Below are 225,898 nucleotides of genomic sequence, written 5' to 3'. Positions count from 1 at the left end.
GAAAACACCTAGAAATGGCTGAGAGGGCCATGGCGAGCAGAGCCGACGGCGCGACGGCGCCGCGTATCATCCGACCGACCCGTCAGATCGTCCTGATGCTGCTGATCCTTGGCTGCGTCATCGCGGGCGGTGTCCTCGTCTGGCCGCGGGTGCAGCCGGTGTTCCTGTCCAGCCCCTACCTGAACGGCACCATCGGCGTTGTTTTCGTCGTGGGCGTGCTTGCCTGTTTCTGGCAGGTGTTCCAGCTGTTTTCCTCGGTCGCTTGGATCGAGCAGGTCGCGAGTGCCAGCGCGCAGGACCAGGTCGAGAAGCCGCCGCAACTTCTGGCGGCGGCCACGGGCATCCTGCGCCTGCGTGGATCGCGGATGCAGATCACGCCCGGCACGTCCAAGTCAATTCTCGACTCGGTCGGCGCGCGGATGGAAGAAAGCCGCGACATCACGCGATACATCGCGAACCTGCTGATTTTCCTTGGCCTTCTGGGCACGTTCTTTGGCCTTGCCACCACGGTTCCCGCCGTGGTCGAGACCATCCGCTCGCTCCAGCCGACCGAGGGCGAGGAGGGGCTTGCCGTTTTCGGACGCCTAATGAACGGGTTGGAGGATCAACTGGGCGGCATGGGCACGGCCTTTGCATCCTCGCTGCTGGGGCTGGCCGGTTCGCTTGTCGTGGGCCTGCTTGAGCTGTTCGCCGGCCATGGGCAGAACCGCTTCTACCGCGAGATGGAGGAATGGCTCGCCTCGATCACGCGGGTCAGCTTTTCCTCGGGCGATGGGGAAGGCGGCGTGGATCGCGGGGCGATTGCCACCGTGCTCGACCACATGGTCGATCAGATTGAAACGCTGCAAAGCCTGTTCTCGCAATCCGAGACGCGCCGCGCGGAAACCGATGCCCGGCTGGCCGAATTGTCCGACCGTCTCGGCGCGCTGACCGACCAGATGGGCAGCGGGCAGGTCGAGGCCGCCGCCCGCCTTGCCGCCGCGCAGGACCGTCTGGCGCAGGTGATCGAGGCGCAGTCCACCACCGAACACGGGCTGGACGAAGAAAGCCGGATGCGGCTGCGCTCCATCGACGTGCAACTTTTCCAGATTTTCGAGGAACTGGGCGAGGGGCGCGCGTCGGATGTGAGCCTGCTGCGCGAGGATATCGCCGGGTTGACGGATGCCCTGCGCGCCTTGACCCAAGCCGCCCGCGCGCCGGTGCAACCGCGCCGCGTTGCCGCCGCCGCCCGCCGCGCCGAGCCGAGCGAGACACCGTCGGACGGCGGGGGGTAGGGCAGCATGGCCTTTCACCGCCGCGCCGGAAACCGCTTCTCCGGTTCGATCTGGCCGGGCTTCGTCGATGCGATCACCGCGCTGTTGATGGTGATGATCTTCCTGCTGACCATTTTCATGGTCGTGCAATATGTCCTGCGCGAAGAGATCACCAACCAGGATGACGAGTTGAATGCGCTCAACGCGCAACTCAACGAGTTGTCCGAGGCCCTGGGGCTGGAGACGAGCCGCGCCGACCGGTTGGAAACCCGGGTCGCCACCTTGTCGGGGAACCTTGCCACCGCGCAGGACGAGGTCGCCGCACAGGCGGCGCTGATCGCGTCACTGACCTCGGAGACAGAGGCGCAGGCCGCCCAGATCGCGGATTTCGAGGACCAGGTCGCGGCGCTTTTGGCCGAAAACCGGGACCTCGGCCTCGCGCGGGATGCGGCCCAGGCCGAAGCGGCCGAGGCCATGTCCGAGGCAGAGGCCCTGCAACTGGCGCTTGCACAGGCGCGCTCCGAGATCGACGCTGCCGCCGAAGAGGCCCGGCTTGCCGCCGCCCGCCGCGAGGCGCTCGAATCCCTCGTGGCCGAGCTGGAGGCCGAGGCCGCGACCCGCGAAACCTCGCTTGCCCAAACCCTTGCCGCGCTGGCCGAGGTCGAGGGCGCTGTGGCTCGTGTGGCCGAACTGGAAGGGGATCTGGACGCCGCCGAAGCCGCGCGGTTGCAAGAACTTGCTGCCGCCGAGGCGCTGCGCGAACGCCTTGCCGACGCCGAGGCGGCCCTGACCGAGGAAGAGGCCGCGCGGCTTGCCGAGGCCGCCGCCGCCGAGGCCTTGCGCGCGCGGCTGGAAAACGCGCAGGCCGAACTGACGGCCATGACGCTGGCCCTCGAGGAACAGCGTCGCCGCGCCGAGGAAACCCTGACGCTCCTGGCCGCGGCGGAGGCCAACCGCGACGATCTGGCAACCCGGCTGGCCGCCGCCCTTGCCCAGGCCGAGGCGGGGCAGGGTGAGGTGGCAACCCTCGAAGAGCAACTGGCCGCCGCCGAGGCGGAACTGGCGCGGATGGAAAGCGAAGGCGCCGACCAAACCCGCGAATTGTCCGAACTCGAAGCGCAACTCGCCCTTGCCCTGTCGCGGATCGAGTCCGCTGAGGCCAGCGCCGCCGCCCGTTTGGCGGAATTGGAAGCCCGCATCGCCGATGCCGAGGCGCGGGCCGAGGCCGCCGAAACCCGCCTTGCCGAGGGCGGCGGAGAATTGGCCGATCTCGAAGCGCAATTGTCCGAGGCGCTGGCTGCGCGCCTCGCCGCCGAAGCCGAAATGCGCGAGGCCATGAGTGCCGCCGAACAGCGCGCGGCCCTTCTGGCACAGGCCAATCTTGAGTTGGAGCAAGCCGAGGCCGCGTCCGCCGAAAGCGCGCGGCAGGTGGCCCTGCTCAATGAACAGGTCGCGGCCCTGCGCCAGCAGCTGGGGTCGCTTCAGTCCCTGCTGGACGATGCGCAGGAGCGGGACGAGGAAGCGCAGGTGCAGATCGAAGCGCTCGGGTCGCGCCTCAACACCGCGCTGGCCCAACTGGCTGCCGAGGAAAGCGCCCGCGCCGAGTTGGAGGCCGCCGAGGCCGCCCGCCTTGCCGCCGAGGCCGAGGAGTTGGAGCGCTACCGGTCCGAGTTTTTCGGCCGCCTGCGCGACCTGCTGGAAGGCCGCGAGGGGGTGCGGATCGAGGGAGATCGCTTCGTCTTTTCCTCCGAGGTGCTGTTCGAGGTCGGCTCGGCCGACCTGTCGCCCGAGGGGTTGGCGCAGATCGAGAACGTGGCTGACCTGCTCCTCGACATCGCCGACGAGATCCCGCCCTCGATCGACTGGATCGTGCGGGTGGATGGCCATACCGATGACCAGCAACTCCGCCCCAATGCCGATTATGCGAACAATTGGGAGTTGAGCCAGGCGCGGGCCTTGTCGGTGGTGCGTTTCATGACCGAGGAGCTGGATTTCCCGCCCAACCGCCTGGCGGCGACGGGCTTCGGCGAATATTCCCCCATCGCGTCGAACGACACCGATGCCGGGCAGGCGCAGAACCGCCGCATCGAGTTGAAACTGACCGAACGCTAGGGCCTGACCGGGATCGTCACGCGGCGATGGTGCAGGATCTCCGTGCCCCGGACCAGGGTCACCTCGCCGGCATAGGCGCCTGCGGGCCAGCCCTCTGCCGGGGGCCGCCGCCCGGAGGCGCGAAACAGCTGGGCTTGGGTGCGGTCGAGTTCCACGCGGTTCTCGTGAATAGCCGTGCCATCGGGGCCGAAGATGCGGAAGAGCAGAGCATCCCCCTCCCGTCCGCCATGGACGAAGCCCCACAGCACGATGGGCGCATCAGCGGCCAGCGTCTCTGCATCCGCCGTGCCGGCCTGGATCGCGTCGTACTCCGGCACGCCAGGCGAAAACCCGATGGAGAGAAGGCCACCGCCGCGCACCGGGATCGGCTCTGACCACAGCGGAGCCGCTCCGCTACCGCAAGTTGACAGGTCGCCGGGGTCGAACGGATCGACCGGTGTGCCGTTCTGGCGCAACAGGAACTCGACATGCGGGAACTCGGTATTGCCGGAGTAACCGATCTCGCCCAGGGGTGTTCCGGCCTCGACCGCATCACCCGACGCCACGGCTATGGAGCCTTCGGCCAGGTGGCAGTACTGCGTCTGCCAGCCGTCTTGGTGGTCGATCACCACCCCGTTGCCGCAGCCTTGGCCCTCGGGCGCGGCAGCTGTCCCGCCATCAGGCACCCCGTCGCGCGTGGCGCGCACGATGCCCGGGGCCGCGGCGCGCACGGGCCAGCCCGCCGCCATCGCCTCGAAATCCGCGACGCGGATGTCCGTGCCCGTGTGGCCGTCATAGCTGGCCGGTCCGCAGGTGAAATCGCGCCAGCCGGGGCCGGGATCGCGGTCCATGAATTGCTGCAGGAAACAGGTTTCGCCCAGGGTGCAATCCAGCGGGAAAAGCAGGGCGGGCGGGTCGGCCCAGGCGGCGGATGTGAAAACGGCGGCCCCGGTCAGGGCCGCCGTGAAAGGTTTTCGGGCGCGGATCATTCCGCCGTGAGAAGCGGCGGTTTTTTCGAAGACAGGCGCGGGTTGCCCGGTTCTTCGATGCGCAGGTCGATCTCGCCATCCTTGACGCCGACCTTCACGACACCGCCCTTCGCAAGCTTGCCGAAGAGCAGTTCCTCGGCCAGCGGCTTCTTGATGTGCTCTTGGATCACGCGGCCAAGCGGGCGGGCGCCCATCCGGTCGTCATAGCCCTTGTCGGCCAGCCATTCGGCCGCGGGCTTGGTCAGTTCGATGGTCACGTTGCGATCCATCAACTGCGCTTCCAGTTGCAGCACGAACTTCTCGACCACCTGCAGGATCACCTCTTTCGGCAGCGCGCCGAAGGAGATCACCGCGTCCAGACGGTTGCGGAATTCCGGCGTGAAGGTCCGCTCGATCGCGGCGGTATCCTCGCCCTCGCGGCGGTCGCGGCCGAAGCCGATGGCCGCCTTGGCCTGTTCCGCGGCGCCCGCGTTCGAGGTCATGATCAGGATCACGTTGCGGAAATCGACCGACCGGCCGTTGTGATCCGTCAGCGTGCCGTGGTCCATGACCTGCAGCAGGATGTTGAATACGTCCGGATGCGCCTTCTCGATCTCGTCGAGCAGCAGCACGCAATGCGGATGCTGGTCCACGCCATCGGTCAGCAGACCGCCCTGGTCGAAGCCGACATAGCCCGGAGGCGCGCCGATCAGGCGGCTGACGGCGTGTTTCTCCATGTATTCCGACATGTCGAACCGCAGCAATTCGACCCCGAGCGTGTCGGCCAATTGCTTGGCGACCTCGGTCTTGCCGACGCCGGTGGGACCGGCGAACAGATAGTTGCCGATTGGCTTTTCCGGTTCGCGCAGGCCCGCGCGGGCCAGCTTGATCGCGCTCGACAGGGCGTCGATGGCGGCATCCTGGCCGAAGACCACGCGCTTGAGCGTGCTCTCCAGGTCCTTGAGCATCTCGGAGTCGTCCTTCGAGACGTTCTTGGGCGGAATGCGGGCGATCTTGGCCACGACGGCCTCGATCTCCTTGGCGCCGATGGACTTGCGGCGCTTGGATTCCGCCACAAGATGCTGCGCCGCGCCGGCCTCGTCGATCACGTCGATGGCCTTGTCGGGCAGTTTGCGGTCGTTGATGTAGCGCGCGGACAGCTCCACCGCGGTCTTGATCGCGTCATTGGTGTATTTGACCGAGTGATGTTCCTCGAAATAGGGCTTGAGGCCCTTGAGGATCTTTACCGCATCCTCGACCGAGGGCTCGGTCACGTCGATCTTCTGGAACCGGCGGCTGAGCGCGCGGTCCTTTTCGAAGTGCTGGCGAAACTCCTTGTAGGTGGTGGAGCCCATGCAGCGCAGCTTGCCGCCCTGAAGCGCGGGCTTCAGCAGGTTCGAGGCGTCCATCGCCCCGCCCGAGGTCGCGCCCGCACCGATCACGGTGTGGATCTCGTCGATGAAGAGCACCGCGTCGGGGTGATCTTCGAGTTCCTTGACGACCGCCTTCAGACGTTCCTCGAAATCGCCGCGATAACGGGTGCCGGCCAGAAGCGCGCCCATGTCGAGCGAATAGATCGTGGCGCCCTGCAACACCTCGGGTGTCTGGCCTTCGACGATCTTCTTCGCCAAGCCTTCGGCGATGGCGGTCTTGCCCACGCCCGGATCGCCCACCAGGAGCGGGTTGTTCTTGCGGCGGCGGCACAGCACCTGGATGCAGCGTTCCACCTCGTGGTCGCGGCCGATCAGCGGATCGACATCGCCCTTTTCGGCCTTGGCGTTCAGGTCGACGCAGTATTTCGCCAGCGCCGATTCCTTGCCTTCGCCCTCGGGCGCCTGCGCCTGCGCGGCAGAAGTCGCTTCGTCTTCGTCCTCGGTGGCGCCGGTCACGGGGCGCTGTTCACCATAGGATGGATCCTTGGCCACGCCATGGGCGATGAAGTTGACCGCGTCGTAGCGGGTCATGTCCTGTTCCTGAAGGAAATAGGCCGCGTTCGACTCGCGCTCGGCGAAGATGGCGACGAGGACGTTGGCGCCCGTCACCTCGGTCCGGCCCGAGGACTGGACATGGATCGCGGCGCGCTGGATGACGCGCTGGAAGGCGGCGGTGGGCACCGCTTCGGAGCCTTCGACATCCGTGACGAGGGTTGAAAGATCATCCTCGATGAATTGCACCAGCGTCTGGCGCAGCTCTTCAAGATCGACGCTGCACGCCTTCATCACCTTCTGCGCATCGGGTTCGTCGATCAGCGCGAGAAGAAGATGTTCTAGCGTTGCAAGCTCGTGACGCCGTGCATTCGCGTTGGCGAGGGCAGCGTGGATGGCCTGCTCTAGGGTGTTCGAAAAAGATGGCACAGGCGTGCTCCTTTCGGTGTCATCGAGTCGGGGCCTAGGCCGCTCCTCGATCATGGCCTCATAAGGTTAAGGTTTGGTTTTTATCGGCGCGTTTCAAGAAATTTCTGCTCAAAGGACTGTGTTCGTTCTGTCCTGAGGCACAAGTCCTTGAAACCCGTCTCATCGGTCGCGGATGGCTGCCCAAGGAACGGGCAGCGGTGAATCGCGCGATGCACAGGGCAGGCGGGCGGGGCAGCTTCAGAACCGGTCCTTTCGGGCCCGAATTTCGGCGAAAACCGCGACGGGGTCGGCCTGGGCCATGCCCAATCGGTCGGCTATTCCGGGTTTTGCGGCGCGCAGAAAGGGGTTCGTGGCGCATTCTTCGGCGAGGGTCGACGGCACCGTGGCTTGTCCTGCAGCGCGTGCCGCGTCGATCTTGGCTGCCCTAGAGATAAGCGCCGCGTTCTCGGGATCAATGGTCAGGGCGAAGCGGGCGTTGGACTGGGTGTATTCGTGGCCGGAGCAGACCAGCGTCTCGGGCGGCAGCGCGGCGAGCTTCGACAGGCTTTCGTACATCTGTGCCGCCGTCCCCTCGAACAGCCGGCCACATCCCAAGGCCATCAGGCTATCGGCGGTAAAGACGGCCCCCGCCGCAGGAAAGTAGTAGGCGATATGCCCGATCGTGTGACCGGAGACGTCGATCACCCGACCTTCCAGATCGCCGATCGTGACCGTGTCGCCCTCGGACAGGGCATGGTCCAGCGGCGGCAGGCGTTCGGCATCGGCGGCCGCCCCCCAGACCCTGGCGCCGTAATGGGTGCGCAACTCGGTCAGGCCATCGACATGATCCCAGTGATGATGGGTGATCAGGATATCGGTCAGATGCCAGCCGCGCGCATCCAGCGCCTCGCGGATCGGCGCGGCCTCGGGGGCGTCGATCAATGCCGTGGCCCCCGTGCGCGTGTCGTGGAGCAGGAAGGCGTAGTTGTCCTCGAGGCACGGAATGGTGACGATCTCGCTGTTCAGGACTGTCTCGGGCATGGCAATTCCCTATCGTGTGGGTAAGGTCGGCACGGCGACAAGAAGCGACAGCCTCGCGCAGAGCAATGGGGAGTGCAATGCATCTGGACGTGCTGGACCTGCGCCAGTTCTATTACCGGACCAGATTGGGCCGGACCGCACAAAAGGCAATCCGCGACCGGATGCTCGGGCTGTGGCCCGAGGCAAAAGGGCAGACCGTGGTGGGATTCGGCTTTGCGGTGCCGCTGCTGCGGCCCTACCTCGCCGATGCTCGCCGGGTGATCGGCCTGATGCCGGCCGAGCAGGGTGTGATGCCGTGGCCCGCCGGCATGGATAATGTCTCGGTCCTGTGCCGAGAGAGCCTTTGGCCGTTGGAGACGGGGCGCGCCGACAAGATCGTCTGTCTGCACGGGCTGGAAACCTCGGAACATCCCTCGGCCCTGCTGGACGAGGCGGCGCGCGTCCTTGGACCGGGCGGCAAGGCGCTTTTCATCGTGCCGAACCGGGGCGGGTTGTGGGCGCGGCGCGACGCGACGCCCTTCGGCTTCGGTCGTCCCTATTCCCTCGGCCAGTTGGAGGCGCAACTCAAACGGCACGATTTCGTGCCCGAGCGCCACGCCGCCGCCCTGTTCGCGCCGCCCTCGGACAAACGGTTCTGGTTGCGCTCGGCGGATATGGTGGAGCGCATGGGCAGCCAATTGTCGAGCTACAGGGCAGGGGGTGTGATCCTGCTGGAAGCGTCGAAACGCGTCCCGGCGCCCCTGGGGCCCGGCCTGGCCGAGCGGGTGCGCCGCCCGTTGCGCGTGCTGGAAGGCACGCCGCAGCCCGCGGCTGCCACCGGGCGCAGCAAGGCCTGAGCCCGCGCGTCAGACGAAAGTGGCCTCGATGGAGGTGATCGGGCGGTTGCAGAGAATCTCGGGCTCTTCGGTCTGGCGCGAGTATTCCGTCATGATCAGGCCGTCGCCATCGTCGGCGGGTTCCGTGGTGAACCGCCCCATGGCCAGTTCGCCCAGCTTCTCCAGGCCGTATCGCTCGATCAGGTCGGCTTCGGTCCCGCGGAAGTCGTCGCCATCTTCGGGGAGGTCACCCGGGGCAAGATAGAAGTTCAGCGAGAAGACGGTGTCGGTGCGCCCGTCCTCGGCCCCGCTTGCGGCGTCGTACTTGGCGGCCACCTGCAAGACCTGGCCCGCGACGTCGTCCTCGATATTCAGGTCGAGTTGCGCATCCGGCGGCAAGGACATCCGGAAGCCGTTTGCCGTTTCGGTCTGCGGCCAGTCCTCGTCCTCCGTTTCGTCGTCCTGCAATTGGAGCGAGACCACGGCGTCGCCGATTTCGCCATGGGTTTCGATGAAATCCACGATGTCTTGCTGCACGGACGCCATCGACAGCAGGTCTCCGCCGTGCTCCGGCGCGTCGGGATCATCGGGGTCGTATCCGTCGCGGCCATGATCCGAGGTCTCGTCCGACGTGTCGAACGCACCCATGAACAGCCAGCCGGCCGTTCCCAAAAGCGCCAAGACGGAAAGATAGGATAGCATGTAGGGTCGTCTTTGCCTGTTCGTTGCCCAATGCATTGTTTCCATTGCGATCAAGGCAACTTCATAGCCGGAAACGGATTGTTTCTGCCGAGAAAAAGGCATTCTTTGGGCAATGCGCCTCTCGACCGAGGGGACAAGTTTCCCTGTTCCGGCGTGTTCGGAGCGTGCCGATGCAGTCCGCTTGCCGGTGCTGGCGCTAACAATTCGCTCAGAATCGTGGAGCCGGGCGCGATCAAAGCGCAGTTTTTTGAGGCTTCAAACCGTCGCATCGCGGCTGTTCTTTCGTAACCCCATGAAAAGGTTAAAATTTCCGTTTTTCTGCCGGTGCCGCGTGGCTGTTGCAGCATGAGGAACGCTCTGCTACATCCACCGCGATTTAAGGGGAAACGGCGGACCGCCACGTCTGCCACGCGAACTCGCCTGGGGGTGCTGCCTGCACCGACCGGGCCAACCATGTGAAAGGGTGGACGTGAGCGAACCAGCTTCGATCTCGACCGGCATTGCCGCGCGCTATGCGACCGCGATGTTCGAACTCGCCGACGAAGGCGGATCCCTCGACAAGCTCGAGGCCGATGTGGACGCGCTGGATGCGGCACTGGCCGAAAGCGCCGATCTGCGTGACCTGATCGCCTCGCCCGTCTATGGGCGCGACGAAACCGGGGCGGCCATCGCCAAACTGGTCGAGGCCATGTCGCTCGGACCCATCGCGGGCAACACGCTCAAGCTGATGGCCGAAAAGCGCCGTCTCTTCGTTCTGCCGGCGCTGTTGGCCGCGCTGCGCGAGAAGATCGCCGAGCACAAGGGCGAGATCACCGCGGACGTGGTGTCGGCCAAGGCGCTGACCAAGGCGCAGTCGGACAAGCTCCAGAAGTCGCTGTCGGCAACCGTCGGGCGCGATGTGAAACTGAATACGACCGTCGATGAAAGCCTCATTGGCGGTCTTGTCGTCAAGGTGGGCTCGAAAATGATCGACACGTCGATCCGTTCGAAGCTCAACACCCTCCAGAACAGCATGAAAGAGGTCGGATAAATGAGTATCCAAGCAGCCGAGATCTCTGCGATCCTCAAGGACCAGATCAAGAGCTTCGGGCAGGACGCCGAAGTGGCCGAAGTGGGGCGCGTGCTCTCGGTGGGCGACGGTATCGCCCGCGTCTACGGCCTCGACAACGTTCAGGCCGGTGAAATGGTCGAGTTCCCGGGCGGCATCATGGGGATGGCGCTGAACCTCGAAGCCGACAACGTCGGTATCGTGATCTTCGGTTCGGACCGCGACATCAAGGAAGGCGACACCGTCAAGCGCACGAACGCCATCGTGGACGTGCCCGCCGGCGACGGCCTGCTGGGCCGTGTTGTCGACGGCCTTGGCAACCCGCTGGACGGCAAGGGCCCGATCGAGGCGTCCGAGCGTCGCGTCGCCGACGTGAAGGCGCCGGGCATCATCCCGCGTAAATCGGTGCACGAGCCGATGGCGACTGGCCTCAAGGCCATCGACGCCATGATCCCGATCGGCCGTGGCCAGCGCGAGCTGATCATCGGCGACCGTCAGACCGGCAAGACCGCCGTGGCGCTGGACACGATCCTGAACCAGAAATCCTACAACGACGCCGCCGGCGACGACGAGAGCAAGAAGCTCTATTGCGTCTATGTCGCCGTGGGCCAGAAGCGCTCGACCGTGGCGCAGCTGGTGAAGAAGCTCGAGGAAAGCGGCGCGATGGCCTATTCCATCGTCGTGGCCGCCACCGCGTCGGACCCTGCGCCGATGCAGTTCCTGGCCCCCTACGCCGCGACGGCCATGGCCGAATACTTCCGCGACAACGGCCGCCACGCCCTCATCATCTACGATGACCTGTCCAAGCAGGCCGTGGCCTATCGCCAGATGTCGCTGCTGCTGCGTCGTCCGCCGGGGCGTGAAGCCTACCCGGGTGACGTTTTCTATCTGCACTCCCGCCTGCTGGAGCGTTCGGCCAAGCTGAACGAAGACAACGGCGCCGGATCGCTGACCGCGCTGCCCGTCATCGAAACCCAGGGCGGCGACGTGTCGGCCTTTATTCCGACCAACGTGATCTCGATCACCGACGGCCAGATCTTCCTGGAAACCGAGCTGTTCTACCAGGGCATCCGCCCCGCCGTGAACACCGGTCTGTCGGTGTCGCGCGTGGGTTCGTCGGCCCAGACCAAGGCGATGTCCTCGGTTGCCGGCCCGGTGAAGCTGTCTCTGGCCCAGTATCGCGAGATGGCGGCCTTCGCACAGTTCGGTTCGGACCTCGACGCCGCAACCCAGCGTTTGCTAAACCGCGGCGCTCGCCTGACCGAGTTGATGAAGCAGGCGCAGTATTCGCCGCTGACCAACGCCGAAATCGTCTGCGTGATCTTCGCCGGCACCAACGGCTATCTCGACAACCTGCCCGTCTCGGACGTGGGCCGCTTCGAGAAAGCGCTGCTGACCTTCATGCGGTCGAAAAAGCAGGACGTGCTGGACTGGATCACGAACGAGGATCCGAAGATCAAGGGCGATGCCGCCGACAAGCTGAAGGCCGCGATCGACGAATTCGCCGCCGACTTCGCCTGATCCGGAACCGATCGAGAGAGGTAAAGGCACATGCCGAGCCTTAAGGACCTGAAGAACCGGATCGAGTCGGTCAAATCGACCCGCAAGATCACCAAGGCGATGCAAATGGTCGCCGCCGCGAAACTGCGCCGGGCGCAGGACGCGGCGGAGATGGCGCGCCCCTATGCCGAGAAGATGGAGACCGTCATGAGCGGTCTCGCCCGCTCGGTCGGCGCATCCGAAAGCGCGCCCCGCCTTCTGTCGGGGACGGGCAAGGATGACGTGCATCTGCTGGTCGTGATGACGGCCGAGCGTGGCCTGTGCGGTGGTTTCAACTCGACCATCGTGCGCAAGGCGCGCCAGCGCATCGACAGCCTGCGGGCCGCCGGCAAGACGATCAAGATCCTGACCGTCGGCAAGAAGGGCCGTGAGCAGCTCAAGCGCGACCATGCCGACCTGTTCGTCGGCCATGTCGATCTGAGCGAGGTCAAGCGGATCGGCTATGCCAATGCCGCCGAGATCGCCGCGAACCTGCTCGACCGGTTCGACGCCGGCGAGTTCGACGTCGCGACGATCTACTACAACCGCTTCCAGTCGGTGATCAGCCAGATCCCGACCGAACAGCAGGTCATTCCCGCCAGCTTCGACGATGCCGAGGACGGCGCCGAGGAGACGGGGACGCTCTACGATTACGAACCCTCGGAAGAGGCCGTTCTCGAAGACCTGCTGCCGCGCGGCGTGGCAACCCAGATCTTCACCGCACTGCTCGAAAACGCCGCGTCCGAACAGGGCGCACGGATGAGCGCGATGGACAACGCCACGCGCAACGCGGGCGAGATGATCGAGAACCTGACGATCCAGTACAACCGGTCGCGTCAGGCCGTCATCACCAACGAGCTGATCGAAATCATCTCGGGCGCCGAGGCGCTCTAAGTCACCGGAGATACGACACATGGCTACAAAAACCGGGAAAATCACGCAGGTCATCGGCGCTGTCGTTGACGTGCAATTCGACGGACACCTGCCCGAGATCCTCAACGCGCTCGAATGCGACAACGGGGGCAAGCGTCTGGTTCTGGAGGTTGCGCAGCACCTCGGCGAGAACACCGTGCGCACCATCGCAATGGACGCGACCGAGGGCCTTGTCCGCGGTCAGGAAGTCAGCGACACGGGTGCACCGATCACCGTGCCCGTGGGCAACGCCACGCTCGGCCGCATCCTGAACGTCGTGGGTGAGCCCGTGGACGAAGGCGGCCCGGTTGAGGCCGACGAGCATCGCGCGATCCACCAGCCCGCGCCCGAGTTCAACGACCAGTCGACCGAGTCCGAGATCCTCGTGACCGGCATCAAGGTCGTCGACCTGCTGGCCCCCTACGCCAAGGGCGGCAAGATCGGCCTCTTCGGCGGCGCCGGCGTGGGCAAGACGGTTCTCATCATGGAACTGATCAACAACATCGCCAAGGTGCACTCGGGCTACTCGGTGTTCGCCGGGGTGGGGGAACGGACCCGCGAGGGGAACGACCTCTACCACGAGATGATCGAATCCAACGTCATCAAGCCCGACAACCTGACCGAGAGCCAGGTGGCCCTGGTTTACGGCCAGATGAACGAGCCTCCGGGGGCCCGTGCCCGCGTCGCCCTGACCGGCCTGACGCTGGCCGAGCAGTTCCGCGACCAGTCGGGCACCGACGTTCTGTTCTTCGTCGACAACATCTTCCGCTTCACGCAGGCAGGCTCCGAGGTGTCGGCGCTTCTGGGTCGTATCCCCTCGGCCGTGGGCTACCAGCCGACGCTGGCCACCGACATGGGCCAGATGCAGGAACGCATCACTTCGACCAAGCAGGGCTCGATCACGTCGATCCAGGCCGTCTACGTTCCCGCGGACGACCTGACCGACCCGGCCCCGGCCACGACCTTCGCCCACCTCGACGCCACGACCGTTCTGTCGCGCGCCATCTCGGAGCTGGGCATCTACCCGGCCGTGGACCCGCTCGACAGCTCCTCGCGCTTGATGGATCCGCAGATCCTCGGCGAAGAGCACTACCAGGTCGCCCGTGACGTGCAGGGGATCCTCCAGCGCTACAAGTCGCTGCAGGACATCATCGCGATCCTCGGCATGGACGAACTGTCGGAAGAGGACAAGCTGACCGTGGCCCGCGCCCGGAAGATCCAGCGCTTCCTCTCGCAGCCCTTCGACGTGGCCAAGGTCTTCACCGGTTCGGACGGCGTTCAGGTCCCGCTCGAGGACACGATCCGCTCGTTCAAGGCGGTTGTGGCCGGCGAATACGACCACCTGCCCGAAGCGGCCTTCTACATGGTTGGCGGCATCGACGAAGTGATCGCGAAGGCCGAGAAACTGGCCGCCGAGGCTGCCTGATCAAACCCCGTGCGGGGGCGCCTGCCGCGTCCCCGCGTCAACGGGTCCTGAACGGAGGACATCATGGCAGAGATGATGCAATTCGATCTCGTCAGCCCGGAGCGGCGCCTTGCGTCCGTCGAGGCCTCCGAGGTGCGCATCCCGGGCGCTGACGGCGACATGACCGCGATGGCCGATCATGCACCGACCATCACCACGCTGCGTCCCGGCGTGCTGTCCGTGACCCATGCTTCGGGCACCGATGAATACATCGTGCTGGGCGGGTTCGCCGACATCTCGGGCACGGCCGTCACGGTGCTGGCCGAACGCGCCCTGCCGAAGGGTGAGCTGGATCGCGAAACGCATGAAAGCCTCGTGGAAGAGTTCCGCGCGGCCCATGAAAAGGCGAAGGACACCTTCCAGAACGAGCCCGGCCCCGTCGACGACGCGGCCAAGCTTTTGTCGGACATGGTGGCCTTGGGCGATCACATCAACGCGTGATCGCGCGACATGATTTGAAGGACCCCGTCCACGCATCGTGGGCGGGGTTTTTCTTTGTTCCGGCCCGCGAAAACACTAGGTTTTGCCCAAATCCTGTCCGCGGAATCGTGTTCTCTGTGCCGATGGGGGAGGAGTCGCACCGGTCATGAAACGCCTCAAAAGCCATCTTGTGGGCCTTGAACAGGGTTCAAAGATCATGTTCAGCGACTTCGAACATGATGGGCCGATGTGGTCCGGCGAAGGCCCGCGTGAGGCGCGTATCGGCATCCGGTTCGACGACACTTTCAGAACGCCGCCTGTCGTGCATGTCGCGATGGGCATGTGGGACACCGAAGGCCAGATGAACCAGCGCGCCGACCTGCGCGCCGAGAACATCACGCCCGAAGGGTTCGATCTGGTGTTCCGCACATGGGGCGACAGCCGCATCGCACGCGTGCGCGCCGATTGGCTGGCCATCGGCGAGCTTTCCGATGACGAGGTCTGGGATGTCGAGTGACGCGGTAGAGCCGCGCGCTCAGCGCCCCCACATGCCCCGCGGGTAGAGACCCTCGTAAATCGGCACAAGGCTGGCGGTATCGAACAGCGACGAGACGCTGGTGCCCGACCAGATGTTCACGATGGCCTGCGCCAGCATCGGCGCGGTGGGCACGATGCGGATATTCGCGCAGGTCTTGACCGGCTCGGGCGCTTCGATCGTGTCGGTGATGACCATGGATTTCAGCACCGATTTCGAGATGCGATCGACCGCCGGACCCGACAGAACGCCATGCGTGGTATAGGCGTGCACCTCGGTCGCGCCAGCTTCCATCAGCACGTCGGCGGCTTTGCAGAGCGTGCCGGCGGTGTCGCAGATGTCGTCAACGATGATGCATTTCTTATCGGTCACGTCGCCGATCACGGTCATGCCCGCGACTTCACCGGCCTTTTCCCGGCGCTTGTCCACGATGGCGAGGGGCGCGCCGATCCGGGTCGCCAGTTCACGCGCGCGGCTCACGCCGCCGACGTCGGGCGAAATGACCATCACGTCGGACATGTCGCCGTCCATCTGGTGCAGGATGTCGAGCGCGAAAATCGGGCTGGCATAGAGGTTGTCGACGGGGATGTCGAAGAAACCCTGGATCTGGGCGGCGTGCAGGTCCATCGTCAGGACCCGCTCGACCCCGCCATGGGTGATGAGGTTCGACACCAGCTTGGCCGAAATGGGCGTGCGCGCCTTGGTGCGGCGATCCTGCCGGGCGTAGCCGAAATAGGGGATCACGGCTGTGACGCGCGCAGCCGAGGAGCGGCGCAGCGCATCGGCCATGATCAGGAGTTCCATCAGGTTGTCATTCGCCGGTTTCGAGGTCGGCTGGATGATGAACATGTCTTCGCCACGGACGTTCTCGTAGACCTCTACGAAGATCTCCTGGTCGTTGAAGCGTTCGACGCGGGCGTCGACAAGGCCCACCTGCATGCCGCGATGCATGGACATGCGGCGCGCGATCGCTTCGGCCAGGGGCCGGTTGGCGTTTCCGGAAATGAGCTTGGGTTCGGTCGAAGGCATGGCGGCAGCGGTCCCTTGGTCTGTCCCTTTGTGTTCGAGGCCGGACGCACGCCGCCGCCCCCCAACAGGCGACCTGCGATCGGTTGACACCCCCTAGCACCCGCCTAGGCTGCGCGCAAAGCCAAATCGGGAGCGCGCGGCACATGGCCCATATCGACTACTATTTCTCGACGATCTCACCCTTCACCTACCTGGCCGGGACACGGATGGAGGAGGTGGCTGCGCGCCACGGGGCGACGATCACCTATCGTCCCTTCGACGTGATCGCCGCCTTCGCCCGCACCGGTGGCGTGGCCCCGAAAGAGCGGCACCCCGCCCGCCTGGAACTGCGCGCGCAGGAGTTGCGCCGACAGGCTGCCAAGCACGGCCTTGCCATCGACCTCGATCCGCCCTTGCGCGCGGTGAACGCAGCCCCGTCATCCTACGCCTTCATCGCGGCGGAGAAGGCGGGTGGCGGAGACCTTGGGCGGCTGGTGCATGCCTTCACCGGGGCGGTCTGGCGCGACAAGCGCGACATCGCCGAGGATGACGTGATCGCCGATTGCCTCGACGAGGCCGGGTTCGACCGGGGGCTGGCGGGCATGGCCATGTTGCAAGGCGCCGAGCAGTATACGCGTAATCTTGAAGATGCCGTGAACGCAGGCGTGTTCGGCGCGCCGTTCTACATCGTGGACGGGACCGAGAAGTTCTGGGGGCAGGACCGCATCGAGGATCTGGACCTGTTTCTGTCTGGCAAGCTGTGAGCGGCATTCGGCACTGGGGAACGGGAGAGCCCGCGCTGGCGCTGCATTGTTCGCTGGCCCATGCCGGGGCGTGGGACGGGGTGGCGCGCGCCCTGGCGGATCGGCTGTCCATGACCGCGCCGGACCTTGTTGGCCATGGGCGTGGGCCCACGCGGGACCCGGCGCAGGATTACCATGACCAGGTGACGGCGCAGGCGAAGGCATGCTTGCCGGAGGCGGTGTGCCACCTGATCGGGCACAGTTTCGGGGCAACGGTGGCGTTGCGGCTGGCGATCGAACAGCCCGACCGCGTCGCCTCCCTTACCCTGATCGAGCCGGTGCTGTTTGCAGCGGCCGGCGACAGTGCGGGCCAGAGAGAACATTCCAGCGCCCTGTCCGGGATGGCGGCGCTGATGGCCTCGGGCGATGACGCGGGCGCGGCGCGGATGTTTCTGAAGGTCTGGGGCGGAGGAGTGCCGTTTGACGCCATGCCTGAGGCACAGCAACGCTACATGGCCGATCGCATCTGGGTGATCCCGGCCAGCGACGCCGCGTTGAGCGGCGACCGGGCGGGACTGCTGCCGCGTCTTGGCCGGGTGCGGTGCCCGGCCCTGTTGCTGGAGGGGCGCCGCTCTCCGCGCGTGATTGCGGATATCCAGGCGGCCTTGGCCGAGGATCTGCCCGATGTGAGGCGCGTGGTGATCGAGGGGGCAGGGCACATGCTGCCCATCACTCACCCGGCAGAGGTCGCCGCAGAGATCCGGGCGTTTCTGTCCTGAACGACCCCAGGGGTTGCGCCGGCTTTGCCGTCGCCCGGGCGAGCGCGGCACGGGGCATCGAGCCCCGTTCCGCGCTGACGCGCGTGCCGCGCGCCTGCATATTTTCCGGGATAAAGATCGGGTGAGGGTGCGATCCCGTCAGCCGCGCCAGAGGTCGATGACCCGGGCCACGTCCTCGGCCTTGCAGGACCAGTCGGTGACGAGGCGGCAGCGAATCAATTCGTCTTCCGGACCCTCCAGCGAGGATTGGAAGGGAAAGAGATAATACTGGGCGCCGGCCTCCATCGCGCGCTTGTGGGCCCCGCGCGGCAGTTCGGCGAAGATCATGTTGCCGGCGGGGTCATGCAGCAGCCGCGCCTCGGGGATGGCGCGCAGGGCGGCGGCCAGTTCGGCGCAGCGGGCATTGGCGGCCTTGGCCGTGTCGAGCCAGAGATCGTTGGTGACATAGGCCAGCATTTGCGCGGCGAGGTAGCGGTGCTTGGACCACAGATGCGCGGCGCGCTTGCGGCGGAGCTGGAATTCCCAGGACAGTTCGGGATCGAACAGCACCACGGCCTCGACCCCGAGGCAGCCATTCTTGGTGCCGCCGAAGCTGACCGCGTCGATGCCGGCCTTCCACGTCATCTCGGCCGGGGTGCAGCCGAGCGCGGCGCAGGCATTGGCGAAACGCGCACCGTCGAGATGGGTTTTCAGGCCGAAGGATTTCGCGACGTCGGTCAGGGCGCGGATCTCGTCCAAGCTGTAGGCGGTGCCGACCTCGGTGATCTGGGTGATGGTGACCGGGCCACGCTGGACGCCATGCACGCCCTTGTCGCCGGTATGCTCGATGGCGCGGGCCAGCGCCTCGGGGGTCATCTTGCCATCGGCACCGTCGATCAGGGTCAGCTTGGCGCCGTTGGTGAAGAACTCGGGCGCGCCGCATTCATCCTCTTCGACATGGGCGACGCGGTGGCAGAAGACGGCATCCCACGGGTTCGCCATGACGCCGAGTGCCAGCGAGTTCGCCGCCGTACCGGTGGCGACCAGATGCACCGCGGCGTCGGGCGCTTCGAAGAGGCGGCGCATGGCATCGGCGGCCAGCCCGCTCAGCGCGTCATTGCCATAGGGCATCGCGTAGCCCTCGTTGGCGCGCGTCACGGCCTCCATCACGTTCGGATGGGCTGGCCCGGTGTTGTCGGATGCGAACATCATGTTCCCGGCTCCTCGATAATGTAATCTTCCCAGTCTTCTTCGGGCACTTCGAACTCGGGCACCGTGATGCCGCGCATCGAGATGCCCGCCTCGTGGACCGTGCCCGGATCGCCCGAGATGAGCGGATGCCACCATGCCAGCGGCTTGCCCTCGTGCAGCAGGCGGTAGGCGCAGGTCTCGGGCATGAAATAGGCGACCTCGGCCATGGTGCCGGGGGTCAGCTGGATGCAATCGGGCACCAGTTGCTTGCGGATCTCGTACTGGCCGCAGCGGCAGGTCTGGTCGTCGAGCAGGCGGCAGGCGACGCGGGTCAGGGCGACCTCGCCGGTATCCTCGTCCTCGAGCTTGTTGAGGCAGCATTTTCCGCAGCCGTCGCAGAGCGCCTCCCACTCCTCGGGCGTCATGCGCTCCATCGGCACGCGATCCCAGAACCGGTCTCTCATGCACGCTCCAGCGCGGCGCGGGCCCGTTCGCTGTCGCGGTTCATCTGGTCGATCAGCGCGTCGAGACTATCGAATTTCGCCTCGTCGCGCAGGTGCTCGACCAGGCCGACGGACAGGTGCTGTTCGTAGAGGTCACCGGAGAAATCGAAAAGGAAGCTTTCGAGGTTGGGCATCGCGCGTTCGAACATGGGCCGGATGCCGAGATTGGCGACGCCCTTGTAGCTGCCCTGATGGGGGCCGGACAGAACGTCGACCAGCACGGCATAGACACCGGGTTTGGGCACGTGCAGCCCGTCGAGCTCCATGTTCGCCGTGGGATAGCCCAGTTGGCGGCCGCGTTTTTCGCCATGCAGCACCGGGCCTTCAATGCGGTGCCAGTGACCCAGCATTCCGGCGGCATCCCTCGGGCGGCCCTCGGACAGCGCCTCGCGAATCGCTGTGGAGGAGACGGCGCCGAGATCCCCATGCAAGAGGGGCGCGATGGTGGTGTCGAACCCCATCTCGCGTCCCATGTCGCGCAACATCTCGGCGGTGCCGGTGCGGCCCTTGCCGAAGCAGAAATCGGCGCCGATCACGACATGGCTGACCCCGAGCGCACCCGCCAGCACGTCGCGGGCGAACTCCTCGGCGGTCAGGCCCGAGAGGTTCGTATCGAAGGGAAGCTCGGCCAGCACCTCGACGCCCAGCTTGGCAAGACGGTGGGCGCGTGCCTCGGCGTTCATCAGGCGGAAAGGGGGGGCATCGGGGGCGAAGAACTCGCGCGGATGCGGCTCGAAGGTCACGACACCCAGGGGCGCGCCATCGCGCCGCGCAAGGTCGATCACATGCTGGTGGCCCAGATGCACACCGTCGAAATTGCCGATCGCCACCGAGGCGCCGCGCTCTTCCGGTCTGACATATTGGTAATCGCGCACGATCCGCATGGGGCGGGCTTAGCGGCCACGCGATCCGAGGGCAAGCGGGGGCTTGGCGTCAGTCGAACTTGCCGGACGGGGCGAGCACGTTGGCCTCCCCCTTGACGACGACGGTTTCGCCGACACGGCAATGGGTGGCGAGTTTCACCCGGCGCTTGGAATAGTCGATTTCCAGCACTTCGACCTCGGCGGTCACAAGGTCGCCGGGACGCACGGGCGCCATGAATTTCAGGGTCTGCCCGAGGTAGACCGTGCCATGGCCGGGGAGTTGTTCCCCGATCACGGCCGAGATCAGGCCAGCGGTCAGCATGCCGTGCGCGATGCGGCCTTCGAAGATGGTGTCCTGCGCGTAATCATCATCGAGATGCACAGGGTTCCTGTCGGTCGACACCTCGGCAAAAAGCTCGATGTCCCGGTCCGTGACCACCTTGGTCAGGGTGCGAACCATCCCGATCTCGAGATCTTCGATCACGATGGTGCCGCGAGGCATGTTGTCCAGCATGTCTACCGTCTCCTTCGCCGTCATGGCGCTGTCATACGGCAAACGAGCGGGATTCTGCAATGCGGAAAGTAAGAAAATGCCAAATTACCGCTCCGCAACCGCAATTATGTTGCGCGCAAGATCGCTTCGCTCAGCGGAACATACCGATGGCGTAGGTCGTCGAAAGCTGGGCCTCGGCCAGGTAGGCCTCCAGTATGGCGGGGTCTGGCTGACGCTCGGTGCCGGTTTCCGCGCGGGCGAGGCCCCCGGTGACGAATAGCGTGTCGATCCCTTCGCCCATACCGCCCTGGATGTCGGTGCGGATGCCGTCGCCGATGGCAAGGATGCGTTCGTCCGGGACGGGGCGGCCGATCTGCTGCAAGCGGCGGCGGGCAAGGTCGTAGATCGGCGGATGCGGCTTGCCGAAATAGAGGCTTTCGCCGCCCATCTCGGTATAGAGCCGGGCCAGTGCGCCGGCGCACCATTCGCGCGTCTCGCCGCGATCCACGACGATGTCGGGGTTGGCGCAGAGAAGCTTCAGCCCCCTTGTCTTGGCGAGCAGGAATTCGGGCCGCATCACCGACGGGTCGGCATGGGGGTCGAACGGGCCGGTGCAGACGATGCCCTCGGCCTCGGACAGGGGCACCCGTTGGATATCGACCGCGTCTTCGGCCAGGTCCATCGGTTTGAAGAAACTCTGGTCGTGATCTTCGCCGATGAAATAGACCTTTTCGCCGACCGCACCCTGCCACATGGCCAGCCGCGCGCTGTCGCCCGAGCTGGCGATCACGTCCCAGGTGTCGTCGGGCAAGCCCATGCGATCGAGCTGTTTCTGGACGCTTGAGCGCGGGCGCGGCGAATTCGTCAGCAGAAGGACCGTTCCCCCCTTGGCCTTGAAGGCGCGCATGGCCTCGATCGCCTCTGCATAGGGTTCGATCCCGTTATGCACACAGCCCCAAAGATCGCAGTAGAGCGCATCGTAGCGGTCTGAAATCTCGGACAGGGATTCGATGATCTGGGTCATGGGGCGCTCCTATGGTCGTGGTGCGATGCATAGGGCGGATGGGGCAGGGGGGCCAGCCCCCCCTTCCCGCGCGGCGGCCTGTGCCGCAGGGTCTTGGTCAGGACGAGGGGATAGGGTGGGCGGCGGAGCCTCCGCCCACCCTTGGTTTCAGAGCGTGATGCGATAGCGGGCGAAGCCATCCGGGCCATCGCCTGCCGGCTCGATCGTCACGCCCTCGACGCTGTCGATATAGGTTTCCGCCGCGGGGCCGGTGTCGAACAGGACGGTGGTGCCTTCCATCGGGGCGAAGGTCCAGTTGGCGTCGGCCGAGGGGCTGACCGTGCCTTGTTCCACGATGTAACGCACGATCACGTCGCGGTTGGTGTCGGGCCCTTCGAAGATCACGGTTTCTGGGCTGGCGCCGGGGAAACTGCCGCCGCCACCCGCGCGGTAATTGTTGGTGGCGACGATGAATTCCTGCTCGGGGTCGATCGGCGCGCCCTCGAACATCAGGTTCACGATGCGATGGGCATCCGGGTTCACCACCTCGCCGTCATTGTTGTAGCGGTTGGGTTGGCTCAGATCGATCTGGTAGCTGACCCCGTCGATCACGTCGAAATTGTAGGACGGGAAGTCGGGGTTCAGCAGGACCTGGTCGGCCTCTCCGGGGGTGATCTGGTTGAACATGCCGGCAGACCGCTCCAGCCATTCGCGCACCTCGGCCCCGGTGATGCGGACCGCGCGCACCGTGTTGGGATAGAGGTAGAGGTCGGCCACGTTCTTGATCGCGATGGGGCCGGGCTGCACCTCGGTGTAATATTCCGGACCACCGCGGCCACCGGCCTTGAAGGGGGCGGCGGCGGACAGGATCGGAAGGCCTTCATGCTCGGTGCCGATCATCATCTGCTCAATATACCAGGTCTGCGCGTTCGACACGATCTGGACCGAGGGATCATCGGCCACCAGCGCGAAATAGCTGTGCAGCGGCGCGTCCGTTTCGCCGACGGCGCGGCGGACATATTCCAGCGTCGCGTCGTGTTCGGCCTGTGCCGCGGCGAGCACGGCAGGCACGCTTTCGACCAGCGGCGTGATCGAGCGGTCTTCCTCGCGGCGGTAGATGGGCCGCGCTTCGGACATGTGGCTGGCGATGCGCCAGCTGTTGCCGTCACGCTCCAGCATCAGGTCGACAAGGCCCATGTGGCTGCCCCAGAACCCGGCCATGACGGCGGGCTTGCCCATGATCGTGCCGGCCTCGGCGTCGACGCCGGGGGTTTCCGCATAATCGGGGCCGGGGAAGACGCGGTGATGGTGGCCGGTCAGAACGGCGTCGATCCCGTCGACGGCGGCCAGCGGGATGCTGGCGTTTTCCATCCCGTCCATGTGATCCGCTTCGCCGATGCCCGAATGGCTGAGCGCGATGATGATCTCGGCCCCCTCCTCGCGCATCTGCGGGATATAGGCGCGGGCGGTGTCGACGATGTCACGCGCCATCACGTTGCCTTCGAGGTGGCGGCGGTCCCAGGTCATGATCTGCGGCGGGACGAAACCGATGATGCCGATGCGGATCGGGTGCGTCTCGCCCGCGCCATCGGTCAACTCGCGGTCGAGGATGACATAGGGCGGCACCAGCGTGGTGTCCTCGGTCGGGCTGGCGCCCATCTCGGAGGCGACGTTGGCGCAGACCACCGGGAAGCCGGCACCGGCCAGCGAATTCATCAGGAAGTTCAGGCCGTAATTGAACTCGTGATTGCCGAGCGTCGAGGCGTCGAAGCCGAGCGTGTTCATGGCCGAGATGATCGGGTGGCTGTCGCCTTCGGACATGCCGCGCTCATAGGCCATGTAGTCGCCCATCGGGTTGCCCTGAAGGAAATCCCCGTTGTCCAGGAGGATCGAGTTGGTGGCCTCGTCGCGGATGCCCTGGATCAGGCTGGCCGTGCGGGCCAGGCCCACCGTGTCGACGGGCCGATCGCCGTAGTAGTCGTAGGGAAACACGTGCACGTGCACGTCGGTCGTTTCCATGATGCGCAGATGCGCCTGACCGGCCTGCGCGCGGGCCGAGAACGGGTGCAGTGCGATGAAGCCTGCGGTCGAGGCGAGGAACGCGCGGCGGTTGAGATGAAAGGGCATGGGATACCTCCTGTCGGAACGATGCCGCAGGACTAGCGCCGGATCGTGACCGCCCTGTTACAGGGCTGTCCGACCGGGTCTTGTGCGTCCCCGGCAGAGTCCGAGCGTCGCGCGGAATCCCTCAAACGACAAGAGGCGACCGAAGCCGCCTCTGCGATGGGCCGAAACCGGCCTTGGCCTTGGCCTGCCGATCAGACGGCGAGGTTCGGGATGATCTGCTTCTTGCGGCTGACAACACCCGGCAGGACGACCGTGTCGCCGTCACCGCAAACGGTGGCAAAGCTCTTCTCAGCCACCTGGCGGGTCAGGTCATTGGGCAGAAGCATGGTCGATTCCTCGTTCAGGATGTCGACGATGAACAGCAGCACCTGATCGACGCCATCTTCTTCGGCGACCTTGGGCATGGTCTCCATCAGGCTGTCCTTGCGCGAAAGCACGGTCTCGGGCGAGGTCGTCTCCAGAACGCTGACGCGGAATTTCTTGCCGCCGACCTCGTATTCCTTGCTGTCCATGCGCAGAAGATCGGCATCGGAAAAGGCCGACACGTCCGACTTGGCCGCGAACATTTCCGAGGCATAGGCGGGGATCTCGACACCAAGGTCTGCGGCCAGTGCTTCGGCAATGGCGCGGTCTTCCTGCGTGGTGGTAGGGCTGCGGAATTCCAGCGTGTCCGACAGGATGCACGACAGCATCGCGCCCTTCACCCAGGCCGGGGCCTGCGCCATGTCATCGCCGATCATCTTGTGCATGATGGTCGCGGTGCAGGCCAGCGGCTCGATGCGGATATCGATCGGGCCCTTCGTTTCCAGCCCGCCAACCAGCTTGTGATGGTCGATGATCGCCCTGATATCGGCGTCGTTCACGGCGTCGGGCAGTTCGGCGGGGTTGTTGGTGTCGACGATCACGACAGGCTGGCCGGCCTCGACGCCCTCGATGATGCGGGGCTTGGGCAGGTCCCACTTTTCCAGCATGAAGGCGGCCTCGGTGTTGGGCTCTCCCAGCAGGACGGCTTCGGCGTTGCCGCCCTTCACCTCGTTCAGGTACCAGGCCCAGATGATGGGCGAGCCGGTGGAATCGGTGTCAGGCGATTTGTGCCCGAAGACTAGCGTGGTCATGGCGAAACATCCCTTTCGGCGGTAATTGCGCTCGGTCGCGCGCCGCTTAGCAAAGCGTGCGGTCGGAGTCACGGGTGTTGTCTGCGTTGCAAGGCGAACCTGTGCCTCGCCCGTCTGCGCCGCGCTCGTGGTTTCGGAAAATTTTTGGAAGTGTCGATCACGCGGTTGTTGACAGGGCAGGGACCCCTCCTTATCTCCGCGCCGTTAGCACTCGCATCGAGAGAGTGCTAACGAGGGAACAACCGAACCCAGAGGAGAGTTCGACAGATGGCATTCAAACCGCTGCATGACCGTGTTCTGGTCCGCCGTGTGGAAAGCGACGAGAAGACCAAGGGCGGTCTGATCATCCCCGACAGCGCCAAGGAAAAGCCCGCCGAGGGCGAAGTGATCGCTTGTGGCGAAGGCGCCCGCAAGGATTCCGGCGAGCTGATCGCGATGGCCGTGAAAGAGGGCGACCGCGTCCTGTTCGGCAAGTGGTCGGGCACCGAGGTCACCGTCGACGGTGAAGAACTGCTGATCATGAAGGAATCGGACATCCTCGGCATCATCGCCTGAGCGTGAGGGCGCGCCTGCGCCCGGTCCCATTCCAAGCATTCAACCCTATTCCAAGGAGAGCCCCAAATGGCTGCTAAGGACGTCAAATTCGACACCGATGCCCGCAACCGCATGCTCAAAGGCGTCAACATCCTCGCCGACGCGGTGAAGGTCACCCTCGGCCCCAAAGGCCGCAACGTCGTCATCGAGAAAAGCTTCGGCGCACCCCGCATCACCAAGGACGGTGTTTCGGTCGCCAAGGAAATCGAGCTCGAGGACAAGTTCGAGAACATGGGCGCGCAGATGGTCAAGGAAGTGGCCAGCCGCACCAATGACGAAGCCGGTGACGGCACCACCACCGCGACGGTCCTGGCCCAGGCCATCGTCAAGGAAGGCATGAAGTCGGTCGCCGCCGGCATGAACCCGATGGACCTCAAGCGCGGCATCGACCTCGCCGTTGCCAAGGTCATCGACCACATCAAGGCGCAGGCCCGCGAAGTCGCCGACAGCGACGAAGTCGCCCAGGTCGGCACCATCTCGGCCAACGGCGAGAAGGAAATCGGCCGCCAGATCGCGGACGCGATGCAGAAGGTCGGCAATGACGGCGTCATCACCGTCGAAGAGAACAAGGGCCTGGAGACCGAGACCGAGGTCGTCGAAGGCATGCAGTTCGACCGTGGCTACCTGTCGCCTTACTTCGTGACCAACCCCGACAAGATGGTCGCCGAGTTGGAAGACTGCATGATCCTGCTGCACGAGAAGAAGCTCTCGTCGCTGCAGCCGATGGTGCCGCTGCTCGAGTCGGTGATCCAGTCGCAGAAGCCGCTGCTGATCATCGCCGAGGACGTCGAAGGCGAAGCGCTGGCCACCCTCGTGGTGAACAAGCTGCGCGGCGGACTCAAGATCGCTGCCGTCAAGGCACCGGGCTTCGGCGATCGCCGCAAGGCCATGCTGCAGGACATCGCGATCCTGACCGGCGGTCAGGTGATCTCGGAAGATCTCGGCATGAAGCTCGAGAACGTGACCATGGACATGCTTGGCACCGCCAAGAAGGTCCAGATCACCAAGGACGAGACGACCATCGTCGACGGTCATGGCGAGAAGGCCGAGATCGAGGCACGCGTTGCCCAGATCCGTCAGCAGATCGAGGAAACCACCTCGGACTACGACCGTGAAAAGCTGCAGGAACGCGTCGCCAAGCTGGCCGGCGGTGTGGCTGTCATCCGCGTTGGCGGCATGACCGAGGTCGAAGTGAAAGAGCGCAAGGACCGCGTCGACGACGCGCTGAACGCAACCCGTGCCGCCGTTCAGGAAGGCATCGTGGTCGGCGGTGGCGTGGCGCTCGTGCAGGGTGCCAAGTCGCTCGAAGGTGTCTCGGGTGAGAACAGCGACCAGAACGCCGGTATCGCCATCGTGCGCCGTGCGCTGGAAGCTCCGCTGCGCCAGATCGCCGAGAACGCAGGCGTCGACGGGTCGGTCGTGGCCGGCAAGATCCGCGAAAGCGACGACACCTCCTTCGGCTTCAACGCCCAGTCGGAAGAGTACGGCGACATGTTCAAGTTCGGTGTCATCGACCCCGCCAAGGTGGTCCGCACCGCCCTGGAAGACGCCGCATCGGTTGCTGGTCTGCTGATCACCACCGAGGCCATGGTTGCCGACAAGCCGCAGAAAGAAGGCGCAGGCGCCGGTGGCGGCATGCCCGACATGGGCGGCATGGGCGGCATGATGTAATCCTGCCCCCGCAAGCAGATAAGCAAAGGCCCGCCATCGTGCGGGCCTTTGTCATTCCTGGGGGACCTTTCCTTCCTTCGCGCGCGGCACTAGCGTCCGGCGAGGCAAAGGGGAGGTGTTGAACGTGTCAGAGACCAAGACCGCTATCGTGACCGGCGCGGCGAGGGGAATCGGTCTGGCCACCACCAGGCTGTTCCTTGCCGAAGGGCTGTCCGTTGCCATGGTCGACCGCGATTCCGCGGAGCTTGAGCGTGCCGCAGACGGGTTGGACAACGTCCTGCCGCTTCCTTACGACGTGTCGATCCCCGAGCAGGTCGACGCGATCATGGCCGAAACGATCCAGCGCTTCGGGCGCGTCGATTGCCTTGTGAACAACGCGGGCGTGGCCGATTTCGGACCGATCGAGGACACGAGTTTCGCCCGCTGGCGCACCGTGATGGAAACCAATCTCGACGGGGTGTTCCTGTGTTCGCAAGCGGCCATCCCGCATCTGAAGGAAACCCGCGGCGCCATCGTGAACATCGCGTCGATCTCGGGGCTGCGCGCCTCGACCCTGCGCGTGGCCTACGGCACCTCGAAGGCCGCCGTGATCCACTTGACCCAGCAGCAGGCGGCGGAACTGGGTGAATACGGCATTCGTGCCAATTGCGTCGCGCCGGGGCCGGTGCGCACGAAGCTGGCCATGGCGGTGCATACACAAGAGATCATCGACGCCTATCACGATGCCATCCCGCTCAATCGCTACGGCTCGGAAGAGGAGATCGCCAATGTCATCGCCTTCCTCTGTTCGGACAAGGCCAGCTACGTGACCGGGCAGTTGATCTCGACGGACGGCGGGTTCGAAAGCACCGGCATCGGCCTGCCAGCATTGCGGAAACAGGGGGAAAACTGATGGATCGGATCGGCGTTATCGGGCTTGGCCGCATGGGATCGGCCATTGCCGCGCGGCTAGCGGGGCAGGGGCATGCGGTGGCGGGCTGGACGCGCTCCGGCCTGACCGCGGACCGCGCCCGGGAGCTCGGGATCGCCCGGGCCGAGACACTGGCCGATCTGGTGGCCGGATCGGACACTGTGATCTTGTCGCTCTTTGACGATGCGGCCGTCGCCGCGGTGCTGGATGCGCTTCTGGACCTGCCCCTGGACGGGAAGCTGATCGTCGAGACCTCGACCGTATCGCCGCTGCAGGTTCAATCGCGCGCCGCCGGTTTTGCCGAGAAAGGGGCCATGATCCTCGACGCGCCGATCTCGGGCGGCCCTGAACTGGTGGCCGCGGGGCAATGCGGGATTTTCGTGGGCGGTACGGCTGAGGCGGCCGAGCGGTTCGCAGCCATCGGCGGCGTCCTCTCCGACAAGCTTGCCCATGTCGGGCCACTTGGAACGGGCCTTGTCATGAAGGTGGTGAACAACGGTGTCCTCCAAGGCTATTTCGCCACGCTGGCCGAGATGATGCGTATCGCGAAACGCGCCGGCCTGCCGTTCGAGACCGCACTGGGCATCGTGGCCAAGGGACCGGCGGGCACCCCGATGCTGACCGCCCGTTTGCCCAAGATGCTGGGGCAGGATGAGGGCGTGGGGTTCCCGATCTCGGGTGTGTCCAAGGACAACGCGATCTTTCAGCGGGTCGCCGAGGAGCTTGGCGTCGATGCCGCCAGCCTTCGCTCTGCGGCGGCGCTTTGGCAGACCGGGATCGAGGATGGCTTGGCCGAGGCCGATGTGGCGATGCAGATCCCCCATGCCTATGACAAAGCCTAGGCGGCGATCCGCCTGTCGGCCGGCATCTTGAGGCGGGTCTTCGCGACACGGTCCGATTCGGTTCACCCTGAGGGTCTGTGCTGGCCGGCCACGACGATGGCCTCTTCTGTCTGAAAGCCCGGGGCCGCGGCATGGCCGTGCTTTGCTTAATCCCCGGAGGTTCAGGATGCCCGCAAAAGCGATAACAGCCCTCCTCGTTGCCCTGGTCATGATGCCAGTGGCGACCGCGGCGCAGGAGGATGATGTTTCAACGACGGTCTTTGCCGACGATCGCTATATCGCCGGCGGAGATTACGAGATCGACGATGAGACCACCGGCGATCTTTTCGCCGCTGGCGAGGAAATCACCCTGTCTGCCCCTGTCTCGGGTGCGGCCCATATGGCCGGACGGCGACTGAGCGTCGAGGCCCCGGTTGCGGGCGCGCTCTATGCTGCTGGCTACGAGATCAGCCTTGATGGGGCCTTTGACGGGCCGCTGTCGGTTTTCGGCGCCGAGGTCGAGATCGATGGCAGCCTGGCCCGCAACCTGCGCGCCTTTGCCTCGGATCTCAGCCTGTCGGGCGACATCGCGGGGTCGGTCATTCTTGCAGCCGACGAGTTGGACCTCGATGCCGCCATCGCGGGCGACGTCATGATGACAGTGCGCGAGGTCGATTTCCGCGAGGGGGCCAGGGTTGACGGGCAGGTCATCCTCTACGTGGAAGACGGCGATGCCCCGGCCATCCCCGAGAGCGTCGCGCCGCCTGACCGTGTCGAAATCCGCGATCTGGAGGCGTGGGACAGCGATGTCGGGCCATCGATGCGCGACCTGCGCAGGGCCGCTTGGCTTGCCGCGATCCGGGGCTTTGCCTTCAGCGTTTTGCTGGTTGCGGCCATCGCGGCTGTCGCGATCTTCTTTGTCCCCGGGCGGGTCGTCCGCTGGCGGGAACGGGCCTTGGCCGAACCCGGACGCAGCCTGGCATGGGGGTTCGGGGCGCTCTCGCTGATCTGGGGCGCGGGGGTGGTTCTTGCCTTTACGGTGTTTGGCCTGCCGCTTTTGCCCGCCGCTTTCCTGATCGGCGCGGCGCTGGCCTACGGGGGGTATGTGCTTGGCTCCTACGTGCTTGGCGTGGCGATCTGGCTGCGGCTGGGCAACGTCATGCCCGATAGCGCCTTGCCCAAGATCGGCTTGGCCGCGTTGGGGGCCGTGGTTGCTGGACTGCTTGCGTTGATCCCGTTCCTGGGATGGCTCTTCGTGATGGCGCTGGCGCTGTTCGGCCTTGGGGCTTTGGTGAACTCGTACCGGGCGCGCAAGACCGGCGGCGGCGATGGAGAGGACGGGGCAGGCCCCGTGCCGGTGGGCTAGGGGCTTTCCTTCGTCGGTGGAATCGCGCATTGGGCGGGCATGACCCGCCCGTGCCTCACCTTCGAAAACGCCCAGGTGCTGATGCCCGATGGCGTCGCAACCGGCGCGCTGTCGATGTCCGATGGATGGATCACCGAGGCGCTGCAACCCCGCCGCATCGACCTGTCCGGCTACCTGATCCTGCCGGGGATCGTGGACCTGCATGGTGACGGGTTCGAACGCCATGTCGCGCCGCGTCGTGGCCTGGTCGGGGATCTCGGCCCCGGTCTGAGGGGGCTTGAGGCGGAATTGGCGGCCAACGGCATCACCACTGCCGTTCTCGCGCAATACTGGTCATGGGAGGGGGGCATGCGGGCCCCCGATTTCGCCAAACGGCTGGCCGATGCGCTGCGCGTGCATCCCGCCCGCGCCGACCTGATCTACCAGCTACGCCTTGAGTTGGGCTGCATGAGGGAGACCGACGAGGTCCTGGCCTTCATCGACCAACACACGATTCCTTTCGTCGTCTTCAACGATCATCTGCCGCATGAGGCCTTGGCCAGCGGCAAACGCCCGCCGTCCTTGCAGGGGCAGGCGCTGAAATCCGGTCGCTCCCCCGAGGAACACCGCGTGCTGATGCAATCCATGCATGAAGCGCTGCCCGAGATCCGCGCCAAGCTGCCGGCCTTCTGTGCGGAGCTGGCGCGGCGGGGTATCCGAATGGGCAGCCATGACGACATGACCGCCGAAGAGCGCGCGGCCTGGCGCGAGATGGGCGCGCTAATTGCCGAGTTTCCCATGGCCCGCCCTCCGGCCGAGGCGGGCGATCCCGTGATCCTTGGCGCGCCCAACGTGGTGCGCGGCGGCAGCCACAAGAAGAAATCCGTCTCGGCGCTGGAGTTGGTGCAGGACGGGCTTTGCGATGCCTTGTGCTCGGACTATTACTACCCGGCCCCGTTCACCGCGGCGCGCAAGCTGGTCTCGCTCGGCTGGTCCCTGCCAGAGGCCTGGGCGCTGGTTTCGGCCAATCCCGCTACGATGATCGGGCTGACCGACCGTGGCAGGCTTGCGCCGGGCGCGCGCGCCGATCTTCTGGTGACGGATCCCGACCTGTCGCAGGTCTATGCGACCATCGCGGGCGGGCAGGTGACGTGGCTTGCCGGCGACCTTGCAGCCCGGATGATCGCATGAGCGCCTTTCGCCTCTCCGCGTTGGTGACGCTGGCCATGCTGGCCTTCGCCGCGAACTCGATCCTCAATCGCGCCGCCGTCGGCGCGGGCGAGATCGACGCGCTGTCCTTCGCGATCGTGCGGGCCGTGTCCGGCGCGCTTGTCCTGTCCGCGCTGGTCCTTGCCCGGCGTCGCTGTGTTCCGGTCCTGAAGGCAAGGCGCGTCGTCGGCGCGGGGGCCCTCACGCTCTACCTGCTGGGCTTCTCCATCGCCTATGTTCAGATCGATGCGGGGCTGGGCGCGTTGATCCTGTTCGGGGCGGTTCAGGTCACGATGTTTGCGGGCGGCGTGATGGGCGGTGACCGCCCACCGGTGCGCCGGTGGATCGGGGCTGGCGTGGCGCTTGGCGGCTTGGCGTGGCTGATCTGGCCCGCGGGCAGCGTCAGCGTGCCGCCCATCGCCGCGGCCGCGATGCTGGTCGCCGGAATTGGATGGGGTGTCTATTCCCTCGCCGGGCGGGGCGCGACCGATCCCCTGGCCGAGACGGCAGCGAATTTCGCCTGGGCCGCGCCGCTCTGCCTGCTGCCTGTGCTGGTGCTGCCTGCCTCGCCCGAGGCTGCGGCCCCGACCGACTACGGCCTCGCACTCGCTGCGATTTCAGGCGCGGTCACGTCGGGTCTGGGCTATGCGCTTTGGTATGGGGTGCTGCCCAAGATGGCGGCCTCGGTCTCGGGGCTTGTGCAACTCTCGGTCCCGGTCATCGCGGCGGCTGCCGGCGTGATCCTGTTGGGTGAAGTCCTGAGGCTGCGGATGCTGGGCGCAGGGGCGCTGACCCTCGGTGGGATCGCCTACGGCCTCGGCGCGGTTCACATGATGAGGGGTTCGAGGGGATCGTAGGCCACGCCGTCGCTCCAGGCGATCTCCGGCAGGATGTCGGGCTTGTAGCGCAGCCGTGCCATCTCGGCCCGGGTGGCCAGGATCCGGTCAGTGACGACGCCTTCGGGATCGGTCCAGGGGGCGAACGGGTCGCCCGAGACGAGCCGGACCCGGAAATAGACATCCACCTGGTGGAAATCCCGCGCGCGAGAGTGGAACTCGTTCACGAGGCAAGGGGCGCCGACCTCTATCGTCAGGCCGGTTTCTTCGTGGAACTCGCGGATGAGGTTGTCATGCAGGGAAGAATGCGGCTCCACCCCGCCGCCGGGGGCACAGAGCAGATCGGATTTGCCGCCCCCCCAGGCGTTGACCAGCAGCAGCCGGTCCTCGATCAGAAGAAGGCCGCGCACGGCGAGGCGGGGGCGATTGTTGGGGCGTGACATCCGCGCCAGCCTGCAATGACGCTGCGTTCGCGGCAAGCCCCCTCGCAGGGGGGGCGGACATACCTTATCTTTCGGCCATGCCGAGGTGTCTTGCCCTGTTCCTGTTTTTCTGCACCGCCGCTATCCCGGCACGGGCCGAGGACTGCGTCGTGCTCTTGCACGGGCTGGCGAGGACGGAAGCGTCGCTGATCGTCATGCAGGAGGCGCTTGAGGCGGAGGGCTACCGCGTGATCAACCGCGGTTATCCATCGACCCGCGCCTCGATTGCCGAACTGGCGCCGCAGACGCTTTTGCCGGCCCTGGCGCAATGCGGGGCGGATCGGGTGCATTTCGTGACCCACTCCATGGGGGGGATCCTGCTGCGCTACTGGGTGTCGCTGCACCGGCCCGTCCGGCTGGGGCGCGTGGTCATGCTGGCGCCGCCGAACGGCGGGTCGGAACTGGTCGATGTGCTGGGGCCACTGGAACCTTTCGAATGGATGAACGGACCGGCGGGGATGCAGCTTGGCACGGGGGCAGAAGATTTGCCCCGGTCGCTGCCGGACGTTGATTTCGAGCTTGGGGTGATCGCGGGGGATCGCACGCTGAACCCGATCTATTCGGCCCTGATCCCCGGACCGGACGATGGCAAGGTCGCCGTCGAACGGACCCGGGTCGCCGGGATGGCCGATCATATTGTTCTGCCCGTCACGCATACTTTCATGATGAACAACCCGCTGGTCATCGCCGAGGTGGTGACCTTCCTGCGCGAGGGCGCTTTCGACCACGACTTGGAATTCCTCGACGCGGTTGAAGAGATCATCGAGTAGCGGTTGCGCCGTCTTCGACGTCGCCCGGTGAAGCGTCCCAAGGGGCATCGAGCCCCTTGGGACGCTTGTGCGCTCCGCGCGGGAGTTTTTTAGCCAAGATGAAGGGGCTTGAAAGCGACCTGCTAGTTGGTCGGACCGGTGACGCGATTGACGTGGCCCATTTTCCGGCCCGGGCGCGTCTCGGCCTTGCCGTAGAGGTGTACCTGAACGCCCGGTTCCGCGGCCAGTGCAGGCGCGCGGTCCACGTCGTCGCCGATCAGGTTTTCCATCACGACATTGGCGTGCCGTTCGCCATTGCCGAGGGGCCAGCCGGTCACCGCGCGGATATGTTGTTCGAATTGGTCGACGGCGCATCCGGCCTGTGTCCAATGCCCGGAATTATGCACGCGCGGGGCGATCTCGTTCACGACAAGGCCTGTTGGCGTCACGAACAGCTCCACCCCCATGACGCCCACGTAATTCAGTTCGGTCAGGATCCGTGACGCAAGCAGCACCGCATCGGTTCTGAGCGATGCCGGGATGGGCGCGGGCACCGTGGTCGTGGCGAGGATGCCGTAACGGTGGACGTTCTGGCCGGGGTCGAAGGCCGAGACGGAACCATCCTGCGCGCGGGCGGCAATCACGCTGATTTCCATCGAGAAGTCGATGAACCCCTCGGCGATCGCGGGGGCGCCTTGCAGGCTGGCCAGCGCGGCTTCGGCCTCGGCCTCGGCCATCACGCGGGCCTGCCCCTTCCCGTCATAGCCGAAGCGGCGGGTTTTCAGGATGGCGGGCACGCCAGTTTCGGCCAGCGCGCCGGGCAGATCGTCGGCGGCGGTCACGGCGGCGAAGGGGGCGACCTGGAGGTCGATACCCTTGAGGAATGTCTTTTCCGTCAACCGATCCTGGCTGACCTCGAGCGCGCGCCGCGACGGGAAGAGCGGGGTGTCGGCGGAGAGGATATCGAGCGCGGGGGCCGGGATGTTCTCGAACTCGTAGGTGATGACATCGCAGGCGGCGGCGAAGCGGGCCAGCGCCTCGGCATCGTCGTAGGGCGCCTGCGTCCAGTCATGCGCGACATCGGCGGCGGGGGCGGCGCCCGGCTCGAAAATATGCGTGCGATAGCCAAGGCGTGCGGCGGCCATGGCGAGCATCCGGCCCAACTGACCGCCGCCGAGGATACCGATGGTCGAGCCGGAGGGGAGCGGATCAGTCATCGCTGGGCACCTCGGGGATGGAGGCCGACAGGTCCGCGCGCCACTGGTCGAGGCGCTGGGCAAGGTCGGGGTCCGAGGTGGCGAGGATTCCGGCGGCCATCAGCCCCGCGTTGCAGGCCCCGGCCGCGCCGATGGCCATGGTGGCCACGGGAAAGCCGCGTGGCATCTGGACGATCGAATAGAGCGAATCCACGCCCGAAAGCGCCTTTGTCTGGACCGGCACGCCGATCACGGGAACGCGGGTTTTCGAGGCCATCATGCCGGGCAGATGCGCCGCGCCGCCCGCGCCCGCAATGATCACCTTCAGGCCACGGTCCGCGGCGGACTTGCCGTAGTCCCACAGGCGGTCCGGGGTGCGATGGGCCGACACGATCCGTGTCTCGTAAGGGACGGACAGCGCGTCGAGAATATCGGCCGCTTCCTTCATCGTGGGCCAGTCGGACTGGCTGCCCATGATGATGCCCACTTCGATCTTCGCCATAGGCCGCACTCCATCCGCCTGCGTCTTGAGCGGCGCACTATAGCGACGGGCGGGGGCGGCGCAATGCGGCAGAGAACGGGTGGTTCAGGCTTGGTGGACGGATCGGCATCATGTCGACGCCATCGGAACTCAGGCGATGATGTCCGGCGTCAACTCGTCCTCGATGCGCGAGATCTCGTCCTTCAGGGCGAGCTTCTGCTTCTTCAGGCGGCGCAGGGTCAGCTGGTCTGGATTGACCGCCTGCTGGAGGGCGTCGATCGCGTCGTCCAGGTCGCGGTGCTCACGGCGCAAAACCTCGAGTTTGACGCGCAAAACGTCCTCGTGGCTCATCTCGGTGGGTGCGTTCATGTTTATCGGTCGTCCCCCAGATCCGTCGCGCGCGGGATCAGCCCGACGAAGATACACGCAAAGCGGCCCGGCGCAAAGCCTGTCGCGCAGGGCGTGGCATCTTGCGCCGGGTGGGTGAACACCCCATATTTTTGCATGAGCACGCTGTCGCCGATGACCGGGGCAGTGTCCGACCGCAGATCGCTTTCGTGCAAAGGATGTGCCTGATGACGAAACTAACCCTTGGGTCGCACCCTTTTCTTCTTGGGTTCGACCAGCTGGAACGCCTGGTGGAGCGCACCGCGAAATCCGGCAATGACGGCTACCCGCCTTACAATATCGAACAGCGGGGCGAGAACGCCTATCGCATCACGCTGGCCGTGGCCGGGTTCGCCGAGAATGACCTGTCGATCACCGTCGAGGACCGCCAGTTGGTGATCCGCGGCAAGCAGCGCGAGGATGAAGACGCGCGTGTCTTCCTGCATCGGGGGATCGCGGCGCGGCAATTCCAACGCAGCTTCGTGATGGCCGACGGGGTCGAGGTGGCCGGTGCCTCGATGGAGCATGGTCTTCTGCATATCGACCTGAAACGTGCCGTGCCCGACAGCGTGGTACAGACGATCCGGATCAACAACACCGCGAAGGCGGACCAGTAAGAAAGGGTGATGTCATGAATGAACGCAATTCCGCTGCCGAAACCCAGGGTCGGCCCATCGTTTACATCCGCAAGGTCGCCGTTGCCGACCTTCCGAGAGAAGTGCGCGAGCAGGCCGAAGGGCTGGAAGAGATCTATGCAATCGGGTCCGAGACGGGCGAGCAGCTTGCCCTTGTCAAGGACCGGCACCTGGCCTTCGTGGTCGCGCGCCAGAACGACATGACGCCGGTCAGCGTGCACTGACCTGACTGCATCCGACATGGAAAGGGCGCCCGACCGGGCGCCCTTTTTCATTCGTCCAGCGTGTCGCGCCAGCGGTTGACGATGGGATAGCGCCGGTCGAGCCAGAAGGCGCGCTCTGTCAGGCGCGCGCCGGGGGCGGCCTGGAAACGCTTGTATTCGTTGATGTAGATCAGGCTTTCGATCTTCTTCACGGTCGTCCGGTCATAGCCCATGGCCACCACGTCCGAGACGCTGGCCTCCTTGTCGATCAGCATTTCCAGCATCACGTCGAGATCGGCATAGGGCGGCAGGCTGTCCTCGTCCTTCTGATCCTCGCGCAGCTCGGCGGTGGGGGGCTTGTCGATGACGCGGGGCGGGATGACTTCGCCAGCGGGGCCGGCCATCCAGTCGCGGTGATTGGCGTTGCGCCAGCGGCAGGTCTCGAAAACGCGGGTCTTGTAGAGGTCCTTGACCGGGTTGTAGCCGCCCGCCATGTCGCCGTAGATAGTGGAATAGCCCACGGCGACCTCGGACTTGTTGCCGGTCGTCAGCAGCATTTCCCCGAACTTGTTCGAGATGGCCATCAGCATGACTCCGCGCAGGCGGGATTGGATGTTCTCCTCGGTCACGTCCGGGGCGAGGCCAGTGAACAGGTCCGATAGCGCATCGCCGACCGCGTCATGGGCCCCCGCGATCGACACGGTATCGAGCTGGCAGCCAAGCCGCCGCGCGGTTTCCCCGGCATCTTCCAGCGACATGTCCGAGGTATATTTCGAGGGCAGCATCACGCAGCGCACGTTCTCGGGGCCGAGGGCGTCCGACGCGATGGCGGCCACCAGGGCCGAGTCCACGCCGCCCGACAGGCCCAAGACGGCTTTCGAGAACCCCGCCTTGCGCATGTAATCGCCCAAGGCCAGCACCATCGCATGATAGTCGGCCTCCCACGCGTCGGGCAGGTGGGCCTTCTCGCCCTCGATGGCCAGCCATCCCTCGGGGCCGTGTTCGAAATCGACATGGGTCAGGGCGGGCTCGAAGGCGGGCATCTGGTGCGTCAGCACCCCGTGCGGGTTCAGCACGAAGGACGCACCGTCAAAGATCTGGTCGTCCTGTCCGCCCAGCAGGTTGAGGTACACCAGCGGCAGGCCGGTTTCGACCACGCGGGCCACCATCTGTGCCTGACGGATATCCATCTTGCCCCGGTGGTACGGGGAGCCGTTCGGCACCAGCAGGATCTCGGCCCCGGTCTCGGCCAGTGTCTCGGTCACATCCTCGAACCACGCATCCTCGCAGATCGGCATCCCGATCCGCACTGGGCCGACGCGCACGGGGCCTGCCGGGTCGCCCGCGTAGTAATAGCGTTTCTCGTCGAACACGGCGTAGTTCGGCAGGTGATGCTTGAGGACCGTCGCGTCGATCTTGCCGCCTTGCAGGACGAAATAGGCGTTGAACGGCTTGGCTCCGCCGGGCAGGGGGCCGCCGATGCCGATGGCCGGGCCGTCCGCGCAATCCGCCGCCAACTCCTCCAGCACGCGCTGCACATCCATCGCGAAGGCCGGTTTCTTGACGAGGTCCTGCAACTGGTAACCGGTGATGAACATCTCGGGAAAGGCGATCATGTCTGCACCGGCCGCCTTGGCGGTTTCCCAGACCTCGCGGGCGATGCGGGCATTGGCCCGCAAATCGCCGACCGTGGGGTTCAACTGTGCCAGCGTCAGGCGAAATCTGTCGGCCATGGGTGCATCCTGCCTTTGCGGTCCGTCTCGCGCGCCCCTCTCATAGCAGACCCATGCGCGGGGCCAAGCCATCGCCGGGACCTGCCGGGGAAAGACATTGCGCGCGGGCGGGTCGTCACCTAACTTGTTCGTCGAAAAGGGAAACCGGCTCCGGAACAGGGGGGCACACAAGGTGCAGAGCGGGAATTGGGTCCGAGGAATGCTGGCTGGCCTCGGCGTGGCGATGGTCGCGACCGGGGTCGTGGCGCAGGAGGCGGATGGCGATGCCACTGTCGATATCCAGCAATATGACAATGGCGGGATCTACGAGGGCGAGTTCCGCAACGGCGTGCAGCATGGCACCGGCACCTACCGCCTGCCGAACGGGTATGAATACACCGGCGAATGGGTCGACGGAGAAATCCGCGGCCAGGGCGTGGCCCGTTTCCCCGATGGCTCGGTCTACGAAGGCCAGTTCCTTGCCGGGCGACCCAATGGCGAGGGAACGATCACCTTTGCCGATGGCTCCACCTACGAAGGCGAGTGGGTCGAGGGCCGGATCGAAGGGACCGGCACCGCGAATTATTCCAACGGCGTCAGCTACACCGGACAATTCCTGAACGCGCTGCATCACGGTCAAGGCGTGATGACCGGCCCGAACGGGTATCGCTACGAGGGCCAGTGGGCCAACGGGCTGAAGGAAGGGGAGGGCACGATCACCTATCCCGACGGCGCGGTCTACGCCGGCCAGTTTGTCGCCGGTCAGCGATCGGGCACCGGGCGGTTGGAGATGGCGGACGGTGTCGTCTACGAAGGCCAGTGGGCCGAGGGCCAGATCAACGGCGAAGGCACGCTGACCCAGCCCAATGGCGACGTCTACACCGGCACGCTGGTCAACGGTCAGCGGCAAGGCGAGGGTCGCGTGACCTATGCCAATGGCGATGTTTACGAAGGCACGTTTGCCGATGACCGCCGCCATGGTCAGGGCACCTTCACCGGGGCCGATGGCTATTTATACACCGGCGAGTGGCGCGAAGGACGCATCGCCGGAACCGGGCAGGTGACCTATCCCGATGGCTCGGTCTACGAAGGGTTGTTCCGCAACGACCTGGCGCACGGCATGGGCACGATCACTTATCCTGACGGCTCCTCCTACGAGGGGGAGTGGGTCGATGGTGTGATCCAGGGGACGGGCACGGCGCGCTATGCAAACGGCCTCGTCTACCAGGGGCAGTTCCTGAATGCCCGTCAGCACGGGCAGGGCGTGATGAGCCATCCCGACGGTTATCGCTATGAAGGCGCGTGGGAAGACGGGCTGCGCCATGGCCAGGGGGTGGCGACCTATGCCGACGGCACCGTCTACGAGGGTCAGTTCGTGGCCGGGCAACGCGAGGGCCAAGGCACGCTGACGATGCCCGACGGGTTTACCTATACCGGCGCGTGGGATGACGGCGAAATCAACGGGATGGGGACGGCCACCTATTCGAATGGCGACGTCTATGAAGGCATGTTCGTGAACGGTCGCCGGCAGGGGGCGGGCACGATGCGCTATGCCAGCGGTGAAGTGATCGAGGGCGATTGGGAAAACGGCCTGCTCTCCGGCGACGGCGCCGAAGCCGCCCCGGAGCCCGCCGCCCAGCCCGACACCAGCGAAGCGACACCGACCGACGAGGCAGCGCCCACGGACGGCTGACAAACCCAGCAGAAAAAGAAAAAAGAGGCGCCATTGGCGCCTCTTTTCGGTTCATGACCCGGGCCGGGATCAGCCTGCGACCAGCCCCATGGATTCCAGTTTCAACAGCACCTGTTGTGCGCAGTAATCGACATCCATCCCCTCGGTGTCGACGCGCAGCTCGGGCTCCTTCGGCTCTTCGTAGGGGTCGGAGATGCCGGTGAACTCCTTGATCTTGCCCTCGCGCGCCAGCGCATAGAGGCCCTTGCGGTCGCGGCGTTCACATTCCTCGAGGCTGGTGGCGACATGGACTTCGACGAAGGCGCCATAGGCTTCGATCATCTCGCGCACGGCACGGCGGGTCGAGGTATACGGCGCGATCGGTGCGCAGATCGCGATGCCGCCGTTCTTGGTGATCTCGGAGGCGACATAGCCGATGCGGCGGATGTTGATGTCGCGGTGTTCCTTGGAGAAACCAAGCTCGGACGACAGGTGCTTGCGCACGACATCCCCGTCGAGAAGCGTAACGGGTCGACCTCCCATTTCCATCAGTTTGACCATGATGGCGTTGGCGATGGTCGATTTGCCCGAGCCACTGAGGCCGGTGAAGAACACGGTGAAGCCTTGCTTGGAGCGCGGCGGTGAGGTGCGGCGCAGTTCCTTGACCACCTCGGGGAAGGAGAACCATTCCGGGATTTCCAGCCCTTCGCGCAGGCGGCGACGGAGTTCCGTGCCCGAGATGTTGAGGATCGTGACGTTATCCTTGTCCTCGATCTCGTCGGCGGGCTCGTACTGGGCGCGTTCCTGAACGTAGACCATGTGTTTGAAATCGACCATTTCGATGCCGATTTCTTCCTGGTGCTGACGGAACAGGTCCTGCGCGTCATAGGGGCCGTAGAAATCCTCGCCCGCGCTGTTCTTGCCGGGGCCGGCATGGTCGCGACCGACGATGAAATGCGTGCAGCCGTGGTTCTTGCGGATCAGCCCGTGCCAGACGGCTTCGCGCGGGCCGGCCATGCGCATGGCGAGGTTCAACAGCGACATGGTTGTTGTGGCGCTGGGGTATTGATCGAGCACCGCCTCATAGCAACGCACGCGGGTGAAGTGGTCGACATCGCCGGGTTTGGTCATACCCACGACGGGGTGGATCAGCAGGTTGGCCTGAGCCTCTTTCGCGGCGCGGAAGGTCAGTTCCTGGTGCGCGCGGTGCAGCGGGTTGCGCGTCTGGAAGGCGACGACCTTGCGCCAGCCCAGCTTGCGGAAATAGGCGCGCAATTCGTTCGGGGTGTCGCGGCGGGCGCGGAAATCATAATGGACCGGCGGCTGGATGCCGGTGATCGCGCCGCCCAGATAGACGGGGCCAGCGGTGTGATGCAGATAGTTCACCGCCGGGTGGGCGATATCGTCAGCGCCGAAAACCTTCTCGGCTTCGTGGGCCTTGTTCGGCACCCACTTGTCGCTGACGGAGAGGATCGCGAGGATCACACCTTCCTGGTCGCGCAGTGCGATGTCCTGGCCTTCTTCGATCTTGGCCGCAAAATCCTCGGAGATATCGAGCGTGATCGGCATCGGCCAGAGCGTGCCATCGGCGAGGCGCATGTTGTCGACGACCGACTCGTAATCTTCCTTGCCGAGAAAGCCCTTGAGCGGGCTGAAGCCGCCGTTCATCAACAGTTCAAGGTCGCAAATCTGGCGCGGCGTCAAATCCCACGACAGCAGGTCGCCGGCTTCGCGCTTCAATTTCTGCGCGCTATCGGGCGAAACGTAGAGTTCCTGAATGGGTGCGTGATGGTTCTGCATCATCTGAATCCTGGGTTTGAGAGAAAGAAGTCCGCTCGTGGCGCCGGTCAGTTCGGCATGGAGCGCGTCGTACTCGGCAAGTTTGCGTGCGAGGAAACGGTCGGTGAGGCGCGCCTTTTCGGCGGCCCCGCGAGAGGTGAGGGCATAGGCGAAGCGCTGACGCTTGTCCGGCCCGGCCCGGTCCGAGATCTTGACGAAGCCAGCGTCCGCCACGGCCCGAAGTTGCGCATTGAGCCGCCCGAGGCTGATCCCCAGCGCCTGCGCCGTCGCGCGCTGCGATGCATCCGGCGCAGCGTCGAGCTGGCGCAGGAGGCGGAAGAGCTGGTCGTCTTCCGGCAGGGTGGTCGTGCTTGGCGCGGCGGGCATTCGAGGAGACTCAATATGTGTTCAGCAATGAACACATCTCACATTTCGCAGCCGCAGAAAAGGGGCTGTGGCGAAATTGGCCAATTTCCGCAGCCACGGGGCGGTCAACAGGCCAAAGAAAAGCCCCGCCCGGACGGTCCGGGCGGGGCGAAACGTGGATCTGAAGGCGCTGTTCGGGCTTACTCTGCCGCGCCGACCTCGCCTTCGGCCTTGTCCGTGACGGCGGCATAGGGCCCGGCCTCGGTGGTGGTTTCCCCTTCCTGTTCGGCCAGCCATTTCTCGGCATCAAGCGCGGCCATGCAGCCCATGCCGGCACTGGTCACGGCTTGGCGATAGACATGGTCCGTCAGGTCGCCCGCAGCGAAGACACCGGGAATCGAGGTGCGTGTGGTGCCGGGGGTGACCTTCACGTAGCCGCCGTTGTGCAGCTCGAGCTGGTCCTTGACCAACTCGGTCGCCGGCGCATGGCCGATGGCCACGAAAAAGCCCGCGCAGGGCACCTCGGTGATTTCACCAGTCTGGACGTTCCTGGCGCGCACGCCTTCGACCCCGCGCGGATTGTCGGCGCCGACGACCTCTTCGACCGTGTGGTTCCACAACAGCTCGACCTTGGGGTTCTTGAACAGGCGGTCCTGCATGATCTTCTCGGCGCGCAATTCGTCGCGACGGTGGATGAGCGTGACCTTCGACGCGAAATTCGTCAGGAACAGCGCCTCTTCCACGGCGGTGTTGCCGCCGCCGATCACCACGACCTCCTTGCCGCGATAGAAGAACCCGTCACAGGTGGCGCAGGCCGACACGCCGAACCCCTTGAAATGCTCTTCCGACGGCAGGCCCAGCCATTTGGCCTGTGCCCCGGTCGCCAGAATGATTGCGTCGGCGGTGTAGGTCGTGCCACTGTCGCCGATGGCCGTGAAGGGGCGGTTCTGCAGGTCGAGGCTGCTGATGTGGTCCGAGATGATCTCGGTGCCCATGGCGCGTGCATGCTCCTCCATCCGTACCATCAGGTCGGGGCCCTGCACCTCCGTGTCGCCGGGCCAGTTCTCGACCTCGGTGGTGATGGTCAACTGGCCACCCGGCTGGATGCCCTGGACAAGGATGGGTTCAAGCATGGCACGGCTGGCATAGACGGCTGCGGTGTAGCCGGCCGGGCCGGAGCCGATGATGAGAACGCGGGTGTGACGTGTGTCTGGCATGGCGGACCCCCTTGGGTTCGTTGATCTCGGGGCATGAGGGGTGCAGGCCGCACCCCTCATCGGTGTTGCCGTCGATATAAAGAGTCGACCATGCCGATGAAAGGGGCGCGCGTGTCGCCGCGTTGCGACTTGCATCTTCCAGGTGGCTATTCCATATGTTGCGCAAGCGTGAAATAAAATTGCGCAGACGCACAAATTCTTGGCAGAAAAGAAATGAGCACCTGCCGGAAAGGGATGGCATGCCCAGCACGAAACTCGACCCGATCGATCGCAAGATCCTTGCCGAATTGCAGGAAGATGGCCGGATGACCAATGTCGAGTTGGCCAAGCGCGTGGGCATCTCCGCACCGCCCTGTTTGCGCCGTGTGCGAACGCTGGAAGAGGCGGGCTACATCCGCGGATACCATGCCGATGTCGATCCCCGCCAGCTGGATTTCGAGGTGCAGGTCTTTGCCATGGTGGGCCTGAACAGCCAGGCCGAGGCGGACCTCGTGGCCTTCGAAGACCGCTGTCGCAGTTGGCCCCTTGTGCGGGAATGCCACATGCTGAACGGCGAGATCGACTTCATCCTGAAATGCGTGGCGCCGGATCTGTCGACCTTCCAGAGCTTCCTGACCGAGGAACTGACCGCCGCGCCGAACGTCGCCAGCGTGCGCACGTCGTTGGTGATTCGCGCCGCGAAGGATGCGCCGGGCGTGCCCTTTGACGTGATGGAAGAGCGGCTGAGCCAGTCGGCCTGACCGTCATGTTGCCCCCACGAAAAGAAGAAGTCGCACCGCTCTACCAGCGCGCGCTGAAGTTTCAGCAATCAGGCCAGGTTGTAGAGGCCCAGGCGATCTACGAACGCTTGCTGCTTGCGGTGCCGCGACAGGCCGAGGTGCTGTTTCAACTGGGCCGGATCGAGGCGCAAAGCGGGCGGCTTGACCGCGCGGAACGGCATCTGCGCAAAGCCTTGCAGACCAAGCCGCGTGAAGCGGCCATATGGCAAGCTTTGCACGGGGTTCTGCGCGGCGGGGCGAGGAAGAAGCTGGAGCGCGAGGCCACGAAGGCCGGCATTCTCTTGGGGCAGGCCTCGGATGTGCAGCCCATCATGCGGCTTCTCTCGGAGGGAAAACCGGAGGAGGCGGAGAAACGCGCCATCGCCCTGTTCAAGGCCGCGCCCGCAGCGTCTGCGCCTGCGCATGCGCTGGGACTGGCCCGCATGGCGCGGGGCCATTGGGCCGCTGCGGCGGAGGCACTGAAGGTGGCCCTGTCCCGCGATCCGGAAAACGCGAGCTACAAGGCCGATCTGGCCCGCGCCCTTGCACGCACTGGACGACCCAAGCAGGCTGAGAAGCTGCTCGAAGAGGCGGCCGTTGCGGGATTGAACGTGGCGGCAGATCTTGCACGTCTTTACCGGGAAAGTTGCCGGTTCGAAGACGCGGCCATCTGGTCTGCAAAGGCGGTGAAGTTTTCTCCGCGCGACATTCCAACACTGATGGCGCACGCTGGCGTGTTGGCCGAGTTGCGCAAACCAGAAGAGGCGCGGAAAAGCCTTGCCGCCGCGCTCAAGGCGGGGGGGCAGCCGCAGCGACTGAAATCGCGGCTGGCTTGGGACCTTGAGACTGCCGGCGAACATGACGCGGGCCTTCAGCTCTTGAACGACGCCTTGTCCGACGCACCGAAAGACCCCCTCCTTTTGACCCAGCGCGCGCAGATGTTGCAGACCGCCGGCGATCTTTCCGGCGCAGAGACGGACTTGCGCGCAGCGATTGACGCGGCGCCCGATCATGCAGAGGCGTACCGGGCCTATGTGAACGGAAAAAAACTGTCGGCCGACGATCCCCTGCTTGCCCGGATGGAAGAGCAGTTGGGCAACCCGTCCCTCGACGCTGCGGCGCGCCGCACGCTGAATTTCGCAGCGGCCAAGGCAAAGCATGATCTGGCGAGATACGGGGAGGCCGCAGAGCATCTCGACCGGGCCAACCGACTGGCAGCGCAGGCTTTTCCATACGGTTTCGACGCGGACCTGGCAGAAGCGCGCCTTCTGGTCGAGGATTGGCACACGCATCTGCGTGATGCGGAGACCAATGGCCCCGCTGACCCGGTTCTCTTCGTGACGGGGCTGCCGAGGTCGGGCACGACCCTCGTCGAAACGATCCTTGCGGCACATTCTCGTGTCACGGCCGCGGGCGAATTGCCGTTCCTGGGCCGCGCGCTGGCCCCTGCCATCGAACAGATGCGCGCCGGAGCGGCCGATGACAGCGCATTCGCCGAGGCGGGAGAGCGCTATTTGCGCGCGGCGCGTCGTAGAACCGGCCCGACGGACATCATCGCGGACAAGGCGATCTCGACCTTTTCGCGCATCGGCCATGCGGCGAGGGCCTTGCCGGGCGCGCGTTTTGTCGTGTTGCGCCGTGACCCGCGAGATGTTGGCCTGTCCATCTGGCGCAATTTTTTCCCGGAAGGGCTGCATCGCTACGCCTACGATCTGACCCAAATGGGGCGCTATATCCGGTTGCACGATGCCTTGGTGCAGTTCTGGACCGAGGAATTGCCAGATCGTGTGCTTGTTCTCGAGTATGAGGAGCTGACTGCGCAGCCCGAGGCTGAAATCCGGAAGCTGATCGCGTTCGCGGGCCTCGATTGGGAGGACGCCTGTCTGTCGCCCGAGACGGCCAATCGGGCGATCAAGACGCTGAGTTTTGCCACGGCGCGGCAACCCATCGGACGGGATGCCGTGGCAGGCTGGCGTCACTACGAGGAGGCCCTGGAGCCACTGGTGGACGCCTTGAGCACGTCGGTGGATCTTTCGCGCGTGTCCTGAAGCGATCAGGCGACGCGTGCGCCCGACACGAAGAAGGCGGCCATTCTGGCCGCCCCTTGCAAGCGTTCGTTTTTTCCGATGCGCGTAGCCGGGATCAGCTCGCGGCTTTGAGGCGGATGGGCTTTGCAGCGATACCGCGCTTGGTGCGGACCTGGCGGTGCCACGTCATTTGCACATCTTCCGCCTTCTTGGCTTCTTCAAGGATCGTTTTCATCCAGCGCCGGGTCTTCATCTGCCTGTTCCTTTCGTGCCGCGATCAGTCGCTATCTTGTTGGGTCCCGCCCTTTCCGGGCTTGAGACCAACGTGACCCGAGATGGTGGCAGTCTTTGGGCGTCGACGTTAAGTCGCGGTAAAAATACTGGGCAAAAATGGGGCGAAGATCGGCTTCGGAATGGCCTTTTTCCAAAGGTTTTTCAGAAAATGCGTTCAGACTTTGCGGCGGGAACAAGGCAGCGCTTGCCCGGATGCTGCCCAGGTTTCCCGACCGCCTGTCGGCAGCGCGGCAATCCCGGCCGTTTCGCGAGGGTGTCAGAGGCGAATCGCTGACAGAAGGCGGCCGTAGTCGGCCTCTCCCCGATGGGTGGCGCGGCGATAGGAATAGAAGCGCCCGTGGTCCGAATAGGTGCAATGACGCGTCCATTCGGCATTTTCGATCCCGGCGAGGCGCAACCGCATCAGCCCGTAGGCAGGTAGGTCGAACAGGTATTTGCCGTCGGCCCCGTTGATGAAGAACCGGCTGTTGCCGGGATCCTCATCGAGGAAGCGTTCTAGGAATTCCTGCCCCACTTCATAAGCGCGCTGGCTGATCGACGGCCCGATCACGGCACGGATGTGTTCGCGGCGGGCGCCCATCGCTTCCATCTGGTCCACGGTCGCCTCCAACACGCCATCGATGGCGCCGCGCCATCCGGCATGGGCGGCGGCGACCACGCCCGCCGCGCGGTCCGCGAAGAGCACCGGTTGGCAATCGGCGGTCAGAACGGCGATGGCAAGCCCCGGTGTCGCGGTGACGATGGCATCGGCCTTCGGTCGCTCCCCGTTCAGTGGCGGGCCGTCCAGCGCAACGGCAGCGGCAGAATGGACCTGGTGCACGGTCACCAGCTTGTCCCGGTCGACCTCCAGGGCCTGCGCGGCACGGGCGCGGTTCATCTCGACGATCTCGCGCTGATCGGACGAACCGCCGCCGCAATTGAGCCCTTCGAAGATGCCCGAGGACGCACCGCCACGGCGCGTGAAGAACCCGTGTTGCACCCCGTCGAGCAACGGGGAGGTCAGGATTTCAAGGCTGAGCGAGGCGGCGGACATGGTTCAGGCAGCAGGTCCTTGAGGATCGAGACCGGGGGGCGGGGCCGCACTGGGCGGCATGAGGGCGAGCACTTTGAAGAGGTTTCCCATTTCCTCGGGGTGCGTCAACCGCCTGTGCGCGGCGACAAGCTGATCGCGCGCGGGGCCGGACAGGCCTTTGAGCAGCGTTTGCGCGCGCGGCGTGATCCCGAGCCGTTCCAGAAACACGCCTTGCGGTGTGAGGGTCGAGGGCACAGCCGGGTTTGCCGCCCGCGCCAAGGCCCCAAAGGCGACATGGGCGGTCAGATCCGCGCCGCCCGGATCGGCAAGCGGATCGGCATAGGCATGGCTCGCCATCGCCTGAAACGTGTCGCCGATGCTGGTCCAGTCGCCGTAATCGATGATCAGGGCTGCCCCGCCAAAGGCTGCAACCCGTCGCCCGATTTCACCTGCGATCGCTTCGCCCGCAGGGCACAACTCGACGATCTGGCCCTCGCTGACGTTGTGCAACCGCTCGCTCAAGGCCGCGACGGTTGACGGGGGCGACAGGCCCCAGATCAGGTTTTCGCCGTCGGCCCCGATCATGCGTTCATGCCAGCCATCCGCACCGCCGCGCTGGTATTGGCGGATCGGCAGCGCGTCGAAAAATTCGTTCGCGACCAGGAACAGGGGGCCGCCGTCCGGCACGGTGGCGAGGCTGTCGTGCCAGTGTGGCGCAAAATCCGACAAGAGCCCCTCTTGCGCCGCGCGCAGCGTTGGGGACGCCTCGACCAGGTGCAGTTGCATCGCCCCATGAAGCCCGGGCACCGTGCGGGTTGCACGCAGCGCATCCGCCATCAGCGTCCCTCGGCCCGGGCCCAGTTCCACGAGGTTGAACGGGGATGGCGCGCCTTGGTCCATCCAGACCTGCGCCAGCCACAGCCCCAGCAATTCGCCGAACATCTGGCTGATCTCGGGCGCGGTGATGAAATCGCCCGCGCCGCCAAGCGGGTCGCCGGTGGTGTAGTAGCCATGTTCTGGATGGAGCAGGCATTCGGTCATGTAATCCGCAACGGTCATCGGGCCGGTACGGGCGATCCGTTCGATCAGGCGGTCCTTCAGGGTCATGCCGTGCGCCTGCGCAAGACCAGCCAAAGACCGGCAAGCATCATCGGGATCGTCAGGATCTGGCCCATCGTCAGCCCGAGCGATGGCCCGAATTGCAGCGCATATCCCAACGGGTTGCCGGGGCCTGCGAATTGCGCATCGGGCTGGCGAACGAACTCGACCGCGAACCGGGACAGCCCGTAAATGACGAAGAACATGCCGGTTAGCGCGCCGGGGCGCTTCAGCCAGCCGCGCCGCCAGGCCAGCCACAACAGGATTGCCCCCATGATCAGCCCTTCGAGCACCGCCTCGTAAAGTTGCGAGGGGTGCCGCGCGCAGGCGAGGCCCCAGGCGGTTTCGACCATGCCCTCGGGCGTCAGGCAGTCCTGCGCCGCCCGGCCGGGGAATACCACGGCCCAGGGCACGTAACTGGGCCGCCCCCAAAGCTCGGCATTGATGAAATTCGCGATCCGCCCGAGGAACAGACCGATCGCGACCACCATCGCCATCGCGTCCGCCACTTGCAGCGGCGGGATGCCGTTGCGGCGGCACCAGATCCAGGCCGACAGCGTCACGCCCAGAAGGCCGCCGTGAAACGACATGCCCCCCTCCCAGATCCGCAGGATCGCAAGCGGATCGGACAGGTATCCGCCCGGCTGGTAGAACAGCACGTATCCAAAGCGCCCGCCGAGGATCACGCCAAGGACCACGGCCGTCAAAAGCCCTTCGACCTGGTCCGGGCGCATCGGGCTGGTATCGTTCGGCCAGAGCGTGGGGCGCTTGACCGCCTGCACGATCAGCCACCAACCTGCGGCAAGCCCGACGATATAAGCCAGTGCATACCAGCGCAGGGCAAAGGTGAACTCGCCGATGGTGATCGAGAAGATCTCGGGCGATATCTCGGGAAAGAGGATCGCGTAGGGCATTTGATCTCCGTCCGGGTGCTGGGTCGGCTGCAAGGGGTGGGGGCGACCTGCGTCGAAGTCAACCTTGATCGCTGACGCCAACCGGCCCATATCACGGGGAACGGATTACGGAGAGTGTGTGATGCAGACCCGCAACAAGATCATGGAAGACATGAGCCAACTGATGACGAACGCCATGGGCGTGGCGCAGGGGGCCAAGGCCGAGGCCGAGACGGCGATGAAATCCATGATGGACCGATGGCTGGCCGACCGGGATTTCGTGACCCGCGAAGAATTCGAAGCCGTGCGCGCAATGGCGCAAAAGGCGCGCGAAGAGAACGAAGCCCTCAAGGCCCGCCTCGACGCGCTTGAAGGCGGCAAGGGATAAGACCCGCGTTCACCACCGGAAACTGCAAGGGGCCTGAGGGCCCCTTTTCGCTGTCCCTCTGTCTCCAGCCCCCGAGAGGCCCAATTCCTGCCAACTTGGCATCCAAGTGTTGAGAGAAAGATCGAGGCATCGCTTGGATCACTACGGGCTTCACAGTGGAAAACCTGCTTGTACTTGTCTCCGATCTCCCGGCCTGGACATGGGGTTTGGCGCTCGGGTCTCTGGCGGTTGGGGCTATCTTTTCCCTTCGCGCACGGTCGCACAGATCAAGGGGGCCTGCATCCTTGTCGGTGTCGCCGAAGGCGCGGGCCCTAGGTAAAAAGACAAGGCCGGTTCGCGAAGGCAGAACCGCGGATCACCACGTGCCTGCCAAAGCTGGACTTGCCGTTGTGGATGCGATGCCAGTTGCGGCGCGGCCCGTTTTGAACCGCGCCGAAGACCGCCTCTTCGAACAACTCGATGATCTGGTCTCGACAAGCATCATGGGCCACAACCTGCTTGCGCAGGTTTCGCTTGGCGAATTTCTGATGATCCGCCGAAAGGGGCGCAGCTACGGAGAGTGGCAATCGGATTTCAATCGGGTCAACGCCAAGCGGGTTGATTTCCTGATCGTCGATCGCGATTGGAACCCGGTGCTGGTGATCGAGTATCAAGGGGCCGGGCATTACGGGCCCGATGGCACCATCAAACAAAAACGCGATGCCGAAAAGCGTGACGCGATCAAGCGCATGGCATGCATGTCCGCCGGTATCGGCTTCATGGAAGTGGTGGCGCAGGGTTTGACGGAGAGGCAAGAGGCCGAAATCAAAGCACTCTTTTATCCGCCGTCCTGGATTGCCGCCGAATAGGCGCGTTCACCATCGACATCTGTGGGCAAAGCTGCGGGCACCCCAATATCTTGTGGGTAACCCGAATACTCGTGCCACACCCCCCTGTGCGTCACAAAAATTCTTCTTTACAGAAGTTCCAAGTCACCGCACCATATTTCGTAGGGGCCGGGAATGGCCCGGCGACCCCTAGATAGGACACCCAGCCATTAGTGGGAGTCTTGGGATCGACAACCAAGGCCCTGCGTCGGCTGCCAAACGAGAGGCCTGGGCAATGTCGCATTCCGAGCAGTATCTGGACATCGAGGAACTTCACCCCATCGACATCGTGGAGACGCTGGCCGCGCATCACGAATGGGATTTCGACCGTATCGCCGATGACCAGATCGCCATGGCCATCGAGGGCCAGTGGCGCACCTATTCCGTTACGCTGGCCTGGTCCTCCTATGACGAAACGCTGCGGATGATCTGCACCTTCGACATGGACCCGCCCGAGGAAGGCAAGGCCAAGCTCTACGAGATGCTGAACCTCGTGAACGACCGGTGCTGGGCGGGGGCCTTCACCTGGTGGGGCGCGAACAAGCTGATGGTCTATCGCTACGGCCTCGTTCTCGCGGGCGACCAGTTGGCCAGCCCCGACCAGATCGCCTGCATGGTGGAAACCGCCGTCCTGTCGGCGGAACGCTACTACCCGGCCTTCCAGCTGGCCTTGTGGTCCGACCGCTCTGCCGAAGAGGCCATGCAGGTCGCCATTGCAGAGGGCTACGGCCGCGCCTAACCTCCCGCGGGCAGGAAACGCCCGAGGGAGAAGGCATGTCATTTACCGAGATCGAGCGCCGCGGCCTTGTGATGCTGGGCTGCGGCAAGATGGGGTCGGCCATGTTGGCCGGATGGCTGAAACGGGGGCTTTCGCCTGATGCCGTTTTTGTCCTCGACCCAAACCCGTCCGACTGGCTGAAGGGCACCGGCGTTTCGATCAACGCGGACCTGCCGGACAGCCCCGCTGTCGCGCTCGTCGCGGTCAAGCCGCAGATGATGGGCGAGGCCCTGCCGCGCATGGCGGCCTTCGGTGGCGGCGAGACCTTGTTCATCTCGGTCGCCGCAGGCACGCCGATTGCCGCCTTCGAAGCCGCTTTGGGGGCAGGCACCCGGATCGTGCGGGCCATGCCCAACACGCCGGCCGCCGTGGGCAAGGGCATCACGGCGATCATCGGCAATGACGCCACCGGCGCCGATGATCTCGACACGGCAGAGGCGCTCCTCTCCGCCATCGGGCAAGTGGTCCGGCTGGAGACCGAGGACCAGATCGATGCCGTGACGGGCCTGTCCGGTTCGGGTCCGGCCTACGTGTTCTACATGATCGACGCGCTTGCCGCGGCGGGCGAGGCCGAGGGCTTGCCCAAGCCGCTGGCCATGCAATTGGCGAAGGCCACCGTGGCGGGGGCAGGGGCTTTGGCGGAAGAGGCCGAGGAAACGCCGGAACAGCTTCGGATCAATGTCACGTCGCCCAATGGCACGACGCAAGCGGGGCTTGAGGTGCTGATGAATGACAACGCGGGCCTTCTGCCGTTGATGCGGGCCACCGTTGCCGCCGCCGCCAACCGCAGCCGGGAGTTGAAGGGATGAGCGACCTGATCGGCATCGACGATTTCCTCAAGGTCGATATCCGCGTCGGCACGGTGACCCGCGCCGAACCCTTTCCCGAAGCGCGCAAACCCGCGATCAAGCTATGGGTCGATTACGGCCCCGGGATCGGCGAGAAGAAAAGCTCGGCCCAGATCACGGTGCACTACGCCCCCGAGGACCTGGTCGGGAAGAAGGTGCTGGGGGTGGTGAACTTTCCGCCGCGCCAGATCGGGCCCTTCATGTCTGAGGCGCTGGTCCTGGGCTTTCACGACGAGGATAACGCCGTTGTCCTTGCCGCACCGGACAAGGACGTCCCCAACGGCGCGAGGCTTTGCTGATGAAACTCCTGATCTCCCGCCGCCTGCCGGAGAGCGTGATGGCCGATGCCGAGGATCGCTTTCACGTGACATGCCGCACGACGACCTTGCCGATGGATCACGCGGAATGCGTTGCGGCGCTGCACGCCTACGATGTCATCCTTCCGACCCTGGGCGACGCTTTCACGGCCAGGGCCTTCGCTGAAGCCGGCGAGCCGCGCTGCAAGCTGCTGGCGAATTTCGGTGTCGGCTACAACCATATCGACGTGGCGGCTGCCCGCGCCTCCGGGATCGCGGTGACGAATACGCCCGGTGCGGTCACCGACGCGACCGCCGATATCGCCATGACCCTGATCCTGATGACCGCGCGCCGCACGGGCGAGGGCGAGCGCCTCGTGCGGTCGGGCCAATGGACCGGCTGGCACCCGACGCAGATGCTGGGCCTCCATGTGACCGGCAAGACGGTCTGCGTGATCGGCATGGGCCGCATCGGTCAGGCCATCGCGCGGCGCTGCCATTTCGGCTTTGGCTGCCGCATCGTCTATGTGAACCGCTCGGCCAAGGCGGTCGACTTTCCCGCCGAGCAGATGGGAATGACCGATGCGCTGGCCCAGGCCGATATCGTCGTCCTGGCCACGCCGGGCGGCGCGGACACCCATCACCTGATCGGCGCCGAGGCCTTCGCTGCCATGCAGCCCCACGCGATCTTCGTGAATATCAGCCGCGGCGATGTCGTCGACGAGGCGGCCCTCGTCACCGCGCTGCAACGGGGCGCTTTGGCGGGCGCCGGCCTCGATGTCTACGAATTCGAGCCAAGGGTGCCGGATGCGCTCCTCGGGATGGAGAACGTGTGCCTGTTGCCGCATCTCGGGACGGCGGCACTGGAAGTGCGCGAAGCCATGGGGCGCATGGCGCTGGACAATGTCATCGCCCAGTCCGAAGGGCGCACGCTGCCAAATCCTGTGGACTGACCTGCCCTTCATCTTGGCCGGAAAACTCCGGGGGTGAGGCCGCAGGCCGAGGGGGCAGCGCCCCCTCGTGCGGGCGTCAGCCCGCACCACCGGGCGACGCGCGGAACGCGCGGCGCAACCCCTTACGCAGGGGTGCGGTCCTCGGTTGCCTCGCGAAAATGGCGGCGGCACAGGGCGACATAGCGGTCATTGCCGCCCACCTCGATCTGGTCGCCTTCGGTCAGGGCCTTGCCGTTCTCGTCGACGCGGATCACCATCGTGGCCTTCTTTCCGCAGTGGCAGATCGTGCGGACTTCCCGCATCTCGTCGGCCAGCGCCAGAAGCGCGGCCGAGCCGGGGAACAGCTCGCCACGGAAATCGACCCGCAGACCATATGCCATGACCGGCACATTCAGGTCGTCCACGGCCCGAGCAAGCTGCCAGACCTGGTCGCGGGTCATCCATTGGGCCTCGTCGATCAACACGCAGGCGCAGGGGCCTTGCTGCAGCCGCGCCGCGATCTTGGCAAAGAGGTCATCGTCCTTGGTGTAGGTATCGGCCTCGGCCTCGATCCCGATCCGGCTGCCGATCTTTCCCGCACCCGCCCGGTCATCGAAGCTGGCGGTCAGAAGATAGGTCTGCATCCCGCGTTCATTGTAGTTGTAGGACGCTTGCAGAAGCAGGGTCGATTTCCCCGCATTCATGGTGGAGTAGTGGAAATACAGCTTGGCCATGAGGGGGCTTGTGCCGCAGCCCGGCCTGCCCTGCAAGATTGACCCTCGCGGCCAAACGCGGTTTTGTGCGCCAAACCAGGGAACGGGGGCGGATATGGGCGACGCGGCCAAGGGCTATTTGAAGCGCCATACAGAACGCTTGATCAAGGATGTCGGCTACGCCGCCGCCTGCGAGTTGACGGGTCGGTCCAAGGCGACGCTTGGGCGCTATTTCTCGGAAGCCGAGGAGCATGCCGAACGCTTCATGCCGGTCGATGCTGTCGCGGCGCTCGAAGCCGCGTCCAGTTTCCCGCATGTCACCGCAGCCTTGGCCGAACTGAACGGCGGGCAGATGAGCTATGGCGCGGACCGGCGCAACTCGGTGCGCGGCGAGGGCGAGGCCGGCGTAAATGCCAATGTCATCCGCCTCAGCCAGCGCTTCGCGATCCTGATGGCGGAATATCACCAGTCGATCGAGGATGGCGTGATCTCGGTCAACGAGGCGCGGCGCCTGCTGGAAGAGACCCTGGAGTTGCAGAAGGTTCTCGTCGAGATGAAGCTCCGCCTCGAAGCCGAAAGCCGCAGCTAGCCGAGTCGGTAAGCCAAAGACGTCAGCCCGCCCGTTCCACGATCACCGACCCGACGGAATAGCCCGCTCCGAAGGAGCAGATCAGCCCCATGTCGCCGGGTTTCAGATCCTCGGAGTATTTCGCAAAGGCGATGATGGACCCGGCCGAGGACGTGTTGGCGTAATCCTGCAGGATATTGGGTTGTTCCCCCGGTTCGGGCGTGCGGCCCAGGACCTTCTTTCCGATGTAGTCGTTCATGGTCTTGTTGGCCTGGTGCAGCCAAAGCCGCTTGAGATCATCTGCCCGCACGTCCGCATCGGCCATGTGATCTGCAATGTGTTGCGCGACTAGCGGCAGCACTTCCTTGAAGACCTTGCGCCCGTTCTGCATGAACTGCATGTCGCGCCGATCCTCCATGTGCCCTTTGCGGGTGCGGCGCAGGAACCCGTCATTGTTGCGGATGTTGTTGGAGAACTGCGTCGCGCAACGGGTGGACCGGATGGTGAAGTGCGGCCCGACCACAAGGTCTGCGCGCTCGATCAGCACGGCGGTGCAGACATCGCCGAAAATGAAATGGCAATCGCGGTCGCGCCATTCGAGGTGGGCCGAACAGATCTCGGGGTTCACGACAAGCGCGCGACGGATGCTGCCCGACCGGATCATGTCTGCCGCAGCCTGGATGCCGAACGTGGCCGAGGAACAGGCGACGTTCATGTCGAAGCCGAAACCACCGGTGCCCAGCAGGTCCTGGATCTCGATGGCAATGGCGGGGTAGGCGCGTTCGTGGTTCGACGCCGCGCAGATCACCGCATCCACGTCAGCTGCATCCACGCCCGCCATGTTCAGCGCATCGCGACAGGCCGACAGCGCCATTTCCGCCATCTGGCCCGGTTCGTCATCGCTGCGTTCGCGCAGCCAGGGGTGCATCACCTCGGGGTCCAGAACGCCCGATTTGTCCAGGACGTAACGCTGTTCGATGCCCGACGCCGCGACGATGAACTCGGAGGAGGAGGGCTGTTTCGCCTCGACCTCACCCGCCGCGATGGCCTCGGCATGGTCCGCGTTCCAGAGCGCCGCATAGGCGTTGAACGCGTCGACCAGTTCGTCATTGGTGACGACCTGCGAAGGCGTGAAAACGCCTGAGCCTGTGATGGCGGGCTGGTGCATGTCTCTCTTCCCATGTGGTTCAGGCAAAGGACCGCAGGGCGCAGGGCTGGTCAAGGGCGTGGATGCGAAACGCAGGCCGGTTTTGGGCCGGCCCGCGTGGGTGTCGTGGCGTCATGTGTCGGCGATCAGGCCGCGAAACCCAGCTTGTGGATGTGGATTTCGTTGATCGGGTGCGTGTCGCCGCCCACCACGTTCGGCAGGAAGTGACGATAGAGCGATCGCCAGTAGGGCTGGATGATCGTGCCATCGTCGATCAGGAACTGCTCGATCCGGGCCATGACGTCGCGGCGGGCATCGGCATCCGCGATGGCCGAGGCTTCGGCCAGCATCGTGTCGAACTCTTCGCTGGCCAGTCCCGTCTCGTTCCACGCCGCACCCGCCGTGTAGGCCAGCGTCAGGTTCTGAACGCCAAGCGGTCGGTGGCCCCAGTCGGTCGAGGAGAACGGGTAAACCGCCCAGTCGTTCCAGAAGGTCGCGCCCGGATAGATCGTCCGCGTCACGTTGAAGCCGGCATCGCGCAATTGCGCGGCCAAGGCGTCCGTGGTCGGCCGCCGCCAGCTGTCGTCGATCGAGATCAACTCGTGCTCGAACTCCGATTGACCGGCGTCTTCCATCAGCGCACGCGCGGCCTCGGGATCGTACTGCGCCGGGCCGATATCGGCATACTCGGGATGGATCGGGCAGACATGGTGGTTTTCGGCCACCTGGCCGCGCCCATTGATGCCCAGGTCCAGAAGAACCTGGTTGTCGCAGGCCAGCGCCAGGGCGCGACGCACGCGCACATCGTCATAGGGCGGGCTGTTGCGGTTCGTCCGCAGCACCAGGGTGTTGGCCGACAGCGCCTCGGACCGGGACCAGCCGATGGCGTCCATGATGTCGATGAAATCGCCGAAGGTCTCGTAGAGCATGTCGATTTCGCCGGCCTCGGCCGAGGCGACGTGAGCGGCCTGATCGGTGCCGAGGTCGATGAACTCGATCCGGTCCAGCGCGGCGCCTTCGCCCCACCACTGGTGATCGGTGTTCTTTTCCAGAACCGCCCGAACGCCGACTTCGAATTCCGTGATCCGATAGGGCCCGGTCCCCACCGGGTTGTCGAGCGGGTTGCCGGAGAAGCCATTCTTCACGATGGCCGAGGCGTAGTCGGACACGGTCGGAATGATGGTGATGTCCGGTCGGCTGAGGTTCAGGCGCAGCGTGTGATCGTCGACGATCTCGATCGCGCCATCGGCGGCCCCGGTCTGGTCCGCGTTCTGATAGGCGCCGACCCGTGACGCCATGGAGTTGCCCTCCATCGACGCATCGCACCAACGGTCGAGGTTGTAGGCCACGTCCTCGGCGGTGAAGGGCGTGCCGTCGTTCCACATCACGCCTTGCCGCAGGTTGAAGATGTATTGCGTGGCGTCCTCGTTCACCTCCCAGCTTTCAAGCAGGCGGCCCTCGAAGGTGCCGTCGCGATTGTACTGCACGAGGTATTCCAGCAGCCCGCGGGTGATGTTGCCGACCTGCGGCCAGTCATAGGTCGGTGGATCTTTCAGCGCGCGCACATCCATCTGGATGCGCATGGTCCCGCCTTGCTGAATATCGGCTTGGGCGCGGGCCGGTGTGACGCCGATCAGGGCATAGGCCCCGGCGGCGGAAACGCCGAGCGCGGTGGCCCGGGTCAGGAACTCGCGCCGCGACAGGGTGCCGTCGGCAACCTCTTGCGCGTAGGCGCGCGCGGCGGGATGCACATTGCGTGCGGAAAACATCATGGAAAACTCTCCCGGTTGGCCCGTTCAGGTGTCTCTCTATCGGTGGTCGCATGGTCCAAAAGCGACATGAATGATTAAAAACGACATACCCGTCGCTGGCAACCAGAGATCAGCCGACGCGCATCTGTGATAGCCGGGCTTCTTGACACGCCTGTGAAACTGACCACCTTGCGCCCGACCCAGAGACGGAGGCCTTTGTGGCGCACTCTCCCCCGCCGTTTTCCGGCTATGAATTCATGATCGCCTGGCGCTACCTGCGCGCGCGCCGCGCCGAGGGCGGGGTCAGCACGATGACCTGGATCAGTTTCATCGGCATCGCATTGGCCGTCATGGCCCTGATCGCGACGCTGGCGGTTCGCTCGGGGTTCCGGCATGAATTCGTGGGCACGATCCTCGGTGCGAACCCGCATGTCAGCGTGTTGGGCCAGGAACGCTACGCCTATACCGATGAAGAACTCGAACTGATCGCCAACAACCCCGACGTCGCCGCGGCGCTGGAGGGGCGGGCGGCGACGACGCGCACGATCGCCTACCCCGAGGAGGTCGCCGAGGCGGTGCGCGCCGTGCCGGGGGTGGTGCATGCCGCCGCCGTGATCCGGGCCGAGGTCATGGCCAGCGCCTCGGGCGAGGATACGCTCGGGCAGGTGATCGGCATCACCTTGGAGGATTTGCGGACCGTGCCCCTTGTCCGCGATCCGGAGATCTACTGGGGCGACCTCGACCGCTTCGAAGAGGGGGTGGCGATCGGGGATGCCTTGGCGCGGCGCCTCGGGATCCGCGTGGGCGACGAGATCCGCATCACATCGCCCAACGGCGCGCAGACTGCCGGGGGGCGAGCGGCCCGGATCGGCAGTTACGAGGTCGTCTATATCTTCCGTGTCGGGCGATACGACATCGACTCGATCCGGATCTACATGCCGATGGCCGAGGCGCAGAGCTTCTTCAACCGTGACGGCGTCGCTGACAGCATAGATATCGCGGTGGAGGACCCCGAGGGCGTGGAGGCGATGTATGCACCGCTGGCGCGCGCCGCCGGCGAAGGTGTCTACCTGCGCACATGGGAGGACAGCGCCGGGGCTTACCTGCGCGCCTTGCAGATGGAAGATAACGTGATGTTCATCATCCTCTCCATCCTCGTGCTGATCGCCACGATGAATATTGTGTCAGGCCTGATCATGCTGGTGAAGAACAAGTCCCGCGATATCGGCATCCTGCGCACCATGGGCTTGACCGAAGGGGCGGTGTTGCGCGTGTTCTTCATCTGCGGCTCGGCCATCGGGGTTGCGGGAACGGTCATGGGGGTCGCGCTGGGTTGTGCCTTCGCGATCTGGATCGACCCGATCTTTTCCTTCGTGAACTTTCTTGCGGGCGGGGGCGTCTGGGACCCTTCGGTGCGGTTCCTGTCCAGCCTGCCGGCGCGGCTGGAGCTTGGCGACGTGCTCAGCGCGGTCAGCCTGTCGCTTGGCCTGTCCTTCTTTATCACGATCTTCCCGGCGCGGCGCGCGGCGCGGATGAACCCGGTCGAGGCGTTGCGCTATGAGTGATCCGGTGCTGTCCCTCGACGGGATCGAAAAGGGCTACAACCGCGGCAAGGCGAATGAAGTGTTGGTGTTGCGCGGTGCGAGCGCCGTGATCCAACCGGGTGAGGTGGTCGGTTTGGTCGCCCCGTCCGGGGCGGGGAAGTCGACGCTTCTTCATATCGCGGGGCTGCTCGACACGCCTGATAGCGGGCATGTCGTGATCGCCGGGCAGGACATGGCGCAGGCCTCGGACCGGGCGCGCACGACCGTGCGACGCGATCTTGTCGGCTTCGTCTACCAGTTTCACCACCTGCTGCCGGAATTCACGGCAGCGGAGAATATCATCGTTCCGCAACTGGCCAACGGAACGCCGCGCGGCGAGGCCGCTGATCGCGCCGAGATGTTGCTGTCCAAGGTGGGGCTTTCCGCCCGCGGCAGCCATCGGCCCGGTGCGCTGTCGGGGGGAGAGCAACAACGCGTCGCCTTTTGCCGTGCCCTGGCGAACGCTCCGCGCCTGCTGCTGGCGGACGAACCGACCGGCAATCTCGACCCGGAGACGTCGGATACCGTCTTCGGTGTGCTGATGGAACTGGTGCGCGAGACAGGCATGTCCGCGCTGATCGCGACCCATAATCATGACCTTGCGGCGCGCATGGATCGCGTGCTGCGCCTGGATCAGGGCGTGCTGGTCAACGGGTGACGGGCGCAGGTGGCAACCGCGGTTACGGGTGCGTTTCGAACCAGGTCAGGATCTCGTCCAGGGTTTTCTGACGCCGCCCGGGGCTTTCCATCAGAACCTCGTGTTCGCCGCCCTCGATCTCGACATAGCGGCCATCGGGCCAATCTTGCATACGCTCGCCGACGACCGGCACCTCGACGATGCGTTCACGCGTGCCGACAAGGGCCAGAACGGGCATGTCGAGCGGATCCTTGCGCATCAACTCCCGCGTTTCCCGCAGAGCGGCCCGGACCCACAGGTTGGACGGCCCACCAAGCGCAAGCTCGGCGTGCTGACGGATCTGGCGCATCATGTAGTCGAACTGGTCGCGATCCGTGGTCAGCGGGTTGTCGTCATATTCCATCGGCTCCCACGGGCCGGTGGTGGGCGCGAAGGTGGTGCCAAATCCCAGCGGCCCGGCCAGCCCAAGCACCACGGAGGCGATGGACTTCAGGAACGGGGTCATCTGGATGCCCCACATCGGGCCGGTGAACGCCGCCGATTGAACGGGTAAGCCGTCGTACAGGGCGCGCAATCCGATGCAGCCGCCCATGGAATGCGCGATAAGGTAGAAGGGGCCCTGAACCCCCAGCGAGTCGAGCCCCGCGCGAAAGGCGTCCACGTCCTGCCGGTACTCGTCGAAACTGGTGACGTGCCCCATGTCGCGCCGATGCATGGGACGGTCGGCGAGGCCTTGGCCCCGCCAGTCGAACGCGGCCATCCCGTAACCGGCGGCCGCGAAATCGGCCGCCAGTCTGCCGTATTTCTCGACATACTCGGTTCGGCCGGGGAACATCAGGATCGTTCCCTTTTCGCCCTCGGGCCAAAGCCCAAGGCGCAGCCGCGTGCCATCGGCGCTTGTCACCCACCATGCGCGCGCACCCGCAGGTCCCTCGGCGATATCGTCGAGGAAGGGGGCGGGTTCGAGACCTGGGAGGGATCTGGCCGACAGCATCATGCTCAGCTCAGTGCAGACCCGAGTTTCATCGCGGTGCCCATGTCCCCGTCGAGTTTCAGGCGGCCCGACATGAAAGCGGCGGTCGGGTCGAGATCCCCGGCCAGGATTTCCTGGAACGTGTCCGCATCCGCGGTCATCACAACATCGGCGGCATCGTCGTCCGATGCCTCGCGCACGGTGTCGCCGTCAACATAGACAGCACCTTCGTCCTCGATGACGAATTTCGCCGTGCCGTCGAAGCCGCCGTCAAGTTTCGCAGCGATTGCCTCGACAGCCGCGTTGATCGTTTCGCTCATGGGTGGTCTCTCCGTCTTGTCCTTGGTCCTGTGGCGGTGCCCGGCTCGCGCGCGTTTGATGTGGATTGCGCCTTCGGGCGTGCTACAAAACAAACCATGAGGTTTCCGAAACGCATTCTCAACGTTCTCGTCGCGGCAGTCATCTGCGGGTTTCCCGTAGTTGCAGCGGCCCAAGTCACGGCCGACGAGTTGCTGGATCGACTCGCCCAGCCGGATTTGCGGAACTGGGACGTGGTCGAGGCGCAGCTTTACCAGGAATGGTCGCGCTCTGGCTCGGCGACGGCGGACTACCTGCTGCGCATGGGGCGCGAGGCGATGGAAGCGCAGGATTTCCCGGTGGCCTACGACCATCTGACCGCGCTGACCGATCATGCGCCGGAATTTGCCGAAGGCTGGAACACCCGCGCCACGCTGTTTTTCGAGATGGGCAGCTACGGCCCCGCGATTGCCGATATCCAGCGCACCCTGGTGCTTGAGCCCCGTCACTTCGGCGCGCTGAGCGGGCTTGGCTTCATGCTGGAAGAGATGGGCGAACTGGAAGATGCGCTGGCCGCCTTCGAAGCCGCCCGCGCTATACATCCCCACCATCCCGAAATACAAAGCGGCATCGAACGCATCGAGCGTCAGCTGGAAGGCCGGACGCTCTAGGCAGCGGCGCCTCGGGCCCGAAGGGGATTTGCCATGCAGGACTTGAGCGGACGCGGTCGCGTTGCCGCCGTGCTCGGCCCCACCAACACGGGCAAGACTCATTACGCGATTGAACGCATGCTGGCGCATCGCACCGGCATGATCGGGCTGCCGCTGCGTCTGCTCGCCCGCGAAGTCTATGACAAGATCGTCGCCCTGCGCGGCCCGTCGGTGGTTGCGCTGGTCACCGGCGAAGAGCGGATCGTCCCCGAGCGCACGCAATACTGGGTCTGCACCGTCGAGGCGATGCCCATGGGCCTGGGAACGGATTTCCTGGCCGTGGACGAGATCCAGCTGTGTGGCGACCTGGAGCGCGGCCATGTTTTCACGGATCGGCTGCTGCATGCGCGCGGGCTGCACGAAACCTTGTTCCTTGGTGCGGACACGATGCGCAACGCCATCGCGGCGCTGGTGCCGCGGTGCCAGTTCATGCGCCGCGAACGTTTTTCAGAGCTTGTGTATGCAGGTTCGAAAAAGATAAGCCGGATGCCCCCTCGCAGCGCGATCGTGGGGTTCTCGGTCGATAATCTCTATGCCACCGCCGAGTTGTTGCGCCGCCAAAAGGGCGGCGCCGCGGTGGTCATGGGGGCGCTTTCGCCCCGGACCCGCAACGCCCAGGTCGAGCTTTACCAGAACGGCGATGTCGATGTGCTGGTGGCCACCGACGCCATCGGGATGGGCCTGAACCTCGATATTCGCCATGTCGCCTTTTCGGGCCTGCGCAAGTTCGATGGGCGACGGATGCGCGACCTCATGCCGAACGAACTGGCCCAGATCGCGGGGCGGGCCGGGCGCCATACGCAGGCCGGAACCTTTGGCGTCACGGGGGAGGCGCCGCCCCTCGATGACGGTCTCGCGCAAGCGATCATGGAGCATCGCTTTGCGCCCGTGCGAAAGCTGCAATGGCGTAACTCGGACCTCGATTTCGGATCGGTCGAGCGGTTGATCGCGTCGCTGGAAGAACGGACGGATGACGAATGGCTGGCCCGCGCCCGCGAGGCCGACGACCTCAAGGCGCTGAAAGACCTAGCCGCGCGGAGCGAGATTGCCGAGCGGGTTCGCGATGCGCGGGATGTGAAACTCCTGTGGGATGTCTGCCGCATCCCCGATTTCCGGGGAATCAGCCATGCCGAACACTCCGACCTGTTGGGGCGCATTTTCGGGTTTCTCCACGAAACGGGCCGTGTTCCCGACGATTGGCTGGCCCGGCAGGTCAAGCGGATCGACCGGACCGATGGCGATATCGACACATTGTCGAAACGCTTGGCGTATATCCGCACATGGACCTATGTCGCGCAGCGCTCGGGGTGGGTTGATGACGAAACCCATTGGCGCGGGACGACCCGTGCCGTAGAAGACCGCCTGTCGGACGCCTTGCATGGTGCGCTGACGCAAAGATTTGTCGACCGGCGGACGAGTGTCCTCCTTCGCCGGTTGAAACAGAAGGAGAGCCTGGTGGCCGATGTGAATGACAAGGGTGAAGTGACTGTCGAAGGCCAGGTGCTCGGCCGGATCGCAGGGTTCCGTTTCCTTCAGGATGAGACAGCCAGCCCGGACGAAGCCAAGACGCTGCGGCAGGCCGCCATGGCCGCCCTGCGCCCGGAATTTCACCTGCGCGCCGACCGCATGTACAACGCACCCGACACCGAGTTCGACCTGACCGAACAGGGCGGTCTGATGTGGGGCGAGATGGCGGTTGGCAAACTGGTCGCCGGTCCCGAGGTGTTGCGCCCGACGGCCGAGGCCTTCGTCGAGGAAGAAGCCGGCGCCGAGGTGATCCAGAAAGTGCAGCGGCGTTTGCAGCACTACGTTGACCGCCGCATCGCCGCCCAGTTCGAGCCGCTCGTCGCCATGTCGCGCGATGAAACGATCACCGGGCTTGCCCGCGGCGTGGCCTTCCGCCTGTTCGAAGGGTTCGGCATCGTGCCGCGCACCGAGATCGCCGACGACATCAAGGCGCTCGACCAGGAGGCGCGCGGCCTGCTGCGCAAGCATGGGGTGCGGTTCGGTCAGTTCACGATCTTCCAGCCCGCCCTGTTGAAGCCCGCGCCGACCCGCCTGCGGCTGGTGCTTTGGGGGTTGGCGCAGGGCATGGACGAGTTGCCCGACAGCCCGCCGCCGGGCCTCGTGACCATCCCCAACGACACGGCCCATAGCCGCGAATACTACACGATGGCGGGCTACCGCACCGCTGGCACACGCGCGATCCGCATCGACATGCTGGAGCGTCTTGCCGACATGCTGCGCGGACAGGACACGCGCGGCGGGTTCGAAGCGACGGCCGACATGTTGTCGATCACGGGCCTGACCCTCGAACAATTCGCCGACCTCATGGGCGGTTTGGGCTACAAGGCCGAACGCGGGGAGCGTGCGAAGGTGAAGGCCGCGCCGGAACCCGCTGCGACCGATGCACCGGAAACGGTGGACGAGACGCCGCTTGGCGCGACTGTCCCAACCGGGCTGGAAGGGGCAGATACGCCCGACCCCGAAGCGCCGACCGAGGTGCCGGACGATACCCCGGCCGAGACGCCGGTCGAAGCCCCGAGCGAAGCCCCCGCTGAAGCGCCGACCGAGATGCCGGACGAAACTCCGTCCGAGGCTCCGGCCACGCCGCCTGCGGAAACGCCGGAGACCGGGGCAGAGCCTGAGATGGAAGTGTTCTACACGTTCGCCTGGGCGCCACGCCGTCGGGCCGGTGGTGCGCCGCGAGATCGCGCGGATGCGGGCCGGGGAACCCCGGGGGGCAAGCCCAAATCCGGTCGCAAGCAAGGCGGCGGCAAACCCCGCGGCAAGGGCGGCAAGCCCAAGCATGGCGACAAGCCGCGGAGTTTCTCGTCCGCCCCGAAGAAGAAAGAAAAGGCGATCGACCCGGACAATCCGTTCGCGGCCCTGGCGGCCCTCAAAGACCGGTCCTGACGCCATTTGACAGAGCCCAAGCGCACGGATCGACTCGATCGCTGGTTGTGGCAGGCGCGGTTCTTCAAGACCCGGAGCCTTGCCGCACGCCGCGTGTCCGAAGGCGCGGTGCGGGTCAATGCCGACCGTGTGACGAAACCTGCCGCCAGCGTCGGAGAGGGGGACGTCCTGACCTTTCCGCAGGGGCGCCAGATCCGCGTTGTCCGTATTGCGGCGCTTGCGACGCGGCGTGGCCCGGCGAGCGAGGCGCAAACCCTCTACGACGACCTGACACCGCCCGAAGACAAAGTCGCAGCCCCGGCCCGGGTTGGCCCGCGCCCGACCAAGAAGACACGGCGCGACCTCGACGCGTTTCGCGGCGCGGCAGAAGACGACTGAAAGCTGCGCGAAAAAATCGCATCCAGACGCTCGGGTTGGTCTTGGAAAGCTGTCAACCTGGCTTTACAGTTCCCCAACACATGGTCTGATGTCACAGGGTGGGTGCCGAGGCTTGCATCGGTCATTCGCCTCGCGTAGCAGACCCCAAGAACGACCATCCGAGGGTATCGCATGACGTATGTCGTGACCGAAAATTGCATTGCCTGCAAGTACACCGATTGTGTGGAAGTCTGCCCTGTCGACTGTTTTTACGAGGGCGAAAACTTTCTTGTCATTCACCCTGACGAATGCATCGACTGCGGTGTTTGCGAACCGGAGTGCCCGGCTGACGCGATCCGGCCTGACACGGAACCCGAGATGGGAAAATGGGTCGAGATCAACCGGAAATATGCCGAGATGTGGCCGGTGATCATCACCAAGAAAGATCCGCTCCCGACGGCGGATGAGATGGACGGCAAGCCCGACAAGATGGGCATGTTGTCCGAAGCGCCCGGCGAAGGCGGGTAACGGACAGACGAAACGGCGCGTATCCGATTCGCAGGGCCATGAAATCTTGGGGTCCGAAGCGGCGGTGCGATCCAAAAAGTGACGTGTAACCCCCTTTATTCAAAGAGGGAACGCAGTGTTGCCGTGCGCGAATCTTTAAAGTGGCCGTTTTTTATGTTATATGACGGTTACAAAAATTGTCTGTCTGTAGTGTCGACCGGGTCTGCCAACCCGACTTAGTTCAGCGATTCACATCCCTTGCTGGTGGAAGGCTTCGGTTTTCCGCGGGCAATTTGTGTCGCTCATGAACGGGCTTCCGACGCCACGGAACCAAAAAGGAACTGCCAATGACCAAACGGAAGTCGCAAGAGTTCAGCGCGAATGACTATGTCGTGTATCCTGCCCATGGCGTGGGACAGATCGTTTCGATCGAAGAACAGGAGATCGCAGGCCTGAAGCTCGAACTCTTCGTCATTTCGTTCGAAAAGGACAAGATGACCTTGCGCGTGCCCACGGCCAAAGCGACCGAGATCGGCATGCGCTCGCTCAGCTCCCCCGACGTCGTGTCCAAAGCGATGGAGACGCTGAAGGGCAAGGCCAAGGTCAAGCGGGCCATGTGGTCGCGCCGCGCCCAGGAATATGAGCAGAAGATCAATTCCGGCGACTTGATCTCGATCGCCGAGGTGGTCCGTGACCTGCACCGCGCCGACGATCAGCGCGAGCAGTCCTATTCGGAACGTCAGCTCTACGAAGCCGCGCTCGAGCGCCTGACCCGCGAGCTGGCGGCCGTGAAAGGCATGGACGAGGCCAACGCGCAGCGCCAGGTTGACGAGGTGCTGACGGCCCGCGCGGCCTGATCGCGCCTATCGGCGTATTATCGCTAAGCAAATCCAGACCCGCCGTGCCTGTCGCGGCGGGTTTTTCTTTGTGATAGAAACAGGTTCGGGGGACGGGAACCTCTGCATCGCGTCATGCGTTGCCACCCAGTCTGACATCTGAAAGGACCCGGAATGAAAAAGATCTTCGCACCGATTGCGCTTGTCGCTGCCCTTGGCACGGCTGGCTGCCAGAACCTCAGCCCGCAGGATCAGGCCAACCTTGGCCTGCTGGCCGGTGCGGGTGCTGGCCTGATCACCGCCAACGCGCTGAACGCCAACGCCAACTGGACGATCGTCGCTGCGCTGGCCGGTGCCGCCGTCGGCACGCTGGTTGCACGGAATGCGCAAACCGGAAACTGCGCCTATTCGAACGGGGATGGCACCTACACGGTTCGCCCCTGCTGACAAGGCCTGACCGCGCTGCGTGTCGCTTCCGGGGGCCAGGTGACAGGCATCCATAGAGGGGCGTCACGGCAGCACAGGAAAAGAACGCCCGTTGCAGATGTTGCAGCGGGCGTTTTTTGGATCTGGTCGAGAAGGGGCGGGGACGATGCCGCCACCCATCCTGAGGCAGCCGCCGGCCCCTAAGTGTCGCGACCGCCGGGCCGCCTTGGCGCCACCCCGCGAAGCGTCCCGGCCAGGGCGCCAGCATCGCCGCGGCGCCTGCGCCCCTCGGTCGGTGCTTCTTCGGTGAGCCCGTCCAGTTGGCTGAGCAGGGCGGTTTCGAGATTGTTGTTCAGTTCGCGGGAACGTTCGACATAGGCCGTGTTTTCGGCGACCGGCACACCCGGTTTCCACAGCTCGGCCAATTCGCGCAGGTTCTGACGGTCGTGGCGATAGAACGCGATCTCAAGCTCATGGGCTTCGTAATCGCTCAACCCCATGTCTTCGAGGACGTAGCGCGCGGCCCGCAGCGAACTGTCGAACATCTCGCGCACGATATGGTCGGCCCCGGCGTTATAGAGCTCGTAGACATGCAAGCGGTCATGGGCACGGGCGACGATGGCGATATCGGGGCGCAGCCGCCGCGCATATTCGACCAGTTGCACGGCAGCCGCCTTGTCATCGACCGCCACGACGAGAACGCTGGCCTCGTCCAGCCCTGCGGCGGCCAGCAATTCGGGCCGTGTCGGGTCGCCGAAGAACCCCTTGAAGCCGAAGCGTCGCATCAACTGGATCGTGGCGAGGTCACTATCGAGAACCACCGTGCGAAAGCCGGAGGCCTGCACCATCCGGTTCACGACCTGACCGAACCGCCCGATGCCGGCGATAATCACCGGGGCTTTTTCGTCGATTTCGTCATGTTGGGGTGTTTCCTCCGGCTCGCTGGCCAACCGCTTGCCGATAAACTCGTAGGCGATGAAGGATAGCGGCGTAAGCAGCATGGAAAGTGCAACCACGAGCAATATGATCTCGCCGATGCGGGGCAGGAACACCCCCTGCTGCAAGCCGAACGCCACAAGGACGAAGCCGAACTCGCCCGCCTGGGCGAGGCCGAGCGTGAACAGCCACCGATCGCGCCCCTGAAGGCCGGAGGCGAGCGCGATGACCAGAAGGACCAGTCCCTTGCCGATCATCAGCGCAATGGTCAGTGCGATGATCAGCACGGGGTTTCCGAACAGTGTTCCGAAATTGATGCCGGCCCCGACCGTGATGAAGAACAGGCCCAGCAACAGCCCCTTGAACGGCTCGATATCCGCCTCAAGCTCGTGGCGGAACTCGGAATTCGCCAGAACGACCCCGGCAAGGAAGGCGCCAAGCGCGGGGGACAGTCCGACGAGGATCATCAAGAAGGCGATCCCGACGACGATCACCAGCGCCACCGCCGTGTACATCTCGCGGATGCGGCTGGCGTGAATGAACCGGAAGAGCAGGGGGGACAGGTAGCGCCCGGCCAGGATGACCGCCGCGACAGCGGCCAGCGTCACAAGGGTCACCCCCCATGCCGGCAACCCCTCGACCAGCGACATGGTGTGATGCGCGTCTTCCTCGGGGGTGCGATTGATCGACCCGTCCTCGGAAAAGGTAATGCTGCGCCCCAAGGCCAGCAGCGGCAGGATGGCCAGGGCCGGGATAACGGCGATGTCTTGCGTCAACAGAACCGAGAAGGCCGAGCGCCCGCCCTCGGTCCGCATGAGGTTCTTTTCGGTCAGCGTCGTCAGCACGATGGCCGTGGAGGACAGCGCAAGGGTCAAGCCAACCGCCAGCGAGGTCGGGAGCGGCAGGCCAAGCAGGTAGACCCCTATGGCGATGGCGAGTGTCGACAGCAGGATCTGCGCACCCCCGGTGCCGAGAAGCTTTTTGCGCATCTCCCAAAGGCCCTTGGGGTCCAGTTCAAGACCGATCAGGAACAGCATCAGCACAACGCCGAACTCGGCGTAATGCTGGAGATCGGCGGTTTCGGATCCGACCAGGCCAAGGACCGGGCCGATCATGATGCCGGCGATCAGGTACCCGAGAACAGACCCCAAGCCGAAGCGCACGGAAAGCGGCACCGCGATGACCATAGCGGTCAGGTAGATCGTGCCTTGTAGCAGGATGCCTTCCATGCCCGTTCCATTTCATGCTCGATGCCCGGTCCAACCCTATCCGTGCCGCAGATGCAAAGTCCATTGGCGACGGCGGCCGGTGTGCATATCCACCGCGCGTCAGCTGCGCGCAGGGTGCCTTTGGCCGGAAAAGGTCAGGTTTCGTCCAGCCAGGGCGGCGCCACGGGCGCCCCGTCCACACGGACCTCCGCGGCCTCGTTGTCCAGCACCACGGGATTGTCGAACAGGGTCAGGGTGGGGCGCACGCCGAAACGCCCCTCCATCCAGTCGGCCCAACCCTCGTTGAACCAGGCTTCGGCATCCTCGCGGGTTGCGAACTCGTAGATGCCGCCGCCCCCGGCCTCGCTGTTGAGGAAATACTTGCGCTTCAGCCCCTTTACCTTGTGAAAGATCCGGGTCGCGTCCAACGATTGCTGCGCGACGAAGTCATGATCGCGTTTCGGCCCGTCGAGCGGGATCTGGACTAGGGCGATGATCATGCGGGCCTCTCCGACGGGTCTCGTCGGGGCAGAATAGGGCACATGGCGCCTGCGTGCAAAACGCCGGCCTTGTCAGGGAAGACAGGATGCCGCATCAAGGCGATCTGAAACGCAAGGGCCGCAAATGAAACGTTCCGAAATCAATGCAATCATGGCCGAGGCCGATGCTTTCATCCGGTCCTTCGGCTTCGTGCTTCCGCCGTTTGCCTATTGGACGCCAGACGAGATGAAAGCGCGCCGGGCCGAGATCGACCGGCTGATCGAAGGCCGGATGGGCTGGGACATCACCGATTACGGGCAGGGCGATTTCGACAAGCTCGGGCTGTTCCTGTTCACCCTGCGCAACGGGCGGCTGGATGACCTGAAACGGGGCACCGGCATGTGCTATGCCGAGAAACTGCTGATCTCGAAGCAGGACCAGATCAGCCCGATGCATCGCCACTACCTCAAGGCCGAGGATATCATCAATCGCGGTGGCGCGACCTTGGCGATCGAGCTTTTCGGTTCCGCGCCCGATGGGTCCTTCGACGAGAGCGCTGGCGGAACCGTCCTGTGTGACGGGATCACCCGCCACTTCGTACCGGGCGAGATCCTGACCTTTGCCCCGGGCGAAAGCGTGACCCTCATGCCCGGCGATTGGCACGCCTTCTGGGGAGAGGGCGGTGACGTGCTGATCGGCGAGGTGTCGACCGTCAACGATGACGAGACCGACAATTGGTTCCGTGATCCGATCGGGCGCTTTGCTGCGATCGACGAGGATGAAGCGCCGACGCATCTCCTTGTCTCGGACTACGCGAGCTGGCTGTCATAGGCGAAGACGTGTCAGTTACCCGTCCCTGACGGGCCCCAGCGCGCGCCAGCCGATATCGCGGCGGCAGAACCCCTGGGGCCAGTCGATCCGGTCGACCATGGCGTAGGCGCGATCCCGTGCCTCCTGCAAGCTGTCTCCGCGGGCGGTGACGTTCAGGACACGACCGCCGGAGGCGGTGATCTGACCGTCCACTTTCTTCGTTCCGGCGTGAAACACCATGTTGAACGAGTCCTCCGCAAGGCCTTCGAGCCCGCCGATCACGCTGCCTTTCTCATAGGCGCCGGGATAGCCTTGGGCCGCCATCACGACCGTCATGGCATGATCCTCGGCCCATGTGACTTGCATCTCCGCCAGCCGCCCTTCGGCGCAGGCCAGCATCAGGTCGAGCGCCTGCGCCCCGAGCCGCATCATCAGCACCTGGCATTCCGGGTCGCCGAAGCGCACGTTGTATTCCACCAGGCGTGGCTGGCCGTCTTCGATCATCAGGCCGGCATAGAGAACCCCACGGTAGGGCGTGCCGCGACGCGCCATTTCGGCGACCGTCGGCTTCACGATTTGGTCGAGGGCTGCCGCCGTGACCGCGTCGCTCATGATGGGGGCAGGGGAATACGCGCCCATGCCGCCCGTATTGGGGCCGGTATCGCCTTCGCCGACGCGCTTGTGATCCTGCGCCGTGCCGATCGGCAGGACGGTTTCCCCGTCGGACAGGACGAAGAAGCTCGCCTCTTCGCCTGTCATGAATTCCTCGATGACGACCTCCGCCCCGGCGGTGCCGAACGCGCCGCCGAACATGTCGTCGATGGCGGCGAGGGCCGTGTCTTCGTCCATCGCGACGACCACGCCCTTGCCCGCCGCAAGGCCATCGGCTTTCACGACGATCGGCGCGCCCGCGTCGCGCACGTGCCGCTTGGCCGACTCGGCGTCGGTGAACCGCGCCCAGGCGGCCGTCGGTGCGCCGCAGGCATCGCAGATTTCCTTGGTGAAGGTCTTCGACGCTTCCAGTTCAGCGGCGGCCTTGCTCGGCCCGAACACCAGAATCCCTGCATCCATCAACATATCCACAACGCCAGCTGCTAGGGGAGCTTCGGGACCGACGATCACGAAATCAATCGAGTTCTCGGCTGCAAACTCGGAAACCTCCACAGGGTTATCCCCATCGAGATCCGCACATTCCGCAATCTCGGCGATGCCTGCGTTGCCGGGGGCAACGATCAGGCGATCACATTTCGGGTTTTGCAAGACAGCCCAGGCCAGCGCATGTTCGCGGCCGCCACCGCCAAGGATCAGGATGTTCACGGGCAGGTATCCTTTCGTCTCGGTCGCGACGGGATACCGCCGCTTGGGCGCGGGCACAATAACGCCCTGCCGCGACCCTTTGCAGAGAGGTTGCGCCGGCCGCTCCTGCAACTAAGACTGCGGGCATGGATGATCTGATCGACGACGACAGCCCCGGCAACGCGCCGGAGTTCACCGTGTCCGAGCTTTCGGGGGCCGTGAAACGGACAATCGAGGGCAGCTTTGCCCATGTGCGCGTGCGTGGCGAGATCGGGCGCCTCAGCCGCCCCCGGTCGGGGCATGTCTATCTCGACCTCAAGGATGACCGCTCGGTTCTTGCGTCCGTGATCTGGAAAGGCGTCGCCAGCCGGCTGAGCCATGCGCCGGAAGAAGGCATGGAAGTGATCGCAACCGGGCGACTGACCACCTTTGCGGGGCAGTCGAAGTACCAGTTGGTGATCGAGGATCTGCGGCCAGCCGGGGCGGGGGCCCTGATGGCGATGCTGGAAAAACGCCGCGCGGCCCTGGCCGCCGAAGGCCTGTTCGACGAGAGCCGCAAGCAAAAGCTGCCCTTCCTGCCCGACGTCATCGGCGTCGTCACGTCGCCCTCGGGCGCCGTCATCCGCGATATCCTGCACCGGTTGCGGGATCGTTTTCCGCGGCATGTCCTGATCTGGCCCGTTGCCGTGCAGGGCGAGAAATGCGCACCCGAGGTGGCCCGCGCGATACGCGGCTTCAACGCCATGCCGGAGGGTGGCCCCATCCCGCGCCCCGATCTCCTGATCGTCGCGCGCGGCGGCGGCAGTCTGGAGGATCTTTGGGGGTTCAACGACGAGGCCGTGGTCCGCGCGGCTGCCGACAGCCGGATCCCCCTGATCTCGGCGGTGGGTCACGAGACGGATACCACGCTGATCGATTTCGCGTCTGACCAGCGCGCACCGACGCCCACGGCAGCGGCGGAAATCGCCGTGCCCGTGCGGATGGACCTGTTGAACTGGCTGCGCACGCAAGAGGGGTATCTCAGCCGCGGCGTGACGCAGGCGTTAGGCCTGCGGCGGCAGAGGCTTGGCGATCTTTCGCGCGGCCTGCCGCGCCCCGACAGCCTGCTCGATGCGCCGCGGCAGCGGCTCGACCGGCTGGTCCTGCAACTTGGTCCCGCCCTGCGCCACGCGACACAGATCCGGCGGCGCGAGCTGGACCACCTGGCCTCGAACCTCAACCCCGCGCTGGAGCGCGCGGTATCCTCCAAGCGACTGGCCCTTGGCCGCGCCTCGGCAGGATTGTCGCCTGCGCGGCTGGCGTCGACCCTGCGCAGCCGGCGCGAACGTCTGACCTCTCTCGCGGGGCGGCTCGATCCGTCGCGCCTTTCGGCGCGGCAATCTACGGCCCGGGACCGGTTGGATGACCTGTCGCGTCGGTTCGATCGTGCGGCCCGCGCCGACCTGCGCACACGGCGCGACAAGCTCAGTTCACTTGGCAGGCTTCTGGCGACATTGGGGTACGAGGCGACCTTGCAACGCGGCTACGCGGTGATCCGCGGTGGCGACAGTGTCGTAACCCGTCTTGCGCAGGCCGAAGGACAGCCCGCGTTGGAGATCGAATTCGCGGATGGCAAGCTTGGCGTGACACCGACGTCTGCGTCGCCCCGTCCGAAGGCGTCGAAATCGCCGAAGAAAGATCCCCCCCCCGATCAGGGCTCGCTCTTCTGAGACAAGCAAGGCACCTGCCCCATCTTTATCCGCGAAATATGCCGGGGTCCGGGGCAGCGCCCCGCTCCGCCGTCAGATCACGAAGGACAGGCGGCGGTTCAGCGGCAGATCCCGCACGCGTTCGCCCGTCAGGTCATAGATCGCGTTGGCCAAGGCGGGCATGGAGGGTGGCACGGCGGGTTCGCCCACGCCGCCCAAATGGGGCTGCGTTTCAAGGATGCGTACCTCGATCTCGGGGCTGTTATGCAGGCGCAGCGAGTCGAAATCCGGGAAGTTCCACTGCTCCACCTCGCCCACGGCAAAGCTGATTTCCTGCATGGCCGCCGCCGACAGGCCCCAGATCACGCCGCCGGACATTTGCGCTTCGATAATGGCCGGGTCCAACGCCGTTCCGACATCGCAGGCCACCCAGGCCCGATCGATCGAGACATCACCACCTTGGTCCGTGACCTCGACGACGACGGCCACCGCGGTGTGGAAGGAATAGGTCAGCGCGACGCCACGCCCGGTTCCTTCGGGGGTGCGGCCTGTCCAGCCGGACATTTCGGCAACGGCCTCCAGCACACCGGACGAGGGCGCGTGTTCGCGCCGTGCCAGATCCAGACGGAAGGCCAGGGGATCGCGCTGTACGGCAGCGGCCATCTCGTCGATGAAGCTTTCCATGAAGAACCCGTTGAACGAGTTGCCGACCGACCGCCAGAACCCGATCGGGACGTCCAGATCCGCAAGATGCCCGCTGACCCGGTAATTCGGGATGGCGTAGGGCTGGTTGAACATCCCCTCGACATGGCCCTTGTCCGGGCCGCTGGGTGACAGGCCCGTCATGCGCTGCATGGACTGCCGGGTGACCGAGGGCGCTGCGACGCGCCCTTCCAATGCCGTGGCAAAGCCACCCCGCAAGACACCGCGCATCCGTGCCGCCGCCGCCGGGCGGTAGAAGTCATGCCGCATGTCTTCTTCGCGGGACCATGTGACCTTGACCGGTGTGCCCTGCATCGCGCGGGCCACCCGGGCGGCTTGCACGACGAAATCCGTCTCGCCACGCCGTCCGAATCCGCCGCCGAGAAAGGTCACGTGGCAGGTCACATGGTCTGTGTCCAGATCAACCGCCTCGGCCGCGCGTTGCTCGGCAAACCCGGGGGCCTGGCTGCCGGTCCAGATGTCCAGCGCGTCCCCGGTATGGAGGGCCGTCGCGTTCATCGGTTCCATCGTGGCGTGGGCCAGCCAGGGAACGGTGTATTCCGCCTCGATCTCGCGATCTTCCGGGGCGATGTCCAGCGCGTCGAGATCGCCATCGTCGCGCAGCATGGAATTCGGTTCGTTGTCCAATGCGGCGCGGATCACGTTCAGCATCTCGTCCGACGTGTCGGGGTAGGGGGCCGCCGCCCACTCGATCTCGACCGCGTCAGCGGCCTGCATGGCAAGCCACGTGTTGTTGGCGACAACGGCGATCCCGTCCGTCAGATCGACGACACGCTCCACACCGGGCATGCCTTCGGCGGCGCTGGCGTCAAAGCTCAGCATGCCGCCCCCGAGCCTTGGATTGCGGCGCACGGCGGCGAATTTCATGCCGGGCAAGCGCACATCGAGCCCGAATTCCGCGGTTCCGGTCGACTTGGCGATCATGTCCGTGCGCGGCATGGACCGGCCTAGGTAGCGCCAGTCTTCCGGGTCCCGCAACGCGACGCGACGCGGCGGGTCGATCTCCGCGGCGGCTGGGGCCAGTTCGGCATATCTCAGCTCGATGCCGCCGGGCGCGATGACCTTGCCATCGCGTGTCGTCAGCGACCCAAGCGGCATGTTCAACCTCTCTGCCGCCGCCCTTTTCAACGTCTCCCGCGCGGTTGCGCCGGCCATGCGCAGTTTCTCGAACGCGTCGATGGTCGAGGTCGAGCCGCCGGTCACCTGCAACCCGATCATCTTGGGCAGCACGGTCATGGCTTCGATCATGACCTCGTGGAAGCCGGTGCGTTCATAGTCATTGATGGGCAGGCCGTGGGACATCAAGGCCTCGTTGTAATAGGCCTGCGCCGCGGGGCCGTGCATCACGCGCACATCCTCCCACGCCACGTCGAGTTCTTCCGCCACGAGTGCCGGCAGGGTCGTGTAGACGCCTTGGCCCATCTCGGCCCGTGCGGCGATCAGGGTGACGCCGTCCTGGTCGATCAGGATCCACGGATTGAGTGTCGCCTGCCCGTCGCCCGGTTGCAGCGGGTTCGGCAGATCGCGGCGATACTGCCAGACGCCGAACGCAACGCCGCCCGCGATGGCGGCAGATCCGACAAGCAGCGTGCGGCGGGTGATCTTTCCCCAGTTCGGCATCGCTCAGCCCTCCCGCCCAAGCGCATCGGCAGCGGCATGGATCGCGGCGCGGATGCGGGGATATGTGCCACACCGGCAAAGATTTCCGGACATGGCGAGGTCGATCTCCTCGTCGGAGGGGTTCGGGGTTTTAGAGAGCAGCGCGGCGGCCTGCATGATCTGGCCCGATTGGCAGTACCCGCATTGCGCCACCTGATGCTCGACCCAGGCTTGTTGAACCGCATGAAGCGCGTTCGGGGTGCCCAAGCCCTCGATCGTTGTCACAGGCCCCCAGACATCGGCCAACGCGACCTGGCACGCGCGCATCGCTTCGCCGTCGATATGCACGGTGCATGACCCGCAGGACGCGACACCGCAGCCGTATTTCGTACCGGTCAGCCCAAGCTCATCCCGCAAGACCCACAGAAGCGGGACATCGTCGGGCAGGTCCACCTGGTATTCGGTTCCGTTCACGGTCAGCGTGGTTGGCATCTTTGGCTCCCTGCGGCGTCTTTGAACGTTTCTGACAAAGATGCCGTGATTTGTCAGTATGTCAATTGACGGTTTGGACGGAAAACGTCAGAAAATAGTCATGGACGTGCAACCTCCCATCCCCTCGCTTTTCGAGCGCATCACCGCATCGGTGCCGGATGAAAAGGCACGCGTCATCTTGCACGCCGGATATGACAGTTTCCTTCGCTTCGGGCTGCGACGCTCATCAATGCAGGACATAGCGGACCGGGCGGGCATGTCGCGCGCGGCGCTTTATCTGCATTTCCGGAACAAGGATGACATCTTCCGCGCGTTGATGGAGGCCTATTTCACAGCCGCGTCCGAGGCCGTGGCCGAAACCCTTGCGCAGCATGATGACCCGGTGGAGGCGCTGACAGCGGCCTTCGCCGTGCAGGTTGGCGACGCGGCCGAGGCAATGATGCGATCCCCGCATGCCGAGGAATTGCTGTCGCACAAGCGCGGGGCAGCCGCCGATATCGTTGCCGCGGGGATGCGCCGGTTGGTGGACGTCTACGGCGATTGGCTGGCGTCCTCGGTGATGGCGGGATGCATCGCGCCCGAGGCCATTGACGGGAACCCTCATCGCACCGCCACCACAATTCTCGCGGCGCTCGATGGGTTGAAGCACGAAGAGTTGGCCTGGCCGGATTACCTCGATGCCCGCGACCGCTTGGCCATGTTGTTCGGACGCGCGCTGCGCCGGTCCTGATCAGCCGGAGGAGGCCACGCGGGCAGGCCAAGCCAAGCGGCCCATCTTGAACCGCAACAGGCCCGTCGCCCGTGTCGCGATCACCGCCCCGCAGATCGCCAACAGGTTTGCGATCACCGCCGCACCAAGGATGCCGATATAGCCGAACGCCCAAACGCCCAGCCATGCAAGGGGCAGGTAGATGGCGACGATGCGGGCCAGCGATAGCGACATGGACCAAAGGGCCCTGGACCGCGCATTCATTGCCGCATTGGCCGTGACCAGAATGCCGTAACCTCCAAGGCTCCACCCGACGACCTTGAGATAAAGCGCCGCGTGCCGCGTAGCCTCTTCGCCCGAGGCGATCGTCGCGGCGATGGGCGAGGCAAAAAGGAACAGACCAGCGCCGGCGAGCAAGCCATAGGCCGCACAGATCAGGAAAGTCTGTCGCAGGGCTTGTCTGGCCCGGTCTTGCTTGTCGGCGCCCCAGTTCTGGCCCACGACCGGCCCGATGCCCGCCGAAAGCGCCAAAAGCGGGACAATCGCCAAAGCCTGCACGCGCGTGGCTGCTCCGAACCCCGCCACATAGGCCTGGCCCAAGGTGGCGACCGCCGCGGTCACGAGCGCCATGCCTGCCGGGTTGATCGCATTGGAAAACGCGGCTGGGGCGCCGACCTTCACCAACTCGCGCGTATTGCGGGCAAGATCGGTCAGCGGGTTGCCACAACTGCCGATCAGCCCCCTACGCCACGCCCATGTCAGCGCCAGCGCCATGGCGAGCGCACGCGCCACGAGTGTTGCCCAGGCCGCTCCGGCGACGTCGAATGCGGGGAGGGGGCCCAGTCCGAAAATCAGGATCGGGTCGAGGCCGATATTGACGATGGCCGCCAACACCATGATTGCCGCCGCCCGCATCCCGTCGCCATGGGCCCGGAAGGCGGCGTTGCCCACCATCATTGCGGCCAGGAAGGGGAAGGACGCACACCAGATCGGGATATAGGCCCCGATATGGCCCAATACCTCTTCATCAGCCCCCATCAGCGCAAACGCCGTGGGGTAGGCCAGCCAAAGCATCGCCGCGACCGCTGCTGCAAGAAGCGTGCCGAGGCCGATGGCTTGCAGGGCGGCGCGCTGCACGGCGTTATTGGAGCGCGCGCGTCCGATGGACTGGCTGAGGACGGCATTCGCGCCTGCCGATAGCCCGATGGACAGCGACGTGATCGCCGTCGTCACCGGAAAGATGAAGCCCACGGCGGCCAGCGGCCCCTGACCCAGCTGCCCAAGGAAATAGGCGTCGGCAAGGCCGATCGAGATCACGGCGAGGATGCCCAGGGACATGGGCGCAGAGACCACGGCCAAGGCGCGTGCGGTGGACCCTTCGGTCAGGGTGCGGGTCTGTGGATTGCTCATTGGTCCCAATGCGGTGTCACCGCAGACCAATGCACGGCCCGCCCTTCGGTTCCCGATGGGCTGAAACGAACAACGCCGGGCGTATTGGCCCGGCGTTGCGTCGTGATGGTCTCTGCTGTCAGCGCCCGCGAATGCGGGGGTCGAGCGCATCGCGCAGACCGTCGCCGATATAGTTCACGCTCAGCACCGTCAGCGAGATCGCGAGGCCCGGCCAGATCACGCGCTCGGGGTTCTGTTGCAACCAGTCGGTTGCGTCGAACAGAAGCCGCCCCCAGGTCGGGAAGTCCGACGGGAAACCGAGGCCAAGGAAGCTCAGCGCGCTTTCGGTGATGATCGCGTTGGCGATCCCCAGCGTCGCCGACACCATGATCGGCGACATGACGTTGGGCAGGATGTGGCGCAGGATCATCCGGCTTGGCCGCGTCCCGATGCTTTTGGCCGCCAGCACGAACTCCCGTTCCTTGATGGCCAACACGTCGCCGCGCACCACGCGGGCCGTCTGCATCCAGCTTGTGATCCCGATCACGAAGACGATCAGGATGAAGATCCCGCCCTCGGGGCCGAAGGCGGCGCGAAGCTGGTCGCGAAACAGCATGATGATGACAAGGAGGAGCGGGAGCAGCGGCAGCGCAAGGAACAGGTCGGTCAGCCGCATCAGCGGCCCGTCGAGTTTCTTGAAATAGCCGGCGAGCACGCCGATCAACGTCCCGACGAACAGGGCCAGCAGCATCGCGGTCAGGCCAACCGCGATCGAGGTCTGCCCACCCGCCATCATGCGCGCCATCGTATCGCGGCCCAGCTGGTCGGCACCCATCGGATGCGCCAGGCTCGGCCCCGTATTGCGCGCCCGGATGTCGATATATTGCGGATCGATCGTCCAGATCAGCGGGCCCACGAAAACGAAGAGCAGGGCGAAAATGAAGAAGCCGAGGCCAAACAGAGCGCCCTTGTGCGTTCGGAACTGCTCCCACACGTCCCACCACTGGTTTCGTGGCGGGGCAGAGGCCTCCATCTCCATGACGGGGACGGCGCCGGCCGGGGTGGCCCCTGCCGTTTGCAACGGCTGGTTCGGGCGGTTTGCGGGATCTTGGAGATCAGTCATAGCGGATCCTCGGGTCGAGCAAGCCGTAGAGGATATCGGCGAGAAGATTGAAGAGCACGATCAGGATGGCGAAGATGAAGCTCACGGTTTGCACCACGGGCACGTCGCCGCCCTGGATCGCGATGATCAGAAGCTGGCCGATGCCGTTCACCTTGAACACCTGCTCGGTGATGATGGCGCCGCCGAACACGGCCGGGATGTTGAGCGCGATCACGGTGACGACCGGGATCATCGAGTTGCGCAGCACGTGGACGAGAACCACAGTCTTTTCCGTCAGGCCCTTGGCTCGCGCGGTGCGCACGTAATCCTGGTTCAGGTTGTCCAGCATCGAGGCGCGCATGTAGCGGCTGATCTGCGACGCGTTGTAAAGGCCAAGCACCATGACGGGCATGATGATCTGCTTGAGCTGAACCACGAAGCTGTCCCAGTCCGTCACTTCGTGGGTCGTATCGTAGACCGACGGGAACCAGCCCAGTTGAACGGCGAAGATCACGATGAACAGAACGCCGGTGAAGAAGGTCGGAACCGAGAAGCCAACCATCGAGACGAACGTGCCGATCTGATCGAACACCGAATACTGCCGGTAGGCCGAGATGATCCCCAGCGGCATCGCGATGATGATGCCGACGATGTAGGACGTGCCCACCACCCACAGCGTCTGCGGCATGCGCTGGACGATCAGGTCCATGACGGGGCTGCGGGTCTGGTAGGAGATGATCCGCGTCCCGTTTTCGGGGGCGAAGGATGTCCCGAGCCAGCCATCGATCAGATGCAGCGGCTCATCCCACAGCATCAGCTTCAGCCACTTGAAATACTGGACAAGGACCGGGTCGTTCACGCCCAGGCTTTCGCGGATCTGCTCGCGCACCTCTGGCGGAATGGTCAGGGGCAGACCGGCGGTCGGGTCCGATGGCGACAGCTTCACGATCAGGAAGATGATGAAACTGATGAACAGAAGCGTCGGGATTGCCGTAAGCAGGCGACGGATGGTGAATGTCAGCATGGGCCAACGCCTCGGGTCATGAGTTCGACTTTCCGGGGTAGAGGGATAGGAAGGCCCGCGCGCAGGACGCGCGGGCCGGTCGTTTCAGGTCAGGCGATCATTCCTGGATACGATACCAGTCCATGATGTTCCACAGTTCGGAATCCCAGTCCGACATGCGGATGCCGCCCAGCGTGTTGGCATGGGCCGACACGCCGCCGCGGTGGATCAGCGGGATGATCGAGTAGGACTGAACCAGCATGTCGTTCTGCATCATTGCGATGCGGCCACGCTCGGCGAGGTCGGCCGTCATGGCCATCTCGGCGATCAGGGCGTCATACTCTTCCGAGCAGAAACGCTGGATGTTCGAACCCTGCCACTGGGTGTCGGGGCCCGGGATCTCGTCGCATGCCCAGTTGGCCATGTAGGCCTGCGGGTCAACACCGGCGAAGTTGTTGGTGTACATTTCGACGTCGGCATAGAACTTCTGGAAGGTGTCGGGCGAAGCCGGGTCACCGCCGAAGAAGACCGACGCGTCGATGTTGCGCAGCTCGGCGTCGATGCCGATTTCCGCCCACCACTGCTTGACCAGCGCCTGCGTGTCCTGACGGACAGCGTTGGTCGAGGTCTGGTAGAGAACACGCAGCGGGGTGCCTTCGTACTCGCGGATGCCGTCGCCGTCGGTGTCGACAATGCCGGCCTCGTCCAGCAGCGCGTTCGCGCCGTCGATGTCCTGCACCAGGCAGCCATCGTTGGCGGTCGAGGCATATGCCTCGGGCGCGGGCAGAACGTTACAGGTCGGCTGACCACCGGCTCCGTATCCGATTTCCACCAGCAGGGCGCGGTCGATCGCCATCGACATGGCCTGGCCGATGATCGGGTTGGTCAGGAACGGGTGCGGACCAGCTTCGGCCGTCGAGCGGATGTCGCCAAGCGCCGGATCGGGGTTGAACTGGTTCATGTGCAGACGCTCGACCGAGGTGCCGAAGGCGGTAACCACGGTGCCCAGACCGTTGGCTTCCATCTCGGCCAGAATGGTCGGGTCGATCTGCAGGTTCCAAGCGTAGTCGAACTCGCCGGTTTCGAGAACCGAACGTGCTGCGGCCGCCGCATCACCGCCGCCCTTGAAGGTCACGGAGGCGAAGTAGGGGCGATCGGGGTAGCGGAAGTTGTCGTTCGCCACGAACTCGATCACGTCGTTCGGGCGGAAATCCGTCACCACGAAGGGACCGGTGCCGATCGGGCCGAAGTTGGCCTCGGTGCACTCGGGCGCGCGGGCGCCAAGGCAGTCCGCGAACTGCGCGGCCTGGATCACCGGGCTCTCGGACCCGACGAAGGCGGTGTAGGGGAAGGGCGTGGCTTCTTCGAAGTTAACGCGCACCGTGCGGTCATCGACCGCTTCGACACTGGCCACACCGTCGAAATAGCTGGCCTGAGCACAGCCGCCTTCGGGGTGGGTGCAGTATTCCCAGGTGAAGATGAAGTCGGCGGGCGTCAGCGCCGTGCCATCCGACCAGGTGACGCCTTCGGCGATCGTCCAGGTGATCGAGGTCAGGTCTTCGGCGACGCCGCCGTTCTCGACGGTCGGGATGGATTCGGCGAGCCACGGCACCATTTCGCCGCTCTCGTTGAAGCGGGCGAGGGACTCGAGCACCAGCGAGGCCGATTCGACCTCTTTCGTGCCGCCCGAGAGATAGGGGTTCAGGGTCGACGGCGCCTGCCAATAGATGATGTTGAGGTGGCCGGAAGAGCCGCGCTCGGCGCCCTCCTGTGCCACAGCGGCGAGCGGAGTCAGCATCGCTGCCGCCGCGCCCATGAGAATCGCTGTTTTTTTCATTTCTATGTCTCTCTCTCCTTGTTGGTTCGCTCAGAGCCTCGTTGAGCTATGCCGCCTTGTCCGACGGTCTGGGCGAAGATTGGACGGGTGACGCCCCGACGCAAGCAGCGCCGGGGCGGTCCGCCGCATCCGTGCATGGTTCGCGCAACTTGTTCAAAATGCAAGCCTACTGCCGTTGCGGAATGCACAACATTTGGGCGATCGCAGCATTTGACAGCAGATGGACCCCGGATTTACCGTCAGGCGACATCCCGACAGGAGCGACTCCCCCATGCTTGACCATCCCATCGCGCAGGTGCGCAATCTGCGCGTCGAGTTCGAAACGCGTAACGGAACCGTGGTCGGGGTGGAGGATGTCAGTTTCGAGGTCGGCGCCGGCGAGACGGTCTGCATCGTCGGGGAAAGCGGCTCGGGGAAATCGGTTTCGTCGCTGTCGCTGATGCGCCTCGTGGAATTCGGCGGCGGGGAGATCACAGGCGGCGAGTTGATCTTCGACCGCAAGGACGGCACGCCCATCGACCTCGCCAAGCAGCCCTCGGGCACGATGGGCGATATTCGCGGCAACGACATCGGCATGATCTTCCAGGAGCCGATGACCGCGCTGAACCCGGTGTTCACCATCGAACGTCAGCTGACCGAGGGCTTGTTGCGGCACAAGAACATGTCGCGCGAGGCCGCCCGCAACCGGGCGCTGGAGCTGATGCGGCAGGTGCGCATCCCCGAACCGGAGCGACGCCTGAAGCAGTATCCGCATGAACTGTCGGGGGGCATGCGCCAGCGCGTCGTGATCGCGATCGCCCTTGCCTGCGAGCCCAAGATCCTGATTGCGGACGAGCCGACCACGGCGCTCGACGTGACAATTCAGGCGGAAATCCTGAGCCTCATCAACCGGTTGAAGGAAGAGACCGGCACCTCGGTCATGTTCATCACGCACGATATGGCGGTGGTTGCGCAAATGGCCGACCGCGTGGTCGTCATGTATCGCGGCCACAAGGTCGAAGAAGGGCCGGTCGAGCAGATCTTCAACAACCCGAAGCACGATTACACCAAGGCCCTTCTGGCAGCGGTGCCGAAGCTGGGCGAGATGAAGGGCAAGACCCTGCCGGAGCCGATGAAGCTGGTGGGCCGCGAGCATGTCGAGGCGGGGCCGATCACCGGCACCGACAAGGTGCTTTTGAAGGTCGAAAACCTCGTGACCCGCTTCCCGGTCAAGGGCGGCCTGTTTCGCCGGACCATCGCCAATGTCCACGCGGTCGAGGACGTGTCGCTTACGCTGAATGCTGGCCGCACCCTCAGCCTCGTGGGCGAATCCGGCTGCGGCAAGTCGACCTGCGGCCGGTCCATCCTGCGCCTGGTCGAACCGCTATCCGGCAAGGTGGAACTCGACGGCAAGGACATCATCGCGCTCAACCATCGCGACCTGCAAAAGGCGCGGCTGGACATGCAGATGATCTTCCAGGATCCGTTCGCATCTCTCAATCCGCAGATGCGATTGGGTGTGCAGGTGGCCGAGCCCCTGATCAACTACGGCGTTGGCGATGCGCAGGAGCGCACCGACCGCGTGGCGAAGCTGTTTGACCGGGTGCGCCTGCCGCGTGATTTCATGCGCCGCTATCCGCACGAACTGTCCGGCGGTCAGCGCCAGCGCGTCGCGATCGCCCGCGCCCTCGCGCTCAACCCGAAACTGATCATCGCGGACGAGGCGGTCAGCGCGCTGGACGTGTCGGTTCAGGCCGAGGTTCTGAACCTGATGATGGAATTGCAGCAGGAACTGGGGCTGTCCTACCTGTTCATTTCGCACGATATGGCGGTCGTCGAACGGGTCAGCCATGATGTTGGCGTGATGTACCTGGGGCGCGTGGTCGAGATCGGGCCGCGCCAGCAGGTGTTCGAAGACCCGCAGCACCCCTACACGCAAGCGCTGCTCAAGGCGGTGCCGATTGCCGATCCCGGCATGCGCAAGCTGGCGCGGGACCTGAACTTCAAGCCGATTCCGTCGCCGGTGCATCCCGTCGATTACGAACCCGAACCCTCGGTTTACCGAGAGGTCGGGCCGGGTCACCACATCCTCGTTACAGACAGCGGGTATTGAAACCTTGGCAAACACGCTTGGCGCACGCGCCCTTCTGGACAAGCTCGTTTCGTTCCCCACCGTTTCCCGCGACAGCAACCTCGCCCTCGTCGACTGGGTCGAGGAGTACCTGAACAGCCACGGGATCAAGACCTACCGCGACTATGACGCGAGCGGTCACAAGGCCAGCCTCTACGCCCATGTCGGCGCCGAGGTCGATGGCGGTGTCGTGTTGTCGGGGCATACCGACGTTGTGCCGGTCGACGGGCAGGAATGGGACACCGACCCGTTCACCGTGGTCGAGAAAGACGGAAAGCTTTTCGGACGCGGATGTTGCGACATGAAAGGCTTTGACGCCCTGGCCATCTGCGCCACGGTCGAAGCCGCGCGGCGCGGCGTGTCCCGCCCCTTGCAGCTTTGCCTCAGCCGGGATGAAGAGATCGGGTGCATCGGCGCGCCGCCGATGATCGAGAAAATGGCGACCCATCTGCCCCGTGCCTCGGTCGCCATCATCGGCGAGCCGACCAATATGGGCGTGGTGAACGGCCACAAGGGCGGGGTCGGCTTCGACCTGCATTTCCACGGCTTCGAGGTGCATTCCTCGATCGCTTACAAGGGCGTCTCCGCGATCATGGAGGGGGCCAAGCTGATCGACTGGGCCAACCGCGTGAACGAGGAAAACCGCGCCAAGGCAGATCCGAACAGCGATTACGATCCCCCCTACACGACGCTGCATGTCGGCATGGTCCAGGGCGGCACGGCGCATAACATCACCGCCAAGGACTGCACCTTCGTGCTGTCGGCGCGGTGTGTGCCGACCGAATCGAACGAGTTCTGGGCCGAGAAGATCGGGGCCGAGATCGCCCGGATTGAGAAAGGGATGAAAGCCGTGCGTCCCGAGGCCTGGATCGAAGCGACCCCGAAATGGGACGTGCCGGGCCTTGCGGCCGAGGTGGATGGCGCCGCCGAGGAAATGGCCCGGCGGATCACCGGCGAGAATGGCACCCGCGTCGTCAGCTACGGGACCGAGGCGGGGCAATTCCAGCGGGCGGGCTACTCCGCCGTCGTGTGCGGCCCGGGCGACATCGCGCAGGCCCATCAACCCAACGAATTTCTGACCGTAGACCAGTTCAAGAAAGGCGAAGCGTTCATGGCCCGCCTTCTTGACGCGCTTTCCTGAACGAGGACCCATCATGCCGATCAAGAACCGTCTCGCGGAACTGATGCCCGAGATCGCCGAATGGCGTCGCGAGATTCACATGAACCCCGAGTTGCTCTTCGATCTGCCCAAGACGACGGCAATGGTCGAAAAGAAGCTTAAGGAATTCGGCGTCGACGAGATCCATACCGGGATCGGGCGCTCGGGCATCGTCGCGCTGATCAAGGGCAAGACCGATTCTTCTGGGCGCTGCATAGGGTTGCGCGCCGACATGGATGCGCTTCCGATGGACGAGCACACCGGCCTGCCGCATGCCAGCCAGACCCCCGGCAAGATGCATGCCTGCGGCCATGACGGTCACACCGCGATGCTGTTGGGGGCTGCCAAGTATTTGTCCGAGACGCGCAATTTCGACGGTACGGTCGCGCTGATCTTCCAGCCCGCCGAAGAGGGTGGCGGGGGCGGCGACCTCATGGTGCGTGACGGGATGATGGAGCGCTTCGGCATCGACGAGGTCTATGGCATGCATAATGAGCCGGGCCTGCCCGTGGGCGAATTCGGTGTCTCGCCCGGGCCGATCATGGCCGCCGCCGACGAGTTCGAGGTTCGCATCGTCGGCAAGGGCGGGCATGCCGCGCGGCCGCATATGTGCGTCGACCCGACGCCCGCCGCCTGCGCCACGGTCATGGCGCTGCAGACCGTCGCCAGCCGGAATGTCGACCCGATCAAGGAAATCGTCGTTTCCGTCTGCACGCTGCGCACCGCCTCGGAGGCCTTCAACGTCATCCCGCCCGAGGTTCTGATCCGTGGCACCGTGCGCACCCTCGATGACGAGGTGCGCGATATCGCCGAACGGCGGGTGACGCGGCTGATCCATTCCACCGCCGAGGCCTATGGCTGCGAGGCGCATCTCGATTACCACCGCGGTTACCCGGTCGTGGTCAACCATGACGAGAATGCCGAGATCGCCGCCGAGATCGCGCGCGCCGTCGCAGGGGACGACAAGGTGCGCTGGGGCCGTCCGCCCCGCATGGGCGGCGAGGATTTCGCCTACATGCTCAACGCGCGCCCCGGTGCCTTCATCAATGTCGGAAATGGCGACAGCGCCGGCGTTCACCACCCCGAATATGACTTCAACGACGAAGCCATCCCCTACGGATGCAGCTTCTTCGCCGAACTCGTCGAACGACGAATGCCCGCCGCCTGAGGAGGCCCCGACATGCCGATCAAGAACCGCTTCGCCGAATTGCTGCCCGAGATCACCGAGTGGCGCCACGATTTCCACCGCCATCCCGAATTGATGTACGAGGTGCATCGCACCGCCGGGATCGTCGCGGAAAAACTGCGGGAGTTCGGCTGCGACGAGGTCGTCGAAGGCGTGGGCCAGACCGGGGTTGTCGGCGTCATCAAGGGACGGGAAAACGGGTCGGGCAAGGTCATCGCGCTCAGGGCTGACATGGATGCGTTGCCGATCCACGAACAGACCGGCGTCGGCTACGCGTCGGAAACACCCGGCGCGATGCATGCCTGCGGCCATGATGGGCACACCTCCATGCTGCTGGGGGTGGCGAAATACTTATCGGAGACGCGCAATTTCGACGGCACGGTCGTGCTGTTGTTCCAACCCGCCGAAGAAGGCGGGGCAGGGGGCAAGGCGATGGTCGATGACGGGGTGATGGACCGGTTCGATGTGGACGAAGTCTATGGCATGCACAACGCACCCGGAACGCCGATCGGCCATTTCATCACCCGCGCCGGGCCGCTGCAGGCGTCCTCGGATGAATTCGACATCATCGTCACGGGCCTCGGTGGGCATGCGGCCGAGCCGCACAAGGCGGTGGATACCACCCTTGTCGCCTCGCAGATCGTGGTGTCACTGCACAACATCGTGGCGCGCAATGTCGACCCGCTGAACCGCGTCGTGTTGACCGTAGGCACCTTCGAGACCGACAGCAACGCGACCAACATCATCGCCCATACCGCCAAACTGACCGGCACGGTCCGCTGCCTCGACCCCGAGGAGCGCGACCAGATGCAGGGCCGCATTACCCGCGTGGCCGAAGGGATCGCCGCCGCCTTTGGTGCGACGGTCGAGGTGGTCTGGCACCCCGGCTACCCGGTCACGGTGAATGACGCGACCGCGGTCGAACACGCGGTGGAGGCCGCCCGCGCCGTCGGCCTTGAGGTCGATGGCGATACCCGCCCCATTATGCCGTCAGAGGATTTCTCCTACATGCTGGAGGCGCGTCCCGGCGCCTATGTTTTCATCGGAAACGGCGATACGGCGATGTGCCATCACCCGAAATACAATTTCGACGACGAGGCCATCCCTTACGGATGCAGTTTCTTCGCCGAGATCGTTGAACGCCGGATGCCCGTCGCCAAGTAACACCCAAGACGCTCGCTCAAAAGAAAGACATACAGATGCCCGTGAAGAACCGTTTCGCCGAGATGCTGCCCGAGATCACCGAGTGGCGGCGCGATATCCATGAACATCCCGAGATCCTGTTCGAGACGCACCGCACCGCGGCGCTTGTGGCCGACAAGCTCAAGGAATTCGGCTGTGACGAGGTGGTGACCGGCATCGGGCGCACTGGTGTGGTCGGCATCATCAAGGGCAAGACCGACAAGTCCGGCCGCACCATCGGGCTGCGCGCGGATATGGATGCCCTGCCGATCCACGAGGAAACCGGCCTCGACTATGCCTCGAAAACCCCCGGTGCAATGCATGCCTGCGGCCATGACGGTCATACCGCCATGCTGCTTGGGGCCGCGAAATACCTCGCCGAGACGCGCAATTTCGACGGCACCGTCGCCGTCATCTTCCAGCCTGCCGAAGAGGGCGGCGGCGGCGGTCGCGAGATGGTCGATGACGGCATGATGGATCGCTGGTCGATCGACGAGGTCTACGGCATGCACAACTGGCCAGGCGTGCCCACCGGCAGCTTCGCGATCCGCCCCGGTGCCTTCTTTGCGGCGGCGGACCTGTTCGAAATCAATGTCACGGGCCGTGGTGGCCATGCGGCGAAACCGCATGACACGATCGACACGACCGTGGTGGCCAGCCACATTGTCCTGGCGCTCCAGACCATCGCCAGCCGCAATGTGGACCCGGTGAAACAGGTCGTCGTCTCCGTCACCAGCTTCGAGACCGGCAGCCATGCCCATAACGTCATTCCCGAAACGGTGAAGATGAAGGGCACGGTGCGCACCCTCGATCCCGAGGTGCAGGACCTGACCGAGGCGCGCATGAAAGAGATCGTCGAGGGCACCGCCGCGACGTTCGGCGCCAAGGCCGAGCTGGTCTACAAGCGCAACTACCCCGTCATGGTGAATTCCGAGGAACAGACCGAGTTTGCCGCCGAGGTCGCCCGCGACATCGCCGGCGACTGTGACGAGGCCCCGCTTGTCATGGGCGGCGAGGATTTCGCCTTCATGCTGAACGCGCGCCCCGGTGCGTATATCCTTGTCGGGAACGGGGACACCGCGATGGTTCACCACCCCAAGTATAACTTCAACGACGAGGCGATCCCGGCCGGGTGTTCGTGGCTGGCCGAGGTTGTCGAACGGCGGATGCCGGCGGCGTAGCGCGCAAGTTGGTCTGGGGGTGGTGTTGCACCCCCGGACGGCTGGCTCTTGGCTATCGGGCCATACTCTGAGGCGCGGTGGCGGCATCAGCCACGCGATCGAGTGCGTAAAATGCCCCAAGTCCGGCGATCAGGAGGCCGGGCGTCAGGAAAGGGTGCCACATGAGCTCTGCGAAAGGTCCCCACAGGCCCCAGTCAGAGTCGAAATGCACTCGGTAGCCCGACGAGATCCCAATCAGCGACCACGCGTATTGCAAAACCCAGAACCCCATGGCCGTGCCCAGCCGTGCCATGCCTGTGCTCCAAATGCCCCCGATGATCGCGAAGGCGAGCGACGCGCCGATAGCCTTGGCGATCTGTCCCGTCAGTACAACACCAAGGGTCAGGCAGGGCGGATCTGTGCAAGGTGTGGATGACGACGCGATCAGGTCGTGGTTTCGCGGGCCAAACACCAGAATTTCGTGGATCGTTAGGGCCGCGAACAGGCTCGTGGCGCCAGCAAAGGCCAAGGTCAGAGCCGAGCGAATGCGTCCCTGTCGCGCTGGAGGGCTGTCACCCACCCGTATGGCTCATGTGGCGGCTGACCTGACCATCCACGCTCTGCCGGGAATAGTCGAAATCGTGCCCCTTGGGCTTGAGCGCGATCGCCTTCCGGATGGCGTCTTCCAGCACGGCGTCGTCGCTTGAGGCGCGCAGCGGCGCGCGCAGGTCGGCCATGTCCTCTTGCCCGAGGCACATGTAAAGCTCGCCCGTGCAGGTCAGGCGCACGCGATTACAGCTTTCGCAGAAATTATGCGTCAGCGGCGTGATGAAGCCAATTTTCTGCCCGGTCTCTTGCACCTGAACATAGCGCGCCGGACCGCCGGTGCGTTCCGCCAGGTCGATCAGGGTAAAGCGGTCTTCCAATCGGGCACGCAGGTCCTTCAGCGACCAGTATTGGTCCAGCCGGTCCTCGTTGCCCAGATCGCCCATCGGCATGACCTCGATGAAGGTCAGGTCCATGTCGCGCGCGGCGCACCAGTCCTGCAGGGTAAAGAGCTCATCCTCGTTGAACCCTTTCAGCGCGACGGCGTTGATCTTCACGCGGAGCCCTGCGGCTTGCGCGGCGTCGATGCCTTCGATCACCTGTTTCAGGCGTCCCCAACGGGTGATGTCCGCGAATTTCTGGTCGTCCAGCGTGTCGAGCGACACGTTCACCCGCCGCACGCCCGCCGCGTAAAGCGGTTCGGCGAACTTGGCCAACTGGCTTCCGTTGGTGGTCAGTGTCAGTTCCTTCAACGCGCCCGAGTCGAGGTGACGCGTCATGGCGTTGAAGAAGGTCATGATATCGCGGCGCACCAGCGGCTCTCCCCCCGTGATGCGCAGCTTTTCCACGCCGAGGCGGATGAAGGTCGAACACATCCGGTCCAACTCCTCCAGCGTCAGAAGCTCTTTCTTCGGCAGGAAGGTCATGTTCTCGGCCATGCAATAGACACAGCGAAAATCGCAGCGGTCGGTGACCGAGACGCGCAGATAGGAGATCGCGCGCGCGAACGGATCGATAAGAGGGGCGGTCGTTTCCATGGTGCGGAGACTAGGTATCGCGCCGCCAACCCGCAAGCCTGTGCATGAGACCAGTTGATCGTCCTCGCGCACGGCCCTAGGGTTCGCGCCATGATGACACGCACATTCTCACTCGTTTTCGTGCTGGCGCTCGCCGGCTGTGGTGGCACCGGCTTTGGCCTCTTCGGCGGCGATGATGAGCCGGTCGATCTGGGCCCGGCCGCGGTGGCTGAGCCCGAGGGTGGCCTTGCCGCCGGCGCGCCTTCGAACCCTGCCTCGGACGGCCAGTTTCGCGGCCTGACGGTGGCCAGCCTTGGCGACGCGACGCGTCCCGGGCTCTGGATCGAAACGCCCGTCGTGACCGAGGAAGGCCCCGGTCGGGTGATCGCGCCGGACGGAACGGTTGTGGCGCTGACGCTGATCCCGTCGGGCGGGGATCGGGGGTCGGGCTCGCGCCTATCGCTGGAGGCGATGCAGGCGCTCGGCATCCCCTTGACCAACCTGCCGACGGTGACTGTCATCTCGGATGCCTGACGCGTCGCAGGATCGTTGCCTGATCGAACGGCCCGCGCGGGGGCGGGCCGATTGGGCGCGGCTTCGCGACGGGTTTCGCTGGCACGTGCCGGCAGCGATGAACATTGCCGACCTGTGTTGCGACAGCTGGGCCACCCTGGACCCGGGCAAGGCGGCCGTTATTCACTTTACGCAAGATGGCGACCGGCAGGTCTGGACCTACGGGGATCTCAAGCGCGCCTCCGACCGGTTGGCGGCTGCGATGGACGCGGCCGGGATCATGCGCGGGGACCGTGTTGCCGTGATGATGGCGCAGCACCCGGCGGTTCTCATCACGCATTTCGCAGCGATGAAGCTGGGGGCGGTGGCCCTGCCTCTGTTCACCCTCTTCGGTGAAGATGCGCTGCGCTACCGATTGGCCGATTCAGGGGCCCGGGCCGTGCTGTGCGACGGTGGTCAGATCGACAAGCTGATGGCGCTGCGCCCCGACCTGCCCGAGCTTGAGCTGGTGATTTCGACAGGCGCGGCCGTCGAGCCCATCCAGTCTTTCGACGAGATCATCGCGACGCCCGCCCCGGGCTTCAAACGGGTGCCGACCGATGCCGAAGATCCGGCGGTGATGATCTACACCTCGGGCACCACGGGCGATCCTAAGGGCGTTCTGCATGCGCATCGGTTCCTCTACGGCCACCTGCCCTGCATGGAACTGTCGCAGAATTGGTTCCCGCAGTCCGGCGATGTCGGCTGGACGCCGGCGGATTGGGCCTGGATCGGCGGGTTGATGGACATGGCGATGCCGTGCCTTTTCTACGGCGTGCCCCTGGTCAGCCACCGCTTCGCAAAGTTCGACCCGGACGCGGCCCTGAACCTGATGGCGGAGGAGGGTGTGACCAATGCCTTCATCCCGCCAACGGCGCTGCGCATGATGCGCCACGCTCCGGTGCCGCGCGATCTGCGCCTGCGCGCGGTCGGATCGGGCGGCGAGGCGTTGGGGGCGGACCTTTTGGACTGGGGGCGCGAGGCGCTGCGCTGTCCGATCAACGAGTTTTACGGTCAGACCGAGGCGAACCTTGTCGTCGCCTCCTGCGACCGGATGATGGACCGCGTACCGGGTGCCATGGGGCTCGCCGTGCCGGGGCACGAGGTTGCCGTTTTGGGGCCGGACGACAAGCCCGTTTCGGCCGGAGAGGTGGGAGAGGTCTGCGTGCGCGCGCCAGACCCGGTGATGTTCCTGGAATACTGGGGCAAGCCCGAGGCGACGGCCAAAAAGGTGCTCGATGGCTGGTTGCGCACCGGCGACCTGGCGCTTCTGCGCGAGGATGGCCAGATGGTGTTCCACGCGCGCGATGACGACGTCATCACCAGTGCGGGCTATCGCATCGGCCCGGTCGAGATCGAACAGGCGCTGGCCTCCCATCCCGATGTCGTGATGGCCGCCGTGGTCGGCAAGCCAGATCCGATCCGCACGCAGGTGGTGGTGGCCCATGTCGTCATGCGCGAGGGGGTGGACTGGGATGGCATGCCGGAAACGCTCCGCGCCTGGGTGCGCGACAAGGTTTCGGCGCATGTGGTGCCACGCAAGATCTTCCGCGCCGACAGCCTTCCGATGACGGCCACCGGCAAGATCCTGCGCCGCGCCTTGCGCGACGGCTGAGCGGGCGGAAAACTCGAGTTTTCCGGCCCGTTTTCCTCGAGGAAAACGGCCCCGTCCCGGCGTTACTTCTCCATCGATTTGCGGATCGAGTGGATCACCAGCCAGACAGCCACCATCGTCGGCAGCACGGCCAATGCAGTCAGCACGGCTTTCGAGACGCCGATGGGCTCGGCAAGCGGGCCGATCAGATAGACGACGAGGTTCACCGCATAGTAGCTGATCGCCACGACCGACAGCCCTTCGACCGTCTTCTGCAAGCGCAACTGCATGTCCGAGCGCTTGTCCATCGAGGCCAGGAGTTCCTGGTTCTGGGCCGAGCGATCGACATCGACCTGCGTGCGCAAAAGGTCACCTGCGCGGATCGCCCGGTTGGTCATCTGGTAGAGCCGGTTTTCGGTTGCCTTGACCGTCCGCATCGAGGGATCGAAGCGCCGCGTCATGAACTCGCCGAAGGTCTGCCGCCCCTGGAACCGTTCCTCCCGCAAAACCTTGATCCGCTGGTTCACCAGCGCCTCGTAGGCCCCGGTGGCCCCGAACCGGAATGCGCTTTCGGTCTGCAATTGCTCCAACTCGGCGGCGATGTTGAGCAGTTGTCGCAGCGTTTCGTCAGGCTTGGCGAGATGCCCGTTCATGTCGCTGACAAGGTGCGACAGGGACTCGTCGATCGCCGCCATGCGGCGTGACAGATCGTGGGCGCGCGGCAGGCCCAGCATGGACATGGTCTTGTAGGTTTCGATCTCGCAGATGCGCTGCACGATCCGCCCCAGGCGCCGACGCCCGGTGTCGGGCCGGGTGAAGACGGCAAAACGCATATGCCCGGACGTGTCGATGCGGAAATCGCCCGCGATCACCGCGCTGTCGTCCAGCACCTTGCTGACGGCGAGGCTTTCGGGGACGAACCAATCGTGCAGCGTATCTTCGACGCCGCTTTCGTCGTCCGGCATCGGCAGGAACATAAGGTGGGCCGAGGTGATGTGCGCGCCCGGCGCCTCGCTCAGCCATTCGTCGGGAAACACTTCCCACGCGGTCGGATCAAACGGGCGCGCTGTCCCGTTGGGAAGGAACGCGGTGTAGGTCACGAACTCGGTATGCTGTTCCCATTTCAGACGGAACTTGCCGAGGTCGCCGAAATAATGCGTCGCGTCGGGCTTGGGGTGCTGCGCTCCGAACCGGTCGAGCAGAGAGATCAGATGCGCGCGATCTTTCGCGCGGTCGCGCTTGGCGGCCTCTTTCGGTTCCTTGATCGCGAAATACACCGCCTGACCGGGCGCTTCGAGCGACGGGAAAGGGCGCGCGTGCAACTCGTTGGCAAGTTTGTAGCGGAGCGGGTGGTCTGCGAGCGGCATGGGCGGTCTTTCGGCGGCTGTTCGATGTCAGATAAGGTTTTCTGCGCCTGCGTAAACGGGAAAACGTAAATATTCCGGGTATTTGGCGGCATGCCTTGGTATGCATCCCGCCAAGCACATGCTCAGCATAACACTTTTCGTTCACCCTTTGCGCTGCGGCCCTTTCGCGGCGCTGCGGCAAAGCCGTCAGGTGACCCGTTGGCGGGCCTGGAACTCGGGCTTCTGGTATTCGCCCTTGTCGATGACGGCGGCGATATGCGCGACGGCCGCGTCGACCTCCGCTTCGCCGATATAGAGAGGGGTGAAGCCGAAGCGCATGATATCCGGCGCGCGAAAATCGCCGATGACGCCGCGCGCGATCAGCGCCTGCATGGCGGCATAGCCCTCGGCAAACCGGAAAGAGACCTGGCTTCCGCGCTGCTTCGGATCGCGGGGCGAGGCAAGGGTCAGCGCGGGGCAGGCGGCCTCGACCCCGGCAATGAACCGGTCCGAGAGAGCGATGGATTTCGCACGCACATCCGCCATCGACACCCCGTCCCAGGCATCCAGCGCGGCTTCGAGGATCCGCATCTGCAAAATGGCGGGCGTCCCGACGCGCATGCGCGAGATGCCGGGGCCGGGGCGGTAGGTTTCTTCGAAGGCAAAGGGCTGCGCATGACCGAGCCAGCCGTTCAGGATGGTTTCGGCGCTGTCCGCATGGCGCGGGGCGACATAGATGAAGGCCGGGCTGCCGGGGCCGCCATTGAGATACTTGTAGGTGCAGCCGACGGCGAAATCGGCGCGGGCACCGGCAAGATCCACCTCGATCGCGCCAGCGGAATGGGCCAGATCCCAGACGGTGACGATACCGAGCGCATGGGCCTTGGCCGTCAGGGCGGCCATGTCGTGCAACCGCCCGGTCCGGTAGTCGACCTCGGTCAGCATCAGGACGCCCACCTTGTCGGTCAGGTTGGCCTCGATCTCCTCGGGATCGACAATGCGCAGTTCCTTGCCGCCCTTGAGGTGATCGACCAGGCCCTGCGCCACGTAGAGATCCGAGGGGAAATTGCCGCGATCCGTCAGGATTACCGTTCGGTCCGTCATCGCCGAGGCAGCGGCGAGCGCCTGGAACAGGCGGATGGAAAGCGTGTCCCCCACCATCACGTGCCCCGCCTCGGCCCCGATCAAACCGGCGATCCGGTCCCCCAGCAGCTCGGGCAGGGCCATCCACCCGGCGCGGTTCCAACCGGTGATAACCATTTCGCCCCATTCGGCGAACAGGACCTTTCGGCTGGCGGCCTCGGCGCCGCGCGGCAGCGGACCGAGAGAGTTCCCGTCGAGGTAGATCGTGTTGGGCGGCAGGCGAAAACGGGCGCGGGTCGCGGTGAAGTCGGTCATGGTTCCCTTTCGGACTGGATAAAACGCGCGGTCAGGCGACCTGGCCGCCTGCGATCTGGATGGCTTGCCCGTTCACGCTGCGCGCGCCGTCCGAGGCGAGCCAGAGTGCCGCGGCGGTCACCTCGTCGGTTCGCAGCAGTTCTTTGTGGCGGTTGCCGCGGGCGAGATAAGCGCGCGCCTCGTCCTCGGTGATGCCGCGGGCGGCGGCGATCTGGGCGGCGTTGCGCTCGACGATGGGGGTGTCGACATAGCCGGGGCACAGCGCGTTGAAGGTCACGGCCCCGCCCATGTATTCCTCGGACAGGCCCCGCACCATGCCGATGACCGCGTGTTTCGATGCCGTGTAGGCAATCGCACCTTTCAGGCCACGCAGCCCGGCAATGGAGGAGATCGCGATCATGCGGCCCCAGTCTCCGGGGGCGAGCGTTGCCAGCGCAGCCTGAAAGGTCAGGAACACGCCGTCGACATTGGTCGCCATGATCTTCTGCCAGTGATCGAGGGAGGCCTTGGCGAAAGGCGCCCCCTCGGCGATGCCGGCATTGGCGATGCAGATCGAAATCGGCCCGTGGGCTTCGGCCGCCGCGGCGATGCCATTCCGGACCGAGGCCTCATCGGCCACGTCCATCTGCATCGGGTGCAGGCGCGCATGACCCTCGGCCATTTCGTCCAGCCGGTCGAGGTTGCGCCCCGTGATCGTGACCTCGGCCCCCTCGGCGGCCAGCGCATGGGCAATGTCGAGGCCGATGCCCGTGCCGCCCCCGGTCACCAGCGCATGGCGTCCCTGGTGTTGCATGTTTCGTGTCCCTCCCTCGTCACCGGGCGAGGCGTTTCGCCTCCGCGCGTGTCGCCGCCACCCTAACGCGCCAGTTCCCGGCTGCAATCTTGGTCGCATGACTGGACATTCCCGCGCGAGATGGCATGTATGCGCCTCAAGGAACGAAATTGCGCGGCATACCACGGTATGCGTAAGAAAATGTCGCGGAGTGTGACGTTGTGGAGCATTCGCCCTCTTGCTATGGGGGCGATCGGATATCCCATGCCAGAGGGGGGAACACGTTGAAAATCGGGGCACCCAAGGAAATCGAACCGGGCGAATCGCGCGTTGCGATGACGCCGGACAGCGCCGCCCAGTTGCAGAAACTGGGCTATGACTGCGCCATCGAAAGCGGCGCGGGCGAGGCGGCCGGCTTTACCGACGCGGCTTATGAGGCAGCGGGCGTCGAGGTCGTCAAGACCGCAGCCGCGCTCTGGAAAGGTGTGGATATCGTCGCCAAGGTGCGTCCGCCCACCGAGGCCGAGACCAAGCGCCTGAACGAAGGTCAGCTTCTGATCAGCTTCTTCTATCCGGGCTCGAACGAGGCGCTGATGGAACTGGCGCGCGGCAAGGGTGCCAATGTCATCGCCATGGACATGGTCCCGCGGATCTCGCGCGCGCAGAAGATGGATGCGCTGTCGTCGATGGCCAATATCGCGGGCTACCGCGCGGTGATCGAGGCGGGCAACAATTTCGGCCGCTTCTTCACCGGTCAGGTGACGGCGGCCGGCAAGGTGCCGCCGGCCAAGGTTCTGGTCGTGGGCGCCGGTGTTGCCGGTCTGGCCGCGATCGGCACGGCCACCAGCCTTGGGGCGATCACCTACGCGTTCGACGTGCGGCCCGAAGTGGCCGAGCAGATCGAGTCGATGGGCGCGGAGTTCGTCTTCCTCGAATTCTCGGACGATGAACTGCCCGATGGGGCGGAAACGGGCGGCTACGCGGCCCCCTCCAGCCCGGAATTCCAGGCCAAGCAGCTTGAGAAATTCCGCGAGATCGCGCCTGACATGGACATCGTGATCACCACCGCGTTGATCCCGAACCGGCCTGCGCCGCTCTTGTGGACCAAGGACATGGTCGAGAGCATGAAGCCCGGCTCGGTCATCGTGGACCTGGCTGCCGAGCGTGGCGGCAACTGCGAGTTGACCCAAAAGGACGAACGCATCGTTTCCGACAACGGCGTGGTGATCATCGGCTACACCGACTTCCCCAGCCGGATGGCGGCGCAAAGCTCGACGCTCTATTCCACGAACATCCGCCACATGATGGCCGACCTGACGCCCGAGAAGGACGGGCAGGTCGTGCACAACATGGAAGACGACGTGATCCGCGGCGCCACCATCGTTCACCAGGGCGAGATCACCTTCCCGCCGCCGCCGCCGAAAGTGGCCGCTATTGCGGCGCAGAAGCCCAAGGAAAAGCCCAAGGAACTGACGCCCGAGGAAAAGCGGGCCGGAGAACTGGCCGCCTTCAAGGCGCAGACCAAGCAGCAGGTGGCCCTGCTGACCGTCGGGGCCGCGCTGCTTCTGGGCGTGGGGCTGATCGCACCGGCCAGCTTCATGCAGCATTTCATCGTGTTCGTGCTGTCGGTCTTCATCGGCTTCCAGGTGATCTGGAATGTCAGCCACTCGCTGCACACGCCCCTGATGGCGGTGACGAACGCGATTTCGTCGATCATCATTCTCGGCGCGCTGATGCAGGTGGGATCGTCCTCGGTGCTGATCACGATCCTTGCCGCGGCGGGGATCTTCATGGCCGCCGTGAACATCTTCGGCGGCTTCCTCGTGACGCGGCGCATGCTCGCCATGTTCCAGAAATCGTAAACGGGCAGGGGTAGAACACATGGATTTCGGATTCACCATTGCGGCCTATGCGGTCGCGGGCGTGCTCTTCATCCTCTCGCTCGGGGGGCTGTCGGGACAGGAAAGCGCCAAGCGCGCGGTCTGGTACGGCATCGTCGGTATGGCGATTGCCGTTCTGGCCACGCTGATCGGCCCGGGGTCCGGGCTTTGGGTCCTGTCGATCATCCTGATCGCGGCGGGCGCGGCCGTCGGCTACCAGCTGGCCACGAAAGTGCAGATGACCCAGATGCCCGAGCTTGTGGCGATCATGCACTCGCTCGTCGGTCTGGCTGCTGTTTTCGTGGGCTTCAACGCCCATATCGAGATCGGCCGCGTGGCCGAGATTTTCGCGACCAACGGCTTGCCCTTCCCGCAACCCGAGGGGCCGTTGAGCGACGAGGCCTATGCCCTTCTGGGGACGCTGTCGAACTTTGCCGAGCTGATCGGCAAGAAGACCGCGGTCGAGATCGGCATCCTGCGCGTCGAACTGGCGCTCGGCATCTGGATCGGGGCCGTGACCTTCACCGGGTCGGTCGTGGCCTATGGCAAGCTGTCGGGCAATTCGTCGAAGCTGCCCTTCAAGATCGACACGGGCGCCAAGCAACTGCCCGGCGGTCACCTGCTGAATGCTGCCGCGGCTGCGGCCTCGGTGATCCTGCTGGTCATGTATCTTGGCGGGGCTGGCGGTTGGACGCTGGTTCTGCTGGCAGCGCTGGCGCTGTTCATCGGCTACCACCTGATCATGGGCATCGGCGGCGCCGACATGCCCGTCGTCGTCTCGATGCTGAACAGCTACTCGGGCTGGGCGGCGGCGGCCATCGGCTTCTCGCTCGGCAATGACCTGCTGATCGTCGTGGGCGCGCTTGTGGGCTCCTCCGGTGCGATCCTCAGCTACATCATGTGCAAGGCCATGAACCGGTCCTTCATCAGCGTGATCCTGGGGGGCTTCGGCGGCGCCTCGGGCGAGCAGCAGGCCATCGAGGGCGAGCAGATCGCCATCGACGCCGATGGTGTCGCGCAGGCGCTCAACGAGGCCGACAGCGTCATCATCGTGCCGGGTTACGGCATGGCGGTGGCTCAGGCCCAGCAATCGGTTAGCGAACTGACGCGCAAGATGCGCGCCGCGGGCAAGGAGGTGCGCTTTGCGATCCACCCCGTCGCGGGCCGTCTGCCCGGGCACATGAACGTGCTCCTGGCAGAAGCGAAAGTGCCTTACGACATCGTGCTGGAAATGGACGAGATCAACGAGGACTTCCCGGACACGGATGTCGTCATCGTCATCGGCTCGAACGATATCGTGAACCCGGCCGCGCAGGACGATCCCAACAGCCCCATCGCCGGCATGCCGGTGCTGGAGGTGTGGAAGGCCAAGCAGGTCTTCGTCTCCAAGCGGGGGCAGGGCACGGGCTATTCCGGCATCGAGAACCCGCTGTTCTTCAAGGACAACACCCGGATGTTTTACGGCGACGCAAAGGCCTCGATCGACAGCCTTCTGCCCAAGGTGGGGTAAGGCGACTAGCCAGATCAGAAAAAGGAAAAGCCCCGGCACTGCCGGGGCTTTTTCGTAGTGTCGCTGCTACCAGGTTGCCAGGCCGCGCAGGCGACCAGTCGGCTCACTTCGTCAGGATCAGCTTGCCTGCCCGCGTGATGCGCAGCGTGTAGGTCTTGTCGTCCAGAACGATCTGCGCGGTCGCATCGCCGCCGGTCAACCGGCGCGCGTCGTAGGTGGGCAGCTCCTGCGTCGGGCTGACATCGGCACGCAAGGCATCTTCAAGGAATTTCGGTTGATAGGTCATGATCAGGTCTCCCGTTCGCGGCGGATGACCTAATTCCTGAGTGAATCACTAATCTTTGTCAATCCTGAGTTTTGCACTCGGGTATAGGGCGTGCCAGAGCGCCAGGAAAAGGCCCGCCGATGACGGCGGGCCTGATTGGGAGAATAAGGCGATCACGCGGTGTGGCGAAATTCCAGCACGCCGTGGTCTCCGACCTCCGGGTCGTGGTCACCAGCCGCCCCGCGCACCATCTCGAGACCGAAGCGCAGGGCGCCCGCTTCGACGGTCCAGACAGCCGCCTCGTCCAAGGGCATGCACAGCAGCGCGACATTGGGGTCGTCGATGCCGCCATCGAACCACATGGCGGCCATGGGGCTCCACACCTCTTCCAGCTTTTCGCGGTCGTTGGTCTGGGTGATCAGGCCGGAGATACAGGCGTACAGGCTGCGGTCTCCGGCGGTCACGGTGAAATGCGCGGTTCGGGGGGCGCCCTTGATCTGGCGAACAAGGTCGGTGTCCTGGCCTGAGATGAACCAGAGCACCTGTCTATCGGGGTCGAAGAAATGGGTCATCGGTTGCATGTGGTCGCGTGTCCCCTCAAGGCCCAGCATGCCGGTGCGTTCATCGCCAAGCGTGTCGAACAGCGCGCGGCGCAGTTTTTCAGTCGGGGTGTGGTCGGTCATTGCGATACCTCCAATCTTGCTTGGGGGATCAACCGACGTGACGCCCTAGGGTTCCGGCATCTCGCCCCGCGCGGCGGGCTGCTCACGCAGATGTGCAAGCCGCTGAGCGACCTCGGGCCGGACAGGTCCGGGGCGGGGCGTGTCGCGGATCGTGGTGAACCAATGCGCCGGCGGGGTGCGCCCGGCACGGGCCCTGTCCCAATGCAAGGCGCGCAAGACCGCCTCGCCCACGGGCGGCAGGCGGTCGGGGATGTCATGGCCGTTGAGGGTGGCCCAAATGCCGGTCCACAAGCGCCCGACGGACCACGGGTTGTAGCCGCCGCCACCGAGAACCAGCAGGCGCGGACAGCCAAGCGCCATGATCCCGAGCAGGATGTCGAAATGGGCGTTGTTGGACAATGCGAGACGGGACAGCGGGTCTTCCTCTACCGCGTCGGCGCCGCATTGCAGGACGATGGCGTCCGGTGCAAACCCGGCGAGTGCGGGCAGGATGAGCCGCTCGCGGATCTCGGCCATCTCGCTGTCGTTCAGGCCGCGTGGCAGGGGCAGGTTCAGGCAGTTGCCGCCGCCATCCTCGTCCAGGGCGCCGGTGAAAGGCCAGCGGCGTTCCTCATGCGTTGAGATCAGTAGCGTCTCCGGGTCGCCTGCAAAGCCATGTTCGACCCCGTCGCAATGATGGGCATCAATGTCGATATAGGCCACGCGCCGCGCGCCCGCCCGCTTCAGCGACAGGATCGCAAGGACCGGGTCGTTGAGATAGCAAAAGCCATTGGCCCGGTCTGGAAAGGCATGATGGGTGCCGCCCCCGGGATGGTAGATGACGCCACCATCCGCCAACAACTCGCCCGCCAAGAGGGACGCACCGGCCCCCGTCGCGGGGCGGCGATACATCTCGGGGAAGACCGGGTTCGACACGGTGCCGAGCCCGTGGCGGTCGCGGGTGGCATCGTCGACCTGTTGCGCCACCTCCGCGCGGCTCAGGGCGTCGAGATACTCGGGCGTGTGCCAGAGCGTCAGCGCGGCAGGCTTGGCCCGGGGCGAAGTGCGATACTGCGCAGTTGGCAGCCACCCCATGGCCCGGGACAGGTCCATCACGGTGGGCACGCGCGGAATGCGCAGCGGATGCCAGCGCCCGTAGCTGGAACCGCGATAGACCTCGGACCCGAAGAAGATGGGGGTCGTCACGCCGACAGCAATGCCTCGATGCGATTGCGCATGCGACGGCCGGTCGGTGACACGCGGGCGCCGAAATGCTCGACCACGCGCCCATCCGGCGCGATCAGCACCTTGTTGAAGTTCCAGCCCGGCCGGATGCCGTATTCGGATGCCAACCACGCGTAGAACGGGTGCGGATCGGGCCCGCGAACGCGGGTGATCGTGGTCATCGGCAGGGTCAGGTTGAAGTTCAACTCGCAGAACTCGGCCACCTGTTCGTCGCTGTCATATTCCTGCGCGAAGTCGTCGGAGGGAACGGCCAGCACGACGAGGCCGCGAGGACTGTAGGCCTCGTGCAACGCCTGCAACGCGTCATATTGCGGTGTGTATGCACACATCGAGGCCGTGTTGACGACAAGGATCGGGCGCCCCGCCCAATCTGCAAAGTCGTATTGGCCGCCGTCGATGGACTCGAAGCGGAATGGCGGCATCGCCTGCGCTTGGCCAAGGTCGGGCAACAGCGTAGCAGCAGACAGGGTGCTCAGCCCAAGCACGACGGTGCGGCGGGTCAATTCGGTCATCTGGTCGCTCCTTTTCCCTGTGAACTATCGCGGGGCGAAGAGCGGTCAAGGCGGGCCAGCCGCATGCACAGACCATTGAAAAACCGCAATTCCCGTGCCATATCCGCGCGTCATGGCCCGTACTCCGACCTCTCAAGCGCCTTTGCGCATCGCTGGCGTCTCGAAACGCGAGACACGCACTCAATTCGCGGCGCTGTGCTACCGCGTGTCGAAGGCGCCCAAGGGCAAGAAGGGCAAAGAAGCCGCCCCCGCGGTCGAAATCCTGCTCGTTTCCTCGCGCGATACAGGCCGCTGGATCATCCCCAAAGGATGGCCGATGGACGGGATGACGCCTGCCGCCGCGGCGGCGCAGGAAGCCTGGGAAGAAGCCGGGGTGCGAGGGCGGGCGCATGGGCAGTGTGTCGGGCTCTACGCCTATGACAAATGGCTGGATGAAGAACTGTCGCTGCCCTGCATCGTCGCCGTCTTCCCGGTCGAGGTGAAGAAACTCGACAAGGACTTCCCGGAGTCGGATGAACGCAAGCGCAAATGGTTTTCGCCCAAAAAGGCGGCGCAGAAGGTCGACGAACCGGAGTTGAAAGTGATCCTCGAAAGCTTCGATCCCGCCCGCCTCTATTGAACGACAGGCCTGGCCCCTTAGGTATGCGAGAGCATGATCCGATACGCGTTGAAATGTGCCGAAGGGCACGAATTTGACAGCTGGTTCCAGTCGGCCGAGGCCTTCGACGCCCTGTCGCGGCGTCGGCTGGTGGCGTGCGCGGTCTGTGGTGGCGCGGATGTGAAAAAGGCGTTGATGGCGCCGGGCGTGGCTGCGCGGGATGCTGCGCCGGAGAAAAGCGCGACACCTGCATCGGACGCGCCAATGCCTACCGCTGCGCCCGGCCCCTTGAGTGCACCCGCCCATCCGGCGGAACAGGTGCTGCGCGCGATCCGCAAACACTTGTCCGAAAATTCCCGCTACGTGGGCAAGAAATTCGCCGAGGAAGCCCGCGCGATGCATCTGGGGGAAAAGGATCAGGGTGCGATCCATGGTGAGGCGACGCCGGAAGAGGCGCGCTCCCTGATCGAAGACGGGATCGAGATCGCCCCCCTTCCGATCCTGCCACCCGACAAGACGAACTGAGCGGAAAAATCTTCGCCAAGATTTTTCGGCCCGTGGGCGCGCGTCAGTCGATGATCCCGCGGACGCGCAACTCGGCGAAGTCCCGGGCATCGCGCTGCGCTTCGAGCTTGGCCACGGACTGTGCGACGATGCACGCGATCTCGGCCTCCGGGACGCCTTTGCTCTTTAACTCCGCGACCATCTGTTTCCCACGGGGCGCGAGCGGCTGCGTGAACAGCATCGTGTCGAGGCGATCGAAGGGAATGTCCGAGGCGCGGGCAAGGGCAGCCATCCTGTCGGCGTGATCGGGTTGGGTGCGCAGGCGGTCGATCTGTGCCGCATGCCAAGCCAAGCAGCGCGCGTGAAGGTCGGACAGCACCGGGTCCCTCAGGTAATCGCCGATCCGGTCACGAAGCTCGGGGAGATGGCGCGCGAGGCCGGTCTGTTCGGTCTCGTTCCGGTCGAAGATACCGAAATAGGTTGCGTCGTATTTGTCGGGCTTGGCGTTCACGTTGCCCCGCAGCTGTCTCAGCAGGTAGGCCTCGCGGCTTTTCACGGCGAAATGCGGCAACTCGACCAGGTTGTAGCCCAAGGTCGCGGCCGAGGATCGCCACATGCCATCCATGAATTGTCGTGTCATCGGCTGGCCAGAGCCATTGACCCAGGCCATGGACAGCAGGCGTTCCTTGCGCGCGGGGTCCTTGCCCGCCCCCTTCACAGTCGGGCGATGGATGCCGAGCTTGAGGTCGGGAAAGGGCCGGAAGAGCGTTTTCACGCCCCAGCCCTTGCGAAACGCGTCCGGGGCGCCCCGCGTATAGGCCTCGGTCACAAGGCCGGGGTTCCAGTCGGTCAGCCCGTTTGATCCCATCATGCGCCATGTCACGACGATGCCTTGGGTGTTTTCGGGCACGGCCGCCAGAAGGTCGGATACCCGGCCTGCGCCGGGCTTGATGTTCAGGAACTCGTCCGCATCGAGCGTGATGAGCCAGTCGGTCTCGACCGTCTCGGGCAGGGTCTGCGCATGGTTGAGCGCGGTCGGCTGCGGCTTGCCGCCCGGGGCAACGGGGTTTCGGCGGTGGAGGATGCCTTCGTCCATCCGGGCAAGCCGGTCCAGCATGGCATCGGTCCCGTCGCGGCAGGCATTCGTGTAGACGATGATCCGCTCGATCCCGATCAGTTTCTGGAAGGCGACCCATTCCAGCAAGGCAGGCGCCTCGTCTCGCATCATGGTCAGGGCCGTGACGCGGGTCATGGCGCTAGATCCCCCGCGCGGGTGGCCCGGCACGGAGCAGCCCGCCCTCGGCTTCAAGCCGCGCCGCCATGTCGGAATCCAGCCGGTAGAACTTGTCATAAAGGGCGCGGTAGGCGGCCTCGGCATCCGCACCGTCGCCTGCGTCGCGCAGGGTCTCCTTCACCGGAGATGTGAAGCCCCAGGACCCGGTGCGCCACTCCATCTTCGCCCGCCAGTTCTCATAAGTCGGGGCGCCGTAATGCACGAGATGGCCGCCATCCCTTGGCCCGAGGGTCAGTTCTTCCAGCCGGTCCCCCGCGCTGTCGAACCCCCAATGCATCTTGAAGCTGGCGCCGGGAATGCCCGCGCGATGAAAGCTCTTGCCTTCCGGGTGGCCGACCAGCCCGAACCGGCCGCGGAACAGGTCGGCATCCGCGCCGTAGAGGCGGTTCACGGCCTCGCGCGGGATTGGCAGGCGCAACCCCTCCGTCCCGTCATCGAGAAACACCTGTTCGGCCGTCGCAACGCGGACCGAGGGGATGTCGGCGGGAAATGTCCGGATCGCCTCGGCCAGGGTCATGCCCGGAAACCACATCAACTCGTCCGCGTCGAGGATCAGCACCCAGCCCTCGCTCACCTCGTGATAGCCGGCGGTCAGGGCCGCGTTCTGGCGTCGGGTAAAGCGCTTGTCGGGGCTGAGGCCCAGGGTTTTCCAGAATCCGGGCGTGCAGGGGCGCATGTCGATCCGCGGCTCGTCGGCGAAGGCGGTCAGCGCATCGTCCTCGGGATCGTCGAGAAAAAGGATGATGCGATCCGCGCCCTGACCGAGATGCCAGTCGAGGAACCGGTGCAGGATGGGAAGTGGTTCCTTGGCGATGGTGATGACGGTCAGGGTCATGGGATCTTGCGCCGCTCAGACAAGGCCGAAGAACCGATCGGGCACCGTGGTGGGCAGGCCCTGTTCGGTCGCGCGCGGGTCCGTGGCGGGGCGGGGGCGCTTTGCCACGGAGCCATCGGGTTCGACGGGAAACTGGGCACGGCCGATCTCGCAGGCCTCGGCGAAATCGATCGGGTCGGCCAAGCCGTCATCGGCGATCGCGTCAAGCCGCCCCGTCTGGTGGTCGACAAAGGACTTGTGCTGTTGCAGCCCGCCGCGTGCGGCCAACCGTTCCTCTGCCACGGTCTTGTCGGCCAGCGCCATGTGAAACAGGAAGAAATGGTTCGAGATCACCGTGGGGCGGTTGAGCAGCCGGTGTGCGCCGCCCGCCCAGTTGTTCCAGCGGGTAATGACGAAGGGCTTGGTGTAACGGTCGGCGACGAAGCCGTGCCGGCGCTGGCCGAGGATCGGTGCGGCGCGGTCGATGGGGGTAGCCTCGGTATCGGCCTCGACCATGTCGACGCCAAGGGCGAAGATGTAGCCCTCTTCCGTCAGTTCCTTGAACGCGTCCTCCCAGCCCAGCCCGCTATCGGGGTCGATCACCACATATTCGTCCACGTCGCCACGGATGACATGCTCGTACCGCTTGCGCAGGGTGTTGGCGCGGCCCGACATTTCCTTGGCCATGAAGCGATCGTTCCTGATGCGGCGGCGGGGCGCGTCGAGCAGCACCTCGGTCTGGATGCCGGTCAGGTCCACATCCGGTTCCCAATCGTCCCCGTCAATCACGACATGGAGGTTTTCGCGTCCGAACAGGCCGCCGTAGTAGGCTATCCACTTTTCGAGGAAATACCCCTCGTGGCGCACATGGGTCAGGGCGCAGGCGAAGTCCTTGGCCAAGGGCTGTCTCCTCAGGTCTCGAAGAATCCGAGCGGTTCGTCCAGCCGCGCGGCGATCGCGTCAGTGGCCGCTGTGATGGTGGCCGTGTCGGGGGTGGTCCAGCCTGACGCGGACGCAATAAACCCGGCCTCTTCGAGGGCTTGCCCAACCGCCGGAAAGTCCAGAAGCGCATGTGTTTCGCGCTTGATGATCCGGCGGCCGGTGGGGTGGAAGAAGCCTGTCACGGCCTCGATCCGCAGCGGGTCGATCTGGGCGAAATGCCGGAACTGGCGAACATAGTCCTCGATGTTGTTGGAGGGACCGCGATTGAGGATGGCGACCTTCGCACCGGTCGGAACCAGCATGGCCGCCAGGTGCAGCGAGGACGCATCCAGCGACACGATCCGCCGTGCGCCCTTGTAGGTCGCGATCTGCGCCTCGAGCGGGTAGTTCTGCGGGTGGAAGACGGTGTATCCCGCGTCTTCCATCAGGGCCTCGATCCGGCTCTCGAGCACGACTGACCCGCGCTTGGCCGGAAGTTCGGAGCGGGAAATGTAGATATCCTCCGCGGCGTTTGGCGCGATATCCTGCCCGAGATTGGCCCGCATCCAGTCGCGGTACTCGGGCCGGCCCGCGGCCATCTCGGCAATGCCGAAGCCGGGGTCCGGCACGGCCAGCTTCTCGACGCGAACCGGGCTTTGCGGTGCGCGCAACTGAAGGTGCGACAGCCCAAGCGCATCAAAGAACGGCTCCAAATGCTTGTATTGGCGGCGTTCGTGGGTGAACTGGTTCTTCGGGTGGAAAATGATCCCATCCACGCCACCGAGCGCTTCCAGGGCCTCCAGCGCCCAAAGTCGGCTGGTGGTCTCCACGAGGAAATGGCCGAAATGGCCATAGAACAGCCCCCCGAACAGCCATTGGCCGGGCAGCTGCTCGGGCGTGTCCGCGTCTTCCGGCAATTCCGGTTCAATCGTGATCGAGCCGGCCATGTAGCGATAACAGTGGCCTTGGGGGAGAAGACGGCCCTGATTGTCGAAAAGACCGGCCGCGCGCCTCGCGCCGGGGGCCGCGTTGGCCCCCCAGGGCACGACAAGCGTGTCCGTGTGCCAGTGCGGCGTCCAGTCGATCCGGCGGCTCGGGTCGAAATCGAGCGCCGCCTCAGCTGTCGCGGCGGCCTCCATCACTCAAGCGCGTCCTCTGGCGTGATCCCGACCTCCTGGCACATGCGCCAGGCGTAGGAGTTCTCGAGCGGCGGGTGCTTGCGCCACCATGGCTTGGTCCCATTGGTGTAGAGATGGACCGACACCGTGTTGTCGGTGAACCAGCCTTCCACGCGGCCATGGGGGTCGTAGAAAATGTCGTTGAGCTGGAACGGAACCGGGTAGAGCGCGTCCGGCGTCATCGCACGGTCATAATCGCCGGTCTGCTGGGCGAAATACGTGAACGCCTGGGGGCCGAAAGCCGTGCGCTCGGTCTTGTAGATCTTGACCGCGTGCGGGAGGTCATCCTTCTGGCGGGTGATCTTCTTGCGCTGGTTCTTGTTCCACCAGGGCGGGACGTCGGGCAGGTTCTCGTAGTAATCGAGCAGCAGGTCCATCAGGTCGCACTGCTGCGGAAGGCCGACGACGCCGCAATTCAGCGCCCCGCGCATGCCGTGGCCCGCGAAGATCCATTCCCACTCATCGGGGAAGGGTTTGTGGCAGAAGGCGTCGCAATCAATCCAGATCGCGCCGGTCTTCTGGATCATCTTGTATCGAAAGACGTTCGACAAGAAGCTGGCCGAGGTCTGCTCCACGATATCCATCGGGATATCCATGATCTCGGTCGCGGGGCGGATTTCGACGCCTTCGGGGGCGTTGGTGACCGTGTCCGTGCAGTAGAGCGTGACCGGATGCCCATGGCGCAGATGCGATTTCAGACAGAGCTGGTTGAGATACTGCAAACGGTCGCCAATCCAGAGAGAGGCGACAGGACGACGGTTGAGTTCCACGAAGGATCCCCTTGTTGCTGCTCGTTACGGGGCGGCTTGGGCCGCGCTTGGTCGTTGGCGGTCAATCTCCCCGATTTGCCTGGCGAAGGCAAAGCCTTTGCACGGCGTTTTCGTGGCCTGTTGCAGAAATGAGAGCGGCCGCACCACAGGTTTGACCGGGGCGCGCCGGACGGGGCATCGAACCCCGCCCGGCGCGCGCGGCTGTGCCGCGGGCGAGGGGGCTGTCTGCCCCCTCGCGCTCCCCCGAGAGTTTTCGGCCAAGATGAAAAGGAGGGTCAGGTGTCTGGCTGGATGATCTGGGCCGCGATGTCGGCCCCCTCGGGCACGCCGTGAAGATCCAGGATCGTGAGGCCCGTGCGCAGGCGGACCTGCTGCGGACCCGGTGTCGTAAGTTTGGGGGGCGTTGGCCAGGCGGACAGGTCGTAGCGTTGGTCCGGCGTCCACCCGTCGATGATCGTGACGCCACCCGGTGCAATGTGGAAGGTCTTCGCACCGGGTTCGGCCTCGATCCGGGTCATGCCGGCCCCCACATGCACGACATGATCGCCCGCGCCGAGATGGAGCTGGTTGCGGCCGGGGCCGGTGTCGATGGTCGACGCCCCTTCGCCATCGTGGATCAGGTCGTTGCCATGGCCGCCATAGATATGGTTGCGCCCCGAATTGCCGTGGATCACGTCATCGCCCGTGCCGCCATCCAGCGTGTCGCGGCCCGGCCCACCGTGGAGCGTGTCATTGCCGGCCTCGCCATAGAAGGCATGGCGGCGGTTGGCTTGCTTGGCCTTGGCGATCATCAGGTCATTGCCGCCGCCGCCGTAGAAGGTCGCGGCCCCGTGTTTCGGTCCGATCATGATGTCGTCGCCGTCCGAGCCTTTGAGGTCGATCTCGACGCGTTCCGAGGTTTCGAACTCGATCGGGCTGTCGGGGTGGGCGACGATCTTGAGGCGCTTGCCTTCCTTGCCATCCGCCTCGTTGCGGGAAACGACGGTGGCGATGCGGATCTTTTCGACATTGGCGGGGCAGTGCAGCACGTAGTCATCGGGTCCGGCCATGTACCACAGCGTATCGGTGCCGCCGTCTTTCTCTTCGCGGATCTTCTCGGCATCTGACCCATAGGCCCAGTAATCGTTGTCGCCGCGCCCACCGGCTAGAATGACCGAGCCATCGACGGCCATCATTGCGTTCACGCCATCGGCAGGGTTCTCATAGCCGCGCAGGTCGAGCCCGAGCGCCAGCGCGCCCTTGACCAGTTCGGCGCGCAGAAACTCCATCGGGGCGGTCTCGACGAGGTTCTCGGTCTCGCCCGGGTCCGTCTCGATGTCGTAGACGTGCTCTTCGCCGTTCGGGTAACGGAAGTAGCGCAGGTGGCGATACCCCTCGACCGAGGGGCGGACGGACAGCGTGCCGAAGACCGAGGTGACAGGCGATTTCGTGTCGTCATACTCCCCGAAGCCTTCGCCGATCAGCGGCAGCAGCGATTGGCCCGAGGTCCAGTCGGGACGCGGCGGTAGACCGGCCAGTTGCATGATCGTCTTGGGGATGTTGTGCAGGCTGACCGGCAAGGCGATCTCGGCCCCGCGCTCCATCGACGGGTGCCAGATGCCAAGCGGGATATGCGCGGCGCTGTCCCATTGGCTCATCTTGTGGAAACTGTCGTGGTTGCCGAGGTTGAAGCCATTATCGCTGAGGAAGATGACGGTCGTGTTCTGCCCCAGAGGGGAGGCTTCCAGCGCATCGAGGAAGCGCCCGATCTCGTGATCGACATGGGAAATCGCGGCGAAATAGGCGCGCACGACTTGCCGCCAGGCCTCGTCCCCGGCTTTTTCGGGGGTCCAGGCGCCGTTCGCGATATAGGCGGCCTCGTAGACGGCGAAACCGGGTTGGGGGCCGAAGTAATCCTCGGCATGCGCGATGTCGGGCCAGCGGATCGCGGCGGGATCGTATTGCGCGTAGAAGCGGTCGGGCGTGATCAGGTTGTAATGCGGGTGCTTGAAGCCAAGCTGGATCAGGTTGCGCCGCGTCGGGTCGGCACGGTCGAGGAAGTCGATGGCGTTCTGGGCGACCCAGTAGTCGTAGAACCGGTCATCCTGGCTGCCGTCATCGTCGGGATGGTTCACGCCTTTGATGCCCGGCCCACGGTCGAGATAGGCGTGCACGCCGCGGCGCTTGCCCTTGTCCTCGGCGGCCGGTTCCTCGTGGAAAAGGATACGGCGATACTCCTCGGGCATGGGTTGGTAATTGCTGTCCACCTTGCCCGTGGTGAAGGTGTAGAACCCGGCGCGCCGCAGATCGTATTGCCAAGCGCGTTCGGGGCGCATCACGTCGCGCCAGAACCGGTTGAGATCGACCAGACCCGTGCGGAAGGGGGACAGACCCGTCGCGATCTCAGCCCGGCAGGGGGCGCAGAGTGGCACCGTGGCATACGCGTTCGAAAAGCGGGCGGCCTTTGCCATGAACCGGTCGAGATTTGGCGTCTCGATGCGGATGCCGAAACTGTCGCGCCAGGTGTAGACGTCGATCATGTCGTCGACCCAGATCAGGCAGATATGGCTATCGGCGATGGCGTCCGGGGAAAAGCTCATGCCGCGTCCTCCGACCAGAGACGGTAGCGATGCAAGGCGGTCAGAAGCGCGCGGTCCTCGTCCGTGTCCGAATGGAGCAACGCGCGCCCCGGCCAGAGCCATGCATCGAGGATAAGTGCCCCGCCGAGCGTTTTCACAAGCCGGGGCCGCTGGTTGCGGCAGCCGAGAAACAGGCTGGCTGGGCCCGTGAGGATTGGGGTCGGTGACCGTGCCTCGACCCTGTCCGCGCCGAGAAGCTGCAGCGCCATGCGCCCGGCATGGAGCGAGACGATGGCCATCCGCGGCGCATCGGACGTGGGCAGCGGCAGGCTGGTTTCGACCGTGTTGGCGTCGTCCTTGGCCGTGAGGGTCGAGGCGTCGGCGCTGAGAAACAGGTAGTTGCCCCCGCCTTCCTCGGCGGCGTGGACGGCGGTGTTCAGCGTGAAAAGCGTGCGCGCATCGTCCCCCTCGGCGACATACCAGCGGATCGCGATGGTGGCAGTCGCCGCGTCGCCGGGAATGGCGCGGTCCGCGAAAAGGCCGGATTGCGCACCGTGGCGGCATTGCAAGCCGGTCAGGTCTCCAGCGAAGCCGAGCGTGCCGTTACCCTCGTTCGGCTTGGTGGGTCGCATGGTGATCTCGCCCGACCGGGGATGCCAATGGGTCACCGCGCCAGTCTTGTCGGTGGCCATGTCGGCCTCGGCCCCGTGCCACCAAAGCGTGCGCGTATCGGCGAAGGCGGGTGCCAGGACGCCGGCGGTATCGTCGCAGAGCGCCCCGGGCGGCAGGGGGGTGTCGAGGAAAAGGCTCATGCGCGGCCCCGCTGGATCGGCAAATGCGCAGGCAGGGCCCATCGGTAGAGGCGCGTGTCGGTCCGGCTGTCGAGCCACCACGTATCGCGCAAAGCCCCGGTGTTGCGGCAGCCATGCGCCTCTGCCCCGCAGGCATACGCGAGGCGCAGGTCGGGGCCCTCGGGCGCACGGTCGCAATGGACGAGGACCGCCTGCGGATCATCCGGCGCGATCTCGACCTTCATGATCTGCGCATCGCTGGTGTCGCCGGTCAGCTGGAAGCCCGCCGCATCACCAGCCCCAAGCAGGTCGTCGGGGTCGATGACCAACTCGCCCGCGCCTTGTGCGATGACCCGGATCACCTCGGGTGCGCCCGCCTCACGCTCGGCGAGGAACAGGGTGGGGCAGCGCCAGTCGGGGCCAGCGGCAATGGCGGCGGCGGTCATTTCGGCCATCTGGACGCGGGCGTCCTCGGTCGGGCGGTCGAAGGCGTCGAGGGCGAACATGTAGGCGGGGGCGGAATGGATCAGCTTGTGATCGCCGTGGTTCCAACTCAGTTCCCATTGCCCATCGAGCGCTGCGGCGGGCGCGACATCGGGCAACCCGGACTCGAAGCGCGCAACGAACAGGGGCTTGTCGTAGCCCAGTTGCCAAAGGCCGGTCTCCAGACGATCCATCAGCGCCAGCATCCCGTCGCGAAAGGCGGTGGCGTCGGGCGAGGTATCCTCCAGCGCGTAATCGAGGCACACCGCCAGAAGGCGCGGCTTGCGGCCCATGGTCAGGGCGGCGTCGCGCAGGTTTTCGGCCGCGATCAGAAGGTTCTCGGCGGCTTGTCCCTTGGCGAGATCTTTGGCGGTGGCTGACCCGTCGGTCTCCACGCGGGTGACGAACAGGGGCAGCGGCTCGTATTTCTCAAGCTGCCAGTAGAGCATCGTTTCGGCGACGAGTGCCTCATGCGTGACCTCGCGCAGGTGTTCCAGCCGGTCGGTTTTCTGCGCGGTCTCGATGCCAGCATGCCCGACCGCGCCGATATCGTCCGCGGGCGCCACGATATGCGGCGGAAAGGCCGGGGGGCGCAGAGTGGCAAGGGCCGCGCGTGGGCCACCCAGCCCGAGAAAGCCGAGGACCGCACCGGGACTGTCGGCGAGGATATCGCCGCCGGAAACGGGTTTGCGGAAACCGCGTACGCCTTGTTCGCCCGGCATCCGGGCGGAAAAGCGCAGCCACGGCCCCTCTTGCCGGATATCCCACGCGTCGACGCCCGCCAGCGCGGCCTCGGCATCCACCTCTGTAGCGGCATCCGCTTGATCGGGTTGGGCCGCGCCGGGTGAAACGGGCCGGTGCCCGAGGCGCAGCGCGATATCTTCGATGACCTTGTCGGACAGGCGCAGGATCAGGCCGGACGGATCGTATCGGATCACGTCGCCATTGGGAGCATGGACCACGACACCATGGCTGGGGGGCTGCAACTCGTCATTCGTAGGGGTATCGCTCACCGGCCTCTCCCGTCGTGTTATGGCGCGACACTAGACCCGCCCCGTTTTGCCGCCAAGCCCCCGGCCTGTCACGGTCGGCGGTCGAATTGCAGGCTGCCGGACCCGGCGCGATCCGCGTCCTCGACGAACCCCGCGCGTTCGAGCACCGGCGTGTATTCCGCGCGGAAGGCTTCGGCCTGCTCGTCCGAGACGAAGGGGATGAGGATGCGCCTGACCGTCTTCAGGTCGAGATTGCCCAGCAGGTCGGGTGGCACGTCGGCAGGCCGCGCGATGCGCAGGGCGTCGGGGCGGAAATCATTCAGGTAGGCGGCAAGGCCCCCGGCCTCGGACGCGCCGTCGTTCGGTAGGCGCAGCGGGCCGTCCGATAGCTTCAGGCGTGACGTGTCCTCGATCCCGTTGCGTGCGGCGATCCGCTTGGCCATCTCGATCAATGGCGCGCGGCTGTCCTGACCCATGTAGACCAAGCCCTGGCTGATCGAGATCACGCGCATGGGAATGAAGCCCACCCCGGTGCCGATTTCCAGCACGCGTGCGCACCCGTCCAGATAGCCCGCGATGTTGCGCGCGTGGCGGCGCTCGAACCGGCCGATCAGGATCGCGCTGAGCGTTTCAGGCGCAAAGATGCGGGGGTCGGCGGGCAGTTCGATGTCATGGTTGGCGACCCATTCCACGGCGATGTCGCCCGAGATGTCGATCGTGCCTTCCATGTACGGGTCGCCATCGGGCGCGGCCCAACCCGCCACGGTTTCGTTTCGGCGTTCTTCCTTGGGTTGGTTGGCCGCCTTCTTCTCGACCCGGCTCATCAGCGCGGCGATCTTGGCGGGGTCGCGGGCCTGGGGCGGCTTGGCCTCGACCTGCGTGATCGGCACCTTGCCCGCCTCGATCAGGCTATCGCGCAACTGCTGGTAGGCCTCGGTCTGGCGGTAATCGTCGAGGCGCTTCTCCACCCGCTCCAGCGCGGCATGGTGCAACTCGTTCAGGACGGGGTCTTTCAGCAATTCCGCGACGATCTCGGCCCGGCGTGCGGCGTGACGCAGGATGGCGGTATCCTCGACCTCGTTGCGGTCCTGAAGCGACCAGTAATCGGCGTTGTACTTGTCTTTCTTGTTGTTCACGTTGCCGCGGAACTTGCGCACGGCGTAGCTGTCGACCGACTTCACGGCGTAGTGGTTCATCTGCGCCCAGTCATAGCCGATCGTGCGCCGGATCGAGCGCCAGCCGCGGAACTTGAAATAGTCCTCCATCGGCTGGCCTGACCCGTTGAGCCATTTCACGCTGTCGGGAAACTCCGTCTCCAGCCACTTGTTCTTGATCGAGGGCCGATGGATGCCGAGCTTCCAGTACTGGTGGTCGAACTTGAAGAGCGTCTTGACCCCCCAGCCCTTGTTCCAGAGCGGCGGCGCGGCGCGGGTATATTGCTCGGTCACCGGCGCGCGCGACCAGTCGACCACGCCGCCCGAGCCGAAGATGCGCCACGTTATCACGATCCCGTTCGCCCCAAGGGCCACGGCATCGTCCAACATCCCTTCCAGCGTGCCGGAGGGGTGGTTGATCGCCAGGAACTCGTCGGCATCGAAGACCAGCACCCAGTCGGCGTCCCGCACCAGCGGTTCGGCCTGCGCATGGTTCAGCGCGGAGGGCTGCGGTTTCTGCCCCTCGGGAATATTGTTGGGACGGTGATAGCCGAGCCCCAGTTCCTCAAGCCGTTGCAGCATTTCGACCGTGCCGTCGGAACAGTCATTCGTGTAGACGAGGATATCGGTGAAGCCGACAGCAAGGTGATGGGCGAACCATTCCAGCAGGAAGGGCGCCTCGTCCTTCATCATCGACACCGCCATCACGGTGCCATGCTTGGAGGTGGGTTTCAGGTGCTGCACGATTTGAGCTGCCCCTCGGCGGGCTATTTTGCTTTGCGCACGGCATATCACGGGCCAAGGGGGCGAATCCACCGGCATGCCGGATCAAAAGTAGGAAATACGCGCGGAGGGCCTGTAAGCCGGATTCTGTCCAAGGGGTTGCCCCCTCTGGATGGCCATTCCTCTAGGCGCACCGTTGCCGGTGTGCTCTAGCTGCCAACCCGGATCGCGGGGGTGAAGCGCCCCGTGATGCGATCCCTATTCGGCATTGCTCCCGGTGGGGCTTGCCGTGCCGCCCTTGTTGCCAAGCGCGCGGTGGGCTCTTACCCCACCGTTTCACCTTTTCCCCGGCGGACCGGGGTAGTTTCATTTCTGTGGCGCTTTCCGTCGGATTGCTCCGCCCGGGCATTACCCGGCACCGTTGCTTCAGGGAGTCCGGACTTTCCTCGCGGTGTTGCCACCCCGCGGCCATCCGGCCCTCCGCGCTTGGGTCATCTATGGGCGCGGGCGGTCGCGGTCAACGTCCATATCGGGCGGCAAGCTCGGCCGCGATGGCGCAATCGGCGGCATCGAGCGGTCCGCTGACCGAGGGCCGAAAGCGCAGGCGCAGCGCGCGGAGCAGCAGATCGTCCGAGACATCCGGGTAGCCGAAGGCCAGCGCATCGGCGCGAAAGCGGTCGGAATCGACGGTGCCGAGCGGGGCCGGATCGGGCCAGATGGCAAGCCCTTGCCGGGCAAGGCGCTGCCAGTCGAAGCGTGGGCCCGGGTCGGATTTCCGCTCGGGCGCCATGTCGGAATGGGCGATGACGCCTGCGGGCGGGATGCTCCAGCGCTCCAGGATGCCGCGAAGCAGGCCCTCAAGCGCATCCATCAAGGGGGCGGCGAACGGCGAACCCCCGTCATTGTCCAACTCGATCCCGATAGAGCGGGAATTGACGTCGCCCGCGCCGCGCCAGTTGCCTGCGCCCGCGTGCCAGGCGCGCGCCTCTTCATCGACCAGTTGAATGACCTCGCCCGTCCGCGACACGAGGTAATGCGCAGACACCTCGCGCGCGGGGTCGCACAGGGCCTTTTCCGCCGCGGTGCACTCCGTCATCGCGGTGTAATGCAGCACGACCAGCTCGGGACGCAGCCCGTCACGCCTTGGCCCGTGATTGGGAGAGCGCACGTCGCCTCAGCCGTTCGTCGGGCGCCAGCCGCAGACGAACCCGTCGCCATCGGGGTCGAGGTTGTCGGGGTCGATGCTCGGCCCGCCATTGGCGATGAACCAGTTCTGCGCGGCACCGGCGGTGGCAAACTGGGCACAACCCGGCGCGCTGTCATCCGGCGGCGTGCTGCTGCCCGGCAGGGCGGGCAGGCCGCGACCGGCCGGGGCTGCGACACCGGCAGGGGCTGGGGCCGCGGGTGTGTCCGGCGTGGCCGGGGGCGTGCCACCCGTTTCCGCCTCCGCCTCGGCAATCGCGGCGGCGGCCGTGGCGGCGATATCATCCGTCGGGGCCGGAGCGGTGGGCGGGACCGATGCGGGCGTGCCTTGCAATTGCGCGCGGCGCGCCTCGAACGCGGCCTGAGCACGAGCCTCGGTGGTTTCGGGCATGTCGTTGGGAACGCTCACGCAGGCAGACAGGGCCACCAGCGCAGCCACGATTACACTTTGTTTTATCATTGCTCGGCCTCGTCGGAGGAACGTTGAGCCGAATTTACCACCATTTCCCGGGCTTCGCCACAAAGCCCGCGGCGTTCTCCAGCGCGTAGGCCGTGTTGAGCAGATCACCCTCTTCCCAAGGACGCCCGATCAACTGGAGGCCAAGCGGAAGGCCCTTGGCATCGAGCCCGGCGGGCACCGAGATGCCGGGCAGACCGGCAAGGTTCACCGTCACGGTAAAGACGTCGTTGAGATACATCTGAACCGGATCGTCGAAGCTTTGCCCCAGCTCGAATGCCGCGGACGGGGTGGCGGGCGTCAGGATCGCATCGACACCTTCGGCAAAGACCATGTCGAAATCGCGCTTGATTAGCGCGCGGACCTTACGGGCGCGGTTGTAATAGGCGTCGTAGAACCCGGCGGACAGCACGTAGGTCCCGACCATCACGCGGCGCTTCACCTCGGCGCCGAAGCCCTCGGCCCGGGTCTTCTCGTACATCTCGGTGATGCCGTCGCCCTGGTCGAGCTTGGCGCGATAGCCAAAGCGTACGCCATCATACCGCGCCAGGTTGGACGAGGCTTCGGCGGGGGCGATCACGTAATAGGCGGGCAGGGCGTATTTCGTGTGTGGCAGGCTGATCTGGCGCAGCTCGGCCCCGGCGTCCTGCAGCATCTCGGCGCCCTTTTCCCAAAGCGCCTCGATCTCGGCGGGCATGCCGTCCATCCGGTATTCGGTCGGAATGCCGATCACCTTGCCGCGGATATCGCCAGTCAGCATCGCCTCGAAATCGGGCACGGCCCGGTCGGCGCTGGTCGAGTCCTTGGGGTCATGGCCCATCATCGCCTGGCCCATGATGGCGGCGTCGCGCACCGTCTTGGTCATCGGCCCCGCCTGATCGAGCGACGAGGCAAAGGCCACGATGCCCCAGCGCGAGCAGCGGCCATAGGTCGGCTTCAGGCCGACGATCCCGGTAAAGGCGGCGGGCTGACGGATGGAGCCGCCGGTGTCCGTGCCCGTCGCGGCAAGGCAGAGGTCGGCGGCAACCGCGCTGGCCGAGCCACCGGACGAGCCACCGGGCGTCAGCGCTTCGGCCGACCCTTCGGCGCGCCACGGGTTCACGGCGTTTCCGTACACGCTGGTCTCGTTGGAACTGCCCATGGCGAATTCGTCCATGTTCAGCTTGCCCAGCATGACCGCGCCCGCGTCCTTCAACTGGCCCGACACGGTGGATTCATATTTCGGCTTGAACCCTTCAAGGATTTTCGAGGCGGCCTGGCTGTCCACGCCCTCGGTGCAGAACAGGTCCTTGATGCCGACGGGGATGCCGCACATGGCGGGCGCATCGCCGGCCTTGATCCGCTCATCGGCAGCCTTCGCGCGGTCCATCGCGATCTCGGGCGTCTTGTGGACGAAAGCGCCGAGCGCATCGGCCCCCTCGATGGCCGTCAGGCAAGCCTCGGTCAGCTCGACGCTGGTCGTATCGCCTTTGCGCAGCGCGTCACGGGCCTCGGCAATGGTCAGTTTTGTCAAGTCGGACATGGCGATCACTCCACCACCTTGGGCACGGCGAAAAAGCCTTCGCGCGCGTCGGGCGCGTTTGCCAGCACCTTTTCGGGCTGGTTGCCGTCAGTCACCACATCCTCGCGGCGCTTGAGGCGCATCGGCTCGACGCTGGTCATCGGCTCTACATCATCCACGTTCAGCTCGTTCAGCTGCTCGATGAAGCCGAGGATCGCATTGAACTCCTGTGCCAGCGCGGGCAGGTCCTCTTCCTCGACCTTGATGCGGGCGAGTTTCGCCACCTTGGCGGCGGTTGCGGTGTCGATGGACATCGGGCGGTCTCCGTCACTCGGACAGGCCCCGGCGGGGCCTTTCGCGTCACGGCGGGTTTAGCGAGGCCTCCGGGGCGCTGCAAGCACCAGTCGGCTCCGGTGGTGGTGCAACGAATTGGGCGCGAATTCCTTCAGCTTGCCTCATTCCGGACAGGTTTTCAGGCCAACCATCGGTCGAACGCGGAAAAAAAGCGGAAATCGGCATTCAAGGGGGACACTCCCATGGAACGTTTTGTAAAGAATTTCCTGTGTATCGTGTTTCCCGGTATGATCGGGTCTTTCACCTCCTGTATCCTGATCATCCCGCCTCTGATGATGCGGGGATTGGATTTTCCCAGCACGCTGGCCGTCGCCGTGATCCTGGCGGGCGCGTGGTCGGCGCTTTTTGCAATCGCGCTGCGCAACCGCGTCCTCGACCAGGACGCCGCCGCCCAGCGGGTCGACGCCTTTCCGGCCGAATAAGGCGGTCCGGGGCTTTACCTGCCTGCGCGCGCGCGACACTCTCCCCCTAGGCGCATTCAATCCAACGTTCAGGGGGTAACCATGAAATACACTTGGCTCGGACATGCCAGCATCCGCCTGGAGATCGGCGATCAGGTTCTCTTGATCGATCCTTGGGAAACCGGCAATCCGATGTGGCCCGCCGACAAGCGCGCCGCCATGCTGGCGGGTGCTACAGCCATCCTGATCACCCATGGCCATGGCGACCACACCACCGATGCCGTTGCGCTGTCAAAGGAGCTTGGGGTGCCGGTCTACGGCATCTACGAATTGATGAGCCATTGGGGCGAGACCGAGGGCATCGAGGTCACCGGGTTCAACAAGGGCGGTACGGTGATGATCGGCGACGTCGCCGTGACCATGGTGAACGCGACGCATTCCTCTTCCATCGCGACGCCGAACGGCCCGATGTATACCGGGGGTGAGGCCGGCTACATGATCCGTGGCGAGGGACGGACAGTCTACGTCTCGGGCGATACGGACGTGATGGCAGACATGAAGGTGCTTCAGGATCTGCACGCGCCCGAAATCGGCATTCTCTGCGCCGGCGGGCATTTCACCATGGATATGGAGCGTGCGGCCTATGCCGCCTCGAAACTCTTCGATCTGAAGACGGTGATCCCCGTCCATTACAAGACCTTCCCGCTTCTGGCGCAGGACGCCGAGGCGCTGGTCGCGGCCCTGCCGGGCCGCAACGTCGTGGCGCCCGAAGTGGGCGAAACGGTCGAGCTATAGGCGCGCGTTTTCCTCGAGGAAAACGGCCCGGAAATCTCGAGATTTCCGGGTCACCGCTCAGAGAACGCGCGCCATTTCCACGGCCGGAAAAGTGATGCCGGGTTCCAGCGTGATGTCGATCTCGGCCCGGTCCTCGAACCCCATGATGCGGTAGAACGGCACCGCCGTGCGCGTCGATTGGCACAAAAGCCACGTGATCCCCTGTGATCGGGCCTTGTCGAAACAATGTTCCAGAATGGCGCTGCCAAGGCCCCGCCGGGTCGCATCCGGGTGGGTGACGACATGGCGGATATGGCCCACGTCGCGCGGTCCGACGCCCCCTTGCGGGCCGGTATGGGTCCAGCCGCCTGCGGCCAGCGCACGGCCCGCCGAATCTTCGGCGACATAGTAGCTGCCGGAGCGCACCAACTCGGGCCGGGCGCGCGCGATGACGGGCAGGGAGGTTTCCAGAACCTCCGCCTCGTAATCGGGCCCAAGCAGGACCGGGTAGCTTTCGGACAAGAGCGTATCGATGGCCGCCATGTCGGCGGCGGTGGTGGGCCGTATCGTGATCTCGGACAGCATGGCTGTGACTTTCGTGACCTGAAAAACAAAAAGGCCGCGCAGTGTGTGCGCGGCCCGGTCTGTCGGAATATGGAGGTCGATCTTACTTGATCTTGCCTTCCTTGTACTCGACGTGCTTGCGCGCGACGGGATCGTACTTTCGTACGGTCATCTTCTCGGTCATGGTGCGCGCGTTTTTCTTGGTCACGTAGAAGTGGCCGGTCCCCGCCGTGGAGTTCAGGCGGATCTTGATGGTGGTCGGCTTCGCCATGGTGGGCTCCTCGGGTTAAGCGGGGCGGGACGCAAAAGAGCGTCCGCAAATCTGTGGAGTGCGCCTTTTACCTTGGGCGGGGCAGGAGTCAACCGCGAAAACGCGCCTAGATTACTCCGCTGGCAAAGCGCCACCCCAGGCCCGCCAGCGCCATCAGGGGCAGGGCGAGGATCAGGTCGAGTTTGCGCCACAGGATCAGCAACGCGGCCAACCCCGTCAGGACCACCGCATCCGGCTGCCAGGTCGCCGCCTCGGGCAGCCAAAGGGTCGCGGGGCCGACGACCACCCGCCTGACCTCGCCAAAGACGACATGCAGCGCGAACCAGAGCGAGAGGTTCGCGATGACACCCACGACGGCCGCCGTGATGGCCGACAGCGCGCCGGTCAGGCGGGGTTGCGTGGCGATCCATTCGACGTAAGGCGCGCCCGCGAAGATCCAGAGGAAACACGGCGCAAAGGTCACCCAAAGCGTGACAAGCGCCGCCGCGACGCCAAGCGCGATGCCCCCCTCATAGGCCCCTGCCAGGAACCCCACGAACTCGGTCACCAGGATCAGGGGGCCGGGCGTGGTCTCGGCCAGCCCCAGCGCGTCCATCATCTGTGCCGTGGTCAACCAGCCATGGGTCTGGACCACCTCCTGCACCATCCAGGCAAGGACGGCATAGGCCCCGCCAAAGGTCACGACGGCGAGCTTGGCGAAGAACAGGCCGATCTCGGCCAGCGTCCCGCCCGGGGCGATCAGCCAGAGTGCGCCAAGCGGCACCAGCCAGATTGCGCCCCACAGAAGGACGGTGCGCAGGGTGCGCGCCATCGGCACGGCATGGGGTGGCGACGTGCCGCCGCTTCTGGCGGTCATCGCGCCGATCAGCCCCGCGCCGAGGACGATCAGCGGAAAGGGCAGGGCGAAGACGAACAGGCCCAGAAAGGCGGTGATGGCCAGCGCCCATGCGCGCGTTCCACTCAGCGCTTTCTTGGAAACGCGCCACAACGCTTGTGCAACGATGACGATGACGGCGGCCTTGATGCCCAGAAACAGCGCCTCGGCCAAGGGGATGTCGCCATAGGTGGCATAAAGCGCGGCCAGCCCGAGGATCACCAGCGCGCCCGGCACCACGAAGAAAAGCCCCGCGATCAAGCCGCCGAGCGTGCCGTGCAGACGCCAGCCGGCGTAGGTGGCCAGTTGCATCGCTTCGGGTCCGGGCAAGAGCATGCAGAAGCTCAGCGCGTTCAGGTATTGCGTCTCGGTCAGCCAGGGGCGGTCTTCGACCAGCTCGCGATGCATCAGCGCAATCTGCGCCGCCGGCCCGCCAAAGCTGAGCAGGCCGATCCGTCCGAACACGCGGGTGATCTCGGACAGGGTGGGGGCGGGCGGTTCCATTGCCGTGATCTATCCCCGCGCCCGGCGAAAGCCACATGAAACTTCCATGACAGCGCAACGAAAAAGGCCGGGCGCTTGGCCCGGCCTTTCGGTTCGTTTGGTGGTCGCCGCCCTTATTCGCGGTTGCCCATGAACTGGAGCAGGAACATGAACAGGTTGATGAAGTCGAGGTAGAGACGCAGCGCGCCCATGATCGCCGACTTGTCCAGCCACTCCTGATCGCCGTACTGGGCGTGGTCGATGTATTCCTGCTTGATCGACTGGGTGTCGTAGGCCGTCAGGCCTGCGAAGATCAGAACACCGATCACCGAGATCGCGAAGGCCACTGCCGAGGAGGCGAGGAAGATGTTCACGATCGAGGCGACGATCAGGCCGATCAGACCCATGAGCAGGAAGGTGCCCCATCCCGACAGGTCCTTCTTGGTCGTGTACCCCCAAAGGCTGAGGCCCGCGAAGGCGATCGCGGTCACAAGGAAGGTCTGGGCGATCGAGACACCGGTGAAGACGGCGAAGATCCAGCTGATCGACAGGCCCATCACCGCGCCGAAGGCGTAGAAGAACAGCTGCGCGGCTGCCGCCGACAGCTTGTTGATGACGGCGCCGAAGGCGAACACCATGATCAGCGGCGCGAACATCACAACCCAGCCCAGGATGTTGGGCGAAAGCGTGACCGGATCGCGCAGGATGGCCATCAGGGCGGGGTTCGAGCCGAATGCCCAAGCCACGCCGGCGGTGACCAGCATGCCCACCGACATGGTGGCATAGACCTTGTTCATATGGGCGCGCAGGCCCTCGTCGATCTGGGCAGGCAAGGCCCCTGCGCGGGCGCGTGCCGTATGATAGTCAGCCATGCAGTCCTCCTAAGACAAACAAACGGCCGGGCGTCAAAAAAAACGCCCATCCTTGCGACTGAATATCGGCAAGGATGGGCGGCTTTTCAAGTCGCACGCCCAATTGCAGGGCGCGGCATGCGATAGTTTTTGGCTATCGTGGTCGGTCGTCAGTTCCGCTCGCGCTTATGCGCCGAGCGACCACATCGGGCGCAGCGCCTCGCGCAGGGCCTCGCCCTCGGTCAGGCCGATGTCACGACGGGCGTAATCGTCAAGCATGGCAAGACGACGACGCTGGCGCCACGTGGCATAGGCGTGGCTCAGCAGAGCGATGGGATTGGACTGGCGCCGCGACGGCGCAAAGCGGTTGGTAGCAAGCGTGGCCATGGCAACACCTCTTCTAGAATTGTGAACAAAGATCAGGTGATCATTTCGATGCTTGATATATGCAGCGCAGCGAGGCATTTTTAAAGTGAATGTTACTGAACTTTTGAATCAGGATTCGTGATATGCCACGCAACCTCGACATGACCGCCCTTCGCGCCTTCGTGGCCGTGGTTGATGCGGGTGGGGTGACGAAAGCCTCGGGCTTTCTGAACCTGACCCAATCCGCCGTTTCTATGCAGTTGAAAAGGTTGGAAGAATCCATCGGGGTGGGGCTCTTCGACCGCTCGTCGCGGCGGCTTGCTCTGACCGGGGCGGGCGAGCAGATGCTGGGCTACGCGCGGCGCATTCTCGATCTGAATGACGAGGTGCTGGGCCGCCTGACCGCGCCGGGCTACGTGGGCGAACTGGTGCTTGGTGTGCCGAGCGACATCGTCTACCCCGCGATTCCCCAGGTGTTGCAACGCTTCAACGCGGCCTTCCCGCGGATGAAGGTGCAACTGGTCTCGTCCTACACCTCGCGGCTGAAACGGATGCTGGAACGGGGCGAGGCGGATGTCATCCTGACCACCGAAGACCATGTCGGCACGGGCGGCGAAACCCTGATGGAGCGGCAATTGATCTGGGTCGGGGCGCATAACGGGCAGGTCTGGCGCCAGCGTCCGCTGCGGTTGGCCTTCGAACATGCCTGCATTTTCCGGCGGGGCGTGCAGGACGCTTTGGACGGTGCGGCGATTTCCTGGGAGATGGCGGTCGAAAGCGACTCGACGCGCACCGTCGAGGCCTCGGTTTCGGCCGATCTGGCGGTGCATGCCTGTATCGAGGGAACGGAACCGCCCTATGTGGAGCGGATCGACCATAACGGTGCGTTGCCCAACTTGCCGCGGATCAAGATCAACCTCTATCGCGCGGAGCTGAGCCGCAGCGAACCGGCCGCCGCGCTGGTGGACTATATCCGGCAAGCCTACCGGGCCTTGTGACAGCCCGGATCGCAAGCATCGCGCGGGCGATTGTCTGAAGAAAGCGGGTAAGATCTTAGTTTGTTGTCAGGCCGCCAGCGCCTGCATCACCTTTGTCTCGTGCGGCCGGGCGCAGGGGCGGGCCAACTCGCCATACGCGTCGGGGTTGTCGCGCAGGTCCGGGAAAGCGCGGAACAGCGCCGCGCGGGCGGCGGGCCCCAGAGTGCAAAGCCCGTCATCGGCGGGATGAAAGCTCTCGGTCGGGGCGCCTTCGGCATAAATCACCTGATGGCGGTCCAGCATCAGATGGACATAGGTCATCAAGGGGCGCTCCACCCGGCGGATCGTGTTGCCATCGACCAGACCACTCGCGGGCACCAGCACTTCCCTGGCATCGAAAACCAGCTCAGCGGTGTAATCGTCGATCAGCATGCGATGCTGTGGGGATACCAGAAGCGGACGGTCCACGGCCAAGCGTCCGCCCGGCAGGATCTCGACTGGGGCAAGGTCGCCCACGCCGGCCACAAGGCTCTTGCCGACCCAACGGACCGGTTGCGCGCCTTCATCGGCGGTCATCACCGGATCGCCGGGGCGCAGTGCCTCGACCGCGACGCGACCGTTGGGCGTGTCGATCAGCGTTCCAGCAGCGAAACAGATGACATGGGCGGCATCGGTGAAGGCCGCGACAGAGCCGTCGGTCATGGAATAGGTGCCGCGCGCCCCGCCAAGCGCGGCATTGGCCGAAAACCCCTCACGCCCCTGCGCGTCGAAAAACTCGGTCATCGCCTTGCTCCGATCCTCTTCGGCACAGCCACGGGTCCCCCGAAGCGGCCATGCCGTCACCAGACAGCTTCAGCGGTAGGAGCGGATTCGCGCCCGGTTTGGATCGGAACGTGGCCAGAAAAGGTCACATGGTCCGATACGGGAAACGATCGGATTACGAGATGGAGACAACGACCTTGCCCGCGACCTTGCGCGTCTTGAGAAGATCCAGCGCCTCGGCGGCCTGTTCCAGCGGGCGCGTCGCGCCGATATGCGGTGTGATCTGCCCAGCGTCATACATGCCCATCAACTGCCGCAGGCTTTCGGTCAGGACCTGCGGCGCGAATTTCAGGTATCCGCCCCAGTAAAGCCCGAGCACGTCGATATTCTTGACCAGAAGGTGATTGGCCGGGATCTGCGGGACATCGCCACTGGCGAACCCGATGGCAAGGATGCGGCCCAAGGGGTTGGTCGCGCGCAGGGCCGCGGTGAACATGTCACCGCCCACGGCATCATAGACCACGTCCGCGCCGCCAAGTGCCTTCACCTCGGTCCTCAGGTCCACCTCCTCGGCGTCGAGCAGGTGATGCGCCCCCGCTGCCCGGGCCGCGTCGAGCTTGTCCTGCCCGCGTGCCACGGCGATCACCTCGGCCCCGAGGATCGCGCCCAACTCGACGGCGGTCAGCCCGACACCGCCACCGGCCCCCAGCACCAAAAGCCGTTCGCCCGGTTGCAGCTTCGCCCGATGCGTCAGCGCCACGTGGCTGGTGCCATAGGCCACGATAAACCCCGCCGCATGGGTGTCTGGCATGGCGTCGGGAATGGCGACGCAGCGCGCGGCCTCGAAGACGCCGTACTCCGCCAACCCGCCGGAGCCTGCGAAGACGGCCACGCGCGTGCCGGGAACGGGGGAGGTCACGCCTGGGCCAAGCGCTTCGACTGTTCCGGCGATCTCCATGCCGAGGGTGAAGGGGGGCTCCGGCGTGTCCTGGTAACGACCGCGCATCATCAGCAGGTCGGCAAAATTCAACCCGCAGGCCGCAATGCGCACCAGCACCTGACCGGGGCCGGGGGCCGGGCGATCTGTTTCCACCAGTTCCGGTGCGGTGTCGAAGCCCGTGACCTGAAATGCGCGCATCCTGTCGTCGCCCCTGCCGTGATCCTGTGTCCGGGGCCAAACCTAGCGGGGCCGTGCCCCGTGGACCAGCCCCGCGCGCTGCTGTCACGTCGACGCACAGGTCATCAGCGCGTATGTCATTCCTATGCTCCTTCCCTGAAGGCACGCGAGTTACCGCGACAATTCTTCCACTTGGGATTGATCCCTGAATGTGGCGCGCTAACTCTCCACTGTCGCTCGGGTTGAGTGGCACTCGCCATGTGGTTTCAATTCTGCCCCACGGCATTGGAAGACAGGTTTGGCAATAAAAAAGGAGAGCGTCGTGAAGCACCCTGTGGATGTTCACGTCGGAAAGCGGGTCCGGCATCGTCGATGGATGGTGGGCATGACTCAGCAGCAGCTGGCCGAAAAGGTCGGCATCAAGTTCCAGCAGATCCAGAAATACGAGACCGGCATGAACCGCGTCAGCGCGTCGCGCCTTTGGGATATCGCCGAGGCGCTTTCGGTTCCGGTCAGCTACTTCTTCGAGGGCATGGACAGCGTCGACGTGGTGTCGCCCGAGACGGCATCCGGGGCGTCGAACCTTCCCAGCGATATCCTTGCCGACAAGGAAGCGCTGGAACTGGTCCGGTCTTACTACGCCATCCCCGAGAACCAGCGCCGCCGCCTGTTCGAACTGGCGCGCGTGCTGTCGGACGCGGCCGCCTGAAACGGCGTCACGCTTGACCCCGGGCGGGGTTGATGCAACCTCGGCGGGCGCTGTTTCCAGACCGGCGGCCCCGCCGCACCGAGGTTCCCGATGACTCCAAACGTGCCCTCGCCCGGGCTCCATCACTCGTATCGCATTCCGCCGCACGAGGTGCCGGCGATCATCGCGACAGCCCATGCCGTGGCCGAGGCCGCGCGCAAGGCGACACTGTCCTATTTTCGCTCGGATGGGCTGACCTCCGACAACAAGGCGTCGGGCGGGTTTGATCCGGTGACCGCCGCCGACCGCGCCGCCGAGGCCGCGATGCGTGCCGTTCTGGCCGAACGCCGCCCCGATGACGGGGTTCTGGGCGAGGAGGAAGAGGCGACCGAAGGCACCTCGGGCTACACATGGGTGCTCGACCCCATTGACGGGACGCGGGCGTTCATCTCGGGCGCGCCGACATGGGGTGTCCTGATCGCGCTTTGCGATGCCGAGGGGCCGGTCTATGGCATCATCGACCAGCCCTATATCGGCGAACGGTTCGAGGGGGGATTGGACCGCGCGCGCCTGACCGGGCCGCGTGGCGGGCGGGTCCTGTCGGTTGCCCCGTCGCCGTCTCTGTCGGATGCGACGCTCTTCACCACTTTCCCCGAAGTCGGAACGCCAGAGGATCGGCGCGGGTTCGAGGTGGTCCGCGACGCCGTGCGCCTGACGCGCTATGGGATGGATTGCTACGCCTATGCCCTTCTGGCCGCCGGTCAGATCGACCTCGTGATCGAAGCCGGGCTGCACCCCTACGACATCTGCGCCCCCATCGCGGTGATCGAAGCCGCGGGCGGGATCGTCACCGATTGGCAGGGTAACCCGGCGCATGGCGGTGGCCGCGTCCTGGCGGCCTCCAGCCCCGCGCTCCATGCCGAGGCGCTGGCGCTTCTGCAGGGGGCTGTCGGTGGCTGATGTCCTGATCCGGAACGCCCAGCTTGCGTTGACGATGGATGACGCGGACCGCGAGTTGCGGGATGTGGATATCCTGATCTCGGACTGCGTGATTTCTGATATCGGCCAAGGTCTTGTCGCCGATTGTGAAAGCATTGATGCCGGTGGATGCCTCGTGACGCCTGGTCTGGTGAACACGCACCATCACCTCTACCAGAGCCTGACCCGCGCGGTGCCCGGTGCGCAGGATGCGGCGCTCTTCGGGTGGCTGCAAACGCTCTACCCGATCTGGGCGCGGTTCACGCCCGAACACATGCGCATCTCGGCGCTGACCGGGTTGGCGGAACTGGCCCTTTCGGGCTGCACCATGACCTCGGATCATCTTTACCTTTATCCCAACGGGGCACGCCTCGACGACACCGTCGAGGCTGCGGCCGAGATCGGGATGCGGTTTCACGCCACGCGCGGGGCCATGTCGATCGGCGAATCCGACGGTGGCCTGCCGCCCGATTCCCTGGTGGAAGACGAGGCCGCGATCCTCGAGGATTGCCTCCGCGTGATCGACACGTTTCATGACCCAAGCCCCGGCGCGATGGTGCGGGTCGGCGTGGCCCCTTGTTCGCCTTTCTCCGTCAGTCGCGAGTTGATGCGCGATGCCGCGCTCTTGGCCCGCGACAAGGGCGTGATGATGCACACCCACCTCGCCGAGAATGACGAGGATATCGCCTACAGCCTCGAAAAATTCGGCTGTCGCCCGGGTCAATATGCCGAAGAGCTTGGCTGGACTGGCCCCGACGTGTGGCACGCCCATTGCGTGAAACTCGACGGGGACGAGATCGACCTGTTTGCCCGCACGCGGACCGGCGTCGCCCATTGCCCCTGTTCGAACTGCCGCCTTGCATCGGGGATTGCGCCCATCGCGCAGATGCTGGGCGCCGGGGTTCCGGTGGGCCTTGGCGTTGACGGGTCGGCCTCGAACGATGCGGCCAACCTCGTCGCCGAGGCGCGGCAGGCGATGCTGTTGCAGCGCGTCGCCTTCGGCCCGCATGCCATGTCGGCGCGCACGGCCTTGCGGTTGGCGACGCGGGGCGGTGCCGAGGTGTTGGGCCGCGGAGCGGACTGCGGACAGATCGCCTTGGGCTACCGGGCAGATATCGCGATTTGGGACATGTCCGGGATCGAGGCTGCGGGCAACTGGGATCCGGCCGCGCTGCTGCTGGCCGGGCCGACGCGGGTCCGCGACCTGCTGGTGAACGGACGCCGCGTGGTTGCGGAGGGGCAGGTCACGACGATCGACCTGCCTAGGGTGATCGAGCATCAAACCCGGCTGGCTCAGGCGCTTGCTGATCGCGCCTGATATTTTAATTATCAGATCGGAAATGGAGGATTATAGGCGCTGAGCGCCTATTTTATTGTTATTTTTTAATCTACCCAAAATCCATACACAGAAATTTCCACAGGCAGAGATCCGCGCCTTTCCGGCTTCTTCGCGCAAGTCCTTGCAGGGCGTCGCGGCCGAGGTCATCCTCCGTGCGAGGCTTAACACGAGCAAGGAGACGCACAGAATGCTCCGACCGATCCTGACCCTTCTGACCGCTTTAGCCTTGGCGGCCTGTTCATCGGCCCCCGGCACCACACGCCTGTCTCCGAGCGAAAGTTTCAGCATCGCGTCGGCTGGCACCCAGCTTTCCGTGGAGCGGGCGCAAACCGGGATCGTGCGCCCCTTGGCGCACAGCTCGGCCCTTCAGGCGGCGGCCGCCGATCACGCGGAATACCTCAGCCGTACAGGCGGGTTCAGCCATGACGGGCAGGGCGGGTCGACCTTGCAGGATCGTGTGCGGCGGGCGGGCTATTCCGCCTGTCTCGCGGCCGAAAACATCGCGCGCGGGCAGCCGGACATGCGCAGCGTTCTGGCCGACTGGATGGCGTCCTCCGGGCATCGCGACAATATCCTGAACGTGCGTCTGACCGATTACGGGATCGCGCGGGCGGGCTCGGTCTGGGTTCTGGTCCTTGCACAGCCCTGCTAGGCCCGTCGTGTAAGCGGCTGACCGGGTCGGAACAGGTCCTTGGGGCGTCCTGACGGAACCTGACGCGTCACTGCGGGTTGTGTCTGAAGACGACGCAAAATTCAGCAGTTTCCAAGGAGACGAGCAATGGACACGTGGATCTTTCTCGCCGCCCTTTTCTGTTTGACCATGGGGATCTTCCTCACCTGGGCGACCATCAGCAAGCGCCGTACGGAACAGCGGCTGAACGACCCGAATGCGCCGAAATCGTCGCTGGCCAAGGACGGCCCCGGGCCGAACCCTGTGACGGCACCGCGTCGGGGAGAGCCGCAGCCGCGGTGATCCGAACCAACAAGATGCAGAAAGGCCCCCGGTCGGCTGACCGAGGGCCTTTTTCTTTTCGAAGTCGCGCCGATCAGTTGCGCGCCTTGTCGACCATCTTGCCGGCCGAGATCCACGGCATCATGCCGCGCAGCTTCTCGCCGACTTCTTCGATCTGGTGGGCGTCGTTCATGCGGCGCGTGCCCTTGAAGAAGGGTTGACCCACAGCGTTTTCCTGCATGAAGTCACGCACGAACTTGCCGGTCTGGATGTCGGTCAGGATCGCTTTCATCCGGGCCTTGGTCTCGTCATAGGGCAGGACGCGTGGGCCGCTGACATACTCGCCATACTCGGCGGTGTTCGAGATCGAGTAGTTCATGTTCGCGATGCCGCCTTCGTAGATCAGGTCGACGATCAGCTTCACCTCGTGCAGGCACTCGAAATAGGCCATCTCGGGGGCGTAGCCCGCCTCGACCAGCGTCTCGAAGCCCATGCGGATCAGCTCGACCAGGCCACCGCAGAGAACGGCCTGTTCGCCGAAGAGGTCGGTTTCGCACTCTTCCTTGAAGTTGGTCTCGATGATGCCCGAGCGCCCGCCGCCGATGGCCGAGCAATAGGACAGGCCGATTTCCAGCGCCTTGCCGGTGGCGTCGTTGTTCACGGCCACGAGGCAGGGCACGCCGCCGCCCTTGACGTATTCGCCGCGCACGGTGTGGCCGGGGCCCTTGGGGGCCATCATGATGACATCGACACCAGGCTTGGGCTCGATCAGGCCAAAATGCACGTTCAGGCCGTGGGCGAAGGCGATGGCCGCGCCTTCGCGCAGGTTGTCATGAACGTATTTCTTGTAGGTCTCGGCCTGAAGTTCATCGGGCATGGTGAACATGATCAGGTCGCACCAGGCTGCGGCTTCGGCGATGCCCATCACCTGCAGGCCTTCGCCCTCGGCCTTCGCCGCGGAGGGGGAGCCTTCGCGCAGGGCGACAACGACGTTCTTGGCGCCCGAGTCGCGCAGGTTCAGGGCGTGGGCGTGGCCCTGGGAGCCATAGCCGAGGATGGCGACCTTCTTGTCCTTGATCAGGTTCACGTCGCAGTCGCGGTCGTAGTAAACGCGCATGGGTCTCTCCGTTTTGCGGTTCGTCTCTCTGGGCGCAATCTGCGCCTTGGCTGCGTGAAAGCCTGTAACGGAATTGGCAAATCTTCCCTCGTAATGTAGAAAATCATTCGTTGAAAAAGAAAAACAGAAAAACCCATGCTGAATGATCTCGACCGCCGCCTCTTGCGCCATTTGCAGGCTGACCCGGATCAACCTGTCTCGCAACTGGCCGAGGCGGCGGGCCTGCCCCTGGCCAGTTGCTACAAGCGGCTGGAGAGGTTGCAGGCCCAAGGTGTCATCAAGGGCAGCCGGGCCGCGATCAACTGGGCGGCGCTTGGCTATTCGGTCGAGGTGAGCCTGCGCGTGACGCTCGACAAGACCGACCCGCGCGCCTTTGACGAGTTTCTGGCCGCAGCCCGCGAGGTGCCCGAGGTCATCGCGATCCAGACCTTCCTTGGGGTCGTGGATGTGCGCCTGTCGGTCATCGCGCAGTCCATGCCGCATTACCAGGAGGTCTATCGCGCCCGGATCCTCACCCTGCCGCATATCGCCGATATCGAGGCGCTGATGCAGGTCGCCACCATCAAGGAGGCGCAGAGCCTGCCGCTATGATAGATCTGGACGACACCGACCGCGCGATCCTGCGGGTGATGCAGGGCGATGCCACGCTCAAGGCCAGCGAGATCGGCCGCCGCGTGGGCCTCAGCCAGCCCGCTGCATGGCGGCGGATCAAGCGGTTGAACGAGGCGGGCGTGCTGAAACCGCGCCAGCTCGACCTCGATCTCGAAAAGCTGGGGTTCGGCGTGACCGTCTTTCTGGGCGTGAAACTGGCCACCAAGGGGCGCGTCAGCCTCGAGGATTTCGAGCGCGCCGTGACCGCCATCCCCGAGGTGCAGACCGTGCAGCACGTGTTGGGCATGTATGATTACCGCCTGCGGATCGTCGCCCGCGACCTGCCGGATTTCGAGCGGGTGCTGCGGCGACGGATCATGACGCTGCCCGGTGTCGGCAATGTCGAAGCCAACGTGCTGTTGTCCGAGGAACACCTGCCGGGACCGTTGGGGTAGGGAAAGCCGCCATTTCGCTTGCAGGCCGCACGGGGCAGCTTGCCGGCATGACCCGCCCCTTGCTCGAAAGCGAACAGATCGCCGCCGGCCGCGTTTTTCCGGACCACCCGTTTCACCGGGTGATCGAGGACGCCTATCGCGTGTTCGACGCCCCGCCGCCCCCGCATCTGGGCATCTGCACCTGCGGGATGTGCATGGGGCCGGATCGGGCCGCGGAACTTTTGCGCCGTCCCGCCCGCGCCTGGACACTGGCCGATGTCTGGTCATGGCATGACAGTGTCGAGGAGGGGCTGGATCAGCGGATCTGGTCCTGGCTTTTGCCGCGGTTGCTGGAAACCCTCGCCGCTGGCGAGAGCTGCCATAACGGCCTTTATGACCGGTCTCTGGCGCGGTTCCCAACCGGCAAACGCGCGTTCTGGTCCGACAGGCAATGGGCCGTGCTGGACCGTTTTGCCGGGATGATGCTGGACCGCGCCATGCAGCGCCGCTTCGGCCCGGACCTCTTTCACGAGATGCACATGCTGGCCCACGGGGGCTGGCCGATCCGCGACCTGATCGGCAGAGTGATGGCCGATCCGGATCTGCCCGAAGCTCTGGCCTATGCCTGGGGGCTCCGGTTCCAGACCAGCGACCTGTTCGGCCCCGGCTGGCCGACCGGCGCTTGGGACGCGTTGCACGAGGCTTTCATCACGCAGGATCTGGCCGACCAAATGCTCGGCTACGCGATCCTGGATGGGCTGAACCCCGACCTGTCGGATCAGGCGCTGTGGGCGGCCGAGGCCATCCAGTCGCGGCTTTGATCAGCCCCGCGCGCCCAGACCCGCCTGCATCATCACCCGGCGCACCGGCTTGACCGAATAGATCGCGTTCAGCGCGCGCATCCGCATGTCGCGCAGGCCCTGCGCCTCGACCATGGAGGCCCGGTTCAACGCGTCGATCCCTGTGATCCGTGCCACGACCTCGGTATGGCGTGCGCGGTGATACTTGCGCAGTAGGTCCGCCGCGCCGGGATCGTCGCGATGTGCTTCGGCCAGGTCCAGCAGCGTGCGCAGATCGGCAAGGCTCATGTTCAGACCCTGCGCGCCGATGGGCGGCATGACATGCGCGGCCTCGGCGATCAGGGCCACGCGCTCGCCCTCCATCCGGTCGGCGACCTGCGTGATGATCGGCCAGATCGTGCGGTTCGAGGCCAGCGTCAGCGGTCCGAACAGGTGCCCCGAACGTTCCGTCATCTCGATTTCGAAGTCTTCCTTTTCCAACGCCATCAGGCGCTTGGCCTCGGGGCCGCGCTCCATCCAGACGATGGCGGAAGATGGCTTGCCCTCCCAGTCGGGCAGCGGGACCAGGGTGAACGGCCCGCCCGAGCGGTGGATCTCGGTCGAGACATTGTTGTGCGGCACCGGGTGCGTGACGGCGAAGGCCAGCGCCTTTTGCCCGTAGCGAATGGTCTTCACGCCGATCCCGGCGGCCTCGCGCACGGGCGAGTGGCGTCCGTCGGCGGCCACGACAAGCTTGGCGCGCAGCCGCGTGCCGTCGCTGAGCGTGACGCGCGCCTCGCGTTCGCGGGTCAGCACGTGGGCCGTGCCGGTTCCGGGCCGGAACTCCACGTTCGGCAGCGTGTCGAGATGGGCCACCATCTCGCGCCGGAGGAGCCAGTTGGGCAGGTTCCAGCCAAAGGGCAGCTCCGAGATGTCGGAGGCGTCGAAATCATGCGCGACGCGCGGTTCCGTCGTCTCGCCGCCCGCGTCCACGATCCGCATCACCTGCAATGGCATCGCATGATCGGCCAGCCGATCCCACAGCCCGATACGTTCGAAAAACGTGCGCGAGGGTTGCAGGAACGCGGTGGTGCGCAGGTCCGCCCCCTTGGCGTCCCGGTCTGTCACCGGGGGGGCCGGATCGGCGCAGAGAACGGAAAACCCGGCTTGCCCGAAGGCTGCGGCGGCCGTCAGGCCGGCCACGCCGCCGCCGGAAACGAAGATGTCGATATCTTTGATCTCGGTCATGTCTCAAACCTAGGGCGGCTGTGGCACCGCGACGACGCGGCACTCTGTCCACCGGCGTCACTGCAAATGCGCGAGGAAGTCGTTCAGGTCCACGGTGTGGTGGTGGATGTGCTCGGCAGGATCGGGTTCGGGGGCGACATGCACGGTGCGCATCCCCATCTCGTGCGGCGCGGCGAGGTTGCGGGGATCGTCCTCGAACATGGCGGCGCGGGTCGGGTCCAACCCGTCCTTGGCAAAAACTAGGTCGAAGGCCTCGCGCTCCGGCTTGGGGCGGAACGCGGCATGTTCGACACCGTAGATCGCATCGAACAGGCCGGACAGGCCGCGATGCTCCAACACGCGGCGGGCATAGGGCTCGGTCCCGTTGGTATAGACGATCCGGCGCCCCGGCAGGGCGCGGATATGGGCGGCAAGTTCGGCGTCCGGGGCAAGCACGGTAAAGTCGATCTCGTGCACCTCGGTCAGGTAGGGGCCGGGGTCGACATCGTGGTGGCGCATCAGCCCCGCCAGCGTCGTGCCATGCTCGCGCCAGTACTTGACGCGCAGCCGGTTCGCCTCGGCCTCGTCCACGCCGAGCGCGCGCATCACCCAATCCGTCATGCGGATGTTGATCTGATCGAACAGCGCCATCTCGGGCGGGTAGAGCGTGTTGTCGAGGTCGAAGACCCAGCTCTCGACATGCGCGAAATGCGGTTTGGGGCATGGTGTGGTCATGGAGAATGGCTTAGGGCGAGGGGCGGGCGACGTCCAGAGCCATCACCGGGTGTGCCATTGCATGCTCTGGACAAGGGTCGGGGCGGTGCCTAGCGTGACGCCGCATGACAAGGAAAGACGTAAAATGAAACTGAACGGCGAGCCACACAAGGATGCGTATGACCTGATCCTCGAAGCGATCGACTCGGGTGTCTATCGGCCCGGATCGCGGCTTGTCGAAAGCGAGTTGGCCGAACGCTTCGGCGTCAGCCGGACCCCGATCCGCGAGGCCTTGCAGCGGCTTGAGACGCAAAGCCTGCTGACGCGGGATGGCCGGTCGCTGATCGTGGCCTCGCTGGATCACGCGCAGACGGCCGAGCTTTATGCCGTGCGCCAGGAATTGGAGGGGCTGGCCGCGAAACTGGCCGCCCAGCACGCCGCGCAGGAAGAGATCGCGGTGCTGCGCGACATGGTCGAGGCCGACCGCGCCTTGCTGGATGACCCCGAGGCGCTGGCGCGGGCCAACCGGCGCTTTCACCACCAGATTCACCTGGCCAGCCACAACCGCTACCTCGTGCAGCAGTTGGACCTTGTGTACCGCTCGATGGCGCTGATGGCGCGGACGTCGCTGGCGGCGGCCGGGCGCGGGGAAAAGGCGCTTGAGGAACATATGGCCATCGTCGATGCCATCGCCGAGCGGGATGGCGACCGGGCCGCGCAAGTTCTGAAGGATCACCTGTCCATCGCCTTTGTCGTGCGGCTCAAGGAAGAAGCCGAGAAGGATTGAGGCGGGCGCGGACCGGCGGTGTCGCCGGCCTCGATATCGGCATTGCCGCCGAATTGACCATGCTCCGTCTTGGCCCAGAAGAAAGGGCGAAACAGGGTCTCGAACACCGCGCGCCAGGCAGCGGCGATGCCGAGGATATAGTAGAACTCCATCAGCGGGGCGAAGACGCGTTGCCGGCGCAGATGCGGGGCGCGGCAGCCGACAAGGGCGACCAGGAACGTGACGCCGGTCCCGAAGAGCATCGTTGCGAAAAGGGGCGGGTACCACGCGGGCGGCATGTAGGGGTCAAGCGGGTGCGAGAGGCCGAATAGCTTGATCCCGAAGCTCCATAGAAGCGGCGCGAGAAAGAATCCCAGCACGGCGGAAAGGATCTGCACCTGCAGCCCCAGAAAACGCCAGGTCCCCACGTCGCGCCACAGCGAAACCGGGCGGCGCATCGCGGTGGCCCATGTGACGAGATACCCTTTCAGCCAGCGGGAGCGCTGCCTGATCCAAGGTCGGATGGCGGCGTTTGCCTCTTCGAAGGTGGTGGTCTCGACGATCTCGGTCCGATGTCCCGCGCGGGCGAGGCGCAAGCCAAGCTCGGCATCCTCGGTCACGTTATGCGCGTCCCAGCCGCCGACGGCCTCCAGCACCTCGCGCCGCAGGAAGAGCGTTGTGCCGCCAAGCGGAACCACAAGGCCGAGGCGCTGCACGCCGGGCAGAAGCACGCGGAACCAGCTGGCATATTCCACGGTGAACATGCGCGCGATCCAGTTATGCGTGCTGTTGTAATAATCGAGCTGCCCCTGAAGGCAGGCGACGTTCGGCGCGACCTCGGCGAAGCGGCGCACGATGCGCGTGATCTGGTCGGGGTCGGGGCGGTCCTCGGCATCATAGATGCCCACGATCGTGCCGCGTGCGAAGTTCAGGGCATAGTTCAGGGCACGGGGCTTCGTGCGCGGCGTACCCGGGGGGACCCGGATCGCGCGGATGTGCGGAGGCAGGTGCGTGGCAGCCAGCGCCGCGCTGGTGATCTCGTCATCCTCCTCGACGCAGAGGATCACGTCCAGCCGTTCGGGCGGGTAATCGAGCCGGGCCAGCCGCCGGACGAGATGGCTGGCGATTTCAGCCTCGCGGTAGAGAGGCACAAGCACCGTGACAACGGGCAGGCGCAGCAGCGTGGGAGAGGCCCCCTCGGGCCGGGGCGGGCGTTTGCCGATCAGCGTGGCGCCGAGCGACATGAGTTTCAGCGTCAGGTTCGCGGCATAGACCAGGATCGCAAGGCCCATGACGCCCACGATCGCCACACCCGGTTGCAGAACCGCGAGCGCGGCCAGAAGCATCACCATGAGATAGGCGCGGCCGGCCAGGTTGCGCGGGTTCCAGACCCGGCAGGAATGTTCCTCGGGGGCGCGGCCCTCGGCCTCGCGGGCGAGCTTGGCCCCGTAAGCGACGTGATGGGCCGACGCGATCTGCTCTCGGCTGGCAAGGACGGGAAGAAGGCGCATGCCCGACGGCAGGTCCTGTTCGAGCTGCGCAAGGAGGTCGGGGCGTGCCGTGGCCACGACGAAGGCAGATCCGGCCCGCCGCCACGGGATCGCCTCGGCCCCGATCGCGCGCGCGGCGGGAACGGCGCTGGACAGCGCCGGGTCGGGCGCGTCGCTGTGGAGGTCAACGATGGCCGTGCCGTAAAGCTGGCTGAGCGCGGAGAGCAGTTCGGCCTCGCTGATCAGGTCGCGCGCTTGCAGAATGCGCCCGAGGGGCAGGGCCAGCGTCCGCGTCGCCACGCGGGCGTCGTTCACCTGCGCGACGGTCGCAAGACCGCGCCCGATCAGGATCTCTGCGAGGCGATCATCGAAGGTGCCGGGCGGCGTATCGTAAGGGTCGCATTGCACCGCGACGGAGGATGCGGCCGCGCCGACACCCTGTCCGGAGCCCGAAACATCCCACGCATGGCTGGCGCGGTTTCCCTCGGTTTCCGGTTTTCCCGTGTTCATCAACCCGTGCGCCAGTTGTCCCGTGGATGTTCAGCAACAATCCACAGGATAACTCACAGAGGTTAACGTGCCGTTAACGCCGTTGCAGTTTTCGCGCCCGTCTCAGGCCTTGACGCTGGCGTGCTCTCGGACGGCGGCGGCGAAGCGTTCAAACAGGTAGAAGCTGTCCTGCGGGCCGGGGCTGGCCTCGGGGTGATGCTGCACGGAAAAGACCGGGCGGTCGGCCATGCGAATCCCGCAATTCGACCCGTCGAAAAGCGAGACATGGGTCTCGATCACGCCCTCGGGCAGGGTCTGGCTGTCGACGGTGAAGCCGTGGTTCATCGAGGTGATCTCGACCTTGCCGCTTTCCACGTCCTTGACGGGATGGTTCGCGCCGTGATGGCCGTGGTTCATCTTGACCGTCTTGGCGCCGAGCGCGAGGGCGAGCATCTGGTGGCCGAGGCAGATCCCGAAGACGGGCAGGCCGGCGTCCAGCACGCCCTTGATCGCGGGAACCGCGTATTCCCCCGTCGCCGCCGGATCGCCCGGGCCGTTCGACAGGAAGACGCCGTCGGGCGACTGTGCCAGAACCTCTTCGGCGGTGGTGGTGGCGGGCATCACCGTCACGTCGCAGCCGGCGCTGGCAAGGCACCGCAGGATGTTGCGCTTGGCGCCGTAGTCGATGGCCACGACCTTGGGCGCTGGGCCTTCGCGCCTGGTGTAGCCCTCGGGCCAGGCCCACCGCATCTCGTCCCAGCGGTAGGATTGGGCGCAGGTGACGTCCTTGGCGAGGTCCAGCCCTTCAAGGCCGGCAAAGCCGCGCGCGGCGGCGACCAGCGCTTCGAGGTCGAACTTGCCCTCGGGGTCATGGGCCAGCGCCACGTGGGGTGCACCCTGCTGCCGGATGGCGCGGGTCAGGCGCCGGGTGTCCAGCCCGCCGATGCCGACGCGCCCGGTCTTTTCCAGCCAGTCGACGAGATGGCCCGTCGCGCGCCAGTTCGACGGATCGGTCGGGTCCCATTTCACGACCATGCCCTCGGCCACGGGATCGGCGGTTTCGTCATCTTCGGGCGTGACGCCGGTATTGCCGATATGGGGGAAGGTGAAGGTCACGATCTGCCCGGCATAGGAGGGATCGGTCATGATCTCCTGGTAGCCGGTCATGGCGGTGTTGAAGCACAGTTCTGCCACGCGGGTGCCGGTGGCCCCGAATCCGCGGCCGTAAAAGATCGTCCCGTCAGCGAGGGCGAGGCAGGCGGTGGGCGTCTGGGGCATGGGATCTCTCCGGTGGCAGCTGGCGGCAGGCAAATCGATGCGGGTTTAAGGATCGCGGCCGGTGCGGTCAAGCCACGGCGGTGCCCGATGCCGCGCTGCGGCGGGGGGAGTTGTGAGCGCGTGCCCTTTTCCCTATCTAGGCGCCTTGGATAGTCCTGAAAGGGGGCCGAACACGATGAGCCAGACAGTGAACACTGGCGGGAACGGGGGCACGCTGCGCGAGCGGATCACCACCGGCCTGAAAGATGCCATGCGCGAGAAGGACCAGACGCGGCTGTCGACGCTGCGCCTGATCAATGCCGCGATCAAGGACCAGGACATCGCGGCGCGCGCCAAGGGCAATGCCGATGGCGTGGGCGAGGACGACTTGCTGGGGATTCTCGGCAAGATGGTCAAGCAGCGCCAGGAAAGCGCCCGCGCCTACGAGGAAGGCGGGCGGCTGGAACTGGCCGAAAAGGAGCGCGAGGAAATCGCGGTGATCGAGACCTACCTGCCGCGCCAGCTAGACGAGGACGAGGTCGCGGCGGCCATTGACGAGGCGATCGCCGAGACCGAGGCGACAAGCCTGCGCGACATGGGCAAGGTCATGGGCGTGCTGAAGGGCAAGTATACCGGCCAGATCGATTTCGGCGCGGTCGGCCCGATGGTGAAAGAGCGCCTGAGCTAAGATCTCACCCCGGCGTCCGCGATGGGCGCCGGGGTGGGGCATTCCCGCAGAAGGGTCAGGTCGGGAGGGGCCGCAACTCGCGCTCCAGCGTCGATTTGAGCTGACTGCGTTCGCCCGGTGTCAGGAACGACCCGAGTTCCACTTCGCGCCCGCCGCCCGACAGCGTCAGGTAGTTGGGCACCGGCCCCCCTTTCCCATGCAGTGAGACGCGGACCCAGTAGGGGTTGGCCTCCCAGTCGAGCGGGGTGGCGCGGCGCGGCTCGTGCCGCTCGATCCGGATCAGATCGTCCCAGATCGTGATCTCCTCGAACAGCTCCATGTCGCGCCAGGACCGTTTCAGCGAGAACCAGATCCCGGCGATGGCCGCCGCCATGAATGGCAAAAGCGCCCAGAAGACCGACGTGCCGAGCACGGGGAAGAGCGGCACGGCGATCAGGGCCGCCGTGACGCCGATGAACCAGACGAACCCTTCGGGTGTCAGCGACTTGTGCGGGGTCAGCAGAAGCTGGAGACGCGGCGCGCCGCGGCCCTCGCCCCCCTGCCCGGACGAGAAGGCCCCGGACGATGCCGGGGCCTCCTGTCTGTAATGCGTTTGGATCGGCATGGCCCCTCAGTGGTGCGGCTGGCGATCCCACATCTCGCGCGTCGGCAGCTCCTCGAAGGTGTGCTCCGGCGGCGGGTTGGGCAGGGTCCATTCCAGCGTATCCGCATGCTGGCCCCAGTAGGCCGGTTCCTCGACACGGCGGCCGGCGAAGAGCGCGTAGGCCACGATCCCGAGGAAGAACAGGAACGACGCGAAGGACAGGAAGGCGCCGATCGACGAGACGTAGTTCCAGGTGGCGAAGGCCTCCGGGTAGTCGATGTAACGGCGCGGCATGCCCTGGCGACCCAGGAAGTGCTGCGGGAAGAAGGTCAGGTTGGCACCGATGAAGAACAGCCAGAAGTGCAGCTTGCCGGCCCATTCCGGGTACTGCCGGCCCGACATCTTGCCGAACCAGTAGTAGATGCCCGCGAAGATGCCAAACACGGCCCCGAGGCTCATCACGTAGTGGAAATGGGCCACGACGTAGTAGGTGTCGTGATAGGCCCGGTCCACGCCAGCCTGCGACAGGATGATGCCCGTCACACCGCCGACCGTGAAGAGGAAGATGAAGCCGATGGCGAACAGCATGGGCGTCTTGAACTCGATCGAGCCCTGCCACATCGTGGCGATCCAGCTGAAGATCTTGATGCCCGTGGGCACCGCGATCACCATCGTGGCGACCATGAAGTAGGCCTGCTGCGTCAGGGTCATGCCCACGGTGTACATGTGGTGCGCCCAGACGACGAAGCCCAGGCCACCGATCGCCACCAGCGCGTAGACCATCGGCAGGTAGCCGAAGATCGGCTTCTTCGAGAAGGTCGAGACCACGTGGCTGATGATGCCGAAAGCCGGCAGGATCACGATGTAGACCTCGGGGTGCCCGAAGAACCAGAAGATGTGCTGGAACAGAACCGGGTCACCGCCGCCCGACACATCGAAGAAGGTCGTACCGAAGTTGCGGTCGGTCAGCAGCATGGTGATGGCGCCCGCCAGAACCGGCAGCGACAGCAGAAGCAGCCAGGCCGTGACGAAGATCGACCATGCAAACAGCGGCACCTTGTGCAGCGTCATGCCCGGGGCCCGCATGTTCAGGAAGGTGGTGATGATGTTGATCGAGCCGAGGATCGAGCTGGCGCCCGACACGTGCACGGCGAAGATCGCGAAGTCCACGGCGCGGCTGGTCGGCGCGTCCTGCCACGACAGCGGCGGGTAGAACGTCCAGCCCGGGCCGGCGCCGCCGTCGATGAACACGGCGCAGAAGGCCAGCGCGGTGCCCGCGACATAGAGCCAGTAAGACAGGTTATTCAGACGCGGGAACGCCATGTCCGGCGCACCGATCATCAGCGGCATGAAGTAGTTGCCGAAGCCGCCGAAGAGTGCGGGGATGACCACGAAGAACATCATCAGGACGCCGTGACCGGTGATCAGGACGTTCCACAGATGCCCGTCGGGCGTGCCGTCAAGCTGGTCGCGCAGCCCCAGCAGGGTCGACGCTTCGGCCGGGTTGGCCGATGCGGCGGCGGCGTCCAGAACGTCGATCACTTCGGCGCGCAGCGCACCGTCGATGACCACGCGGGCCTCGTCCCCGGTGCCCGACACGGCGCCCAGGATCGAGCCTTGAAGGCTGGACAACTGATCGGCGAAGGCGTTGGTGCCGCCACCGGCCGTGGCCAGGGCCTCACCGGCGCGGGTGAAGATGTTCTCGATCATCCCCGGAGCGCCTTCGAATGCGACGTACATGTACTGCACGCCGGGCTCCATCAGCTCCATCCGCATGTAAACGGTGAAGATCACCGATACGAGGCCGACAAGACCCGCGGTGAAAAGATATAGAAGCCCGATATCCTTGTGATTGGTGGACATGAACCACCGGGTGAAAAAGCCCGGTCGCTCGTGGTCATGCCCTGAAAGGGTGGCGTCTGCCATGGTCGTCTCCCGTCAGTATTCTGCACGGGTGGTGTCGACAGAATCCTCCCCGCGCGTTTCCTCTGGGCATCGTTCTATCAGGGCGGTCGTTGACGGCGCAACGCATACGCGTCAATCGGCCACACGTTTCGGGCGAAAAACTTGTCTCAGATCAAAGCGCAGCAGTCGCGGCGGTTCCGGCGGTCAGGATCACGCCGAGGGCAAGGATCATGGGCACGCCCGCGACGATGGCCCAGAGGCCATCGCGGGTCAGGATGGCGAACCCCGTCAGGACCACGGCCATCGCCATGAGCGAGGACGAAAACGGCAACAATTCCATGAAGGGCATGGCAAGGCCGCCCAGGCCGCAGAGCAGCAAGAGGACCCGCGACATGGGCGGGGTCGTCAGCACGCGCAGGCGCGGACGGCTTTGACGATCAAGAAACCGCGCGAGCGGCCGCAGCTTGTCCACGGCGCGATCGAGGCGGTCGCGGGGTACCGAACGTTGGCAGAGCCATTTCGGCAACCACAGGCTGTGTCGCCCGGCGGCCAGTTGCAGCGCGATCCCGGCGATGGTGAGGCCCGCAAAACTGGACAGAAGCGGGATCCCCGACAGCGGCGAGACGACGATCAGGGCAACGGTGATCAGCACCGGCAGCACCCCGGCCCGCCCGAAAGCGTGCAGAACCGTTTGCAGGGTCGGCGGTTCCGTCGCGTGATCGTTCAGATCGGCGACGTCGTTCAGCAGGTCGGTCAGGCTTTGCGGAGCATAGTCGGCCTGCGATGTGGGCGCGATATCGGGCATCAGGCCTCCTGTGGTGCGGCCCGTGGATGCGCGCGCAGCGCCGGGCCTCTGCGATCAGGAGGGCAACGTGGTTATGGATCGGATGGTTCCGTGGCCGGTTGCCTCGGCGCGGTCAGAAGACCTGGTCGCTTGCGAACACCTCGTCGAAGGTGCGTTTCAGGGCGACGTCGAGGTCGTCCATCGTCACCAGCAGGCCCAGGTCGACAAGGCTGGTGACCCCGTGCCCCGAGATGCCGCAGGGCACGATCCCGTCGAAATGGTCGAGATCGGGGTCCACGTTGATCGAGATGCCATGGAAGCTGACCCATTTGCGGATGCGCACGCCGATGGCGGCGATCTTGTCCTCGCGCGGGGTGCCGTCGGGCAGGGGGGGCTTCTCGGGGCGGGCGATCCAGACGCCGACGCGACCGGGCCGGATCTCTCCGCGGAGGTTGAACTCGGCCAGCGCCGCGATGACCCAGGTTTCGAGGCTGGTGACGAAGCGGCGGATGTCGCGGCCGCGCTTGTTCAGGTCCAGCAGGACATAGGCCACGCGCTGTCCCGGCCCGTGATAGGTGTATTGCCCGCCGCGCCGCGTCTCGTAGACCGGGAAGCGGTCGGGCATGCGCAGATCGGCGGGATTGGCCGAGGTTCCGGCGGTGTAGAGCGGTGGATGCTCCAGCAGCCAGATACACTCGCCCGCCTCGCCGCGCGCGATGGCGTCGGCGCGGGCCTCCATCCAGGCGACGGCTTCGGGGTAGGGGACGGGGGCGTCCGATGTGATCCATTCGACCATGGCGGCGATATGCCCCGCGCGGACGGGTTTGTCACCCTCCGCAGCGCGGTTTCGAAAGGTAGGGTTTTCCGGAAATGCCCAAATTTTCCCCTTAGCCGGGGAAAATCCTGTGTTACGTTTCTCCAAGGTTATCCTTTGCTCGCATTACCCCGGAGGGACAAAAAACATGTTTGCGAAATTCCTGACCAGCGCCAGCCTGATCGCCGCCCTGGCCATTGCACCGGCCGACCGGGCCGAGGCGGATGCCGCCGACTTCATCGGCGGCGCCATCATCGGCGGCGTCATTGGTCATGCCCTGACGCAGGGCCAGCGCCCGCGCCCTGCCACCGGCACGCGCGTCGTGCGCCCCGGCATTCCAGCCACCCAGCAGGGCCGCGAAACCCAGACCGCTTTAAACTATTTCGGTTTCCAGGCGGGGACGGTTGACGGTCAGATCGGGCCGGGCACGCGGTCCGCGATCGAGCGTTTCCAATCGGCCATGGGCTACCCGGTGAACGGGCGCGAGTTCTCGTCCTACCAGTTCGATTTCCTGATGGACGCCTATTTCTGGGCGACCAACCAGGGCGGTGCACAGCAAACCGGCCTGCGCGGCCAGTCGCTGCTCTACGCCTATCGCGACAGCCTGCAGGGCGGGCCGGTGCAAAGCGGCTTCCCGCAGCCGCAACCGACGCAGCCTGCCACGACCGTGATCGTGAACCCCGCACAGCCGACGCCGGTTCAGCCTGCACCGGCGGCCGAGGCCGGGATGCCGAACCTCTTTGCAAACGCGCAGCCGCAGATGTCGCTGGCCAACAGCTGCAACGCGGTGATGCTGCAGACCTCGTCGAATGGCGGTTACGTGACGCTCGCCACCCTGTCCGAACCGGGGCAGGCCATGTCCGAGCAGTTCTGCGTCGCGCGCACCTACGCGATGGCCCGCGGCGAAGAGTTGATGGGGCAGATTGCGGGCCTGACGCAGGCGCAGATCGCCGAACAGTGCGGCACCTTCGCGGCCATGCTGTCGGACGAGATCGACCGCCTGTCGCTGATCGACCGCGCCCCGCTGGTCAGCGAGATGCAGACGGTTGTGGCCGGGACCGGCGTTGCCCCGGCGGACCTTGCCGCGACCGCGCGGGTCTGCCTGGCGGTGGGCTACGCGCAGGACAACATGCGGATGGCGGTCGGCTCGGCGCTGACGCTGGTGGCCTTGGGTGAACCTGCCTATGGCGAGTTGCTGGGCCACCACCTGCGCGAAGGCTTCGGCGCGAACACCCGCCGTGACCTGGCCGTGCAGTGGTACGATGCCTCGATCAGCGCACTGGAGCAGGGGGCGGATGCGGCCTTCATGCCCGGTCAGCCCGAACGCACGCCGCTGCTGCGCGCCGCGCTGATGCGGATGCAGGGCGCGCAAGGGGCCGCGGCCCCGGTTCCGGCGGCCCAGCCCGTGCTGGTTCCGGTGCCCAGCACGAACGCGATGCCGACCTTCCAGGTCAACCAGTAAGCCGCTTTCGCGGGTGAAACGGGGGCGGGCCCATGGTGGCCCGCCCCTGCTTTTTCGGGGATGCCCCGTCAGGGTGCAGATTTTTCACCGACCCCTCTTCACAAGGTCAAACCGCTCGGTTAAAGACCGCGCACCTACCGGGATCACGTGCGGTCGTGGCGGAATTGGTAGACGCGCAGCGTTGAGGTCGCTGTGGGGTAACTCCCGTGGAAGTTCGAGTCTTCTCGACCGCACCAATCACTCCAGAAGCGATAGATCAAACGCGCCTGCGGGCGGCGGTTTGGCGTGTCACGCCCGCCAGAGCGCGGGCGCGCGATTGATCTGGCTGAAGCGGCGCGCTTCAGTAGATCTCGTCGCTCGGGATGTCGATCTGGTGGCCTTCGCCGGCATCGAACAGGACGCGAAACGCGTCGCCGGGCTTGTCGAAGACAAACTCGCTGTTCTCGTCCATCGCGCCTTCGATCACGATCGTGTCGGTGTCGCCATAGACGACCATGCGCACGCCCGAGGCCGAGGCGCCGTCCGAGAACCCACCCTCGCACAGAACGGTTCCGTCGCCATTGTCGTAGCACGCGCAAACCGGCGTGTGGGCGGCGACCGCCCCGGCCGAGAGGATGAGGATCGGAAGGGCAAACAGCGGACGCATCAGCATGACATACTCCTACTTGGTGCTTTCGGTCTCGGGTTGGGTAAAGGCGGTGGCGACCGGACAGGGGCCCGGTCCCGATGTCGCGCAGCCGCTGCAGTCGCCGCAGCTTCCGCCCGATTGGAACCGGCGCCGCTTCTTGAGGGCGCCGCGGACGAGGTAGGCGAGGGCAAGCGCGGACAGGAACAGGATGAGCGCGGTTTCCGGCAAGCGGCTGCCGGTTTCGGCGGCGAGGTCTATGGTCGGGGTCGTCATGGGGCCACATCCTCGATCTCGGGCGCGGCCCGCTGTCTCAGATCGGGCAACCACGGTTTCGGCAGGGCGACGAGGAGCAGCAAGGCGAATGTGCCCAGCCAGACAGCTGTCATCGTCTCAAGCCCGGTCAGGCCAAGTGCCGTTGCGCTTTGGAAGACAACCGAGGCGACGGTGAGGCCGAGGATCGTGGGGAAGACGATCGAGAAGACCATCCAGCCGGTCGATTGCGTCTGCACCCGCACCATGATGACGGTGGCAAGGCACGGCGGGTAGAGCGCGAAGAACAGCATCAATGCCACCGCGGACAGCGCGGTGCGGCCCTCGGCGCGCTGCTGGTCGCCCATCCGATCCTCGAGCGCGCGGTTCTCGCCCTCTTCCTGGTCGAACAGCACCCCGAGCGTCGCGACCGAGCTTTCGCGCGCGGCGAAGGAGGACAGGAGCGCGATGTTGATGCGCCAGTCGAAATCGGCGAATTGCGTCACCGGTTCCAGCCCGCGCCCGATATGGCCGAGGAAACTGCTCTCGATCCGCTCGGACTGCATCTCGCGGCGCAGCGTGTTGCGGGCATTGGCCAGATCGCGCATGGCGCTGAAGGCCGCGCGGTCGGCCTCGGCGCGGCCGCGCAGCACGAAGGGGGCGAATTGCGGGTGGTTGTCCCGAATGCCCTGGTCCAGCGCCTCGGCCGCCTCGCGGCTGGACGCGTTCAGGCGGCGCGCCTTGTAGGTGCTCTGCACATTGACCAGCGAGATCAGGTCCTCGGGCGTCGCGACCGCGGCGAGGTTCGGGTTCCCCTCAAGCGCGGCGTAGAATTCTGCGATGACCGTTTCGCCGCGCGCCTCGAAGGCCGACATGCGATCCTCGGGCACGCCGGGGAATTGTAGCAGCACGTAGATCACCACGGCGATGGCGACGACCACGGTGCCGACCTTCTTGATATACATCCAGGTCCGGTCCGTGGCGCGGCGGGCGATGCCGGTCACGGTGGGCATGTGGTAACTGGGCAGTTCCATCACGAACGGCGCCGTGGGCTGCGTGGCCAGCACCGAGGAGGTCAGCAGCTTGGCCACCAGAAGTGCGGCAAGCACGGTGATGGTCGAAAGATAGAACAGCATCAGCCCCTTGGCGTCGGGGAAGTAGATGTTGATCAGCAGGGTATAGAGGGGGATCTTGGCCATGCAGTTCATGAAGGGCACGGTCAGGATCGTCGCCAGACGGGCGCGGGCGTCGGGGATGCCCTTGGTGGCCATAACGCCCGGCACCGCGCAGCCGCCCGCGAACACGCCGCCGAGGATGAAGGGCAGGGTGGACTGCCCGTGCAGGCCGAAGCGATGCAGGATGCGGTCGAGGATGAAGGCGATGCGGGCCATGTAGCCCGAATCCTCCAGGATCGCGATAAGCGCGAAGAGGATCAGGAAGATCGGCACGTAGTTCAAAAGCGTATTGACCGAATCCACGATCCAGAGCCCCAGCGACCGGATCTGCGGATCGACGAGGAAGCCCGCATCGGGAAGCATGCTGGCCGCTACGGTGCGCAAGCCCGCAAGGAACGGCCAGGTGAGATGCGTCAGTTCATAGCCTTGCACGATGGAAAGCTGGTAGATGACCCAGACCGTCGCGATCAGGAAGAGCGGCGCGACGAAGCGGTTGAGCAGCACCCGGTCGATCCGTTCCGAGACCGGAACCGTGCCATGCCTGGTGTCCTGCACGCAGTCGCCCAGGATCTCCGTCGCGCGCCGGTCGCGGGTCGCGCTGATATGATCTCCGGCGCTGAGGCCGTGGGCCTCTTCGAAGCGGGCGCGCATCGCGTCGGCGGCCTCGATCACGTCCGTTTGGCCAAGGCGGCTTACGCGTCCGATGGTTTCGCTGTCGTTTTCCAGCAGCTTGACCGCGTGCCAGCGCGACATCCGGCCATCGAGGCCGGGGATCGCGGAAAGGCGCGCGTGGAGCGCGGCCACGTCATCTTCAAGCGGGCCGTAGTTCAGGGTCGCGGGTACGGCCGCGGGGGCTTGGGCGGCCTCGGCGATGGCGCCCCGCAGCTCCTTGCCGCCCTTGCCGGAGCGCCCCACCATCGGCACGACCGGCGCAGTCAGGCGCCGTGACAGGGCGGGCAGGTCGATGGCGAGGCCGCGGCGCCTGGCGGCATCCATCATGTTGACCGCCACGATGACGCGGAACCCCATCTCAAGCAGTTGGAAGGTCAGGGGCAGCGACCGCCGCAGGTTCGTGGCGTCCACCACGTTGACGATGACGTCGGGCGGCTCATCCAGCAGCACTTGGCGCGAGACACGCTCTTCGGGCGAGAAGGCCGAAAGACTGTAGGCGCCGGGCAGATCGGTCACGTCGTAACGCTGCCCCTCCCACATGTAGGTGCCGGATTTCTTGTCGACGGTCACGCCGGGATAGTTGGCGATATGCTGCTGCAGGCCCGTCAGGATATTGAAAATCGTGGATTTCCCGCAGTTCTGCTGCCCCGCCAGCGCGATCCGTTGGTGATGTGGCTCAGTCATTGCAGATCTCGACATGGCGGGCCTCGGCCCGGCGCAGGGCGATGAACGTATCACCCACCTGCACCTCCAGCGGGTCGTTGAGCGGCGCGTTGCGCAGCACCCGGATCTCGCGGCCCGGCTGAAAGCCGAGGTCGAGCAGCCGTTGCCGCGTCGGGCCATGGCCATGCAGCCGGCGGATCGTGCATTGCGATGACGGGGCGACCTGGTCGAGACTGAGCAGCGTGTCGCAAGCCTCGGCCATCGGGCAGCCGGTGCCGTTCGCGACATCGCAAGTCGCGTTTCGATGCCTGCGCCGGTGGCGTAATCGCCAACCCCGTCCCTTGATCATGGCTCGTCTACCTTGTGTTCGTGCCCGAGATGCCCGGATTGCGCCTCACTCCATGTCGTAGGCGCGGATCCAGATCACGGCGTCCTGGCTGAGGTCCGTGCCGTCATGTTCGGTTTCGGGGCCCGCGCCGAGCGCGGCAAACCCCCAGAACCCGGCGCGCGGCACGCCGAAGGTGAAGACGCCGTTCTCGTCGGTCATGGCCACGATCGCCCCGCCCGGCATCGGCCCGACACTTGGGTCGCCCGCGGTACGGGTTTCCATGTCGGGTTCGGCGGCGAGGTATTCGACCTCGATTTCCGCGCCCGGCACAGGCTCGCCATCCGACAGAAGCTGCGCCGAGAAGGTCGATCCCGCGATCACGTTATAGGGCCGGTTCAGGGGCACGAACTCGGTCGGAAGGCCCACCGGCTCGTTCCAATCCGTGGGGATGCCGCCCTTGTTGAAATAGACCGTGGTCAACTGCTGGATGTAGATCCCTTCGGATTCCTCGAAATAGGGCTCGGGCACCAGCACGACGGTATAGTCGCCGTTACGCCGCACGGGCAGGGTCGCCTCGAAACCCGTGGCGCTGTTATGTGCGCCGGTGAAGGTCATCGGCGTCAGGCTGTCCGAGATGTCGATCCGCTCGCCGCGGAAGACGTAGAACAGCTCTTCGGGCGTGCCCATGTCCATCGCGTGCCCGTTTTCGAACGGATGCCAGAAGATCAGGTGCAAGGGCATCTCGGCGGGCGCGGTCGGGTTGGCTTCGGGGTTGAAGATCAACTGGAAATGCGCCGAGGCCGGCATGGCCAGCGCGAGGGTTGCCACCGTTGCGGTCAGAAGTCGTTTCATTGGGCAAAACTCCGAAATCTTTATCCCGGTCGATGCGGTTCCGTTGCGGTCGATGGCAGAGCCGAAACCATGTCGAGCGCGGCGTACACGAGTGACTCGTCTAATCCCGAGCAAATCAGTTGGTTTTCGCTTTATCGGTCTGTTTCCCAAGTCGCTCCTTGACCTGAATCAAGCGACGAGAACTTTCAGGTGCCGCGCGGCGAGGCTCTTGAGATGGTCCCGGCGTGCCGGGTCCGTCACCCGGATCGCTGAGTAACCTGCGGCCACTGGATTCGTGGTGTCGTGGTTCTGTCCAGAGGCTGCCGCCCGGGGGTGGGTTTTGCGCTGGAGAGGGGAACCCTGGGGGCTGAGGCGCGTCACCCCTCAGATGTTGGGGTCAATTCCCGCGGCCTGCAATTGGTGCAGCCGCCAATAGGCGCCTTTGCGTGCCAGCAGCTCGTCATGAGCGCCTTCTTCGACCACACGGCCCTCTTCCATGACGACGATCTTGTCGGCCTCGCGGATGGTCGAAAGGCGATGGGCGATCACGAGTGTCGTGCGCCCCTCGGCCAAGCGGTCGAGGGCCTGCTGCACCAGTTGCTCGGACCGGGCGTCGAGCGCCGAGGTCGGCTCGTCCAAAAGCAGGATCGGGGCCGATTTCAGCAGGGCGCGGGCGATGGCAACGCGTTGGCGCTGTCCGCCCGACAGGCCGGAACCGCGAGGGCCGACCTGGGTGTCGAGGCCGTCAGGCAACGTTTCGGCAAATTCCAGAACGGAGGCGTCCCTTGCTGCCTGCATCACCTCGGCGTCGCTCGCATCAAGCCGACCCATGCGGATATTGTCGGCGATGCCCTCGTCGAACAGGGCGGTTTCCTGCCCGACAACGGCGATGGAGCTGCGCAACGCGCCCAGGTCGATCCGCTCGACCGGCATGTCGCCGATGCTGATCCGGCCCGACAGCGGGTCGATCAGCCGCGTCAGGAGTGCAAAAACCGTGGTCTTGCCGGCCCCCGACGGGCCCACCAGCGCCGTGGTCTTGCCGGCCTCCGCGCGGAAGGACAGGCCGTGAAGGACCGTTGCATCGCCATAGGCGAAGCTCACATCGTCAAAGGTGATATCGCCAGCCGGCATCGGTTCCGGCTGCACTGGCGGCAGCACGCTGGGGCGCGCATCGAGCGCGGCGTAAAGGCGTTCGAGCGAGGCCATGGCTGTTTGCAGGCGCGCCGAGATCGACGAGAGGCGACGCAGCGGTTCGAAGAGAAGGCCGAGCGCGGTGAAGAAGGACATGAACTCGCCCATCGTCTTCTCGCCTGCGATGATCTGCGAGCCGCCGAAATAGACCACCACGACGAATCCCGCTGCGGCGACCAGATCGATCAGCGCGGGGTTCGCTGCCGACCCGGCCTGCGCCTTGACCGAGGGTTTCAGGAACCGCCTGGTTTCACGCGCGAACCTGCTGTCCTCATGCTCCTCAAGGCGATTGAGCTTGATCGTCTGGATGCCGTGAAAGATCTCGTCCAGCCGGTTCGAGAGGCTCGAGGCTGCCTCTCGTGCGCGGCGGGTGGTCTTGCGAATGTAGCGCTGCACCGCAAGCAACGGGAGCACCAGAAGCGGAATGCCGAAGAGCGCGAGCAGCGTCCATTGCCAATCCGTCCAGAGCATGACGGCGAGCAGCGAGACCATGGAAATCGCGTCACGTCCGAGCGACATGAGCGTGCCCGAGGCAACGCCCTGAAGCGACAAGGTATCGCCGCGCACCCGTTCGATCAGTGCACCCGGCGAATTGTCCTGGAAGAACCTCTGATCCAACGTCAGAAGATGCGAGACCAGCCGCGATTGCAGCGCCATCGTGACCTTGAGCCCGATGGTGACGACGATCAGGCGTTGGAAGAAACCGGCCAGGGCGCGGACGAGGAAAAGGCCGGCGATCAGGAGCGCGATCCACACAACGCCGTCCATCTCGCCCGCGGCAAAGAAATCGTCGAAGAGCGGCTGGATCAGCCAGGCGAAGGCGCCAAGCGCTGCGCCCTCGACCGACATCAGCATCGTGGCAAGCACCAGCATCGGCCAATGCTGCACGACATGCTCGCGCCAGAAGCGTCCGACCAGGCCGAGCCCCGGCTGGTCCGCGCCGACGTCGATATCGAGAGATTGCCGAGCGCTCATCGCAACGCCGCCTTCCCGGTCGCCTCGGGCGGGCGTTCGGAATGGGTCTGGGCAGGGCGGGACATCGGGTTTGTGCAGGGCACGGTTGCGGGCAAGCCTCGGGTCGGGACGGTCCAGACGGTGCTAAGGCAAGGTGCAAAGGCTTACAAGACGTCTCGGAAGCGCCCGAAAAGCAAGCAAATGCCGTTTCACAGGGCAGTTCTGTGGGGTCTGTTCCGGTAAATTGGTTGCAACATTGAAAGGGGCTTGTTTTATTGGCTGCCAAATTCCGGGGTAACACCGGGCGCACAACAGGGGAGTGAGGTTTGACCTCTAACGGAAACGACGCCTTCGTCGCGTTCGAGCGCGTGCAAAAGAGCTACGACGGTGAAACGCTCGTCGTGAAAGATCTGAACCTTGCGATCGGCAAGGGCGAATTCCTGACCATGCTTGGGCCCTCGGGCTCCGGCAAGACCACCTGCCTGATGATGCTGGCCGGGTTCGAAACGGCGACGCATGGCGAGATCACTCTCGACGGCAAGCCGATCAACAACATCCCGCCGCACAAGCGCGGCATCGGGATGGTGTTCCAGAACTACGCCCTTTTCCCGCACATGACGGTGGCCGAGAACCTCGCCTTTCCGCTGGAAGTGCGTGGCATGGGCAAGTCCGAGCGCGAGGGCAAGATCAAGCGCGCGCTGGACATGGTGCAGATGGGCGAGTTCGGCGGTCGCCGCCCGGCGCAGCTTTCGGGTGGTCAGCAGCAGCGGATCGCCCTGGCGCGCGCGCTGGTGTTCGAGCCGGAGCTTGTGCTGATGGACGAACCGCTTGGCGCGCTCGACAAGCAGCTGCGCGAGCACATGCAGTTCGAGATCACCAACCTGGCGCACAACCTCGGGATCACCACGGTCTACGTGACCCACGACCAGACCGAGGCGCTGACCATGTCGGACCGCGTGGCGGTGTTCGACGATGGCCGCATTCAGCAGCTCGCGCCGCCGGACGAGTTGTATGAAGAGCCGCAGAACAGTTTCGTTGCCCAGTTCATCGGTGAGAACAACACGCTGGAAGGCACCATCTCGAAGATCGGTGAGGACAGCTGCGAGGTGACGCTGGACGATGGCGAGGTGATCGACGCGCTGCCCGTGAATGTCAGCGAGGTCGGCGCACGCACCTTGGTGTCGATCCGTCCCGAGCGCGTGGAATACAACAAGGACCGGCTGTCGCCGGAGGCCCATACGATCCATGCCGAGGTGCTGGAGTTCATCTACATGGGCGACATCTACCGCACGCGTCTGCGCGTTGCGGGCAAGGATGATTTCATCATCAAGACACGGAATGCCCCGGATCAGCGTCGCCTGAAGCCGGGAGAGCAGATCGAGATCGGCTGGCGCCCGCAGGATTGCCGGGCGCTGGACGCTTGACATGGCCGAACAGCCGCCGGGTTTCCTTGGACGACCCGGTGGCGGCCCAATCACAACTAAAACCAATCGGAACGTGAAACTTACGTCCAACAGCAAGGAGAGAGACATAATGAAACTCAAGAGCTTGATGCTTTTGACCACGGGTGCCGCTTTTGCAGCGCCGATGGTGCTGGCCGAGGCGCATGGCAACATGGCCGACAGCATGACCCTGGTCAGCTGGGGCGGTGCCTACCAAACCAGCCAGATCCGCGCCTATTCCGACCCTTACCAGGCCATGCACGAAGGTCTCGAGGTGATCTGGGACGAAAGCTCCGGCGAGGCCGTGGCCCGCATGCGCGCCATGGAAGAAGCCGGTAACATCACCTGGGATCTCGTCGACGTGGTGGCCTCGGACGCCATCCGTCTCTGCGACGAAGGCCTGGCGATGGAAATCGACCATGACGAGGTTCTGGCGCCTGCGCCCGATGGCACGCCCGCGTCGGAAGACTTCGGCGACCTGATCGTGTCGGATTGCTTCATCCCGCAGATCGTCTACTCGACCACCTTCGGCTACCGCACCGACGTGGAAGAGTGGGGCGGCAACACCCCCGACGATATCTGTGATGTGTTCGACCTCGAGAACTTCCCGGGTCAGCGCAGCCTCGAGCGTCGTCCGATCGGCAACATGGAATGGGCGCTGATGTGTGACGGCGTCGCCATGGAAGACGTCTATGACGTGCTGGAAACCGAAGAAGGCATCGAACGCGCCTTTGCCGTTCTCGACACCGTCAAGGACAGCACCGTCTGGTGGACCGCCGGCGCCGACACGCCGCAGCTGCTGGCCGATGGCGAGGTCGTCTTCGGCTCGACCTATAACGGTCGTCTGTTCAGCCTGATCGAAGAGCAGGACCAGCCGGTCGCGATGATGTGGGACGCACAGGTCTTCGACCTGGACGGCTGGATCATCCCCGAGGGTCTGCCGGAAGATCGCCTGAACCGCGTGCTGGACTTCGTGCGCTTCGCGACCGACACCCAGCGTCTGGCCGACCAGGCTCAGTACATCTCCTACGGTCCTGCCCGTGCGTCTTCGGCGCCGCTGGTCTCGACCCACGCCGACCTGGGCATCGACATGGCACCGCACATGCCGACCGACCCGGCGAACGCCACGCGCACCTTCCTGTTCAACTACGAATGGTGGGCCGACTACCGCGATGACCTGGATGCCCGTTTCCAGGCCTGGCTGTCGCAGTAATCGACATCTGACGTGATCCGGTCCGGGGCCGCCCGCGCGGCGGCCCCGGGTCCTTCCCAGCGTAGGGTGCGCTTGAGCGCACCGCCCGCAAGACCGGCCCGAGCGGCGGTCACGACGCACAGGCGGTGCATTGAAGCGCACCCTACCCAAACGACTGACGGCGAAAGGCGCATCGCAATGCCCAAAGGCTATATCATCGGCCATATCACCGTGAACGATCCCGAGGCCTACAAGGAATATGTCGAGCGGGACACGCCGATCCTCAAGGCGCTGGGCGGACAGTTCATCGTGCGTGGCGGACAGGCGCAGGTGATGGAGGGCGACACCCTCAGCCGCCACGTGGTGATCGAGTTCCCGAGCTACGAGGCCGCGCTCGCCGCCTATAACGACCCTGAATACCAGGAGGTTGCGGACATTCGCCGCCGCACCGCCGATAGCGTGATCCTTGTCGTGGAGGGCACGGAATGAGTGCGACCGACGCCGGAGACATGAGCCGCGCCGCCGCCGATGCGCGCCGCGCGGATGCCGAAAGCACGGGGCCGGTGCTGGCCGCGGATGGCAGCCCGCTCAAGGTCAGCCTGAACCGCGCCCTGCGCGCGCAAAAGTTGCGGGCATTGATGCTGATCGCACCGCTTCTGCTGTTCGTGCTTGTCACCTTCGTGGCGCCGATCATCGACATGCTGTTCCGCTCGGTCGAGAACCAGATCGTGTCGGAAACCCTGCCGCGCACCGTGGTTGCCCTGGATGACTGGGATGCCGAGACCCTGCCGGACGAGGCGACCTATGCCGCGCTGACCTATGACTTCATCGAAGCGGCCGAGCGCCGGATCCACACGCGCCTTGGCAGCCGCCTGAATTACGAGACCACGGGCCTGAGTTCGATGTTTCGCCGCTCCGGCCGCGGGGTGGACGATGTGGGCGAGGAATATGCCGACCAGTTCATCGATCTCGACGAAGCGTGGGAAGACCCGGTCGCCTGGGCCGAGATGATGGCCTCGTCCGATTGGCTGGCTGCGCAGTCCGAGTGGGCTGCGACGCTGGAGGCCGAGGGCGAAGATGCCGCCGGGCCCGAGCCGCTGTTCCAATTGTCTGACGGTATCCGCACTCTGCTGCCCGAGACGGCGGACGCCTATCGCAGTTTCGCCCGCACGGTGCAGCAGGAAGACCAAGACAGTCCGCTCGAAGAAGAGCCGTGGAATAGCGTTTACCTTGCGCTCTATCGCGATCTCGTGACCGTCCCCGCAGCGTCTGTCGTCGAGTATGACGGGGTTGGCGCCGAGATGCTCGTGGCGGCGGACACGGCGGTGGACGGGTTCGAAACCGTCGATCTGCGCGCCGTCTGGGAAGACATGGACGACGGCTGGGTCGAGATGCCCATCTGGGAAACCATCGAGGCGTTTTCAGATCCCTACACGGCTGGCTATTTCCTTGCCGCTGTCGACCTGCAACTGACGCCGGACGGGATCGAACAGCAGCCGGACGAGCAGCGCATCTACCTGCTCCTGTTCCAGCGCACGATCTTCATGTCGCTGGTCATCACGATCAGCTGCATCCTGCTGGGCTACCCGATCGCCTATCTTCTTTCGAACCTGCCGCTGCGCACGTCGAACCTGCTGCTGATCCTCGTGCTGCTGCCGTTCTGGACCTCGCTTCTGGTGCGGACGAGCGCGTGGAAGGTGCTGCTGCAAAACCAGGGCGTGATCAACGACACGCTGGTCTGGCTGGGCTTCGTGGCCGATGACGCTCGGCTTGCGCTGATCAACAACCAGACGGGCACGATTATTGCGATGACGCATATCCTGCTGCCCTTCATGATCCTGCCGCTCTACTCGGTGATGAAAACGATCCCGCCCTCCTATGTCCGCGCGGCCAAGTCGCTGGGCGCAACGCAGTGGACGGCGTTCTGGCGGGTCTATTTCCCGCAATCGGTGCCGGGCATCGGCGCGGGGTCGATCCTCGTCTTCATCCTGTCGATCGGCTATTACATCACGCCGGAACTGGTGGGCGGCCGCACCGGCACGTTCATCTCGAACCGGATCGCCTTCCACATCTCGGAAAGCCTGAACTGGGGTCTGGCCGCTGCGCTCGGATCGATCCTGCTGGCGCTCGTGCTGGCGCTCTACTGGCTCTACGACCGGATGGTCGGCATCGACAACGTGAAGCTGGGCTGAGGGAAAGGACAGAGACATGGACCACAAACTGCCCCCCTATGCCTCGACCGGTCACAAGATCTGGTTCTACGGCTTTCGCGTGATCTGCGGGTTGATCTTCTTCTTCCTGATCGCCCCGATCCTGATCATCATCCCGCTCAGCTTCAACGCGCAGGACTTCTTTACCTTCACGCCGGAAATGCTGCGGCTGGACCCCGAGGGGTATTCGCTGAAGCATTACCGCGACTTCTTTGGCGATGACGGCTACCCGTGGCGCGGCCTGCTGATCGGCGCCGTTCTGGGGGCCGGGTTCGCTGGCGCCATGTGGGCGTGGAAGGGCGAGCGGTATATCGTGTTGCCGGTGTTGGTCGGGGCCTTGTTCGGGTTGATCGTGGGCAAGCTCTGGGGCCTGGACGGGGCCGAGTGGATGACGCCGCTGCGCAACTCGCTGGTGATCGCGCCGATGGCGACGCTCTTGTCGGTGTCGCTGGGAACGCTGGCCGCGATCGGCCTCAGCCAGACCCATGTGCCTTTCAAGGGGGCGATCATGGCGATCCTGATTTCGCCCATGATCGTGCCGCTGATCATTTCGGCGGCGGGGATGTATTTCTTCTATTCCCGTGTCGGGCTGCAGGGCACCTATTGGGGCGTCGTGCTGGCCCATGCCGCGCTGGGTATCCCCTTTGTCATCATCACCGTCACAGCCACGCTGGTGGGCTTCGACCGGTCGCTGACGCGGGCGGCGGCCAGCCTTGGCGCGAACCCGGTGACCACCTTCTTCAAGATCCAGATGCCGCTGATCCTGCCGGGCGTGATCTCGGGTGGACTGTTCGCCTTCATCACCTCCTTCGACGAGGTGGTGGTCGTTCTGTTCGTCGGCTCTGCCGGTCAGCAGACGCTGCCGTGGCAGATGTTCACCGGCCTGCGCGAGCAGATCAGCCCGACGATCCTTGCGGCGGCGACGATCCTTGTGTCGATTTCGATCCTGCTACTGACCACGGTCGAGATCTTGCGCCGCCGGTCCGAGCGGTTGCGGGGCATGTCGCCGGGCTGACGCCGCAAGAAATTCGAGTGGAGAACCCGGCCCCTTCGGCCGGGTTCTTCTTTACGGCAGAACAAGCAGCCAGAGCGAGGCGCTGATCACCGTCAGCCCGGTCCCGATCAGGACCGAGGAAGCCGCGACCCGTCGGGCCACGCCGTACATGTCGGCGAAGAGATAGGCGTTCACACCGGGCGCCATGGCCGAGGCAATGACCGCCGAGCGCAACTGCCCCTGGCTGAGGGCCGTGGCATTCGTGCCCAGCGTATAGGTGATGACCGGGTGAACCAGCAGCGCCAGCGTGCAGATCATCGCAATGACAAAGGCGTCGCCCTCGGGCTTGTAGCGGTAGAGCACGCCGCCAAGGCCGAACAAAGCGGCGGGCAGGGCGGCGCGGACCATCAGCCCCAGCGCCTCGTCCACCACGCCGGGGATGGGCAGGCCCGTCAGGTTCACGACGAACCCCAGCATGATCCCGATCATGATCGCGTTGGTGAAGGCGGCGGTGAAGACCGAGCGCATCAATTGAAGGGGCCGCGCGCTGCCCGCGCGGACGATCTCCATCGTGATGATGCCGAGCAGGTAGCAGAAGGGCGCATGCACGGCGATGATGGCGAAATTCGGGGCCAGCGCGTCGGCGCCATAGGCGCGCTCCATGATCGGCAGGGCCAGCAGGACGTTGTTTGCGAACATCGCGACGAAACCGATGGCGACGCTGTCGGCCATGGGCCTGCCAAAGATGAACCGCGCCCCAAGGATGCCGAGGGCAAAGACACTGGCCGATCCGGTGTAGAAGCTGGCGAGCAGTCGCAGGTCGAACTCCTGCCCGAGATCGAGCGTGGCGATGGCCGTGAACAGGAGGCAGGGGATGGCGAACTTGGTGGCGAACACCATCAGCCCGTTGACCGCCGTGTCGGCAAAGAGGCCGCGCCACACGGCGAGATAGCCCGCGCCCACCACGAGAAAGACGGGCAGGACGACGCCCAGTAGCTCGGCCATGTCAGTGCCTCAGGTCTGGTAGGTGATCACCATCCCGTCATGGGCGGGCGTGATGTGCTCCGGTGTCTCGCTCAGGACGGTCTGGTAATCCAGATCGATATGCATGTTGGTCAGGATCGCACGGCGCGGCGCGGCGCGGGCGATCCAGCCAAGCGACTTGTCCAGATGCGCGTGGCTTGGATGCGGCGTGCGGCGCAGCGCGTCCAGCACCCAGCAATCCAGCCCGTCCAGAACCGGCCATGCCGCGTCTGGGATGTCGGAGACGTCGGGCAGGTAGGCAAGATCGCCGATGCGAAAGCCGAGCGCATGGATATTGCCATGCGTGACCTCGAAAGGCGTCAGCGTGATCGGGCCACCGGGGCCGTCGATCACCACGTCGCCCTCGATGCTATTGAGATCGAGGATCGGGGGATAGGCGCTGCCCTTGGGTTGAACGAACGCATAGCCGAAGCGGTTGAGCAGGTCGTTCTGCGTCGCGCCATCGGCCCAGACGGGCAGGCGCTGGCGCATGTTGAACACGATCATCCGCAGGTCATCGAGACCGTGGACATGGTCGGCATGGGCGTGGGTATAGACCACCCCGTCCAGCCGACCGATGCCGGTATCCAGCAATTGCGCGCGCAGGTCGGGCGAGGTGTCGATCAGGACGGCGGTGGTGCCCTCTTCGCCGTCGCGCTCGACCAGCATGGAGCATCGGCGGCGCGTGTTGCGCGGCTCATCCGGGTCGCACTCTCCCCAGTGACCGCCGAGGCGCGGGACCCCGCCAGACGATCCACAGCCGAGGATGGTGAAACGCAGCTCGCCCATTCAGGCGGCCTTGGCCCAGTCGGCGGCCTTCCAGAAGAGGCGGTCGAAATTGGCGGTGGTGGAGGCGGCGAACTCGGCCTCGGACACGCCGAAGGTCTCGGCGCCAACGCGCGCGGTGTGCACGGTATAGGCAGGCTCGTTGCGCTTGCCGCGATGGGGTGGCGGCGCGAGGTAGGGGCTGTCGGTTTCGACAAGGATGCGGTCGAGCGGGGCCGCGGCGAAGATCTCGCGCAGCTCGGTCGAGCGGGGAAAGGCCGCGATCCCCGACATCGACAGGTAGAAGCCGAGGTCGAGCGCGGCTTGCGCCAGCCCCGCCCCCGACGAAAAACAGTGCATGACACAGCTATAGGCGCCGGCGCGGTATTCCTCGGCCAGGATGCGGGCCATGTCCTCATCCGCGTCGCGGGCGTGGATGATGAGCGGCAGGCCCGTGCTGCGCGCGGCCTCGATATGGATACGCAGGCTTTCTTGCTGAATGTCCTTGCTCTCGGCGGTGTAGTGATAGTCGAGGCCCGTCTCGCCGATACCGACGAATTTGGGGTGCTTGGCCAGCGCCTCCAACTCTTCGACGGTGGCCAGCGGTTCTTCGGCCGCGCTCATCGGATGGGTGCCCGCAGCCCAGAAGACGGGGGCGTGCATGTCGGCGATGGCGCGGACGCTGTCGGCATTCTTCAGCCGGGTGCAGATCGTGACCATGCGCGAGACGCCCGCGCGAGCGGCGCGGTCGATGACCTCGTGCAGTTCCCCGGCGAAATCCGGGAAGTCGAGGTGGCAATGGCTGTCGACGATCTGGGGGGTGCTGTCAGGCATCGGAAAACTTGGTCCTTCGGTCTCGGTCAGGCGGGGGCGGCGAGACGGGCCGCCGTCCGGTCGAGGTCGAGGAACATATCGAATACGAGGGCGGCAGGGTCAAGGTTGACCGCCTTGCCCTGGCGCGCACGGGCGGTGAGCGTTGCGGCAAGCTCGGCCCAGGCGCGGGCTGCCCAGGGATTGGGTGAAAGTTTTGCGATCACTGCGTCTTCGCCGGCGGCGATGGGGGCGGGCGCCTGCCCCGTCGTGCCTGCGCGGGCAAGGCGAGACAGCGCCGTGTCGAGCAGGGACAGCGTCAGGTCAAAACGCGCCTCGGCGCCTTTCGCGGCAGCGGCCTCGGACAAGCGCAGGGCCGTGGGGCGGTCCATGTCCGGCAGGGTCGAAAGGAGCCGCACGATCTCGGCATAAAGCGCCGGGCCGTCCATCGAGATCAGGCGGATGGCCTCGCCCACCGATCCACCGGAGAGCGCGGCGAGCGCCTCGGCCTCGGTGCCCTCGGGCGGCGTGTGCCCGGCTTGCGCCAGCGCGGCGGACAGGTCGGCCGGGCCGAGCGGGGTGAACCGCAATGTCCGGCAGCGCGAGCGGATGGTCGGCAACAGGCCCGAGGGTTGATGCGAGACGAGGAACAAGACGGTATCGCGCGGCGGTTCCTCCAGTTCCTTGAGCAGCGCATTGGCGGCAGAGGCGTTCATCTCGTCGGCGGAGTCCACGATCACCACGCGGCGCCCGCCGCCGGAGGACATGGCGAAGAACCCCTTGAGGTTGCGCACCTCATCCACAGTCAGCTGGGTCTTGAGGCGTTTCTTGTCCGCGTCCCAGCCGCGCCGAAGCAGCATCAGGGACGGCTCGCTCAGCGCCCGGATACGATGGGCGACGGGGTTTTCGGGCGAGATATCGAGCGTCGCCGCAGGGGGCGCGGCGAACAGGGCATCACCGCCATCCGGCGGGGTGGCGATCAGGTATTTCGCGGCCCGCCACGCAAAACTTGCCTTGCCGACGCCCCGGGGTCCGGTCAGCAGCCAGCCATGGGGCAGACGCCCCGAGTTGAGCGCGGACAGGAATTCCGCCTCGGGGGTGTCTTGCCCGAACAGGGTGACGGTCTCGCGCGGGTGGGGCGCGCCGTCGATCCGGTCGGCTTCGGGAAGGGCGTCATCGCTCATGGGTGCGGTTTAGCACGCGCGCAAACTGGGGGGGAGGGGGATCGCGGCGGGACATGTCGCGCGCCTCACGCAGCATCCACGGCGGCGGCGATGACGGCGGCAACGGTATCGGGATCGGCCTGTGCGTCGATCAGGATGCAACGGTCGGGGAATTCCTCGGCCAAGGCCTGAAACCCGGCGCGCAGTTTCTGCTGGAAGGGCAGGCCGAATTCTTCGAACCGGTCCTCGCCGGAATTGCGGGCCAATCCACGCGACAGGGCCACCTCCGGGTCCATGTCGAGGATCAGCGTCAGGTCCGGCTCCACCCCGATGGCATCGGCATGGATCGCATCGACCAGCGCGCGCAGGTCGCCCCGTGTCGCGCCCTGGTAAACCCGCGTGGAGTCGGCGAAGCGGTCGGTTATGACGTCCCGGCCCGCCGCGAGCGCTGGACGGATGGTGCGCTCCAGATGATCGCGGCGCGCGGCGGTAAACAGCAGGATCTCGGTCTCGGGCGACCAGCGGTCGGGATCCCCCTCGACCAGCAGGCGGCGGATTTCCTCGGCCCCCGGAGCCCCGCCCGGCTCACGCGTCAGGACCGGGTCGCGCCCGACGCTACGCAGATGCTCGGACAGTCGTCGCGACTGGGTCGATTTCCCCGAGCCGTCGATGCCTTCAAGGCTGATGAAGCGTCCTGTCAAACCCTGGCCTCGCCTGTCTGGCGGATCAGCTGCCGGCCGCCGGTTCGGGCGTCGGCCCCAGAACCTGCGTCATGACCGAGCGGGCCGCGGTGCGCAGCCGGGTCATCAGCCCCCCTGCCGCGACGGTCTCGGTCGCGACGACCGGCACCCGGCGTTCGAGGTCGCGCACGCCCTGGTGGATCACCAACTCGCCCACCACGTCGCCAGCGATGACCGGTGCCGGAAGCGGCGAGGTATAGGTGACCTCCGCCGTGATCTCGGGATCGAGCAGGGCGGGGATCAGCATTTCGACGCTCTCGGCGGGGGCAAGGCCCACGGTCTCGGCGGTGCCCATGAAGACGGGCGCACGGGCGATCTCGGTGCCTTCCTCGACCACTTCGCGCATGACGAACTGCCGGAACGCCCAGTTGACGATGCGCTCGGACTCGCGCGCGCGGGCTTCGGAGGACGGCAACCCGGAAATGACGAAGGTCACTCGGCGGTTGCCCTGCTGGGCCGAGCCGACAAGGCCGTAGCCGGCCTCTTGCGTGTGCCCGGTCTTGAGGCCGTCCGCGCCGATCCCCATGCCGAGGATCGGGTTGCGGTTGAACCGGTTCTGCGGCGCGCGCCCTTCGTAGTCGAACTCGCGCTCGGCGAAATAGGTGTAGTATTCCGGGTGCTCGGTGATGATCCGCTCGGCCAGGATGCCGAGATCCTGCACCGACATGACATGGCCGTCGGCGGGCCAGCCGTTGGAATTGCGGAAGGTGGAGTTCATCATGCCAAGCTGCCGCGCGCGCTGCGTCATCAGGTTGGCGAACCCTTCCTCGGTCCCGTCGGGCGACAGCGCCTCGGCCAGCACGGCGGAGGCGTCATTGCCGGAGTTGATGATCACGCCGCGGATCAGGTCCTCGACCGTGGGGCGGTCGGCGGTGTTGAGAAACATCGTCGAGCCACCGTAATCCATCGCGTGCTGGCTGACGGGCAGGCGGGTTTCCAGCGTCAGGCGCCCATCGTCCAGGGCCTCGAACGTCATCAGAAGCGTCATTAGCTTCGACATGGAGGCCGGCGGCAGCGGGTCCTCGGCATTGCGCGCCAGCAGCACCTGCCCGGTGCCGTGGTCGATCACGTAGGCGGCGCGCGCCTCGGTCTCGAAGGCCTGGGCGAGGGTTGCGGCCGTGAAGGCCAGAACGAGAAGCGCCGCCGCGAGAAGGCTTGCGGCGGCGCGCTGGATCGGGTGTCGAAATGTGGCAGCTGTCATTTGATCCGTTTCAGGCGGTTAACGCGTCACGAAATAAGCATCCTCGAAACCGAGTTCACGCACGGATTCAAGAACGGCGGCGCGATCCGAGGCGGTGGGCGCCGGACCGACAACCACCCGCCAGAAGCGGCGGCCGTTGCTCTCCTGATCGTAGATGGTGGGCACAAGTCCCACGTTGCGCAAGGCCTGAGCGGTGTTGTTGGCATTTTCCTGCACAGAGAAGATGCCGATCTGGACGAAAGGCCGGTCTAGGGCCGAGCCGGTTGGCAGGGATGCGGGCGTTGGCGCGGGGATGGCGGCTTCGCTTTCGGCAATCGCGCCCGAGGCCATTTCGGCAATCGGGTCGAGCGGTTCGGCGGTGATCGCCGCGGCGGCCAGGGTCGCGGGCGCCTCTCCCTCGGGCAGCGCGGCGGCCTCGGGGTCGGCCGAGGCCATGGAATCGGGGTCGGGCTCCTCGACCTCTTCGCGGCGCAGCGCCGTCACCTGGATCGTCGCGGGATCGCCGGCAAGGATTTCGAGCGCCGCCGCCGCATCCGACGAGATCTGGATGATCGGGCCGGGGTTTTCGCGTTCGCGACGGAACAGCGCGCCGATGACGAAACGGCCGTTCTCCTCGTTGCGGATGATGACACGCTCGGGGTCGGTGGCGTCGGGATGCGCAACCCAGACCCCGCCAAGCGAGGGGCGGCCATCCCAAAGACCCTGGTCGGTGACCTGGAAAACCTCGGGGGCTTCGACATCGCGCTCGATCAGGCGCGTGGCGCCGATGGCCGCGGGGCCATCCGCGTCGGCGTTGCGGGAGCCGAAGGAGAACTCGCCCGTCTCGGAACAGGCGCCAAGCGCCACGACGGTGCATAGGATCAGCCCAAGCCGGGCCCGGTGCGGGAGGGGGGTATTACGGGTCATGTACTGCTCTTTCCGCGCTCGGTCCGTGCGTGTCGCACGTGTTGTTATTGATCGTGCTTTGCGCACGGGTGCCTGCCTTTTTTCAAGATCATACAACCTGGAAGGCGTTCTGAAAAGCCGCTGCGTCGCCTGTGCGCACAGTGTTGCCTTTCAGAATCGCATCGGCGCGGCTAAGGGAGTTTTCGGCCCGCCCGATGAGCCCGGAGGAGTGGCAGAGTGGTCGAATGCACCGGTCTTGAAAACCGGCGTGCGTGAAAGCGTACCGTGGGTTCGAATCCCACCTCCTCCGCCACTTGCTCCTTCTATGTGGTTGTAGAATAGTGGTTTTTCTCCGCGACTTCGATTTAGGGTAGCGAGCGGGGTAGCATTTGGCACCAGACCTGCTCTTCCATCCTTAATCGCAATCGCAGCGACTTTATTCTATCTTCATACCGCTGACGCGCCAAGTCAGGTGTTAAGCGCCCGCGCAGCCTTCATCTGCCTGTGACCCTGTTCTGGCCGATCGTCCCACCCATTTCTCCAACTCGCCCTCTTTCAACACCGTCTTCTCCACCAGCGCCTCTGCCATCCGCTCCAACGCCTCCCTCCGCTCCTTAAGCAGCTTGACCGCCGCGATCTCCGCCTTTGAGAGATGCCCGTCGACGCGGGCGCGCAGGACGGGGTCAAGGCGCAGGTGGTCCACGGCCTCTTCGGGCGAGGCGCGCCAGAGGCGGGTGTCGCCGAGGCCCCAGCTGAGCTCGAGGCTCGCGGCCAGCGTGGTGGCCAGCGCGAGGTCGCTCTCCTCGGATCCGCCCGCGCCGGTCGAAGCGTTCCCGAAGGCCAGTTTTTCCGCGGCGCGGCCGGCCATGAGCGTGACGAGGGCCGCCTCGATTTCTGGGCGGCCGCGGACGCCGCGGGTTTCCAGCGCCTCGGTGGTGCCGCCTTGAGCGTGCAAGGCGATGAGCTTCGGTGTGCCGTGACCGGTGGCGTGGGCCGCCAGCGCATGCCCGCATTCATGGATGGCCACGCGATGGCGGGTGCAGGGCTCGAGCGGCGGGCGGATGTCGTCCAGCGCGGCCTGCAGATCCTCGAGCGTGAGGGCCCGGTTCGCCTGCCGGGCCCTTGCGCGGGCGGCACGAACAAGGGCCGCGACCTCTGCGCCGGTCATGCCGAGGGCCTGTTTGGCGGGTGAAGTCAGATCTGCCGCTGGCAGATCGGGGAAGAGATGCCAGCCGATGGCTTGCGCCATCAGCTCGGGCGACGGCGGGCCGAGATAGAGAACCCGGTCGAAGCGCCCGGGACGGCGCAGCGCGGCGTCGATCTTGGCCGGCTGGTTCGTCGCGGCCAGGGTCACGACGCCCTCCTGCGTCTCGAACCCGTCGAGGCATTCCAGAAGGCCCGCCACGATAGTGTCGGTCCAGGCGCTGTTGTGATCGCGCGGCCGCGCGCGGTCGCCGAAGGCGTCGAGCTCGTCGAGGAAGGCGATGCAAGGCGCCGCCGCCGCGGCCTCGGCGAAGAAGTGATGCATCTCGCGCATGACCTCGTTGCCGCGCGCGCCGGAGGACTGGAACTGCGCCAGCGAGGCGGCGCGGACCTCGATCCCGGCCTCGCGGGCGATGAGACGCGCGAGCTCGGTCTTGCCGTTGCCCGGAGGGCCGGTCAGCAGCAGCCCGCGCGAGACGTCGCTCCAGGGCAGGGCGCCCGCGCGCCAGTCCCGCAGATCGCAAAGCAGCTGCTCGACCGCCGAGCGCACGTCAGGCGGCAGGGGGAAGGCCGAGAGGCTGCGGCCTGCCGCGGTGGGCGTCTCACGGGCCGGGGCCACGGCCTCGGCGATGCGGGCGAGCAGGTCCGCCCGGTCCTGCGTGCGCAAGGCAAGCAGCAGGGCCGTGGGCGCGAGACGCGCCAGATCGGAATCGCCGGGCAGATTCTCCGGGGGAACAGGCCCGAGATCGGGCCGGAGAAGAAAGAGAAGATGAGACAGGAGGGGCCGGTCCAACGGGGCGAGCGGCAGCACGGTCGGCGCCAACTCCGCGAGGGGGCGGGCGGTTGCGTGACCGGGCGACCCGACCAGGATGATGGGCGTCTGCATCTCCAACGCGCTGCGCAGGGAACTGGTGAGGTCCTGGAACACCCGCGACCGGGGTTTTTCCTCCTGCAAGACCGCCTCGCGCAGCAGAGCGGTCTTGGCTGGCATCAAAAACGTCGGGAGCATGTCTCTCAAAAGCTCGGACATCTCGTCCTCGGCCAAGGTGAGCGCGGTGATGGCGCCGGGCGCGCAAAGGCGCTTCTGCAAGGCCGCGACGCTGCCAAACGTGCGGGCCAGCCGCAGGATCAGGAGCGCATGGAGCGGCTTGGGCCTGAGCCCCGCGCGCGGGTCCAGCGCCTCGGCCAGTGGCACGGGCGCGGGGTCGAGATGGGGCTCGGGATCCGAGAGGAGATCGAGGTCCTCCGGTCTCATCTCTTCCTCGGGATGGTCCCAGTCGCTTGTCTCGTCGTGTTCGTCGCGGGGCGCGCTGGACGCCTCGCTGGGCGCTGGTGTGGGCCGAGCGGTGGCGGTGTCTTCCCCGTCCTCTTCCGCGCTGGGGTCGCCGCTCGCACCATCGTCCTCCGCCGCGTTGTCCAGTCCGGCGTCGGCTTCGACAAAGCTCAGGTAGCATTGCGCGGAGCGGGCGAGCCGGTCGAGCATGTCCTCGGCACAGGCGATCCAGGTCGCGGCATCCGGTTGAGACGGAGAGAGCGTCGCGGGGTCGGGGACATCGTGCTGGTGGGGGAGGTCATGCGGGACGGTGGACTGGAACATGGGGCACCTCACGGGTTTGGCGGTTCGGGATTGGCGAGGGGGGAGTTGGGGTCCGCCCCGGCGGGATGGAGATCGCCGGGACGGAGCAGGGGAAAGGCTCAGTCCGTTTTCCGAAGGGGCCGTGCCGGGATCTGCGTTCCGGCGTCGGGGTCGATGCGCTCCCCGGCCTCCGCGCCATCGCCGGCGACATCCGCCGCGATCTCATCCATGAGGCCATGGATGCGTGGCAGGATGCTCGGGCAGTAGATCTCGCTGACCACGTTGATCTGTCCGGCATAGACCTCTGGCTGGATGACCGCGTCCGGATGCGCGCGTACCAGTGCGGTATTGGCCCGGCGCTCGGCGGCGCAGGCGTCGTGCCCCGTCGGCATCGGCAGGAGGCGCAGGATCTCGACCTCGGCGGACGGCGGCAGGCCGAGCTGATGGCGGAAGCGCTTCTCGGGGTTGCCGCTATAGCCGAGCTTCACCACGCGCAGTCCGGTCTCGGGCAGCGAGATCTGTGCGAGATAGATCTGCGACGGCCGCGCCGACCAGCCCGATCCGCAGGAAGCGCAGTCGCACTGTCCCCAGTGCATGTTGGTCCGCGCGATGCGCTGCTCATGCCCGCAGCCGTGGCGATAGAGCCGGTAGTTGGGATCGCCCTCGGGATCTGGACCGACTCGCTCCCAGCCCTGGCGACAGGCCTCTTCGTCTTCCAGCGCTGCCAGGCAGGTGCCGCAGCGAATGCCGGTCTTGCCGGCCGCGGCGCGGTCTACCAGCTTGTACTGACGGCGCAACTCATGGCCGCAGGAGGCGCGGTAGATGCCGTAGGCGTGATGATCGGGATCGCGGCGCAGGAAGGTGAGACCCGCGGCCTCGGCCTTCGCCTCGATCGTCTGCAGCGCGCAACCGCCGCAACGGGGCTGGCCGGACATCAGGGTGTAGGCCTTGGCCACGGTCTGGGCACCGCAACTCTTGCAGGTGAGCACCACGTGGTAGCGATCCCGGATCCGGCGATCGATGGTGAAGCCCTTGGCACAGGCGGCCTCCAGCCAGGTTTCGGGGATGGGATCGGAGAGAGTGACCCAGTCGGCCAACTCCACATGGCGCGAGCGCGGCGGCACGAAGAGCGGCGTGTCGTGATCGGGCGGCTGGATCATGAGGGTGTCGGGGAAGGGGATGTGCGAGAAAGGCGTGGTCATGGGCAAGCTCCATGGTGAGGGAACGGCAAGGGGAGGGGGAGCGCCGCAGGACGGGCCAGCGGCGGGACGGCGGGACAATCCCGCGAGGGAGGAGAGCAGATGGACTCGGGCCTCGGCCGATGCGCGGGGCGCATCGGGCAGGGGCCTTCGCCCGCCTACGGATCAGGAAGGATCAGAAGACCAGTTCGTCCTCGGCCATGTCCGCCAGGGGAACGACGTGGGCGTCCTCGGCGGAGCGCGCCACGATCACCGGCTCGGGGATATCCTCTTCGATCAGGAGGAAGTCACTGAGCCGGTCGAGGCCTTGCAGGACCAGCCGGTTCACGGCTCCGTCCACCCCCGTGACGCCAAGCGCAAGGAAGCGCTGAGGCATCTGTGTCACCTGGCACTGCAGCTGTGCGATCTCGTCGGGATCGGAGGAGAGCATGGCGGTGCGGAAGAGCTGCAGGACCGTCCGCAGGTGCCGGTCGCCCGGTTGATCCGGCTGGTCGGTGGGCTGGTCGGTGGGCAGATCGAGAGCGGATCCGATGATCTCGAGGACACGGGCGCGCGCGGCTTCGGCGGCGCGGAACCAGGCATCGACCGCCGGATCATGCCCGGAATGTCCGCAGAGATCCCACTCCGCGGCGATCAGGTCATGGGCCGCGTCGAGGAACTGCCCGAAGGCCAGCATGAGACGGGAAGGGTGGGGATGTGCGGAACAGGTTCCGCTGCCGCCCGGGGGCGTGCTAAGAGCATAGTCAGCCATGTTGAATCTCCGCAGAAGATTTGGCGTGGTCAGGGTGAGGTGGTGTTGGCGCACCGCCTTGCCCGCACATATTGTGCATATATATTATAGCTAGTCAACGACAAAAGCGCATGCTAGAGAGAAAAGATGAGTCGCCCGCCCCAGTTCCCCGTGAAGAAACTGATCAGCCTGAGCCAGCACCAGGCCGATCAGATCCGTGACTACCGCTTCGATGAGCGCATCGACAGCGAGACCGAAGCCATACGCAAGCTCATCGAGATGGGGCTGGAGGCCGCGCGGAAGCAGAAGGACGCCGGGTAGGGCAGGCGGGTCGTTGCGAGAATGTGTGACGGCGTGAACCAAGCCCGTGGCGGCAAACAGATAGGCGAAGGCTGGGCGCATCTGGACGCCTGCGCATCACTCGTAGGCCTTGTCCGGCATCAGGGCGGGAGATGGGCCTGATCACGGGAAGATTGCCCGCTCAACACCGCGCAAACCGATGGGATAGCAAGATACCTCACGCAGCGGGGTAAAACCCCGTCATCGACGCGAGGGCCGGTGAGCGGTTTCGAGGTACAACAGACGACGGCGCGCACGTACTTTTCGCCGGGGCAAGCGGGCGAAGATGATCCTGAGATCAAACATTACAGTTGTCGTTCCAATATCGCTGCCGCCTTCCTGCTTGGATTGTCGTGGGAGGTCACTGAGCCTGCCTTGCGGTGTCAGCTTGCGACCCCTCGTCAGTCTTGGTTGCTGGATCGCTAAATTCGTTTTTCGTCAAAATCCTCTTTGCCGAACCCTTTCACATCTTCCGGGCAATCGGCCTCACGAAGCTTTTCCGCTTTTGGGAAGCGCATCGGTGCTGGCTCTTTGGAGCGTAGTGCTGCTGCGATCGATGCCACGACGGAAACACCTTTGTCGGTAAGCCTAGGCAAGACAATACGACGATCCAAGCTATGCTGCTCGATCTTGATGAGGCCTAGGCCTGGCTTTTCCGTGTTGCCGCCGGCCAAGATCGAGAAGTGCTTGGGCAGGTTCACTATTCCCGTGCTCTTGGAGATAAGGTTGGCTGCTTGTCCTTTGCCGCCAAAATCCGCACCGTGCTCTGCGATAAACAACAGAACGCAAAACGTGCTGAGAGTTAGGTTCGGCGCGTGTTCGCGAGCCACGGATAGCGCAGGCAGCAGTGAGTCCCTTAGTCGGTTTTGGACGGCCGTTCTGTCAATTTGATTGGAGCCGGCGCAGGCAAAGCGTCGCGTGATGGCCCCCCCAAGTTTCGTCGTGCCCAAGAGGATTTGCCTGCGATCCGAACCAGGCAACCGCTTGAGGAGCCTCAACCCACGCCGACGTCCACGACCCTCTGATATTTGCGCGGCGAGCACTGCCACAGACGGATACGGCGCGTCCATCTTAGCGGCTAGCGCGTCGTAAGTCGTGTGCCGGGCCTCTGCCGCCACCGAAAAAAGTGCAAACAATCCATCGACCGTAAGTGTCGGCCTCAGGCGATGTGTACGGTAACAGGCCGCGCAGAAGTCGCGAAACTCGCTGCTTTCGAAATCATCGGAGCATGGCCAGGAGAAGAAAAAAAAGAAGGCGGATCCCCCCTCATTCAAAGCGCGGACGCAGAAATCCGTACACGATCCATGTTCGACATACAATAACGACTTGACGTTCAGATTCCCTTTATGGACAATCAAAAACAATCACTCATTGACTACGAGAGAGGGCATGTGAGATGAAAAGGTCGGAACACACTAATGCAGAGGCTGGTAAGGTCCTTGAGCCGGAGGACATTTCCACCGGCTTGGCGATTTCCTGCTATCTGGCGCCCGACAGTGACGTGCCGTCTATGGATTTCTTCCATTCCGAACATTGCTTCGGCGTTTGCAAGGCGCCTTCACTGCTTCCGCTCACCACCCATTTTGGTGCCGGAGCAATCTTCGGCTGTGCTGTCGACGTGGAAGGCGTACATCGCTTCCTTGAAGGCCTGGCGCCGCTTGGGCGCAAGATCAACGAGACGGGCCGGTGCCGTTCGGATGAGCCGGACTTCAATGGCAGCTACCTCTCACTGAATGAGCAGGGTGAGGAGCTCTTGGAAGAATTGCACAACCGCATGGAGGATTTCATTCAGAGCGCTGATTGGATCGACAAAAACATTCAGGTTGTGGACTGCCTCGAGCATTGGACGGCTGCCAAGATTTCCGAAGTCTTGACCCCATCCATGAGCGAAGCTGAAGCTTGCGAAGCGCTTCAGGTTGCACAAGATGCTGCGCAAGACGAGACGTATCGGATCATTGGCCCCGTTGAGACGGTTCTTCAAGAATATGAAGAGTATTGGCTTGGCCAGAATATTTCCATCAACGCTTGATCTCTGGGCGTATCGAAGCCTTGAGACGCATTCGTCCCTGTCCGGCAAGGCGGCAGGGACGATGAACGACGCACCGACCCGCAATATCACCAATTCTGATGATATCGAGGACATGGTTTTGGTGTTTTAGAAAGCGCGTGGACCGCGAAAGAGCATCTCGTTCCTCGCCTTCATGTCATCAGATGGACCTTGCTCGCCCCCCCCCCGCCGGTTTTGACCACCTCCACTTGAACCGGGATCCGATCTTTCATTGCCTGCACGTGGCTGATGACGCCAATGGTCCGTCCTTGCGACTGAAGTCGTTCCAGCCCATCGATTGCGAGATCCAGGCTGTCGGCATCGAGCGAGCCGAAGCCCTCGTCGATGAACAGCGTGCCGGCGAGAGCACCATGTGTGCCCATGCCCGACAGGGCAAGGGCGAGGGCCAACGAGACCAAGAACCGTTCGCCACCCGAGAGGGAGCGGGTCGTGCGCCGGTCGCCAGCCATGTCGAGGTCTAGAACATGGAGAGCTAGGTCCGACGGCGCAGTCTCGAGCTGGTATCGCGGCTTGAGGTCTTGCAGGTGCAGGTTTGCGCGTTCGACGAGGAGTGCAAGCGTCACGGCCTGCGCGATCTGGGCGAATCCGCCGTGTGCAAAACGCGCATCCGATCACCCCACCAACTAATTACCGACAGTATCCGGCTCGCGGCAGTCTCGATCTCGCCGCTGGCGTTTCAAGATGACGATACCGCCCACCAGAGTACCGCGCGCAATCGAGGGCGTATCCATTCGCGATGGCGATTGCCCCGATATCTTCGCCGTCGATGAAGCACGTGCCCACCCACCTGTCGTAGGTGCGATCGCCGTTCAACTGGCAGCTGACGATCTTGCCGCGCACGAGATTGACCATGAAGCGCCGCGCGTCGCGACCTGCCGCCGTCGATGTCTCGGGGCCATCCACACCATTCAGTCTCACCGGCGTCCCTGCCACGACGACGGTATCGACGTCTCGCACGACGGTGACCCGACCTTCGACAACTCGTTGTGCCATGACCGGCCCGGATAATGCCAGGCTCGTCAGGATTGCTGCCGAAAAAATGGAAATCGCTACGCGCGTCATGGTCATCATTCCCTAAAATCTTGAGTTTGGTATCGAGCGCCGCTTGGCGGCAGGACGCCGCCAGCCGCTTAGTAACCGTTTCCCGGCGGCTCCGGGATCAGCAGTCCAACTCGATCTCGACGGGATTTGGCACGAGCTCTTGCGACGCCCCAGTGGCCGCATCAACACCCAGGCCGATGACGCCGCCAACAAGCACGTTGCCTGCAATGCCCGCAGCACCCGCATCGGCTGTGCGATGCGTAACGTTGACTTGAGCAGGTCGGCATCCCGGGCGCGTAATCGTCACCACAAATTCCGAGCGGCGGGGCATGCGGATCGCACACGGCGTGCTGCCACAGCTAAAACCGTTCGAAGTTTGAACCTCGGCACCGGCGGGTTCCGTCACGATTTCCAGAACGTCCTCCGTGCCGCGCGTCACTGTCGCACAGCCCGACAGAATCGTCAGGCCACCCAGAAGGGCTGCGGCGGCGCTCAGGTTGCGTGTTTTCATGGTGTGTACCCCAGATGTTGTGTTATCAAGTAATCGTTAACGGCGCGAACGTGGATGCGACATAAAAATGAGTCAATCTAAAAAATGGACACACCGAAGAGGCGTGCCTAAGATCGGTCTGGATTAATGAGTCGCCGCAAGAGGACAGGGCCCCGGTGGAGCGCGGAGAAACGATACGAGTTCATCGAGTTCCGCCTGTTCTGGACGGGGCGGTTGAACCGGTCGGATCTGATCGAGGCCTTCAGCCTGTCGACCCAGCAGGCGTCGATCGACATCAACACCTATCTCGAAGGCCGCAAGTCGAACCTGACCTACGACAAGCAGGCGAAGTGCTACCGGCGTGGCAAAGCTTTCAAGCCGCGATATTACGAGCCGGACGCCGCCGGGTTTCTGGCGCAGGTTCGGGCGGTCGAAGACGGGCTGGTTGCGCCCGAGCAGTCCTGGATCGCGGTCCTTCCCGATTTTGCGGGCACACCCGTGCCGGCGCGCGGTGTAGATCCGTCGGTGCTCCGCGATGTCTACACGGCGATTGTGGAAGGGCGGGCGCTTTCGGTGACCTACCAATCGATGTCCCGCCCGGAGCCGGGCGAGAGGGTGATCGAGCCACACGCTTTGGCCTTCGACGGATTCCGATGGCACGCGCGGGCGTTCTGCCTCAAGGACGCGATGTTCAAGGATTTCGTTCTCTCGCGCATGCTCGACGTCGAGGTGGGGGCCGCGCGTGGCTCCAGTCCGGAAGAAGATGTGGATTGGCTGGAAGAGGTTGTTCTGGAAATCGGTCCACATCCCGATCTGTCGGATGCCCAAAAGCGGGTGTTCGAAATGGATTACGGCATGACGGATGGCGTCGCCAAGATCCCGGTGCGGCGCGCGCTTCTTTATTACGCTCTAAAGCGACTGGGGTTAGACACCGACCCCGGCGCACGCAGTCCGCAGGACCAGCAGATCGTGCTTTTGAATGGCGATGCTGTAAGAGGTGGAGCTTAGTAGGCGGAGCGTGGGCAAACTCTGAGGCGACGGGTCGGCTGCGGTTGTCATTGGGCGAAGGCCAACCATGCAGCCTCAATGGCGATGGCTTCTTTCGCTATGAATTTCAGAGTCAGGCAGCGGTTCAAGCTCCGGTTTTTTGTGGTTGTCGTTCCGGCAATGTGGCGCATGCGTCATGTGGCAAGCAGGGTGGATGCCTCCCGCAGCGCTCGTTAAGCTCCCGAAAAACCGACCAAACAGCTATTGCGCGCACCTTGGAGGCACATAAGGTTTCATGAGTACGGACATTAAATCTCTCGGCTCCTTCGTCTGGTCGATCGCTGAACTCCTGCGCGGCGATTTCAAGCAATCCGAGTATGGCAAGGTCATCCTGCCCTTCGTCGTTCTGCGTCGCCTCGACTGCATCCTCGAAGAGACCAAACCCGAAGTGCTGCGCATGGCAGGCAACCTGCCTGACGATATGGACGACGATGCGCGCGACACCCTCCTTTCCGGCGTCGTGGGGCAAGACATCCGTCTCTACAACCTGTCCCGCTTCACCTTCGCCTCTCTCAAGGGGCAGGACGCCAAGGACATCCACAAGAACCTGATCGACTACATCACCAAGTTCTCGGGCAATGTCCGCGATATCTTCCTCGACAAGTTCCTGTTCACCGATCAACTCAAGCGCCTGAATGACGCCGGTCTGCTCTATCAGGTCTTCGACAAGTTCACCCAGATCGACCTGCACCCGAACGCCATCTCCAACCTCGAGATGGGGTATCTGTTCGAAGACCTGATCCGTCGCTTCTCGGAAATCTCGAACGAGACGGCGGGTGAACACTACACCCCGCGCGAGGTCATCCGCCTGATTGTCTCGCTCCTGCTGATCAACGACAAGGAAGCGTTGACCGGATCGGGTGTTATCCGGCAAGTCTACGACCCTGCCGCAGGCACGGGCGGCATGCTTTCCATCGCCGAAATGGAGATGAAGGCGCTGAACGACCGCATCCGCGTCGAACTCTTCGGGCAGGAACTCAACCCCGAGTCCTTCGCGATCTGTAAGTCCGACATGCTGGTGACCGGGCACAACCCTGAGAACATCGCCTTTGGCAACACGCTGACCCAAGACGCCCACGCGACCAAACGCTTCCACTACATGTTGTCGAACCCGCCCTATGGCGTGGACTGGAAGAAGTATGCAGACCCGATCAAGGAAGAAGCGTCGGAGTTGGGCATGTCCGGGCGCTTCGGCGCGGGTCTGCCCCGCATCTCGGACGGGCAGCTGCTGTTCCTGCAGCACATGATCTCCAAGATGCGCAACGACGAACAAGGGTCGCGCATCGGAATCGTCATGAACGGGTCACCCCTCTTCACCGGCGGTGCCGGGTCGGGTGAAAGCGAGATCCGCCGGTGGATGCTGGAAAACGACTGGGTCGAGGCGATCATCGCGCTGCCGACCGACCTCTTCTACAACACCGGCATTCAGACCTATGTCTGGTTGCTAACCAACCGCAAAGACACCGCGCGTCGCGGCAAGGTGCAACTGATCGACGCCAGCGGCGAGCGGTTCTGGAAATCGATGCGCAAGTCGCTCGGGTCCAAGCGCCGCGAAATCCCGGCCGAGGCGTGTGATGAGATCGCCCGCATCTATGCCGAGATGCTGAACGGCGATGGCGACTGGGGTGACGTATCCAAGATCTTCGACACCACCGACTTCGGGTATCGCGAAATCCGCGTTGAACGCCCGCTGAAACTCGCCTTTGCCGTCACGCCCGAGGCGTTGGAGACGCTGCGCGAGGCGAAACCGTTCCAGAAACTCGATGAAGACGACCAGTCCCGCGTTCTGGACGCGTTGCAGGATCACTTGCCTGCCGACGAACGATGGATCGTCCGGGACGACTTCGACAAGGCGCTCTCCGCCGCCCTCCGTCGCGCGGGCGTCAAGGTCGGTGCGCCGGTCAGGAAGGCAATCCTGTCTGCCCTGTCCGAACGCGATGAAGACGCCGAGGTCTGCTCCGACAAGAACGGCAATCCCGAACCCGACACCGATCTGCGCGATCACGAACTGGTGCCGCTAGATGAACACTGGGCGGAATACGTGCAACGCGAGGTAAAACCCTTCGTTCCCGATGCCTGGGTGGACGAGAGTTACACCGACGCAGCAGACGGCGGCGTCGGGCGTGTCGGGTATGAGATCAACTTCAACCGCTATTTCTACAAATACGTGCCACCGAGGCCGCTGGAAGAAATCGACGCCGAGTTGAAGGCGCTGGAAGCAGAGATCGCCGGTCTGCTGCAGGAGGTGGTCGAGTGACAACGCACCGACTGCGCGATGTGGCAATGGTTCTGACCAGTAACGTAGATAAGGTCGTCGACCCCGACGAGCATCCGGTCCGTCTTTGCAACTACGTTGATGTCTACAAGAACAACTTCATCCACAACGACATGCCGTTCAAACTGGGCAGTGCAACCGCAGCCGAAATCAAGAAGTTCAGGGTGAAGGTTGATGACGTAATCATCACTAAGGACTCCGAGACCGCGGACGATATCGGCGTTCCAGCACTCGTGAAATCAACTGCAGATGATTTGGTGTGCGGGTATCATCTTTCGATCTTGCGCGCTGATCGTCGACGCATGATCGGTCCGTTTCTCTATTGGCATTTGCTCTCGAAGAAATCGCAGGAGGACTTCGGAAATGCCGCAAACGGCGTCACCCGCTACGGTCTTACGCTAGGCGGTATCAAGAGCATCCCGATAAATGTCCCCGACCTCGCGACCCAACGCCAGATCGCCGACTTTCTGGACCGTGAGACCGCAAGAATAGACCTGCTGATCGAGCAAAAGCAGCGGTTGGTGGCGTTGCTGGGGGAGAAACTCGAAGATGACATTCTGCGCGCGGTCACTCTTGGTATTGATCCTGATGCAGAACTTGTTCCGGAGGACGAACTGGAATGGACTTCGCACCGACCACGACACTGGAACGTCTATCGCCTGAAACATTTCTTCCGCGAGAACACTCAATATAGCAGTGACGGTCAGGAGACTCTGTTCTCGTTGCGGATGAAGGAAGGGTTGCTTCCTCACAACGATGTTTCAGACAAGGAAATCCCGCCAAGTGATCTCATCAACTACAAGAAGGTATTTCCCGGTCAGATCGTGATGAACCGAATGAGGGCGGCGATCGGACTGTTCGGTCTGGCCAATAGTGCTGGCATCGTCAGTCCCGACTACTCAATCTTCGATGTGGATTCTAACGCCCACGCTGCCTACTTCCTTCGACTGTTCAAGACGGAACCAATGATGGCAGCATTTCGGCTTCTGTCGAAGGGTTTGGGCACCGGTCACTCTGGGTTCATGCGGTTGAATGCCGACAACTTCGGCAGAATCCGAGTTGCGGTGCCTGAATATGAAGAGCAGCGACTGATCTCGGAATATGTCGAAGAACGGATTGGACAAATCACGCATCTACAGACCAAGAACGAACAATCCATCGACCGCCTCAAAGAATACCGCTCCGCCCTGATTGCCGCCGCTGTCACAGGTCAGATCGACGTGGCGACCTACGCCAAATCCGGCACCCCCGACCGCCGCCTCGACGCCATTCAAGAGGAGATGGGCGCTTGATTTCAGTTCTCCACACAAGCAAAGCATGGCGAGGTTCAAGTGGCCGGTAGAATGAATTGGACACGGGCCAACTTCGAGCAGAAGATTCGTGACCAAGGCTACGCGCCTGTTGATGAACCTGGCCCACGCAACCCACCGCCGAAGGGGAAAAAAACCAAGCGAACAAACGTCGCTCCGGCTGGAACTACTAAGTGGAAAAAGAAAAACCAAACCCTTCAGGAGCGGCGTGACGCAACACGCTTGAACTACATCAAAGCCGTGGCCGCCGCACTTGCGGCAGGCAAGCCGCTCCCCAATCCGTTCAAGAAAATGCATCCAAGCGTGAAGAAAGAAGTGCGTGCTGTAGGCCCCGAGGCTTGGGTGCTGGCGCAACCTGAACTTTGTGAGCACACCGCTCAGAGCGCAGGCAACGCAAAGATCATGCCTCATGGAGAACGCGCGGAAACCATTGCTGCTCTACAAGCAGAAATCCGCGATTTAACAGCGCAAAGGGAAAATCTGGCCAGACAATATCATATCTTGGGAGAGCGGGTGATAACACTCCGGAATAGGCTAAAATCCATTAGCTGAAGGAAATTGTTCGTGACGACGATCCACACCACCGCCGACATTCATCAAGAGAAGGTCTTCGAGGCGCATATCGTCGCCTGCCTGACCGGCGATCAGGGATACATTGAGCGCGACTGCCCGTCCCACTATGACGTTGCCCATGCCCTCGACACCGAGTTGCTGTTCCGCTTTCTGAAGGTCACGCAACCCGACGCATGGCAGGTGCTGGAAGACCACTACAGCGCGCAGGCAGAGGCAGAGGTTCTGAAGCGTCTCGACAAGGCGCTGAAGGACAACCCGACCCATGTCGTGCTGCGCGAGGGCATCAAACTGGTGCCGAACATCCGTTTCGCGCTGTGCTTCTTCAAACCCGCGTCGAACCTGAACCCGGACCTGACGCGCCTCTATGAGGCAAACATCCTATCCGTGATGCGGCAGGTGGCCTACTCGGCGAAGAACAAGAACGCCATCGATCTGGTGACCTTCGTCAACGGCATCCCGGTCGCCACGCTGGAGGTGAAGAACCTACTGACCGGGCAGAACGTCAAACACGCCGAGAAGCAGTATCGGAAAGACCGTTCCCCCGCTGGCGAACCACTGCTGACTTTCAAACGCGGTGCCATCGTCCATTTCGCGGTGGATCAGGACAACGTGTCGATGACCACGCGCCTGATGAACGGCAAGACGCGGTTCCTGCCCTTCAACCGTGGTCGCGACGGTGGAGCCGGAAACCCCGATGTGCCGGGTGAGAACCGGGTCGCCTACCTCTACAAGGATCTGCCGGATGGGCGCGCGGTGTTCTCGCGCGAGGTGCTTCTCGACCTGATCGGGCGTTTCATCCATCTGGAACGCGGGAACGGCAAAGAGGTTCTGATCTTCCCTCGCTTCCAGCAACTCGACGCCGTGCGCAAAGTTCTCGCGGACGCGCGATCCAAGGGGGCAGGGCAGAACTACCTCATTCAGCACAGCGCAGGGTCAGGCAAATCAAACACCATCGCCTGGACCGCCCACCAGATCATCAACCTGCATGATGAGAACGACCAACCGCTGTTTGATACTGCGATCATCGTGACCGATCGCTTGGTGCTGGACCGACAGTTGCAGAACACCATCGGCGGGTTTGCCCAGACCGAGGGCGTCGTGAAGAAGATTGATGGCACCTCTCGCGACCTGAAAGACGCGATCCTGAAAGGCGCCCGGATCATCATCACGACGATCCAGAAGTTCGGCACTGAACACTTGAAGACAATCTCCGGTCAGGGCGGCAAAAACTTCGCCGTGATCATCGACGAGGCGCATTCGTCCCAGTCAGGCAAGGCAGCGCAGGGCATGACCGACGCGCTGACCCGCGACGACACGAGTTCGGAGGACATTGAAGACATGGTTCTCGCGTTCCAGAAAGCGCGTGGGCCGCAGAAGAACATCTCGTTCCTCGCCTTCACCGCGACACCGCGCAACGTGACGCTGGAACGCTTCGGGCGGATCGGGTCAGACGGCAAACCCCACCCGTTCCACCTTTATTCGATGCGTCAGGCAATCGAGGAAGGGTTCATTCTGGACGTGCTCCAGAACTACATGACCTACAAGGCATACTATCAACTTGAGAAAACCATCGAGGATGATCCTGCCTTCAAGGGCCGCAAGGCACAGGCGCGGGTCGCCCGCTACGCCTCGCTGCACCCGACCGCCATCGATCAGAAGGTCGAGGTGATCGTCGAACACTTCCGCCGTCACGTTGCCAAGGAACTCGACGGAAAGGCGAAAGCGATGATCGTGACCCAGAGTCGCGAACATGCCCTTCGCTACTGGCAGCGCCTGAACGACTACATCGCGGAAAAGGGATATGCCGATCTCAAGGCACTGGTCGCGTTCTCAGGCGATCTCAACATCGATGGCAATGTCTGGACTGAGGCAACCGCGAACGGGTTCGCAGAAACGGAACTGCCGAAGAAGTTCGACACAGAAGAGTTCCAGATCCTCGTCGTCGCTGAGAAATACCAGACTGGGTTCGACCAACCGAAACTCGTTGCGATGTATGTGGACAAGAAACTCGCCGGCTTGCAGGCGGTTCAGACGCTTGCTCGTCTGAACCGGACCCACCCCGGCAAGACTCGAACCTTCGTCCTCGACTTCCAGAACACGATGGACGAGGTCAAAGAGGCCTTCGCGCCCTTCTTCGAGGCGACCGCGCTCGAAGAGCGGACCGACCTGAACCAAATCTACGATCTGGAACAGCGCATTTCGAACGCGACCTATATCCAAAAAGATGAGGTCGAACGGTTTGCCGATCAGTTTTTCAAAGGCGACCTGACAACCCAAGACCGCCTCACGCTGGAAGGCACAGTCCGTCTTGCCGTTGAGCGTTTCGAACTGGACGAAGATGAGGCGGAACAGGAAGAGTTCCGGCAACTCTTGAAGAGTTTCCAGCGGTTCTACGCCTTCGTGGCGCAGGTCGTGTCGCTCAACGATGCGTGGTTGGAAAAACTCTATGCCTATACATCGTGGTTGTCGCGCCTGCTGCCGTCCCGCGATGTGCCCGCCGACATCACGATCACCGACGACATGCTGAACCTGTCCGCGTTCAAGTTGAAGAACGGCGAAGACGGTAGCGCATCCTTGAGCGCGGGCGAGACCCGAACGCTCGACCCGATCACCGAGTTTGGCGCGAACCCCTACACCGAGGAAGAAGAGAAATCGCTGTCCGAGATTATTGAGTCGTTCAACGAGCGGCACGGCACCCAGTTTTCACGCGAAGACTTCCTTCGGTTCGAGCGGGTGACCCGCGATATCATGGACGAAGACATGACCGAGATGGTGCGGAACAATCCGGCGGATGTCGTTTATAACGCGTTCTCGCAGGCGTTCTTCCAAGGCATGGTGAAGATGTTCCAACAAGACAACGAGATGCGGAACATCGTCATGACCGACAAGGACGCCAGGGAGCAAGCAACGCGGCATTTCTTCCAGCGGGCGCAAAGGCAGGCGCGACAGGGCTAGTTGCCCGCCGGGTGCTGAAGAACTGGTGGCGTAGGGTCAATGTGTGGCCTGAGGGTGGCGAGGGCGTCGCACTTCAATACGTCATTTCGAACTTGTTTTTGGCTGCTCTATAAAGAGCCTAAGACGATGCAGCATTTTGCTGCAGTTCTCGTGAAGATAGGGGCCAAGCGCCGGCATCCACGAATATGTGGAAAACCGTGTTTAGGGCCAAAAATCCGGGTTTTCGTTTTCACGGATTTCTCGCACACTTATCCCACCAGCGGGTCAAAAGGCTTTCCGCCGGTGCGATAAGTGGCAATGTACGTTCCTCGACAGTTCGGACGTTGCTTCGATTTTCGCATGTAGTCAAGACTGCGATACGAGGAGTCCAAATCGTGACTGAAAATTTTAATCGGCGTGCCTCGCTGGCGCGCAATGTGCCGGAGGCGCAGTCTGAAGACGTGCCTGAATGCAAGGTGGCCGAGGGCGGGCCGAATGCGCGGGGCAATGAAGCGCCCGCGATCCGGCTGAACAGGACGGCGCCGCTGCTGACGCGTGCGGAACTGCTCGTCATCTTCGGTGTGACGCGCTCGACGCTGCACCGGTGGATGACTTCGGATCCGCGTTTTCCGAGGGCCCGCCGGATCGGGCCGGGTACGATCAGGTGGCTGCCTGACGAAGTCGCGGCATACATCGCGACAAGGGAATGTGTCGAGTATGAGGATCACGCTTTCGACCCTAATGAATCTGACTTCGAAGGGTGAGCGGAGATGGGAAAAGAAAAATTCGAGGCTTGGCTCGACCACGAACTCGCTGAGCAGGTGTTCGCTGATATGGCACGGGCACGCATCAAAACGAAGTCGGAGTACACCCGGCGGACCCTCGTTCTTGGCCTCGCGATGCGCGAGGTCGAGCGTGACCGCTCCATCGCGCTGCTTGGCCTTGGCGTGAACCACCTGACCCGTTTGCTCAAGTCTACTGCGGCTGGTGAGGGTGTGGAGAAGCTCGAGAAACTGGCGAAGGACCTGCGGGCATTGGTGCGGCAGCTCCAGACGACGCCGAAGAGGGCGGGTGGGAAATGACCCGCCCGTACCTCAAAGAACACGCGTTGCCCGGGAGTGTCCTGGGCTACGCCTTTCGGGGCGCGGAGGGATATCAAACGGACCTCATCGGCGGAACGGTTCCCTCCGCGAGTGTTCCGCACACAGCCTTGCATATGAAGCAACTAGTCGACGATACGGCCGCGCCAGATGCCCCGGTAAAACCGTGGATCCACATGACGATCTCCTTGCCGCCGGGCCTTTGCCTCGGACAAGGGGAATGGGAAAATCTTCTCATCACGGCCATGACTGGCCTCGGGCTTGATCCGCTCTCGATCCCATGGATCTCCGCACAACACCGGCCGACGATCCGGGGTGGAAAGGATCACAGCCATACCGTGTTGTTGCCTCGTAGCTTCAGCGGTCGCTGGATCGATCTCAGAAATCGCAAGGCGCGATGTGACCGTGCGGAGATATTTGTTCGCAAGCATCTTGGATTGCCGAGCGCACGGCCCCTCCATGGAATTTACCTGCCAAATCGGCGATTGAAATCGGACGTGATGCGGCAGATCGCGTCGTCAGTCGGCTTCGTTCTGTCAGCACGGCAGCCGGAAAGCGTCGAAGAATTTCGCCGCGAAATGCATTCGCAAGGCGTTCTGGTGAACCAGGCGCCGAACAATAAAGACATTATGGCTTTCCGTTTTTCGCTGAGCGAAGACCCCGCTTACGAGATCGCGGGACGCCATCTGAGCGACGATCTGATGCCAAAAGCGCTCGGGCAGCGCTTTGTGGACAATGCAGCCCGGCGCCGACTGCGCAACCGCCTGGACCTTCTGCTGCTTGCGGATGCGCTGGCGACACATTCTCCAAAACTTGACAAGTTGACCGAAAAGGAACGGTACGATGACGAGCGAAACCACCCTCGAGCAGCTGCAGATTCAAGAAGTCATGGCACGATTGGACAACCTAATGTTCGTGTCTGGTCACACGGCGGACACGACGGGCGAGATTCAAAGGGACACATCTACACTCCTGAAATTGTACCTGGAAATGCTGGATCGACCGGAGGATCAAGCCATCCAGATCGGGGAGCGTCTCGTGGAATTGCTGGCGAGGATCGAAACGCAGATGCAAGGCCAGAACGCCCAACTGGAGCAGTTGGACAAGCGCATGAGGGTCCTCGAGGACATGTTGCAGCAACAGGGGAAGCAGATAGAGCGTCAGACCGTCTTGTTGGAAGACTTGCACCAGACGCTTCATCCGTTTCGCGAGATGCTGCTCGCCGAAGCCTGACGCTTTCGCCGCTCGGTGATCTGTTCGCGAGGGTTTTGCGCTTCGTCAAAAAGTGGAAATCCAAGCCGACAATCAAGCTGGACCCCAAAAAGAAGGCCTTTCGCGTTCGGTTCGCGGACCAGTCTGGACTTCGGCTCCATCCAAATCTTGTCCGCTTGTCGACCGACGCCAGCGGCGAGAGCGAAGCGATGAGCTTCGCGAGTTTTTGGGCAAAGACCAATCGCTGGGAAATCGTAACTAACCAACGCGGATGGCCATTTCATGATCCGACCGCGCCCGGAGATCTCGTCAGCGCCTCCGAAGAAACCCTTTCGGCCGTGCGCTCAGCATTCCTGCGGCGCCGTCCGCCTCGTATCATGCCTTGTCCAAAGGCAGCGGAGGCAAAGGCGCAGCAGCAATTGGAAGAGTTGATGGCGGCAGCTCCGAAAGATGTGGGGCCAAACAGTGAGGCGAACAATCGTGTGTTCATCACACCCGGGCTGATCGGCGAGACGCCGAAGACCATCGTGCGCCAGCTTCAATGGGTACATCGGTTGATCGCATCGCACCCGGACACGGACGTGATCGAGTTCAACCCCGACGCGAATACACTGCACCGGCTCACTGCCGATGATCTTGTGTCTCGATTGGAGCAGGCATGTTCGGCAGCGGTCCACGAGGAGCGATCGAAATCGTTTGAGCCTGGTGATCGGTTGGAGCCTTGAAAAGGGTAGGGGGGCTTATCCACTCTGGCATTTCGCGATGCCGTGGCAGGTCACTTCCGGCCCATACCGGACTTTGGCGTTCTGGCCGGACGCTGTGATGCAGCTTCACCGGACCGGCCATTCGTGAATCCTGCACGTTTTCGATCGGCTGAGGTCGGCGATTGAGGGCGAAACGGACCTTCATCCGGAGCGCCCGTCGCTGATCATCTACAACTGGAACAGACCCAAGGCATTCACCACCTCGCGCTTTGTCGCTTCGGTGCGCTCTTGCGCCCGTTCCGTGCCGTCCTTTATCACCTCACGAATGTATCTCCGGTCTTGGGAGAGTTTTGCCCTGCGCTCGTGAATTGGGGCGATCAGGTCCTGAAGGATAGCTTCCAGACGCGCCTTGACCTGACCATCGCCTAGTCCGCCATGCTGATAATGTGCCTTAAGCTCGGCAAGCCCGTCCTGGTCCGGGTCGAAGGCGTCGAGATAGGTGAAGACAACGTTGCCCTCAACGCGACCCGGGTCCTCGACACGCAGGTGGTAAGGATCGGTAAACATCGCTCTGACAGCACTGCGAATTTCCCCGGGCGACGCGGACAAGGCAATGGCATTGCCACCGGATTTCGACATCTTGGCCTTGCCGTCGATGCCGGGTAACCGGCCTGTCCTTGGGATGATCGCCCGCGCCTCGGGCAATACGGCGCTGCCCGCTGTTGCGTTGATCCGACGGACGATCTCGTTCGTCTGTTCGATCAGCGGGGCCTGATCCTCGCCGACCGGCACGACCGTGGCCTTGAAGGCCGTAATGTCCGCGGCTTGTGCCGCCGGATAACAGAGAAATCCGGCGGGAATATCGCGCCCGAAAGCCTGTCAGCGCAATGCTTATTGCCGAAATGAACCGATCCGGATTTGCCGAAGGCTCAAACTGTTAAATAGGATGGCGTCTTCGGCAAATCCGGGGTAGTTCAGTCTGCCGTCGCTGACCCCAGAGGTCCATACCGTTGACGAGGCGCTTGGAGATCTGCCTCGCGACGCCCCAAGTGGTCACCCAAATGCGTCGGACGAAGCAAAAAGCATCTCGGTCGCCTCTGACTGATCGCGCTGACCAAACCCTTCGTTTCTCCGTTCGTCCGCGCCCGCTTACGAAAGTTTGGCTTCGCAAACCTTTTCATTGAGCGACTGACGTACGCATGGTTGGTCTCATCATGGCGCGTGTGACATCAAGGACGAAGCCGGGACCTCCAAAGGAGCGGAAAGGCGGGCGCACTGATGTTGAAAAGACTTGTCGCGATGATCAAGAAAATGGACGGGCACGGCTTCATGGAGCCCATGACCTGTGCAATGGGCGGCGGCGCGTCGGTCGACATAATGGCGCCGGCGCCCCGCTGGACCGCTGACGCAAGGCTCCACCCCACCAGCAGACCCACTCGACCTTCCGACTGCTATCTGACGCCGTCGCCTTTGAGCGCGGTGTCCCACCTGCTTGGGCCGAGCGCGGTCGAAAGACGCGTGGTCATGTTGGCCCCCGAAGGATCCACCCTCTTGCGTCACGCGAGCTGGCTCGATGACGCGACGCAGGGCTGCAGCACCACGTCCGAACCCGCAGATGTGCGCGGCGCGCCGAATGTCGGAGATTCACCTGGCGCCATACTGCTCGTTGACCTTGCAGTATTCCCGCGTCTGGCCACCGCAATCGACTGGCTGATAGCACTTCGAAACGACGTGCCCGGTGTCGTGGTCGCCGTGGCCTTCGACCAGTTTCCGGAGCACGACATGAGCTGCGAAAGGTTCCAGGTCGCCGACGTGAGCGTGCGCTTGCCGATCTCTCGCCCGGCGCTCGGGTTGGCGGTCAGCGCAGCGATGACAAATCATCGGTTTACATTGCCACTTCGGCGGAAACCGATGCAGCACTGAGCCAGTGCAGCACTGGACCTCGGTAGCGAGGCCCTGCGTCAGCCGGGAAAGCCGGCACCGTGGAGAGCGCCAAGATGCTCCAGCATTGCAGAGGAAGTCAAAAGATGCGCGACGAAGTACACGGCACAGAGATCGTTCAGCCAGGCCTTACACAAACTTCGCCAACGAATGTGCTCCCCTTTGATGGAGAGGCAATGATCGACCAACTATCACATTCGACACCCTCCAGGATCAAAGCCGGTGGCTTGCGGCAGGCTTCCGTCCTGATGCTTGGCTTTGAGCATACGGAGGCGTCAGAATTGCATGAAAAAGCCCGCAAACTTGGGGTGGCGCTAGTAGTCACCAGTCCGATAGTAAGTCAGCTTAAAACGCTGCCGTCTTTCAACCATCCATTCAACGTAATAATCTTCAACGTCGATGCATTCCCCGACCTTGGCACTGCGGTCGATATCCTTCTCGCATTTCGCCGCCGCGCATCCAACGTGGCCGTTATTCTTCTTTCATATCAAGTGCGCGATGATGATTTCGGGACGGATCGACGGCCAATCGGTGATGTCACGCTTCGCAAGCCCGTAACCAAAAAGCGACTGAAGCGAGCTCTTCAAACGGCGTTGTCTAGGGTCTGTTGCGCAAATCCGGTAAGAGCTTCATCTCGTGAATCCAGCGAGGCGGCTGGGCAGCATGAGCAGAAGCATTCCCCCGAACTACAAGACCAGGAAATAACCGGCCTATGACGGAGCGCTTAGGCCACGGGTCTCTTTGGCTTCATGGTTTAATCCGGAGACGAGCTGGAACGCAGCCCCGGCAGGTACTGGTCACGAACGCTGAGGAATGAGGCCGTGCGGGGAAATGGGGCCTTGGCCAGCATCACATTTATGCAACAAAGGCGACCCCATTCCTAAAATATATTGGAATTTCATCGGTCATCCACAGCTTGATGAAATGTCATGGATGAGCGTTGCGAAGAGTTAGAGGGCCACGAACACCACCAGGTAAATCAAAGCGAGACTGACAGCGGCCGACCCCCAGAACATGATGTTAAGCAGTATGACCTTCAAAAGATCGAACTTGTCTTGTTTTCCTTTCTCGCCCACGTCGTTTTCACCAACAAACTCCGGCTGAACGAAGGTTCGCTCTTGTCGCATGTGGCGTATTCCTTCGTCATTATGCAGGATCTTTGTCGTTAAAATGGATGTGGCGATCATTGGTTGGAAATGAAACCGCCACATCCTTGCTATGGGCTCAAGTTAAACATAACCACTAGTTAATTACTGGCATCTATATACCACACAGTGCCGGGCGCAACATGCATTCTTTCGAGAGCAAATATGCTCATTTGCATTGGATGTTCTCAGGCGCAGGAGAATTAGGATCAGGACCCATTGGTCTGTGCATCGAGCGTGATTCACGGTGAAAAAAACGTGCGGTAAACACATCTGATCTTTGTTGGCTGACGGATGCGCAGATGGCGCGTTTTGGGCCCTTCTTCTCGAAGTTTCACGGCAAGGCACGCTTGCGCCAAACGACGAAGCCGAATACCCAAATTCAGTGCTCTGCTCCCTGAAAATTGGATCGGTTGAAGCTGGAGTTTTCCGATAAGTTTCCCAGGCTGGGAGAGGAGCGGAATCGCATGGAGACGTCGAAGATCACGCGCTTTTTCTAATTGGTTCAACTGATACCTTTGACGACTCGCGCGCCGATATGGGCGATGTGTTTGTTGAGACGTGCAAGCAGATTGATCGCGCTTCAATGAAGATGCTGCGCCTCGCGGGCGTAAAAACTTTCTAATGAGCGCCCCAAAAAACTAAATCTCACAACGGTTTGGGTGCTTGTTGGGTTACCGGTTAAATCAACCCACTCCATGACTTACCAAACGTACCGCCACCAAAATGAGACATGATCGCTGGCCGCTATCTGGGATCGCGGCATTGAAGTCATACTTTTACGATGTGAGGTCGGAAAATTTTCCCTCACCCAAGATATCATCGTCGCGCGCCAGCCAAACCGATCACCAATCATCAAAAGATCATTTCTTGTTGGGCCCATGGGCATCTCAGCGCTCAGTTTGCATGATTTGCCAAACCACATCGACGCTGATCGACCATGTCAGTTGGCTAAACGGCCGGGTTCGCAACCTGACCATCCTGCCAGATCTAAACGCTGTGCCACAGAAAACGGCTGTCGACCGTACCGCACCCATTCTTCTGGTTGATATCGATATCTTCCCGACGTTCGTCGTTGCGGTCGATGCGCTGCACACCATGCGTAGGAACTTCCCCGAATTGCCCGTCATGATCGCTTCCAGGTTCCTTGCGGCAAATGACTTTACAACCGAACGCATGCACTTTGCAGACGCAAGCCTGCGACTGCCGGTTGGTCGCGTTGCACTGGCCCTTGGTCTGAATGCAACACTCTCCAACCATGGGTTTTTTATGGGTAATCGCGCAAGCGATTAACCGATCGAAGGTTCTGCCAAAGATGTGGGCCTAGCGGAAACGCCCTCTCAAACCTCATTTTTCAAAGGAATTATCGAATGTTCTATCGGGACGAGCGCTTGGCGCTTTTCATCGACGGCTCCAATCTCTACGCGGCCGTCAAAGCTCTCAACTTCGACATCGATTACAAACTGCTGCGGCAGGAGTTCATGCAGCGGGGCAAATTGCTGCGGGCCTTCTACTACACCGCGCTTCTGGAAAACGATGACTACTCGCCGATCCGGCCGCTGGTCGATTGGCTCCACTATAACGGTTTCACCATGGTCACGAAGCCCGCCAAGGAGTTCACCGACTCCACCGGCCGCCGCAAGGTGAAGGGAAACATGGACATCGAACTGGCCGTGGACGCGATGGAAATGGCCGAGCATGTGGACCACATCGTCCTGTTCTCGGGCGATGGCGATTTCCGGCCGCTGGTCGAGGCGGTGCAACGCAAGGGCGTGCGCGTGTCGGTGGTTTCGACCATCCGCAGCCAGCCGCCGATGATCGCCGACGACCTGCGCCGCCAGGCCGACAATTTCATCGAGCTGGACGAGCTCAAGGAAGTGATCGGCCGCCCGCCGCGCGAACCCCGCCCCGAGCTTGAAAATTGCAGCCCTGACAGAATCTGAACAGTTTGCGCTGGCTTACGTTCTGATTTTTTTCATCAGTCTACTGATAATACGCGGAAATTTGCAGATGCTGGCCGCATTCTTTCCGAACCCTCCAACTGCAGCTATCTTTCTCTTTGGATGTTATGAGCCTCTTAAGTTAGTTTGCGTTGACAAACTTTAAGCCAACTGCTCACGAAGACATTGCACCAATGGATAGAGAGAGCAGGTGGTGACGATGGAACGGGTGGTGACGATGGAACGTGCAGCCAAGGCCCGCAAGGAGATGCCGAGCGTGCTCATAGTGGACGACCATGTCCTCGTAACCGAGACGCTCGGCGACTTTCTTATCAAAGAAGAGGGGTTTCACGTTGACGTCGCGATGAATGTCAGGGTCGCAGAGGAATTGATTGCGCAGGCTGACCACTACGACGTGATCCTTGTCGATTACGAGGGTCCAGGCATGACCGGACTCAATGGATTAAAAACTTTGCTGCAGGCGAATAAAGGTGCTGTGGCTCTGTTCTCAGGGGTTGCCAACGACACTGTCGTTGAGCGAGCCATACGAGCAGGCGCATCCGGCTTTATCCCCAAATCCTTGCCGCCCAAGATGTTGGGGCATGCCATACGAATCATCGCTGACGGCCAGATATTTCTTTCCAGTGACTTCATTTTGCGCCGGTCGTCCGATAGCGACATCCCCTTCGATCTCAAGGTTCGTGAGCAGCGTGTTCTCGCGTTGTTGTGCGAAGGGCTGCAGAACAAAGAAATTGGTAGCGAACTCGGCGTCGAGGAAACCACCGTCAAAATGGATGTAAAATCTATTTGTCGTAAGATGGGCGTTCGAAACCGGACTGAGGCTGTCATCATGGCGATTAAGAAAGAAATGATTTGACGACAGCGCAGGTAATCACCTGCATTACGTGCGGACAAGCCTAATCTTCGGCGCTTGAGATGACCAAACCAGAAATACGACCCGAAGCGCCGGTGGCCCTTGCTGGCGAGAGCGCGGCCTCTTTTCGAATAGCCACCGCTGTAAGTGAAGCATCCAGTGTCGCGGATGCCATCGGCAACTTGGCTGCGCGCCTTGGAGCAACAAATTGCAAGCCCGATTTCGTGACGCTGCACTACGGCACAATGCGTGCCGCCGAAGAAGTTTGGAAAGAGGCCGTTGCTCATTTGGGGTGTGGCGCGCTTCATGGCGGATCGTCTTGCCATGGGGTCATGTCTGATGAAGGACCTGCGATTGCGACCGGCACGGCCATCGGCGCTTTTGCGATTTGGGATCCGCAAGGCGCCTACGGGACGGCACTTGAACCGATCGGCGATGATCCGCGTGCCGCGGCGCAACGTGTCACTCGAGAGGCTCTGCGTAGAGCTGGGCGCCCCGGCGAGGCGCCGGACCTCGTTTGGCTGACCTCTGCACCCGGACATGAGGAGGCGCTACTCGAAGGCATCAAAGATGTTATCGGACGTCCGGCGTTGATTGTTGGGGGCAGTTCCGCCGACAACGACGTGACGGGTAACTGGAGCCAATTTGCGATCGATGGGATCGCGCAAGACGCGGTCGTGATCTCGGTGATGTTCCCGTCCGTTCCCGTCGCATGTTCTTTCGAGAACGGATACGCACCGACGGACAAGCATGGGACGGTGACGCGCGCGCATGGGCGTTGCTTGATCGAGATCGACAGACGCCCTGCGGCCGATGTCTATCTGGAATGGGCGGGCTTGCCCGTCCGGCCACGAACAGAAAGCCTGCCAATCCTTTCCGATGCGTCGATGTGCCCGCTCGGGCGCAAATCCTACGAGTTTGACGGAGCTGCATTTCATCTTCTTGTGCATCCAGTCGTCGCGCATGTGGACGGACGGCTCGAGCTTTTCGCGCACATCCCAGAGGGCGAGGAGATCTGGCTGATGTCAGGTTCGGAGGATAGTCTTGCGAAGCGCGCCGGGCGTATCACGGCAGCATGCCGTGACCAGCTTCCTGAGGATGAGGTGACCGGCGGACTGATCGTGTATTGCGGCGGTTGCATGTTGTCGGTCTGCACGCGGATGGATGATGTCGTGCATGGCATCTGTAAAGCGCTTGACGATGCTCCATTTCTTGGGGTGTTCAGTTTCGGCGAACAGGGCGAGACATTTCGCGGCGACTCCGAGCACGGTAACCTGATGGTAGTAGCCATTGTCTTTGGTAGTAACGCAACGCAACCGCGATCAATAACGGACGGGGCGCCGAGATGATCGAGGCAGAACGCCTTCTTTCCGCTCTGGCTGATCGTGAGCGCCTCCTTCAGAAGGAGAAGATCTCGTCTGGCCACGCCAATACACTTTTGGCTGCCATGGACGTGCTTCATCGCAGCGAGTTTCCGGACGAGGGATTGCGGTATGTGTTGGAAATCTGCCAACATGCCACCGGCGCAGATATGGGGCTATTGCTTTCTTTTGACGGGACTGAGGGCGTCAGGATCCGCGCTTCGACACGCTGCGATATCGACGCGCAGGAACTGAAGATTTGTTCAAGTTCATTCTTGCAGCCACGACGCTTTGCGAATCTGCGCGATGCAGGTCTGTACGATACACTTGTCGAAAAAACTGGCTTCCTTTCGCTTCTGTCTGCGCCGGTTGCAGTGCCTGAAGATGAACATATGGCATTGACTTTATGGTCTTCGCAGGCGGGGCATTTCTCGCGTTTCGATCTGGAATTGCTTCAGCGCATAGCTTCTCTGCTTGAGCAAACCCTCGATCGCCTCCGACTGGCGCATTACAATTCGATCCTCGCGCGAATAATCGACAATGGTGGCGACCAGTCGGCGCCGTCGCTTTTTCCGGAAACATCCTTCGACGTTCTGAGCCGCGCGTACGAGCGTGTGGTGGAATGGCAGGACCAAATCATCACCATCACAAATCAACTGCTCGCTGATCGTAGCGGTTCGGTCGATCAGGCCATCGACCTCGCGCTGGCGCGCACCGGCGAGCTCGCCGGATCCGACCGTACATATGTGTTCCGGCTCAGGCCACCGGATCGGCTTGATAACACGCATGAATGGGTTGCGGCAGGGATCGAGCCGATGATCCACCAGTTGCAGGACATGCCCGACGACATCATGGCGGAGTGGAGACCTGATCTTGATTCTGGCTTGCCTGTCCATATCCCCAACGTGGACGCCCTTTCGGATGGCTCGGCAGTAAAGGAGGTACTGCAAATGCAGGGCATCTTGTCGCTGCTTGCTGTGCCGATGACCAAGAATGGGCAGCTGACCGGGTTCATGGGCTTTGACGCCGTCCGGGCGAGGCGCACCTTTACGCCGGTCGAGATACAGCTTTTAAAATCGGTCGCGAATGCTATCGGTGTCGTGCTCGATCGCACTGCTGCCGAGACAAAGGCACAGAATGCCATTTCCAACCTAATACAGGAACGCAACCGAACCGAGGCGACGCTTGCGGCCATTCCGTATCTCGTCGTTGAGTTTGATGCGGATGGCCGCTTCGAAAGCTATCGCTCCACAGGGGATTTCGAACCTATCCTACGGCCGGAAGATGCGGTTGGCCAAATTCCGGAAGACGTCCTGCCGCCGAATTTAGCTGCACTGGCGCGACTAATGATGGAGCAAGCAGATCAAGCAGGTCATAGCGAACAGCATGAATACTCCATCGATCGCGACGGTCAAACGCTTTGGTTCGAGGCATCAGCCACAGCCAAGAGAGACTCCGATCTCGGCACTGGGGGCTACGTTTTCGTGGTGCAGGATATCACGATGCGCCGGCAGCAACAGCTGCAAATCAGACGCCTTAGCCGCATCGCAGAGCTTACGTCCAACTTAGTGATAGTCACAGATGTTGAAGGTCGGGTGGATTGGGTGAACCCGGCTTTCGAGCGTCACACTGGTTGGAAGCTCAATGAAATCCGCGGCCAGAAGCCAGGCGATTTCCTGCAAAACGAGCGAACGGATCCCGTGATTGTTGACCGAGTCCGTGCCGCGTTACGCGACAAACGACCGATCCAAGCGCAGTTGCTCAACGTCAGCCGCTCGGGCGCAGAATACTGGGTCAACAAGGACATCCAAACCCTTTATGACGAGAGCGGCCGATTGGAAGGGTTCGTGTCTATTCAGACCGACATCACTGCATTGCAGACTTCGCATCAGCGGGAAATGCGTGTCCGCGCGCAGGCGATGGAGTCCTCAAGCGACGGCATTGCGATAACGGATTCTGAGGGGGGCTTTGTCTACATGAATGCCGAGTATCGACGCATATTCGACGTGACGAGCCATGGGCAAATAAAAACACTAAAATGGCAAGACCTTGCTACAACCCACGGCGAAACCAAGATGTCTACTGAGATCCTTCCGCGCCTGAGGGCCGAAAAGAAGTGGCGCGGGCATCTCAAGGGCATTCGCCGCAACGGTGAGGTCATCGATCAAGACTTGACACTTAGCCTGACAGAGGACGGTGGAGTACTCTGCATTACGCGCGATATCACCCAGCAACGTATCATGGAGGCAGAACACGCAAGATTGCGAGAAGAACTTCAGGTGGCGCAACGTCGTGAAACCGTAGCACAGCTTGCATCCGGTGTTGCTCATGATCTCAATAACCTTCTGGCAGTCGTTTCAGGGTCTGTCACGTTGTTGGAGCCGTACGGCTTAGAAAACGAAGAAATTCACATCGGTCTGGACCGCATCGCGCGCGCAATGGATGCAACACGTGATCTGGTGGACAGTCTCGGGGATATTTCCAAACCAAACAGTCCGAAATGCATCTTGGATTTGCGCGACACCATCGTCGATGCGGTCAATCTTCTCGGTACGGAGCGTATCGATAAACATGCGGTAGACATCGCGCTGCCAGAAGCTGCAATGCCTGTTCTTGCCAACCGAACGGCATTGTTACAGGTCATTCTCAACCTAGCCCTGAATGCCTGTGAGTCCGGAGACAACGCAACAGTCCAAGTTTTGGCCGGTAGCAACGCCGAGCAGCATGTCCAGCTTGCGCCTGATATTGGACATTTATACGCCGATGAACTTTACGAATATTTCGCTGTTTTAGATACCGGCGATGGTATTGATCCATCGGTTCGCGATCGACTTTTTGAACCCTATATGACAACGAAGGGAGATGCAGGGACCGGGATGGGCCTGCCGATCGTGGCAGGCATCCTCAAAGAGATTGGCGGAGCGCTATGGGTAGACAGCCAACTGGGGAAAGGAAGCATTTTTGTCGTCGCGTGGCCCGCCACCAGAACGGAATTTCTTGAGAAGCAGACCAGCCATGACACCGATGTAACACCAAATGTAGATCTGTCTGGACGGCGGGTATGTGTGGTCGACGATAATAGCGATATCGCGCATATCGTATCAGGAATGCTTGCCAAGGATGGTGCGATTTGCACCGTGTTTTCTGATCCAGAGCATGCCCCAAAACACATTGAGACCGAGCCGGGTCGATACTCGGTTATTGTCACGGATCTCGATATGCCCGGTGCCAGTGGCGTGGACCTAGCGCGCATCGCAAGACGTCAAGATCCACCGCTTCCATGTGTGCTCGTTACTGCGAAGCCCGCGACTCTCGGAGGGAACGGAAATCTCTTCCATTCTGTGCTGACCAAGCCCGTTAATGAGTGCAGCTTGGTGAGAGCTGTGCGGGCGGCAGTTTCCTCTCGATCGGAGGACAGCTAGTGTTCCGAGCCTTAGGGGATGTCCCTATGAATGTTGAAATCGGCACATCCCCCGCGCTCGATAAAAACCTACGTTTTCGACAACAAAAGCAAAGAGTGCTCACTCAACCGTGGCTTTGCTTAACATCAGCGCGGCCTCCGTCCGGTTCTTGACCCCGAGCTTGCGGAAGATCGCCTTGAGGTGAACCTGCACAGTCGCATCGCTGATGGAAAATTCGTTCGCGATTTCCTTGTTGCTCTTGCCAAGAGAGACCTGCTGCAGCACCTCGTATTCGCGGGGCAACAGCTTTTCACGAATGAAATTGGCGGAGTTGATGATCGGGGCCTGTAAGAACGCAGAAGGAAGGTATGTTTCCCCCTCGTGCATGAACCGAATAGCATTAATGAGGGACTTCGCCGGTAGTGACTTGGGGATGAAACCTGCGGCGCCTTGGCTCAGCGCCTCCTCGACGATGAGTGGAGAGGTGTTGCCCGTCAGGATGGCGACGCGATCGGCCTGAGCCACTCCCCGATCCTTGGACAGTTTCCGGCGTGATCTAAGCTACTCTCTGCTCCTGCTGATCGGGTTGGGTTTCGTCTCTACTCAGCCAATAGACCACGGCCGGTGGCTTGCCGCCAAGGGCGGAGTGGGGGCGCCTTCGGTTGTAGAACTCGATCCACTCTCTGACGCCGGCCTTCGCTTCTGATCCGGTCTCCCAGGCGTGCAGGTAGACGCATTCGTATTTCAGGCTCCGCCAGAGCCGTTCCACGAAGATGTTGTCGAGGAACCGGCCCTTGCCGTCCATCGAGATGCGCACGCCGGATCGGCGCAACCGGTCGGTCCAGGCGAAGGGCGTGAACTGCGAGCCCTGATCGGTGTTCATGATCTCGGGCGGGCCGAAGCGGTGGATCGCTTCGTTCAGCGCCTCGACGCAGAACTCCGCTTCCAACGTATTCGAGATCCGCCAGGCCAGCACCTTGCGGGTCTGCCAGTCCATGATGGCGACCAGATACAGGAACCCGCGCCGCATCGGCAGATATGTGATGTCCGCGGCCCAGACCTGGTTGGGTCGGGTCACGCGTAGCCTTCTCAGCAGATAGGGATAGGTCTTGTGCCCCTTCGCAGCCTTGCTTGTATTGGGTTTCTGGTAGATCGGCATCAGGCCCATCAGCCGCATCAGCCGACGGATGCGCTTCTCGTTCACCAGGTGGCCCTCGTTGCGCAGATGCTAGGTCATTTCCCGCACCCCGAAGAACGGCGTTTCCAGGAACTGCTCGTCAATCTTGCGCATCAACATCAAGTTCAGCGCCGTCTCGCCCTTGGGCTGGTAGTAGAACGAGGACCGCGAGATCGACAGCAACTCGCACTGCTTGCCAATCGACAGATCGGGATTGGCAGGCTCAACCATCTTCCGCCTCACTTGCCGGTCCACGGCTTGAGCTTTCTGGACAAAAAATCGTTGGCCACGGCCAGCTCCCCGATCTTGGCGTGCAATTCCTTGACCTGCTCCTCGTCGATCTCCGGGGCCTTCCTGCCGCCCCGTGCGAATACGCCAGACGCGCCCTCCAAAAGAGCCTTCTTCCACGCGTGGATCATCGTCGGATGTACCCCGAACCGGCTCGCCAGCTCGGCCACCGTCTGCTCACCCTTCAGCGCTTCAAGCGCCACCTTCGCCTTGAACTCAGGCGCATGCTGCTTCCGTTTCGACATCTCTGATCTCCTTCTCGTCGAAGATCAGCAGACCGCAAATCGTAGCCTACGTCAGTGTCCGAATTTCGGGGGGTAGCTCACCAATGGCCGATCCCCTGCATTGACATAGACGGTAATGTTGTCCGCGATCGGTCGGATGCGCGGCAACATGCGTTCAAAAATGCCGAAATCCATGTCGGGTGCCAGAAGCACAACTTCGTCAATACGCGTTTCCGGCGCGCGACTGGCGACATCGTAGAGTGCCAGAACCACACCCCGCGCGCCGAGGCTGTGACCGACCACGTCAATGACACCTCCGCCGAAGCGAGCCTCGAGTTCGATAATGGCGTCGGCAATGTCGGGTACGCTCCAGTAGAGATCTGCTTCGTCATGGGTGTAATAGGCCAATGATCCGTCGGACGGCCAACTGAACCACAGAAAACGCCCCTCGATATTGGCGTTCTGCTGAAGCAAGGCGGCCCGGCGACATCCCTTTTCGAAACCAATATAGTACCCATGAACGTAGAGCGCGGGTGCGGGGGTGTCCGCTCCCCTTGGCCAACTTCCAAGGATGTCCGCGGGGTCGGACAGTTCGATGTTTTCGACACTCAGGAACTCTTCGCGGATAAAGGACGGCGCCGCATCTGCAAGTGATGACAGGCCTTGGAGATCAAGCTCGCGCACGTGGCATCGCCCGGCGCTCATCGCGCTGCGCTCATCCCCGAAAAGCTCGCCCGGTTCGTCGGCCTCAGTCAAATTGCGCAGGGTCAGGAATGGCACCTCGCCAGCGTACAGGTCGGCTTGCGCGCTCGACGGTTCGGGCATGGCCAGCATGGTTGTCGCGATGACCATGCACACGCCTCGCATTCCGCGCGCTCCTGCAAAAAAATCATGCATGCTATTCTCCTCGACAGGCGCATCGACGTAACCTTGGCGTTGCGGGGTGGGCTTTGCCAACATTCTCCGCATCCCGTCGAACTTGCAGGAGGTCGTGATGCTGGCAAATACCTTTTCCCGCATGATCGGTCCTGTCTCGGTGCCATGTGTTTTGTTGGGCCTTGTCTTTTTCGCGGCATCTCTGACGCCCTCGCTGATCCCACGCGGCCCTGAAACGCAGAGTGTGCTCGGCGGCTTGCTGACGGCGCTTGGCTATCTCGCAGGAAAGGTCGTTGCGCTGCCGTGGCGGGCGGCCGACTTGCCTGAGCTGAAAGGCCGTCCCGCGCGCATCGCGACATGGATTGTTTCAATCTTTGTCCTGATCCTGTTTACGTGGGTTCTTGGGTCGAGCCTGACATGGCAGAACGATCTGCGCGAGAAGATGGGTATGGAGCTGGCGGACGGTCTGTACCTTGCACGCATCGTGACGATCGCTCTCGCAACCTTTGCCGCTTGCTTCTTTGTCGGGCGCCTGGTTGCCTCGCTCTTTCGCCTGATCAGACAGCGGTTTTATCGCATCATGCCGCCCCGACGTGCCAATGTGTTGGGCTTTGTCACGGTCGTTGCACTGCTGTTCGTCATCACGCGCGACGGCATTCTGGACCGGGTCATCCTCGGCCTCGATGAGAGCTACGAGGCCGCGCAGGCGCTATTCGATCAAGCCCCCCCGCCTCCGAATGACCCGATGACGGTCGGCAGCGCCGCGTCGCTGATCGATTGGGGGGGGATCGGCACACCGGGGCGTGATTTCATCACCACGGGGCCGGATGCAGAGGTGATCTCGGCCTTCACGGGCCGCGACGCCCTCGACCCAATCCGAGTCTATGTTGGCCGCGCGAATGCGGACACGCCATTGGACCGCGCTGAGCTTGCCTTGGCCGAGTTGATCCGCCTCGACGCCTTCCAGCGGGAGGTGCTGATCGTGGCCAGCCCCACCGGCACCGGCTGGATGGACCCCGGCTCGCACGACCCGGTCGAGTACATGCATAACGGCGATATCGCGACAGTGGCGGTGCAGTATTCCTACCTTCAATCCCCCCTTGCCCTGATCCTCGAGACCAATACGGGCCTCGAACAGGCGACCGCCCTACAGGAGGTGGTGCATGGATATTGGCAGACGCTGCCGCCCGATCAGCGGCCACGCCTTTACGTGCATGGCCTCAGCCTTGGGGCGTGGTCGTCCATGCATGCCACCAACCTGTTCCGATTGCTCGACGATCCGATCGACGGCGCCTTCTGGGTCGGCCCACCCTTTCCATCGGCCTTCTGGTCCTATGTTCAGAACCAGCGCAATCCGGGTAGTCCGTGGGTCCTGCCTGAAGTGGGGGACGGATCGTTGGTGCGGTACGCATCGCACACCAGCGACGCGTCCGAGGCCCCGGCCGAGTGGGGGAACATGCGTATCGTGTTCTTGCAGTATTCCAGTGATCCGGTGGTGTTCTACGAACCCGCTTCGCTCTGGCGGGCGCCGCAATGGATGCGCGATCCCCCCGCCGCCGACATGTCCGAGCATTTCGTCTTCATGCCCGTTGTCACTCAGTTTCAGTTGGCCCTGGACATGGCCTTGTCCTTCGGCTCGCCGCCGGGCCACGGGCATGCCTATTATGGCCCAGACTACGTGGGGCCCTGGGTTCAGGTCACAAACCCCGCGAATTGGACCCCCGCCGATACGCAGCGCCTGATCGCCCATTGCGACAACGGGTTTCAGGCCGGGTGTTCGAACGATCTGCGCTAAAGGGTTAGTCTGATGGCTCGACGAAATGCAGCAGCGCATGTCCCTGAACATCCAGCAAGACCAGCCCGCCTCTGTAGCGTGACACGTTACCCAACACGCCGAGGAAGCGGCGTTCGAGGACTTCGACCGCCGGTCGGCAAGCCGCCCGCCATGCAGCGCGCGGCACAGGTTCGCCCGCATCCAGCGCATGGGCCAAGAATTCAGCGAAGGTCTTGGCCAGCGTGACCGCCAGAACCGCACCGAACAGGATCGCCGCAGTCTCGAAGGGGCCTAGGGGTGATCGCCCATGGCCTGCAACGCGACGCAGTCACAAAACTCAAACTACCCGGCCGCAAGCAATACCTTCAATTGCTGACGCCATTCGGGGGCACCTGCCGCGCATGGATTTTCTATTCGGTATCAAAATGATGATCGATTTCATAGTTCGACATCATTGCAGTGGCTTCAAGCCCGACGTCGCGAACACCGCCGGAGATTAAAGACACGGCTCCAAGTGCGAGTGACATGCAAGCCGCGGTCAGAACGATCCAGTCGACCTTAATGGCCCCTGCCTCTCCAGTGACGTACTTGGCGATGTGTTTCATGCGAGGTCCTTCCGCTCAATTCAGTTTGCAGTTCTTCGGGCTGCACGCACCGGCAGCCCTTTGTTCCTTGTTGGCGATCAAATTCGAGGCGGAAAGGGGCGGAAACGTGGCCGCCGCATTGGGCAGAAGCGACCGGATGGGTATCTTTGGTTTTTTCCCAGCTTTCGAAAGAAAATCTTCATTCGATTGCGCGGCAACGAGCAATCCGATCGAAGGCGATGCCCATTGAGATTTGCCCAAATTCAAGAAATTCCAGGGCAAAGAACAGCATAGCCATACTGTTTGATGGGATTATGTCTGCTGAGCAGCTTCTCGGAAGAGAATTCTATACCGCCCCTCGCTCAGATTTCGGTTGCGGTCACGAGGGCGATAATTGCGAGTTCGGCTGCCCTTCGGCGATCTGCATTGGCCTTCGCGGAAAAACAGCCCTCCCTGACGTGGCTTTTTGCCCAAAAAGAGACAGGAGAATACCCCGGTGCAGCGTTGAAGCCTCAAGAGGTCGTCACCGAGGTCCAGTGCTACACTGACTCAGTGCAGTATCGGTTTCCGCCGAAGTGGCAATGTAAACCGATGATTTGTCATCGCTGCGCTGACCGCCAACCCGAGCGCCGGGCGAGAAATCGGCAAGCGCACGCTCACGTCGGCGACCTGGAACCTTTCGCAGCTCATGTCGTGCTCCGGAAACTGGTCGAAGGCCACGGCGACCACGACACCGGGCACGTCGTTTCGAAGTGCTATCAGCCAGTCGATTGCGGTGGCCAGACGCGGGAATACTGCAAGGTCAACGAGCAGTATGGCGCCAGGTGAATCTCCGACATTCGGCGCGCCGCGCACATCTGCGGGTTCGGACGTGGTGCTGCAGCCCTGCGTCGCGTCATCGAGCCAGCCCGCGTGACGCAAGAGGGTGGATCCTTCGGGGACCAACATGACCATGCGTCTTTCGACCGCGTTCGGCCCAAGCAGGTGGGACACCGCGCTCAAAGGCGACGGCGTCTGATGGCAGTCGGATGGTCGAGTGGGTCTGCTGGTGGGGTGGAGCCTGGCGTCAGCGGTCCAGCGGGGCGCCGGCGCCATTATGTCGACCGACGCGCCGCCGCCCATTGCACAGGGCATGGGCTCCATGAAGCCGTGCCCGTCAATTTTCTTGATCATCGCGACAAGTCTTTTCAGCATCGGTGCCCCCGCCTTTCCGCCTCTCAGGAATTCTCTTTTTTTGAAAAGGTGTCACATGCCCCACGAACTGACCAACCGCACGGAAGTCAGTCGCATTGCGAAAAGGTTTACCAGGGCAAACTTTCGATAAATGGGCGCGGATGAATGGAGAGGCGACAGGGGCGCGTCTGCGCGATCACTCGGACGCGACCGAGATGCTTTTTGCCTCACCCGCCGCATTCTGGTGACCACCTGGGTCGCCGCGTGACAGATCCCGAAGCACCTCGTCAACGGTATGGACCTCAAGGGTCAGCGACGACAGAAGCGTCCGCAGCGCTTGGGTGTCCGTCGGTTCGGCGGCATCCGCCATACGTTCGAGATCCTGAAGCAGTCTTCCCAGATCGGACAGCCCCAACATCAGGGCCGACCCCGCCGCGGAATGGGCCTTGTCGGCCGTGGTCGGGTCTTTGGCACGCGCCGCAGCGATAGCAGCCCGGGCCCCGGCGCAGACATCCGACGCAAGCGCGAAACCGACCTTGTCACCGATCAGGTCAAGCGCGTCGCGCAGGGCAACGAGGGCCCGATGCCGCGCCTCGTCGCTCATGTCGGGGACCGCGACATCCGCGTGTCCTGCCGTACGGTGTTCTTCGAGATGGCGCGCGAGGTCTTTCTTGCCGAACGGCTTGATCAATACGGAGGTCATGCCCGAACCTCGGTAGGCCTCGGACGACGTGAAATCCACATGTGCCGTGATCCCGATAATCACGGCGTCGCGGGAGGCACCGCCACGGCGAATGATCTCGGTGGCTTCGACACCGTCCATAACGGGCATCCGGACATCCATCAGGATCAACCCATAGCGACGGGTTCGGGCCATCTCCACGGCCTCCGCGCCCGAAACGCAGCACTGCGTGGCAATGCCCATTTGCTCCAACATCCGCGCGACCAGTGCGCAGTTTACCGGATTGTCGTCAACGACAAGCGCGCGGGAATACATGGGCTGGCGGGGCGTCCGTTTCGCCGTGACGGTCTCCCCATCGCGGCGATCGGCTTGTGGCGCAGCGGACGCGCCGACTTCCACGAAGGGGATCGTGAACCGGAAACACGCGCCTTGCCCGACTTCGCTGTCGACCTCGATCCTGCCACGCATGCGTGCCACGTCCTGTTTCACGATCGAAAGCCCGAGACCGAAACCCGGGTTGGCGGCGGCCTGGTGGGTGGCCTCGCTCTGTTCGAACGGATCGAAGATTTTTTCCCAGTCCTTTCTTTCAATGCCGGGGCCAGTGTCGCGCACTTCCGTCAGCAGCTCACGCGCCTCTGCTCCGCGGGTGGGACGATTTTCAAGCCGGATCGTGATGTGCCCGCCGGACGTGAACTTGACCGCATTGCCGACGAGGTTGAATACCGTGCGCGCGTAGGCCTTGGGCTGACCAGAAATCCTCGTCCGGTCTTCCAGGCCATGCAGGTCGAGAGAAATGACGTTGCCCTCCAGACGCGCCAGGGGTTCCATCTCGGCGATTATCGAGCGGACGGCTGCGACCGGGTCGAACGGTGCCGGGGCCTCGTTGTCGCCTTCGCTGCGGATCGCATCCAGCGCGTAGTCGATCTGCGTCAGCGCCCTTTCGCTGCAACTCTTCGCCGTGGCGAGCAGAGATGATGTCTCGTCGTCAAACTCGCCGTTGCGCAGAAGGTCGAGGGACGCGACCACACCGTGCAGCGGAGTCCGCAGCTCATGGCTCATGGTCGCGAGGAACCGACCCTTGGCATCGGAATGCTCGCGCGCCTCGTGCAACGCCACGCGCAGCCGTTCTTCGAACTCGAACCGTTCGGTGATGTCGCGCACGAAGACAAAGATGCGCAGGGCCTCGTCATACGCGGCCTCTGCACGCAAGGCGACGGAAGCCTTGAAGACCTCGCCGTCGGAACGCAGCCCCTCGAACTGGATGGGACCAAGGCCGCCGCTTTCTCCGGCGCGCACCTGAGCGAGTGCCTCTGCCATGCCCATGCGATATCGGCGCATCCGAAAAGCCGGAACAACCGTTTCCTCAAGAAGCTTTCCTTCTAGTTCGCCCGGATCATAGCCGAAGATCTCGCGAGCCGTCGGGTTGCTCAGGAGGATCCGGCCATCGGCATCACAGACAAGCACCCCCTCCTGCGCCCCTTCGAAAGCCTTGTTGACCAAGGCCTGCGCCTGGAGCGTCTCTTCCGCCTGTCTGCGGATCAGTCCCAGAAGGCGCAGGGCAAGGCTTGCCGAGACCAGCGTAAGAACGAGGAGGAGGACAGCTTGCCCCAGGAATGACCGAAGCAGCCGCTGTTCCTCGAGCCTGGCGGCTTCGGCACGAGAGACAAGCGCGTGAAGCGCGCCAACCGTCAATTCCCGGATATCGACCTCGAACGCGATGACATTGGAATAGAGCGCGTCGAGGGCGGCGATGTCACCCGCCGTGATGGCATCGACCGCATCGGCGGTGAGATCACGGAATGTCAGCAATTGATCGAGGCGCGCCCGGAATTCGTCTTCGAATTCGGACCGCCTGAGGGTGGCGTTGAAGGCGGTGATGCGGCTGTAGAAGATGTCAAACTCGAGCCGCATTTCGCTGTCCGTCCGCTGGATCGACAGCGGCGGGCCGCTTTGAAAGGCATCCCTCGCATCTCGCAACGCGAACAGAAAATCCTGATAATCCGTCTCGAGTTGCGACACGTTCCAGGCGCGATTGTCGCCTTCGGCCTCGCGCACGGCCCTGAGGTTCTGCTCAAGGCGCCATGCGCCATGGGCGAGGCCGATCAAACTCAACACCAGAAGGCCGACCAGCAGGTAGGCCACGGCATGGGGACGCCAGCCCGTTGCGTTGGAGATGCCTGCCCGGCCTTCCACGATCAAAGAGCCTCGATATGCCGTAGCTGCCAGACACTGATCGCAAAGATCGTTTCGGCGCGATACCGCGGTGCGGCGTCAAAGGGGAACACCACCCAGAGCGGTCCCTTGTCACGGACGCTGAACGTCGCGCCGTTCATCCGGTTGGCGATGATGGGCACGTCCTCCTCGATCTGTTCAATGTCGATCAGCACGGCATAGTCGTTGAGCGCCGTGAGCCGGATCTGCCGCACGCTGTCCTCCATGCCTGCCGCCGCAAGAACGCTCGCAAGAGAAGGGCCGGAGAACTCCGGCACCCCCACCGTCCAGATCGTGGACGTCTGGAAGGAGTGCTGGGGCAGATCGGCGAGATCGGCGTCGGTGAAGTGAACGGGCATGGCGCCGGGCGCGGGCACGACCGTCAGGATTGTGTCCGGCGGTGCCTCTGCCTGCTGTGCGGTGGCCCCGCCCCCCTGGAGGGCGAGCGCACCCGCAGCCGCTATCGCGAGAAGCACGGCCCGGCGGGTGTTTGAATAGGTGTATCGCATTCTCAAGCTGTTTCTCACTTCCCCAATGCCAAACAAATCTGTCAAAGGTATGAGCTGCATATCTTTCGTCGGTTCCATCCACCCATAAGGATGGATGCCGCCCAATGGGCATGCCTTCTCCTTTTCTTTGCCAGAAATGCTTCTAATTTGACACCCGTGCGCTGTTTTCGGCAGGGACCGGCGTGGCATCCTGTCGATGGCGGCCAGTCGAAGATCGCGCCGCCGTTCCCATACGGGGTGCGCCAAGTACAGCGGAGAAACTGCGCGCTATGAAGCTGATCATCGCCGACGACCATCTTCTTCTTGGGCAGGCGGTAGAAGCCGCCCTGGCGAAGACCGGCGACTACGAGGTGACGCTGGTCGAAGCGTTGCAGGGCCTCCTTGCAAAGCTTTCGACGGCGGCATTCGATATTATCATGCTGGACCTCAAGATGCCGGGTATGGCCGGGCTGGCCTCGGTCAAGGCGGTGCTCGATGCCGCCGGAGGAGCGTCCGTCGTTCTCTTCACGGGAAGCCTCGATTCCAGGTTCCTGTCGGATTGCGTGTCGCTTGGTGTGCGTGGCTACATTCCCAAGACCATGCCCTTGAGGTCCCTCGACAGTGCGCTGCACCTGATCCAGTCGGGCCAGACATTTATCCCGGTGAAACCGGATGGCGAGCCAAAGGCTGCGATGGCCAGCAAGGGACAGGAAGATCTTACGAAGCGTGAACTGCACATCCTGCGGCTGGCGGCCGACGGCATGACGAACAAGGAGATCGCCCGGGACATCTCCATCACCGAGGTGACGGTGAAAATGCACATGCGCAACATCTGCCGAAAACTTGGCGCGCGGAACCGGGCGCATGCTGCAATCATCAGCCGCGAACTCATGCTGATCTGATCCGCCCGATCGATAACCGGTAGGTTGTATAAGCTTTGACTACCCTCGTCATGAGTTGGCCTCTCTGACAAGATTTTCAGGAGGACGCGCTTAGGGAACTGATGGAACGCCGTCTGCGTCCGATCATCGCTGGGGCTTTCATCGGCGGGCGACATAATTTTTGGGGGCTATATACCTAACTAGCCATTTTTCTATTTCGCGACTTGGCTAGTTAAGTTACACAGGTCCATAAGGAGCCTGCATCATGTCGAACCCAGAAACGCTTTCCACCTTTGAGTTCTTCCAGAAGTTCCCAAACGAGGAAGCCGCGCGCAAATTCTTCGAAGCAAAGCGTTGGGGCGACGAGCCTGTCTGTGGTCACTGTGGTTCGGTCAGCGTGACCGAGTGCAAGGACCACAAGCCCATGCCGTATCGCTGCAAGGACTGCCGAAAGCATTTCAGCGTCCGCACCGGCACTGTGCTGGCCGAAAGCCGCCTTCCCCTGCAAAAGTGGCTTCTGGCAATCTACATGCTCACCAGCGCCCGCAAGGGCATCCCTAGCACGCAGATGGCCCGTGAATTGGGCGTCACCCAGAAGACCGCATGGTTTCTTGCGCAGCGCATTCGTGAGACTTGGCTGAAAGACCGCGACGATCATATGGACGGTCAGATGCAGGTTGATGAGACCTATGTGGGCGGGCGTGAAAAGAACAAACACGCCAACAAGAAACTTCGGGCGGGCCGTGGCGTAGTCGGCAAAACTGCTGTGGTTGGCGTCCGCGATCAAAATGGCGCAGTTCGTGCAGTAGTGGTCGAGAACACCAAAGCACCTAAGCTGGAAAAGTTTGTTCGCGATCACTGCAAGAGCGGCGCGACCATCGTGACCGACACACATGGCGGCTACATTGGTCTTTCTGCGGCGGGCTACAAGCATATCCGCGTGAACCATTCGGCTGGCGAATACATCCGCGACATGGCTCACACCAATGGCATCGAAAGCTTCTGGTCGCTGCTCAAGCGCGGCTACATCGGCATCTATCACTACATGAGCGCCAAGCACTTGCATCGCTACGTGAAGGAGTTCTCCTTCCGTCACAACACAGCGCAGTTCGGCACTATGGATTTCATCGAAATGACCATCGACCGCATGGTTAATAAGCGGCTGACCTACAGGAGCCTAATTAATGCCTGAGAAGAAGAACCTGATTGAGCCAATTCCCGACGCGTTCGAGAGTGTCGCAGACGCCATGCTAGGAAAACTCAAGTCGAACATGCGCAAGACGGTCGCGGGGGCACCTCACACTCCGATTCAAATCGGCGAAACCGAAATTGAGTGCTATGTGCTTGACGATGAAACACGAGTGCTGACCCAAGCGACATTCTTGGAGGCTATGGGCAGGCACCGAAAAGCCAACGTGAGGAAAGAAGGGGGTGAAGAGCAGCTTCCTGCAATCCTGCAGGGAAAATCAATTAAGCCATTTATTTCAAAAGAACTTTTGGAGAAGAGCCGCCCCATTCATTTTCATCTTCCGTCAGGTGCGGTAGCAAGTGGATACCGCGCGGAAATCCTGCCGATGGTTTGCGAGGTATTTCTTCAAGCGCGCGACGCGGATGTGCTTCCCCATAATCAACGGCACATTGCCCAGAAGGCCGAAGTGCTTGTCAGGGCACTTGCACAAGTTGGCATCATTGCCCTGGTAGACGAAGCCACAGGCTACCAACTTGACCGATCCCATCAGGCCCTTCGGATATTGCTATCGAAGTACATTGCCGAGGGATTGCAAAAGTGGATTCAAACCTTTCCTGCCGCGTTCTTTGGCGAGTTGGACAGGCTTTATGGAAACGACACTAGCCACGGCAAGCGCCCGCAGTACTATGGCAAGTTCATCAACAAGTATGTCTATGAACCTCTCGAAAATGGTTACGTCAAAAAGGAACTTGACCGCCTAAACATCACAGACGAAGGCAAGCGGCGCGCCCGTTTTCACCAGTGGCTCAATCAGGATGGCCGGAACATGCTGATTCACCAGATCGGACGTGTTCAAGGGTTGATGGAGATGTGCACTGATATTGAGCATTTTAAGGCAGCGGCAAAGAAGCAAAAAACCGTCTCTATTGCACCATTCTTGTTTGACGAAATGAATAAAATTATTGAATAGGTCGAAATTGGCTAAGAAATATCTGTTTGCCGACGAAGCTGGTTGCTTCACGTTCAAGCGCGGCCAGAACATATCTGACTACTTCATAATCTGCACCGTTACCTTGTCAGACTTGAGCGTTGCCGCAGATTTAGTGAGGCTGCGGCGAAAAATGGTTTGGGGTAAAGAGCCTGTCTCGGACTATTTTCATGCGACTACCGACAAGCAGGAGATCCGAGATCAAGTATTTGATGTGATCCGCCGGCACGAGGTAAGTATTCAGGCCACAATTTGCGAGAAGGCGAAGGCGCATCCGAAAATCACAACCAGCAAAGCGCGGTTCTATAAGTATCCGTGGTTTTACCAGTTCAAACACGCCATCGCTCCGCAACTCGGTGACGGAGACAACCTCTTGGTGACAGCGGCATCCATCGGGACGAAGAAGGAACGAATGACGTTCTGCAGAGAGCTCAATGATGTAATGTCGCAGACCGTCAGTGCAAACTGGGCGGTGGATTTCAGGCCATCCCAGTGTGATCCATGCCTACAGGTCGCAGACTACTGCGCTTGGGCGATCCAGAGGAAATGGGAACGACAGGATCAAAGGTCTTATGACTTGATCAAGCACCAGATAACTTACGAGTACGATCTCTGGTCACACGGGACGACGCTGTACTATTGATGGGCAGCCCGCCATATCGGCGATCTTGGCTATCACGAGGAGGCCCAGGGGCCGTTCACCAAGCAAAGGCTGCTACGCTATCGAATAGCACGTAGATGCCCCGGCTTCAAGAACCGACCGCTTGGCTAGTTAAGTATATAGCCCCCTAATTTTTGGCAACATAAATGTCGGTCGCCAGTCCTTCTTGCGTAGCTTCAGATGGATCAGCACGCGGATCATGTCACTGCCTTTGGTCCTTCATGCGATGCGCAGCGAAGGTCTGCTTTCCGCCCATCTCAACGGTGGCCCGCACCACGGTTGCCGGTCCGTGACACTTTTGGATCGCGAACGATGCACTGGTGCCGGGCCTTCAATTGCAAAATGCGTTAGCCACGGCCCAACTGCTGGCGAAGCGACTGCGGCAGGCTCCCGTCGGTGACGAAGTCCGCCCAGTCCTGCATCAACTCTGCCCGTTCCTCAATGAGGTCGTCGCGCATGTACGCTTCTTCAAGCTTCGTTTGCACATGCGCCAGCGAGAACTCGATCGCGTCGAAGTCATACCCTTTCGCCCGCCTAGACCACGTTTTGAAGTTTGCACGAAACCCGTGACCGGTGAGTTCAGGGTCAAACCGTTTCACAAGGTTGAGGATCGTATTCTCGCTGAAGGATCCGCTTTTCGTACTCGGTTTCGCAAAAACCAGTTTCTTTCCACCAGTCAGGAAGCTTGCGTTTTCCAGCACCCGGGTTGCTTGATGGCTCAATGGGACCCGATGAGGAAGGCGGGATTTCATCAGGCGCGCATCCGTATTCCAGATACGCTGGGCGGCGTCGATCAAGGCCCATTCCGCAAAACGAACCTCATTGGTCCGTTTGCCCGTCAGCACCAAGAGTTGTGTTGCAAGGCGGGTCGTCTCGTCACAACGCACCTCTTCAAGCCATTGCCAGAATTCTTGTACTCGCCCGAGCGGTAAGGCGGCATGGTGTTTCGTACGATGACGTGTGTATCCGAATGCGGTGCGCGTGCAAAATACCGCCGGGTTCGCGATCTCAAGCCTGTACTTGATCCGCGCCCGCTCGATGATTTCTCTCAGTCTTGCAAGGGTCCGGGAAGCCGTCGTGTTCTTGGCGTGCCAGATTGGCGCCAACGTCTCGATAATGTCGTACATGTGAATCGTGGACACGGGCATATCTCCAAGAGTGGGCAGAACGTAGGCCGCGATGGTGTTCCAGTTTTGGTCGATGTGCTTGCCGCTACTGAGGGATTTGCGTTTGTTCTCGAACCATTCCTTGGCCGCCTCGCGCAAAAGCAAGTCAGATCCATCTGGCGGCAGGTCCGCGTCGTTCGGATGGTGGCCAGAGCGCGAAAGGTTCGCAGCACTTCCCATCGTTTCCGGCCCGCCCACGCATTCGCCCTTCATGACGCCCCGGATGTCGTCAATAGTCTTCCCTTCATCTGCCATCGCCCGCACTTGCGCTGCCATCCCACGGGCCGCTTTCAGACTAAGTTCAGGGTAAGCACCCAGGGTGATCCAGCCGCGAGACTTGCTGCCTGGCGCCCGGGCGACCTGAACCTGAAATCTTTTGGAACCGTTCGGAAAGAGCCGTAGATAAAGGCCGCCTCCATCGCTCAACCGTTCCTTTTCAATTCCAAAACGGGCGGCTTCGATTTGCTTCACCGTCAATGCCATTGGTCGGATCTCCTTGTGCTACCTTGCTGTCGAAAAGGTAGCAAATGGCGATGGCCTGCCAGACTCCGCCATAAGACGGATTGGAACGCCATGATCCAGAAAGGAAAAGTAAATCAATTGGCTAGCGGGTTTTCATGAAGCGGCACGAACCACGCTGATACCATCCTTTGCCTTTCACCTCCTCCGCCACTGCGTCCGTTTCATTTCCCGGTAAAAAAATCCCAAGAATTTTGCGCGCCTTTCCAGACGCTTGTGAGGCGGCTGAGTTTGGACGGTGAGCCGTCGCCCCTCGCTGCCTGGTGACCTGAGATGAACGAGGGGCATTGATTGATAGACCCGAAGGTTTTGGTCCTTTCTGCGGTGCTGGTTATAAGTGCCTTTCATGCGGCGGCATTCTTTTTCTCTGCTATGCCCGCGGCCAAGCCAGACAGGAGGAGAGCATGGACAGGACATCTCACCGGATCGGAGGGCTCGCTTGCGCCGCCGTCCTGTGCATTGCGGCCAGCGCGGCTGAGGCGGCCTGTAGCATGAGCGATGCGGAGTTTCGGGCCCTGCCAGAGCGCGCTGCCTTGGTCCTGCAATGGCAGGAGCGCATGTCGGCCAAGAATGGCCCCGAGATGATGGGGGCTCTGCTCGGCGCGCAGCGGGTGCATGTCGGTGACGATCTCCACAGGCAGGACGTGTTCGACTGCCTTTTCGAGCGGTTCGAACAGATGTTCGCCCTCGAGATGCTCGAGTTCATGGGCGGTATCGGATCCGGTGACGGCGAGTTGGCCGCCGATCGCTTCCGCGCCGCGGCCTTCGGGTTGCTGAGTGGCGCTGAACTTCTGGCCTTGGGCATCGATCCCGACATGTCTGTGGAGTCGATCTTCGCCGACCCGACGGTAGCTGTGGGCATCCTGGATGCCGCGGCGGTCTGTGCTGGCAACGGCCTGCCCGCGGGCTGTACCCTCTCCGAAAATAGTCTGTCCATTGCGCTCGGCGACACCGGTGTGGTCGAGGGGCAGGGGCGCATCACGCTGGTTCGCCCGGGCACAGACGGCCAGCCCGGCGGCAGCGCGACGGCCTGCGCCGATTGGGTCATCACCTCGGAGCTGACCTTGATTGGTCGCAGGCTGGATGACGGCACCGGTCTGACCGGCCGCGCGGCGGGCGATCTGTCGGTGGTCAGCCATGTTGCCGGGGAACTTGGGGCCTCCTGCACGCCCTTCACGCGCGATGTTCCGATGTCCGGCACCTGGACGGCCGAGATCGACGCGGCCGGCCTGACCGGGGAGTTTGTCATGCCGGGGGCCCAGGGCACCGCTGCGGTGCCGTTTGCACTGTCCTGGCGGGAGGGGGGATAGACCCGGCATACCCGCGGTAGCGGTGCCGATCTGTTTCGGTCTTACATCACGAGAGCACGCTTTTCCGCGCGCTCACGACGCTTAAAGGGACCGCGGAGTGGCATCACAGGGGGGGCGGCCCAAGATAGGTGGTCGTGTCCGCGCTGCTGCCGGGCGTTGAATTGTGGGGGCGCGCAAACCCAATGATCCGTCGCGCCTTATTGTCGGCGTCCTCGCGCGGACAGCGGGTCGCACACTTTACCTCGGACGTGCGCGATCTGTCGGGCCTGTTCGAGACCGTCATCGAGCAGTCCGGCATAGCGATCCGACCGGTGCGGATGCCGGTCTGCTCAGGGTTTTCCAAAGCGCGCTTTATCAGAGTATATCTGGGGAGATGATGGAGTTGACTTGACGCCTTGGCGCCACGCGAGATCGTCGGTCAGATGATGCTCGGACCGATCCTGCGGAGTGGCAGGTGATGGTGTTCGGCAGCTCCACCCACGTCATACGCAACGTTGTTGTCCGCTTTAGCCTGGATTTGCCGAAATGACTGCCGAGATAACCGCCGAGAGTGACGTGATCCGCGTCGAGAACCGCGACGGGGTCGCGATCGTCACCATCGACAACCCGCCTGTGAATGCGGGCAGCCTCGCGGTGCGCGAGGGGCTCCTGGCGGCGATCGGGCGGGCCTCGGGCGATGACACGCTTTCGGGCGTCGTCCTGATCGGGGCGGGGCGGACCTTCATCGCCGGGGCCGATATCCGCGAATTCGGCGCGCCCCTTGCTGCGCCGCAATTGCCCGACGTGATCGCCGCGATCGAGGCCTGCCCGCATCCCGTCGCCGCCGCGATCCATGGCGCGGCGCTCGGCGGGGGCTACGAATTGGCCCTCGGCTGCGACCTGCGCATTGCCGCGCCCCGCGCGGTCGTGGGTCTGCCCGAGGTCACGCTGGGGATCGTGCCGGGGGCGGGCGGCACCCAACGCCTGCCGCGGCTTGTGGGCGTTGCCAAATCCATCGGGCTCATCGCAGGCGGCACGCGGGTTCCGGCGCAACAGGCGCTGGACCTTGGCATGATCGACGCCATCGCCGACAGTGACGCGCCGGATGACCTGATCGCGGCCGCCATCTCGGCGATCCGGGCCGCCCCAACCAAACGCATCCTCCGGGATCTGCCGGTGCCCGTGGATACACCGGACGAAATCGACGCCGCCGAGGCCTCGGCGCTCAAACGCGGCAAGGGGCGCCCGAACCTGCGCGAGGCGATCCGCCTGACCCGCCTGTCGGCGGACACGGATGCGGACACGGCCCTGGCCGAGGAACGGCGCGTGTTCCAGCAGTTGCGGGGCGAGGAGGATGCCTATGCCCTGCGCCACCTGTTTTTCGCCGAACGCGTCGCCGGACGGATCGACGGGCTGGAAGCGCGGCCAATGGCGATCACCCGCATCGGCATCGTCGGCGGCGGCACGATGGGGCAGGGGATTGCCCGCGCGGCGTTGAAGGCCGGTCTGCCCGTCACGCTGGTCGAACGCGATGCCGAGGCTGCCCGCGCATCGGCCATGGCGGTCGCGGACAACTTGCAGGGGCAGGTGCAGAAAGGCCGCATCGCGCCGGACGAGGCGCAGCGCCGCCTCGATGCACTGACATCCAGTGCTTCACGCGCCGATCTTTCGGACTGCGACGTGGTGATCGAGGCGGTGTTCGAGGACATGCAGATCAAGAAGGACCTGCTGGCCGATCTGGAACACCACATTAGGCCCGATGCGATCCTCGCCACGAACACCTCCTATCTTGATATCGACGAGATGGCAGCAGGGGTGTCCCATCGGGCGCGCGTGCTGGGCCTGCATTTCTTCGCGCCCGCCGACGTGATGCGGTTGCTGGAAATCGTCCGGGCCGACGCGACCGATGACAGCGCGCTGGCCACGGCCCTGTCGCTGACCAAGCGCCTTGGCAAGCAGCCCGTCGTCGCGCGGGTGGCCGAGGGGTTCATCGGCAACCGGATCTACGCCGCCTATCGCCGCCATGCCGAGTTCCTGGTCGAGGATGGCGCGACCCCGCAGGCCGTCGATGCCGCCGCCACCGGGTTCGGCTTCGCCATGGGGCCGCTTGCGGTGAGCGACCTGTCCGGCCTCGACATCGCATGGAAAACGCGCCAGCGCCTGGCCGCCACGCGCGACCCGAAGGAACGCTACTGCACCATCCCCGACCGTCTTTGCGAGGCCGGACGGCTTGGCCGCAAGACGGGCGGTGGCTGGCATGACTACCCTTCGGGCCGCGCCGAGCCATCCGAGACGACGGCCCGGATCATGGCCGAGGCCCGCGCGGCGGCCGGTGTGACCCCGCGCGATATTCCTGTTGAAGAAATCGAGGCGCGGCTGCTGGGGGCAATCCTGAACGAAGCGGCGCTGGTCCTTGAAGAGGGCATCGCGCAACGGCCGGGCGATATCGACGTGGCGCTTGTGCATGGCTTCGGCTTTCCACGTTGGCGGGGCGGGCCGATCTGGTGGGGCTCGGGCCAGTCCGAGGCCAAGATCGCTGGCATGCTCGACGCGGTCGCCAGGGCGGCGGGCAAGACCTTCCGCAGGGGACCGGTCGAAGACATGCTGGCCCCGTTCCGGGCCGAGCGGGCCGAGAACGAGAAAAGGAAACGCGGCGATGCCTGAGGCCTTCATCTGCGACTACATCCGCACACCCATCGGGCGCTATGGTGGGGCCCTGTCCTCGGTGCGCGCCGATGATCTGGCCGCGATCCCGATCCGCGCGCTGATGGAGCGCAACGCCGGCTTGGACTGGGCCGCCGTGGAGGAGGTGATCCTCGGCTGCGCCAACCAGGCGGGAGAGGACAACCGCAATGTCGCGCGCATGGCCGCGCTTCTGGCCGGTTTGCCGGTCGAGGTTCCGGGCAGCACGATCAACCGGCTTTGCGGCTCCGGCATGGACGCCGTGATGACGGCGGCGCGCGCGATCCGGGCGGGCGAGATCGACCTGGCCATCGCGGGCGGGGTCGAAAGCATGTCGCGCGCGCCCTTCGTCATGCCGAAGGCCGAAAGCGCCTTTTCCCGCGCGGCCGAGATCCATGACACGACGATCGGCTGGCGCTTCGTGAACCCGGTCATGAAGGCCCAATACGGCGTCGATTCGATGCCCGAGACGGCCGAGAACGTGGCTGAGGACTTCGCCGTCAGCCGCGCCGATCAGGACGCGTTCGCGCTCCGCTCGCAGCAAAAGGCCGGGGCGGCGATGGCCAGTGGACGCCTCGCGCGGGAAATCACCCCGGTGAGCATCCCGCAGCGGCGGGGCGATCCGGTGCTTGTCGACGCCGACGAGCATCCACGCCCCGACACCACGGCAGAGTCGCTCGCCAAGCTCAAGGCCCCCTTCCGCGCCGGGGGGACGGTCACGGCGGGCAATGCCTCGGGCGTCAATGACGGGGCGGCGGCCTTGATCATCGCCTCCGAGGCGGCGGCGAAAGCCCACGGCCTGACGCCCATCGCGCGCATCCTTGGCGGTGCGACGGCAGGCGTTCCGCCGCGCATCATGGGCATCGGGCCTGCGCCAGCCTCGAAAAAGCTGATGGCGCGCCTCGGTCTTGGCGCGGACCAGTTCGACGTGATCGAGCTGAACGAGGCCTTCGCCAGCCAGGGGCTTGCCACGCTCCGTGACCTCGGCATCGCAGATGACGACCCGCGGGTGAACCCGAACGGCGGGGCCATCGCGCTTGGCCATCCCCTTGGCATGTCTGGCGCGCGGCTTGTCGGCACGGCGGCGTTGGAGCTGTCGCTTACCGGCGGCACCATGGCGCTCGCCACCATGTGCATTGGCGTGGGCCAGGGCATCGCCACGGCGCTGGAGCGGGTCTGACCGGGGCGGGTGGCGGGTTGCGCGCCCCCTGCGCGGCACAACTGTCCGGGCGGAGGCGCGGTCGATGAACCCTCGCAACACCCAAGCGACGTTCCGTTCAAGGCGCCGGGCCTACGCCCCTTGCCGCGACAAGTAATCGGCCGCCGATTTGACGGTTGATATCGCGGGGTAATCCTTTTCAGGAATGTCGATGCCCAGACGTTCGCTCAGGGCGGTGACGAGATTGAGGATATCCATCGAATCCAGTTCCAGGTCGTCCTGAATATGGTCGTTGTCGCCCACGGTTTCGGGGTCGATGTCCGGCGCGATACGGCAGAGTTCCTCGAGGAAAACCGCCCGGTAATCAGGTGAGGTCATAGGGTCTCCGGCTTTTGAATGAGGGTTTCGAAGGCCGCGATGAAGCGGGCGACCTTGCGCCCGTCGCTGACGCGGTGATCCGCGGATATGGTCAGCGTCACGACGTGGCGTGGCACCACGGCCCCGTCGACCACCCATGGGCGCAGTTGCGGCGCGCCGATTCCGACAAGCGCGACCTGCGGCGGGAAGATGACACCGGTCATGGCCTCGGCCCCGCTTTCGCCGAGGCTTGAGATGGTGATCGTGCCTTGCGTCATTTCCGAGCCGCGCAGCCGACCGGCGCGGGCACGTCCGACAAGGTCGCGCATCCCTGCCATGGTCTCCTCCAGCGTCATGGACACGGCATCGATGAGGGCAGGCGCAACCAGGCCGCCACCGCGCAGCGCGATGGCGACGCCGGCATTCACCGCGGGTGACAGGACAAAGCCCTGCTCGTCAAGGTAGTGGCCGTTCATTTCCGGAACCTTGGTAGCGGCCAACACCGTGGCGCGGACGAACAGCGCGCCAAGCAGGATGCGGTCCTCGGGCGGACATCCCGCGTTCCGGCGTTCGAGGAAGGCGATCGCGGGGTCCACGTCGATGGTCTGGGACAGGTAGAAATGCGGGATGGTGCGCTTCGCGCGGGTCATGGCGGCGGCGATGGCCTTGCGCATTTCCGCTATAGGCGACGCCTTCGTGTCGCGCGCGCCACTGGTCGCGTGCTCCACGTCGGCGAACAGGATCGCCCCGCCGGGTCCGCTCCCGGTCAGGGTGGCCAGGTCGATGCCATGCGCCTCGGCCAGTTGCCGCGCGGCGGGTGATGCGCGCCTGGGGCCGGGGGCAGCGGGTGGCGCGGTCGGCACGGGACTCGGCTGACGGACAGACGCCGGTGGCGACTGCGGCGCGGGTTTGGCCTCGGGGGGCTCCGTGGTCGCCGGTGCGACGTCCGGTTCTGCCGCGCGGGCTTTGGCGTTTTCTGGCGCGGGCGGAGACGGGGCGGGCGCTCCGGGTCTCGCGCCTGGGGCTTCTCCCTCGGCCAGCACCGTGGCAAGCGGCGCGCCCACGGAAAGCTCACTTCCGAGGTCAGCCAGCAACTCCGTTACCGTGCCATCCTTGAAGATCTCGATCTCGATCGCGCCTTTCTGGGTTTCGACCACCGCCACGACATCGCCGCGTCTGACCGTGTCGCCCGGCTTCACTAGCCATTCGACCAGCCGTCCGGCCTCCATGTCCGCACCGAGGGACGGCATTGTGAAGACGCTCATGTCAGCGCCCCATCTGCGCGCGGGCGGCGGCGACGATCTTTTCGACCTGCGGTATCGCGGCCTGTTCGAGATGCGCGGGGTAGGGGATCGGGACCTCCTCCGAGCAGACGCGGGCGACGGGCCCGTCGAGGAACCAGAACCCCTGTTCCATGATCCGCGCCATGATCTCGGCGGAAAGCGAGCCGCTGCGCCAGCCCTCGTCGACGATCACCGAGCGCCGGGTTTTCTCCAACGATGCCAGAATGGTCGCGTCATCAAGGGGGCGCAGGCTGCGCAGGTCGATCACCTCGGCCTCGATCCCGTCCTTCGCCAGCGCCTCCGCCGCCTCCAGCGTTTTGAAAAGCGACCCGCCATAGGTGATGAGGCTGAGGTCCTTCCCCGTGCGTCGTACCGCGGCCTTCGAGATGTCGACCGGTCCGGCGGCCTCGTCGATCTGACCGCTCATGTTGTAGAGCATCACGTTCTCGAAGATCAGCACCGGGTCGGGATCCTCCAGCGCGGTCCAGAGCATCCCCCTTGCATCCTCGAGCGTTGCGGGCGCCAGCACCTTCAGCCCGGGGATATGCGCATACCACCCTTCCAGCGAATGCGAATGCTGCGCGGCAAGCTGCTTGCCCGCGCCCGTGGCCATGCGGATTACCAACGGCACCCCGAACTGCCCGCCCGACATATGCCGGATCGTAGCGGCCGTGTTAATGATCTGGTCGAGCGCGAGAAGGCTGAAGTTCACCGTCATCAGCTCCACGATGGGCCGCATGCCCGCCGCCGCCGCGCCGATGCCCGCGCCCGTGAACCCGGATTCGCTCAGGGGCGTGTCCCGGATGCGGTCTTCGCCGAACTCGGCCATCAGACCCTTGGAGACCGCGTAGCATCCACCATAGGCGCCCACGTCCTCGCCCATCAGGAACACCCGTTCGTCGCGCAGCATCGCGTCGCGGATGCCTTGCTTGACCGCTTCGCGATAGGTCGTCTCCACCATCTTTCCGGCGGGGTCAGGCGGCGCTGGTGGTGCAGGCTGCGGTCCGAGGACGTGGTGCTCCAACGTCTCGACCGGTTCCCAACTGCCGCGTTCGGCGAAGTCGACGGCCTCGGCAATTTCGGCGGCCACCTGCGCCTCGATCACGTCGACGTCGGATTGGTGGATCAGCCCGTTCTCCAGCAGCCAGCCCTGGAATCGCACGATGGGGCCCCTGGCCCGCCACGCGGCCACCTCGTCCTTGTCGCGGTAAAGCTGGGCGTCGAACATCGAATGCGCGCGGAACCGGTAGGTGTTGCATTCAAGGAAATGCGGCCGTCCCGTTTCGCGGATGCGGGCAATCGCGCGGCGCGCGGCAACCTCCACAGCGACCACGTCCATACCGTCCACGCGCTCGGCCTCGATGCCGTAGGCTTGGGCCTTATGGAAAATCTCGGTCTCGGATTCCGTCCGTGCGATGGCCGAGCCCATGGCGTAGCCATTGTTTTCGCAGACGAACAGCACCGGCAGATCCCAGAGTTCGGCAAGGTTCAGCGTCTCGTGGAATTCTCCTTCGGCCACCGCACCTTCCCCGAAGAAACAGGCGGTGACATTCGCCGCGCCCTGCATCCGGTCGGCAAGCGCGAGACCACCGGCAAGCGGCAGGCCCCCGCCCACGATGGCATTCCCGCCATAGAAGTTGGTTGCCGCGTCGAAGATATGCATCGATCCGCCGCGCCCGCCCGAGCACCCCTCGGCCTTGCCGAACATCTCGGCCATGACGGTCGTCATAGGGACGCCGCGCGCTAGCGCGTGGCCGTGTTCGCGATAGGTTGCAACGATGCGATCCGTCTCGCGGAGCGCCGGGATCACGCTTGCCGCGATCGCCTCCTCCCCGTCATAGAGATGCAGGAAACCTCGGATCTTTTCCTGGGTGTAAAGCTCGGCGCATTTGTCCTCGAAGCGGCGGATGCGGATCATCTGGCGCAGCAGGTCCAGCACGTGCGCCCGGTCGAGGCGGGGCTTGTCGATCGCACTCATGTCTCGTCGGTCTCCAGTGTGGAAATATCCCCCTCGGGCAGGCCCAGCTCGCGCGCCTTCAGCAGGCGGCGCATGATTTTGCCCGAGCGGGTCTTGGGCAGCGTCTTGCGGAACACCACTTCGCGCGGCGCGACGGCGGGGCCGAGCTTTTTCCGTGCATGTCCGCGGATGTCGCGTTCCAGCGCCTCGGAAGGGTCGAAGCCGGGGTTCAGCGTGATATAGGCCTTCACCACCTCGCCCGCTGTCTCGTCCGGCACGCCGATCACGCCCGCCTCGGCGACGGCGTCATGCTCGATCAGCGCGCTTTCCACCTCGAACGGCCCGATCAGGTGGCCGGAGCTCTTGATCAGGTCGTCGGCACGGCCCACGAACCAGAAGTAGCCATCGGCGTCCCGCATCGCGAGGTCGCCAGACAGATACCATCCGTCGACAAAGCACTTGTCGTAGCGCGCCTGCTCGTGGAGGTAGGCGCGCATCATCGAGGGCCAGCCAGGACGCAGCGCAAGCTCGCCGATCTCGCCGGGGCCAAGTTCCCTGACCGCACCATCCACGCGCTCGACGATGCCCGCCGTGATGCCCGGCAGCGGCTTGCCCATCGAGCCCGGCTTCACCTCCATGCCCGGCTGATTGGCGATCATGATGCCGCCCGTCTCGGTCTGCCACCAGTTGTCGTGGAAGGGCTGGCCGAAGACCTTTTCGCTCCAGACGACGGCCTCGGGGTTCAGGGGTTCGCCGACCGAAGCCAAGAACCTCAGCGACGAGAAGTCGAAGGGCTTGGCCACCTCCGCGCCTTCGCGCATCATCATGCGGATCGCGGTTGGGGCAGAATACCAGACCTCCACGCGCTCGTCCTGCACGGTCGAATACCAGCGTTCGAGGTCGAACTCGGCCTCGTCGATCAGCATCGTCGCGCGGTTCACGAGCGGTGAGATGATCCCGTAAGAGGTGCCGGTGACCCAACCCGGGTCGGCGGTGCACCAGTATTTGACCCCGGGTTCCAGGCCAAGCGCCTTGCGCCCCGAATAGGCATGGTAGAGGACCGCGTTGTGGACGTGCACCGCGCCTTTCGGTTTTCCAGTGGTGCCGGAGGTGAAATGGATCAGCGCCGGGTCCTCGGGCCGTGTGGCCACCGTGTCGAAGGCGGGCGACGCCGCCGCCAGGGCAGGCCCAAGCGCGACACAGCCCTCCGGCGCCGTGTCGCCAAGGATCAGGACAAGCTTCAGGGTCTCGATCTCATGCGCCCAAGCCGCGACCTTGCGTCGGTATATCCCTTCCGTCGTCACCAGCACATTCGCGCCGCCGATCTCCATGCGGGTGCGGACGGGTTCCGGCCCGAAGGCGGAGAAGAGCGGCGTGAACACCAGTCCGGCCTTCAACGTCCCGAGTGCGGCGGCATAGATCTCGGGCACACGGCCGGCCATCACGAAGACCTTGTCGCCGGGGTGCAGCCCGTGGTCCGTCAGAACATTGGCAAAGCGGTTCGCCTCGGCCAGCAGATCTGCATAGAGCAGGTCGCGCCGCGTGCCGTTCTTCCCAAGCCATCGGATCGCAAGGTCGCCGCCATGGCCCGCGGCCACATGCCGGTCCAGCGCCTCATGCGCGATGTTGATGCCTCCCTTCCATCCGTCGATGAAGCGTTGGGCCTCGGCCCAGACCTCCGAGGATGTATCGGCTTGCGTCGCCGGCACTCCGGCACCCGAACTGGCACCGGGCAGCGGCATTTCGCTGTCCCGTATCATCGGTGTATCCTCCCGCCGACAGTGTGTGCATGGCGGTGACGGGGCGACATGACTCAGGTCAAACTCCGTTGCAATAACAATGAGCCGTCCCCAAAGGCGGCTTTGGCTGTCGCGTGCCGGGGTGGCGTTGGCTGCGGGGGACAGGAACGAAACGGCAGGCGGAACCTTGGCCCCCTCGCGCATGCGCGTATCCGCGCGGCAGGGTCGGGGCGGATCGCCCAATGCGCGGGCTTGCCGTGCTGCAAGCCAAAATAAATGGCCGCTGGTGTCGGGCCACGCTGGGACGGGCAAAAGAAACCTGCGATAACGACCTCAAACGCCCCGGACCCCGAGTGACATGTCAATCTACGCCAGCCTCTACCACCTCACCCATTACCAGTATGACCGGCCGGTCACGCTTTCACCGCAGATCGTCAGGCTGCGGCCCGCGCCACATAGCCGGACACGGGTGATTTCCCATAGTCTGAAGGTGTCGCCCGGCGGGCATTTCGTGAACCATCAGCAGGATCCGTATGGCAACTGGATGGCGCGGTTCGTCTTCCCCGAGCCGGTGCGCGAGTTCAAGATCGAGGTCGATCTTGTCGCCGACATGACGGTCTACAACCCCTTCGACTTCTTCGTCGAAGACAGCGCCGAGCATTGGCCCTTCGATTATCCCGCAGATCTCAAGGATGATCTCGTCATCTACCGGACACCCGAAGGCGAGGGGCCGCTTCTGGCGCAGTTCATCGGTTCGATCGCTTTTGATCAGACCCGGACGGTGGATTTCCTTGTCGAGCTGAATGCCCGTGTCGCGCAGGAGATCAGTTACACCATCCGGCTGGAACCGGGCGTTCAGACCCCGGAAGAAACACTGCAAAAACGCTCAGGGTCCTGCCGGGATTCAAGCTGGCTTCTCGTGCAGGTGCTGCGCCACCTCGGCTTCGCGGCGCGGTTCGTCTCGGGCTACCTGGTCCAGCTGAAACCCGACGTGCAGGCGCTTGATGGCCCGTCAGGCACGGATCACGATTTCACCGACCTGCACGCCTGGGTCGAGGTCTATATCCCCGGGGCGGGGTGGATCGGCCTCGATCCGACCTCGGGGCTTCTGACCGGGGAAAGCCACATCCCGCTTGCAGCCACCCCGCATTACAAGAACGCAGCCCCGATCAGCGGGACGGCCACCTTTGCCGAGACCGATTTCGCCTTCGACATGCAGATCTCGCGCGTGGCCGAACACCCCCGGATCACCAAGCCCTTCTCGGACGAGGCCTGGGACAAGCTGAACGAGACCGGGCGCAAGGTGGACGCCGCGCTGAGGTCGAACGATGTCCGGCTGACGATGGGGGGAGAGCCCACCTTCGTGTCGATCGACGATTTCGAAAGCGACGAATGGAACACCGCGGCCGTGGGCCCGATGAAGCGTGGCCTCGCCGACAAGCTGATCCGTCGGCTGCGCGACCGGTTCGCGCCGGGCGGTTTTCTGCATTACGGGCAGGGCAAATGGTATCCCGGCGAAAGCCTGCCACGCTGGACCTTTTCGCTGTATTGGCGGCGCGATGGCAAACCGGTCTGGGCCGATGATGCCCTCGTCGCCCGCGAAGATCAGGATACCGGCGTCACCGCCGAGCAGTCCGCGCAGTTCCTTCAGACCATGGCGGAAAAGCTGGGCGTCGAGCCCGAGTTCGTTACCCCCGCCTACGAGGATCCCGCCGAATGGATCCTAAAGGAAGGCAACCTGCCCGAGAATGTCTCGCCGGAGAATTCCAAGCTCAAGGATCCCGAGGAACGGGCGCGGATCGCGCGGGTCTTTGCGCGCGGGCTGACCGAAGCGGCGGGCCATGTCCTGCCGATCCAGCGCTGGCAATCCAGGGCCACGGGGCATCGCTGGCGGTCCGAGAAATGGAAGCTGCGCCGTGGCAAGGTCTTTCTCGTGCCCGGCGACAGCGCGGTGGGCTATCGCTTGCCGCTGGGCACCTTGCCCTACGTCCCGCCGTCGCAGTTCCCCTACACCTATGTCACCGACCCGACGGCCCCGCGCGACCCGCTGCCCGATTACCATGCCGAGGCGGGCGACGCCCTGCCCGAGGCGAGCGCAGGACACCGCCAGCCCGTGTCGGCCCCCGCGCCCGCCGGCCCTGTGCAAGACCTTGTCGAGCAGGAGCTGACCATCGGCGGCGCGGTGCGCACCGCGATCTCGGTCGAGCCGCGCGATGGCCGCCTTTGTGTCTTCATGCCGCCGGTCGAGGATGCAGAGGATTACCTCGATCTCCTGCGCGCAGCCGAGGCGACGGCCAAGGAAATGGGCCTGCCTGTCCATATCGAGGGATACGCGCCCCCGCACGATCCGCGCCTCAACGTGATCCGGGTCGCGCCCGATCCCGGGGTGATCGAGGTCAACATCCACCCGGCCGAAAGCTGGGACGATTGCGTGGCGACGACCGAGGCGATCTACGAGGAGGCGCGGCTCTGCCGCCTTGGCGCGGACAAGTTCATGATCGACGGCCGTCACACCGGCACGGGCGGCGGCAACCATGTTGTCGTGGGTGGGGCGACGACCAATGACAGCCCGTTCCTGCGCCGCCCCGATGTTCTGAAATCGCTGATCCTGCTGTGGCAGCGGCACCCGTCGCTCAGCTACCTGTTCTCGGGCCTTTTCATCGGCCCGACCAGCCAGGCACCCCGCATCGACGAGGCGCGGCACGACACGCTTTACGAGCTGGAAATCGCGCTGTCGCAGATCCCCAAACCGGGGGAGGGGGCCGCCCCGCCGCCCTGGCTGGTGGATCGGCTTCTGCGCAACATGCTGACGGATGTCACCGGCAATACGCACCGCGCCGAGATCTGTATCGACAAGCTCTATTCGCCGGACGGCCCGACCGGGCGCCTGGGCCTGGTGGAGTTCCGAGGCTTCGAGATGCCGCCCCATCCGCGCATGAACCTTGCCCAGCAACTGCTTTTGCGGGCGATCATCGCTCGGGCCTGGGCCGACCCGGTCGAGGGGCGGCCCGTGCGGTGGGGCACCGTGCTGCATGATCGCTACATGCTGCCCCATTTCCTGTGGGAGGACTTTCTGACGGTCTTGCGCGACCTGCGCGACCACGGCTTCGATCTCGATCCCGTCTGGTACGAGGCGCAGGCCGAGTTCCGGTTCCCCTTCTGCGGTGAGGTCGAGGCCGAGGGCGTTCATCTCGAACTGCGGCAGGCGCTGGAGCCATGGCACGTGCTTGGTGAAACCGGGGCCATCGGGGGCACGGTGCGCTACACCGACAGCTCGGTCGAGCGCTTGCAGGTCAAGATGACGACCGCCGCAAAGGACCGGTACCGCATCATGTGCAACCGCCGCCCCGTCCCGATGGCCGACAGCGGCACATCCGGCACCAGCGTCGGCGCGGTCCGCTTCAAGGCGTGGCAACCGGCCGAGGCGCTGCACCCCGTGCTTCCGGTCAACGCGCCGCTGACCTTCGATATCTACGATACATGGACCGGGCGACCGATCGGCGGCTGCGTCTACCACGTGGCGCATCCCGGCGGGCGGAATTACGAGACCTTCCCCGTCAACGGCAACGAGGCGGAGGCGCGCCGCCTTGCCCGGTTCGAGGCGCATGGCCACAGCACGGGCGCTTACACCCCCGCGATGGACCTGCCGCATCCGGAGTTCCCGATGACACTCGATCTGCGCCGCGCACCGGGCCTCGCATGAGTGGCGGGGCACAACAGCCGGGGCCCGAGGGGCTCCCTTCGTTTCTGGCCGACTACCACGTCGCGCCGGGGGTCGCGGACGAGCTGTTCGACGCCAATGGCAATATGCGCCCGGTCTGGGCGGGCTTCATCCGGCAGCTCTCGCAGCTTACGCCAGACCAGGTGACCGAACGCTTCGCTCGCGGCGACCAGTACCTGCGCGATGCGGGCGTCTTCTATCGCCAATACAGCGCCGATCCGTTGCAGGAACGCGAATGGCCGCTAAGCCACGTTCCCGTCATCCTGCACGCCAGCGAATGGGAGGATATCTGCGCGGGCCTTGCGCAACGCGCCGAGCTGCTGGAACGGGTGGTGGCCGATCTCTATGGCCCGGGGCAACTCGTGCGCGACGGGCATCTGCCCGCACGCCTGATCGCGCAGAACCCCGAGTGGCACCGTCCCCTTGTCGGCATCGCCCCCGCGTCGGGGCATTTCCTGCATCACATCGCCTTCGAGATCGGGCGCAGCCCCGACGGCTCGTGGCTGGTGCTGGGCGACCGGACACAGACGCCGTCGGGCGCGGGCTTCGCGCTGGAAAACCGGATGGCCACGGCGCGCATCTTCTCCGACCCGTTCTCGCGGACCAACGTGCGCCGCCTTGCCGGGTTCTTCCGCGCCTTCCGCAACGCCATGGACGCGCTGCCGGGGGTGGCGGGGCGGCGCGTTGCCGTCCTGTCACCGGGTCCCGGCAATGACACCTATTTCGAACACACCTATATCGCGCGTTATCTCGGCCTGCCGCTCCTCGAAGGCGAGGATCTGATCGTCAAGAACGGCGAGGTGCAGGTCAACACCGTGTCCGGTCCGCAACCCGTCGGGGTCCTCTGGCGGCGGCTTGACGCGGCCTATGCCGACCCGCTGGAGCTGGACGAGACATCGCGGATCGGAACGCCGGGGCTGGTCGATGCCCTGCGGCAGTCGAACGTCAATATCGTAAACGCGCTGGGCTCTGGCATCCTCGAAACCCGGGTGCTCCTCGCCTTCCTGCCCAAGATCGCAGAGGTCGTCCTGGGCGAACCGCTGCGCCTGCCGAATATCGCGACCTGGTGGTGCGGACAGCCCGCGGAACGCGATTTCGTCAAGCAGAACGCAGACAAGATGTTCATCGGCGACGCGCTCAGCCGGGCGCTTCCCTTCGACATCGGCAGCGCGGCGGCCCTGGCCGGAGAGGCGCGCAATCTGCAAACCAACGCGCTGCCCGACTGGATCGACGAGAACGCGCCGAACCTTGTCGGGCAGGAGGCGGTGACCCTGTCCACGACGCCCTGCTGGGTCGAAGGCCGGATGCAGCCCCGCCCGATGAGCATTCGCGTCTTCGCTGCGCGCACCCCGCAGGGCTGGGTTTTCCTGCCGGGCGGCTATGCCCGCGTCGGGCGCACCGGAGATGCCACGGCGCTGTCCATGCAGCAGGGCGGGTCGGTGGCCGATGTCTGGGTGATGTGCGACGCACCGGCGGCGGCCGAGACCCTGTTCGACCGCGAGAGTTTCCGGCGCGAGGACACGGGGGCCTTGCCCAGCCGCGCGGCTGATAACCTTTACTGGCTGGGCCGCTATGTCGAGCGGACCGAGGGCGCGATCCGGCTTTTGCGCGGCTACCACCTGCGGCTGGCGGAAACCGGCGATCCGGCGGATGCCAGCCTCGTTGAGGTCGGGAACCTCCTCGGTGCGCTCTTCATCGACGTGACCCAGCCGGCGCATGCCGCCATCGCGCCCGCCCTCGGGGCCGCGCGGGTCTGTGCCGGCAAGGTCCGCGACCGCTTCTCCGTCGATGGCTGGGCGGCGCTGACCGATCTCGTCAACAGCCTTGAGGCGATGTCTGGCGCGCTCCAGCCCGGCGACGAGTCCGCCCGCGCGCTTGGCGTCCTGCTGCGCAAGATCACCGGGTTCAACGGCCTGGTGCATGAAAACATGCATCGCACCTCGGGCTGGCGCTTCCTGACCTTCGGGCGCGCGATCGAACGCGCGGATGCCGCTGCCGCCGTTCTGGCGGCGGCCATCCCGGGCGAGGATCCGTCCTCGGGCCTGCTCGACATGGCGCTCGAATACGGCGACAGCCGGATTTCTCACCAGCGCCGCTACCGCATCGATCCGACGCGGGATACCGTGGCCGACCTTCTGACGCTGGACGTTCACAACCCGCGCTCGATCCTGTTTCAGGTCAGCGCGATGCGAAAGATTGCCGAAGACCTGCCCGACGCGAAGGTCGAGGGGCGCGTGTCGGACGTGCTGGGCGTCCTGCTCCGGCTTGAAACGGAGCTTGTCGTGGCCCA

208 protein-coding genes, 2 tRNA genes, 1 other RNA gene and 6 pseudogenes (1 of these 217 only partly in view) are annotated in these 225,898 nt (G+C 64.1%); 105 read left to right on the top strand and 112 right to left on the bottom strand.

The annotated features are described in order from the left end of the window. Positions 1-29: 29 nt before the first annotated feature. Together KUV65_RS07580 and KUV65_RS07575 are read left to right on the top strand one after the other, a co-directional pair. Positions 30-1,274, top strand: coding sequence for a hypothetical protein (locus KUV65_RS07580; protein ID WP_222189049.1), 1,245 nt, complete (start codon positions 30-32; stop codon positions 1,272-1,274). A 6-nt stretch (positions 1,275-1,280) separates the two neighbouring features. After that, complete coding sequence (locus KUV65_RS07575; protein ID WP_222189047.1) at positions 1,281-3,365, top strand: peptidoglycan -binding protein; 2,085 nt, start codon at positions 1,281-1,283, stop codon at positions 3,363-3,365. Here KUV65_RS07575 and KUV65_RS07570 read toward each other — a convergent pair. From KUV65_RS07570 to gloB, 3 genes and pseudogenes are all read right to left on the bottom strand, one after another. After that, positions 3,362-4,333, bottom strand: a complete 972-nt coding sequence (locus KUV65_RS07570; RefSeq protein ID WP_222189045.1) for a M23 family metallopeptidase — start codon at positions 4,331-4,333, stop codon at positions 3,362-3,364. The two genes, KUV65_RS07575 and KUV65_RS07570, sit on opposite strands and share 4 nt — an antisense overlap. Before the next feature lie 20 nt (positions 4,334-4,353). Then, positions 4,354-6,666, bottom strand: a pseudogene (gene clpA, locus KUV65_RS07565) (ATP-dependent Clp protease ATP-binding subunit ClpA); the annotation flags it as partial. Positions 6,667-6,903: 237 nt separating this feature from the next. Further along, positions 6,904-7,686 (bottom strand): hydroxyacylglutathione hydrolase, encoded by a 783-nt coding sequence (gloB, locus tag KUV65_RS07560; RefSeq protein WP_222189041.1) that lies wholly within the window; start codon positions 7,684-7,686, stop codon positions 6,904-6,906. Between the two features lie 77 nt (positions 7,687-7,763). On the opposite strand from gloB, the gene KUV65_RS07555 reads away from it, so the two are divergent. Beyond that, the gene (locus KUV65_RS07555; protein ID WP_222189039.1) at positions 7,764-8,522 is read left to right on the top strand and encodes a class I SAM-dependent methyltransferase; all 759 of its coding nucleotides are present in this window, start codon (positions 7,764-7,766) and stop codon (positions 8,520-8,522) included. A 9-nt stretch (positions 8,523-8,531) separates the two neighbouring features. Here KUV65_RS07555 and KUV65_RS07550 read toward each other — a convergent pair whose 3' ends face one another. Further along, the gene (locus tag KUV65_RS07550; RefSeq protein WP_222189037.1) at positions 8,532-9,203 is read right to left on the bottom strand and encodes a hypothetical protein; all 672 of its coding nucleotides are present in this window, start codon (positions 9,201-9,203) and stop codon (positions 8,532-8,534) included. Between the two features lie 469 nt (positions 9,204-9,672). Between KUV65_RS07550 and KUV65_RS07545 the strand changes: the two genes are divergently transcribed. The 6 genes from KUV65_RS07545 to KUV65_RS07520 all read left to right on the top strand — a co-directional run bounded on the left by KUV65_RS07545 (position 9,673) and on the right by KUV65_RS07520 (position 15,104). After that, on the top strand, positions 9,673-10,233 hold the full coding sequence (locus tag KUV65_RS07545) for a F0F1 ATP synthase subunit delta (RefSeq protein ID WP_259547068.1): 561 nt from the start codon (positions 9,673-9,675) through the stop codon (positions 10,231-10,233). Next, a complete protein-coding gene (gene atpA / locus KUV65_RS07540; RefSeq protein WP_222189033.1) occupies positions 10,234-11,772 on the top strand; it encodes a F0F1 ATP synthase subunit alpha in 1,539 nt (512 codons plus the stop codon). A gap of 30 nt (positions 11,773-11,802) precedes the next feature. Beyond that, positions 11,803-12,684: a F0F1 ATP synthase subunit gamma gene (locus tag KUV65_RS07535; RefSeq protein ID WP_222189031.1), complete on the top strand. Its 882-nt coding sequence runs from the start codon at positions 11,803-11,805 to the stop codon at positions 12,682-12,684. A gap of 19 nt (positions 12,685-12,703) precedes the next feature. Next, a complete protein-coding gene (gene atpD, locus KUV65_RS07530; RefSeq protein ID WP_222189029.1) occupies positions 12,704-14,128 on the top strand; it encodes a F0F1 ATP synthase subunit beta in 1,425 nt (474 codons plus the stop codon). Positions 14,129-14,191: 63 nt separating this feature from the next. Beyond that, the gene (locus KUV65_RS07525; RefSeq protein WP_222189027.1) at positions 14,192-14,608 is read left to right on the top strand and encodes a F0F1 ATP synthase subunit epsilon; all 417 of its coding nucleotides are present in this window, start codon (positions 14,192-14,194) and stop codon (positions 14,606-14,608) included. Positions 14,609-14,753: 145 nt separating this feature from the next. Further along, positions 14,754-15,104, top strand: a complete 351-nt coding sequence (locus tag KUV65_RS07520) for an H-type lectin domain-containing protein (protein ID WP_222189025.1) — start codon at positions 14,754-14,756, stop codon at positions 15,102-15,104. 18 nt (positions 15,105-15,122) lie between these two features. On the opposite strand, the gene KUV65_RS07515 is transcribed toward KUV65_RS07520, so the two are convergent. Further along, a complete protein-coding gene (locus KUV65_RS07515; protein ID WP_222189023.1) occupies positions 15,123-16,151 on the bottom strand; it encodes a ribose-phosphate pyrophosphokinase in 1,029 nt (342 codons plus the stop codon). A gap of 143 nt (positions 16,152-16,294) precedes the next feature. On the opposite strand from KUV65_RS07515, the gene KUV65_RS07510 reads away from it, so the two are divergent. Beyond that, on the top strand, positions 16,295-16,894 hold the full coding sequence (locus KUV65_RS07510) for a 2-hydroxychromene-2-carboxylate isomerase (RefSeq protein WP_222189022.1): 600 nt from the start codon (positions 16,295-16,297) through the stop codon (positions 16,892-16,894). Continuing rightward, the gene (locus KUV65_RS07505) at positions 16,891-17,652 is read left to right on the top strand and encodes an alpha/beta fold hydrolase (protein ID WP_222189020.1); all 762 of its coding nucleotides are present in this window, start codon (positions 16,891-16,893) and stop codon (positions 17,650-17,652) included. The genes KUV65_RS07510 and KUV65_RS07505 overlap by 4 nt, the downstream gene beginning before the upstream one ends. A 138-nt stretch (positions 17,653-17,790) precedes the next feature. Here the strand turns inward: KUV65_RS07505 and KUV65_RS07500 are convergent, their stop codons facing one another. The 7 genes from KUV65_RS07500 to KUV65_RS07470 all read right to left on the bottom strand — a co-directional run bounded on the left by KUV65_RS07500 (position 17,791) and on the right by KUV65_RS07470 (position 24,926). After that, the gene (locus tag KUV65_RS07500) at positions 17,791-18,843 is read right to left on the bottom strand and encodes a threonine aldolase family protein (protein ID WP_222189018.1); all 1,053 of its coding nucleotides are present in this window, start codon (positions 18,841-18,843) and stop codon (positions 17,791-17,793) included. Continuing rightward, positions 18,840-19,286, bottom strand: coding sequence for a YcgN family cysteine cluster protein (locus KUV65_RS07495; RefSeq protein WP_222189016.1), 447 nt, complete (start codon positions 19,284-19,286; stop codon positions 18,840-18,842). Before KUV65_RS07495 ends, KUV65_RS07500 begins: the two co-directional genes overlap by 4 nt. Continuing rightward, positions 19,283-20,209: a bifunctional riboflavin kinase/FAD synthetase gene (locus KUV65_RS07490; protein WP_222189014.1), complete on the bottom strand. Its 927-nt coding sequence runs from the start codon at positions 20,207-20,209 to the stop codon at positions 19,283-19,285. Before KUV65_RS07490 ends, KUV65_RS07495 begins: the two co-directional genes overlap by 4 nt. Before the next feature lie 49 nt (positions 20,210-20,258). Then, the gene (locus tag KUV65_RS07485; protein ID WP_261331610.1) at positions 20,259-20,726 is read right to left on the bottom strand and encodes a MaoC family dehydratase; all 468 of its coding nucleotides are present in this window, start codon (positions 20,724-20,726) and stop codon (positions 20,259-20,261) included. A 106-nt stretch (positions 20,727-20,832) separates the two neighbouring features. Then, positions 20,833-21,705, bottom strand: a complete 873-nt coding sequence (locus tag KUV65_RS07480) for a TIGR01459 family HAD-type hydrolase (protein ID WP_222189012.1) — start codon at positions 21,703-21,705, stop codon at positions 20,833-20,835. A 147-nt stretch (positions 21,706-21,852) separates the two neighbouring features. Further along, positions 21,853-23,811, bottom strand: coding sequence for a bifunctional 2',3'-cyclic-nucleotide 2'-phosphodiesterase/3'-nucleotidase (locus KUV65_RS07475; RefSeq protein ID WP_222189010.1), 1,959 nt, complete (start codon positions 23,809-23,811; stop codon positions 21,853-21,855). 191 nt (positions 23,812-24,002) lie between these two features. Beyond that, complete coding sequence (locus tag KUV65_RS07470) at positions 24,003-24,926, bottom strand: manganese-dependent inorganic pyrophosphatase (protein ID WP_222189008.1); 924 nt, start codon at positions 24,924-24,926, stop codon at positions 24,003-24,005. Positions 24,927-25,193: 267 nt separating this feature from the next. On the opposite strand from KUV65_RS07470, the gene groES reads away from it, so the two are divergent. The 7 genes from groES to KUV65_RS07435 all read left to right on the top strand — a co-directional run bounded on the left by groES (position 25,194) and on the right by KUV65_RS07435 (position 32,333). Continuing rightward, a complete protein-coding gene (groES, locus tag KUV65_RS07465) occupies positions 25,194-25,481 on the top strand; it encodes a co-chaperone GroES (RefSeq protein WP_222189006.1) in 288 nt (95 codons plus the stop codon). Between the two features lie 66 nt (positions 25,482-25,547). Next, positions 25,548-27,191: a chaperonin GroEL gene (gene groL, locus KUV65_RS07460; protein ID WP_222189004.1), complete on the top strand. Its 1,644-nt coding sequence runs from the start codon at positions 25,548-25,550 to the stop codon at positions 27,189-27,191. A gap of 118 nt (positions 27,192-27,309) precedes the next feature. Then, a complete protein-coding gene (locus tag KUV65_RS07455) occupies positions 27,310-28,083 on the top strand; it encodes an SDR family NAD(P)-dependent oxidoreductase (RefSeq protein ID WP_222189002.1) in 774 nt (257 codons plus the stop codon). Next, positions 28,083-28,943 carry an NAD(P)-dependent oxidoreductase gene (locus KUV65_RS07450; RefSeq protein ID WP_222189000.1) on the top strand — a complete coding sequence of 287 codons (861 nt, stop codon included), beginning with the start codon at positions 28,083-28,085 and terminating at the stop codon, positions 28,941-28,943. The genes KUV65_RS07455 and KUV65_RS07450 overlap by 1 nt, the downstream gene beginning before the upstream one ends. Before the next feature lie 166 nt (positions 28,944-29,109). Beyond that, positions 29,110-30,288, top strand: coding sequence for a hypothetical protein (locus KUV65_RS07445; RefSeq protein WP_222188998.1), 1,179 nt, complete (start codon positions 29,110-29,112; stop codon positions 30,286-30,288). A 39-nt stretch (positions 30,289-30,327) separates the two neighbouring features. Further along, a complete protein-coding gene (locus KUV65_RS07440; RefSeq protein ID WP_222188996.1) occupies positions 30,328-31,458 on the top strand; it encodes an alpha-D-ribose 1-methylphosphonate 5-triphosphate diphosphatase in 1,131 nt (376 codons plus the stop codon). Beyond that, entirely contained in the window at positions 31,455-32,333 is an 879-nt protein-coding gene (locus KUV65_RS07435; RefSeq protein ID WP_222188994.1) for a DMT family transporter, read from the top strand. The genes KUV65_RS07440 and KUV65_RS07435 overlap by 4 nt, the downstream gene beginning before the upstream one ends. On the opposite strand, the gene KUV65_RS07430 is transcribed toward KUV65_RS07435, so the two are convergent. Beyond that, positions 32,303-32,755, bottom strand: a complete 453-nt coding sequence (locus KUV65_RS07430; RefSeq protein ID WP_222188992.1) for an NUDIX domain-containing protein — start codon at positions 32,753-32,755, stop codon at positions 32,303-32,305. The genes KUV65_RS07435 and KUV65_RS07430 overlap by 31 nt on opposite strands. Positions 32,756-32,832: 77 nt before the next feature. Here KUV65_RS07430 and KUV65_RS07425 point away from each other — a divergent pair, with 77 nt between their 5' ends. Next, on the top strand, positions 32,833-33,564 hold the full coding sequence (locus KUV65_RS07425) for an alpha/beta fold hydrolase (protein WP_222188990.1): 732 nt from the start codon (positions 32,833-32,835) through the stop codon (positions 33,562-33,564). A 122-nt stretch (positions 33,565-33,686) separates the two neighbouring features. Here KUV65_RS07425 and KUV65_RS07420 read toward each other — a convergent pair whose 3' ends face one another. The 3 genes from KUV65_RS07420 to KUV65_RS07410 form a co-directional block, all read right to left on the bottom strand. After that, the gene (locus KUV65_RS07420) at positions 33,687-34,760 is read right to left on the bottom strand and encodes a 5-(carboxyamino)imidazole ribonucleotide synthase (protein ID WP_222188988.1); all 1,074 of its coding nucleotides are present in this window, start codon (positions 34,758-34,760) and stop codon (positions 33,687-33,689) included. Next, positions 34,753-35,241 carry a 5-(carboxyamino)imidazole ribonucleotide mutase gene (gene purE, locus KUV65_RS07415; protein WP_222188986.1) on the bottom strand — a complete coding sequence of 163 codons (489 nt, stop codon included), beginning with the start codon at positions 35,239-35,241 and terminating at the stop codon, positions 34,753-34,755. Before purE ends, KUV65_RS07420 begins: the two co-directional genes overlap by 8 nt. Positions 35,242-35,370: 129 nt before the next feature. Further along, the gene (locus KUV65_RS07410) at positions 35,371-35,571 is read right to left on the bottom strand and encodes a YdcH family protein (protein ID WP_222189662.1); all 201 of its coding nucleotides are present in this window, start codon (positions 35,569-35,571) and stop codon (positions 35,371-35,373) included. A gap of 224 nt (positions 35,572-35,795) precedes the next feature. Between KUV65_RS07410 and KUV65_RS07405 the strand changes: the two genes are divergently transcribed. Next, complete coding sequence (locus tag KUV65_RS07405; protein WP_222188984.1) at positions 35,796-36,224, top strand: Hsp20 family protein; 429 nt, start codon at positions 35,796-35,798, stop codon at positions 36,222-36,224. A 14-nt stretch (positions 36,225-36,238) separates the two neighbouring features. Continuing rightward, positions 36,239-36,466, top strand: a complete 228-nt coding sequence (locus KUV65_RS07400; RefSeq protein ID WP_222188974.1) for a DUF1150 family protein — start codon at positions 36,239-36,241, stop codon at positions 36,464-36,466. Between the two features lie 47 nt (positions 36,467-36,513). Here the strand turns inward: KUV65_RS07400 and KUV65_RS07395 are convergent, their stop codons facing one another. Continuing rightward, on the bottom strand, positions 36,514-38,178 hold the full coding sequence (locus KUV65_RS07395) for an NAD+ synthase (protein WP_222188972.1): 1,665 nt from the start codon (positions 38,176-38,178) through the stop codon (positions 36,514-36,516). A 199-nt stretch (positions 38,179-38,377) separates the two neighbouring features. On the opposite strand from KUV65_RS07395, the gene KUV65_RS07390 reads away from it, so the two are divergent. Beyond that, a complete protein-coding gene (locus KUV65_RS07390) occupies positions 38,378-39,850 on the top strand; it encodes an MORN repeat-containing protein (protein ID WP_222188970.1) in 1,473 nt (490 codons plus the stop codon). 69 nt (positions 39,851-39,919) lie between these two features. Here KUV65_RS07390 and KUV65_RS07385 read toward each other — a convergent pair whose 3' ends face one another. After that, on the bottom strand, positions 39,920-41,995 hold the full coding sequence (locus tag KUV65_RS07385; RefSeq protein WP_222188968.1) for a bifunctional sulfate adenylyltransferase/adenylylsulfate kinase: 2,076 nt from the start codon (positions 41,993-41,995) through the stop codon (positions 39,920-39,922). A 179-nt stretch (positions 41,996-42,174) separates the two neighbouring features. Continuing rightward, positions 42,175-43,191: a thioredoxin-disulfide reductase gene (gene trxB / locus KUV65_RS07380; protein WP_222188966.1), complete on the bottom strand. Its 1,017-nt coding sequence runs from the start codon at positions 43,189-43,191 to the stop codon at positions 42,175-42,177. 239 nt (positions 43,192-43,430) lie between these two features. Between trxB and KUV65_RS07375 the strand changes: the two genes are divergently transcribed. Further along, the gene (locus tag KUV65_RS07375; protein WP_222188964.1) at positions 43,431-43,931 is read left to right on the top strand and encodes an Lrp/AsnC family transcriptional regulator; all 501 of its coding nucleotides are present in this window, start codon (positions 43,431-43,433) and stop codon (positions 43,929-43,931) included. A gap of 5 nt (positions 43,932-43,936) precedes the next feature. Continuing rightward, a complete protein-coding gene (locus KUV65_RS07370; protein WP_222188962.1) occupies positions 43,937-45,997 on the top strand; it encodes a tetratricopeptide repeat-containing sulfotransferase family protein in 2,061 nt (686 codons plus the stop codon). A 94-nt stretch (positions 45,998-46,091) separates the two neighbouring features. On the opposite strand, the gene KUV65_RS07365 is transcribed toward KUV65_RS07370, so the two are convergent. From KUV65_RS07365 to lgt, 4 genes are all read right to left on the bottom strand, one after another. After that, a complete protein-coding gene (locus KUV65_RS07365; protein ID WP_222188960.1) occupies positions 46,092-46,229 on the bottom strand; it encodes a hypothetical protein in 138 nt (45 codons plus the stop codon). A 297-nt stretch (positions 46,230-46,526) separates the two neighbouring features. Further along, a complete protein-coding gene (gene pgeF, locus KUV65_RS07360) occupies positions 46,527-47,303 on the bottom strand; it encodes a peptidoglycan editing factor PgeF (protein ID WP_222188958.1) in 777 nt (258 codons plus the stop codon). A 3-nt stretch (positions 47,304-47,306) separates the two neighbouring features. Next, entirely contained in the window at positions 47,307-48,389 is a 1,083-nt protein-coding gene (locus KUV65_RS07355; RefSeq protein ID WP_222188956.1) for a class I SAM-dependent methyltransferase, read from the bottom strand. Further along, positions 48,386-49,294, bottom strand: a complete 909-nt coding sequence (lgt, locus tag KUV65_RS07350; protein ID WP_222188954.1) for a prolipoprotein diacylglyceryl transferase — start codon at positions 49,292-49,294, stop codon at positions 48,386-48,388. Before lgt ends, KUV65_RS07355 begins: the two co-directional genes overlap by 4 nt. A 121-nt stretch (positions 49,295-49,415) precedes the next feature. Here lgt and KUV65_RS07345 point away from each other — a divergent pair, with 121 nt between their 5' ends. The 6 genes from KUV65_RS07345 to KUV65_RS07320 all read left to right on the top strand — a co-directional run bounded on the left by KUV65_RS07345 (position 49,416) and on the right by KUV65_RS07320 (position 53,402). Then, on the top strand, positions 49,416-49,661 hold the full coding sequence (locus KUV65_RS07345) for an accessory factor UbiK family protein (protein ID WP_222188952.1): 246 nt from the start codon (positions 49,416-49,418) through the stop codon (positions 49,659-49,661). A gap of 290 nt (positions 49,662-49,951) precedes the next feature. Then, positions 49,952-50,509, top strand: coding sequence for a DUF2726 domain-containing protein (locus KUV65_RS07340; RefSeq protein WP_308124581.1), 558 nt, complete (start codon positions 49,952-49,954; stop codon positions 50,507-50,509). A 253-nt stretch (positions 50,510-50,762) separates the two neighbouring features. Further along, positions 50,763-51,266 carry a YbjN domain-containing protein gene (locus KUV65_RS07335; RefSeq protein ID WP_222188948.1) on the top strand — a complete coding sequence of 168 codons (504 nt, stop codon included), beginning with the start codon at positions 50,763-50,765 and terminating at the stop codon, positions 51,264-51,266. A gap of 35 nt (positions 51,267-51,301) precedes the next feature. Next, positions 51,302-52,114, top strand: a complete 813-nt coding sequence (gene proC, locus KUV65_RS07330; protein ID WP_222188947.1) for a pyrroline-5-carboxylate reductase — start codon at positions 51,302-51,304, stop codon at positions 52,112-52,114. Then, positions 52,111-52,452 (top strand): tRNA-binding protein, encoded by a 342-nt coding sequence (locus tag KUV65_RS07325; protein ID WP_222188946.1) that lies wholly within the window; start codon positions 52,111-52,113, stop codon positions 52,450-52,452. Before proC ends, KUV65_RS07325 begins: the two co-directional genes overlap by 4 nt. Further along, complete coding sequence (locus tag KUV65_RS07320) at positions 52,452-53,402, top strand: 2-hydroxyacid dehydrogenase (protein ID WP_222188945.1); 951 nt, start codon at positions 52,452-52,454, stop codon at positions 53,400-53,402. The genes KUV65_RS07325 and KUV65_RS07320 overlap by 1 nt, the downstream gene beginning before the upstream one ends. Before the next feature lie 122 nt (positions 53,403-53,524). Here the strand turns inward: KUV65_RS07320 and KUV65_RS07315 are convergent, their stop codons facing one another. Next, positions 53,525-54,115, bottom strand: a complete 591-nt coding sequence (locus tag KUV65_RS07315) for a thymidine kinase (protein ID WP_222188944.1) — start codon at positions 54,113-54,115, stop codon at positions 53,525-53,527. Positions 54,116-54,209: 94 nt separating this feature from the next. Here KUV65_RS07315 and KUV65_RS07310 point away from each other — a divergent pair, with 94 nt between their 5' ends. Next, complete coding sequence (locus KUV65_RS07310; protein WP_222188943.1) at positions 54,210-54,683, top strand: hypothetical protein; 474 nt, start codon at positions 54,210-54,212, stop codon at positions 54,681-54,683. 22 nt (positions 54,684-54,705) lie between these two features. Here KUV65_RS07310 and KUV65_RS07305 read toward each other — a convergent pair whose 3' ends face one another. Then, entirely contained in the window at positions 54,706-55,830 is a 1,125-nt protein-coding gene (locus tag KUV65_RS07305) for a beta-ketoacyl-ACP synthase III (protein ID WP_222188942.1), read from the bottom strand. 125 nt (positions 55,831-55,955) lie between these two features. After that, positions 55,956-57,581: an ABC transporter substrate-binding protein gene (locus KUV65_RS07300; protein ID WP_222188941.1), complete on the bottom strand. Its 1,626-nt coding sequence runs from the start codon at positions 57,579-57,581 to the stop codon at positions 55,956-55,958. Between the two features lie 197 nt (positions 57,582-57,778). On the opposite strand from KUV65_RS07300, the gene KUV65_RS07295 reads away from it, so the two are divergent. Together KUV65_RS07295 and KUV65_RS07290 are read left to right on the top strand one after the other, a co-directional pair. Further along, on the top strand, positions 57,779-59,125 hold the full coding sequence (locus KUV65_RS07295) for an ABC transporter permease (RefSeq protein ID WP_308124555.1): 1,347 nt from the start codon (positions 57,779-57,781) through the stop codon (positions 59,123-59,125). Then, positions 59,118-59,801 (top strand): ABC transporter ATP-binding protein, encoded by a 684-nt coding sequence (locus KUV65_RS07290; protein ID WP_222188940.1) that lies wholly within the window; start codon positions 59,118-59,120, stop codon positions 59,799-59,801. The genes KUV65_RS07295 and KUV65_RS07290 overlap by 8 nt, the downstream gene beginning before the upstream one ends. A gap of 22 nt (positions 59,802-59,823) precedes the next feature. Here KUV65_RS07290 and KUV65_RS07285 read toward each other — a convergent pair whose 3' ends face one another. Then, positions 59,824-60,777: an alpha/beta hydrolase gene (locus KUV65_RS07285; RefSeq protein ID WP_222188939.1), complete on the bottom strand. Its 954-nt coding sequence runs from the start codon at positions 60,775-60,777 to the stop codon at positions 59,824-59,826. 2 nt (positions 60,778-60,779) lie between these two features. Beyond that, positions 60,780-61,073: an SCP2 sterol-binding domain-containing protein gene (locus KUV65_RS07280; RefSeq protein WP_222188937.1), complete on the bottom strand. Its 294-nt coding sequence runs from the start codon at positions 61,071-61,073 to the stop codon at positions 60,780-60,782. 96 nt (positions 61,074-61,169) lie between these two features. On the opposite strand from KUV65_RS07280, the gene KUV65_RS07275 reads away from it, so the two are divergent. The 6 genes and pseudogenes from KUV65_RS07275 (at position 61,170) to KUV65_RS07250 (ending at position 66,823) form a co-directional block, all read left to right on the top strand. Then, positions 61,170-61,721, top strand: coding sequence for a tetratricopeptide repeat protein (locus KUV65_RS07275; RefSeq protein ID WP_222188935.1), 552 nt, complete (start codon positions 61,170-61,172; stop codon positions 61,719-61,721). A gap of 33 nt (positions 61,722-61,754) precedes the next feature. Next, positions 61,755-64,676: a helicase-related protein gene (locus tag KUV65_RS07270; protein WP_222188933.1), complete on the top strand. Its 2,922-nt coding sequence runs from the start codon at positions 61,755-61,757 to the stop codon at positions 64,674-64,676. Between the two features lie 6 nt (positions 64,677-64,682). After that, complete coding sequence (locus tag KUV65_RS07265; RefSeq protein WP_222188932.1) at positions 64,683-65,054, top strand: RNA-binding S4 domain-containing protein; 372 nt, start codon at positions 64,683-64,685, stop codon at positions 65,052-65,054. Positions 65,055-65,225: 171 nt separating this feature from the next. Continuing rightward, positions 65,226-65,561, top strand: a complete 336-nt coding sequence (gene fdxA, locus KUV65_RS07260) for a ferredoxin FdxA (protein ID WP_222188930.1) — start codon at positions 65,226-65,228, stop codon at positions 65,559-65,561. A gap of 344 nt (positions 65,562-65,905) precedes the next feature. Next, positions 65,906-66,379, top strand: a pseudogene (locus KUV65_RS07255) (CarD family transcriptional regulator); the annotation flags it as partial. A gap of 171 nt (positions 66,380-66,550) precedes the next feature. Continuing rightward, a complete protein-coding gene (locus KUV65_RS07250; protein ID WP_222188926.1) occupies positions 66,551-66,823 on the top strand; it encodes a hypothetical protein in 273 nt (90 codons plus the stop codon). 179 nt (positions 66,824-67,002) lie between these two features. Here the strand turns inward: KUV65_RS07250 and KUV65_RS07245 are convergent, their stop codons facing one another. After that, positions 67,003-68,967: a monovalent cation:proton antiporter-2 (CPA2) family protein gene (locus KUV65_RS07245; protein WP_222188924.1), complete on the bottom strand. Its 1,965-nt coding sequence runs from the start codon at positions 68,965-68,967 to the stop codon at positions 67,003-67,005. Positions 68,968-69,101: 134 nt separating this feature from the next. Further along, positions 69,102-69,446, bottom strand: a complete 345-nt coding sequence (locus KUV65_RS07240; RefSeq protein WP_222188922.1) for a hypothetical protein — start codon at positions 69,444-69,446, stop codon at positions 69,102-69,104. A 124-nt stretch (positions 69,447-69,570) separates the two neighbouring features. Between KUV65_RS07240 and KUV65_RS07235 the strand changes: the two genes are divergently transcribed. Beyond that, positions 69,571-70,257 carry a D-lyxose/D-mannose family sugar isomerase gene (locus KUV65_RS07235; RefSeq protein WP_222188920.1) on the top strand — a complete coding sequence of 229 codons (687 nt, stop codon included), beginning with the start codon at positions 69,571-69,573 and terminating at the stop codon, positions 70,255-70,257. Positions 70,258-70,272: 15 nt separating this feature from the next. Here KUV65_RS07235 and purD read toward each other — a convergent pair whose 3' ends face one another. Continuing rightward, positions 70,273-71,553 (bottom strand): phosphoribosylamine--glycine ligase, encoded by a 1,281-nt coding sequence (gene purD / locus KUV65_RS07230; protein ID WP_222189658.1) that lies wholly within the window; start codon positions 71,551-71,553, stop codon positions 70,273-70,275. A gap of 125 nt (positions 71,554-71,678) precedes the next feature. On the opposite strand from purD, the gene xseA reads away from it, so the two are divergent. Further along, positions 71,679-73,241: an exodeoxyribonuclease VII large subunit gene (xseA, locus tag KUV65_RS07225; protein WP_222188918.1), complete on the top strand. Its 1,563-nt coding sequence runs from the start codon at positions 71,679-71,681 to the stop codon at positions 73,239-73,241. Positions 73,242-73,313: 72 nt separating this feature from the next. On the opposite strand, the gene KUV65_RS07220 is transcribed toward xseA, so the two are convergent. Next, positions 73,314-75,563 carry a xanthine dehydrogenase family protein molybdopterin-binding subunit gene (locus tag KUV65_RS07220; RefSeq protein WP_222188916.1) on the bottom strand — a complete coding sequence of 750 codons (2,250 nt, stop codon included), beginning with the start codon at positions 75,561-75,563 and terminating at the stop codon, positions 73,314-73,316. A gap of 3 nt (positions 75,564-75,566) precedes the next feature. Beyond that, positions 75,567-76,034, bottom strand: a complete 468-nt coding sequence (locus KUV65_RS07215) for a (2Fe-2S)-binding protein (RefSeq protein ID WP_222188914.1) — start codon at positions 76,032-76,034, stop codon at positions 75,567-75,569. 100 nt (positions 76,035-76,134) lie between these two features. On the opposite strand from KUV65_RS07215, the gene KUV65_RS07210 reads away from it, so the two are divergent. After that, a complete protein-coding gene (locus KUV65_RS07210; RefSeq protein WP_222188912.1) occupies positions 76,135-76,764 on the top strand; it encodes a TetR/AcrR family transcriptional regulator in 630 nt (209 codons plus the stop codon). On the opposite strand, the gene KUV65_RS07205 is transcribed toward KUV65_RS07210, so the two are convergent. From KUV65_RS07205 to KUV65_RS07190, 4 genes are all read right to left on the bottom strand, one after another. After that, entirely contained in the window at positions 76,765-78,153 is a 1,389-nt protein-coding gene (locus KUV65_RS07205) for an MATE family efflux transporter (protein WP_222188910.1), read from the bottom strand. Positions 78,154-78,271: 118 nt separating this feature from the next. Beyond that, positions 78,272-79,165, bottom strand: a complete 894-nt coding sequence (locus KUV65_RS07200; protein WP_445159133.1) for an ABC transporter permease — start codon at positions 79,163-79,165, stop codon at positions 78,272-78,274. Between the two features lie 82 nt (positions 79,166-79,247). Beyond that, complete coding sequence (locus KUV65_RS07195) at positions 79,248-80,258, bottom strand: ABC transporter permease (RefSeq protein WP_222188908.1); 1,011 nt, start codon at positions 80,256-80,258, stop codon at positions 79,248-79,250. Between the two features lie 97 nt (positions 80,259-80,355). Next, entirely contained in the window at positions 80,356-82,074 is a 1,719-nt protein-coding gene (locus KUV65_RS07190; RefSeq protein ID WP_222188906.1) for a peptide ABC transporter substrate-binding protein, read from the bottom strand. A 271-nt stretch (positions 82,075-82,345) separates the two neighbouring features. Between KUV65_RS07190 and KUV65_RS07185 the strand changes: the two genes are divergently transcribed. The 5 genes from KUV65_RS07185 to KUV65_RS07165 are packed head-to-tail and all read left to right on the top strand — an operon-like array spanning position 82,346 to position 88,892. Then, entirely contained in the window at positions 82,346-84,166 is a 1,821-nt protein-coding gene (locus KUV65_RS07185; RefSeq protein WP_222188904.1) for an ABC transporter ATP-binding protein, read from the top strand. Between the two features lie 4 nt (positions 84,167-84,170). Beyond that, positions 84,171-85,325 carry an acetylornithine deacetylase gene (gene argE, locus KUV65_RS07180; protein ID WP_222188901.1) on the top strand — a complete coding sequence of 385 codons (1,155 nt, stop codon included), beginning with the start codon at positions 84,171-84,173 and terminating at the stop codon, positions 85,323-85,325. Positions 85,326-85,338: 13 nt separating this feature from the next. After that, a complete protein-coding gene (locus KUV65_RS07175; RefSeq protein ID WP_222188899.1) occupies positions 85,339-86,511 on the top strand; it encodes a M20 aminoacylase family protein in 1,173 nt (390 codons plus the stop codon). Between the two features lie 12 nt (positions 86,512-86,523). Beyond that, entirely contained in the window at positions 86,524-87,693 is a 1,170-nt protein-coding gene (locus KUV65_RS07170) for a M20 aminoacylase family protein (protein ID WP_222188897.1), read from the top strand. Positions 87,694-87,728: 35 nt separating this feature from the next. Beyond that, positions 87,729-88,892 carry a M20 aminoacylase family protein gene (locus tag KUV65_RS07165; RefSeq protein ID WP_222188895.1) on the top strand — a complete coding sequence of 388 codons (1,164 nt, stop codon included), beginning with the start codon at positions 87,729-87,731 and terminating at the stop codon, positions 88,890-88,892. Positions 88,893-88,944: 52 nt separating this feature from the next. Here the strand turns inward: KUV65_RS07165 and KUV65_RS07160 are convergent, their stop codons facing one another. Both KUV65_RS07160 and moaA read right to left on the bottom strand, forming a co-directional pair. Beyond that, the gene (locus tag KUV65_RS07160) at positions 88,945-89,400 is read right to left on the bottom strand and encodes a hypothetical protein (protein ID WP_222188893.1); all 456 of its coding nucleotides are present in this window, start codon (positions 89,398-89,400) and stop codon (positions 88,945-88,947) included. A gap of 43 nt (positions 89,401-89,443) precedes the next feature. After that, positions 89,444-90,454 carry a GTP 3',8-cyclase MoaA gene (gene moaA / locus KUV65_RS07155; RefSeq protein WP_222188892.1) on the bottom strand — a complete coding sequence of 337 codons (1,011 nt, stop codon included), beginning with the start codon at positions 90,452-90,454 and terminating at the stop codon, positions 89,444-89,446. A 90-nt stretch (positions 90,455-90,544) separates the two neighbouring features. Between moaA and KUV65_RS07150 the strand changes: the two genes are divergently transcribed. Beyond that, the gene (locus KUV65_RS07150; protein ID WP_222188891.1) at positions 90,545-90,967 is read left to right on the top strand and encodes a hypothetical protein; all 423 of its coding nucleotides are present in this window, start codon (positions 90,545-90,547) and stop codon (positions 90,965-90,967) included. Next, positions 90,960-92,600, top strand: coding sequence for an AMP-binding protein (locus KUV65_RS07145; RefSeq protein WP_222188890.1), 1,641 nt, complete (start codon positions 90,960-90,962; stop codon positions 92,598-92,600). The genes KUV65_RS07150 and KUV65_RS07145 overlap by 8 nt, the downstream gene beginning before the upstream one ends. Positions 92,601-92,662: 62 nt before the next feature. On the opposite strand, the gene KUV65_RS07140 is transcribed toward KUV65_RS07145, so the two are convergent. The 3 genes from KUV65_RS07140 to KUV65_RS07130 all read right to left on the bottom strand — a co-directional run bounded on the left by KUV65_RS07140 (position 92,663) and on the right by KUV65_RS07130 (position 96,116). Then, a complete protein-coding gene (locus KUV65_RS07140; protein ID WP_222188889.1) occupies positions 92,663-93,946 on the bottom strand; it encodes a DUF3422 family protein in 1,284 nt (427 codons plus the stop codon). A gap of 186 nt (positions 93,947-94,132) precedes the next feature. Further along, positions 94,133-95,323, bottom strand: coding sequence for a kynureninase (gene kynU, locus KUV65_RS07135; RefSeq protein ID WP_222188888.1), 1,191 nt, complete (start codon positions 95,321-95,323; stop codon positions 94,133-94,135). A gap of 31 nt (positions 95,324-95,354) precedes the next feature. Further along, the gene (locus tag KUV65_RS07130; protein ID WP_222188887.1) at positions 95,355-96,116 is read right to left on the bottom strand and encodes an SDR family NAD(P)-dependent oxidoreductase; all 762 of its coding nucleotides are present in this window, start codon (positions 96,114-96,116) and stop codon (positions 95,355-95,357) included. A gap of 263 nt (positions 96,117-96,379) precedes the next feature. On the opposite strand from KUV65_RS07130, the gene KUV65_RS07125 reads away from it, so the two are divergent. Further along, positions 96,380-97,957, top strand: a complete 1,578-nt coding sequence (locus KUV65_RS07125) for a Re/Si-specific NAD(P)(+) transhydrogenase subunit alpha (protein WP_222188886.1) — start codon at positions 96,380-96,382, stop codon at positions 97,955-97,957. A 19-nt stretch (positions 97,958-97,976) separates the two neighbouring features. After that, positions 97,977-99,485 carry an NAD(P)(+) transhydrogenase (Re/Si-specific) subunit beta gene (locus KUV65_RS07120; protein WP_222188885.1) on the top strand — a complete coding sequence of 503 codons (1,509 nt, stop codon included), beginning with the start codon at positions 97,977-97,979 and terminating at the stop codon, positions 99,483-99,485. 103 nt (positions 99,486-99,588) lie between these two features. On the opposite strand, the gene hemP is transcribed toward KUV65_RS07120, so the two are convergent. From hemP to KUV65_RS07100, 4 genes are all read right to left on the bottom strand, one after another. Further along, entirely contained in the window at positions 99,589-99,771 is a 183-nt protein-coding gene (hemP, locus tag KUV65_RS07115) for a hemin uptake protein HemP (protein ID WP_222188884.1), read from the bottom strand. Between the two features lie 152 nt (positions 99,772-99,923). Then, positions 99,924-100,433: a pyridoxamine 5'-phosphate oxidase family protein gene (locus tag KUV65_RS07110; RefSeq protein WP_222188882.1), complete on the bottom strand. Its 510-nt coding sequence runs from the start codon at positions 100,431-100,433 to the stop codon at positions 99,924-99,926. A gap of 45 nt (positions 100,434-100,478) precedes the next feature. Then, the gene (locus tag KUV65_RS07105; protein ID WP_222188879.1) at positions 100,479-101,618 is read right to left on the bottom strand and encodes an acetoin utilization protein AcuC; all 1,140 of its coding nucleotides are present in this window, start codon (positions 101,616-101,618) and stop codon (positions 100,479-100,481) included. Beyond that, positions 101,615-102,169, bottom strand: a complete 555-nt coding sequence (locus tag KUV65_RS07100) for a glutathione peroxidase (protein WP_222188877.1) — start codon at positions 102,167-102,169, stop codon at positions 101,615-101,617. Before KUV65_RS07100 ends, KUV65_RS07105 begins: the two co-directional genes overlap by 4 nt. A 112-nt stretch (positions 102,170-102,281) precedes the next feature. Here KUV65_RS07100 and KUV65_RS07095 point away from each other — a divergent pair, with 112 nt between their 5' ends. Further along, entirely contained in the window at positions 102,282-102,788 is a 507-nt protein-coding gene (locus KUV65_RS07095; RefSeq protein ID WP_222188875.1) for an NUDIX hydrolase, read from the top strand. 33 nt (positions 102,789-102,821) lie between these two features. Beyond that, complete coding sequence (locus KUV65_RS07090; protein WP_222188873.1) at positions 102,822-103,292, top strand: DUF1178 family protein; 471 nt, start codon at positions 102,822-102,824, stop codon at positions 103,290-103,292. A 43-nt stretch (positions 103,293-103,335) separates the two neighbouring features. On the opposite strand, the gene KUV65_RS07085 is transcribed toward KUV65_RS07090, so the two are convergent. The 14 genes from KUV65_RS07085 to gatC all read right to left on the bottom strand — a co-directional run bounded on the left by KUV65_RS07085 (position 103,336) and on the right by gatC (position 118,424). Beyond that, positions 103,336-104,523, bottom strand: a complete 1,188-nt coding sequence (locus KUV65_RS07085; protein ID WP_222188871.1) for a glycosyltransferase family 2 protein — start codon at positions 104,521-104,523, stop codon at positions 103,336-103,338. Positions 104,524-104,527: 4 nt separating this feature from the next. Next, complete coding sequence (locus KUV65_RS07080) at positions 104,528-105,400, bottom strand: glycosyltransferase family 2 protein (protein ID WP_222188869.1); 873 nt, start codon at positions 105,398-105,400, stop codon at positions 104,528-104,530. Positions 105,401-105,415: 15 nt separating this feature from the next. Then, on the bottom strand, positions 105,416-106,279 hold the full coding sequence (locus tag KUV65_RS07075; protein ID WP_222188868.1) for a hypothetical protein: 864 nt from the start codon (positions 106,277-106,279) through the stop codon (positions 105,416-105,418). An 11-nt stretch (positions 106,280-106,290) separates the two neighbouring features. Continuing rightward, positions 106,291-107,439, bottom strand: coding sequence for a glycosyltransferase family 61 protein (locus tag KUV65_RS07070; RefSeq protein ID WP_261331703.1), 1,149 nt, complete (start codon positions 107,437-107,439; stop codon positions 106,291-106,293). Then, positions 107,439-108,248: a hypothetical protein gene (locus tag KUV65_RS07065; protein WP_222188866.1), complete on the bottom strand. Its 810-nt coding sequence runs from the start codon at positions 108,246-108,248 to the stop codon at positions 107,439-107,441. The genes KUV65_RS07070 and KUV65_RS07065 overlap by 1 nt, the downstream gene beginning before the upstream one ends. A 275-nt stretch (positions 108,249-108,523) precedes the next feature. Further along, positions 108,524-110,827 carry a sulfatase-like hydrolase/transferase gene (locus KUV65_RS07060; RefSeq protein WP_222188865.1) on the bottom strand — a complete coding sequence of 768 codons (2,304 nt, stop codon included), beginning with the start codon at positions 110,825-110,827 and terminating at the stop codon, positions 108,524-108,526. Then, entirely contained in the window at positions 110,824-111,618 is a 795-nt protein-coding gene (locus KUV65_RS07055) for a hypothetical protein (protein ID WP_222188863.1), read from the bottom strand. Before KUV65_RS07055 ends, KUV65_RS07060 begins: the two co-directional genes overlap by 4 nt. Next, positions 111,615-113,093 (bottom strand): hypothetical protein, encoded by a 1,479-nt coding sequence (locus tag KUV65_RS07050; RefSeq protein ID WP_222188861.1) that lies wholly within the window; start codon positions 113,091-113,093, stop codon positions 111,615-111,617. Before KUV65_RS07050 ends, KUV65_RS07055 begins: the two co-directional genes overlap by 4 nt. Positions 113,094-113,161: 68 nt before the next feature. Beyond that, the gene (locus KUV65_RS07045; RefSeq protein ID WP_222188860.1) at positions 113,162-114,970 is read right to left on the bottom strand and encodes a glycosyltransferase family 2 protein; all 1,809 of its coding nucleotides are present in this window, start codon (positions 114,968-114,970) and stop codon (positions 113,162-113,164) included. A 99-nt stretch (positions 114,971-115,069) separates the two neighbouring features. Then, positions 115,070-115,433: RNase P RNA component class A (gene rnpB, locus KUV65_RS07040), an RNA gene on the bottom strand. Positions 115,434-115,466: 33 nt separating this feature from the next. Continuing rightward, positions 115,467-116,117, bottom strand: a complete 651-nt coding sequence (locus KUV65_RS07035) for an N-acetylmuramoyl-L-alanine amidase (protein WP_222188858.1) — start codon at positions 116,115-116,117, stop codon at positions 115,467-115,469. A gap of 6 nt (positions 116,118-116,123) precedes the next feature. After that, positions 116,124-116,612 (bottom strand): hypothetical protein, encoded by a 489-nt coding sequence (locus KUV65_RS07030; RefSeq protein ID WP_222188856.1) that lies wholly within the window; start codon positions 116,610-116,612, stop codon positions 116,124-116,126. Positions 116,613-116,646: 34 nt separating this feature from the next. Then, on the bottom strand, positions 116,647-118,131 hold the full coding sequence (gene gatA / locus KUV65_RS07025) for an Asp-tRNA(Asn)/Glu-tRNA(Gln) amidotransferase subunit GatA (protein ID WP_222188854.1): 1,485 nt from the start codon (positions 118,129-118,131) through the stop codon (positions 116,647-116,649). Positions 118,132-118,136: 5 nt separating this feature from the next. Then, entirely contained in the window at positions 118,137-118,424 is a 288-nt protein-coding gene (gatC, locus tag KUV65_RS07020) for an Asp-tRNA(Asn)/Glu-tRNA(Gln) amidotransferase subunit GatC (RefSeq protein WP_222188852.1), read from the bottom strand. A gap of 222 nt (positions 118,425-118,646) precedes the next feature. On the opposite strand from gatC, the gene KUV65_RS07015 reads away from it, so the two are divergent. Further along, complete coding sequence (locus tag KUV65_RS07015; protein ID WP_222188850.1) at positions 118,647-118,886, top strand: hypothetical protein; 240 nt, start codon at positions 118,647-118,649, stop codon at positions 118,884-118,886. Positions 118,887-118,967: 81 nt separating this feature from the next. Continuing rightward, positions 118,968-119,660: a metal-dependent hydrolase gene (locus KUV65_RS07010; protein WP_222188848.1), complete on the top strand. Its 693-nt coding sequence runs from the start codon at positions 118,968-118,970 to the stop codon at positions 119,658-119,660. A gap of 57 nt (positions 119,661-119,717) precedes the next feature. On the opposite strand, the gene KUV65_RS07005 is transcribed toward KUV65_RS07010, so the two are convergent. From KUV65_RS07005 to KUV65_RS06985, 5 genes are all read right to left on the bottom strand, one after another. After that, positions 119,718-120,224, bottom strand: a complete 507-nt coding sequence (locus tag KUV65_RS07005) for a GNAT family N-acetyltransferase (RefSeq protein ID WP_222188846.1) — start codon at positions 120,222-120,224, stop codon at positions 119,718-119,720. Positions 120,225-120,306: 82 nt separating this feature from the next. Next, positions 120,307-120,474, bottom strand: coding sequence for a 50S ribosomal protein L33 (rpmG, locus tag KUV65_RS07000; RefSeq protein WP_005630270.1), 168 nt, complete (start codon positions 120,472-120,474; stop codon positions 120,307-120,309). A 106-nt stretch (positions 120,475-120,580) separates the two neighbouring features. Further along, positions 120,581-121,852, bottom strand: a complete 1,272-nt coding sequence (gene chrA / locus KUV65_RS06995; RefSeq protein WP_222188845.1) for a chromate efflux transporter — start codon at positions 121,850-121,852, stop codon at positions 120,581-120,583. A gap of 113 nt (positions 121,853-121,965) precedes the next feature. Then, positions 121,966-122,703: a Bax inhibitor-1/YccA family protein gene (locus KUV65_RS06990; protein WP_222188842.1), complete on the bottom strand. Its 738-nt coding sequence runs from the start codon at positions 122,701-122,703 to the stop codon at positions 121,966-121,968. A gap of 165 nt (positions 122,704-122,868) precedes the next feature. Further along, positions 122,869-123,069, bottom strand: a complete 201-nt coding sequence (locus tag KUV65_RS06985) for a DUF1127 domain-containing protein (protein WP_222188840.1) — start codon at positions 123,067-123,069, stop codon at positions 122,869-122,871. Positions 123,070-123,191: 122 nt separating this feature from the next. On the opposite strand from KUV65_RS06985, the gene KUV65_RS06980 reads away from it, so the two are divergent. Further along, positions 123,192-124,046, top strand: a complete 855-nt coding sequence (locus KUV65_RS06980) for a LysR family transcriptional regulator (RefSeq protein ID WP_222188838.1) — start codon at positions 123,192-123,194, stop codon at positions 124,044-124,046. A 66-nt stretch (positions 124,047-124,112) separates the two neighbouring features. Here the strand turns inward: KUV65_RS06980 and KUV65_RS06975 are convergent, their stop codons facing one another. Together KUV65_RS06975 and KUV65_RS06970 are read right to left on the bottom strand one after the other, a co-directional pair. Continuing rightward, complete coding sequence (locus KUV65_RS06975) at positions 124,113-124,808, bottom strand: Hint domain-containing protein (RefSeq protein WP_222188836.1); 696 nt, start codon at positions 124,806-124,808, stop codon at positions 124,113-124,115. Between the two features lie 154 nt (positions 124,809-124,962). Then, positions 124,963-125,925, bottom strand: coding sequence for an NADPH:quinone oxidoreductase family protein (locus tag KUV65_RS06970; protein WP_222188834.1), 963 nt, complete (start codon positions 125,923-125,925; stop codon positions 124,963-124,965). Between the two features lie 301 nt (positions 125,926-126,226). On the opposite strand from KUV65_RS06970, the gene KUV65_RS06965 reads away from it, so the two are divergent. The 5 genes from KUV65_RS06965 to KUV65_RS06945 all read left to right on the top strand — a co-directional run bounded on the left by KUV65_RS06965 (position 126,227) and on the right by KUV65_RS06945 (position 129,882). Further along, positions 126,227-126,613: a helix-turn-helix domain-containing protein gene (locus KUV65_RS06965; RefSeq protein WP_308124552.1), complete on the top strand. Its 387-nt coding sequence runs from the start codon at positions 126,227-126,229 to the stop codon at positions 126,611-126,613. A gap of 90 nt (positions 126,614-126,703) precedes the next feature. Then, a complete protein-coding gene (gene hisN, locus KUV65_RS06960) occupies positions 126,704-127,552 on the top strand; it encodes a histidinol-phosphatase (RefSeq protein WP_222188832.1) in 849 nt (282 codons plus the stop codon). After that, positions 127,545-128,888: an 8-oxoguanine deaminase gene (locus KUV65_RS06955; protein WP_222188830.1), complete on the top strand. Its 1,344-nt coding sequence runs from the start codon at positions 127,545-127,547 to the stop codon at positions 128,886-128,888. Before hisN ends, KUV65_RS06955 begins: the two co-directional genes overlap by 8 nt. A gap of 208 nt (positions 128,889-129,096) precedes the next feature. Continuing rightward, positions 129,097-129,561 carry a CAP domain-containing protein gene (locus KUV65_RS06950; protein ID WP_222188828.1) on the top strand — a complete coding sequence of 155 codons (465 nt, stop codon included), beginning with the start codon at positions 129,097-129,099 and terminating at the stop codon, positions 129,559-129,561. 126 nt (positions 129,562-129,687) lie between these two features. Beyond that, positions 129,688-129,882 carry a hypothetical protein gene (locus tag KUV65_RS06945; RefSeq protein WP_222188818.1) on the top strand — a complete coding sequence of 65 codons (195 nt, stop codon included), beginning with the start codon at positions 129,688-129,690 and terminating at the stop codon, positions 129,880-129,882. A gap of 73 nt (positions 129,883-129,955) precedes the next feature. On the opposite strand, the gene ilvC is transcribed toward KUV65_RS06945, so the two are convergent. Further along, positions 129,956-130,978, bottom strand: coding sequence for a ketol-acid reductoisomerase (gene ilvC / locus KUV65_RS06940; protein ID WP_222188816.1), 1,023 nt, complete (start codon positions 130,976-130,978; stop codon positions 129,956-129,958). A 135-nt stretch (positions 130,979-131,113) separates the two neighbouring features. On the opposite strand from ilvC, the gene KUV65_RS06935 reads away from it, so the two are divergent. Genes KUV65_RS06935 through KUV65_RS06925 form a run of 3 tightly spaced genes read left to right on the top strand, consistent with a single transcriptional unit; the run spans position 131,114 to position 132,824 of the window. Beyond that, positions 131,114-131,569 (top strand): Lrp/AsnC family transcriptional regulator, encoded by a 456-nt coding sequence (locus KUV65_RS06935; RefSeq protein WP_222188814.1) that lies wholly within the window; start codon positions 131,114-131,116, stop codon positions 131,567-131,569. Continuing rightward, a complete protein-coding gene (locus tag KUV65_RS06930) occupies positions 131,566-132,024 on the top strand; it encodes an Lrp/AsnC family transcriptional regulator (RefSeq protein WP_222188812.1) in 459 nt (152 codons plus the stop codon). The genes KUV65_RS06935 and KUV65_RS06930 overlap by 4 nt, the downstream gene beginning before the upstream one ends. A gap of 47 nt (positions 132,025-132,071) precedes the next feature. Further along, on the top strand, positions 132,072-132,824 hold the full coding sequence (locus KUV65_RS06925) for a hypothetical protein (RefSeq protein WP_222188805.1): 753 nt from the start codon (positions 132,072-132,074) through the stop codon (positions 132,822-132,824). On the opposite strand, the gene KUV65_RS06920 is transcribed toward KUV65_RS06925, so the two are convergent. Next, entirely contained in the window at positions 132,825-134,030 is a 1,206-nt protein-coding gene (locus tag KUV65_RS06920; protein WP_222188803.1) for a UbiH/UbiF family hydroxylase, read from the bottom strand. It abuts the gene before it with no gap. 57 nt (positions 134,031-134,087) lie between these two features. After that, on the bottom strand, positions 134,088-134,744 hold the full coding sequence (locus tag KUV65_RS06915; protein WP_222188801.1) for a pyrimidine 5'-nucleotidase: 657 nt from the start codon (positions 134,742-134,744) through the stop codon (positions 134,088-134,090). A gap of 124 nt (positions 134,745-134,868) precedes the next feature. Here KUV65_RS06915 and KUV65_RS06910 point away from each other — a divergent pair, with 124 nt between their 5' ends. Continuing rightward, positions 134,869-135,510 (top strand): GntR family transcriptional regulator, encoded by a 642-nt coding sequence (locus KUV65_RS06910; RefSeq protein ID WP_222188799.1) that lies wholly within the window; start codon positions 134,869-134,871, stop codon positions 135,508-135,510. Here KUV65_RS06910 and KUV65_RS06905 read toward each other — a convergent pair. Further along, positions 135,456-137,489, bottom strand: a complete 2,034-nt coding sequence (locus tag KUV65_RS06905; protein WP_222188797.1) for a glycosyltransferase family 2 protein — start codon at positions 137,487-137,489, stop codon at positions 135,456-135,458. The genes KUV65_RS06910 and KUV65_RS06905 overlap by 55 nt on opposite strands. A 102-nt stretch (positions 137,490-137,591) precedes the next feature. Beyond that, entirely contained in the window at positions 137,592-138,746 is a 1,155-nt protein-coding gene (carA, locus tag KUV65_RS06900) for a glutamine-hydrolyzing carbamoyl-phosphate synthase small subunit (RefSeq protein WP_222188795.1), read from the bottom strand. Positions 138,747-138,921: 175 nt separating this feature from the next. Here carA and KUV65_RS06895 point away from each other — a divergent pair, with 175 nt between their 5' ends. Next, complete coding sequence (locus tag KUV65_RS06895) at positions 138,922-139,413, top strand: GatB/YqeY domain-containing protein (RefSeq protein ID WP_222188793.1); 492 nt, start codon at positions 138,922-138,924, stop codon at positions 139,411-139,413. Between the two features lie 55 nt (positions 139,414-139,468). On the opposite strand, the gene KUV65_RS06890 is transcribed toward KUV65_RS06895, so the two are convergent. From KUV65_RS06890 to lipB, 4 genes are all read right to left on the bottom strand, one after another. After that, the gene (locus KUV65_RS06890; protein WP_222188791.1) at positions 139,469-140,017 is read right to left on the bottom strand and encodes a DUF2244 domain-containing protein; all 549 of its coding nucleotides are present in this window, start codon (positions 140,015-140,017) and stop codon (positions 139,469-139,471) included. A gap of 6 nt (positions 140,018-140,023) precedes the next feature. Continuing rightward, positions 140,024-141,922 carry a cytochrome c oxidase subunit I gene (locus KUV65_RS06885; RefSeq protein WP_261331607.1) on the bottom strand — a complete coding sequence of 633 codons (1,899 nt, stop codon included), beginning with the start codon at positions 141,920-141,922 and terminating at the stop codon, positions 140,024-140,026. Positions 141,923-142,073: 151 nt separating this feature from the next. Then, on the bottom strand, positions 142,074-142,706 hold the full coding sequence (locus KUV65_RS06880) for an exopolysaccharide biosynthesis protein (RefSeq protein WP_222188789.1): 633 nt from the start codon (positions 142,704-142,706) through the stop codon (positions 142,074-142,076). Positions 142,707-142,818: 112 nt separating this feature from the next. Next, the gene (lipB, locus tag KUV65_RS06875) at positions 142,819-143,481 is read right to left on the bottom strand and encodes a lipoyl(octanoyl) transferase LipB (RefSeq protein WP_222188787.1); all 663 of its coding nucleotides are present in this window, start codon (positions 143,479-143,481) and stop codon (positions 142,819-142,821) included. Between the two features lie 166 nt (positions 143,482-143,647). On the opposite strand from lipB, the gene KUV65_RS06870 reads away from it, so the two are divergent. Both KUV65_RS06870 and KUV65_RS06865 read left to right on the top strand, forming a co-directional pair. Next, positions 143,648-144,961, top strand: coding sequence for a peptidoglycan-binding domain-containing protein (locus KUV65_RS06870; RefSeq protein ID WP_222188786.1), 1,314 nt, complete (start codon positions 143,648-143,650; stop codon positions 144,959-144,961). 149 nt (positions 144,962-145,110) lie between these two features. Continuing rightward, positions 145,111-145,197, top strand: a tRNA-Leu gene (locus KUV65_RS06865). A 104-nt stretch (positions 145,198-145,301) separates the two neighbouring features. Here KUV65_RS06865 and KUV65_RS06860 read toward each other — a convergent pair. From KUV65_RS06860 to KUV65_RS06835, 6 genes are all read right to left on the bottom strand, one after another. Then, on the bottom strand, positions 145,302-145,613 hold the full coding sequence (locus tag KUV65_RS06860; RefSeq protein ID WP_222188784.1) for a hypothetical protein: 312 nt from the start codon (positions 145,611-145,613) through the stop codon (positions 145,302-145,304). A gap of 9 nt (positions 145,614-145,622) precedes the next feature. Next, complete coding sequence (locus tag KUV65_RS06855) at positions 145,623-145,862, bottom strand: FeoB-associated Cys-rich membrane protein (protein ID WP_222188782.1); 240 nt, start codon at positions 145,860-145,862, stop codon at positions 145,623-145,625. After that, the gene (gene feoB, locus KUV65_RS06850; protein WP_222188780.1) at positions 145,859-148,369 is read right to left on the bottom strand and encodes a ferrous iron transport protein B; all 2,511 of its coding nucleotides are present in this window, start codon (positions 148,367-148,369) and stop codon (positions 145,859-145,861) included. The genes KUV65_RS06855 and feoB overlap by 4 nt, the downstream gene beginning before the upstream one ends. Then, positions 148,362-148,610, bottom strand: coding sequence for a FeoA family protein (locus KUV65_RS06845; protein ID WP_222188778.1), 249 nt, complete (start codon positions 148,608-148,610; stop codon positions 148,362-148,364). The genes feoB and KUV65_RS06845 overlap by 8 nt, the downstream gene beginning before the upstream one ends. Positions 148,611-148,742: 132 nt before the next feature. After that, positions 148,743-149,528, bottom strand: a complete 786-nt coding sequence (locus KUV65_RS06840) for a DUF4198 domain-containing protein (protein ID WP_222188776.1) — start codon at positions 149,526-149,528, stop codon at positions 148,743-148,745. Between the two features lie 363 nt (positions 149,529-149,891). Beyond that, on the bottom strand, positions 149,892-151,673 hold the full coding sequence (locus KUV65_RS06835; protein WP_222188774.1) for an ABC transporter ATP-binding protein: 1,782 nt from the start codon (positions 151,671-151,673) through the stop codon (positions 149,892-149,894). Between the two features lie 305 nt (positions 151,674-151,978). Here KUV65_RS06835 and KUV65_RS06830 point away from each other — a divergent pair, with 305 nt between their 5' ends. From KUV65_RS06830 to KUV65_RS06805, 5 genes and pseudogenes are all read left to right on the top strand, one after another. After that, the gene (locus KUV65_RS06830) at positions 151,979-153,076 is read left to right on the top strand and encodes an ABC transporter ATP-binding protein (RefSeq protein ID WP_222188772.1); all 1,098 of its coding nucleotides are present in this window, start codon (positions 151,979-151,981) and stop codon (positions 153,074-153,076) included. Between the two features lie 109 nt (positions 153,077-153,185). Beyond that, entirely contained in the window at positions 153,186-154,307 is a 1,122-nt protein-coding gene (locus tag KUV65_RS06825; RefSeq protein WP_222188770.1) for an extracellular solute-binding protein, read from the top strand. Positions 154,308-154,484: 177 nt separating this feature from the next. Then, positions 154,485-154,775: a DUF1330 domain-containing protein gene (locus tag KUV65_RS06820; protein WP_222188768.1), complete on the top strand. Its 291-nt coding sequence runs from the start codon at positions 154,485-154,487 to the stop codon at positions 154,773-154,775. Between the two features lie 929 nt (positions 154,776-155,704). Then, positions 155,705-156,478: pseudogene (locus KUV65_RS18310) on the top strand (ABC transporter permease); the annotation flags it as partial. Between the two features lie 16 nt (positions 156,479-156,494). Further along, complete coding sequence (locus KUV65_RS06805) at positions 156,495-157,511, top strand: ABC transporter permease (protein ID WP_259546909.1); 1,017 nt, start codon at positions 156,495-156,497, stop codon at positions 157,509-157,511. 51 nt (positions 157,512-157,562) lie between these two features. Here KUV65_RS06805 and KUV65_RS06800 read toward each other — a convergent pair whose 3' ends face one another. The 7 genes from KUV65_RS06800 to KUV65_RS06770 form a co-directional block, all read right to left on the bottom strand. Next, complete coding sequence (locus KUV65_RS06800; protein WP_222188766.1) at positions 157,563-158,495, bottom strand: AEC family transporter; 933 nt, start codon at positions 158,493-158,495, stop codon at positions 157,563-157,565. A gap of 9 nt (positions 158,496-158,504) precedes the next feature. Further along, positions 158,505-159,302 (bottom strand): MBL fold metallo-hydrolase, encoded by a 798-nt coding sequence (locus KUV65_RS06795; RefSeq protein ID WP_222188764.1) that lies wholly within the window; start codon positions 159,300-159,302, stop codon positions 158,505-158,507. Further along, positions 159,303-160,112, bottom strand: coding sequence for a TatD family hydrolase (locus KUV65_RS06790; protein WP_222188762.1), 810 nt, complete (start codon positions 160,110-160,112; stop codon positions 159,303-159,305). Positions 160,113-160,138: 26 nt separating this feature from the next. Next, positions 160,139-161,272: a DNA polymerase III subunit delta' gene (locus KUV65_RS06785; RefSeq protein ID WP_222188760.1), complete on the bottom strand. Its 1,134-nt coding sequence runs from the start codon at positions 161,270-161,272 to the stop codon at positions 160,139-160,141. Between the two features lie 65 nt (positions 161,273-161,337). Next, the gene (gene tmk, locus KUV65_RS06780; protein WP_222188758.1) at positions 161,338-161,952 is read right to left on the bottom strand and encodes a dTMP kinase; all 615 of its coding nucleotides are present in this window, start codon (positions 161,950-161,952) and stop codon (positions 161,338-161,340) included. Between the two features lie 25 nt (positions 161,953-161,977). Then, positions 161,978-163,192 carry a D-alanyl-D-alanine carboxypeptidase family protein gene (locus KUV65_RS06775; protein ID WP_222188756.1) on the bottom strand — a complete coding sequence of 405 codons (1,215 nt, stop codon included), beginning with the start codon at positions 163,190-163,192 and terminating at the stop codon, positions 161,978-161,980. Positions 163,193-163,210: 18 nt separating this feature from the next. Beyond that, positions 163,211-164,098, bottom strand: coding sequence for an SPOR domain-containing protein (locus KUV65_RS06770; protein WP_222188754.1), 888 nt, complete (start codon positions 164,096-164,098; stop codon positions 163,211-163,213). 202 nt (positions 164,099-164,300) lie between these two features. Between KUV65_RS06770 and KUV65_RS06765 the strand changes: the two genes are divergently transcribed. Then, a tRNA-Ser gene (locus KUV65_RS06765) sits at positions 164,301-164,390 on the top strand. A 162-nt stretch (positions 164,391-164,552) separates the two neighbouring features. Here KUV65_RS06765 and KUV65_RS06760 read toward each other — a convergent pair. The 3 genes from KUV65_RS06760 to KUV65_RS06750 all read right to left on the bottom strand — a co-directional run bounded on the left by KUV65_RS06760 (position 164,553) and on the right by KUV65_RS06750 (position 168,806). After that, the gene (locus tag KUV65_RS06760) at positions 164,553-166,877 is read right to left on the bottom strand and encodes an AAA family ATPase (RefSeq protein ID WP_222188752.1); all 2,325 of its coding nucleotides are present in this window, start codon (positions 166,875-166,877) and stop codon (positions 164,553-164,555) included. Positions 166,878-166,975: 98 nt separating this feature from the next. Beyond that, positions 166,976-168,058 carry a hypothetical protein gene (locus KUV65_RS06755; RefSeq protein ID WP_222188750.1) on the bottom strand — a complete coding sequence of 361 codons (1,083 nt, stop codon included), beginning with the start codon at positions 168,056-168,058 and terminating at the stop codon, positions 166,976-166,978. Positions 168,059-168,230: 172 nt separating this feature from the next. Further along, positions 168,231-168,806, bottom strand: a complete 576-nt coding sequence (locus KUV65_RS06750) for a hypothetical protein (RefSeq protein WP_222188748.1) — start codon at positions 168,804-168,806, stop codon at positions 168,231-168,233. Positions 168,807-168,932: 126 nt separating this feature from the next. Between KUV65_RS06750 and KUV65_RS06745 the strand changes: the two genes are divergently transcribed. Continuing rightward, positions 168,933-169,106 carry a hypothetical protein gene (locus tag KUV65_RS06745; RefSeq protein ID WP_222188746.1) on the top strand — a complete coding sequence of 58 codons (174 nt, stop codon included), beginning with the start codon at positions 168,933-168,935 and terminating at the stop codon, positions 169,104-169,106. Positions 169,107-169,546: 440 nt separating this feature from the next. Here KUV65_RS06745 and KUV65_RS06740 read toward each other — a convergent pair whose 3' ends face one another. Beyond that, positions 169,547-170,488, bottom strand: a complete 942-nt coding sequence (locus KUV65_RS06740; RefSeq protein ID WP_222188744.1) for a hypothetical protein — start codon at positions 170,486-170,488, stop codon at positions 169,547-169,549. A 32-nt stretch (positions 170,489-170,520) separates the two neighbouring features. On the opposite strand from KUV65_RS06740, the gene KUV65_RS06735 reads away from it, so the two are divergent. Further along, positions 170,521-171,153, top strand: a complete 633-nt coding sequence (locus KUV65_RS06735) for a hypothetical protein (protein ID WP_222188742.1) — start codon at positions 170,521-170,523, stop codon at positions 171,151-171,153. 170 nt (positions 171,154-171,323) lie between these two features. On the opposite strand, the pseudogene KUV65_RS06730 reads toward KUV65_RS06735, so the two are convergent. The 3 genes and pseudogenes from KUV65_RS06730 to KUV65_RS06720 form a co-directional block, all read right to left on the bottom strand. Then, positions 171,324-171,776: pseudogene (locus KUV65_RS06730) on the bottom strand (SbcC/MukB-like Walker B domain-containing protein); the annotation flags it as partial. Between the two features lie 43 nt (positions 171,777-171,819). Continuing rightward, positions 171,820-172,263 carry a thermonuclease family protein gene (locus KUV65_RS06725; RefSeq protein WP_222188739.1) on the bottom strand — a complete coding sequence of 148 codons (444 nt, stop codon included), beginning with the start codon at positions 172,261-172,263 and terminating at the stop codon, positions 171,820-171,822. Between the two features lie 88 nt (positions 172,264-172,351). After that, a complete protein-coding gene (locus KUV65_RS06720; protein WP_222188738.1) occupies positions 172,352-172,744 on the bottom strand; it encodes a translation initiation factor 2 in 393 nt (130 codons plus the stop codon). Positions 172,745-172,870: 126 nt separating this feature from the next. On the opposite strand from KUV65_RS06720, the gene KUV65_RS06715 reads away from it, so the two are divergent. From KUV65_RS06715 to KUV65_RS06685, 7 genes are all read left to right on the top strand, one after another. Next, the gene (locus KUV65_RS06715) at positions 172,871-173,731 is read left to right on the top strand and encodes a helix-turn-helix transcriptional regulator (RefSeq protein WP_222188737.1); all 861 of its coding nucleotides are present in this window, start codon (positions 172,871-172,873) and stop codon (positions 173,729-173,731) included. A gap of 274 nt (positions 173,732-174,005) precedes the next feature. Further along, entirely contained in the window at positions 174,006-176,027 is a 2,022-nt protein-coding gene (locus tag KUV65_RS06710) for a type I restriction-modification system subunit M (RefSeq protein WP_222188736.1), read from the top strand. After that, entirely contained in the window at positions 176,024-177,337 is a 1,314-nt protein-coding gene (locus KUV65_RS06705) for a restriction endonuclease subunit S (protein WP_222188735.1), read from the top strand. Before KUV65_RS06710 ends, KUV65_RS06705 begins: the two co-directional genes overlap by 4 nt. A gap of 51 nt (positions 177,338-177,388) precedes the next feature. Next, positions 177,389-177,907 carry a hypothetical protein gene (locus tag KUV65_RS06700; RefSeq protein ID WP_222188733.1) on the top strand — a complete coding sequence of 173 codons (519 nt, stop codon included), beginning with the start codon at positions 177,389-177,391 and terminating at the stop codon, positions 177,905-177,907. Between the two features lie 12 nt (positions 177,908-177,919). Then, positions 177,920-180,883, top strand: a complete 2,964-nt coding sequence (locus KUV65_RS06695) for a type I restriction endonuclease subunit R (protein ID WP_308124548.1) — start codon at positions 177,920-177,922, stop codon at positions 180,881-180,883. Between the two features lie 374 nt (positions 180,884-181,257). Beyond that, positions 181,258-181,626: a helix-turn-helix transcriptional regulator gene (locus tag KUV65_RS06690; protein WP_222188729.1), complete on the top strand. Its 369-nt coding sequence runs from the start codon at positions 181,258-181,260 to the stop codon at positions 181,624-181,626. Positions 181,627-181,632: 6 nt separating this feature from the next. Further along, on the top strand, positions 181,633-181,944 hold the full coding sequence (locus KUV65_RS06685) for a hypothetical protein (RefSeq protein WP_222188727.1): 312 nt from the start codon (positions 181,633-181,635) through the stop codon (positions 181,942-181,944). Between the two features lie 554 nt (positions 181,945-182,498). Here the strand turns inward: KUV65_RS06685 and KUV65_RS06680 are convergent. After that, the gene (locus KUV65_RS06680) at positions 182,499-182,822 is read right to left on the bottom strand and encodes a hypothetical protein (RefSeq protein WP_222188725.1); all 324 of its coding nucleotides are present in this window, start codon (positions 182,820-182,822) and stop codon (positions 182,499-182,501) included. Between KUV65_RS06680 and KUV65_RS06675 the strand changes: the two genes are divergently transcribed. Together KUV65_RS06675 and KUV65_RS06670 are read left to right on the top strand one after the other, a co-directional pair. After that, entirely contained in the window at positions 182,806-183,195 is a 390-nt protein-coding gene (locus tag KUV65_RS06675; protein WP_222188723.1) for a hypothetical protein, read from the top strand. The two genes, KUV65_RS06680 and KUV65_RS06675, sit on opposite strands and share 17 nt — an antisense overlap. 35 nt (positions 183,196-183,230) lie before the next feature. Next, positions 183,231-183,899 carry a hypothetical protein gene (locus KUV65_RS06670; protein WP_222188721.1) on the top strand — a complete coding sequence of 223 codons (669 nt, stop codon included), beginning with the start codon at positions 183,231-183,233 and terminating at the stop codon, positions 183,897-183,899. A 207-nt stretch (positions 183,900-184,106) separates the two neighbouring features. Here the strand turns inward: KUV65_RS06670 and KUV65_RS06665 are convergent, their stop codons facing one another. Continuing rightward, entirely contained in the window at positions 184,107-184,739 is a 633-nt protein-coding gene (locus KUV65_RS06665; protein WP_308124579.1) for a hypothetical protein, read from the bottom strand. A gap of 417 nt (positions 184,740-185,156) precedes the next feature. Here KUV65_RS06665 and KUV65_RS06660 point away from each other — a divergent pair, with 417 nt between their 5' ends. The 3 genes and pseudogenes from KUV65_RS06660 to KUV65_RS18090 all read left to right on the top strand — a co-directional run. After that, on the top strand, positions 185,157-185,801 hold the full coding sequence (locus KUV65_RS06660) for a hypothetical protein (RefSeq protein ID WP_222188719.1): 645 nt from the start codon (positions 185,157-185,159) through the stop codon (positions 185,799-185,801). Between the two features lie 104 nt (positions 185,802-185,905). Then, a complete protein-coding gene (locus KUV65_RS06655) occupies positions 185,906-186,535 on the top strand; it encodes a hypothetical protein (RefSeq protein WP_222188717.1) in 630 nt (209 codons plus the stop codon). Next, positions 186,483-186,611: pseudogene (locus KUV65_RS18090) on the top strand (IS5/IS1182 family transposase); the annotation flags it as partial. The gene KUV65_RS06655 and the pseudogene KUV65_RS18090, both read left to right, overlap by 53 nt. A 158-nt stretch (positions 186,612-186,769) precedes the next feature. Here KUV65_RS18090 and KUV65_RS06650 read toward each other — a convergent pair. Then, a complete protein-coding gene (locus tag KUV65_RS06650; protein WP_222188715.1) occupies positions 186,770-187,006 on the bottom strand; it encodes a hypothetical protein in 237 nt (78 codons plus the stop codon). An 864-nt stretch (positions 187,007-187,870) separates the two neighbouring features. Here KUV65_RS06650 and KUV65_RS06645 point away from each other — a divergent pair. From KUV65_RS06645 to KUV65_RS06625, 5 genes are all read left to right on the top strand, one after another. Then, positions 187,871-188,257: a hypothetical protein gene (locus tag KUV65_RS06645; protein WP_222188713.1), complete on the top strand. Its 387-nt coding sequence runs from the start codon at positions 187,871-187,873 to the stop codon at positions 188,255-188,257. A 77-nt stretch (positions 188,258-188,334) separates the two neighbouring features. Continuing rightward, positions 188,335-188,907, top strand: a complete 573-nt coding sequence (locus KUV65_RS06640; protein WP_222188711.1) for a LabA-like NYN domain-containing protein — start codon at positions 188,335-188,337, stop codon at positions 188,905-188,907. A gap of 217 nt (positions 188,908-189,124) precedes the next feature. Then, positions 189,125-189,781 carry a response regulator gene (locus KUV65_RS06635; protein WP_222188701.1) on the top strand — a complete coding sequence of 219 codons (657 nt, stop codon included), beginning with the start codon at positions 189,125-189,127 and terminating at the stop codon, positions 189,779-189,781. A gap of 59 nt (positions 189,782-189,840) precedes the next feature. Beyond that, a complete protein-coding gene (locus tag KUV65_RS06630; RefSeq protein WP_222188699.1) occupies positions 189,841-191,127 on the top strand; it encodes an FIST signal transduction protein in 1,287 nt (428 codons plus the stop codon). After that, complete coding sequence (locus tag KUV65_RS06625) at positions 191,124-194,561, top strand: PAS domain S-box protein (protein WP_222188697.1); 3,438 nt, start codon at positions 191,124-191,126, stop codon at positions 194,559-194,561. The genes KUV65_RS06630 and KUV65_RS06625 overlap by 4 nt, the downstream gene beginning before the upstream one ends. 99 nt (positions 194,562-194,660) lie before the next feature. Here KUV65_RS06625 and KUV65_RS06620 read toward each other — a convergent pair whose 3' ends face one another. From KUV65_RS06620 to KUV65_RS06610, 3 genes and pseudogenes are all read right to left on the bottom strand, one after another. Further along, a complete protein-coding gene (locus tag KUV65_RS06620; RefSeq protein ID WP_222188695.1) occupies positions 194,661-195,065 on the bottom strand; it encodes a response regulator transcription factor in 405 nt (134 codons plus the stop codon). Between the two features lie 31 nt (positions 195,066-195,096). Continuing rightward, a pseudogene (locus tag KUV65_RS06615) lies at positions 195,097-196,250 on the bottom strand (IS3 family transposase). A gap of 51 nt (positions 196,251-196,301) precedes the next feature. Then, entirely contained in the window at positions 196,302-197,249 is a 948-nt protein-coding gene (locus tag KUV65_RS06610; protein ID WP_222188694.1) for an alpha/beta hydrolase, read from the bottom strand. On the opposite strand from KUV65_RS06610, the gene KUV65_RS06605 reads away from it, so the two are divergent. Further along, on the top strand, positions 197,224-198,900 hold the full coding sequence (locus KUV65_RS06605) for an alpha/beta hydrolase (protein WP_222188692.1): 1,677 nt from the start codon (positions 197,224-197,226) through the stop codon (positions 198,898-198,900). The genes KUV65_RS06610 and KUV65_RS06605 overlap by 26 nt on opposite strands. A 4-nt stretch (positions 198,901-198,904) precedes the next feature. Here KUV65_RS06605 and KUV65_RS06600 read toward each other — a convergent pair whose 3' ends face one another. Together KUV65_RS06600 and KUV65_RS06595 are read right to left on the bottom strand one after the other, a co-directional pair. Next, positions 198,905-199,096 (bottom strand): META domain-containing protein, encoded by a 192-nt coding sequence (locus tag KUV65_RS06600; RefSeq protein WP_222188690.1) that lies wholly within the window; start codon positions 199,094-199,096, stop codon positions 198,905-198,907. A gap of 193 nt (positions 199,097-199,289) precedes the next feature. Beyond that, complete coding sequence (locus tag KUV65_RS06595) at positions 199,290-199,484, bottom strand: hypothetical protein (protein ID WP_222188688.1); 195 nt, start codon at positions 199,482-199,484, stop codon at positions 199,290-199,292. Between KUV65_RS06595 and KUV65_RS06590 the strand changes: the two genes are divergently transcribed. Further along, complete coding sequence (locus KUV65_RS06590; protein ID WP_222188686.1) at positions 199,483-199,713, top strand: hypothetical protein; 231 nt, start codon at positions 199,483-199,485, stop codon at positions 199,711-199,713. The two genes, KUV65_RS06595 and KUV65_RS06590, sit on opposite strands and share 2 nt — an antisense overlap. Positions 199,714-200,012: 299 nt before the next feature. Here KUV65_RS06590 and KUV65_RS06585 read toward each other — a convergent pair whose 3' ends face one another. The 3 genes from KUV65_RS06585 to KUV65_RS06575 all read right to left on the bottom strand — a co-directional run bounded on the left by KUV65_RS06585 (position 200,013) and on the right by KUV65_RS06575 (position 204,038). Continuing rightward, the gene (locus tag KUV65_RS06585; protein WP_222188684.1) at positions 200,013-200,657 is read right to left on the bottom strand and encodes a hypothetical protein; all 645 of its coding nucleotides are present in this window, start codon (positions 200,655-200,657) and stop codon (positions 200,013-200,015) included. A 175-nt stretch (positions 200,658-200,832) separates the two neighbouring features. Next, on the bottom strand, positions 200,833-203,373 hold the full coding sequence (locus KUV65_RS06580; protein ID WP_222188682.1) for a hybrid sensor histidine kinase/response regulator: 2,541 nt from the start codon (positions 203,371-203,373) through the stop codon (positions 200,833-200,835). Between the two features lie 140 nt (positions 203,374-203,513). After that, positions 203,514-204,038 (bottom strand): molybdopterin-dependent oxidoreductase, encoded by a 525-nt coding sequence (locus KUV65_RS06575; protein ID WP_222188680.1) that lies wholly within the window; start codon positions 204,036-204,038, stop codon positions 203,514-203,516. 269 nt (positions 204,039-204,307) lie between these two features. On the opposite strand from KUV65_RS06575, the gene KUV65_RS06570 reads away from it, so the two are divergent. The 4 genes from KUV65_RS06570 (at position 204,308) to KUV65_RS06555 (ending at position 207,718) form a co-directional block, all read left to right on the top strand. Further along, complete coding sequence (locus KUV65_RS06570) at positions 204,308-204,919, top strand: LuxR C-terminal-related transcriptional regulator (RefSeq protein ID WP_222188678.1); 612 nt, start codon at positions 204,308-204,310, stop codon at positions 204,917-204,919. A gap of 244 nt (positions 204,920-205,163) precedes the next feature. Continuing rightward, positions 205,164-206,090 carry an IS1595 family transposase gene (locus KUV65_RS06565; RefSeq protein ID WP_222188676.1) on the top strand — a complete coding sequence of 309 codons (927 nt, stop codon included), beginning with the start codon at positions 205,164-205,166 and terminating at the stop codon, positions 206,088-206,090. After that, positions 206,083-207,057, top strand: coding sequence for a P63C domain-containing protein (locus tag KUV65_RS06560; RefSeq protein WP_222188674.1), 975 nt, complete (start codon positions 206,083-206,085; stop codon positions 207,055-207,057). The genes KUV65_RS06565 and KUV65_RS06560 overlap by 8 nt, the downstream gene beginning before the upstream one ends. Before the next feature lie 7 nt (positions 207,058-207,064). After that, positions 207,065-207,718 carry a DUF3800 domain-containing protein gene (locus KUV65_RS06555; protein ID WP_222188672.1) on the top strand — a complete coding sequence of 218 codons (654 nt, stop codon included), beginning with the start codon at positions 207,065-207,067 and terminating at the stop codon, positions 207,716-207,718. 365 nt (positions 207,719-208,083) lie between these two features. On the opposite strand, the gene KUV65_RS06550 is transcribed toward KUV65_RS06555, so the two are convergent. Further along, positions 208,084-209,385 carry a tyrosine-type recombinase/integrase gene (locus tag KUV65_RS06550; protein WP_222188670.1) on the bottom strand — a complete coding sequence of 434 codons (1,302 nt, stop codon included), beginning with the start codon at positions 209,383-209,385 and terminating at the stop codon, positions 208,084-208,086. A gap of 440 nt (positions 209,386-209,825) precedes the next feature. Here KUV65_RS06550 and KUV65_RS06545 point away from each other — a divergent pair, with 440 nt between their 5' ends. From KUV65_RS06545 to pcaF, 4 genes are all read left to right on the top strand, one after another. Further along, on the top strand, positions 209,826-210,731 hold the full coding sequence (locus tag KUV65_RS06545) for a hypothetical protein (RefSeq protein WP_222188668.1): 906 nt from the start codon (positions 209,826-209,828) through the stop codon (positions 210,729-210,731). 134 nt (positions 210,732-210,865) lie between these two features. Then, positions 210,866-211,108 carry a hypothetical protein gene (locus tag KUV65_RS06540; RefSeq protein ID WP_222188666.1) on the top strand — a complete coding sequence of 81 codons (243 nt, stop codon included), beginning with the start codon at positions 210,866-210,868 and terminating at the stop codon, positions 211,106-211,108. Positions 211,109-211,256: 148 nt separating this feature from the next. After that, positions 211,257-213,374 carry a 3-hydroxyacyl-CoA dehydrogenase NAD-binding domain-containing protein gene (locus KUV65_RS06535; RefSeq protein ID WP_222188664.1) on the top strand — a complete coding sequence of 706 codons (2,118 nt, stop codon included), beginning with the start codon at positions 211,257-211,259 and terminating at the stop codon, positions 213,372-213,374. Then, on the top strand, positions 213,367-214,572 hold the full coding sequence (pcaF, locus tag KUV65_RS06530) for a 3-oxoadipyl-CoA thiolase (RefSeq protein WP_222188662.1): 1,206 nt from the start codon (positions 213,367-213,369) through the stop codon (positions 214,570-214,572). Before KUV65_RS06535 ends, pcaF begins: the two co-directional genes overlap by 8 nt. 111 nt (positions 214,573-214,683) lie before the next feature. Here pcaF and KUV65_RS06525 read toward each other — a convergent pair whose 3' ends face one another. The 4 genes from KUV65_RS06525 to acsA are packed head-to-tail and all read right to left on the bottom strand — an operon-like array spanning position 214,684 to position 219,908. After that, positions 214,684-214,929, bottom strand: a complete 246-nt coding sequence (locus KUV65_RS06525) for an acyl carrier protein (RefSeq protein ID WP_222188661.1) — start codon at positions 214,927-214,929, stop codon at positions 214,684-214,686. Further along, positions 214,926-216,173, bottom strand: a complete 1,248-nt coding sequence (locus tag KUV65_RS06520; RefSeq protein WP_222188660.1) for a dihydrolipoamide acetyltransferase family protein — start codon at positions 216,171-216,173, stop codon at positions 214,926-214,928. Before KUV65_RS06520 ends, KUV65_RS06525 begins: the two co-directional genes overlap by 4 nt. 1 nt (position 216,174) lies before the next feature. After that, positions 216,175-218,169: a pyruvate dehydrogenase (acetyl-transferring) E1 component subunit alpha gene (gene pdhA / locus KUV65_RS18085; RefSeq protein WP_261331604.1), complete on the bottom strand. Its 1,995-nt coding sequence runs from the start codon at positions 218,167-218,169 to the stop codon at positions 216,175-216,177. Next, entirely contained in the window at positions 218,166-219,908 is a 1,743-nt protein-coding gene (gene acsA / locus KUV65_RS06505; protein WP_222188659.1) for an acetate--CoA ligase, read from the bottom strand. Before acsA ends, pdhA begins: the two co-directional genes overlap by 4 nt. Before the next feature lie 337 nt (positions 219,909-220,245). Between acsA and KUV65_RS06500 the strand changes: the two genes are divergently transcribed. After that, positions 220,246-223,590, top strand: a complete 3,345-nt coding sequence (locus tag KUV65_RS06500; RefSeq protein WP_222188658.1) for a transglutaminase family protein — start codon at positions 220,246-220,248, stop codon at positions 223,588-223,590. Continuing rightward, a protein-coding gene (locus tag KUV65_RS06495) for a circularly permuted type 2 ATP-grasp protein (protein WP_222188657.1) crosses the window boundary here: on the top strand, positions 223,587-225,898 show its 5' portion. It continues 91 nt past the right edge of the window; the window shows 2,312 of its 2,403 coding nt (coding positions 1-2,312); it begins with the start codon at positions 223,587-223,589; the stop codon falls past the right edge of the window. Before KUV65_RS06500 ends, KUV65_RS06495 begins: the two co-directional genes overlap by 4 nt.

The organism is Maritalea mobilis, assembly GCF_019800885.1.
Classification (GTDB): Bacteria; Pseudomonadota; Alphaproteobacteria; order Rhodobacterales; family Rhodobacteraceae; genus Roseibacterium; species Roseibacterium beibuensis.
This window is presented reverse-complemented; position numbering and strand designations above follow the sequence as displayed.

Excerpts from the sequence above, each read along its gene's own strand:
- KUV65_RS07580 (WP_222189049.1), top strand. The coding sequence starts at position 30 with ATGGCGAGCAGAGCCGACGGCGCGACGGCGCCGCGTATCATCCGACCG.
- KUV65_RS07575 (WP_222189047.1), top strand. The coding sequence starts at position 1,281 with ATGGCCTTTCACCGCCGCGCCGGAAACCGCTTCTCCGGTTCGATCTGG.
- KUV65_RS07570 (WP_222189045.1), bottom strand. The coding sequence starts at position 4,333 with ATGATCCGCGCCCGAAAACCTTTCACGGCGGCCCTGACCGGGGCCGCC.
- gloB (WP_222189041.1), bottom strand. The coding sequence starts at position 7,686 with ATGCCCGAGACAGTCCTGAACAGCGAGATCGTCACCATTCCGTGCCTC.
- KUV65_RS07555 (WP_222189039.1), top strand. The coding sequence starts at position 7,764 with ATGCATCTGGACGTGCTGGACCTGCGCCAGTTCTATTACCGGACCAGA.
- KUV65_RS07550 (WP_222189037.1), bottom strand. The coding sequence starts at position 9,203 with ATGCTATCCTATCTTTCCGTCTTGGCGCTTTTGGGAACGGCCGGCTGG.
- atpA (WP_222189033.1), top strand. The coding sequence starts at position 10,234 with ATGAGTATCCAAGCAGCCGAGATCTCTGCGATCCTCAAGGACCAGATC.
- KUV65_RS07535 (WP_222189031.1), top strand. The coding sequence starts at position 11,803 with ATGCCGAGCCTTAAGGACCTGAAGAACCGGATCGAGTCGGTCAAATCG.
- atpD (WP_222189029.1), top strand. The coding sequence starts at position 12,704 with ATGGCTACAAAAACCGGGAAAATCACGCAGGTCATCGGCGCTGTCGTT.
- KUV65_RS07525 (WP_222189027.1), top strand. The coding sequence starts at position 14,192 with ATGGCAGAGATGATGCAATTCGATCTCGTCAGCCCGGAGCGGCGCCTT.
- KUV65_RS07520 (WP_222189025.1), top strand. The coding sequence starts at position 14,754 with ATGAAACGCCTCAAAAGCCATCTTGTGGGCCTTGAACAGGGTTCAAAG.
- KUV65_RS07515 (WP_222189023.1), bottom strand. The coding sequence starts at position 16,151 with ATGCCTTCGACCGAACCCAAGCTCATTTCCGGAAACGCCAACCGGCCC.
- KUV65_RS07510 (WP_222189022.1), top strand. The coding sequence starts at position 16,295 with ATGGCCCATATCGACTACTATTTCTCGACGATCTCACCCTTCACCTAC.
- KUV65_RS07500 (WP_222189018.1), bottom strand. The coding sequence starts at position 18,843 with ATGATGTTCGCATCCGACAACACCGGGCCAGCCCATCCGAACGTGATG.
- KUV65_RS07495 (WP_222189016.1), bottom strand. The coding sequence starts at position 19,286 with ATGAGAGACCGGTTCTGGGATCGCGTGCCGATGGAGCGCATGACGCCC.
- KUV65_RS07490 (WP_222189014.1), bottom strand. The coding sequence starts at position 20,209 with ATGCGGATCGTGCGCGATTACCAATATGTCAGACCGGAAGAGCGCGGC.
- KUV65_RS07485 (WP_261331610.1), bottom strand. The coding sequence starts at position 20,726 with ATGACGGCGAAGGAGACGGTAGACATGCTGGACAACATGCCTCGCGGC.
- KUV65_RS07480 (WP_222189012.1), bottom strand. The coding sequence starts at position 21,705 with ATGACCCAGATCATCGAATCCCTGTCCGAGATTTCAGACCGCTACGAT.
- KUV65_RS07475 (WP_222189010.1), bottom strand. The coding sequence starts at position 23,811 with ATGCCCTTTCATCTCAACCGCCGCGCGTTCCTCGCCTCGACCGCAGGC.
- KUV65_RS07470 (WP_222189008.1), bottom strand. The coding sequence starts at position 24,926 with ATGACCACGCTAGTCTTCGGGCACAAATCGCCTGACACCGATTCCACC.
- groES (WP_222189006.1), top strand. The coding sequence starts at position 25,194 with ATGGCATTCAAACCGCTGCATGACCGTGTTCTGGTCCGCCGTGTGGAA.
- groL (WP_222189004.1), top strand. The coding sequence starts at position 25,548 with ATGGCTGCTAAGGACGTCAAATTCGACACCGATGCCCGCAACCGCATG.
- KUV65_RS07450 (WP_222189000.1), top strand. The coding sequence starts at position 28,083 with ATGGATCGGATCGGCGTTATCGGGCTTGGCCGCATGGGATCGGCCATT.
- KUV65_RS07445 (WP_222188998.1), top strand. The coding sequence starts at position 29,110 with ATGCCCGCAAAAGCGATAACAGCCCTCCTCGTTGCCCTGGTCATGATG.
- KUV65_RS07440 (WP_222188996.1), top strand. The coding sequence starts at position 30,328 with ATGACCCGCCCGTGCCTCACCTTCGAAAACGCCCAGGTGCTGATGCCC.
- KUV65_RS07435 (WP_222188994.1), top strand. The coding sequence starts at position 31,455 with ATGAGCGCCTTTCGCCTCTCCGCGTTGGTGACGCTGGCCATGCTGGCC.
- KUV65_RS07430 (WP_222188992.1), bottom strand. The coding sequence starts at position 32,755 with ATGTCACGCCCCAACAATCGCCCCCGCCTCGCCGTGCGCGGCCTTCTT.
- KUV65_RS07425 (WP_222188990.1), top strand. The coding sequence starts at position 32,833 with ATGCCGAGGTGTCTTGCCCTGTTCCTGTTTTTCTGCACCGCCGCTATC.
- KUV65_RS07420 (WP_222188988.1), bottom strand. The coding sequence starts at position 34,760 with ATGACTGATCCGCTCCCCTCCGGCTCGACCATCGGTATCCTCGGCGGC.
- purE (WP_222188986.1), bottom strand. The coding sequence starts at position 35,241 with ATGGCGAAGATCGAAGTGGGCATCATCATGGGCAGCCAGTCCGACTGG.
- KUV65_RS07410 (WP_222189662.1), bottom strand. The coding sequence starts at position 35,571 with ATGAGCCACGAGGACGTTTTGCGCGTCAAACTCGAGGTTTTGCGCCGT.
- KUV65_RS07405 (WP_222188984.1), top strand. The coding sequence starts at position 35,796 with ATGACGAAACTAACCCTTGGGTCGCACCCTTTTCTTCTTGGGTTCGAC.
- KUV65_RS07400 (WP_222188974.1), top strand. The coding sequence starts at position 36,239 with ATGAATGAACGCAATTCCGCTGCCGAAACCCAGGGTCGGCCCATCGTT.
- KUV65_RS07395 (WP_222188972.1), bottom strand. The coding sequence starts at position 38,178 with ATGGCCGACAGATTTCGCCTGACGCTGGCACAGTTGAACCCCACGGTC.
- KUV65_RS07390 (WP_222188970.1), top strand. The coding sequence starts at position 38,378 with ATGCTGGCTGGCCTCGGCGTGGCGATGGTCGCGACCGGGGTCGTGGCG.
- KUV65_RS07385 (WP_222188968.1), bottom strand. The coding sequence starts at position 41,995 with ATGCCCGCCGCGCCAAGCACGACCACCCTGCCGGAAGACGACCAGCTC.
- trxB (WP_222188966.1), bottom strand. The coding sequence starts at position 43,191 with ATGCCAGACACACGTCACACCCGCGTTCTCATCATCGGCTCCGGCCCG.
- KUV65_RS07375 (WP_222188964.1), top strand. The coding sequence starts at position 43,431 with ATGCCCAGCACGAAACTCGACCCGATCGATCGCAAGATCCTTGCCGAA.
- KUV65_RS07370 (WP_222188962.1), top strand. The coding sequence starts at position 43,937 with ATGTTGCCCCCACGAAAAGAAGAAGTCGCACCGCTCTACCAGCGCGCG.
- KUV65_RS07365 (WP_222188960.1), bottom strand. The coding sequence starts at position 46,229 with ATGAAGACCCGGCGCTGGATGAAAACGATCCTTGAAGAAGCCAAGAAG.
- pgeF (WP_222188958.1), bottom strand. The coding sequence starts at position 47,303 with ATGTCCGCCGCCTCGCTCAGCCTTGAAATCCTGACCTCCCCGTTGCTC.
- KUV65_RS07355 (WP_222188956.1), bottom strand. The coding sequence starts at position 48,389 with ATGACCCTGAAGGACCGCCTGATCGAACGGATCGCCCGTACCGGCCCG.
- lgt (WP_222188954.1), bottom strand. The coding sequence starts at position 49,294 with ATGCCCTACGCGATCCTCTTTCCCGAGATATCGCCCGAGATCTTCTCG.
- KUV65_RS07345 (WP_222188952.1), top strand. The coding sequence starts at position 49,416 with ATGCAGACCCGCAACAAGATCATGGAAGACATGAGCCAACTGATGACG.
- KUV65_RS07335 (WP_222188948.1), top strand. The coding sequence starts at position 50,763 with ATGTCGCATTCCGAGCAGTATCTGGACATCGAGGAACTTCACCCCATC.
- proC (WP_222188947.1), top strand. The coding sequence starts at position 51,302 with ATGTCATTTACCGAGATCGAGCGCCGCGGCCTTGTGATGCTGGGCTGC.
- KUV65_RS07325 (WP_222188946.1), top strand. The coding sequence starts at position 52,111 with ATGAGCGACCTGATCGGCATCGACGATTTCCTCAAGGTCGATATCCGC.
- KUV65_RS07320 (WP_222188945.1), top strand. The coding sequence starts at position 52,452 with ATGAAACTCCTGATCTCCCGCCGCCTGCCGGAGAGCGTGATGGCCGAT.
- KUV65_RS07315 (WP_222188944.1), bottom strand. The coding sequence starts at position 54,115 with ATGGCCAAGCTGTATTTCCACTACTCCACCATGAATGCGGGGAAATCG.
- KUV65_RS07310 (WP_222188943.1), top strand. The coding sequence starts at position 54,210 with ATGGGCGACGCGGCCAAGGGCTATTTGAAGCGCCATACAGAACGCTTG.
- KUV65_RS07305 (WP_222188942.1), bottom strand. The coding sequence starts at position 55,830 with ATGCACCAGCCCGCCATCACAGGCTCAGGCGTTTTCACGCCTTCGCAG.
- KUV65_RS07300 (WP_222188941.1), bottom strand. The coding sequence starts at position 57,581 with ATGATGTTTTCCGCACGCAATGTGCATCCCGCCGCGCGCGCCTACGCG.
- KUV65_RS07290 (WP_222188940.1), top strand. The coding sequence starts at position 59,118 with ATGAGTGATCCGGTGCTGTCCCTCGACGGGATCGAAAAGGGCTACAAC.
- KUV65_RS07285 (WP_222188939.1), bottom strand. The coding sequence starts at position 60,777 with ATGATGCTGTCGGCCAGATCCCTCCCAGGTCTCGAACCCGCCCCCTTC.
- KUV65_RS07280 (WP_222188937.1), bottom strand. The coding sequence starts at position 61,073 with ATGAGCGAAACGATCAACGCGGCTGTCGAGGCAATCGCTGCGAAACTT.
- KUV65_RS07275 (WP_222188935.1), top strand. The coding sequence starts at position 61,170 with ATGAGGTTTCCGAAACGCATTCTCAACGTTCTCGTCGCGGCAGTCATC.
- KUV65_RS07270 (WP_222188933.1), top strand. The coding sequence starts at position 61,755 with ATGCAGGACTTGAGCGGACGCGGTCGCGTTGCCGCCGTGCTCGGCCCC.
- fdxA (WP_222188930.1), top strand. The coding sequence starts at position 65,226 with ATGACGTATGTCGTGACCGAAAATTGCATTGCCTGCAAGTACACCGAT.
- KUV65_RS07250 (WP_222188926.1), top strand. The coding sequence starts at position 66,551 with ATGAAAAAGATCTTCGCACCGATTGCGCTTGTCGCTGCCCTTGGCACG.
- KUV65_RS07245 (WP_222188924.1), bottom strand. The coding sequence starts at position 68,967 with ATGGAAGGCATCCTGCTACAAGGCACGATCTACCTGACCGCTATGGTC.
- KUV65_RS07240 (WP_222188922.1), bottom strand. The coding sequence starts at position 69,446 with ATGATCATCGCCCTAGTCCAGATCCCGCTCGACGGGCCGAAACGCGAT.
- KUV65_RS07235 (WP_222188920.1), top strand. The coding sequence starts at position 69,571 with ATGAAACGTTCCGAAATCAATGCAATCATGGCCGAGGCCGATGCTTTC.
- xseA (WP_222188918.1), top strand. The coding sequence starts at position 71,679 with ATGGATGATCTGATCGACGACGACAGCCCCGGCAACGCGCCGGAGTTC.
- KUV65_RS07220 (WP_222188916.1), bottom strand. The coding sequence starts at position 75,563 with ATGCCGAACTGGGGAAAGATCACCCGCCGCACGCTGCTTGTCGGATCT.
- KUV65_RS07215 (WP_222188914.1), bottom strand. The coding sequence starts at position 76,034 with ATGCCAACCACGCTGACCGTGAACGGAACCGAATACCAGGTGGACCTG.
- KUV65_RS07210 (WP_222188912.1), top strand. The coding sequence starts at position 76,135 with ATGGACGTGCAACCTCCCATCCCCTCGCTTTTCGAGCGCATCACCGCA.
- KUV65_RS07205 (WP_222188910.1), bottom strand. The coding sequence starts at position 78,153 with ATGAGCAATCCACAGACCCGCACCCTGACCGAAGGGTCCACCGCACGC.
- KUV65_RS07200 (WP_445159133.1), bottom strand. The coding sequence starts at position 79,165 with ATGGAGGCCTCTGCCCCGCCACGAAACCAGTGGTGGGACGTGTGGGAG.
- KUV65_RS07195 (WP_222188908.1), bottom strand. The coding sequence starts at position 80,258 with ATGCTGACATTCACCATCCGTCGCCTGCTTACGGCAATCCCGACGCTT.
- KUV65_RS07190 (WP_222188906.1), bottom strand. The coding sequence starts at position 82,074 with ATGAAAAAAACAGCGATTCTCATGGGCGCGGCGGCAGCGATGCTGACT.
- KUV65_RS07185 (WP_222188904.1), top strand. The coding sequence starts at position 82,346 with ATGCTTGACCATCCCATCGCGCAGGTGCGCAATCTGCGCGTCGAGTTC.
- KUV65_RS07175 (WP_222188899.1), top strand. The coding sequence starts at position 85,339 with ATGCCGATCAAGAACCGTCTCGCGGAACTGATGCCCGAGATCGCCGAA.
- KUV65_RS07170 (WP_222188897.1), top strand. The coding sequence starts at position 86,524 with ATGCCGATCAAGAACCGCTTCGCCGAATTGCTGCCCGAGATCACCGAG.
- KUV65_RS07165 (WP_222188895.1), top strand. The coding sequence starts at position 87,729 with ATGCCCGTGAAGAACCGTTTCGCCGAGATGCTGCCCGAGATCACCGAG.
- moaA (WP_222188892.1), bottom strand. The coding sequence starts at position 90,454 with ATGGAAACGACCGCCCCTCTTATCGATCCGTTCGCGCGCGCGATCTCC.
- KUV65_RS07150 (WP_222188891.1), top strand. The coding sequence starts at position 90,545 with ATGATGACACGCACATTCTCACTCGTTTTCGTGCTGGCGCTCGCCGGC.
- KUV65_RS07145 (WP_222188890.1), top strand. The coding sequence starts at position 90,960 with ATGCCTGACGCGTCGCAGGATCGTTGCCTGATCGAACGGCCCGCGCGG.
- KUV65_RS07140 (WP_222188889.1), bottom strand. The coding sequence starts at position 93,946 with ATGCCGCTCGCAGACCACCCGCTCCGCTACAAACTTGCCAACGAGTTG.
- kynU (WP_222188888.1), bottom strand. The coding sequence starts at position 95,323 with ATGACCGACTTCACCGCGACCCGCGCCCGTTTTCGCCTGCCGCCCAAC.
- KUV65_RS07130 (WP_222188887.1), bottom strand. The coding sequence starts at position 96,116 with ATGCAACACCAGGGACGCCATGCGCTGGTGACCGGGGGCGGCACGGGC.
- KUV65_RS07120 (WP_222188885.1), top strand. The coding sequence starts at position 97,977 with ATGGATTTCGGATTCACCATTGCGGCCTATGCGGTCGCGGGCGTGCTC.
- hemP (WP_222188884.1), bottom strand. The coding sequence starts at position 99,771 with ATGACCTATCAACCGAAATTCCTTGAAGATGCCTTGCGTGCCGATGTC.
- KUV65_RS07110 (WP_222188882.1), bottom strand. The coding sequence starts at position 100,433 with ATGACCGACCACACCCCGACTGAAAAACTGCGCCGCGCGCTGTTCGAC.
- KUV65_RS07100 (WP_222188877.1), bottom strand. The coding sequence starts at position 102,169 with ATGACCGAATTGACCCGCCGCACCGTCGTGCTTGGGCTGAGCACCCTG.
- KUV65_RS07095 (WP_222188875.1), top strand. The coding sequence starts at position 102,282 with ATGGCCCGTACTCCGACCTCTCAAGCGCCTTTGCGCATCGCTGGCGTC.
- KUV65_RS07090 (WP_222188873.1), top strand. The coding sequence starts at position 102,822 with ATGATCCGATACGCGTTGAAATGTGCCGAAGGGCACGAATTTGACAGC.
- KUV65_RS07085 (WP_222188871.1), bottom strand. The coding sequence starts at position 104,523 with ATGACCCGCGTCACGGCCCTGACCATGATGCGAGACGAGGCGCCTGCC.
- KUV65_RS07080 (WP_222188869.1), bottom strand. The coding sequence starts at position 105,400 with ATGACCCTGACCGTCATCACCATCGCCAAGGAACCACTTCCCATCCTG.
- KUV65_RS07070 (WP_261331703.1), bottom strand. The coding sequence starts at position 107,439 with ATGGAGGCCGCCGCGACAGCTGAGGCGGCGCTCGATTTCGACCCGAGC.
- KUV65_RS07060 (WP_222188865.1), bottom strand. The coding sequence starts at position 110,827 with ATGAGCTTTTCCCCGGACGCCATCGCCGATAGCCATATCTGCCTGATC.
- KUV65_RS07055 (WP_222188863.1), bottom strand. The coding sequence starts at position 111,618 with ATGAGCCTTTTCCTCGACACCCCCCTGCCGCCCGGGGCGCTCTGCGAC.
- KUV65_RS07030 (WP_222188856.1), bottom strand. The coding sequence starts at position 116,612 with ATGATAAAACAAAGTGTAATCGTGGCTGCGCTGGTGGCCCTGTCTGCC.
- gatA (WP_222188854.1), bottom strand. The coding sequence starts at position 118,131 with ATGTCCGACTTGACAAAACTGACCATTGCCGAGGCCCGTGACGCGCTG.
- gatC (WP_222188852.1), bottom strand. The coding sequence starts at position 118,424 with ATGTCCATCGACACCGCAACCGCCGCCAAGGTGGCGAAACTCGCCCGC.
- KUV65_RS07015 (WP_222188850.1), top strand. The coding sequence starts at position 118,647 with ATGGAACGTTTTGTAAAGAATTTCCTGTGTATCGTGTTTCCCGGTATG.
- KUV65_RS07010 (WP_222188848.1), top strand. The coding sequence starts at position 118,968 with ATGAAATACACTTGGCTCGGACATGCCAGCATCCGCCTGGAGATCGGC.
- KUV65_RS07005 (WP_222188846.1), bottom strand. The coding sequence starts at position 120,224 with ATGCTGTCCGAGATCACGATACGGCCCACCACCGCCGCCGACATGGCG.
- rpmG (WP_005630270.1), bottom strand. The coding sequence starts at position 120,474 with ATGGCGAAGCCGACCACCATCAAGATCCGCCTGAACTCCACGGCGGGG.
- chrA (WP_222188845.1), bottom strand. The coding sequence starts at position 121,852 with ATGGAACCGCCCGCCCCCACCCTGTCCGAGATCACCCGCGTGTTCGGA.
- KUV65_RS06990 (WP_222188842.1), bottom strand. The coding sequence starts at position 122,703 with ATGGCTGACTATCATACGGCACGCGCCCGCGCAGGGGCCTTGCCTGCC.
- KUV65_RS06985 (WP_222188840.1), bottom strand. The coding sequence starts at position 123,069 with ATGGCCACGCTTGCTACCAACCGCTTTGCGCCGTCGCGGCGCCAGTCC.
- KUV65_RS06980 (WP_222188838.1), top strand. The coding sequence starts at position 123,192 with ATGCCACGCAACCTCGACATGACCGCCCTTCGCGCCTTCGTGGCCGTG.
- KUV65_RS06975 (WP_222188836.1), bottom strand. The coding sequence starts at position 124,808 with ATGACCGAGTTTTTCGACGCGCAGGGGCGTGAGGGGTTTTCGGCCAAT.
- KUV65_RS06970 (WP_222188834.1), bottom strand. The coding sequence starts at position 125,925 with ATGCGCGCATTTCAGGTCACGGGCTTCGACACCGCACCGGAACTGGTG.
- hisN (WP_222188832.1), top strand. The coding sequence starts at position 126,704 with ATGACTCCAAACGTGCCCTCGCCCGGGCTCCATCACTCGTATCGCATT.
- KUV65_RS06950 (WP_222188828.1), top strand. The coding sequence starts at position 129,097 with ATGCTCCGACCGATCCTGACCCTTCTGACCGCTTTAGCCTTGGCGGCC.
- KUV65_RS06945 (WP_222188818.1), top strand. The coding sequence starts at position 129,688 with ATGGACACGTGGATCTTTCTCGCCGCCCTTTTCTGTTTGACCATGGGG.
- ilvC (WP_222188816.1), bottom strand. The coding sequence starts at position 130,978 with ATGCGCGTTTACTACGACCGCGACTGCGACGTGAACCTGATCAAGGAC.
- KUV65_RS06935 (WP_222188814.1), top strand. The coding sequence starts at position 131,114 with ATGCTGAATGATCTCGACCGCCGCCTCTTGCGCCATTTGCAGGCTGAC.
- KUV65_RS06930 (WP_222188812.1), top strand. The coding sequence starts at position 131,566 with ATGATAGATCTGGACGACACCGACCGCGCGATCCTGCGGGTGATGCAG.
- KUV65_RS06925 (WP_222188805.1), top strand. The coding sequence starts at position 132,072 with ATGACCCGCCCCTTGCTCGAAAGCGAACAGATCGCCGCCGGCCGCGTT.
- KUV65_RS06920 (WP_222188803.1), bottom strand. The coding sequence starts at position 134,030 with ATGACCGAGATCAAAGATATCGACATCTTCGTTTCCGGCGGCGGCGTG.
- KUV65_RS06915 (WP_222188801.1), bottom strand. The coding sequence starts at position 134,744 with ATGACCACACCATGCCCCAAACCGCATTTCGCGCATGTCGAGAGCTGG.
- KUV65_RS06910 (WP_222188799.1), top strand. The coding sequence starts at position 134,869 with ATGAAACTGAACGGCGAGCCACACAAGGATGCGTATGACCTGATCCTC.
- KUV65_RS06905 (WP_222188797.1), bottom strand. The coding sequence starts at position 137,489 with ATGAACACGGGAAAACCGGAAACCGAGGGAAACCGCGCCAGCCATGCG.
- carA (WP_222188795.1), bottom strand. The coding sequence starts at position 138,746 with ATGCCCCAGACGCCCACCGCCTGCCTCGCCCTCGCTGACGGGACGATC.
- KUV65_RS06895 (WP_222188793.1), top strand. The coding sequence starts at position 138,922 with ATGAGCCAGACAGTGAACACTGGCGGGAACGGGGGCACGCTGCGCGAG.
- KUV65_RS06890 (WP_222188791.1), bottom strand. The coding sequence starts at position 140,017 with ATGCCGATCCAAACGCATTACAGACAGGAGGCCCCGGCATCGTCCGGG.
- KUV65_RS06885 (WP_261331607.1), bottom strand. The coding sequence starts at position 141,922 with ATGGCAGACGCCACCCTTTCAGGGCATGACCACGAGCGACCGGGCTTT.
- KUV65_RS06880 (WP_222188789.1), bottom strand. The coding sequence starts at position 142,706 with ATGCCCGATATCGCGCCCACATCGCAGGCCGACTATGCTCCGCAAAGC.
- lipB (WP_222188787.1), bottom strand. The coding sequence starts at position 143,481 with ATGGTCGAATGGATCACATCGGACGCCCCCGTCCCCTACCCCGAAGCC.
- KUV65_RS06870 (WP_222188786.1), top strand. The coding sequence starts at position 143,648 with ATGTTTGCGAAATTCCTGACCAGCGCCAGCCTGATCGCCGCCCTGGCC.
- KUV65_RS06860 (WP_222188784.1), bottom strand. The coding sequence starts at position 145,613 with ATGCTGATGCGTCCGCTGTTTGCCCTTCCGATCCTCATCCTCTCGGCC.
- KUV65_RS06855 (WP_222188782.1), bottom strand. The coding sequence starts at position 145,862 with ATGACGACCCCGACCATAGACCTCGCCGCCGAAACCGGCAGCCGCTTG.
- feoB (WP_222188780.1), bottom strand. The coding sequence starts at position 148,369 with ATGACTGAGCCACATCACCAACGGATCGCGCTGGCGGGGCAGCAGAAC.
- KUV65_RS06845 (WP_222188778.1), bottom strand. The coding sequence starts at position 148,610 with ATGGCCGAGGCTTGCGACACGCTGCTCAGTCTCGACCAGGTCGCCCCG.
- KUV65_RS06840 (WP_222188776.1), bottom strand. The coding sequence starts at position 149,528 with ATGAAACGACTTCTGACCGCAACGGTGGCAACCCTCGCGCTGGCCATG.
- KUV65_RS06835 (WP_222188774.1), bottom strand. The coding sequence starts at position 151,673 with ATGAGCGCTCGGCAATCTCTCGATATCGACGTCGGCGCGGACCAGCCG.
- KUV65_RS06825 (WP_222188770.1), top strand. The coding sequence starts at position 153,186 with ATGAAACTCAAGAGCTTGATGCTTTTGACCACGGGTGCCGCTTTTGCA.
- KUV65_RS06820 (WP_222188768.1), top strand. The coding sequence starts at position 154,485 with ATGCCCAAAGGCTATATCATCGGCCATATCACCGTGAACGATCCCGAG.
- KUV65_RS06805 (WP_259546909.1), top strand. The coding sequence starts at position 156,495 with ATGGACCACAAACTGCCCCCCTATGCCTCGACCGGTCACAAGATCTGG.
- KUV65_RS06800 (WP_222188766.1), bottom strand. The coding sequence starts at position 158,495 with ATGGCCGAGCTACTGGGCGTCGTCCTGCCCGTCTTTCTCGTGGTGGGC.
- KUV65_RS06795 (WP_222188764.1), bottom strand. The coding sequence starts at position 159,302 with ATGGGCGAGCTGCGTTTCACCATCCTCGGCTGTGGATCGTCTGGCGGG.
- KUV65_RS06790 (WP_222188762.1), bottom strand. The coding sequence starts at position 160,112 with ATGCCTGACAGCACCCCCCAGATCGTCGACAGCCATTGCCACCTCGAC.
- KUV65_RS06785 (WP_222188760.1), bottom strand. The coding sequence starts at position 161,272 with ATGAGCGATGACGCCCTTCCCGAAGCCGACCGGATCGACGGCGCGCCC.
- KUV65_RS06775 (WP_222188756.1), bottom strand. The coding sequence starts at position 163,192 with ATGACAGCTGCCACATTTCGACACCCGATCCAGCGCGCCGCCGCAAGC.
- KUV65_RS06770 (WP_222188754.1), bottom strand. The coding sequence starts at position 164,098 with ATGACCCGTAATACCCCCCTCCCGCACCGGGCCCGGCTTGGGCTGATC.
- KUV65_RS06760 (WP_222188752.1), bottom strand. The coding sequence starts at position 166,877 with ATGTTCCAGTCCACCGTCCCGCATGACCTCCCCCACCAGCACGATGTC.
- KUV65_RS06755 (WP_222188750.1), bottom strand. The coding sequence starts at position 168,058 with ATGACCACGCCTTTCTCGCACATCCCCTTCCCCGACACCCTCATGATC.
- KUV65_RS06750 (WP_222188748.1), bottom strand. The coding sequence starts at position 168,806 with ATGGCTGACTATGCTCTTAGCACGCCCCCGGGCGGCAGCGGAACCTGT.
- KUV65_RS06745 (WP_222188746.1), top strand. The coding sequence starts at position 168,933 with ATGAGTCGCCCGCCCCAGTTCCCCGTGAAGAAACTGATCAGCCTGAGC.
- KUV65_RS06735 (WP_222188742.1), top strand. The coding sequence starts at position 170,521 with ATGAAAAGGTCGGAACACACTAATGCAGAGGCTGGTAAGGTCCTTGAG.
- KUV65_RS06725 (WP_222188739.1), bottom strand. The coding sequence starts at position 172,263 with ATGATGACCATGACGCGCGTAGCGATTTCCATTTTTTCGGCAGCAATC.
- KUV65_RS06720 (WP_222188738.1), bottom strand. The coding sequence starts at position 172,744 with ATGAAAACACGCAACCTGAGCGCCGCCGCAGCCCTTCTGGGTGGCCTG.
- KUV65_RS06715 (WP_222188737.1), top strand. The coding sequence starts at position 172,871 with ATGAGTCGCCGCAAGAGGACAGGGCCCCGGTGGAGCGCGGAGAAACGA.
- KUV65_RS06710 (WP_222188736.1), top strand. The coding sequence starts at position 174,006 with ATGAGTACGGACATTAAATCTCTCGGCTCCTTCGTCTGGTCGATCGCT.
- KUV65_RS06700 (WP_222188733.1), top strand. The coding sequence starts at position 177,389 with ATGAATTGGACACGGGCCAACTTCGAGCAGAAGATTCGTGACCAAGGC.
- KUV65_RS06685 (WP_222188727.1), top strand. The coding sequence starts at position 181,633 with ATGGGAAAAGAAAAATTCGAGGCTTGGCTCGACCACGAACTCGCTGAG.
- KUV65_RS06675 (WP_222188723.1), top strand. The coding sequence starts at position 182,806 with ATGACGAGCGAAACCACCCTCGAGCAGCTGCAGATTCAAGAAGTCATG.
- KUV65_RS06660 (WP_222188719.1), top strand. The coding sequence starts at position 185,157 with ATGTTGAAAAGACTTGTCGCGATGATCAAGAAAATGGACGGGCACGGC.
- KUV65_RS06655 (WP_222188717.1), top strand. The coding sequence starts at position 185,906 with ATGCGCGACGAAGTACACGGCACAGAGATCGTTCAGCCAGGCCTTACA.
- KUV65_RS06650 (WP_222188715.1), bottom strand. The coding sequence starts at position 187,006 with ATGATCGCCACATCCATTTTAACGACAAAGATCCTGCATAATGACGAA.
- KUV65_RS06645 (WP_222188713.1), top strand. The coding sequence starts at position 187,871 with ATGATTTGCCAAACCACATCGACGCTGATCGACCATGTCAGTTGGCTA.
- KUV65_RS06640 (WP_222188711.1), top strand. The coding sequence starts at position 188,335 with ATGTTCTATCGGGACGAGCGCTTGGCGCTTTTCATCGACGGCTCCAAT.
- KUV65_RS06635 (WP_222188701.1), top strand. The coding sequence starts at position 189,125 with ATGGAACGGGTGGTGACGATGGAACGTGCAGCCAAGGCCCGCAAGGAG.
- KUV65_RS06630 (WP_222188699.1), top strand. The coding sequence starts at position 189,841 with ATGACCAAACCAGAAATACGACCCGAAGCGCCGGTGGCCCTTGCTGGC.
- KUV65_RS06625 (WP_222188697.1), top strand. The coding sequence starts at position 191,124 with ATGATCGAGGCAGAACGCCTTCTTTCCGCTCTGGCTGATCGTGAGCGC.
- KUV65_RS06605 (WP_222188692.1), top strand. The coding sequence starts at position 197,224 with ATGCTGGCAAATACCTTTTCCCGCATGATCGGTCCTGTCTCGGTGCCA.
- KUV65_RS06610 (WP_222188694.1), bottom strand. The coding sequence starts at position 197,249 with ATGCGGGAAAAGGTATTTGCCAGCATCACGACCTCCTGCAAGTTCGAC.
- KUV65_RS06590 (WP_222188686.1), top strand. The coding sequence starts at position 199,483 with ATGCGAGGTCCTTCCGCTCAATTCAGTTTGCAGTTCTTCGGGCTGCAC.
- KUV65_RS06595 (WP_222188688.1), bottom strand. The coding sequence starts at position 199,484 with ATGAAACACATCGCCAAGTACGTCACTGGAGAGGCAGGGGCCATTAAG.
- KUV65_RS06585 (WP_222188684.1), bottom strand. The coding sequence starts at position 200,657 with ATGCTGAAAAGACTTGTCGCGATGATCAAGAAAATTGACGGGCACGGC.
- KUV65_RS06575 (WP_222188680.1), bottom strand. The coding sequence starts at position 204,038 with ATGCGATACACCTATTCAAACACCCGCCGGGCCGTGCTTCTCGCGATA.
- KUV65_RS06570 (WP_222188678.1), top strand. The coding sequence starts at position 204,308 with ATGAAGCTGATCATCGCCGACGACCATCTTCTTCTTGGGCAGGCGGTA.
- KUV65_RS06565 (WP_222188676.1), top strand. The coding sequence starts at position 205,164 with ATGTCGAACCCAGAAACGCTTTCCACCTTTGAGTTCTTCCAGAAGTTC.
- KUV65_RS06560 (WP_222188674.1), top strand. The coding sequence starts at position 206,083 with ATGCCTGAGAAGAAGAACCTGATTGAGCCAATTCCCGACGCGTTCGAG.
- KUV65_RS06550 (WP_222188670.1), bottom strand. The coding sequence starts at position 209,385 with ATGGCATTGACGGTGAAGCAAATCGAAGCCGCCCGTTTTGGAATTGAA.
- KUV65_RS06545 (WP_222188668.1), top strand. The coding sequence starts at position 209,826 with ATGGACAGGACATCTCACCGGATCGGAGGGCTCGCTTGCGCCGCCGTC.
- KUV65_RS06535 (WP_222188664.1), top strand. The coding sequence starts at position 211,257 with ATGACTGCCGAGATAACCGCCGAGAGTGACGTGATCCGCGTCGAGAAC.
- pcaF (WP_222188662.1), top strand. The coding sequence starts at position 213,367 with ATGCCTGAGGCCTTCATCTGCGACTACATCCGCACACCCATCGGGCGC.
- KUV65_RS06525 (WP_222188661.1), bottom strand. The coding sequence starts at position 214,929 with ATGACCTCACCTGATTACCGGGCGGTTTTCCTCGAGGAACTCTGCCGT.
- KUV65_RS06520 (WP_222188660.1), bottom strand. The coding sequence starts at position 216,173 with ATGAGCGTCTTCACAATGCCGTCCCTCGGTGCGGACATGGAGGCCGGA.
- pdhA (WP_261331604.1), bottom strand. The coding sequence starts at position 218,169 with ATGAGTGCGATCGACAAGCCCCGCCTCGACCGGGCGCACGTGCTGGAC.
- acsA (WP_222188659.1), bottom strand. The coding sequence starts at position 219,908 with ATGATACGGGACAGCGAAATGCCGCTGCCCGGTGCCAGTTCGGGTGCC.
- KUV65_RS06500 (WP_222188658.1), top strand. The coding sequence starts at position 220,246 with ATGTCAATCTACGCCAGCCTCTACCACCTCACCCATTACCAGTATGAC.